The organism is Streptomyces sp. NPDC051822 (assembly GCF_044452745.1).
GTDB lineage: Bacteria > Actinomycetota > Actinomycetes > Streptomycetales > Streptomycetaceae > Streptomyces.
Genome location: NZ_JBITBZ010000007.1, coordinates 56,086 through 286,771, shown reverse-complemented (window position 1 = coordinate 286,771; position 230,686 = coordinate 56,086). Strand labels below are relative to the sequence as shown.

153 protein-coding genes and 6 pseudogenes (2 of these 159 running past the window's edge) are annotated in these 230,686 nt (G+C 73.2%); 80 read left to right on the top strand and 79 right to left on the bottom strand.

The window, feature by feature from the left end:
- Positions 1-1,053: the 5' portion of an arginine deiminase gene (locus ACIA8N_RS22860; protein ID WP_365779061.1), read on the bottom strand. It extends 210 nt beyond the left edge of the window; 1,053 of the gene's 1,263 nt are visible here — the first part of the coding sequence; the start codon lies at positions 1,051-1,053; its stop codon lies beyond the left edge, outside the window.
- Between the two features lie 56 nt (positions 1,054-1,109).
- Positions 1,110-2,570, bottom strand: coding sequence for a basic amino acid/polyamine antiporter (locus tag ACIA8N_RS22855; protein ID WP_365779059.1), 1,461 nt, complete (start codon positions 2,568-2,570; stop codon positions 1,110-1,112).
- A 397-nt stretch (positions 2,571-2,967) separates the two neighbouring features.
- On the opposite strand from ACIA8N_RS22855, the gene ACIA8N_RS22850 reads away from it, so the two are divergent.
- From ACIA8N_RS22850 to ACIA8N_RS22840, 3 genes and pseudogenes are all read left to right on the top strand, one after another.
- Complete coding sequence (locus ACIA8N_RS22850; RefSeq protein ID WP_365779057.1) at positions 2,968-4,380, top strand: family 2B encapsulin nanocompartment shell protein; 1,413 nt, start codon at positions 2,968-2,970, stop codon at positions 4,378-4,380.
- Between the two features lie 124 nt (positions 4,381-4,504).
- A pseudogene (locus tag ACIA8N_RS22845) lies at positions 4,505-5,569 on the top strand (family 2 encapsulin nanocompartment cargo protein terpene cyclase); the annotation flags it as partial.
- 3 nt (positions 5,570-5,572) lie between these two features.
- On the top strand, positions 5,573-6,469 hold the full coding sequence (locus ACIA8N_RS22840) for a geranyl diphosphate 2-C-methyltransferase (protein WP_030545350.1): 897 nt from the start codon (positions 5,573-5,575) through the stop codon (positions 6,467-6,469).
- A gap of 88 nt (positions 6,470-6,557) precedes the next feature.
- On the opposite strand, the gene ACIA8N_RS22835 is transcribed toward ACIA8N_RS22840, so the two are convergent.
- The 3 genes from ACIA8N_RS22835 to ACIA8N_RS22825 all read right to left on the bottom strand — a co-directional run bounded on the left by ACIA8N_RS22835 (position 6,558) and on the right by ACIA8N_RS22825 (position 9,324).
- A complete protein-coding gene (locus ACIA8N_RS22835) occupies positions 6,558-7,298 on the bottom strand; it encodes a class I SAM-dependent methyltransferase (RefSeq protein ID WP_365779215.1) in 741 nt (246 codons plus the stop codon).
- A gap of 204 nt (positions 7,299-7,502) precedes the next feature.
- Entirely contained in the window at positions 7,503-8,411 is a 909-nt protein-coding gene (gene ligD / locus ACIA8N_RS22830; protein WP_365779054.1) for a non-homologous end-joining DNA ligase, read from the bottom strand.
- A 118-nt stretch (positions 8,412-8,529) separates the two neighbouring features.
- Positions 8,530-9,324: a nucleotidyltransferase family protein gene (locus ACIA8N_RS22825; RefSeq protein WP_365779052.1), complete on the bottom strand. Its 795-nt coding sequence runs from the start codon at positions 9,322-9,324 to the stop codon at positions 8,530-8,532.
- A 185-nt stretch (positions 9,325-9,509) separates the two neighbouring features.
- On the opposite strand from ACIA8N_RS22825, the gene ACIA8N_RS22820 reads away from it, so the two are divergent.
- Positions 9,510-10,802, top strand: coding sequence for a cytochrome P450 (locus ACIA8N_RS22820; protein WP_365779050.1), 1,293 nt, complete (start codon positions 9,510-9,512; stop codon positions 10,800-10,802).
- On the opposite strand, the gene ACIA8N_RS22815 is transcribed toward ACIA8N_RS22820, so the two are convergent.
- A complete protein-coding gene (locus ACIA8N_RS22815; protein ID WP_365779048.1) occupies positions 10,757-11,770 on the bottom strand; it encodes a DNA topoisomerase IB in 1,014 nt (337 codons plus the stop codon). The genes ACIA8N_RS22820 and ACIA8N_RS22815 overlap by 46 nt on opposite strands.
- A gap of 130 nt (positions 11,771-11,900) precedes the next feature.
- Between ACIA8N_RS22815 and ACIA8N_RS22810 the strand changes: the two genes are divergently transcribed.
- The 5 genes and pseudogenes from ACIA8N_RS22810 to ACIA8N_RS22790 all read left to right on the top strand — a co-directional run bounded on the left by ACIA8N_RS22810 (position 11,901) and on the right by ACIA8N_RS22790 (position 17,543).
- Positions 11,901-12,659 carry a UdgX family uracil-DNA binding protein gene (locus tag ACIA8N_RS22810; protein WP_365779046.1) on the top strand — a complete coding sequence of 253 codons (759 nt, stop codon included), beginning with the start codon at positions 11,901-11,903 and terminating at the stop codon, positions 12,657-12,659.
- Between the two features lie 213 nt (positions 12,660-12,872).
- On the top strand, positions 12,873-13,217 hold the full coding sequence (locus ACIA8N_RS22805) for a DUF3040 domain-containing protein (protein ID WP_365779044.1): 345 nt from the start codon (positions 12,873-12,875) through the stop codon (positions 13,215-13,217).
- A gap of 89 nt (positions 13,218-13,306) precedes the next feature.
- Positions 13,307-13,753 (top strand): annotated as a pseudogene (locus ACIA8N_RS22800) (SRPBCC family protein); the annotation flags it as partial.
- 223 nt (positions 13,754-13,976) lie between these two features.
- Positions 13,977-14,339, top strand: coding sequence for an STAS domain-containing protein (locus tag ACIA8N_RS22795; protein ID WP_365779041.1), 363 nt, complete (start codon positions 13,977-13,979; stop codon positions 14,337-14,339).
- Positions 14,340-14,519: 180 nt separating this feature from the next.
- Positions 14,520-17,543: a HAMP domain-containing protein gene (locus ACIA8N_RS22790; protein WP_365779039.1), complete on the top strand. Its 3,024-nt coding sequence runs from the start codon at positions 14,520-14,522 to the stop codon at positions 17,541-17,543.
- 37 nt (positions 17,544-17,580) lie between these two features.
- Here ACIA8N_RS22790 and ACIA8N_RS22785 read toward each other — a convergent pair whose 3' ends face one another.
- From ACIA8N_RS22785 to ACIA8N_RS22770, 4 genes are all read right to left on the bottom strand, one after another.
- The gene (locus ACIA8N_RS22785) at positions 17,581-19,863 is read right to left on the bottom strand and encodes a SpoIIE family protein phosphatase (RefSeq protein ID WP_365779036.1); all 2,283 of its coding nucleotides are present in this window, start codon (positions 19,861-19,863) and stop codon (positions 17,581-17,583) included.
- A 163-nt stretch (positions 19,864-20,026) separates the two neighbouring features.
- Positions 20,027-22,216, bottom strand: a complete 2,190-nt coding sequence (katG, locus tag ACIA8N_RS22780; protein ID WP_365779034.1) for a catalase/peroxidase HPI — start codon at positions 22,214-22,216, stop codon at positions 20,027-20,029.
- Between the two features lie 188 nt (positions 22,217-22,404).
- Positions 22,405-23,982, bottom strand: a complete 1,578-nt coding sequence (locus ACIA8N_RS22775) for a mucoidy inhibitor MuiA family protein (protein WP_365779032.1) — start codon at positions 23,980-23,982, stop codon at positions 22,405-22,407.
- A gap of 8 nt (positions 23,983-23,990) precedes the next feature.
- Positions 23,991-26,078: a DUF4139 domain-containing protein gene (locus ACIA8N_RS22770; protein WP_365779030.1), complete on the bottom strand. Its 2,088-nt coding sequence runs from the start codon at positions 26,076-26,078 to the stop codon at positions 23,991-23,993.
- Between the two features lie 253 nt (positions 26,079-26,331).
- Here ACIA8N_RS22770 and ACIA8N_RS22765 point away from each other — a divergent pair, with 253 nt between their 5' ends.
- Both ACIA8N_RS22765 and ACIA8N_RS22760 read left to right on the top strand, forming a co-directional pair.
- Entirely contained in the window at positions 26,332-27,810 is a 1,479-nt protein-coding gene (locus ACIA8N_RS22765) for a glutamate-cysteine ligase family protein (protein WP_365779028.1), read from the top strand.
- Positions 27,811-27,936: 126 nt separating this feature from the next.
- Positions 27,937-28,782, top strand: a complete 846-nt coding sequence (locus ACIA8N_RS22760) for an SDR family NAD(P)-dependent oxidoreductase (protein ID WP_399416760.1) — start codon at positions 27,937-27,939, stop codon at positions 28,780-28,782.
- 90 nt (positions 28,783-28,872) lie between these two features.
- Here ACIA8N_RS22760 and ACIA8N_RS22755 read toward each other — a convergent pair whose 3' ends face one another.
- The 3 genes from ACIA8N_RS22755 to ACIA8N_RS22745 all read right to left on the bottom strand — a co-directional run bounded on the left by ACIA8N_RS22755 (position 28,873) and on the right by ACIA8N_RS22745 (position 32,201).
- Positions 28,873-29,790 carry a S1 family peptidase gene (locus ACIA8N_RS22755; protein ID WP_365779024.1) on the bottom strand — a complete coding sequence of 306 codons (918 nt, stop codon included), beginning with the start codon at positions 29,788-29,790 and terminating at the stop codon, positions 28,873-28,875.
- Positions 29,791-30,299: 509 nt separating this feature from the next.
- The gene (locus ACIA8N_RS22750; RefSeq protein ID WP_365779022.1) at positions 30,300-31,466 is read right to left on the bottom strand and encodes a serine hydrolase domain-containing protein; all 1,167 of its coding nucleotides are present in this window, start codon (positions 31,464-31,466) and stop codon (positions 30,300-30,302) included.
- Positions 31,467-31,583: 117 nt separating this feature from the next.
- Positions 31,584-32,201: a TOPRIM nucleotidyl transferase/hydrolase domain-containing protein gene (locus ACIA8N_RS22745; protein WP_365779020.1), complete on the bottom strand. Its 618-nt coding sequence runs from the start codon at positions 32,199-32,201 to the stop codon at positions 31,584-31,586.
- Positions 32,202-32,399: 198 nt separating this feature from the next.
- Here ACIA8N_RS22745 and ACIA8N_RS22740 point away from each other — a divergent pair, with 198 nt between their 5' ends.
- Together ACIA8N_RS22740 and ACIA8N_RS22735 are read left to right on the top strand one after the other, a co-directional pair.
- Complete coding sequence (locus ACIA8N_RS22740; protein WP_365779213.1) at positions 32,400-33,506, top strand: glutamate--cysteine ligase; 1,107 nt, start codon at positions 32,400-32,402, stop codon at positions 33,504-33,506.
- A 105-nt stretch (positions 33,507-33,611) separates the two neighbouring features.
- Positions 33,612-34,046 (top strand): DUF4383 domain-containing protein, encoded by a 435-nt coding sequence (locus ACIA8N_RS22735; protein ID WP_365779210.1) that lies wholly within the window; start codon positions 33,612-33,614, stop codon positions 34,044-34,046.
- A 40-nt stretch (positions 34,047-34,086) separates the two neighbouring features.
- On the opposite strand, the gene ACIA8N_RS22730 is transcribed toward ACIA8N_RS22735, so the two are convergent.
- Both ACIA8N_RS22730 and ACIA8N_RS22725 read right to left on the bottom strand, forming a co-directional pair.
- On the bottom strand, positions 34,087-34,755 hold the full coding sequence (locus ACIA8N_RS22730) for a hypothetical protein (protein WP_365779018.1): 669 nt from the start codon (positions 34,753-34,755) through the stop codon (positions 34,087-34,089).
- Positions 34,756-34,826: 71 nt separating this feature from the next.
- Complete coding sequence (locus ACIA8N_RS22725) at positions 34,827-35,027, bottom strand: hypothetical protein (RefSeq protein WP_365779016.1); 201 nt, start codon at positions 35,025-35,027, stop codon at positions 34,827-34,829.
- 79 nt (positions 35,028-35,106) lie between these two features.
- Here ACIA8N_RS22725 and ACIA8N_RS22720 point away from each other — a divergent pair, with 79 nt between their 5' ends.
- The gene (locus ACIA8N_RS22720; RefSeq protein WP_365779014.1) at positions 35,107-35,610 is read left to right on the top strand and encodes a hypothetical protein; all 504 of its coding nucleotides are present in this window, start codon (positions 35,107-35,109) and stop codon (positions 35,608-35,610) included.
- A 31-nt stretch (positions 35,611-35,641) separates the two neighbouring features.
- Here ACIA8N_RS22720 and ACIA8N_RS22715 read toward each other — a convergent pair whose 3' ends face one another.
- The 4 genes from ACIA8N_RS22715 to ACIA8N_RS22700 form a co-directional block, all read right to left on the bottom strand.
- Positions 35,642-36,148, bottom strand: a complete 507-nt coding sequence (locus tag ACIA8N_RS22715) for a DinB family protein (RefSeq protein ID WP_365779012.1) — start codon at positions 36,146-36,148, stop codon at positions 35,642-35,644.
- Positions 36,149-36,261: 113 nt separating this feature from the next.
- On the bottom strand, positions 36,262-42,321 hold the full coding sequence (locus ACIA8N_RS22710; protein ID WP_365779010.1) for an amino acid adenylation domain-containing protein: 6,060 nt from the start codon (positions 42,319-42,321) through the stop codon (positions 36,262-36,264).
- On the bottom strand, positions 42,318-43,091 hold the full coding sequence (locus tag ACIA8N_RS22705) for a class I SAM-dependent methyltransferase (RefSeq protein ID WP_365779008.1): 774 nt from the start codon (positions 43,089-43,091) through the stop codon (positions 42,318-42,320). The genes ACIA8N_RS22710 and ACIA8N_RS22705 overlap by 4 nt, the downstream gene beginning before the upstream one ends.
- 54 nt (positions 43,092-43,145) lie before the next feature.
- Complete coding sequence (locus tag ACIA8N_RS22700; RefSeq protein WP_365779006.1) at positions 43,146-43,898, bottom strand: alpha/beta fold hydrolase; 753 nt, start codon at positions 43,896-43,898, stop codon at positions 43,146-43,148.
- 149 nt (positions 43,899-44,047) lie between these two features.
- Here ACIA8N_RS22700 and ACIA8N_RS22695 point away from each other — a divergent pair, with 149 nt between their 5' ends.
- The 5 genes from ACIA8N_RS22695 to ACIA8N_RS22675 all read left to right on the top strand — a co-directional run bounded on the left by ACIA8N_RS22695 (position 44,048) and on the right by ACIA8N_RS22675 (position 53,797).
- Positions 44,048-44,809: a class I SAM-dependent methyltransferase gene (locus ACIA8N_RS22695; protein WP_365779003.1), complete on the top strand. Its 762-nt coding sequence runs from the start codon at positions 44,048-44,050 to the stop codon at positions 44,807-44,809.
- A 189-nt stretch (positions 44,810-44,998) separates the two neighbouring features.
- Positions 44,999-48,193, top strand: coding sequence for a type 2 lanthipeptide synthetase LanM family protein (locus ACIA8N_RS22690; RefSeq protein WP_365779001.1), 3,195 nt, complete (start codon positions 44,999-45,001; stop codon positions 48,191-48,193).
- Positions 48,194-48,353: 160 nt separating this feature from the next.
- The gene (locus ACIA8N_RS22685; RefSeq protein WP_030208670.1) at positions 48,354-48,557 is read left to right on the top strand and encodes a hypothetical protein; all 204 of its coding nucleotides are present in this window, start codon (positions 48,354-48,356) and stop codon (positions 48,555-48,557) included.
- 85 nt (positions 48,558-48,642) lie between these two features.
- Positions 48,643-51,654 carry an AAA family ATPase gene (locus tag ACIA8N_RS22680; protein WP_365778998.1) on the top strand — a complete coding sequence of 1,004 codons (3,012 nt, stop codon included), beginning with the start codon at positions 48,643-48,645 and terminating at the stop codon, positions 51,652-51,654.
- 247 nt (positions 51,655-51,901) lie between these two features.
- Positions 51,902-53,797, top strand: a complete 1,896-nt coding sequence (locus tag ACIA8N_RS22675; RefSeq protein ID WP_365778996.1) for a BTAD domain-containing putative transcriptional regulator — start codon at positions 51,902-51,904, stop codon at positions 53,795-53,797.
- 31 nt (positions 53,798-53,828) lie between these two features.
- On the opposite strand, the gene ACIA8N_RS22670 is transcribed toward ACIA8N_RS22675, so the two are convergent.
- The 7 genes from ACIA8N_RS22670 to ACIA8N_RS22640 all read right to left on the bottom strand — a co-directional run bounded on the left by ACIA8N_RS22670 (position 53,829) and on the right by ACIA8N_RS22640 (position 62,774).
- On the bottom strand, positions 53,829-54,740 hold the full coding sequence (locus ACIA8N_RS22670; protein WP_365778994.1) for an ADP-ribosylglycohydrolase family protein: 912 nt from the start codon (positions 54,738-54,740) through the stop codon (positions 53,829-53,831).
- Between the two features lie 87 nt (positions 54,741-54,827).
- Positions 54,828-57,005: a prolyl oligopeptidase family serine peptidase gene (locus ACIA8N_RS22665; protein WP_365778992.1), complete on the bottom strand. Its 2,178-nt coding sequence runs from the start codon at positions 57,003-57,005 to the stop codon at positions 54,828-54,830.
- Positions 57,002-58,363: an MFS transporter gene (locus tag ACIA8N_RS22660; RefSeq protein WP_365778990.1), complete on the bottom strand. Its 1,362-nt coding sequence runs from the start codon at positions 58,361-58,363 to the stop codon at positions 57,002-57,004. The genes ACIA8N_RS22665 and ACIA8N_RS22660 overlap by 4 nt, the downstream gene beginning before the upstream one ends.
- Positions 58,360-59,334 (bottom strand): DUF6895 family protein, encoded by a 975-nt coding sequence (locus ACIA8N_RS22655; RefSeq protein ID WP_365778988.1) that lies wholly within the window; start codon positions 59,332-59,334, stop codon positions 58,360-58,362. Before ACIA8N_RS22655 ends, ACIA8N_RS22660 begins: the two co-directional genes overlap by 4 nt.
- A gap of 2 nt (positions 59,335-59,336) precedes the next feature.
- Entirely contained in the window at positions 59,337-60,596 is a 1,260-nt protein-coding gene (locus ACIA8N_RS22650) for a radical SAM protein (protein ID WP_365778986.1), read from the bottom strand.
- Positions 60,593-61,597, bottom strand: a complete 1,005-nt coding sequence (locus tag ACIA8N_RS22645; RefSeq protein WP_365778984.1) for a DUF6895 family protein — start codon at positions 61,595-61,597, stop codon at positions 60,593-60,595. The genes ACIA8N_RS22650 and ACIA8N_RS22645 overlap by 4 nt, the downstream gene beginning before the upstream one ends.
- The gene (locus ACIA8N_RS22640; RefSeq protein WP_365778982.1) at positions 61,569-62,774 is read right to left on the bottom strand and encodes a glycosyltransferase; all 1,206 of its coding nucleotides are present in this window, start codon (positions 62,772-62,774) and stop codon (positions 61,569-61,571) included. Before ACIA8N_RS22640 ends, ACIA8N_RS22645 begins: the two co-directional genes overlap by 29 nt.
- Positions 62,775-63,399: 625 nt before the next feature.
- Between ACIA8N_RS22640 and ACIA8N_RS22635 the strand changes: the two genes are divergently transcribed.
- The 6 genes from ACIA8N_RS22635 (at position 63,400) to ACIA8N_RS22610 (ending at position 70,285) form a co-directional block, all read left to right on the top strand.
- Positions 63,400-64,485 carry a radical SAM protein gene (locus tag ACIA8N_RS22635; RefSeq protein WP_365778980.1) on the top strand — a complete coding sequence of 362 codons (1,086 nt, stop codon included), beginning with the start codon at positions 63,400-63,402 and terminating at the stop codon, positions 64,483-64,485.
- Positions 64,482-65,147 carry an iron-containing redox enzyme family protein gene (locus tag ACIA8N_RS22630; RefSeq protein WP_365778978.1) on the top strand — a complete coding sequence of 222 codons (666 nt, stop codon included), beginning with the start codon at positions 64,482-64,484 and terminating at the stop codon, positions 65,145-65,147. The genes ACIA8N_RS22635 and ACIA8N_RS22630 overlap by 4 nt, the downstream gene beginning before the upstream one ends.
- Complete coding sequence (locus ACIA8N_RS22625) at positions 65,144-65,404, top strand: aroma-sacti cluster domain-containing protein (protein ID WP_365778976.1); 261 nt, start codon at positions 65,144-65,146, stop codon at positions 65,402-65,404. The genes ACIA8N_RS22630 and ACIA8N_RS22625 overlap by 4 nt, the downstream gene beginning before the upstream one ends.
- 127 nt (positions 65,405-65,531) lie before the next feature.
- A complete protein-coding gene (locus tag ACIA8N_RS22620) occupies positions 65,532-68,846 on the top strand; it encodes an adenylate/guanylate cyclase domain-containing protein (protein ID WP_365778974.1) in 3,315 nt (1,104 codons plus the stop codon).
- Complete coding sequence (locus ACIA8N_RS22615) at positions 68,843-69,676, top strand: S8 family serine peptidase (protein WP_365778972.1); 834 nt, start codon at positions 68,843-68,845, stop codon at positions 69,674-69,676. The genes ACIA8N_RS22620 and ACIA8N_RS22615 overlap by 4 nt, the downstream gene beginning before the upstream one ends.
- Before the next feature lie 24 nt (positions 69,677-69,700).
- Positions 69,701-70,285: a GAF domain-containing protein gene (locus tag ACIA8N_RS22610; protein WP_365778970.1), complete on the top strand. Its 585-nt coding sequence runs from the start codon at positions 69,701-69,703 to the stop codon at positions 70,283-70,285.
- A gap of 15 nt (positions 70,286-70,300) precedes the next feature.
- Here ACIA8N_RS22610 and ACIA8N_RS22605 read toward each other — a convergent pair whose 3' ends face one another.
- From ACIA8N_RS22605 to ACIA8N_RS22590, 4 genes are all read right to left on the bottom strand, one after another.
- Positions 70,301-72,145: a SpoIIE family protein phosphatase gene (locus ACIA8N_RS22605; RefSeq protein ID WP_365778968.1), complete on the bottom strand. Its 1,845-nt coding sequence runs from the start codon at positions 72,143-72,145 to the stop codon at positions 70,301-70,303.
- Positions 72,146-72,311: 166 nt separating this feature from the next.
- The gene (locus ACIA8N_RS22600; RefSeq protein ID WP_365778966.1) at positions 72,312-74,117 is read right to left on the bottom strand and encodes a hypothetical protein; all 1,806 of its coding nucleotides are present in this window, start codon (positions 74,115-74,117) and stop codon (positions 72,312-72,314) included.
- Positions 74,114-75,175, bottom strand: a complete 1,062-nt coding sequence (locus ACIA8N_RS22595; RefSeq protein ID WP_365778964.1) for a MoxR family ATPase — start codon at positions 75,173-75,175, stop codon at positions 74,114-74,116. Before ACIA8N_RS22595 ends, ACIA8N_RS22600 begins: the two co-directional genes overlap by 4 nt.
- 226 nt (positions 75,176-75,401) lie before the next feature.
- Positions 75,402-76,976 (bottom strand): carbohydrate-binding protein, encoded by a 1,575-nt coding sequence (locus tag ACIA8N_RS22590; RefSeq protein WP_365778962.1) that lies wholly within the window; start codon positions 76,974-76,976, stop codon positions 75,402-75,404.
- A gap of 278 nt (positions 76,977-77,254) precedes the next feature.
- On the opposite strand from ACIA8N_RS22590, the gene ACIA8N_RS22585 reads away from it, so the two are divergent.
- On the top strand, positions 77,255-78,196 hold the full coding sequence (locus ACIA8N_RS22585; RefSeq protein ID WP_365778960.1) for a PRC and DUF2382 domain-containing protein: 942 nt from the start codon (positions 77,255-77,257) through the stop codon (positions 78,194-78,196).
- Between the two features lie 216 nt (positions 78,197-78,412).
- The gene (locus ACIA8N_RS22580; protein WP_365778957.1) at positions 78,413-79,645 is read left to right on the top strand and encodes a serine hydrolase domain-containing protein; all 1,233 of its coding nucleotides are present in this window, start codon (positions 78,413-78,415) and stop codon (positions 79,643-79,645) included.
- A gap of 59 nt (positions 79,646-79,704) precedes the next feature.
- Here the strand turns inward: ACIA8N_RS22580 and ACIA8N_RS22575 are convergent, their stop codons facing one another.
- Positions 79,705-81,099 carry a M1 family metallopeptidase gene (locus ACIA8N_RS22575; protein ID WP_365778955.1) on the bottom strand — a complete coding sequence of 465 codons (1,395 nt, stop codon included), beginning with the start codon at positions 81,097-81,099 and terminating at the stop codon, positions 79,705-79,707.
- Positions 81,100-81,155: 56 nt separating this feature from the next.
- The gene (locus ACIA8N_RS22570; RefSeq protein WP_365778953.1) at positions 81,156-83,162 is read right to left on the bottom strand and encodes an ABC transporter ATP-binding protein; all 2,007 of its coding nucleotides are present in this window, start codon (positions 83,160-83,162) and stop codon (positions 81,156-81,158) included.
- A gap of 373 nt (positions 83,163-83,535) precedes the next feature.
- Here ACIA8N_RS22570 and ACIA8N_RS22565 point away from each other — a divergent pair, with 373 nt between their 5' ends.
- Positions 83,536-84,183, top strand: a complete 648-nt coding sequence (locus ACIA8N_RS22565) for an alpha-ketoglutarate-dependent dioxygenase AlkB (protein WP_365778951.1) — start codon at positions 83,536-83,538, stop codon at positions 84,181-84,183.
- Between the two features lie 12 nt (positions 84,184-84,195).
- Here ACIA8N_RS22565 and ACIA8N_RS22560 read toward each other — a convergent pair whose 3' ends face one another.
- On the bottom strand, positions 84,196-84,609 hold the full coding sequence (locus tag ACIA8N_RS22560; protein ID WP_365778949.1) for a MarR family transcriptional regulator: 414 nt from the start codon (positions 84,607-84,609) through the stop codon (positions 84,196-84,198).
- A gap of 171 nt (positions 84,610-84,780) precedes the next feature.
- On the opposite strand from ACIA8N_RS22560, the gene ACIA8N_RS22555 reads away from it, so the two are divergent.
- Genes ACIA8N_RS22555 through ACIA8N_RS22540 form a run of 4 tightly spaced genes read left to right on the top strand, consistent with a single transcriptional unit; the run spans position 84,781 to position 88,658 of the window.
- Positions 84,781-85,692 carry an SDR family NAD(P)-dependent oxidoreductase gene (locus ACIA8N_RS22555; protein WP_365779208.1) on the top strand — a complete coding sequence of 304 codons (912 nt, stop codon included), beginning with the start codon at positions 84,781-84,783 and terminating at the stop codon, positions 85,690-85,692.
- Between the two features lies 1 nt (position 85,693).
- Positions 85,694-86,611 carry an amidohydrolase family protein gene (locus ACIA8N_RS22550; RefSeq protein WP_365778947.1) on the top strand — a complete coding sequence of 306 codons (918 nt, stop codon included), beginning with the start codon at positions 85,694-85,696 and terminating at the stop codon, positions 86,609-86,611.
- Positions 86,605-88,149, top strand: coding sequence for a long-chain fatty acid--CoA ligase (locus ACIA8N_RS22545; RefSeq protein WP_365778945.1), 1,545 nt, complete (start codon positions 86,605-86,607; stop codon positions 88,147-88,149). Before ACIA8N_RS22550 ends, ACIA8N_RS22545 begins: the two co-directional genes overlap by 7 nt.
- Before the next feature lie 50 nt (positions 88,150-88,199).
- The gene (locus ACIA8N_RS22540) at positions 88,200-88,658 is read left to right on the top strand and encodes a MaoC family dehydratase (RefSeq protein WP_365778943.1); all 459 of its coding nucleotides are present in this window, start codon (positions 88,200-88,202) and stop codon (positions 88,656-88,658) included.
- 71 nt (positions 88,659-88,729) lie between these two features.
- Here the strand turns inward: ACIA8N_RS22540 and ACIA8N_RS22535 are convergent, their stop codons facing one another.
- The 7 genes from ACIA8N_RS22535 to ACIA8N_RS22505 form a co-directional block, all read right to left on the bottom strand.
- Positions 88,730-89,704, bottom strand: a complete 975-nt coding sequence (locus ACIA8N_RS22535; RefSeq protein WP_365778940.1) for a Gfo/Idh/MocA family oxidoreductase — start codon at positions 89,702-89,704, stop codon at positions 88,730-88,732.
- Between the two features lies 1 nt (position 89,705).
- The gene (ligA, locus tag ACIA8N_RS22530; protein ID WP_365778938.1) at positions 89,706-91,016 is read right to left on the bottom strand and encodes a protocatechuate 4,5-dioxygenase subunit alpha; all 1,311 of its coding nucleotides are present in this window, start codon (positions 91,014-91,016) and stop codon (positions 89,706-89,708) included.
- A gap of 25 nt (positions 91,017-91,041) precedes the next feature.
- Positions 91,042-91,962 (bottom strand): amidohydrolase family protein, encoded by a 921-nt coding sequence (locus ACIA8N_RS22525; protein ID WP_365778935.1) that lies wholly within the window; start codon positions 91,960-91,962, stop codon positions 91,042-91,044.
- 2 nt (positions 91,963-91,964) lie between these two features.
- Positions 91,965-92,654, bottom strand: a complete 690-nt coding sequence (gene ligK / locus ACIA8N_RS22520; RefSeq protein WP_365778933.1) for a 4-carboxy-4-hydroxy-2-oxoadipate aldolase/oxaloacetate decarboxylase — start codon at positions 92,652-92,654, stop codon at positions 91,965-91,967.
- 16 nt (positions 92,655-92,670) lie between these two features.
- The gene (locus tag ACIA8N_RS22515) at positions 92,671-93,696 is read right to left on the bottom strand and encodes an amidohydrolase family protein (protein WP_365778931.1); all 1,026 of its coding nucleotides are present in this window, start codon (positions 93,694-93,696) and stop codon (positions 92,671-92,673) included.
- 47 nt (positions 93,697-93,743) lie between these two features.
- Positions 93,744-94,955 (bottom strand): 4-hydroxybenzoate 3-monooxygenase, encoded by a 1,212-nt coding sequence (locus ACIA8N_RS22510; RefSeq protein ID WP_365778929.1) that lies wholly within the window; start codon positions 94,953-94,955, stop codon positions 93,744-93,746.
- A gap of 161 nt (positions 94,956-95,116) precedes the next feature.
- The gene (locus ACIA8N_RS22505; RefSeq protein WP_365778927.1) at positions 95,117-95,884 is read right to left on the bottom strand and encodes an IclR family transcriptional regulator; all 768 of its coding nucleotides are present in this window, start codon (positions 95,882-95,884) and stop codon (positions 95,117-95,119) included.
- A 75-nt stretch (positions 95,885-95,959) separates the two neighbouring features.
- Between ACIA8N_RS22505 and ACIA8N_RS22500 the strand changes: the two genes are divergently transcribed.
- Complete coding sequence (locus tag ACIA8N_RS22500) at positions 95,960-96,658, top strand: substrate-binding domain-containing protein (protein ID WP_365778925.1); 699 nt, start codon at positions 95,960-95,962, stop codon at positions 96,656-96,658.
- A 70-nt stretch (positions 96,659-96,728) separates the two neighbouring features.
- Here ACIA8N_RS22500 and ACIA8N_RS22495 read toward each other — a convergent pair whose 3' ends face one another.
- The 8 genes from ACIA8N_RS22495 to ACIA8N_RS22460 form a co-directional block, all read right to left on the bottom strand.
- Complete coding sequence (locus ACIA8N_RS22495) at positions 96,729-100,088, bottom strand: S8 family serine peptidase (RefSeq protein ID WP_365778923.1); 3,360 nt, start codon at positions 100,086-100,088, stop codon at positions 96,729-96,731.
- Positions 100,089-100,424: 336 nt separating this feature from the next.
- Positions 100,425-101,234 (bottom strand): xanthine dehydrogenase accessory protein XdhC, encoded by an 810-nt coding sequence (gene xdhC, locus ACIA8N_RS22490; RefSeq protein WP_365778921.1) that lies wholly within the window; start codon positions 101,232-101,234, stop codon positions 100,425-100,427.
- A gap of 1 nt (position 101,235) precedes the next feature.
- Positions 101,236-103,656 carry a xanthine dehydrogenase molybdopterin binding subunit gene (gene xdhB / locus ACIA8N_RS22485; protein ID WP_365778919.1) on the bottom strand — a complete coding sequence of 807 codons (2,421 nt, stop codon included), beginning with the start codon at positions 103,654-103,656 and terminating at the stop codon, positions 101,236-101,238.
- Positions 103,653-105,119, bottom strand: a complete 1,467-nt coding sequence (locus ACIA8N_RS22480) for an FAD binding domain-containing protein (RefSeq protein WP_365778917.1) — start codon at positions 105,117-105,119, stop codon at positions 103,653-103,655. The genes xdhB and ACIA8N_RS22480 overlap by 4 nt, the downstream gene beginning before the upstream one ends.
- 332 nt (positions 105,120-105,451) lie before the next feature.
- Positions 105,452-106,570 carry an acyl-CoA dehydrogenase family protein gene (locus ACIA8N_RS22475; RefSeq protein ID WP_365778915.1) on the bottom strand — a complete coding sequence of 373 codons (1,119 nt, stop codon included), beginning with the start codon at positions 106,568-106,570 and terminating at the stop codon, positions 105,452-105,454.
- Positions 106,567-107,577: an acyl-CoA dehydrogenase family protein gene (locus ACIA8N_RS22470; RefSeq protein ID WP_365779206.1), complete on the bottom strand. Its 1,011-nt coding sequence runs from the start codon at positions 107,575-107,577 to the stop codon at positions 106,567-106,569. The genes ACIA8N_RS22475 and ACIA8N_RS22470 overlap by 4 nt, the downstream gene beginning before the upstream one ends.
- Entirely contained in the window at positions 107,577-108,746 is a 1,170-nt protein-coding gene (locus tag ACIA8N_RS22465; RefSeq protein ID WP_365778913.1) for an acyl-CoA dehydrogenase family protein, read from the bottom strand. Before ACIA8N_RS22465 ends, ACIA8N_RS22470 begins: the two co-directional genes overlap by 1 nt.
- Complete coding sequence (locus ACIA8N_RS22460) at positions 108,746-109,603, bottom strand: enoyl-CoA hydratase (RefSeq protein ID WP_365778911.1); 858 nt, start codon at positions 109,601-109,603, stop codon at positions 108,746-108,748. Before ACIA8N_RS22460 ends, ACIA8N_RS22465 begins: the two co-directional genes overlap by 1 nt.
- Before the next feature lie 68 nt (positions 109,604-109,671).
- Here ACIA8N_RS22460 and ACIA8N_RS22455 point away from each other — a divergent pair, with 68 nt between their 5' ends.
- The 4 genes from ACIA8N_RS22455 to ACIA8N_RS22440 are packed head-to-tail and all read left to right on the top strand — an operon-like array spanning position 109,672 to position 113,404.
- On the top strand, positions 109,672-110,838 hold the full coding sequence (locus ACIA8N_RS22455; RefSeq protein ID WP_365778909.1) for an acyl-CoA dehydrogenase family protein: 1,167 nt from the start codon (positions 109,672-109,674) through the stop codon (positions 110,836-110,838).
- Positions 110,835-111,623, top strand: a complete 789-nt coding sequence (locus ACIA8N_RS22450) for an SDR family oxidoreductase (protein WP_365778907.1) — start codon at positions 110,835-110,837, stop codon at positions 111,621-111,623. Before ACIA8N_RS22455 ends, ACIA8N_RS22450 begins: the two co-directional genes overlap by 4 nt.
- Positions 111,620-112,213: a TetR/AcrR family transcriptional regulator gene (locus ACIA8N_RS22445; protein ID WP_365778905.1), complete on the top strand. Its 594-nt coding sequence runs from the start codon at positions 111,620-111,622 to the stop codon at positions 112,211-112,213. The genes ACIA8N_RS22450 and ACIA8N_RS22445 overlap by 4 nt, the downstream gene beginning before the upstream one ends.
- A 33-nt stretch (positions 112,214-112,246) precedes the next feature.
- Complete coding sequence (locus ACIA8N_RS22440; RefSeq protein WP_365778902.1) at positions 112,247-113,404, top strand: acetyl-CoA C-acetyltransferase; 1,158 nt, start codon at positions 112,247-112,249, stop codon at positions 113,402-113,404.
- Positions 113,405-113,485: 81 nt separating this feature from the next.
- On the opposite strand, the gene ACIA8N_RS22435 is transcribed toward ACIA8N_RS22440, so the two are convergent.
- The 5 genes from ACIA8N_RS22435 to ACIA8N_RS22415 all read right to left on the bottom strand — a co-directional run bounded on the left by ACIA8N_RS22435 (position 113,486) and on the right by ACIA8N_RS22415 (position 117,829).
- Positions 113,486-114,232 (bottom strand): tyrosine-protein phosphatase, encoded by a 747-nt coding sequence (locus tag ACIA8N_RS22435; protein WP_365778899.1) that lies wholly within the window; start codon positions 114,230-114,232, stop codon positions 113,486-113,488.
- A 120-nt stretch (positions 114,233-114,352) separates the two neighbouring features.
- A complete protein-coding gene (locus ACIA8N_RS22430; RefSeq protein ID WP_365778897.1) occupies positions 114,353-115,417 on the bottom strand; it encodes a nitronate monooxygenase in 1,065 nt (354 codons plus the stop codon).
- Positions 115,414-116,196, bottom strand: coding sequence for a CoA-transferase (locus ACIA8N_RS22425; RefSeq protein WP_365778895.1), 783 nt, complete (start codon positions 116,194-116,196; stop codon positions 115,414-115,416). Before ACIA8N_RS22425 ends, ACIA8N_RS22430 begins: the two co-directional genes overlap by 4 nt.
- Positions 116,193-117,041, bottom strand: a complete 849-nt coding sequence (locus tag ACIA8N_RS22420; RefSeq protein ID WP_365779204.1) for a CoA-transferase — start codon at positions 117,039-117,041, stop codon at positions 116,193-116,195. Before ACIA8N_RS22420 ends, ACIA8N_RS22425 begins: the two co-directional genes overlap by 4 nt.
- 14 nt (positions 117,042-117,055) lie before the next feature.
- Positions 117,056-117,829, bottom strand: a complete 774-nt coding sequence (locus tag ACIA8N_RS22415) for an enoyl-CoA hydratase family protein (protein WP_365778893.1) — start codon at positions 117,827-117,829, stop codon at positions 117,056-117,058.
- A 78-nt stretch (positions 117,830-117,907) separates the two neighbouring features.
- On the opposite strand from ACIA8N_RS22415, the gene ACIA8N_RS22410 reads away from it, so the two are divergent.
- Both ACIA8N_RS22410 and ACIA8N_RS22405 read left to right on the top strand, forming a co-directional pair.
- The gene (locus ACIA8N_RS22410) at positions 117,908-118,684 is read left to right on the top strand and encodes an SDR family oxidoreductase (protein WP_365778891.1); all 777 of its coding nucleotides are present in this window, start codon (positions 117,908-117,910) and stop codon (positions 118,682-118,684) included.
- Between the two features lie 31 nt (positions 118,685-118,715).
- On the top strand, positions 118,716-119,627 hold the full coding sequence (locus ACIA8N_RS22405; RefSeq protein ID WP_365778889.1) for an SDR family oxidoreductase: 912 nt from the start codon (positions 118,716-118,718) through the stop codon (positions 119,625-119,627).
- 462 nt (positions 119,628-120,089) lie between these two features.
- Here the strand turns inward: ACIA8N_RS22405 and ACIA8N_RS22400 are convergent, their stop codons facing one another.
- Together ACIA8N_RS22400 and ACIA8N_RS22395 are read right to left on the bottom strand one after the other, a co-directional pair.
- A complete protein-coding gene (locus ACIA8N_RS22400; protein WP_365778887.1) occupies positions 120,090-121,481 on the bottom strand; it encodes a tetratricopeptide repeat protein in 1,392 nt (463 codons plus the stop codon).
- 159 nt (positions 121,482-121,640) lie between these two features.
- A complete protein-coding gene (locus tag ACIA8N_RS22395; protein WP_365778885.1) occupies positions 121,641-124,556 on the bottom strand; it encodes a CHAT domain-containing protein in 2,916 nt (971 codons plus the stop codon).
- Positions 124,557-124,606: 50 nt separating this feature from the next.
- Here ACIA8N_RS22395 and ACIA8N_RS22390 point away from each other — a divergent pair, with 50 nt between their 5' ends.
- Both ACIA8N_RS22390 and ACIA8N_RS22385 read left to right on the top strand, forming a co-directional pair.
- The gene (locus ACIA8N_RS22390) at positions 124,607-124,960 is read left to right on the top strand and encodes a hypothetical protein (RefSeq protein WP_365778883.1); all 354 of its coding nucleotides are present in this window, start codon (positions 124,607-124,609) and stop codon (positions 124,958-124,960) included.
- A 1-nt stretch (position 124,961) separates the two neighbouring features.
- The gene (locus tag ACIA8N_RS22385; RefSeq protein ID WP_365778881.1) at positions 124,962-125,903 is read left to right on the top strand and encodes a hypothetical protein; all 942 of its coding nucleotides are present in this window, start codon (positions 124,962-124,964) and stop codon (positions 125,901-125,903) included.
- Positions 125,904-126,052: 149 nt separating this feature from the next.
- Here the strand turns inward: ACIA8N_RS22385 and ACIA8N_RS22380 are convergent, their stop codons facing one another.
- A complete protein-coding gene (locus ACIA8N_RS22380; protein WP_365778879.1) occupies positions 126,053-126,967 on the bottom strand; it encodes a potassium channel family protein in 915 nt (304 codons plus the stop codon).
- Positions 126,968-127,205: 238 nt separating this feature from the next.
- Between ACIA8N_RS22380 and ACIA8N_RS22375 the strand changes: the two genes are divergently transcribed.
- Positions 127,206-128,651: a hypothetical protein gene (locus tag ACIA8N_RS22375; protein ID WP_365778877.1), complete on the top strand. Its 1,446-nt coding sequence runs from the start codon at positions 127,206-127,208 to the stop codon at positions 128,649-128,651.
- A gap of 575 nt (positions 128,652-129,226) precedes the next feature.
- Here the strand turns inward: ACIA8N_RS22375 and ACIA8N_RS22370 are convergent.
- The 6 genes from ACIA8N_RS22370 to rhaI form a co-directional block, all read right to left on the bottom strand.
- Complete coding sequence (locus tag ACIA8N_RS22370; RefSeq protein WP_365778875.1) at positions 129,227-129,976, bottom strand: lactate utilization protein C; 750 nt, start codon at positions 129,974-129,976, stop codon at positions 129,227-129,229.
- Entirely contained in the window at positions 129,973-131,412 is a 1,440-nt protein-coding gene (locus ACIA8N_RS22365) for a LutB/LldF family L-lactate oxidation iron-sulfur protein (protein ID WP_365778873.1), read from the bottom strand. The genes ACIA8N_RS22370 and ACIA8N_RS22365 overlap by 4 nt, the downstream gene beginning before the upstream one ends.
- A complete protein-coding gene (locus ACIA8N_RS22360; protein WP_365778871.1) occupies positions 131,409-132,164 on the bottom strand; it encodes a (Fe-S)-binding protein in 756 nt (251 codons plus the stop codon). The genes ACIA8N_RS22365 and ACIA8N_RS22360 overlap by 4 nt, the downstream gene beginning before the upstream one ends.
- Positions 132,164-133,693, bottom strand: a complete 1,530-nt coding sequence (locus ACIA8N_RS22355) for a rhamnulokinase family protein (protein WP_399416758.1) — start codon at positions 133,691-133,693, stop codon at positions 132,164-132,166. The genes ACIA8N_RS22360 and ACIA8N_RS22355 overlap by 1 nt, the downstream gene beginning before the upstream one ends.
- A gap of 177 nt (positions 133,694-133,870) precedes the next feature.
- Entirely contained in the window at positions 133,871-135,916 is a 2,046-nt protein-coding gene (locus ACIA8N_RS22350; RefSeq protein WP_365778867.1) for a bifunctional aldolase/short-chain dehydrogenase, read from the bottom strand.
- Positions 135,917-135,991: 75 nt separating this feature from the next.
- Positions 135,992-137,167: an L-rhamnose isomerase gene (gene rhaI / locus ACIA8N_RS22345; protein ID WP_365778865.1), complete on the bottom strand. Its 1,176-nt coding sequence runs from the start codon at positions 137,165-137,167 to the stop codon at positions 135,992-135,994.
- A 1,247-nt stretch (positions 137,168-138,414) separates the two neighbouring features.
- Here rhaI and ACIA8N_RS22340 point away from each other — a divergent pair.
- Complete coding sequence (locus ACIA8N_RS22340; RefSeq protein ID WP_365778863.1) at positions 138,415-139,020, top strand: dihydrofolate reductase family protein; 606 nt, start codon at positions 138,415-138,417, stop codon at positions 139,018-139,020.
- A gap of 312 nt (positions 139,021-139,332) precedes the next feature.
- Here ACIA8N_RS22340 and ACIA8N_RS22335 read toward each other — a convergent pair whose 3' ends face one another.
- On the bottom strand, positions 139,333-139,575 hold the full coding sequence (locus tag ACIA8N_RS22335) for a hypothetical protein (RefSeq protein ID WP_365778861.1): 243 nt from the start codon (positions 139,573-139,575) through the stop codon (positions 139,333-139,335).
- Between the two features lie 79 nt (positions 139,576-139,654).
- On the opposite strand from ACIA8N_RS22335, the gene ACIA8N_RS22330 reads away from it, so the two are divergent.
- Positions 139,655-139,990, top strand: a complete 336-nt coding sequence (locus tag ACIA8N_RS22330) for a hypothetical protein (protein WP_365778859.1) — start codon at positions 139,655-139,657, stop codon at positions 139,988-139,990.
- Between the two features lie 329 nt (positions 139,991-140,319).
- On the opposite strand, the gene ACIA8N_RS22325 is transcribed toward ACIA8N_RS22330, so the two are convergent.
- Positions 140,320-140,586 carry a hypothetical protein gene (locus ACIA8N_RS22325; RefSeq protein WP_365778857.1) on the bottom strand — a complete coding sequence of 89 codons (267 nt, stop codon included), beginning with the start codon at positions 140,584-140,586 and terminating at the stop codon, positions 140,320-140,322.
- Positions 140,587-140,914: 328 nt separating this feature from the next.
- Here ACIA8N_RS22325 and ACIA8N_RS22320 point away from each other — a divergent pair, with 328 nt between their 5' ends.
- A complete protein-coding gene (locus ACIA8N_RS22320) occupies positions 140,915-141,763 on the top strand; it encodes a hypothetical protein (RefSeq protein ID WP_365778855.1) in 849 nt (282 codons plus the stop codon).
- On the opposite strand, the gene ACIA8N_RS22315 is transcribed toward ACIA8N_RS22320, so the two are convergent.
- Positions 141,760-141,924 carry a hypothetical protein gene (locus tag ACIA8N_RS22315; RefSeq protein WP_365778853.1) on the bottom strand — a complete coding sequence of 55 codons (165 nt, stop codon included), beginning with the start codon at positions 141,922-141,924 and terminating at the stop codon, positions 141,760-141,762. The two genes, ACIA8N_RS22320 and ACIA8N_RS22315, sit on opposite strands and share 4 nt — an antisense overlap.
- A gap of 273 nt (positions 141,925-142,197) precedes the next feature.
- Entirely contained in the window at positions 142,198-142,464 is a 267-nt protein-coding gene (locus tag ACIA8N_RS22310) for a DUF6296 family protein (protein WP_365778851.1), read from the bottom strand.
- 159 nt (positions 142,465-142,623) lie between these two features.
- Between ACIA8N_RS22310 and ACIA8N_RS22305 the strand changes: the two genes are divergently transcribed.
- Complete coding sequence (locus ACIA8N_RS22305; RefSeq protein ID WP_365778849.1) at positions 142,624-142,848, top strand: hypothetical protein; 225 nt, start codon at positions 142,624-142,626, stop codon at positions 142,846-142,848.
- A 652-nt stretch (positions 142,849-143,500) separates the two neighbouring features.
- Here ACIA8N_RS22305 and ACIA8N_RS22300 read toward each other — a convergent pair.
- Positions 143,501-144,034, bottom strand: coding sequence for a hypothetical protein (locus ACIA8N_RS22300; RefSeq protein WP_365778847.1), 534 nt, complete (start codon positions 144,032-144,034; stop codon positions 143,501-143,503).
- Positions 144,035-144,889: 855 nt separating this feature from the next.
- Here ACIA8N_RS22300 and ACIA8N_RS22295 point away from each other — a divergent pair.
- The 5 genes from ACIA8N_RS22295 (at position 144,890) to ACIA8N_RS22275 (ending at position 149,718) form a co-directional block, all read left to right on the top strand.
- Positions 144,890-145,753 (top strand): RNA repair domain-containing protein, encoded by an 864-nt coding sequence (locus tag ACIA8N_RS22295; RefSeq protein ID WP_399416757.1) that lies wholly within the window; start codon positions 144,890-144,892, stop codon positions 145,751-145,753.
- Between the two features lie 254 nt (positions 145,754-146,007).
- A complete protein-coding gene (locus ACIA8N_RS22290; RefSeq protein WP_365778845.1) occupies positions 146,008-146,409 on the top strand; it encodes a hypothetical protein in 402 nt (133 codons plus the stop codon).
- 80 nt (positions 146,410-146,489) lie between these two features.
- Positions 146,490-147,071, top strand: a complete 582-nt coding sequence (locus tag ACIA8N_RS22285) for a carbonic anhydrase (RefSeq protein ID WP_365778843.1) — start codon at positions 146,490-146,492, stop codon at positions 147,069-147,071.
- 8 nt (positions 147,072-147,079) lie between these two features.
- Positions 147,080-148,546, top strand: a complete 1,467-nt coding sequence (locus tag ACIA8N_RS22280) for a SulP family inorganic anion transporter (protein WP_365778841.1) — start codon at positions 147,080-147,082, stop codon at positions 148,544-148,546.
- Positions 148,547-148,779: 233 nt separating this feature from the next.
- A complete protein-coding gene (locus tag ACIA8N_RS22275; RefSeq protein ID WP_365778839.1) occupies positions 148,780-149,718 on the top strand; it encodes a hypothetical protein in 939 nt (312 codons plus the stop codon).
- 219 nt (positions 149,719-149,937) lie between these two features.
- Here ACIA8N_RS22275 and ACIA8N_RS22270 read toward each other — a convergent pair whose 3' ends face one another.
- Positions 149,938-150,144 (bottom strand): hypothetical protein, encoded by a 207-nt coding sequence (locus tag ACIA8N_RS22270; RefSeq protein WP_365778837.1) that lies wholly within the window; start codon positions 150,142-150,144, stop codon positions 149,938-149,940.
- Positions 150,145-150,398: 254 nt separating this feature from the next.
- Between ACIA8N_RS22270 and ACIA8N_RS22265 the strand changes: the two genes are divergently transcribed.
- Together ACIA8N_RS22265 and ACIA8N_RS22260 are read left to right on the top strand one after the other, a co-directional pair.
- The gene (locus ACIA8N_RS22265; protein WP_365778835.1) at positions 150,399-150,584 is read left to right on the top strand and encodes a hypothetical protein; all 186 of its coding nucleotides are present in this window, start codon (positions 150,399-150,401) and stop codon (positions 150,582-150,584) included.
- A gap of 149 nt (positions 150,585-150,733) precedes the next feature.
- A pseudogene (locus ACIA8N_RS22260) lies at positions 150,734-150,967 on the top strand (SOS response-associated peptidase family protein); the annotation flags it as partial.
- On the opposite strand, the pseudogene ACIA8N_RS22255 reads toward ACIA8N_RS22260, so the two are convergent.
- Positions 150,955-151,089 (bottom strand): annotated as a pseudogene (locus ACIA8N_RS22255) (ATP-binding protein); the annotation flags it as partial. The pseudogenes ACIA8N_RS22260 and ACIA8N_RS22255 overlap by 13 nt on opposite strands.
- A gap of 685 nt (positions 151,090-151,774) precedes the next feature.
- Between ACIA8N_RS22255 and ACIA8N_RS22250 the strand changes: the two are divergent.
- The gene (locus tag ACIA8N_RS22250) at positions 151,775-151,978 is read left to right on the top strand and encodes a cold-shock protein (RefSeq protein WP_030219333.1); all 204 of its coding nucleotides are present in this window, start codon (positions 151,775-151,777) and stop codon (positions 151,976-151,978) included.
- 36 nt (positions 151,979-152,014) lie between these two features.
- On the opposite strand, the gene ACIA8N_RS22245 is transcribed toward ACIA8N_RS22250, so the two are convergent.
- Entirely contained in the window at positions 152,015-152,419 is a 405-nt protein-coding gene (locus ACIA8N_RS22245; protein ID WP_365778832.1) for a hypothetical protein, read from the bottom strand.
- Positions 152,420-153,136: 717 nt separating this feature from the next.
- Between ACIA8N_RS22245 and ACIA8N_RS22240 the strand changes: the two genes are divergently transcribed.
- The 3 genes from ACIA8N_RS22240 (at position 153,137) to ACIA8N_RS22230 (ending at position 155,397) form a co-directional block, all read left to right on the top strand.
- The gene (locus ACIA8N_RS22240) at positions 153,137-153,400 is read left to right on the top strand and encodes a hypothetical protein (RefSeq protein WP_365778830.1); all 264 of its coding nucleotides are present in this window, start codon (positions 153,137-153,139) and stop codon (positions 153,398-153,400) included.
- A gap of 483 nt (positions 153,401-153,883) precedes the next feature.
- The gene (locus ACIA8N_RS22235; protein ID WP_365778828.1) at positions 153,884-154,762 is read left to right on the top strand and encodes a hypothetical protein; all 879 of its coding nucleotides are present in this window, start codon (positions 153,884-153,886) and stop codon (positions 154,760-154,762) included.
- Complete coding sequence (locus tag ACIA8N_RS22230; protein WP_365778826.1) at positions 154,759-155,397, top strand: hypothetical protein; 639 nt, start codon at positions 154,759-154,761, stop codon at positions 155,395-155,397. Before ACIA8N_RS22235 ends, ACIA8N_RS22230 begins: the two co-directional genes overlap by 4 nt.
- 371 nt (positions 155,398-155,768) lie before the next feature.
- Here ACIA8N_RS22230 and ACIA8N_RS22225 read toward each other — a convergent pair whose 3' ends face one another.
- On the bottom strand, positions 155,769-156,191 hold the full coding sequence (locus ACIA8N_RS22225; protein ID WP_365778824.1) for an STAS domain-containing protein: 423 nt from the start codon (positions 156,189-156,191) through the stop codon (positions 155,769-155,771).
- Between the two features lie 968 nt (positions 156,192-157,159).
- On the opposite strand from ACIA8N_RS22225, the pseudogene ACIA8N_RS22220 reads away from it, so the two are divergent.
- Positions 157,160-158,057: pseudogene (locus ACIA8N_RS22220) on the top strand (IS630 family transposase); the annotation flags it as partial.
- A gap of 144 nt (positions 158,058-158,201) precedes the next feature.
- Here the strand turns inward: ACIA8N_RS22220 and ACIA8N_RS22215 are convergent.
- Entirely contained in the window at positions 158,202-158,600 is a 399-nt protein-coding gene (locus ACIA8N_RS22215; RefSeq protein WP_031127777.1) for a hypothetical protein, read from the bottom strand.
- Positions 158,601-158,866: 266 nt separating this feature from the next.
- Between ACIA8N_RS22215 and ACIA8N_RS22210 the strand changes: the two genes are divergently transcribed.
- The gene (locus ACIA8N_RS22210) at positions 158,867-159,007 is read left to right on the top strand and encodes a hypothetical protein (RefSeq protein WP_365778822.1); all 141 of its coding nucleotides are present in this window, start codon (positions 158,867-158,869) and stop codon (positions 159,005-159,007) included.
- A gap of 110 nt (positions 159,008-159,117) precedes the next feature.
- On the opposite strand, the gene ACIA8N_RS22205 is transcribed toward ACIA8N_RS22210, so the two are convergent.
- Positions 159,118-159,471, bottom strand: a complete 354-nt coding sequence (locus tag ACIA8N_RS22205; RefSeq protein ID WP_365778820.1) for a hypothetical protein — start codon at positions 159,469-159,471, stop codon at positions 159,118-159,120.
- 496 nt (positions 159,472-159,967) lie between these two features.
- Between ACIA8N_RS22205 and ACIA8N_RS22200 the strand changes: the two genes are divergently transcribed.
- Positions 159,968-160,522, top strand: coding sequence for a TerB family tellurite resistance protein (locus tag ACIA8N_RS22200; RefSeq protein ID WP_365779202.1), 555 nt, complete (start codon positions 159,968-159,970; stop codon positions 160,520-160,522).
- Here ACIA8N_RS22200 and ACIA8N_RS22195 read toward each other — a convergent pair.
- Positions 160,521-160,806 (bottom strand): annotated as a pseudogene (locus ACIA8N_RS22195) (helicase); the annotation flags it as partial. The gene ACIA8N_RS22200 and the pseudogene ACIA8N_RS22195 overlap by 2 nt on opposite strands.
- 43 nt (positions 160,807-160,849) lie before the next feature.
- On the opposite strand from ACIA8N_RS22195, the gene ACIA8N_RS22190 reads away from it, so the two are divergent.
- Positions 160,850-161,536, top strand: coding sequence for a S1 RNA-binding domain-containing protein (locus tag ACIA8N_RS22190; protein ID WP_365778818.1), 687 nt, complete (start codon positions 160,850-160,852; stop codon positions 161,534-161,536).
- A gap of 172 nt (positions 161,537-161,708) precedes the next feature.
- Here the strand turns inward: ACIA8N_RS22190 and ACIA8N_RS22185 are convergent, their stop codons facing one another.
- Both ACIA8N_RS22185 and ACIA8N_RS22180 read right to left on the bottom strand, forming a co-directional pair.
- Complete coding sequence (locus ACIA8N_RS22185; protein ID WP_365778816.1) at positions 161,709-162,176, bottom strand: DUF5959 family protein; 468 nt, start codon at positions 162,174-162,176, stop codon at positions 161,709-161,711.
- 1,645 nt (positions 162,177-163,821) lie between these two features.
- Entirely contained in the window at positions 163,822-164,304 is a 483-nt protein-coding gene (locus ACIA8N_RS22180; RefSeq protein ID WP_365778814.1) for a VTT domain-containing protein, read from the bottom strand.
- Positions 164,305-164,863: 559 nt separating this feature from the next.
- Here ACIA8N_RS22180 and ACIA8N_RS22175 point away from each other — a divergent pair.
- Entirely contained in the window at positions 164,864-165,352 is a 489-nt protein-coding gene (locus ACIA8N_RS22175) for a 2'-5' RNA ligase family protein (RefSeq protein WP_365779200.1), read from the top strand.
- Between the two features lie 402 nt (positions 165,353-165,754).
- On the opposite strand, the gene ACIA8N_RS22170 is transcribed toward ACIA8N_RS22175, so the two are convergent.
- Together ACIA8N_RS22170 and ACIA8N_RS22165 are read right to left on the bottom strand one after the other, a co-directional pair.
- Positions 165,755-166,327: a hypothetical protein gene (locus tag ACIA8N_RS22170; protein WP_365778812.1), complete on the bottom strand. Its 573-nt coding sequence runs from the start codon at positions 166,325-166,327 to the stop codon at positions 165,755-165,757.
- Between the two features lie 221 nt (positions 166,328-166,548).
- Positions 166,549-167,091 (bottom strand): winged helix-turn-helix domain-containing protein, encoded by a 543-nt coding sequence (locus ACIA8N_RS22165; RefSeq protein ID WP_365778810.1) that lies wholly within the window; start codon positions 167,089-167,091, stop codon positions 166,549-166,551.
- A gap of 57 nt (positions 167,092-167,148) precedes the next feature.
- On the opposite strand from ACIA8N_RS22165, the gene ACIA8N_RS22160 reads away from it, so the two are divergent.
- The 17 genes from ACIA8N_RS22160 to ACIA8N_RS22080 all read left to right on the top strand — a co-directional run bounded on the left by ACIA8N_RS22160 (position 167,149) and on the right by ACIA8N_RS22080 (position 228,790).
- Positions 167,149-168,054, top strand: a complete 906-nt coding sequence (locus ACIA8N_RS22160) for a S41 family peptidase (RefSeq protein ID WP_365778808.1) — start codon at positions 167,149-167,151, stop codon at positions 168,052-168,054.
- Between the two features lie 338 nt (positions 168,055-168,392).
- Positions 168,393-169,082, top strand: a complete 690-nt coding sequence (locus ACIA8N_RS22155; RefSeq protein WP_365778806.1) for a DUF6882 domain-containing protein — start codon at positions 168,393-168,395, stop codon at positions 169,080-169,082.
- 510 nt (positions 169,083-169,592) lie between these two features.
- Positions 169,593-169,877 carry a pyrimidine/purine nucleoside phosphorylase gene (locus tag ACIA8N_RS22150; protein WP_365778804.1) on the top strand — a complete coding sequence of 95 codons (285 nt, stop codon included), beginning with the start codon at positions 169,593-169,595 and terminating at the stop codon, positions 169,875-169,877.
- A 398-nt stretch (positions 169,878-170,275) separates the two neighbouring features.
- A complete protein-coding gene (locus ACIA8N_RS22145; RefSeq protein WP_365778802.1) occupies positions 170,276-170,929 on the top strand; it encodes a sensor domain-containing protein in 654 nt (217 codons plus the stop codon).
- A gap of 1,316 nt (positions 170,930-172,245) precedes the next feature.
- The gene (locus ACIA8N_RS22140; protein WP_365778800.1) at positions 172,246-174,042 is read left to right on the top strand and encodes a fatty acyl-AMP ligase; all 1,797 of its coding nucleotides are present in this window, start codon (positions 172,246-172,248) and stop codon (positions 174,040-174,042) included.
- Positions 174,043-174,265: 223 nt separating this feature from the next.
- Positions 174,266-174,544 (top strand): acyl carrier protein, encoded by a 279-nt coding sequence (locus ACIA8N_RS22135; RefSeq protein WP_365778798.1) that lies wholly within the window; start codon positions 174,266-174,268, stop codon positions 174,542-174,544.
- A gap of 131 nt (positions 174,545-174,675) precedes the next feature.
- Entirely contained in the window at positions 174,676-193,584 is an 18,909-nt protein-coding gene (locus tag ACIA8N_RS22130; RefSeq protein ID WP_365778796.1) for an amino acid adenylation domain-containing protein, read from the top strand.
- Positions 193,581-199,979: an amino acid adenylation domain-containing protein gene (locus ACIA8N_RS22125; protein WP_365778794.1), complete on the top strand. Its 6,399-nt coding sequence runs from the start codon at positions 193,581-193,583 to the stop codon at positions 199,977-199,979. The genes ACIA8N_RS22130 and ACIA8N_RS22125 overlap by 4 nt, the downstream gene beginning before the upstream one ends.
- Positions 199,979-215,734, top strand: coding sequence for an amino acid adenylation domain-containing protein (locus tag ACIA8N_RS22120; protein ID WP_365778792.1), 15,756 nt, complete (start codon positions 199,979-199,981; stop codon positions 215,732-215,734). The genes ACIA8N_RS22125 and ACIA8N_RS22120 overlap by 1 nt, the downstream gene beginning before the upstream one ends.
- On the top strand, positions 215,734-222,894 hold the full coding sequence (locus tag ACIA8N_RS22115; RefSeq protein ID WP_365778790.1) for an amino acid adenylation domain-containing protein: 7,161 nt from the start codon (positions 215,734-215,736) through the stop codon (positions 222,892-222,894). Before ACIA8N_RS22120 ends, ACIA8N_RS22115 begins: the two co-directional genes overlap by 1 nt.
- A 2-nt stretch (positions 222,895-222,896) precedes the next feature.
- Complete coding sequence (locus ACIA8N_RS22110; protein ID WP_365779198.1) at positions 222,897-223,133, top strand: MbtH family protein; 237 nt, start codon at positions 222,897-222,899, stop codon at positions 223,131-223,133.
- Between the two features lie 117 nt (positions 223,134-223,250).
- Positions 223,251-224,045: an alpha/beta hydrolase gene (locus tag ACIA8N_RS22105; protein WP_365785916.1), complete on the top strand. Its 795-nt coding sequence runs from the start codon at positions 223,251-223,253 to the stop codon at positions 224,043-224,045.
- A 12-nt stretch (positions 224,046-224,057) separates the two neighbouring features.
- Positions 224,058-224,999: a TauD/TfdA family dioxygenase gene (locus ACIA8N_RS22100; protein WP_365785918.1), complete on the top strand. Its 942-nt coding sequence runs from the start codon at positions 224,058-224,060 to the stop codon at positions 224,997-224,999.
- A 68-nt stretch (positions 225,000-225,067) separates the two neighbouring features.
- The gene (locus ACIA8N_RS22095; protein ID WP_365785920.1) at positions 225,068-225,856 is read left to right on the top strand and encodes an FkbM family methyltransferase; all 789 of its coding nucleotides are present in this window, start codon (positions 225,068-225,070) and stop codon (positions 225,854-225,856) included.
- A gap of 68 nt (positions 225,857-225,924) precedes the next feature.
- Entirely contained in the window at positions 225,925-226,884 is a 960-nt protein-coding gene (locus ACIA8N_RS22090) for a TauD/TfdA family dioxygenase (RefSeq protein WP_365785922.1), read from the top strand.
- On the top strand, positions 226,884-227,945 hold the full coding sequence (locus ACIA8N_RS22085; protein WP_365785924.1) for an ATP-binding cassette domain-containing protein: 1,062 nt from the start codon (positions 226,884-226,886) through the stop codon (positions 227,943-227,945). The genes ACIA8N_RS22090 and ACIA8N_RS22085 overlap by 1 nt, the downstream gene beginning before the upstream one ends.
- A complete protein-coding gene (locus tag ACIA8N_RS22080) occupies positions 227,942-228,790 on the top strand; it encodes an ABC transporter permease (protein ID WP_399416756.1) in 849 nt (282 codons plus the stop codon). The genes ACIA8N_RS22085 and ACIA8N_RS22080 overlap by 4 nt, the downstream gene beginning before the upstream one ends.
- A gap of 86 nt (positions 228,791-228,876) precedes the next feature.
- Here the strand turns inward: ACIA8N_RS22080 and ACIA8N_RS22075 are convergent, their stop codons facing one another.
- Positions 228,877-229,500, bottom strand: a complete 624-nt coding sequence (locus ACIA8N_RS22075; RefSeq protein ID WP_365785926.1) for a DedA family protein — start codon at positions 229,498-229,500, stop codon at positions 228,877-228,879.
- Positions 229,501-230,352: 852 nt separating this feature from the next.
- Between ACIA8N_RS22075 and ACIA8N_RS22070 the strand changes: the two genes are divergently transcribed.
- Positions 230,353-230,686: the 5' end (the start) of a class I SAM-dependent methyltransferase gene (locus tag ACIA8N_RS22070; protein WP_365785928.1), read on the top strand. The gene runs 650 nt beyond the window's last position; 334 of the gene's 984 nt are visible here — the first part of the coding sequence; it begins with the start codon at positions 230,353-230,355; the stop codon falls past the right edge of the window.

Here is a 230,686-nt window from a genome sequence, read left to right as displayed (position 1 = left end):
GGCGTACACGTCCCCGCCGGTCTCGATCACCCGGAGCTGGGGAAGCCCGAGGCCCTTGGCGACCACGTCGACGAAGCGGGTGTCGCCCTCGTCGGTGATCTCGACACCGGGTGCCTTGTCGCCGGGGCGCAGGGAGAAGGTGTGGACCGCGTCCATGATCTTCGGGTAGAGCGTGACGATGTCGCGGTCGGCGAAGGTGAAGACCGTGTCCAGGTGCATGGCGGAGCGCAGCTTCGGCATGCCGGCGACGATGACGTGTTCGGCGGCACCGCTGCGGAAGAGTGAGGCCGCGACCTGGGTGATGGCCTGGCGGGAGGTGCGCTCGCTCATGCCCATGAGGACGACGCCGTTGCCCACGGGCATGATGTCGCCGCCCTCGAAGGTGGCCTGGCCCCAGTCCTGTTCGGGGTCGCCCCACCAGACGGTGGCGTCCTTGTAGTCGGGGTGGAAGGTGTAGACGGCCTTCATGAGCAGGGTCTCGCCGTGCCGGGCGGGCCAGTACAGCGGATTGAGGGTCACCCCGCCGTACAGCCAGCAGGTGGTGTCGCGGGTGTAGAGCGTGTTCGGCAGCGGCGGCATCAGGTACTCGCGGGCCCCGGTGGCCTCGCGTGCGAGGGAGACGTAGCCGGAGCGGAACGCGTCGGGCAGGTCGGCCGTGGACAGGCCGCCGACGAGGTACTCGGCCAGCTCGCGCGGCGCGAGGGAGTCGAGGAAGGCACGGGTGTCGTCGATCAGCCCCAGGCCGACCTCGTTGGCGACGATCTTGCGGTCGAGGAGCCAGGCTTTGGCCTCTGGGATCGCCATGGTCTCGGCGAGCAGCCGGTGGAGCTCCACGACCTCGACGCCCCGCCGGGTCAGCTCGTCGACGAAGTCGGCGTGGTCGCGCTGGGCGTTCTCCACCCACATCACGTCGTCGAAGAGCAGGTCGTCCGAGTTCGTCGGGGTCAGCCGCCGGTGGGCGAGCCCCGGCGAGCAGACGAGGACCTTGCGGAGCCGTCCGACCTCGGAGTACACGCCGAGCGCCGGCGTGGCGGAAGCGTCGTTGCTGGTCATGCGGGGCCTTTCGGTACGGGGGAGCGGGGGAGGCGGCCGGGAGTGGCGCAGGTGGCTCAGAGGCTGATCCAGCCGGCCGCGAGGGCCGCGATCCCCAGGACGGCGCCGGCGACCGAGACGGCGAGGATCACCAGTTCGCGCGGGGAGAAGAGCTGTCTGCCCTGCTCGCGCCTGGCCTTGACGAAGAGGTAGGTCGCGGGGGCGTAGACGATGAAGGAGACGAGGACGAACTTGAACCCGGCCGCGAACAGCAGGAACGCCGTGTACACCGTGGCGAGGACGCCCACGACCAGCTCCCGCCGGGTACTGGTCCCCGTCACCCCCTCCTGCCGGGGTCTCAGAGCGATCTTCACGGCGAACGCGGCGGCCAGGAGGAACGGGATCAGGCTGAGCGAGCTGGTCAGGTCCAGGGCGAAGTTGAACGCGTCGTCCGAGAAGGCGGTGACGACCAGGACGACCTGACTCAGGGACGTCGTCATCAGCAGGGCGGGGACGGGCACGTCGTCACCGCTGGAGCGCCCCAGGAAGCGGGGCATGTCCTTGTCCTTGGCCGCCACGAAGAGCACCTCGGCGGCCATGAGGGTCCAGGCGAGATAGGCGCCGAGGACGGAGACGATGAGGCCGACGCTGACGAAGACCTGGCCCCAGGTGCCGACGGCGGCCTCCAGGACGCCCGCCATGGAGGGCTGGCGCAGCTCCGCGATCTCGCTCATCGGCATGATGCCGTACGACACGATGGTCACCGAGGCGAAGACGGAGAACACGCTGAGGAAGCCGAGCACGGTCGCCCGGCCCACGTCCTCGCGGCGCTTGGCGTGTCGTGAGTACACGCTGGCGCCCTCGACGCCGAGGAAGACGAAGACGGTGGCGAGCATGGTGCCGCGGACCTGGTCGAAGAGCGAGCCCGCGTAGTCCGCGCCGCCGAAGTTGTCGGCGAAGACGGACGGCTCGAAGTAGAACAGCGCGATGATGACGAAGACGATGATGGGGACGACCTTGGCCACGGTCACGATCCGGTTGATCGCGGCGGCCTCCTTCACCCCCCGCCGGATGAGCAGGAAGAACCCCCACAGTCCGGCCGAGGACAGGATGATGGCGAGGGCGGTGTCGCCCTCGCCGAGCGCCGGTGCGATGGCGCCGATCGTCGACATGATGAGCACCCAGTAGGTCACGTTGCCCACGCAGGCGCTGGCCCAGTAGCCGAAGGCCGAGAAGAAGCCCAGGTACTCGCCGAAACCGGCCTTCGCGTACGCGTAGACGCCGGCGTCCAGGTCGGGCCGGCGCATCGCGAGCGTCTGGAAGACGAACGCGAGCATCAGCATGCCGCACCCGGCGATGGCCCAGGCGATCAGCGCGCCCGCGACACCGGTCTCCTGGGCGAAGCGCCGGGGGAGCGAGAAGACGCCGGCTCCCACCATGGACCCGACGACCATCGCGGTCAGTGTGACGAGCGTCAGCTTGGCCGTGGGCGGGGATCCCGTGGCGGAGGTGTCCGTACGGGTGTCGGCGTTCGGCATGTCCTGCCTCTCGGTGGGCTGGAAGCCGAATCTATCCCGATTAGTAATATATCTCGCAGGATTGACCGTTTTACCCTCTATGGGGTCAACTGAAGTGGCGCCCCGGTGGTGCGGACCCGAGCATGGCGCCGCAGGGCGCGGCCCGTCGGCCACGGCGTCCGAATGTCGCCGTTCGCATGGTTAAACCTCACCTGCAGCAAGATCGCCGTTTCGAGCTAATGCCCCCGATCTGATGCGGCATGCCCGGCGGACCGGCCATTACTGTTCCCCCCGGATCCGGACGGATCCCAGAGGGTGATCCCTCCACCTCCTTTCGTTCCCTCCCTTTCTCCTCTTCACTGACCGGCGCACCCGTGCGTCGCCGGTCACCACCCCCCTGCGAAGGTGAGCAAGACCCATGACCGTCGACATCAGCCCCGACGTACAGCCCGATACGCCGAAGCAGTCCAGCCTCAGCACCGCCGCCGCCCGGAACCTCGCCACCACGACCAAGTCCGCCCCGCAGATGCAGGAGATCAGCTCCCGCTGGCTGCTGCGGATGCTCCCCTGGGTGGAGACCAAGGGCGGCGCCTACCGCGTCAACCGCCGGCTGAGCTACACCGTCGGTGACGGGCACATCGAGTTCGTCCAGGACGGTGCACACGTCCGGGTGATCCCGCGCGAGCTCGGCGAACTCGCCCTGCTGCGCGGCTTCGAGGACGAGGAGGTGCTGAACGCCCTCGCCGGGCGATGCGTCCAGCGCGACTTCAGCGCCGGCGAGGTCCTGGTCGTGCGAGGCGAGCCCGCCGAGCAGATCCACCTGATCGCGCACGGCCGGATCAACCAGACCTCCGTGGGCAAGTACGGGGACGAGGTGGCCGTGGCGGTGCTCGCCGACGGCGACCGGTTCGGTGAGAACGCCCTTCTGGACGCCGACGCCCGATGGGACTACACCGCCACCGCCGAGACCTCGGGCACGCTGCTCACCCTCTCCCGCGCCGAGTTCGCCGCCGTCATGAACTCGGCACCGGCCCTCCAGGCCCACATCCACGAGTTCAGCGCGCTCCCGCTGCAGCGGCAGAACCGGCACGGCGAGGCTGAGATCGCGATGTCGGCCGGCCACACCGGCGAGGTCGAGCTGCCCGGCGCCTTCGTCGACTACGAACTCAAGCCGCGCGAGTACGAACTCTCCGTCGCGCAGACCGTGCTGCGGGTCCACACCAGGGTCGCCGACCTCTACAACGGCCCGATGAACCAGACCGAGGAGCAGCTCAGGCTGACGATCGAGGCGCTCCGCGAGCGCCAGGAGCACGAGCTCATCAACAACCGGGAGTTCGGCCTGCTCCACAACGCCGACTTCAAGCAGCGCATCCAGACGCATTCCGGCCCGCCCACCCCGGACGACCTCGACGAGCTCCTCTGCCGCCGCCGCGGCACCAAGCTCTTCCTCGCCCACCCGCGGACGATCGCGGCGATCGGGCGCGAGTGGAACGCCCACGGGCTCTACCCGGACACCGTCGAGCTCGACGGGCACCGCGTGCTGGGCTGGCGGGGCGTCCCGATCCTGCCCTGCAACAAGATCCCCATCAGCAAGGAGAACACCAGCTCGATCCTCGCCATGCGTCTCGGCGAGGACAACCAGGGCGTCATCGGCCTGCGCCAGACCGGGCTGCCCGAGGAGTACGAGCCGGGCCTCTCGGTGCGCTTCATGGGCATCAGCGAGCAGGCGATCATGTCGTACCTCGTCACCACGTACTACTCCGCCGCCATCCTCGTGCCCAACGCGCTCGGCGTCCTGGAGAACGTGCAGATCGCCCGCAGGCGCGACTAGGGCCTGTCCGGCGCCCAGTCCATCCCTCACCAAGGAGTCACGGATGCCCGAACCCGGGCCTTCCCCTCTGCAGTCGAGCCTGCCCGCAGCCGCCGGTCACTCCGACCCGGGGTGGATCCTGGGCGGCCCCAGCGGACTCGGCACGACCAGCCTGTCCCTGGCACCGCGCCCGGAGGCGCCGGAGCCTCCGGCCCCCGAGGCGCCGGTGCGGGGGCGACCGATTCCCGGCCTCTACTTCCACCCCGTACCGGAACCCGACCCGGTACGGGTGGACGAGGTCAGCCGCCGGATCAAGTCCTGGGCCCTGGACGAGGTCCAGCTCTACCCCGACGACTGGGAGGGCGAGTTCGACGGCTTCTCCGTCGGGCGCTACATGGTCGCCTGCCACCCGGACGCCCCGAGCATCGAGCACCTGATGGTCGCCACCCGCCTGATGGTCGCCGAGAACGCCGTCGACGACTGCTACTGCGAGGACCACGGCGGTTCGCCCATCGGACTCGGCGGCCGCCTGCTCCTCGCGCACACCGCGCTCGACCCCCTGCACACGACGAGGGAGTACCAGCCGGCGTGGGCGGAGTCGCTGTCCGCGGACGCCCCGCGGCGCGCCTACCGCTCCGCCATGGACTACTTCGTCCGGCAGTCCACCCCCTCCCAGGCCGACCGGTTCCGGCACGACATGGCCCGACTGCACCTGGGGTACCTCGCCGAGGCCGCCTGGTCGGAGACGGACCACGTCCCGGAGGTCTGGGAGTACCTGGCGATGCGGCAGTTCAACAACTTCCGCCCCTGCCCCACCATCACGGACACCGTCGGCGGCTACGAGCTCCCGGCGGACCTGCACGCCCAGCCGGCCATGCAGCGGGTCCTCGCACTCGCCGGGAACGCCACCACCATCGTGAACGACCTCTACTCGTACACGAAGGAACTCGCCAGTCCCGGCAAGCACCTGAACCTCCCCGTGGTGATCGCCGAACGCGAGGGCGTCTCCGACAAGGAGGGCTATCTGAAGGCCGTCGAGGTCCACAACGACCTCATGCGCGACTTCGAAGCCGCCGCCGCCGACCTCGCCGCCGCCTGCCCCGTACCGACCGTGCTGCGCTTCCTGCGCGGAGTGGCCGTATGGGTCGACGGCAACCACTACTGGCACCAGACCAACACCTATCGCTACAGCCTGCCCGATTTCTGGTAAGAAATGGATTTATCTGTGACCAGCACCGAGTACACCACCGTCAACGACACCTCCGCCTTCGTCCCCTCGCCGGCGACCCCGTACCAGGGGGACATCGCCCGCTACTGGAACGCCGAGGCCAGGCCGGTGAACCTGCGCCTGGGTGATGTCGACGGGCTCTACCACCACCACTACGGGATCGGCGACGTCGACCACGCGGCCCTCGGGGACACCGAGGACAGCGAGTACGAGAAGAAGCTGATCGCCGAGCTGCACCGCCTGGAGTCCGCGCAGGCCGAGGTCCTCCTGGACCACCTGGGGACCATCGGGCGTGACGACACCCTCGTGGACGCCGGCTGCGGCCGCGGCGGTTCGATGGTCATGGCCCACCAGCGCTTCGGCTGCAAGGTCGAGGGCGTCACCCTCTCCGCCAAGCAGGCCGACTTCGGCAACCAGCGCGCCAAGGACCTCGGCATCGACGCCCACGTCCACTCCCAGGTATGCAACATGCTCGACATGCCGTTCGAGACGGGTCAGGCCGCGGGCTCGTGGAACAACGAGTCGAGCATGTACGTCGACCTGCACGACCTGTTCGCCGAGCACTCCCGCGTCCTCGCGGTCGGCGGCCGTTACGTGACCATCACCGGCTGCTGGAACCCCCGTTACGGCCAGCCCTCGAAGTGGGTCTCGCAGATCAACGCCCACTTCGAGTGCAACATCCACTCCCGCCGCGAGTACCTGCGGGCGATGGCCGACAACCGCCTCGTGCCCCAGGCCGTCATCGACCTGACGCCGGACACCCTGCCGTACTGGGAGCTGCGCGCCACCTCGTCGCTGGTCACCGGCATCGAGGAGGCGTTCATCAACTCCTACAAGGACGGCTCCTTCCAGTACGTCCTGATCGCGGCCGACCGCGTCTGAGCCGTCACCGACCGCACTCCGCGGGGGCCGGGTCCTTCAGCCGACGGACCCGGCCCCTTCGGCGCTCCCGTCGAGGCCCGCGCGCGGTTCAGGCGCGGCAGCGCAGCATCTCCAGCGGCGGGTTGGCGAGGGCGTCCGCCCAGAAGTCCGCGCCCAGGGCCTCCACGCCGGCCTCGGACACCTCCACCGGAACCCAGCTCAGCTCACGGAAGCCGGCCCCCTCCAGACACTTCTCGTAGACCTCGCGGCGCGGGAGGGTGCTGACGATCGTGACCGGCGGGTCGAGCAGCGCGGTGGTCCGCACCCGGGGCCCCGCCTCCGCCTCCTCCCCGGTCAGCTCGGTGACGAAGCCGTACCTGGCCAGGGACGGCCCTTCGAAGTCGTAGTCGGGCGACTGGACGAACAGGAAGAACCCGGCGCCGGGCGCCATGTTGCGGTGCGCGTTGCGGCACATCCGCTCCATGGCGGCGATGTCCTGCGCGTAGTTGAGCAGCTGGACCGCCACGGCGACGTCGAAACGCTTGCCGAGCGGCCGCAGTTCGGCCGCGTCGCCCACCTCGTAGCGCACGCCCAGCGGATCGCGCTCCTCCAGCCTCCGTGCCACGGACACCATCTCACCGGAGATCTCGACCCCGAGCACGTCGGCGGCGCCGCGCCGCCGGAACTCCCTGCTGTAGAAGCCCGTGCCGGAGGCCAGGTCGAGCACGGACTTCCCGCGCACGTCCCCGACCATGCCCAGGAAGCTGGGCACCTCCCCGTACCGCACCATCGGCAGGGCCTTGAACCCCTCGAACGCCTCGCCGATCTCGTCGTACTGCTGCGTGCCCATCGCCGCTGCCCCTCCCGTGTACCGCGTCATGACCTCGGTCATGGCCCCATCTCCCATGCGGGGGGCGGTTTCTGACGGGCAGTCTTGCCGTACGGGGGCGGGCCGTCGCACTGGCGGAAGCCACGAAGATCCGGACCACCTCACGGGCTGCCGTACGGGCGGGCCCCGCCCACCTGCCCCGAAGCGCGCTCCTCGCGGCAGACCCTAGGTCAGTTTCGCGAGCCTGCGGCGGGCCGCGGTGAGGGAGCGGCCACGGCGGGGTGCCTCCCGCCAGGGGTCGCCCTCCGCGAGGCGGTCACCGATCGTGGCGAGGGTCCACCGGCGGGCGGTGAGGCGCGGATCGTCGAGTTCGGCCCAGGTCACGGGGGTCGCGACGGGGGCGCCCGGCAGGGCCCGTACGGCGTAGGGGGCGACGGCGGTCTGGCCGTAGCCGTTGCGCTGGACGTCGAGGTACAGACGGTCTCCGCGAGCCTGCTTGCGCGCCTCCGTGGTGAGCCGGTCGGGGTGCCGGTCGGCGAGGAGCCCGGCGACGTCGCGGGCGAACGCGCGGACCTCGTCGAAGCCGGCGCGGCGGTCGAGGGCGACCACGACGTGCAGGCCGCGCGAGCCCGTCGTCATCAGGACCGTCGGGAGCTCCAGCTCGTCGAGCAGCTCGTGCACGAGTGCCGCCGCCTCCCTGACCTGGTCGAAGTCGTCCCCCGGCGGGTCGAGGTCGAAGACCAGCCGGTCGGGACGGTCCGGCCGGTCGGCCCTGGAGAGCCACCGGTGCGGGGTGACGCACGCCTGGTCGGCGAGGTAGAGCAGGGTGGCCACGTCGTCGCAGACCGGGTACGTGACGGTGCCGCCCTCCTTGGGCAGTTCGGCGCGGTGGATCCACTCCGGGAAGTGGTCGGGCGTGTCCTTCTGCATGAAGCGGGGGCCGCCCACCCCGTCCGGATGCCGTTCGAGCATCAGCGGGCGACCGCGCAGGTGGGGCAGCATGCGCCGGGCGACGCTGCGGTAGTACTCGGCCAGATCCTTCTTCGTGATGCCGTCGCCGGGGAAGATCTCCTTGTCGGCCCGTTTGACCACCACGGTCCGTCCGCTCGCCCCGAAGGTCTCCGTCGTCGTCATCGCCTGTCGTGGCCTTCCGTCGTCGGGGTACCGGTCCCAGGACCTTCCGTCTCCCGCCGCCGGCTCCGCATAGACCTCTCCCTTCGTCGCCTCGGGCCACTGCCCGGAGCGCGCGCGCTCAATCCGACGGTTCTTCCCCGGAGTCCTCGCCGGGGCGGATCACGTCGAGCAGTTCCAGCAGGTACAGGAAGGCGGCGGCCATCGGCCTGTCCCCGGTCTCCTCGCGTACCCGGTCCCAGGCGACGCGCTCGCGCAGCCCACGGGCGACCGGCAGGAGCTTCCCGTAGTCGCAGTGGTGCTCGGACAGCGCGGCGAGCCGCCCCACCATGAGGTCGGTCGGGTCGATGACCGGCATGTGCACCGAGTCCACGGGCAGGGTCCACGCCCGTTCGAGCAGCTCGGAGGTGACCGGCCGCCCCGCGAGGGCGAAGATCAGGTCGATCTGCTCCCCGCCCCGGCGCGCCTTCACCAGCCAGTCCTCCGGCGGATCGACGATCTCGATCCCGTGGTCGCGGAGCAGCCCCACGACGGTGTCGGCGTCCTCGCGCCGGACCGCGAAGTCGGTGTCGTGCTGGAGCCGGACCGGGATTCCGTAGGCGTAGGCCGCGACGCTGCCGACCAGGGCGAACGGGCAGTCCGATGCCTTCAGGATACCGGCGACCTTCTTGGTGACCTCCAGAATGGCCTGGGTGTGGTCCAGGGGCAGGTCCTGTGCCACGGGATCGTCCGCCGTCCCCGGTGCGTCGGGGGCGCTCGGGGCGCTCGGCGTGTGCGGTGCGCGCGCGGCGTCCGGGCCTTCGGACCGGTCCGGCGCGCTACCTCCCGTACTCGCCGCGAGCCCCGTGAACCGTACGGGGAGCGGGCCCGCCGGCGTCGCGCGGGCACCCGCGTGGCGGCCTTCGACGAGGTTCATTGAGCTTCCTCCTCACACATGCCGCCACGGATGCCGCCGCTGTTCCGGCGAGGGGCGGGGACCTGCCGACTACCCCGTACGCGGGGAAGAACGCGCGCGCCGGACCACGACGTTCCCCGCGATTGCCCACCACGTTCCCGGGCAGAAGCCACGGGCCCGTCCCCTCCAGCGAAGGCGGTCCCCACGTGACCCCCGACAACACAGCCGCACTCCTCCTGAAGGGCTACACCTGGCTTCCCGACCTGCGCCGCCGCCACGACGGGGCTCCCGTGCGGGCGCGTCTGCTCGGCCGGCCGGTACGGATCCTGCACGGCCCCGAAGACGTGGACTTCTTCTACGACGAGCGGCACGTCCGCAGGACCGGAGCCCTGCCCGGCTTCGTCCTGGACACCCTCTTCGGCCGCGGCGCCGTCCACACCCTGGACGGAACGGCCCACCACGTACGCAAGAAGCTGTTCCTCGACACCCTGACCGATCCGGGCGGCGTCCGCGCGCTCGCCGATCTGGCGGGCGAGGAGTGGCGTACGGCGATGGCGCGGTGCCGGGGCCGCGAGACGGTCCTCTTCGACGAGGCCGCGTACGTCCTCGCGCGCGCCGTGAGCGCCTGGGCCGGGCTGCCCCCGGCGGACGAGGCGACGGAGCGCGAGCTCGCGCGGGACTGCGTCGCGATGGTCGACGGCTTCGCGGGGCCCGGACCCAGGCACCTACGGGCCCGCCGCGCGCGGGCCCGCCAGGAGCGGCGGCTCGCGCGCGCCGTCGAGGAGGCGCGGGCGCACCCGGCGGAGCCGTCGCCCCCGACCCCGTTCCAGGCGGTCGTCCGGCACCGGGACGCCGACGGCACGCTCCTCGACGCGCCGACCGCGGCCGTGGAACTGCTGAACATCGTGCGCCCCACGGTCGCCGTCGCCTGGTTCGTCATCTTCGCCGCCCAGGCCCTGCACGGGGCGACGCGGGCGGCCGCGGACGGCGGTCCCGACCTGGTCGCCCGCCTCGCGGACGACTCGTCGAACGGATACGCCTGGGCCTTCGCCCAGGAGGTGCGCCGCTTCTATCCCTTCGTGCCGTTCGTCGGCGGCCTCACCGCCGACGGACGCGGACCCGACGGCGAACGGCTGCCGGACGGCACCATGCTGCTGCTCGACGTGTACGGGCAGGACCACGACCCCGACCTGTGGGACGAGCCCTACCGCTTCCAGCCGGAACGGTTCCTCGGCGCGTCCGCCCACCACCAAGGGCTGATGATCCCCCAGGGCGGCGGCCCACGGGACGGACACCGCTGCCCCGGCGAGGACATCACCGTGGCCGTGCTCGGCGCCCTGGTGCGCGAGCTGGCGCGGACCGGTTTCACCGTGCCCGAGCAGGACCTGCGGATCCCGATCCACCGGATCCCGACCCGGCCGCGCAGCGGATTCCGCGTGCGCGTCGGCGAGCGTCACTCGTCCAGGAGGTCGAGCACGGCCCGCTCCACGGCACCCTGAGTCGCCGGATGCCCGAACACGCCGTGCTCACCGAGACGTTCGAGGACCTCGGCGACGGTGACTCCCTCGGCGTACCGTTCCAGGACGCGGGGCGCGATGTACGAGCCCCGGCAGACGGCCGGCGTGTTGCCCAGGTAGTCGCTCACCTCGCGCACCGCCCGCCGCACCGCCCTCCGGCGCGCCGTCGCTGACTCGCCCGCCGCCTCCTCGGACACGGCGAGCGCGACGGCGGCGAGGACGGTCGCGTGCCAGGTGCGGAAGTCCTTGGCGCTGATGTCGACGCCCGACCGGTCCCGCAGATAGGCGTTGAGGGCGTCGGCGTGCACCTCGTGCCACGCCCCGCCCTGCCAGTAGGCGAAGAGCTGCGGGCCGCCGCCGCCCCGGTGCAGCAGGGACCGGACCACCCGGTGGACCGACGGGTCGACCAGGGCGGTGGTCACCTGCCGGCCCGACTTGGCCGGGTAGTCGAAGTGGACCCGGCCGCGCGAGCAGCGGACCTGGGACCGCAGGAGGGTCGTCAGACCGTACGAGCCGTTGCCGCGCCGGTAGCGTTCCCCGCCGACGCGGAAGAAGCCCAGGTCGAGCAGGCGCGCCGCGCAGGCGAGGACCCGTTCCTCGCAGAGCCCGCGCCGAGCGAGATCGCGCTCGACGGCCCGGCGCAGCGCGGGCAGCGCGGCGGCCACCTCCTGTACGTGCGCGTGCTTGGCGCGCTCCTGGCGGGCGCGGAACTCCTCGTGGTACAGGTACTGCCTGCGGCCCGCGTCGTCGGTGCCGACGGCCTGGATGTGTCCGTTGGGCCAGGGGCAGATCCACACGTCGCGCCAGGCGGGCGGAATCACCAGGGCCCGCACGCGTTCCCGGTCGGCCGGCGGGAGGGGCCGGTCCCGCTCGTCCAGGTAGCGGAATCCACGGCCGTGACGGACACGCCGCCACCCCGGGCGTACCGGATCACTCGTCCTCAGTCGCACGCCTTCCGTGTGCCCCGGATCGGTGGGGGACACGCGGGGCGACCGCGTACGACCGCACGATTGGGCGCGCGGCCGACGGGCAGCGGCTGGGAGAGACGAGAACGACACACCCCTGCCGGGGAGGCACAGGATGCCAGGCAGCAGCGCAGGCCGATCGGCGCCCGAGGCGTCCGCCACGAGGCCGCCCGCCGCGACGCCGACGGACACGCGTCGGACCGATGCGGACCCCTCCGACGCGCCACCGCCGTACGACGCCACGCCCTATCTGCCCGCGCGCGGCGGTCTGCCCGCGCACCGGCGGGCCGCCGCGGGCTGCCGGGGTTGTCCCCTCTACCGGGACGCGACCGGAACGGTCTTCGGGGCGGGCGGCACGGACGCGCGCGTGATGCTGGTCGGCGAGCAGCCCGGCGACCAGGAGGACCGCGAGGGCGTGCCCTTCGTCGGGCCCGCCGGACGACTGCTCTCCCGGGCCCTGCGGGACGCGGGGATCGACGAGGACGGCCTGTACGTCACCAACGCGGTCAAGCACTTCAAGTTCACCCGCGACGAGACCCGCAAGCGCCGCATCCACAAAGCGCCCAGCCTGCGCGAGACCCTCGCCTGCCGGCCCTGGCTGATGGCCGAACTGCGGCTCGTCTCGCCCGAGTTGGTGATCGTCCTCGGAGCGACGGCCGGCCGCTCCCTGCTCGGTCCCTCCTTCCGCGTGGGCACCGACCGCGGAGTGCCCCGGCCGATGCCCGACGCCGAGGACGGACCACGGGTGCTCGCGACCGTGCACCCCTCCGCGGTCCTGCGCGCCACCGACAGGAAGTCCGCGTACGAGGGCCTCGTCGCCGACCTCCGCACGGCGGCCGGGACCCTGTCGACGACCGGAGGCGACCGGTCATGACGCAGGCGACCGTCGGCGACCATCTGCTCGACCGGCTCAGGGCCTGGGGCGTCAGCCATGTCTTCGGCCACCCCGGCGAAGGCGCAGGAACTGCTGCCGCGCGGTCCCGGCGGGCGGTGAAAGGACGGGGCGCGGCAACGGTTGAACCGGATCCGCCGGGGCAGCGGCGGGACAGGACAGGAGCCGGTCGGAGAACGGCGGGAGGTGTCCGCGATGGAAGAGGCCCGGCTCTCGGAACGAGAGCGACGCATCCTGGCGGAGATCGAGGAGCAGCTTGACCAGGACGAGACCCTCGCCCACCGGCTGCGCACGATGCGGCGCGGCCCCCGGCTTCCCCTCCGCCAGCCCTCCGCCGCCCGCCGCCGGATGACCGCCCTCGGTGTCGCCGCCCTCGGCGCCCTCAGCCTCACCCTGCTCGTGCTCGCCGTGGCCACCGAGGCGCCCCCGCTCATCTGGGCCTTCGCCGCCACCTGGGTGCTGACCCTCGTCACGCTGCTGCGCCTCGTCGTCCGCTGGTCGAAACGCGTGGCCGCGTCCCGCAAGGCGCCCGACGGCTGAGGCGGGGCCGCGACGCGGGATTACGAAGTCCCCCGGACGGGTAGCCGCGCAGCCGTCCGGTACTCCGGCTATCGAGGGAGATGACCGCGATGGTGCACGACACGATCAGGGTGGACGCGCCACTGCGCGAGGTCTACGACCAGTGGACGCAGTTCGAGGAGTTCCCCCGCTTCATGGGCGGCGTCGAGGAGGTCCGGCAGCTCGACGACCGGCACTGCCACTGGCGGACGCGCGTCGCCGGTGTGACCCGCGAGTTCGACACCGAGATCGTCGACCAGCTCCCCGACGAGCGGATCTCCTGGCGCACCGTCGGCGGAGACGTGAAGCAGAAGGGCGTCGTGACCTTCCAGCGCCTCGACGAGGCGCACACCGAGGTGACGCTGGCGATGGAACTCGAACCGGAGGGCATCGCCGAGAAGGCGGCGTCCGTCGTGGGCATGGTCGACAGTCGCGTCGGCAGCGACCTGCTCCGGTTCAAGGAGTTCATCGAGGAGCGTGACAGGGCGACCGGCGCCTGGCGCGGCCGGCTGCGGCCCGCCGGCGCGGAGGGCGCCCCGGAGGGCATGGACGCCACCGGCACCGCGGAGGCGACGGAGGGTTCCGCCATGCCGCCGTCCGACGGCCCGCCCGCTCCTCCGATCCGTCCGATGCCCCCCGTGGACCCGGGGCACCTGTGAGGCGTAAGGAGGCACGTGACCCATGCAGGGTGACAACGGAAGGGCGTATTTCGCGACGGAGAGCACCGGAACCGCATCTCACGTGACCGAACCGGAGGTGGCGGATCCGCTCACCGTACTCGTCCGGCTGGGCACCCCCTCGGGCACGGTCGTCCTCGTCCTCCAGGGAGAACTCGACTACGGCACTGCGGCGCCCCTGCGCGACGCCCTGGAGGGCCACGCGGGGGCCGACCGCGTCGTCGTCGACTGTTCGGGCCTGCGGTTCTGCGACTCGACCGGCCTCAACCTGCTGCTCAGGACCCGGCAGCGGATGCTGGACCACGGAGGGCGGCTCGACCTCGCCGGGCTGAGGCCATCGGTGGACCGGATGCTGGAGATCACCGGGGCCCGGACGGTCTTCCGCGTGTACGGGGACGCGGGCGAGGCCCTCGCGGCGGACGACTAGGGCCTCTCGTTCGGATCCAGCGAAAGACCCTAGGACCCGTCCTCACGGTTCCCCGGACGCGGGCCTGCGGAGGTCCACCGTCCGGTCCGGTCCTAGAGTGGACTCGTAGGGCACGACCGGGGGCGACGGCATGCCGGTCCCCGGCCCCAGGCGCGCACAGCCCCGTACGCGAGGTCATCCATGGCAGAGCGCAGAATGGTGCATCCCGGTGGTGAGACACCGCGGGTCCGGCAGTCCCCCCGCCTCCGGACCGGTCACGAGGGCGAAAGCGGGGGTGGTGAGAGCGGCGACGACGGGCTCCAGCGGCTGCTCTCCGGGCTGACCGCCGTACGGGACGGGGAACTGTCCGTACGCCTTCCCGAAGGCGCCGACGGCGTCATCGGCGAGATCGCCGCCGTCTACAACGACATGGTCGACCGGCTGTCCCTGCTCACCTCGGAGGTCACCCGCGTCGCCGGAGAGGTCGGCGGCCAGGGCCTCCTCGGCAGCCGGGTGCGCGAGGCGAGGGCCCGCGGCGTCTGGCAGGAGGTCACCACCGGCGTCAACACGATGGCCGACAACCTCACGTCCCAGGTGCGCGCCATCGCGCAGGTCGCCACCGCCGTCGCGCGCGGCGACCTCACGCAGAAGATCCGGGTGGACGCCCGCGGCGAGGTCCTGGAGCTCAAGGAGACCATCAACACCATGGTCGACCGGCTGTCCTCCTTCGCCGAGGAGGTCACCCGGGTGGCCCGCGAGGTCGGCACGGAGGGCAAGCTCGGCGGCCAGGCCACCGTCCGCGGTGTGTCCGGCACCTGGAAGGACCTCACCGACAACGTCAACTCCATGGCCGACAACCTGACCAACCAGGTGCGCAACATCGCCGAGGTCACCACCGCCGTCGCCCAGGGCGATCTGACCAGCCGGATCGACGTGTCCGCGCGCGGCGAGATCCTGCAGCTGAAGACCACCATCAACACCATGGTCGACCAGCTGTCGTCGTTCGCCGCAGAGGTGACCAGGGTGGCCCGCGAGGTGGGCACCGAGGGCAAGCTCGGAGGACAGGCCGAGGTCGAGGGCGTCTCCGGCACCTGGATGCGCCTCACCGAGAACGTCAACGAACTCGCCGGGAACCTCACCCGTCAGGTCCGGGCCATCGCCGAGGTCACCAGCGCCGTCGCCGAGGGCGACCTCACCCGCTCCATCACCGTCGACGCCCCCGGCGAGGTCGGCGACCTCCGAGACAACATCAACGCCATGGTGGAGTCCCTGCGCGCCACGACCCGGGCCAACGAGGAACAGGACTGGCTGCAGACCAACCTCGCCCGGATCACCGGCCTCCTCCAGGGAACCCGCGGCCTGCCCGAGCTGGCCGAGCTGGTCATGGCCGAGGTACCGCCGCTCGTCTCCGCCCAGTACGGCGCCTTCTTCGCAGCCGAGGAGGACGAACGCGGACCTGGCCTGGTCATGGCCGCCTCGTACGGGCTTCCCGACGCGACGGGGGACGGCGCACCACGCCGCTTCCGTCCCGGCGAGGGACTCGTGGGTCAGGCGGCGCGCGGCCGGTGCCCCCTGGTCGTCGACCCGGTGCCGCCCGGATACGTGACGGTCTCCTCCGGCGTCGGCTCCGCGGAGCCCCGGGCGCTGATCGTCCTCCCGGTCGTCGTCGAGGGTCAGGTCCTCGGCGCCGTCGAACTCGCCTCCCTGCAGCCCTTCACGAGCCTGCACCGCGACTTCCTCGACCGGTTCGTGGACAGCGCGGGGGCGGTCCTCAACTCCCTGGTCGCCAACCTGCGCACCGACGCGCTGCTCGGCCAGTCCCGCACCCTCGCCGACGAACTCCGCTCCCGTACAGAGGAGTTGCAGGCCCGACAGCGCGAACTCCAGCGCTCCAACGCCGAACTGCAGGAGAAGGCCGCACTCCTCGCCGACCGCAACAAGGACATCGAGTCCAAGAACCGGGTCATCGAACAGGCCCGGCAGGAGCTGGAGACCCGGGCCCAGCAGCTCTCGCGCACCTCCATGTACAAGTCCGAGTTCCTCGCCAACATGAGCCACGAACTCCGCACCCCGCTCAACAGCCTGCTCATCCTGGCCCGGCTGCTCACCCAGAACCCCGAAGGCAACCTGACACAGAAGCAGGTCGACTACGCCGAGGTCATCCACTCCGCCGGATCGGACCTGCTCCAGCTCATCGACGACATCCTGGACCTGTCCAAGGTCGAAGCCGGAAAGATGGAGGTCCGGCACGAGCCGTTCGCCATGTCCCAGCTCCTGGAGTACCTGGAGTCGACCTTCGGCCCGGTCGCGGACGAACGCGGTCTCGACTTCTCCGTGACCGTGGCGCCGGACGTGCCCCACCACCTCACCACCGACGAGGGAAGGCTTCGCCAGGTACTCCGCAACCTCCTCTCCAACGCGCTGAAGTTCACCGACACGGGCCGGGTCGACCTGACCGTCGCCCACACGCCGCCCGACGAGACCCCGGCCGCCCTGCGGGACGGCCCGCCCGTCCTCGCCTTCCGGGTCACCGACACCGGGGTCGGCATCGCCGCCGACCGCCTCCGCCACATCTTCGACGCCTTCCAGCAGGGCGACGGCACCACCGCCCGCCAGTACGGCGGAACCGGCCTCGGGCTCTCCATCAGCCGGGAGGTCGCCACCCTCCTCGGCGGCACGATCGAGGTCGAGAGCACGCCCGGCCGGGGCAGCACCTTCACCTTCCACCTTCCTGAGCGCGCGGGTCCCCGCACGCAGACCGCCAGCGCACCGCAGAACGGGCCGCAGGACCGCGGCGACGGCCTCGCTGACCCGGCCGCGGGCACCGACAGCCCGTACCCCCGGGGGAGCACCGTGCTCGTGGTCGACGACGACACCCGCAACGTGTACGCGCTCACCGAGGTCCTGGAGGCGCAGGGACTGCGGGTGCTGACCGCGGACGGAGGACGCCGGGGCATCGACCTGGTGGCCGCACACGAAGAGATCCGGCTGGTCCTGATGGACGTCATGATGGCCGGGACGGACGGCTACCGGGCGATCGAGGAGATCCGGCGGCTCCCGGGCCGGGCCGGCCTCCCGATCATCGTCGTCACCGCGAAGGCCATGCCGGGCGACCGCGCCGACGCCCTGGCGGCGGGCGCCGACGACTACCTCGCCAAGCCCGTCGACCAGGCGGACCTGCTCGTCAAGATCCGACAGCGCCTGACGAACCGCCCCCTCACCTGACGGCGGCCCCCGCTCACGCGTCCGTACCGGCCCCCGCTCACGCGTCCGTGCCCCGCAGCCGTACCGCCACCACGCTCGTGTCGTCGTCGGTGTCGCCGGTCACCATGCCGAGCAGGCCGTCCACCAGTTGCTCCGGGTTCTCCACGGCGGCCAGCTCCTCCGCCGCCGCGACCAGCCGCCCGAGCCCCGAGCCCAGGCCGTCGTGACGCCGCTCCACCAGGCCGTCGGTGTACAGCAGCAGGGTGTCCCCGGGCCGCAGCGCGGTCCTGCGCTCCTGGTACCTCGACGAGGGCACGGCGCCCAGGAGGATGTCCTGCGGCGGGTCGAGCAGCGTCGCCCGGCCGTCCCTGATCAGCAGCAGGGGCAGGTGCCCCGCGCTCGACCACACGAGATCGCCGTCCCCGGGGTCGTACAGCGCGCACAGTGCCGTCGCCGTGCTCCCGCCGCCCGTCCGCAGCGTGACCTCGTTGAGCCATCCGAGAAGCTGCCCGGGGCCGCGACCGGTGAACGCGAGCGCCCGCTGCGCGTTCCGCAGGGCGACCATGCCGGTGACGGAGTCGATCCCGTGCCCGGCGATGTCACCGACGGCCACCAGGACCTTGCCGCTAGGCAGCGGCAGCACGTCGTACCAGTCGCCGCCCACCTGGTACTCCTCGGCCGCCGGCCGGTACCGGACGGCCACCACGAGGCCGCCCGGCAGCTCCTGGACGGCGGGGACCTCGGGGACGATCGCCTGCTGGAGCTGGAGGGCCAGCTGATGACGCACGTCCGCCTGGTCCCGGACGGCGGTGAGGTGGTCGAAGGTCGCCGTCAGGGCCAGTTCGGTGCGTCGGCTCGCCGACACGTCCTGGTACACCCCGACACAGCCGGTGACCGTCTCCCCTTCGAGCAGCGGCTCCGCCGCCACCCGGACATGCCGCACCGACCCGTCGGGAAGCAGCACCCTCAGCACCGTCTGGGCGCCGGCCCTGCGTTCCGTCAGCGTCGAGAGCAGCCGGGTGAGCGCTTCCCCGTCGTCCTTGTGGAGCCGCCCGCGCAGCGCCAGGATCGGCACCGGCGGGTCGCTCCGCCTCATCCCGAAGATCCCGTACGCCTGCTCGGACCACACCGTCTCGCCCCCGTCCAGGCTGTCCTGGAACGTGGCGACGGTCTGCAGCCTCGCGACCGCCCGGCCCATCGCGAGCCGCGGGTCGCCCGTGGTGTGCCAGAGGACCGTGGACAGGCCCGCGCCGACGGGCAGCACCCGCACGTCCAGGAGCGGTGGGGGCGGCTCTCCGGGCCCGGCGTGGGCGGCCACCGGCAGCCGGGGGGCGTGCTGGGGACGCCGGGAGTGGGTGGCCCTCCGTACCAGTCGGGCCAGCTCCCGGTGGCCCAGCGGGAAGGCACGGGGCAGGGACCGGTTGTCGGTGGGAAGGGGACCGCCGATCGCGGCGACGGCCTCCTCGTTGAGGTGTTCCACCACCGGCTCCCCGGTGGTGGCGTCGGTCCGCAGGAGTGCCGCCGGGTGACTCAGGGCGTCGAGGATGTCCACGAGGACCGGGGGTCCGGGCTCGGGGGAGTCCGGGCCGTCGAGGACCGTGCTCGCGACCGTCATCAGCCGGGTGACGGCCCGCCGCGTCCGGGTGTCGAACTCCGTGGGCCCGGGCCAGCCGACCAGGGCGAGGCCGCTCGTCACGCCCCGCCGCCGCAGCGGCACCAGCGCGCGGGCCGCGTCGGCCGAGGCTCCCGGCAGCGCGACGGGGTCGGCCGGACCCGTGTCCAGCCACAGGGGCGCGTTCTCGGCGAGGACGGTACGGATGGGGCTCGGGGCCGCGGGAGGGATTCCGCGCCAGGCCGCAGCCTCCGTCGCGGAGACGCCCGCGTACCCGGCGAGCCGCAGATGCCCGGCCTCGCAGCACCGCCACAGCCACAGACTGTCCGCGCCGAGGGGGGCGAGGCCGCCCTCCAGGAGCGTGCGGGCCGCCTCGCCGACGCTGTCCGCCGTCTCGGCGGCGGCGGCCGTGCGGCGGAGCCGGCGGGCGGGGAGAGGCGTGGACCCGACGGGGGCGACGCGCGGCTCGCGGGGCAGGGCGACGGCGTTCACGATGTCGGCGGCGAGGTCCTCGGGCGAGGTGCCCGTGGCGCGGGCGAGCTCCGCCAGATGGTCGGCCGCGTCGGTGGTGGACTGCCTCAGCTGGGCGGAGAGCATCCCGGTGGCGAGATCGATCAGATGGTGGCGCGCCATGGCCTGGCGAAGGCGCCTGTTCTCCGCGGCGAGCCCGGCGAAGCCGGACGCCGTACCGGCGGTGTACGCCCCTGGGTGACCCCCGGAAACCGTCACGGCGACCTCCGATCCGCCCTGGCGTGGACCGACGTCTGGAGTAGGCGCGCGCACGCGTTCCGGTGCACGCACGCGCATTCGTAGTCTACGTGCGGATCGTCCGGGAAGCGGGGGAGACGCCCGGCCGGACACGGCCTGGACGGGCGTCCCCCGGACCGCGGGCTCAGGCCAGGTCGAACCGGTCGAGGTTCATGACCTTGTCCCACGCCGCCACGAAGTCCCGTACGAACTTCTCGTCCGCGTCCCGGGACGCGTAGACCTCCGCGAGGGCACGGAGCTGGGAGTGCGAACCGAAGACGAGGTCGACGGCGGTGGCGGTCCACCTGACCTCACCCGTGGCCCGGTCCCTGCCCTCGAACACGTTCTCCGTGGCGGCCGACGGCTTCCACTCCGTGCCCATGTCCAGCAGGTGCACGAAGAAGTCGTTCGTCAGCGTCCCCGGCCGGTCGGTGAACACGCCCTCCCGGGAACCGCCGAAGCCGGCGTCCAGCGCCCGCATGCCGCCGACCAGCACGGTCATCTCGGGAGCGGTCAGCGTGAGCAGGTTGGCCCGGTCGAGCAGGAGCGTCTCGGGCGACAGCTTCTCGCCCGCCCTGAGGTAGTTGCGGAACCCGTCCGCCCTCGGTTCGAGGACGGCGAACGACTCCACGTCGGTCTGCTCCTGCGAGGCGTCCGTGCGCCCCGGCGAGAACGGCACCGTGATGTCGTGCCCGGCGTTCCGCGCGGCCTGCTCGACGGCCGCGCAGCCGCCGAGCACGATCAGGTCGGCGAGCGAGACCCTCACCCCGTCGGTGCGGGAGCCGTCGAACTCCTGCCGGAGCCCGTCGAGGACCCGCACGGTCTCGGTCACCTCGGGCAGGTCGTTGACCTCCCAGTCCTTCTGCGGCGCGAGCCGGATCCGTGCCCCGTTGGCGCCGCCGCGCTTGTCGGTGCCGCGGAAGCTCGCCGCCGACGCCCACGCGGTGGTCACCAGCCGGGTGGCGGAGAGCCCGGAGGCGAGGATCCTGCCCTTGAGGTCGGCGACGTCCGCGTCCGAGACCAGCGCGTGGTCGACGGCGGGGACCGGGTCCTGCCACAGCTGCGGCTCGGGGATCCACGGGCCGAGGTACCGCGAGATCGGCCCCATGTCGCGGTGCAGCAGCTTGTACCAGGCCTTGGCGAACGCCTCCGCGAGCCTGTCCGGGTTCTCGTGGAAGCTCTTCGCGATCGGACCGTAGACGGGATCCAGCTTCAGCGCGAGGTCCGTCGTCAGCATCATCGGAGCGTGCCGCCTCGACGGATCGTGGGCGTCGGGCACGGTGTCCCGCGCCGACGGGTCCGTCGGGGTCCACTGCTTCGCCCCGGCCGGGCTCGTCGTCAGCTCCCAGTCGTACCGGAACAGGTTGTCCAGGTACCCGTTGTCCCACTTCGTCGGCTCGGAGGTCCACGCCCCTTCGAGGCCGCTGGTGAGGGCGTCCCCGCCGGTGCCGGCGCCGCACGTGTTCCGCCAGCCGATGCCCTGCGCCTCGATCGGCGCCGCCTCCGGCTCGGGACCGATGCAGGAGGCGTCGACCGCGCCGTGGCACTTGCCGAACGTGTGGCCGCCGATGATGAGAGCGGCCGTCTCCTCGTCGTTCATCGCCATGCGGCCGAACGTCTCGCGAATGTCCCGGGCGGCCGCGAGCGGATCCGGATTGCCGTTGGGGCCCTCCGGATTGACGTAGATCAGGCCCATCTGCACGGCGCCGAAAGGACCGGTGAGTTCCCGGTCGCCGCTGTAGCGCTCGTCTCCGAGCCAGGTGTCCTCGGGACCCCAGAAAACCTCCTCGGGTTCCCAGATGTCCTCGCGTCCGAAACCGAATCCGAACGTCTTGAATCCCATGGATTCCATGGCGCAGTTTCCGGCGAACACCAGGAGATCGGCCCAGGAGACCTTCCGGCCGTACTTCTGCTTGACCGGCCAGAGGAGCCGGCGTGCCTTGTCGAGGCTCGCGTTGTCCGGCCAGCTGTTGAGCGGGGCGAAACGCTGGGCTCCCGAGCCGCCGCCGCCCCGGCCGTCCTCGATGCGGTACGTGCCCGCCGCGTGCCAGCTCATCCGGATGAAGAGCGGCCCGTAGTGACCGTAGTCGGCCGGCCACCAGTCCTGGGACGCCGTCATCACATCGAAGACGTCCCGCTTCAGCGCGTCGACGTCGAGGGTCGCGAACTCCGCCGCGTAGTCGAAGTCCTCGTCCATGGGATCGGCCTGGGGCGAATGCTGGTGGAGGACCTGGAGGTCCAGCTGATTCGGCCACCAGTCACGATTCGTCCTGGGGCGACTCGGCGTGGGGGTGGGGGAGGGGATTGCCGGGTTCTCGCTTTCGCTGCCGGACACGTCCGTCCTTCTTTCCTGTCGCGGTGTTTCCGTCCGCCGGCCGCCCGATTCTCGACGTCGTCCGCGTTTCCGGGTCGAGAAACAGGCGAGTCGGCGTCCGTATGGTCGCGCACCGCACACCGCACCACGGAGAGAACACGCAGGGCACCCTCCGCGTAAAGAGAACACCGGGGGCGCCGCCGCCCGGATCAGAGCCCGGTGACCTTGCCGCTCGCCGACAGCTCGTAGACCAGGGTGACCGTGCGGCGACCGCCGGGCGGAAGGGCGACGTCCCAGCGGACGACACCGTCGGCGTCCACCGCGTCGGGCACCGGGGAGCAGGCCTCCTTGCGAAGACGCACCTCCACCGCCGACACCTCGGACACCGGGATCCGCTCCCGCAGGACGACCACCCGTTCGCCGCGCTCCCCCGGGGCGGAGAACCGGGACACGTGCAGCCGCACCGTGCGGGTGACCACCGTCCGCTGGGTGATCCCGGCGGACTCCCGGGACTCCTCGGTCTCCCGGACGACCCGGTGGTCGTCCCGGCTGCCGAAGGCCAGCTCGACCGGGGTGCCGGGAGGGGCGAACTCCAGCGTGCCGCGGCCGCTGAAGCCGCTGCCGCGGACCAGGTCCACGGGCCCGGCGAGCAGCACATGGCCGGACAGGTTGTCGAACCGCACCACCTGGGTGACCAGCGCGGACACCTCGGGCGAGCAGGCGTACTCGCTGCTCGCGACCGTCGTGAACGCGGAGAGCGGCACCCGGTGGGCGCGCCCGTCCGAAGGCACGGAGACCGGTGCCGGCGCGTGCAGCACCCGCGTCTCGCCGCCGTCGTCCACCCCCGGAAGCCCGAGTACCGGGGCGGGGCCGAGGTCCCCGATCGCCTCCTCGCGCAGCTGGACGTCGACCGTGCGCCGCTCCTCGCCCGTGCGTTCCTTGAGCGTCAGCCGGTCCTCGGCGAGCCGCGGCGGATCGGTGGCGAGCGCCGACCGGGCCGTCGACAGCGCCAGCCGTACGCCCGACCAGTCCTCGCCCGTCCGCTGCCAGACCATCGCGTCGGTCTCCAGGGACAGCGCGTCGCCGTCCAGCACGGCCCGGTAGGCGGGCCGCCACAGCGCACACGGGACGAGGTGCCTCAGGCGCAGCCCGACCGGCCCGGCGACCGGGGACTCCACGGTCAGCTCGATGTGGCCGAGCAGTTCGGCGGGCTCCTCCTCGGTGAGCTCCATGGCCCGCTGGACCGCGCCGAGTTCGGCGGCCAGCGTGGTCAGCCGTGCGTCCACGGTACGGAGCCGCTCGCCGTACGTGTCGCGTTCGGCGTCCACCCGGTCCAGTTCACGGGCCCAGCGGGGCCCCTCGGTCTCCCCGTGGCCGGCGCCCTCGCCGATCTCCCGCAGCACGTCGGCGGCGAGACGGCCGAGAAGGTCCAGGCGGGCCCGCAGCCGGTCGCGCCGCTGCTCCAGGACGAGCCGTTCCTCCTCCAGGGCGTGCGCCCGGTGGCGCAGGGCGGAGTCGTCGTCGGCCGGCGGCCGGGGCCCCCGCGGCGTCCAGCCGCGGACGACGCGCACGTCGAGCACGGTGGCCGGGTGGTCGGAGTCCAGCTCGGCATGGAGGGTGCGGTCGACGGTCAGTGCGCTGACCGGTCCGAGGCGCAGCCGCCGGACCCCAGCCTCCAGATCGAGGACGACGGCACGCTCGACGTGGGCGCGGTCCTCCAGACAGGTGACGGCGGTGACGGGGACGGCGATGACGGGGGCGGCGATCGTCTTCGAGGCCGTGGACATTATGGGTCTCAGCTCCTGCGGTTGCCGCCGACCAGGGCTTTGCCGGCCGGGATGCGGATCTCGTAGCCGCCGTCGAGGGCGACGGTGCCGCCTGCGGGCAGTTCCACCCGCCAGACGCGGGTGCCAGGGGCGTGCCGCTCGGCCCCCGCGCCCTCCGCGGGTGCCGTCCAGTCCGACCGCTCCTCGATGCGGACGTCGGGCTCGGAGGCGACGGGAACCCGCTCGCGGACCTCGACGGTGGCGGGCCGCGCGAGACGGTTCGCCAGTTCGACGTGGACGCGTTGGTCGAGCACGGTGATGTGGTTGCGCAGGCCCGCGGTCGACTCGCGCAGGTTCGTACGGCGGGTGACCCGGATGCCCTCCGCGGGCCCGAGCCCCACCCGGCGGACGCCGCCGGGCGCGAGCGTGGGCAGCGCGGCGGTCAGCAGGAAGTCGTCGTCGACGGTGACCTCCACCGGGCCGGCGAGCAGGGCCTGGTCGGTGGCGTTGGAGAGGACGAGCGTCGCGTAGACCGTCTCCTCGACGGACGGCACACAGAGGTACTCGGTGCGCAGGCCGACGGGGATCTCGGTGACGGTGACGGTGTGCCAGGTGCCGTCCGAGGGAACGTCGGCGCGGGCGGCGGCGTCGAAACGGTGGTCGAAAGACCCCGCCGACTCACGGGGCCGCACGGCGTGCCCCGGCAGCGGCAGCGTGGCCACCGTCTCCGCGCGACGCCGGTACTCGGCCGCCACCGCGTCGAGGGACGACGCGGGGAACAGACGGCCCCTGCGGCCGGCCTGCTCGTCGGGGCCGCTGAGGACCAGCGAGCCGTAGTCGAGTTCGGCGCCGCTCGGCCGCGGCGGACAGGCTGCCGGAGGCGGTGACGGCGGTGCGGGCGGTGCCACGGCGGAGCCGGGAGGGGCGGGGGCCATGGGGGCGGGCGCCGCCGCCCGCGAGCGCGGCGCGGCACCGGCCGCGGAACCCGGCCGGCCGGGCGCTCGCGGTGCGACGCCGGTGGGCGGAGGCGGCGCGCCGTAACTCGGCGCGGGCGGCGGGGGCCCGCCGTAGCCGGCCGGAGGCGGCGGGGGAACCTGGCCGTACGCGATGCCCTCCGGTACGGCCCCGGCGGCGGCGCCCGGGGCAGCGGGGCGTACGGGGCGGGGACCGGCCGACGCGTACCCGGTGAACAGGTCGGCGAGCCCCGCCGGGGGCTCGCGCCAGCCGGACGGCGCGGGGGCGGCCTGGCGCCGTCCGATCCGGAGCGAGCGGAGCCTCGGCAGATCGGTGCGGCGTTCGAGATCGGCGGTGGCCAGGGCGACGCGTACGCCGGTCCAGTCCTCGCCGGTGCGCTGGGCGACCGAGGCGCGCAGCACCAGACGGCCGCTGTCTTCGCCCTGACGGTGGGTGAGACGGTAGGCCGGGACCCACACGGCGCCCGGCACCCCGTACTCAAGCTCCACCTCGACCTCCGCGTCAGCGGTGCCGGTGGGAGTGCCGGTGAGGGTCAGGAGCGCGGACACCGTGGTGTCCACGTGTGCCGAGGGCGCGTCGGTGGAGGCGCGGGCGAGCCTGTCCGCGGCGACGGACAGTTCGTGCTCCGCGTGCCGCAGCTCCTCCTCCAGTTCGACGAGACGCGTGTGCAGTACGGCAAGCCGCTCGTCGACGAAGTCGGCGAGCGCGAGCCAGGCGTCGACCGGGGTGCGGCGGTGCGGGTCCTCGCGCTTGCGGTTCGGCGGCACGGGGTGCAGCCCGCTGATCTCGGCGATCAGACCCAGCTGCCGGTCCCGGCGGCCCCGGGCCGCCTCGGACACGTCGCGCAGCCGCCGGACCTCACGTGCGTCCGGCACGCCGGCGGCGGCCCTGTCGGTACCGGCGGTGGTGGCGAGCGGCTCCGCCTCGGCTTCCACCCGGGCCTCGGTGACCCGGACCCCTGACGCGCCCAGGACACGGGCCCGCAGTGAGCCCGGATCGAGCGAGCGGGGCAGCCCCGTCACCCGCACGCGGCCGTCCCGCGGCACAGTGCCCCGTGCCAGCCGGTGGCAGACCGCGCCCCGCGCGTACACCACGACCGCGTCGAGGGTCGATCCCCACCTCTGCGCCGTCTCAGCCGTCATCCGTTCCGCCCCCGCCCCGCCGGCCCTTCTGATCCTTGCCGGGCGAAGCCTACGCCCGAGCGGCCGCGCGGCGGCAGGTCCGGGGTGCGGGGCAGGTGTACGGGCCCGGGACACGGGCTGGGGCACGAGCCCGGACACGCGCTGGGATACGGGCCGGGATACGGGGCGGGTGAGCGCTTCGGTGGTTCAGGCGCCCCAGGAGTGGGACGCTGAAGGCAGAGGGGTCCGTGCCGACGAGCTGCGGGAGGGACCGATGGGACGTGACGTCCCGGCGCTGGAGTTCACCCGTGACGACCGCCGCCGGTTCCGCGACAAGGTACGCACGTGCCTCGACGTGTTCGCGCGGATGCTGCGGGAGTCCCGGTTCGACTTCGAGCGGCCCCAGGTCGGTCTGGAGATCGAACTGAACCTCGTGGACGCGGACGCCGAGCCCGCCATGCGCAGCACGGACGTCCTGGAGGCGATCGCCGATCCGTCCTGGGCCACCGAGCTCGGCCGGTTCAACCTGGAGATCAACGTCGAGCCCAGGCTCCTCTCGGCGGGCGGTCCCGACTCCTGGGAGCAGGAGATCCGCGCCGCGCTCAACCACGCCGAGGAGAAGGCCGCGGCGATCGGCGCCCACCTGGTGATGATCGGCATCCTGCCGACCCTTGAACTGAAGGACGTGGGGCCGGAGTCGCTCTCCGAGAACCCCCGCTACCACCTGCTGAACGAGCAGATCTTCGCCGCACGGGGAGAGGACCTGCTGATCGCGGTGGACGGCGTGGAGCGACTGCGGACCTACGCGGAGACGATCACGCCGGAGGCGGCGTGCACCAGCACCCAGTTCCATCTGCAGGTGGCGCCCGAGGAGTTCGCCGACTACTGGAACGCCGCGCAGGCCGTCGCCGGGGTACAGGTGGCCCTGGCGGCGAACTCCCCGTTCCTGTTCGGCAAGGAACTGTGGCGGGAGACGCGCATCCCGCTGTTCGAACAGGCCACCGACACCCGGCCGGACGAGATCAAGGTGCAGGGCGTACGGCCGCGGGTGTGGTTCGGCGAGCGGTGGATCACCTCCGTCTTCGACCTCTTCGAGGAGAACGCGCGCTACTTCCCCGCGCTGCTGCCCGTCTGCGACGACGAGGACCCGGTGCAGACGCTCGCTGCCGGCGGGATCCCCGGCCTCGCCGAACTCACCTTGCACAACGGGACGGTGTACCGCTGGAACCGCCCCGTGTACGCCGTCGTCGACGGCGTCCCGCATCTGCGGGTGGAGAACCGGGTGCTGCCCGCCGGCCCCACGGTGGCCGACGTGCTCGCGAACGGTGCCTTCTACTACGGACTCGTCCGCGCCCTGGTCGACGAGGACCGGCCCGTCTGGTCCCGGATGTCGTTCGCCGCGGCGGAGGAGAACCTGCACACCGCCGCACGGCACGGAATCGACGCGCATCTGTACTGGCCGGGCATGGGCGAGGTCCCGGTGACCGAACTGGTGCTGCGGCGCCTGCTGCCCCTGGCGGACCGCGGCCTCGAACGGATGGGCCTGGACGCGGGCCGGCGGGAGCCGCTGCTCGGCGTCATCGAGCAGCGGTGCGTCAGCGGCCGCAACGGCGCGGTGTGGCAGTCCGAGATGTTCCACCACCTGCACGACGTCGTCCACGCGGACCGGCACCAGGCGCTGCGCCGGATGACCCGGCAGTACATCGAGTACATGCACCTGAACGCTCCGGCGCACACCTGGCCGGTCGACTGAACCGCCGGTTCCGCCGGTTCCGCCGGTCCCGCCGGTTCCGCCGGTCCCGGCAGTGCCCGGCGGTGCCTGGTGGTGCCAACACCAGGACCCGTTCCCGCTCCCCAGCGGGCCGGCGCCCCGGCCAGGATGGCCGGCATGAACGCACGTACGGCACAGACCGTCCTGATCACCGGCGCGACCCAGGGACTCGGGCGCGGCATCGCGCTGGACCTCGCCGCACGGGGCCGCACCGTCCTGCTGCACGGCAGGGACCCCGACCGCCTCGGAGCGACCGCGGAGGAGGTACGGGCACGGGCCCCGCACACCGAGGTCAGGACCTACCTCGCCGACCTCGGTGACCTGGACCAGGTCCGCGCGATGGCCGACCGGCTGCGCGCGACCGAGACCCGGCTCGACGCGCTCGTGAACAACGCGGTGGCCGGCGGCGGAGCCGAACCGCTCAGGCGGGAACGGAGCGCCCAAGGGTACGAACTGCGCTTCGCCGTGAACCACTTGGCGCCCTACGTCCTCACCCGGGCGCTCCTGCCCCTGCTCACGGCCTCGGCGCCCGCCCGCGTCGTCAACGTCGCCTCCATCGGGCAGGAGCGCATCGACTTCGACGACGTCATGCTGGAGGAGGGGTACGAGGGGCTGCGGGCCTACTGTCGCAGCAAACTGGCGATGATCATGACGAGCTTCGAGCTCGCGGCCGAACTCGACGGCACGGGAGTCACCGTCAACACCCTTCATCCCGCCCATCTGATGGACACCCGTGGAGTGCGCGAGTACGGGCTCACCCCGGTCGTGGCGATCGAGGAGGGGGTGCGGCCGACCGTGCGCCTCGTGACGGACCCCGACCTGGCGCGGACCACCGGCCGGTACTTCGACCGGTTCACGGACGCCCGCGCGCACGAGCAGGCCTATGACGCGGAGGCCCGCAGGCGGCTCATGGAACTGACGGACAGGCTCGTCGGCGTCGGCGCGAGCGCCTGACGCACGGCGTGCGACGACAGGGCTGGCGGCCCCCGAGGGGGACCGCCGGCCTGTCTGTGGCTCCGGGGGAAAGGACTGGAGCCGGAAGGGCTAGAAGACGCTCACGCCGTACGCGCTCAGGGCCTCGGTCACCGGCTGGAAGAACGTGGTCCCGCCGCTGGAGCAGTTGCCGCTGCCGCCGGAGGTGAGGCCGAGCGCGGTGGTGCCGGAGAAGAGCGCGCCGCCGCTGTCGCCGGGCTCGGCGCAGACGTTGGTCTGGATCATGCCGTAGACGATGTCGCCACCGCCGTAGTTGACGGTCGCGTTGAGCCCGGTGACCGTTCCGCTCCGCAGACCGGTGGTGCTGCCGCTGCGCTGCACGGACTGGCCCACGGAGGCGTTGGCCGCGCCGGTGATGTCGCGGTAGCTGCCGTTGTAGAGGTAGACCCGGCCGTCCGCCGCCGAGGCGTTGGAGTGGCGGATGATGCCGTAGTCGTTGGTCGGGAAGCTGGTACCGGCGCGGGTGCCGAGCACCGTGGTGTTGGCCGAGTTGGTGTACCAGGTGCTGCCGATGTTGGTGCAGTGACCCGCGGTCAGGGCGTAGTACGTCGTGCCGCTGCGGACGTTGAAGCCGAGCGAGCAGCGCCCGCCGCCCGCGTAGATGGCCTGGCCGCCCGCGATGAGCTTGTTGAACGTGCCGGGCGTGCGCTTGATCTCCAGGGCGGAGGCGCGGTCGCCGGCCGCCTTCTTGATCTTGGCGATCTCGGCGGCGGAGACGGTGGAGTCGGCGGTGAGGACGATCTTCCCGGTCGCCTGGTCGGTGTACCACGCGGTGCCGGGCACATCGGCTCCGCGTACGGCCTGGTCGGCGGCGGCGAGTTGGGCGGTGGTGGCCCGGCCGTCCGCCGCGCTGGCCGCGGACGAACTGGGGACGGCAAGCGCTGAGGCGGCGAGCAGCGCGGACGCCACGGCCACGAGCCGTGCGCCCTTGGCCGCGCCGCCGAGGGGGGACAGACGCTTGAGGTTCACTGGATCCTCCGGTGGGGGAGCGGGGGAATCGCTGGGTGGGCGATCCCTTCGGTGCGGAGCGGACAGGTGCGGGACGGAGGGGTAGTCCGCCATGGACCTGTCAAACCCGACAGGGGGAATCCTCGGACCCCGGCGACCTCCGCGGCAAGAACGCCTTTCGGCCGCTCTACGCGCGTTCAGATGGCCTGTCGTCGGCGGCGTGCGGATCGCTCTCGTCGCGCGGGCCGTGTCCCGCGCGAGGAGACGCCCTCGCGCAAACGCTTACGGGAATTTGCTGACGCCCTTTCAGAGGCCTTGCGGTGCTGGCGGGCGACCCGGCGGACGGAGCCCCGAAGCACTCTCCGGGGAGTAGCGGGCGCACAGTTCCGGGCGTCGGCCCCAGGGCTGAGGATGCCCCCGCCGTGACCGGAGGCGAGGTCGTCCGGAGACGGCGGCGGAAGCGGGGGCACCCCCTCAATGCCGGAATCGTGCCCTCCGTCCCCGTCGGCCGGGTGTCCGGTTCCCGTCGGTCAGAGCGCCGCGTACACGGCGTCGACGAGAGCCTTCTTGCGGGGATCGTCCGCGATGCCGGGACCCATCCGGTTCATCACGTACCCCAGGGAAAGGCCTGACTCAGGGTCCGCGAGGCCGCAGGAGCCGCCGAAGCCGTCATGACCGAAGGCGCGCGGATTCGGGCCGTACGAGGCGTTGGGCCCGCTGAGCCAGAGGCCGAGGGCGCACTCGGTGTCGTGGGCGAAACCCGCGCCCAGGACCAGGTCCCGGCCGGACCCCTGCCCCTCGCGGGCCCGTTCCACGGCCGCCTCGGACAGGATCCGGTGCTCGCCCGACCGGCCGCGCCCGGCGAATACGCCGTACAGCCGGGCGACCGCGCGCGCCGTTCCGTGACCGTTGGCCGCCGGCAGCTCCGCCGCGCGCCACTCGGGGCTGTTGGCCTGCGCGGCGCCCACGAGCGGATTGGCCAGCGCGGCCTGTGCCGCGGGCTCCAGCTGGGCGAAGGCCGCGGCCCGCGCACTCGTCGACGAGGCGCGGGGGTGGACGAGTTCCGCCGCCCGGCCCGCCTCCTCCTCCGGGAGCCCGATGGTGAAGTCGATGCCGAGGGGGCCGGTGATCTCGTCGCGGAGGAAGGCGCCGGGCAGCCGTCCCGTGATGCGCCGGATCACCTCGCCGACCAGGAAGCCGTACGTCATGGCGTGGTAGCCCGAGCGGGTGCCGGGCTCCCACCACGGCTCCGTCGCCGCGAGCCGGGCGGTCGTCACCCCCCAGTCGTAGAACTCCGCGAGCGAGAGCGGCTCGCGCAGGCCGGCGAGGCCGGCGCGGTGGGACAGCAGATGGCGTACGGGCAGCGTCTCCTTGCCCGCCGCGGCGAACTCCGGCCAGTACGAGGCGACCGGCGCGTCCAGGTCGAGCAGCCCGCGGTCCGCGAGCAGGTGCGCGCAGAGGGCGGTCACGCCCTTGGTCGTGGACCAGACGTTGACCACGGTGTCGCGCTCCCAGCGGCGCGTACGGGCGGCGTCCGCCCAGCCGCCCCACAGGTCGACCACGGTCTCGCCGTGCAGCTCGACGGTGACGGCGGCCCCCAGCTCCGCGAGCGTACGGAAGTTGGCCTCGAAGGCCTCCCGTACGGCGGTGAAGCGAGGGTCGCAGTGGCCGTCGATCACGGCCTCGGGCTCGGGCATGTGGTCCTCCGGATGCTCAGCGGTCGCGAGCAACATACCGACTGGTCGGATCGGAGGGAAGGGAGGGGAGGGGGCGTCGACCGCGCGGTCCGTGGCGGCCGCCCTCCGGCGGCGGCGTCACAGGCTCGCGAAGAGTTCGTCCAGCGGCGCCGGGACCTGGCCGGGCGCTAGAGCCTCCACCAGCAGCAGGCCGTAGCGGATCTTGCGGCCCTTCTTCGTCCCCAGGAAGCGACGCAGCTGCTGGTGCCGGGGGCGATCGTGCTGCGCGGGCTGGCGCAGGAAGGTCTGCCAGGCCCGCAGGTCCCCCTCCGCCCGGATGATCTCCTCGACCCGCGCCGTGCCCAGCGCGCGGATGAGCTCGTCCTCCAGGTCCGCCACGCACACGAAGAACCCACCGGACGACGCCCCGGCCCGGCGCAGCGCACGGTCGTAGTAGCGCTGCTCGCGCTCGTCGCACAGACCCGTCAGGCGCAGGCCGAGACCGGACGTCCCGAGCAGATCGGCGTAGCGGCCCACGCTCATCGCCCCGCCCATCGACAGCACGCCCACGCCCTCGGCGGCCAGGTCCCGGCCGCGCAGCGCCGCCAGGGCCTCGACGGCCGCGAGGTCACTGCGCCCCTCCAGGAGCACCGCCGTCCGCAGCCCCAGCCGCACCGCCGACTCGTCCGCCGGACCGCCGGGGCCGCCGGCCGCCCAGCGGTCGACCGCGTCCCGGAACGCCCACATGTCCACCATGGGGCGAGTCTCCACGTCAACGGAGCGCGCCACCACGGAATAACCGGGGGACCGGTCGCCGACACCAGGGCGGGACGCGTCACGCGCGCGGAAGTGGGCATACGCGTGACGTCCCTGTCCCGACCCGCGCGCGGCCTCCCCCCGGAGCGCCGAACGGCGGGGCGGGGCGCCCGATGTCGTACAGGAGCGTCCATGCGCATGCCAGGAGTCCGCACGGTAGGAGTCGAGGAGGAGCTCATACTCGTCGACGCCCGGACGGGCGAACCCATCGCCGTTTCGTCGGCGGTACTGGCCTCCGCGGCGCTGCGCGGGGAGGAGGCGGGGGAGGTCTTCGAGAAGGAGCTGCACCAGGAGCAGCTGGAGTTCGCCACCCGGCCGATGACGGACATGGGCGAACTCCGGCAGGAGATCGTCCGCTGGCGGGGCGAGGCGCAGCGGTACGCCCGGGAGGCCGGCGCGCTCGTCGCCGCCCTCGCCACCTCGCCGCTCCCCGTGGAGCCGTCCCGCCACCTGGGCGTCAGGTACCGGTGGATGGCCGAGCAGTTCGCCCTCACCACCCGGGAACAGCTCACATGCGGGTGCCACGTCCACGTGGCCGTGGAATCCGACGACGAAGGCATCGCCGTCCTCGACCGGATCCGTCCCTGGCTGTACCTCCTGAACGCGCTCAGCGGGAACTCGCCGTTCTGGCAGGGGCAGGACAGCGGCTACAGCAGCTACCGCAGCCGGGTGTGGAACCGATGGCCCTCCGCGGGCCCCTACGAGCTCTTCGGCAGCGCGGAGCGGTACCACGAACAGGTGGAGGCGATGCTCGCCACCGGCGTCCTGCGCGACCCCGGGATGATCTACTTCGACGCCCGTCTGTCCTCCAGCTATCCGACGGTCGAGATCCGGGTCGCCGACGTCTGCCTCGAACCGGACACGACCGTGCTCGTCGCCACCCTCGCACGCGGCCTCGTGGAGACCGCCGCCCGCGCCTGGCGGAGCGGCGGGACACCGGCCCGCGTCTCCGCCGGCCTCCTGCGGCTGGCCTCCTGGCGCGCCGCCCGGTCAGGGCTCCGGGGGCCGCTCGTCCACCCGGTCACCCTGCGGGAGACCTCCCCCGAGGAGGCGTTCGACGCCCTCGTCCGGCACACCGAGGAGGCGCTGCGGGACTCCGGTGACCTCGACGGGGTACGGCGGGGAATCGCCACCCACCTGACCCGCGGCGGCGGGGCGGACCGCCAGCGCGCGCTGCGGGCGGAGGGCCTCAGCCTCGGCGAGGTGGTGCGGACGTGCGCCCACATCACCACGGCCGCCCGGTGAGGCGGGCCGCAGGGCGACAGAGGGGTGCCGGCCAGGGATGAAGCGCGTGCGCCGGGGAAGTCGCCGACGTGTGCCCCCCGATCAGGAACAGGTGGTTCGATCATGATGACGACACACCGTGCGGGGCTCGCGCGGACGCCGGTGCAGTCGGCCGCACTGCTGGTCGGGGCCGTCTTCCTGCTGGTGGGCGTCCTGGGATTCATACCCGGTGTCACCACGGACTACGACAGCATGGAGTTCGCCGAGCACCACTCCGGAGCCGAGCTGTTCGGCGTCTTCCAGGTGTCGGTCCTGCACAACCTCGTGCATCTCCTCTTCGGCGTCGCGGGCATCGCCATGTCCCGTGCCGCGTCCACGGCCCGGGCCTTCCTCATCGGAGGCGGCGTGGTGTACCTGGCGCTCTGGCTGTACGGCCTGATCATCGACCAGGACAGCGGGGCCAACTTCATACCGGTCAACACCGCGGACAACTGGCTGCACCTGGCACTGGGCCTGGGCATGGTCGCGCTCGGCCTCCTGCTCGGCCGACGCCGCGGGTGACGGTCCGATCCCCCGGCCCGCGTCCGGGGGATCGCCGCCCCTACGCCACGGGCACGCCGGGCCCTGCGAGGCCCGCGAGGACCAGGGCCCGCCCGATGGCCGGCGGGTCCAGCGGCTCGTCGTCGGGATCGGTGGAACACAACCGCCCAAGCAGCAGCGCCGGGTCCAGCCGCTGCGCCTCGGCGTCGGCGAGCAGTGCGTCCGCGCCCGGCCCGTCGACCGTGTCGTCGACGTACTCCGACAGCTCCCCCAGGACCCTGCCCCGGTCGACGAAGCCGCTCATGCCGCAGTCGAGACCGTCGTCGTGGAGGTCGTCGGGGTACGGCGCGCGGGCCCAGGTCCCGTTCTCGTACCAGTAGACGCAGCCGAGCTCGTACCCTTCGAGCCGGTCGCGCAGCTCGTCGTACGGAAGCCAGTCGGGGCCGCCCGCCAGCATGTCGATCGGCGTCTCGTGCCACTTCACGCCGCTCGACTCGTCCTCGCCGTACAGCACGAACCGGCCCTCGCCCATCCGGGACATGGTCCACCAGGTGCAGCCGCTGTCGTCGTAGTGCAGCCCCGAACCGTCGACCCAACGCCCGGTCCGGTACCCGCTCTTGCGCTGCTCCTCCTCGGTGGTCGCCGAGAGGGCGGCGAGCAGCGCCCAGCGCGCCCACAGCGCCTCGCCCGACGGAAGGTCATCCGGAAGTCCCGGACGGTGAATGGTCATGTGGTCGCCCCGTGTGTGGTCGTGTGTTCGGTGATCGCGGGACACACTAAGACATCGCGGTGCGCGCGCCGTCAAAGGTCGGCGAGGGCGGCGAGGTGTTCCCGGGCTTCGGTGAGGCGACCGGGGTCGGCTGCCGCGCCGAGGTCCACGCACCGGGTGAAGACGTCCCCGGCCTCGTCGCGGTGCCCGGCGGCCGGCAGGAGCGGGCGGACCTGGGCCTCGTCGCGGGCGTTGTCCAGCACCAGCAGGCAGCGCCGTTGGGCCGGCACCATTCGGGAGTTCCTTCGGTCGGCCCGGTGTCCGTGGTCGACGCCATGGTTCCCCGCCATGGGGTTCTCGGGGTCTTTCATCGTGGCGCGAGCCGGTCGGCCGCTGACGGAGTCGGTGGCGATGGGGGGCGCGGACTGCGTGCCGCTCGGGTGGGCGTGTGAGGGCGGGTGGCAGGCCCTGCGGCTGTATCCCCTCGCGGATCCGGACCCTTCGATCGTCCGTGAGACGGGTGGTTCCGTCCTGGTCTCTCATGTGGTCGACAGCGGCTTCGCGACGGTTCAGGCGGCGGGTGCCGACGGCCGTTCGTGGCAGTGTGCTCTGTCGCCGGAGATGGCGCGGGACCACGGACTGCCCGCTGAGTGGATCGGCGACGCGGCCGAAGTGGCCGGGCGAGCCGCGGCCTGGGCTCGGGAGGCCGGTCTCCGGCCGGATCCGGTGGCGCTCCGGGCCGCCCTGGTGGCCGAGTGCGATCCGCTGGCGGAGGACCTGGTCCTCGCGCTCCTGCATGCCCTGGGGTTCCGGTTCCGGTTCAGCGAGGAGGCCGATGGAGCCGACACGGCCGGCCTCGAAAGGCCGGCCGTGTGACAACCGCCGACGCTTCCGGCGGGACGCGGTCTCAGGCGCCGGTCGTGCCGTCCAGCAACTCCCGCAGGATGTCCAGGTGGCCGTTGTGGCGGGCCGTCTCCTCGGTGAGGTGGAGGAGGATCCAGCGCAGGTCGACGTGGCGGCCCTCGCGGCCGGCCCTCTTGGCCTGGGTGTCCAGGCCGTTCCCGGCGACGAGTTCGCGGTAGCGGGCGCTCTGTTCCGCGTATTCGTCGAGGAGCTGCGGGAGCGGGAAGTCGACGGCGACGCGCATCTCGCGGTCGGGGTCCTCATCGGTCCAGGGTCCCTCGTCCTCCTCGCCGAGGAAGACCACCTGGAACCAGTAGTACTCGACCCAGCGGAGGTGGTTGATCAATCCGCTCATGGTCATCAGGGGCGAGCCCGGAAGGACCGCCTTGCGGGCGTTCTCCGCGGAGACGCCCTCGCACTTCACGCGGGCGGTGTCACGTGCGTAGTCGAGGAACGTGGTGAGCTGGGTGCGCTCGTCCCACGCGGTCGGTGTGTCATCGATTCTGGTCATCGCGTGCACCCTCCCTGATCACCGCGACCGGTGTCGACACATTTATCGACGAGCTCGGGACGAATCCCGGGCGGGACGTCGGACGCCCGCCCGGGGTTCGGTCGACCGGCGAGTCAGTCCCTGGTGCTCGCCCCGCTCACCCCGCGTGCCTCACTCTTCCCGCTCTCCTCGTTCGTCTCCTTCCGGAGCCGGTCGACCGTGACCGCCAGTTCCGCGACCGTGCGCGAGGTGAACACCTCCCGGAGGCCGATCGCGACCTGGAACCGGTCGCGCAGCCGGGCGACCAGCCGGGTAGCGGCCAGCGAGTTCCCGCCGCGTTCGAAGAAGTTGTCGTGGACGCCCACCCGGGGCAGGCCGAGGACTTCGCACCAGAGGGCGGCGAGCCGTTCCTCCGTCGGTGTGCGCGGCGCGACGAACCCGGCGGCTTCCCCGTCCCCCCTGGGGGCCGGCAGGGCCCTCCGGTCGATCTTGCCGTTGGCGCTCAACGGCCAGCGGTCCAGGCTCAGCACATGGTCGGGGACCATGTGCGCGGGCAGCCGGTCGCCGAGCCATCCCCTGAGCCGCTCGGTGAGCGGCCCGGTCGGCGTCGCGGGCCCGGTCGCCCCGGCGGGCCGGGCGGCGGCGCCACGGTCCACCCGGCCACCGAGCATCGAGTGCACGAGCACGTGGTTCTCGCCCAGCGCGAGCAGCGGCCTGACCGGGGCGAAGTCGAGCGCGCCGACCGGACAGAGACCGATGTCGCCGTCCGCGGCCCGTTCCATCATGAGCTGCCCCATGTACCCGGCCTCCAGCAGGCACAGGTCGCGGGCGAGCGAGCCGTACAGGGGCTCGATCGCGTCGAGGTCGGCGACCAGGAACAGGCTGAAGCCGGCGGCCTCGAAGACGGCGCGGTTGTGCGCCGCATGGACGCCGGCCCCGACGGTCGCGCCCTCGTGGAGGGTGACCAGGGCGTTGTCCCGCGGGTCGAGGTAGTACGTACCTCCCGGCAGGCCGGAGACCGCACCGGCCTTCACGTACAGGTACGTCTGGACCGGGTAGAGGCCGCCCCCTGACGGGTAGCGGCACCTGGCGAGACCGTCCACCTCGCCCTGGTGCAGGACGCCCAGGCAGCCCGCCAGTTCGGCGAGGCCGACCGGACCGGGGAGGAAGTCCCGCTCGCTGCGCCGCCGTGACGGCTCCTCCCGTACCGGCGGCGGGAGGACGACCCGGGGCCGGTCGGGTTCCCGGCGCAGGCCGTGCCGGGCGAGTTTGAACGCGGCCCGGGCCACCGGGTCGAGCACGGTGACACCGTTGCGCCGCGCCTCCTCCGCGTCGGCCGCGTCCGGCCGAGCCGCGCCGGTGCCCGGCTCGGGGACGACATAGGCGACCAGACCGTCGTGGCCGGGCCGGTCGGCGCGGCCGGTGGCGGTGACGACGGCCGAGGCGACGGCGGGGTGCGCGAGCAGCGCCGCCTCGATCTCGCCGAGTTCGACGCGCTGGCCGCGGATCTTCACCTGGAAGTCGGCCCGGCCCATGAACTCGATGGTGCCGTCCGGCCGCCACCTTCCCAGGTCACCGGTGCGGTACATCCGCTCGCCGGTCTCGGGGTGCGCGGTGAACACGGCCTCCGTGCGCTCGGGGTCGCGCCAGTAGCCGTCGGCCAGACATGTCCCGGAGACGTACATCTCGCCGGTCACCCACTCCGGGCACTCGCGCAGCCGCTCGTCGAGCACGCGGTAGCGGACGTTGGCGAGGGGCGTGCCGTACGGGATGCTGCGCCAGGCCGGATCGACCTCGGCGACGCGGTGCCAGATGCTCCACACGGTCGTCTCGGTCGGACCGCCGACGGAGACCACCTCGACGCCCGGCGCCCACTCCGCGAGGCGGCGCGGTACGGCCAGGGGGATCCAGTCGCCGCCGAGCAGGGCCAGCCGGAGCGAGCCGAGCCTGCCGTCCTCGCCGGCGCTCTCCAGGAGCATCTCCATCATCGCGGGCACCGAGTTCCACACCGTGACCCGGTGCGCGGCGATCAGCTCCGCCCAGTGCGCCGGGTCGCGGCGGTCGGCGGCGGCGGGCATGACCAGCGCGCCGCCCGCGGCGAGCACGCCGAAGAGGTCGAAGACCGACAGGTCGTGGTGGAGCGCGGTCACCGCGAGGCAGCGGTCGTCCTCCGTGATCCGCAACGTCTCGACGGTCTCCAGCAGGCAGTTGACGACGGCCCGGTGGTTGACCATCACACCCTTCGGCTCGCCCGTCGAGCCGGAGGTGAACATGGTGTACGCGAGGTCGGCCGGGCTGCCGTGCGAGGGAAGCGGCGAGCCGGTGTCGGCGGGCAGCGGCCGGTCCAGGCAGAGCCGCAGCGGTCCGGCCGGCCAATCCAGGGCGTTGTCGAGCCGTGAGCGCGTCAGGACGAGCCCGACCTCGCCCTTGTCGAGCAGACGGCGGATCCGCGGCCCTGGCAGGCCGGGGTCGATCGGCAGGTACGCGGCGCCCGAGAACAGCACCGCGTACGCGGCGACGGCCTGCTCCCAGCCCTTGTCCATGACGACGGCGACCAGTTGTCCGGGCCGGGCGCCGTGAGCGCGCAGCCAGCGGGCGACCCGCCGGGCGGCGGTGTCGAGCTGCGCGTAGCTCAGGGTCCGGTCCGGGGCGATCACGGCGGGGGCGTCGGGCCGGATCGCCACCTGCCGCTCGAACAGGTGCTGCACCTGGACGTCCGGAACCGTACGGGTCGGGCCCGTGCCCGCCACGCGCCGTTCCGCCTGCGCGGCCGGCAGGGCGATCGGTGTCTCGCGCGACCAGGTCTCCTCGTCGGTCGCGAGCCGGTGAAGGAGATCCGTGTGGGCGGCGAACATGTCGCCGACGAGACCGGCGGGGAACAGCTCGTCGACCGAGTCCCAGTTCAGGAGCAGCGCGCCCTCGACCTCCTGCACCTGCTCGTCGAGGGACACCTGCGGGGTCTGCGAGACGGCGAACACCGGGGACAGCAGCTTTTCGAGCGGTGTCCTCCCCGCTGTGGCGAAGGCCAGGTTGCTGGTCATCACCACCGGCATGAGCGCCTGGTCGAATCCGCCCTGGAGCCGCATCAGCTCCCGGAGCACCTCGACGCCGCTGACGTCCTGGTGCCGCAGGTCGGACCGCAGCCGCCGCTGGAGCTCACGCGCCCGGTCACGGAAGCCGGCGCCGGTACGGAAGTCGACCTCAAGGAGGTTGAAGGACGCGAACTGGCCGATCACCTCGTGGTACGCGGGGTCCTGCACGGGCCGGGTGAGGCGCGGCACGTTGAGGGTGAAGTGCCGGCTGGTGCTCCAGGTGGCCAGGACCTCGGCGTACGCGGCGAGCAGCAGCCCGGTCGGCGTCAGCCCGGCCCGGCGCGCCCGCTCCTTGAGGCCCTGCCACAGCTCGGCGGGAAGGGCGGTCTCGCGCCGGGTGAACCGCGGCCGGTCGATCGACCCGGCGCGGGCGGCGGCGGGCAGCTGAGGCGCCGGGGGCAGCTCGGGCAGCCTGCTCCACCAGTAGTCGCGCGAACGCCGGTACGCGGCGGTGTCGCGGCGGTCCGCCTCCGCCTGTACGTGCTCGCGGAAGGACCTCTCCGGCACGGGCGGCTTGGCGTGCGGCTCGGCGTAGAAGCGGGACAGGTCGTCGAACAGGACCCGGCCGGAGGAGAAGTCCGCGATCAGCGAGTCCACGCTGAGGTGGACCCGCAGGCCGTCGTCCAGCCGGGTCGCGGCGACCTCGAACAGCGGCCACTCGTCGGCCGGACGCACCTCGTGCGACAGCCGCTCCCGTACGGCGGCCAGCTCCGCCTCGGCCTCCTCCCGGTCACGGCCGCGCAGGTCGGTCACCCGGATCTCGTACAGGGGTACGTCGGGGAGGATCCGCTGCTCGTTGGTGGCCGGCACCATGACGGCACGCAGCATCTCGTGCCGGTCGATCACACGCCGCCAGGCGTGCTCGAACCGGGTCAGGTCGAGCCCGGGGGCGTCGAACTCCAGGTACACGTGGGTGGAGACGTTCCCCAGCTCGAAGGCGCCCGTGCGGCCGAGGGAGTAGGCCTGCTGGGTGTCGGTCTGCGGGAAGGGCGCGTGCGGGGCGGTGGGTACGGCGACCGTCGAAGGGGGACCGGTCGTCGTGTTCAGCAGGCCCTCGTCGGTGAGGGGGAGTCCCGACGGGCGCCGCTCGACGACCACGGCCGCGAGCGTGGCGACGGTCGGATCGCCGTCGAACACGACGTCGGAGACGTCCACGCCCAGGTCGCGTTCGATCCGGCCGGCGAGCCGGAGCATGGTCAGGGAGTCCATGCCCAGGTCGAGCAGCGGGCGCTCCCGGTGGAGGGCGTCCGGGCCGTCCGGGACCAGCGTCGTCAGCAGGGCGCCGAGATAGGCCTCGACGGCACCGCTGCCGCTGCCGCCGGCGGCCGGAGGTGCCGGGGCGGTGTCCGCGCCGGCCGTCCAGTCGCCCACGACGGTGAGCGTGCCGTCGAGGAGGGCCTGCAGGGTGGCCCGCCGCCGGATCTTGCCGCTGGAGGTCTTGGGAACGGTGCCGGCCCGGACGAGGACGAGCCGGTGGAGCCGTACGTCGAACTCCGAGGCGACGGCCCTGCCGAGCTGCCGTGCGACCTCGGCCACGGGCGGGAGTTCCGCCCCGCGCCGGACCTCGGCCACGAGCACCAGCCGCTCCGCCCCGCCGTCCTCGACGGCCACGGCGGCCGAGGAGTTGGCCTGGAGGGCCGGATGGCCCCGCTCCGCACAGCGCTCGATGTCCTGCGGGTAGAGGTTGCGGCCCCGGACGATGATCAGGTCCTTGCTGCGACCGGTGACGAACAGCTCGCCGTCCCGCAGGAACCCCAGGTCACCGGTCCGCAGGAACGGTCCTTCCCCGTCGGCGAGCTCCGCCTCGAAGGCCGCCTCGCTCTCGTCGGGCCGCCCCCAGTACCCGTGGGCGACGTTCGGGCCGCCCACCCAGATCTCACCGACCCGGTCGGGGCCGCAGACGGCGGCGGTCGCCGGATCGACGACGAGCAGCCGCTGCCCGTCGACGGCGGAGCCGCAGCCCACGACCTCGCGGCTCCGGCCGCTCCCGGCGTCGGCGGAGGCGGGCACGACGCGGTGCGCCTCCAGGGCCGCGGTGTCGACCGTGACGGCGGTCGAGCGCGTGAGGTGCTCCCCACAGGACACCATCAGCGTGCTCTCGGCGAGGCCGTAGCTGGGCCGCAGCACCTCCCGGCGCAGCCCCCAGGGGGCGAAGCGGTCGGCGAAGCGGTCGAGCGTCGCGGCCCGTACGGGCTCCGCGCCGACGACGATCGTCTCCAGGGTGCTCAGGTCCAGCGGGGTGTCGTGGCCGGCGGGGTCGACCCGCTCGACGCAGAGGTCGAGCGCGAACGGCGGGGACGGGGAGACCGTCGCGCCGTAGGCGGAGATCGCGCGCAGCCACTGGACGGGGTCCAGGACGAAGGTGCCCGGCGCCATCAGGATCCCGGGGCACCCGGCGGTGAGGGGCTGCAGGATGCCGCCGATGAGCCCCATGTCGTGGTACGGCGGCAGCCAGCTCACGCAGACCGAGTCCTCCGCGGTCCGCGAACGCCGCTGGATCTGGAAGGAGTTGTGCAGCAGGTTGCCGTGCGAGACCATCACGCCCTTCGGCGCGGCGGTGCTGCCCGAGGTGTACTGCAGGAACGCGAGGGTGTCGGTGCCGACGAGCGGATCGGCCCACTGCCCGGCGTCGGCGGTGAGCGCCCCGGTCGGCAGCCAGGTGACGGCCGCGAGCTCGGGTGCGTCGAGGAGCCTCTCGCGGACGGCGGCCGGGACACGGTCACCGGTCAGCGCCGCGGTCGGAGCCGCGTCCGCGGCGACGGCGAGGAGCCGGGGGAGGTTGCGGGAGTGCGGCGGATAGCAGGGCACGGCCACCGTCCCCGCGTACAGGCAGCCGAAGTACGCGCTCACGTAGTCCGCGCCCGGCGGCAACAGGATCAGCACCCGGTCGCCGGTCTTGGTCTCCGCCTGCAGGCTCGCCGCCACCTCCCGTGCGCGCCGGTCGAGTCCGGCGTACGTGAGGCGGGACTCCTCCTCGCCGTGGCTGTCGAGGTGGAGGTAGGCGAGCCGGTCGGGCTGCCGGGCGGCCAGTGACCGCAGCAGGTCGACGAGGCTGCCCGGCCGCACGCCGTTCACCTGCGGGAAGGGGGTGGAGACGCTCATGACCGGCGCTCCTCTTCCAGGTCGTCGAGGTCTTCGCCGTCGCCGTCCAGGGCGGCCGGCTTCTCGGCGCTCACCAGGAGGGTCCGGACCCATGGGCCGCTCCACCACATCCGGGGACCCGCATCCTTACACGTCACGCCGACGGCACCCACCGCGCGCAGGATCTCCTGGTAGCGGCGGGCGTGGAAGATGTCCGCGATGAGCAGCCGTCCGCCGGGCCTGAGGACCCGGTAGGCCTCGCGGACGGCCTCCTCGCGCCCTCGCGCACTGCCGATGTTGTGGATCGCCATGCTGGACACCACGAGGTCGAACGTGTCGTCGGCGAGCGGGATCCGCCTCATGTCCGCGGTGACCAGGTCGACCCGGTCGGCGACCTGGGCGCGCTCGGCGTTCTCGGTGGTGGTCCGCTCGTCATTGCCCGACTGGTCGACCGAGCGCCAGATGTCGACCCCGGTGACATGGCCCTTCGGCACCCGGTCCGCCACCGCGGTGAGGACCGCTCCGCGCCCGCAGCCCAGGTCCAGCACCCGCTCGTCGCCGCGCAGGTCGAGCGCGTCCAACTGCTCCTCCCACACGAGGAACTTGCCCCGTACGGTCGCGTGCAGGTACAGCCCCGCCGGAACCGCCACCACGGGCGCGACCCGCAGCAGCCAGCGGGGCGCGCCCGCGGCGACCGCCGCCAGCGGTGCCACGACCCCGCCGCCGAGGGCGAGGAGCCAGCCCGGACCGTCGACGCCGTAACGCCCTTGTCGTACAGCTTTGTTGCTCACGAAAAACATTCCTTGATTCGCCATGAAGCAGAAAAAACGGAAGGTCTGAACGGATCAGTGAGGGCCGCAGAGCGCGGACACCAGATCGAGGACCCGGTCGCTCGACGAGAAGGGGAAGAAGTGGTCGCCGGGGAGGATACGGACCGTCACATCGGTGCCCAGCTCGCGCCAGCGCTCCACCTCGGCGGGCGGGGCCGCCGGGTCGTCGGCGCCGCCGAGGGCGACCAGCCGTACACCGCCCGACAGCGTCCTGCCGGTCCGGTACGTCTCGGCCGCCTCGAAGTCGGCCCGCAGCAGCGGCAGGAAGAGTTCGAGCCACTCCTCCTCGGCGAGCAGCTCAGGGGGAATCCCGCCGAGCACGCCGAGACGGGTGCGGAACTCCTCGTCAGGGAGCAGGTGCATCGCCGCCGTGCCGCGCGGCACGTGCGGAGGGACGGTGCCGGAGACCACCACCGCCGCCGGCGGGCGGGGGCCGTCCTGGAGGGCGAGACCCAGCTCGTACGCGACAAGGGCCCCCATGCTGTGCCCGAACAGCACGTAGGGGAGTCCCTCGGCGCGGTCGGCGAGCGGGCCGGCGAGCCGCTCGGCGAGCCGGACGACCGACGTCTCGGGAGGCTCCGCCATCCGGACGCCCCGTCCCGGCAGCTGGACGGGGACGACCTCGATCGCCGGCCCCAGCACGCTCTGCCAGGGCCGGAACACCGACCCGTCCGCCCCGCCGTGCGGGACGCAGAAGAGCCGGGCGCCGACGGGGGACGCCACGGGCCGGTCGGGGGGAAACCACAGGTCCTCGAAGGTGACACTCACGTGGGACACGTTCTTTCGGTTCGACGGTGACTCTTCGTCACCCCAATGGATCTTTGGGTGCAACGACCACTTCGAACGAAGGAAACGGTGATCTTCGGTCGTCGGAGACGTCTTCGCCGATCCGCCCGCCGAGCTGAGACGATCAAGACATGGCGCGAACGTTCGAGGATCTGGTCAGGGAGGCCGAGTCGGCCCCGACGGAGGGCTGGGACTTCTCCTGGCTCCAGGGACGGGCCACCGAGCAGCGCCCGTCATGGGGCTACCAGCGCATGATGGGCGAACGGATGGCGGCGGCCACGGCCGCCCTCGACATCCAGACCGGCGGCGGGGAGGTGCTCGCCGGGGTGCCGAAGCTGCCGGACCTGGTGGCGGCCACCGAGTCCTGGCCGCCGAACGTGGCCAAGGCCACCAGGCTGCTGCACCCACGCGGCGTGGTGGTCGTGGCGGACGAGGACGAGCCGCCGCTGCCGTTCGCCGACGAGGCGTTCGACCTCGTGGTCAGCCGGCACCCGGTGACCGTCTGGTGGGACGAGATCGCGCGGGTGCTGCGGCCGGCGGGCACGTACCTCTCCCAGCAGGTCGGACCGTCCAGCGTCTTCGAGCTGGTCGAGTACTTCCTCGGCCCGCAGACCGAGGAGGTGCGCCGCGCGCGCCACCCCGACGACGCGCGGCGGGACGCGGAGGCGGCCGGACTGGAGGTCGTGGACCTGCGCTCGGAGTCCCTGCGCACGGAGTTCCTCGACGTCGGCGCGGTGATCTACTTCCTGCGGAAGGTGATCTGGATGGTGCCCGGGTTCACCGTCGACCAGTACCGCGACCGGCTGCGGGAACTGCACGTGCGGCTGGAGACCGAGGGCCCGTTCGTCGCCCACACCACGCGCTTCCTGATCGAGGCCCGCCGGCCGGCCTGACCGCGGACCTCATCCGCCGGCCTCATCCGCCGGCCTCATCCGAGCGTCATCCGCGTCTCACCGGGGTTCCACCCGTGCCTCCGCGCACGGGTGGAGAACATGGGGGTCCATTCCCCATGTCGCCGGGGCCCGTCCGTACCAGGATCGGGTGAGGCACCGAGAGGCGCACCGGACGGCGGGGGAGGGACGATGGCGGCGGGGACGGGACAGGGGCGGGCCGAGGCTTCGCTGTCGGCGGTCGAGCGCTGGTGGGAGGCAGGGCAGGTCTCCGGCGGCTACGACGGCGGCGACGCGCACGGACCCGTGGGGGGAGCCGGGGACGGACCCGTCGGGGAATCCGCGGGCGGATCCGGCGGCGGGCCCGGGGCCGGAGGGCGCCCCGACTGGGCCGCGCTGGCCGAGGAGGTGGCGGCCACCGCTCCCGAGGAGGCCGTGGCGCCCGACGTGGAGTATCCGGGCCTGAGCGGCTTCGCGTGGGTCCTGCGGCCGTTCACCGCCCGCGCGGGGGAGCGGCTCGACCGGGGCGTGTCGGAGCGGGTCCGGGAGCTCGTCGACATGACCGCCGTACGGGAGGACCTGGAGCGGCAGCTCAGCGGCAGGCTCGCCCGGGCGGCGGCGCGCACGCTGGTCCTCGAACTGCACGAGGCCCGGACCGCTGGGCGCCTGGACGGAGAGGACTCCCGGGCCAGGTTCCGTGACTTCCTCGGGCGTACGGCGTCCCGGCGCGGCCTGGCGGCACTGCTGGCCGGACGGCCGGTCCTCGCGCGGATCCTGGGACGGGCCGCGCTCGACGCCGCGGACGCGGTCGTGGAGGCGCTGGAACGGCTCGCGGCCGACCACACCGATCTGACCGCCGGTCTCCTGGGTGGCCCCGACGGTGACCCGGGGCTGCTCGTGGGAGTCGAGACCGCGGCCGGCGACGGACACCGGGGCGGCCGGAGCGTGATGCTGCTGCGGTTCGCCGACGGGACCCGGCTGGTCTACAAGCCCCGTCCCCTCGCCGTGCACCGCCACTTCAACGACCTCGTCGCCTGGTTCGACCGGCTGCCCGACGCCGTCGACCTCCGCACCCTGCGACTGCTCGACCGGGGCGGCTACGGATGGGTGGAGTTCGTCGCCGCGCGACCCTGCGCCGATGTCGGGGAGGTCGAGACGTTCTACCGGCGCCAGGGCGCCCTGCTCGCGCTCCTGCACCTCCTCGACGGGACGGATCTGCACCACGAGAACCTGATCGCCGTCGGCGCCCATCCGGTGCTCGTCGACGTGGAGACCCTGTTCCACCCGCCGGTGCAGGGCGCCGCCGCCACGGAGGACCCGGCGGCCCGCGCCCTCCACGACTCGGTGTACCGGGTCGGGCTGCTGCCCCAGCTGCTCGTCGGCGACCACAGCGCCCTGGACGTGTCCGCCGTCGGCGGCGGGCACGAGGCGCTGTCGCCGGTGGCCAGGGCGGACTGGGCCGATCCGGGCACCGACCGGATGCGCCTGGTGCGCCGGGCGGGCAGGTTCGGCGAGTCCGCCAACCGGCCACGCCTCGCGGACGGCGGGCCCGTCGAGCCCGGAGCCCACGTCGAGGCACTCTGCGCCGGGTTCCGCGCCGGATACACGGCGATCAGCACGGCCAGGGAGGAACTCCTCCACGAGACGGGCCCGCTGACCGCGTTCGCCGAGGACGAGATACGCGTGGTGGTACGCCCCACCTGGATCTACAGCACCCTGCTCGACGAGTCGACACACCCCGATCTGCTGAAGGACGCGGACACCAGGCAGCAGGTTTTCGAGACCCTGCGGACCGACGTGTTCGGCCCGGTCCTCGAACCCGGTCTCGTCGCCGAGGAGATCGCGCAACTCTGGGCCGGAGACGTGCCCTTGTTCACCGCCCGGCCGGGCGGCGACCGCCTGTGGGGCGCGCCCCGGCGGCCGGCGGCGGGCCGCTTGGAACAGGCGGGAATCACCCGCGTCGCCGCGAAACTCGCCGCGCTGGACACCGTCGACCGGCAGGACCAGGAACGGATCGTGCGGGCCGCTATGGCCACGACCTCCCGCACGCCGGCCCACCGCCCCGCCGGGGGCCGCCGCACCCGCACGGCGGACCGCGCCCCCGAACCGGAGCGGCTCCTCTCGGCGGCCCGGTCCGTCGGCGACCAGCTGGTCTCCCTCGCGTACCGCGACGGCTCGCGCGGCAACTGGATCGGCCTGGAACTCCTCGACGACCGGTACTGGCGGATCGGCCCGATGCCGGCCGACCTGGCAGGCGGCTACACGGGACCTGCTCTCTTCCTCGCCCAGCTGGCGGCGCTCACCGGGGTCGCGCACTACGCCGAGGCCGCCCGCACCGCCCTCGCGCCGGTGCCCCGACTGCTCGACGCGCTCGCCGCGCGGCCCGGGGACCTCGCAGCGGTCGGCTCGGGGGCCTTCTCGGGCCTCGGTGGCATCGCGTACGCGCTCGCCGAGACAGGACGACTCCTCGACGACCCGGAGGTCGCCGCGTGGGCGTCCGCCACGCTGCGGCTGGTCGGACCGGCGGCGGGGGCCGAGCGGGAGTACGGGGTGGGGGCGGGCGTCGCCGGGGGGCTCGCGGCGCTCCTCGCGGCGCGGGAGGCGGCCGTTGGGTGTTCCGGCTTCGGCTCCCGTTCTGGTTCTGGCTCCGGCTCCGGCTCCGGTTCCGGTGATGCGGCGCGGGAGATCCGGCGGGACGCGCGGGCCTGCGCCGACCGGCTGGCCGCCGCCGATCGCACGGCCGCCGGGCGGGGCTTCGCGACGGGCGCCGCCGGGATCGGCTGGGCCCTGCTGCGGTTCGCCGAGGCGGAAGCGGCCGACGGCGGCGGTGACAGCGCCGCCGGTGACAGGGCCCGGGCCGCGGGACTCGCCGCGCTCCGCGCGGCGGTCGGCGGTGAGCAGGACGGGGGCCACGGGGGAGTCCCCGTCCGCTCGCCGGCCGGTGGATCCGCGGAGGACGCCCGGGCGTCGGCCTGGTGCCGTGGGCGCGCCGGCATCGCACTCGCGGTGCTCGACGCTCCGGGCGCCCTGGACGACCCCTTCCTCGCGGCATGGTCCCGAGCGGCCGTCGAGGAGCTGGGCCGGGACCGGCCGGCGCCCGACGACAGCCTCTGCCACGGGGAGGCCGGACTGTGCGAACTCCTGGGCCACAGCACCCTCCCGGAAGCACGGCCGCACTGGGTACGGCGGGCCGGAGCGCTGCTCGCGTCCGTCGAGGAGACCGGTGCCCTGAGCGGCGCCCCGGACGGGGTCGCCCACCCGGGGCTGCTGACCGGCCTCTCGGGGATCGGACACGGACTCCTCCGGGCGGGCTTCCCTGACCGGGTGCCGTCCCTGCTGCTCCTGCGGACGTCCGGCTCGGATGCCGTCGCGACGGAGGGCCCCTAGCACCGACCGTACGACCCCACCGACCACTCCTACCACTCCGACAGCACGACCGGCACACCGCACCACCAGCACCACCGGCACACGGCACCACCAGTTCATCGCACCACCGCACACACCAGCACGACCACCACTCCTGCGGACCAAGGACGAGTGAGGACCCATGCAGATCAGTGACTCGGTGACGTACGTCGACGGCGGTACCGGCGCGGAGACCGCGGCGCAGGACCACCCGGTGGGCGAGGTGACGTTCGGGGCCGGCGGGGCGTTGGGGCTGCGCAGCAGGCTGCTCGGCACGGGGGGCCTCGGCGCCGCCGCCTCCCTGGACACGCCGTACACCACCTGCACCGTCCCCCTGTCCCTCTAGGTGTGTCGGGGCTGGGGCCGGGGGATCCCCCGGCCCCTCCCCATGCCCCCTGCCGTGAGCGGAGGGGAGCAAGTAGCCTGCGGCCATGCGCGCGACGTCGTCGGTCATCGTGGGGCGGAAAGCCGAGATCGGGCTGTTGGGCGATGCCCTGGGGAGCGTCAGGAGGGGCGCGGGACAAGCCGTGTTCCTCGTCGGCGAGGCGGGGATCGGCAAGTCCCGGCTGGCCGGTGAGTGCGCCCTCCGCGCGTACGACCTGGACATGCCGGTACTGCGTGGCCGCGCCACGTCCACCGGGCTCGTCGTGCCCTTCCGGCCGCTGATCGAGGCGCTGTCCTCCCGGTTCCGGGCGGCGGGTGCCCCGGACGACCCCGAACTCCTGCCCTACCGGCCCGCGTTGGCCGCGCTCATACCGGAATGGCGGTCCGGCGCCGCGGCGCCCGGATATGCGATCTCGCTGGTCGAGATGGCCGAGGCGTTACTGAGACTGCTCGCGGTGCTCGGCCGGGAGCGGGGCTGCGCGGTCCTCCTGGAGGACCTGCACGACTCCGACACCGAGACGATCGCCGTCGTCGAGTACGTCGCCGACAACGTGGCGGACCTCCCGGTCCTGCTGGTCGGGACGCTCCGGCCCGACCCCGGCCCCGCGCTCGACCTCGCGCTCGCCGCTGAGCTGCGCAACACCGCCGCGCTGCGGGAGTTGGGGCCGCTGGACGACGCGGCCGTACGGGACATGGTGGACGCGTGTCTGGACGCGGGACCGGGGCAGGTTCCCCCGGCCGCGTACCGCACCCTCTCGGAGCGCGCGGGCGGGAACCCGTATCTCCTGGAGGTGCTCCTGGCCGACCTGCTGGACACGGGACGGCTGAGCAGGGCCGACGGCCGGTGGCAGCTGGCGGACCAGGGCGAGGCGACCGTGCCCACCGGTGCGGTGCGCAGCTGGGCGCGCCGGCTCGACCGGCTCGACGAACCGGTGCGCGACCTGCTGCTCATCGCGGCGACCCTCGGCGGCCGGTTCTCCGTAGGGGTGCTCAGGGCGGTGACGGGGCTCGACGACCGGGCGCTGTTCGCCCACCTCCGCTCGGCATCGGAGGCGGGGATCATCGCCCCGGACGGGGCCGCCCACGACGACTACACCTTCCGCCACGTCCTGACCGCGGACGCGCTCAGGGCCTCGCTGCCGCCCGCCGAGCAGGCCGCGCTGGCCCGGCGGGCGGCCTCGGCCATCGAGGAGTCCGTCGGCCCGCTCTCCGGCGAGGAGCGGCAGTTGGTGGCGACCCTGTGGCTGGCGGCGGGCGACAAGGCCACGGCCTCCCGGCAGTTCGCCCAGGTGGGGCGGCAGATGCTGGACGCCGGAGCGTCGGGTTCGGCCGCCGTCCTGCTCGAGCGGGCCCGAGGGCTCGCGGCCGACGAGGAGCGGGACGAGGTCGCCGTACAACTCGCCATCGCACAGGCCGAGTCCGGGCGGCTCGACGAGGCGTCGGCGCTGCTCGACGACCTTCCCCCGGTGGCCGCCGGGTCGCGCCTGGCGGAGGACAGGGCCCAGGCGCACACGCAGGTCGCGTGGGTGGCGGCCATGGCGGAGCGGCAGGAGGACGCGCGCCGCCGGATCCGGGCGGCCCGCGTCCTGTTCGGGGGCGCGCCGCATCCGGAGCAGGAGGCGGCGCTCGTCGTGGTCGAGGGCCATCTCGCGCTGCTGCCTGAGCACGGCGGCCGGGGCGACGGACAGGGCGGGGAAGGACGGAGCGGTCGCGAGCGACTCGAACTGGCGGAACGTTCCGCCAGACGTGCCGCGCTCACCGCGGAGCAGCGCGGCCGGCCCGTGGTGGCCTGCCGGGCCTGGCAGTTGCTCGCGCTGCTGTCGCGGGAGCGCGGGTTCGACGAGGCCGACGCCTGCCTGGTGCGGATGCTGGAGGTCGCGGAGAAGCACCGGCTCGCGGTGTGCCGGGCCGAGGCGCTCGTACGGCTCGGCACCAACGCGTTCATGCGGACCGGAGAGGCGACCCGGCTGGAGACCGCCCGCGCGGCGGCCCACGAACTCGGCTCCCTGGCCCTGCTCCAGACCGTCGACGGGTCACTCGCCATGCAGAGCGTGCTGGCCGGGCGATGGGACAGGGCAGGGGAGATCGTCGCGCGGTCGGTGGAGGCGAGCGCGCGTCTCCAGAACCTGTCGGCGCACCGCTATCTGCTCCTCGTCGACGCGATGCTCGCCGCGCACCAGGGGCGGGCCCGCGAGCAGGACCGGGCCCTGGTCCGGTTCCGGCGGGCGGGCGGCGAGGAGTCCATGCTCGTACCGCTGCAGCGGGGACTGTGCCAGGCCGTCGGCGCGCTGATGGCGGAGGACCGGAAGCGGGCGACGGCCGAACTCGACGCGGCGGCCGCCTGGGAGCGCGAGCACCCGAGCTTCTTCTACCTCAGCGGCCGGTACGGGCTCCGCCCGCTGCTGTGGATCCTCGACGGCGACCGTGGTGGCCCCGGGGCTGATGATGGCCGAGAGGTGCTTCGGGAGGCGCTGGCCTCGCCCGGCGGGCAGCTGGCCTGGAACCGGATGTTCCTCGGCATGGCCGACGCGGTCCTGCGCGGCCGGGACGGCGACCCCGACGGCGCTCGGCGTGCCGTGGAGGAGGCCGGCCGCGCCGCGACGGTGTTCCCGCAGGCCTGGCACCTCGCCCTGCGCCTCGTCGCCGAGGCGGCGCTCGACGATGCCTGGGGCGAGCCGGTCGCCTGGCTGCGCACGGCGGAGGAGTACTTCCACGAGGCGGGCGTGCCGCCGGTGGCCGGGGCCTGCCGGGCCGTCCTGCGGCGGGCGGGGATCAGCGTGCGGCAGCGCAGGGGCGGCCGGGAGCGCATTCCCGCGGAGCTGCGGACGGCGGGTGTCACCCCGCGCGAGTACGAGGTGTTCGCCCTGCTCGGCGAACGGCCCGGCAACCAGCAGATCGCCCAGCGCCTCTGCATCTCGCCCCGCACGGTGGAGAAGCACATGGCGAGCCTGATGACCAAGACCGGCTGCGTGGACCGCTCGGCGCTCTGCGCCCTGTCGGCGGAGCGGGCGGACGAACAGGCGCCGCCCGGTGCGGGGGCACGGGGACGGCCGGCCTGAGCGTCAGCCCGAGCCTGAGCCCCGGCGTCAGTGTGCGGCGTCGAACCATGGGGACAGGTTCTCGGGAGTTCGTGGGGGGCGGCGGGCTCGGGATGGGGGTGGGGGCGGTCCGTATGGGGGTGCGGTCCCCCATGCCGTAGCCGCCGACGGTGCGACTCTGCGGGTCCGGCACCGATGTGCGGCGGATCCGGGCGGTGGATCATCGAACCGACCGACCAACTCCCGTCCCCCTACGGAGGTTCGCTCGATGTCGCGTCCGTCCGCGCAGCCCGTGGCGCCACCCGGCACACTCCGGTTCTCCGTCCTCGGCCCCCTCACGGTCCACCGCGACGACCGGGCGCTGTCCCTCGGCCCGTTGAAACAGCGCGTCGTGCTCGCGACGCTGCTCGGAACCGCCAACTCCCCGGTGTCCATCGACACGTTGACCGACGCGGTCTGGCCGGAGGAACCCCCTCGTACCGCCCGCAAGAACCTCCAGGTGTACGTCAGCGCCCTGCGCGCGCTGCTCGGCGAGGACGACCCCGACCGGCCGCGGCTCACCCACACCTGCGGTGGATACGCCCTGCGCGTCGCCGATGAGGAACTCGACCTCCTCCGGTTCCGCTCCCTGGTGAGGGCCGCAGAGGGACAGGCACCCGAGCCCGCCGCCCGACTGCTGCGGCAGGCCCTCGGCCTGTGGCAGGGGCCGCCGTTCGGCGACGACCTGCGGCAGTCGCCCCGGCTGGCCGACGAGGCCGAGCGGCTTGAGCTGCGCCACCTGACGGCGTACGAGAGCTGGGCGGAGGCCGAACTGGCCGTCGGCGGCGCCTCGGTGGTCGTCGAGGGGCTGCGCGACCTGGTGGAGCGCCACCCGCTGCGGGAGCGGCTCCGCTGTGCCTGGATGCGTGCGCTGAGCGAGGCGGGCCGGCAGGCCGAGGCGCTCGCGGTCCACGACGACTACCGGCAGCTCCTCGCCCGGGAGCTGGGCCTGGAGCCCGGCGGGGCCATGGCGGCCAGCTACCGGGCGATCCTCACGGGCGGCTCCGGCGGCTCCGACAGTCCTGGCGGCTCCGGCGGCTCTGACAGTCCCGGCTCTGGCGGCTCCGGCGGGGCAGGGGCGGACGCGCGTGCCGGGCGGCAGGGCGTGCCCGCCCCGACCCGCCGCGTGCCCGCCCTCTTGCCGCCCGACCTCGTCGACTTCACGGGACACGGAGAGGAACTGCGCCGTCTCGCCGACGGGTTGGAGGACGCCGACGGCAGCGGCGTCGTGCTGCTGTCCGGCCCCGCCGGGGCCGGGAAGACCACCCTCGCGGTGCGGGCCGCCCACCGGCTCGGCGAACGCTTCGCCGACGGGCGTATCTGCGTCTCCCTGCGGGCGGCCGACGGGGCCACCCGCACGCTGCCCGCGGTCCTGGCGGAGATCGGCCGTGGGGCGGGCGTCACCGGGCTCTCGGGGCCCGAGGCCTTCCGCACGTGGCTCGCGGAACACCGCGCACTGGTCGTCCTCGACGACGTGCCCGACGAGCGCGCCGTCCGGCCCCTGCTCCCGTACGGCGGACGCGGCAGGGTGCTGCTCACCGCACGCGGCCAACTGGGCGGTCTTGCGCCCGTGCACCGCATTCCCGTGCCGCCCCTCGGCACCGCCGAGGCGCTGCAACTGCTCGCCGGGCTCGTCGGGCAGAGCCGGGTACGGGCCGACCGGGAGGCGGCCCTGCGCATCGTGCGGGCGTGCGGCGGGTCGCCGCTGGCGGTGCGGGTCAGCGGCATGCGGCTCGCGGTGCTCCGCCACGTACCTCTGCGGGAGTTCGCGGACCGGCTCACCGACCCGGCCGGGGCGCTCGACGAACTGACCTCGGGGGACGTGTCCGTACGGCGGTGGCTGGCCCAGGGGTGGGAGGCGCTGCCCGGGGACTGCGGCCGGAACGCGGGACGGCTGGCGACGGGCACCGGCGACGGTCCTTTCGGCCTGAGCGAGGCGGCCGAGGCCCTCGGCTGCGACGAGCGGCATGCCGTACGGGTGGTGGAGGCGCTCATCGACGCCGGAATGGTCACCTCCCCGTGCGGCGAGGTGACCGCGCACGCGGCCCAGTACGAACTGCCACATCTGGTAAGGCTGTACGCGCGCGGAGGCGGGCAGGGCGCCCCGGTGCCGATGCCGGGCTGAGGGGTGGCCGCGTGCGACCTGCGCGTCCTTTCTACCGAGCCACGATCGGCGGCAGCGGTTCCAGGGCCGTGTGCCAGGCGGGAGGCAGGGCGGCGACACCCGTGCGCGCGGCGATCACCCCGCCCGCGATGGCGCACGTGGTGTCGATGTCACCGCGCCCTGCCACCGTGCACCACAGGCCCTCCTGGAGGTCGTCGAGGTGGCCCGCCGCGCACCACAGGGCGTAGGGCACGGTGTCGGGCCCGGACATCCGGTATCCCGAGCCCAGGACCTCCGCCGCGTGCCGCACCGAGGTGCGCTCCGGCATCCGGGCCGCGATCCGGATCCCCGACCGGACGTCGCCGTCGGGAAGCAGATCCGCGACCGCCCGCAGGAAGTCCGGCCGGGCCGGGGCGGGACCGCCCCGGCCGCGGGTGGCGAGCGCCGCGGCGAGGGCGACCGCCACCGCCCCGGCGACCGCCTCCGGGTGGTGGTGCGAGACGGCGCCCTGCCGGGCGGCCTGCTCGGCGACGGCGTCCAGGTCGCCGGCGTGCCAGGCGCCGAGGGGCGCGACGCGCATGGCCGCGCCGTTGCCCCAGGAACCCTGGCCCTCGAACTGCCCGGCGACGACCTCCCGCCAGGGCTCGCCGTCGCCGATGCGGCGCAGTACGTCGTGCATCGACGCCCCGTAGCCCCGGTGCGTGTCGTCGGCGTAGGCCGTCGCGAAGCGCAGGGCGAGGCGGTCCTGATCGACCGCGCCGCGGCCTTCGGCGAGTTCCCGTACGAGGACGACCGCCTGCGCGGTGTCGTCGCTCCACCGCCACAGCGGCTCCGGGGGCAGCGCCCGCTCGTCGAGGGCTGCCGCGCCGTCCCTGCGCAGGATGCCGAACCAGCGGTCACCGAAGGCGTCACCGAAGGCCAGTCCCTGCAAGGAGTCGAGTGCGGCGGGAGGCGGAGTCGTCATCGGGGCAGTATCACAGCGCGACGCCGCACCGGCACGGTGTTTTCGCCGCGGGCACGGGCATGCCTCCCGGCCGGCGGTCACGCGGAGTCAGGCGTGGCCGTCTCCGTCTCCCTCCGCCTCGGGACCGGGCCGCGGCCTCGGCGCCGGGAGGCCCACGTGGTGGGCCAGGAACGCGAGGCACTCGGCCTGCAGCGCCACCGCGCGGGACGCGGCGCGGTCGCCGTGGCCCACGCCGTGTTCCAGACGCAGCAGGACCGGCCCCGTGCCGGACGTGGCGTGCTGGAGCGCCGCGCACATCTTGCGCGCGTGCAGCGGATCGGTCCTGGTGTCGCCGTCGGCGGCGGTGAGCAGCACCGCCGGATACGCGGTTCCCGGCGTGACGCGGTGATAGGGGGAGTAGCCGAGCAGCGTCCGCAGCCCGCCCGGGTCCCGCGCGCTGCCGTACTCGGGCGTCCAGCTCGGCCCGAGCCCCGACAGCTCGTACCGGACCATGTCCAGGAGCGGGGCCATGCACACCACGGCGGCGTACGTCCCGGGGCGCTGCGTGAGGGCAGCGCCGACGAGCAGTCCGCCGTTGGAGCCGCCCATGATCGCGAGCCGGCCCGGCGCCGCCCACCCCGCCGTGGTCAACAGGTCGGCCGCGGCGGCGAAGTCGTCGAAGGTGTTCTGCTTGTTCTCCCCGCTGCCGGCCCGGTGCCACGCCTCGCCCTCCTCGCCGCCGCCGCGCAGCCCCGCCCACGCGAACACCCCGCCGGCCCTCACCCAGGCCAGGACCTGGGCGCGGTACCGGGGCGACATCGTGCGGCCGAAGCCGCCGTACCCGGTGAGCAGCGCCGGACGCGGCACGTCCGGGCGCCCGGTCGGGGAGATCACGAACATCCGTACCGTCGTCCCGTCGGGCGAGGGGAACGAGACCTGACGCGTGACCGCACCGCCGACCGCCGGGGCGTCCGGCGCGTCGCGCTCCCAGCGCGTCACGCGGCACGTCCGCGCGTCGAAGCGGAGCACCCGTGGCGGCGTCACGAAGTCGGTGTACGCGAACCAGGCCTCGTGACTCCCGGGCGGCCCGGCCGAGAAGTCGCCGACCGCGCCGGTCCCGGGGAGCGGGACGGCCGCCACCTGCCGGCCCTCGGCCAGGTCGTGCACGGTGACCTCGGCCACCGTGTCCCGGGTCCAGGCGGCGAGGCCGAGCGGGTGCGCCGGGTCCGGTCCTGTGAGTACGACGAGGTGGGTCAGTACCGCGTCGGGCCGTTCCGGGATCACCTCGTGCCACGCCTCGGGACCCAGGTGGAGTTCGGCCGGCCGGCAGGCGACGACGCGACCGCGGGCCGCGCCGCGGTCGGTGCGCAGCCACACCCGGTCCAGGGGACCGGTGCCGGGCACGGCGTGCAGCCGGGTGGCCGCCTCCCTGCCCTCCTGGACCGGTCGCAGCAGCGGGCGCTCCAGCGGTCCCGCCGTCAGGTCGGCGAGGTAGAGGTCGGTGTTGCGGCCGGTGCCGAGGGTGGCGGTGACGCCGAGCCAGCGGCCGTCCGCCGTCACCGAGACGCTGTAGAACTGCGTCCTGTCCCGCCCCTCGCCGAAGACGACGGCGTCCGCCTCGGGCGCCGTCCCGATCCGGTGCAGACAGACCCGGCGGTGGTAGCGCTCCTCGCCGGGGTTCAGCCGCGGGTCCAGGCGCCGGACGTAGTAGAACGCCCCACCCCCGGGAAGCCAGCCGACCGAGGACTTCCGCACCCGGTCCACCGGCCCGTCGACGAGCTTCCCGGTGGCCACGTCGATCACGTGGAGCACGGAGTCCTCCGTGCCGTCCCGCGACACCTGGAAGGCCAGCAGCTCGCCCTCGACCGACGGTTCCCAGGCGTCGAGCACGGTCCGCCCCGACGGGTCGAGGACGAGGGGGTCCAACAGCACCCGCTCGGCCGCGCCTTCGCCGCCCTCCGCCACCACGAGCACCGGGTGTTCCTGGCCCGCTTCCTGCCGCAGCCAGAAGACCCGGCCACCGCGGACCTCGGGCGACCTGGCGCGATCGACGGCGTCGAGCGCCGCCACCTCCGCCGCCCACCGTTCCAGACCGGGCAGGGCCGACCGCTCCGCCGCGTAGAGGACCTCCTGCTCCGCGCTCCAGCGGAGCGTCGCGGCGGACCCGGCGTCCTCCAGCCAGCGGTACGGGTCGGCGACGCGCACCCCGTGCAGTTCCTCGACGACGTCCTGCCGCTCCGCGTGGGGGTACCGGCGCCGTGTCGCTCGCACCTCGTCGGCGGTCACTCACTGCTCCCTCGTTCGTGGTGGGGCGGATGGGCGGCCTTCTGCGTGCCCGGCAGCGCGATCCACGCGTAGACGCCGGACAGCACGACGATCAGGCCGGACACCGCGAAGATCGTGTCGATCGGGCCGAACCGGACGCCCCCGACCGAGCCGGCGAGATCGTGCAGCACGGAGCCGGCGAGCCATCCGGACAGGACCGCCGACAGCATCGACGCCAGCTTCGTCACCGGATAGAACACGGCCATCACCCGGCCCCGGTACTCCGGCGGCGCAGCCGCGAGCAGCAGCGGCGCCATCGCGGTGTTCAGCACGGTGAGCGGGACGGTGAAGACGAACAGCAGGGCGATGCCGCCGAGGAAGGAACTCTGACGGGAGTACGCGACGAGCAGCACACCGCTCACCAGGAGGCTGATCCAGGTGCTCCGCCGCGCCCCGAACCACTGCACGACCCGGCCCGCGCACAGCGCGCCGGTGATGCCGCCCACGCCCATGGCCATGCCGATGTATCCGTACAGATGGGCGTCGGCGTGGAGGTTGTCGGTGGTGAAGAAGACGTTCAGGGTGCTCAGCGCGCCGATCCCGAACTGGCCGATGACGGCGAGCAGGAGCAGCGCGACCAGGAACCTGCTGCGCGCGAAGAAGCGCAGGCCGTCCATGAACTCCCGCCGCAGCGCGCCCTTCTGGCGCCCGGCGGGCTTGGGCTTGGGCGTGGAGTCCTCGCCGTCGGCCGGGGCCGGGGTGGGCGTACGCACCCCGATGGAGCGGATCGCGACGTACGACACCGCGTACGAGAGCGCGTTGAAGAGCAGGGCCCACTGCAGGCCGGCGGTGAACAGCAGCGGCGCCGCGAGGGGCGGCCCGATGATCCAGGCCGTCTCGCCGGTGGCCTGCGCGATGCCGGCGGCCCGGGCGCGGTCGGCGTCCCCGGTCACCAGGTCCGCGAGGATCGCGAAGCGGGCCGGCGAGAAGAACTGGCCGGCCGCGTGCAGCAGGAGCACCGTCGCGTAGACCAGGCCGAGCCAGACCCCAGCGGGCAGGGCGTCGACCGGCAGGAGGGAGACGACCGTCAGCAGGGCCACGAGCCCGCCGCGGACCGCCTCGCTCAGCAGCATCGTGCCGCGCTTGTCCCAGCGGTCGACGAACACGCCCGCGAGCGGACCGATGACCAGGACGGCGGCGCTCGACGCCATCAGGACACCGCTCACCGCCACCGGCGCCCATGTCTCGTCCTTCGCGAGGACGGTGGCCACCCACAGCACCAGGGTGGTGCTGAAGACGGCGTCGCCGACGGACGAGACGGCCTGCCCGAACCACAGCCGGGTGTAGTCGCGGTTGATCAGCGTCAGACGCGGTGTCATGAGGGCCTCGGCGACAGGACGGTCAGCGCCGTCAGGGCGGTCACCAGGGTCGTGTGGTAGGCCTTCCGGAAGAACTCCCCGGCCGGGGCCGACGGGGACGCCGCGAGCGCCGCCGACCGCCCCGGGATCGCGCCGTCGGACCGCTGGGCCCGCACCAGGCACTCCACGGCGGCGGCCCCGGAGGGCGTGTCCAGCGGATCGCTCCCCAGGATGAACTGGGTGAGGACGAGTTCCGCGGCCAGGTCCCACCGCTCGTGCCCGACACAGTGCCGCAGCATCCGGTCGACCAGATCCCGCGCGTGCGCCAGAGCGACGCCGGTGAGGCCGGTGGTGGTCCGGCCGAAGTCGCCGAGATAGAAGCCGGTATGCGTCAGGGCGTACGCCTCCGGGGTGGTCAGCGGCGCCGTGTCCACGGAGGCCGTCGGGAGGGGGGTGGCCGGTCGGAGCGCGACGAGCGGGCTCCGTGGGAGGAGCTCGGCGTACGGCTCGACGGCGTGCCGGACACCGGCCTTGTCCGCGTAGTAGCGGATCTCGATGCGGCGGTACGGCGACTTCCCGCGCGGCGAGAGGAACGCGGGGTCCAGCAGGCCGAGCGCGGCCCTGCACTGCGTGTCGTCGATCCCGTCGGGCGCAAGCGCGGCGTAGACGAGCCGGTAGGTGGAGGCGTACGGGGGGACGTCGTCGAAGAGCCGAGGGAACTCCGGGTCCTGCCAGAGCTTCCGGACGAGGGCCGTCGCCCCGCCGAGCGCGCTCGGGGCGTCGGAGGGGGAGCCACCCCTTTCGCCGGGCACCACCTCGCCCGGTGCGACGGGGCGGGACGCGCAGTGGCAGAGCAGGGCCAGTTCCAGTGCGGCCTTCGCCTTTCCGTGCGTCGCCGACCTGCCGCTCGCCGAGAACGGGTCGAAGTGGTCCAGCCGCGTGCCCAGCCAGTCGAGCGCGCCAGCGGAGAGCTGCTCCAGGGGTGACGGCATGGCTACAGGCGCCCCGTCTCGTGCAGATGGTCGAGCAGCGCGGTGTCGACCGTGTCCCGGAACCTCGCCAGCGTCCGCGCGTTCTCGTCGTAGCGGTAGAGGTCCTGGCAGGCGATCCACCGGTCGCGGGTCTCCGCTGCGGGCAGATACCCGTCGGCGACGGTGCCGACCTCCCAGTCGGGCTTGCCCGCGGTCTCCCAGCAGCTGGCGAGGGTCCCGTCCGCGCTCACCACCGCGCCGTAGCGTCCGTCGGCGTGGCCGCAGGTGACGCAGGTCTTGCGGGCACCGGGGCGGCTCACGGTGAAGCCGAGGTCGAGTGCCCGGCGCTGCCACCGTGTGAAGGCGGCCGACAGGTCGCCGTTGTGCAGCAGGCTGTTGGCGTATCCGACGCCGACGTCACCGACCCGCGCGAAGTACAGGGTGCACCGCGCCGGGTCGACCGCGTCCACGAGCCTGTCGATGAGCGCGTCGACCCCGTGGAAGGTCTCCTGGGAGACGTTCACGCGCAGCGTCCACTGGATCGGCGAGACCTCGGAGGCCTTGACGATGTTGCGGACGATCTTGTCGAAGGTCCCGCTGCCGTCCGCCCTGCCGACCCGGATCCGGTCGTGATCGTCACGGTCGCCGTCGAACGTGACCTGGATGGACGTCAGACCGCGGTCGGCGAGCCGCCGGGCCAGCGGCGGGGTGAGCAGCGTCGCGTTGGAGATCATCCAGGCCGACGTCGGCGCGATGCCCGCGGCGCGTTCCAGGAGTTCGAGACAGCCGCGGGGGTTGAGCAGCGGCTCGCCGCCGAAGAGCAGGATCCTGAGCTTCTCAAGGCCGACGGCGGCCATCTGCCGCTCGGTGAAGCCGAGGATCGACGTGATCGTCTCCGAGGTGAGGCGGGTCCGGGCGATCCGGGGCGGCCGGGTGCCGCCGGCCTGGTCCTGCGCGGTGTTCTGGAAGCAGTATCCGCAGCCCAGGTTGCAGTGGGTGCTGGTGAGGACGGTCAGGGCGTAGGCGCGGACCCGGGCGGGGGCGAACATGCCGCTCTCGCGCAGCCGGTGTTCCGCCTCGGGGTACAGGGCCCCGTCGGCGGTGACGTGCCGGTCGCCGAGGCGGGCCACCCCTCCCGGGCCGAGGAACCACCAGTTCCGCCGGCCCTGGAGGAGGCGCGCGCCGGACGGGAGGGGGGCGGGGGCGGGGGTGGGGACGGGGGCGCCCACGGCGTGACCGGTGCTCGTCGTTCCTCCGGTGCTCATCGCCTGGTCCGTGCTCATCGGGCCTCCCTCGCCGTCGATGTCGATGCGGATGCCGATGTACGTGCCGATGCTGATGCCGCTGCTCCGGCCGAGGACGGTGCGCCGGTCCGGCCGCTCGTGACGATCAGCGTCGCAAGGGCCGTGACGAGGGTCGCCTGGTACGACTTCCGGAAGAACTCCACGGGCGTCGCGTCCCCCGGGGCGCGCTTGCTGACGGACCGTCCCGGAATCGCGCCGCCCGGTGACTGCGCCTCGGCGAGCATCCGCACGCCGGCCGCACCGGAGGAGGTGGTCAGCGGATCCGCGCCCAGGCAGTACTGGGCGAGGACGAGCTTGCCGACGAGATCCCACTCGCCGAGGCCCACACAGTGGTCCGTGAGCCGTTCCACGACACGGAGCGCCTGCCCCCTGGCCTCCTCCGTCAGACCGGGATCGCGCAGGCCGAAGCCGCTGAGGTAGAAGACGGTGTGCGTGACCACGCACACGTCGAGGTCGGCCACGGGCAGGGTTCCGGCGCGGGCCGGCAGGCTCGACGCGTACAGCTCCCGGTAGGAGGCGAACCGGTGGTCCGCCCCCGCGAGATCGGCGTAGAACCTGGCCTCCAGGTGGAGGTACGGAGGCTTCCGGCGCGGCTCCAGGTAGCCGTCGGCCGTCAGCCGGGCCAGTACGGCGCGGGGCGCGCCGGTGACGGCCCCGGCCGGGGCCAGCGCCGCGTACATCAGCTCGAACTGCCGCGCGTACCTCCGGTCGAGGGTGAGGAGGCGCGGGAAGTCCGGCCGTTCCCAGGCGCTCTCGACCACTCCGGACACCTCGTCCAGGGCCGGGTCCCCGGGGGCGATCCGTGCCCAGTGGCGGCGGAGCAGCGCGAGCTGCAGCAGGGCCTTCACGCGCGGGGTCACCGGCAGCTCGGCGTGACCGGCCGGGGAGTCGAGGTATCCGGCGTGCCGTCCGATCCACTGCCGCACACCCGCGGACAGACTCGTCACGGCCTCATCGAGGCCGGCTGATCGCGTACTCATGGTCCTCCTTCGGGGTGGTGGATGCGGATGGCCAGGCCGCCCGCTCGACGACGTCCGCCGCGAGGGACGCGCCGTCCGGCGCGGCCAGCCGGTCGCCGAGCGCGCGGGCGCGCCTGCGCAGACCGTCGTCGTGCCACGCCTCTTCGAGGAGCGGCGACAGGCCCACGGACGGGGTGTTCGGTACGCGCACGGCCACGCCGGCCCGTACACAGGCGCCGGTCAGCAGCGGCTGCTCGGAGCCGTTGGGTGAGAGCGCGAGGGGCCGGCCGCGCAGCAGGGCGGCGAGCACGGGGGCGGAGGTGCCGTTCGCGAGGACGAGGCCCGCCTGGTCGACGAGCGGCCCCATCCACGGCTTGCGGACCAGCAGGATGTCGGCGCCCGGGGCGGGCCGCGGCTCGGTGGACCGGCCCTGCTCCACCACGGCCTGGAAACGGCCGCCGGTGAACGCCTCGTTGAGCCGGGGCCACAGGCTGTCGCCCCCGAAGAAGCGGCCCAGGTGGACATAGACGACGGGCTTGCCCGACCGCGCCAGGTGCTCCGCGACCGCCTCGGTCTCCGCCCGCCCGGGCGTCGGTTCCCAGGCCAGCGGGCCCACGTGCCGCACCCGTTCGGGGAGGCGCGCGCCCGGGTACTCCAGCGCGGGATCCCCGCGGAGCAGCAGCGCGTCACCGAGGAGCGGGTCGTCCTCCCACCGCGGGGCGCGCCCCCCGAGGCCGACCTCCTCCCGCGTGGCGGCGTGGATCCCCCGGCAGTCGAGGGTGCGGCTCCTCCGGGTCCTGCCCAGGTGCGGTTCGTCCTCGCCGCCCGACCGGTAGTCCCACAGATGGGCCGCGAGACCGATCACCACGACCGGAACGTCCAGGGTCTCGGCGGCGAGCAGGGGGCCGTTGCACAGCACGGACGTGACGAGCAGGTCGGCCCCCGTCTCCCGGGCCGCGCGCAGCGTCGACCGGTACTGCGCAGGACCGGTCGGCCCCCACCACGTGGCGGAGAACGCCCGGCGGCCGCCCAGCTCCTCGGCCGTCACCAGCGGCAGTCCCGCCTCGGCCACGACGGACGCGGCGGAGGCCCGGCCCAGCACGCTGACCTGATGGCCGCGCCGGCGGAGCTCCCGTCCGGTCGCGAGGGCGGGATAGAGATAACCGCCGTCGCTGAGCGGGCAGAGCAGGATCTTCACGACGACGTGCTCCCTCGGGCGGTGGATGGTCGATACGGGCCTCGGGCGGGCACCGGATGTCCGGCGATCGGATGTCCGGCGACGGGGTGTCCGGCGATCGGCGCCCGAGGTGGCCGCGGGCCACCCGGTCCCTGGCACGATCTGCCGAGAACCGGATGGCCCGCGCGGTGCTTCAGAACTCGACGACCTCGGTCAGGAGAGGTCGCTGGAGTTGTTGACGATGCAGCCGGCCTCGGCCTCCTCGTCCTCGCTGTGGGCGACGACCTCGATGTCCTCGTCCTCGGTCGGCTTCGGGTTCGTGTTCTCGGGCATGTTCGTCCTCCTCTGTCGGCGGCGTCGCTGCGCCGGCTGGGAATGAACGTACGGACGCCCGGTATGGGAACGCCTGATCGATGGTTCGACGCCGGTAAACGGCGACCCCAGGGACGCGGAACGACCACGGAACCCATGCCGCGCGCCCCACCACGCGCCCCCGCCCGCCCCTCGTACCGGCGCCCACACCGCCCGGACCAGGGATTCAACCGATAACCAGGCGTTCCCGAACCGGAAGTCTGCCGCCCGGGTCGACGATCCGTGCGACGCACCGCGCGGCGTACGAGCGGCGTAGGAGCACGAAGGAGGAGCCATGGATCTGGCGGAGCTCATCGGCCTGCGGCCGGTGCCCTGCGGCGGCCTCCTGATGACGCTCACCCGTCGCTGCCCCCTCAGCTGCGCGCACTGCTCCACCGACTCCTCCATGGCGGCGTACGAACGGCCCGACCCGGAGCATCTGCTGCGTTTCGTCGGCTCGTTCGGGACGGAGGACCGCCCGGAGGTCGTCATGCTCACCGGCGGCGAACCGCTGCTGCTGCCTGAGCTGGTCGTCCGCCTGGCCGGACGCGCGCGTGAGGCGGGTTCCCGGGTGGCGCTGCTCAGCGGGATGTTCTTCGCCCGCGACGAGCGCGTCCCCGACCGGATCATGCGGGCCGTCACGGCCCTCGACCACTTCTCGGCGAGCCTCGACGTCCACCACGAGCGCGAGGTCCCCCGCGCGGCGGTGCTGCGTACCCTCCGGACCGTGCTCGACGCCGGCGTTCCCGCCAGCATCCACCTCACCGGCACGGGCCCCGACGACCCGTACCTGGCGGACGCGGTCGCGGACGTCCGCCGCGCCTTCGCCGGGGAGGTACCCATGCTGGTCAACGAGGTCCGGCCGCTCGGCCGCGCCGTGGGCCTCGTCAGGCCGACACCGCCCGGACCCGACGGCGACGTGGCGACGCCGTGCGCCCTCGCCGCCTGGCCGGTGGTCGCCTTCGACGGGACCGTGGCCGCCTGCTGCAACCAGTGGACGGTGGACCGCCGGCCCGTTCCCCCGCACCTGCGGCTCGGACACATCGCCGACGACGACTGGCCGGCCGTCCGCGAGCGTTCCCTCGGCTCCCCGGTCCTGCGGATGCTGCGCGCCGTCGGCCCCCGGCGGCTGCACGCCCGCCACGGGACCGCGCCCGCCCCGGCCGGCTACTGCGGCAGCTGTCACGCGCTCGCCGACCGCCCGGAGGTCCTCGCCGGCGCGGCCCGCGACGCCTCGGGCCGGGTCGGCGAACTCCTCGACCGGCTCGGCGCCGAGCAGCAGCGCGCCGCGGGACCCGCCGCCCTGGTACGCCGTCTGGGCTGCGCCTCCTACGCGCACCTGGTCGAGTCGCCTTCCGCAGAGGAGCAGTGCCGCCGATGAACCCGCCCGCGTCCCTCGCGCTCAGGACCACGCTCACGCCCACCACCCCCGTTCTGCGGGCCGCCGTCGCGTCCCTCTGGCGACCGGACGGACTGCGGGGGAGGTATCCCCGCTACCTGGCGGCGATGCACACGCTCGTACGGGCATCGGTGCCGCTCCTCGAAAGGACCGCCGCCCGGTGCGCCGAGCTGGAGGGTCCTGCGGCGCGGCGCCTCGCGGCGTACTGCGTCGGTCACGCCGAGGAGGAGCGCGGCCACGACCTCTGGCTGCTCGACGACCTGGCCGCCGCCGGTGCCCGGCCGGACGCGGTGCCGCACCCCGTCGCCGTCGAACTCACGGGGGCGCAGTACTACCGGACCGAGCACGAGCACCCCGTCACGCTGCTCGGCTACATCGCCGTCCTGGAGGGCAACGCCCCCGGGCCTCGGCTCGCCGACCGCCTCGCGGCGGCCACCGGGCTTCCCGAGGACGCGTTCCGCACCCTCAGGGCGCACGCGGATCTCGACGGCGGCCACCTCGACGACCTCTATCGCGTGCTCGACGAACTCCCGCTGACCCCGGTCCTGCGGACCGCCGTCTCCGTCAGCGCGCTGCACACGACGAATCTGCTCGCCCGGCTCTTCCTCTCCCTCGCCGCCGCCGACCCCGGAGGACAACCGTGACCGACGACCCCGCTCCGTACGGCGCCCCCGCCCCCGGGGGCGACACCCCGTCCCCCGGTTCCGCGTCGGAGCCCACGCTCGACGCGCTCGTCGCCGCGGGCTTCGACGTGGACGCGCTCACCGAGGAGCAGCACGAGGTCCTGCGCACGCTGACCCCCGGGGAACTGGCCCTGCTCGTCGACATCAGGGGCCGCCTCGACGCGGCGGCCCCCGAGGTACAGGCCCATGCCGACGTGGCGGGCGGCGCCCTCTTCTGACCCCGGCCGCCCCACCGTCCCGCGCCCACCGGAGGAACCCATGACCTGCGCCTCGTGCCGGAGCGCACTGCCGCCCGGCGCCCGGTTCTGCCCCTCCTGCGGCAGCCCGAGCGCCCCGGGGCCGGTCATGGCCAGACCGACCGGCCGCAAGGTGGTGACCGTCCTCTTCTGCGACCTGGTGGGCTCCACGGCCCTCTCGGGCGCGCTGGACGCGGAGACCCTGCGCTCGGTGACCCTCCGCTGGTTCGACCTGATGCGGCTGCGGATCGAGGAGCAGGGCGGCACCGTGGAGAAGTTCATCGGGGACGCCGTCATGGCCGTCTTCGGCGTGCCCACCGTCCGGGAGGACGACGCCCGCCGGGCGCTCGCCGCCGCCCTCGCCATGCGGGAGGCCCTCGCCGGGCTCAACGCCCGCCTGGAGCAGGCCGTCGGCGTCCACCTGGAGATGCGCATCGGCGTCAACACCGGCCAGGCGGTCACCGGCTCGGCCAACGTGCGGCAGGCGATGGTCTCGGGCGAGGTCGTCAACGTCGCAGCGCGCCTCGAACAGAACGCCGCCGCCGGGGAGATCCTCATCGGCCCCGACACCCTCGCGGCCGCAGGTCCCGGCGTGCGGACCACGGAGACCGGCCCGCTGCTCCTGAAGGGCAAGAGCGACAGGGTCGCCGCCCATCGGCTGCTGGGCCTCGACGAGGAGGACGGTCCGGAGGCGCTCCGCCGCTTCGATCTGGGATTCGTCGGCCGTTCCCGCGAACTGGCCCTGATCGACCGGGTGTTGGAAGGCGTGGTACGCAGCCGTCGGGCCGGACGTCTGGTGGTCGGCGGAGAGGCGGGCCAGGGCAAGACCCGGCTCGTACGCGAATGGCTCCACCGGACGGTGGCCGCGCCCGCACCGGCGGAATCCGGGAGTGACTCCGTTCCCGTGGAATACGGGCGTGACCCCGCGATCTCGATCGCGGTCCCGGCCGCCCGCCCGCGGCACGGCGTGGGCCGCTGCAGGGCCCGTGGCGAGCAGCCCAGCCTCGGACCGCTCGCCGACGCCGTCGCGGACCTCCTCAGGACGGGCGGACCGGTCGCTCCCTCGCCCGAACTGGACCTGCTCCACCGGGGTCTGCTCCTCGACGGGACGCCCAATCCGTCACCGGCCGACACCTTCGCGGCGCTCGCCAAGGTCCTCGCCGAACTGTCCGGCGCGTGTCCCGTCGTGCTGGTCGTCGACGACTGCCAATGGGCCGCCCAGCCGTTCTTCGACGCCCTCGACCGGCTGATGCGCGCCCTCTCCGACGCGGCCGTCCTGGTCGTCCTCCTCGGCCGCCCCCAACTGTTCGACCTGCGCCCCGAACTGCTCGCGGACGCCGTGCCGCTCGGCGGGCTCACCGACGCCGAGGCACAACTCCTCGCGGCCGAACTCACCGGCGGCACGGCGGACGGCGGACCGCTCGGCCCCGCCGTACTGGCCCGGGTGGGCGGAAACCCGCTGCACCTGGAACAGCTGCTCGTCGCCGGGTACCCGGTGGACGCGGACAGCGTCCCGCTCCCGCTCCAGGCCCTGATCGGCGCCCGTATCGACGCCCTCGACCCGCCGGAACAGCTCGCCCTGGGACTGGCGTCCGTACTGGGCGGCGACTTCACCGCCGACGAACTCGCGGCGCTCGCCGGACCTCCGGGGGAGACGTGGCACGGGGCCGAGGTCCGGTCGACGCTGCGCCGGCTGGTCCGGCACCGTCTGCTCAGGCCGGACGGCGAGGCGTTCCGCTTCGCCGGAGGCCTGATCCAGGAGGTCGTCCACGCCAGCCAGTCCAAGCAGGACCGGGCCGACCGGCACGAACGCGCCGCCCGGCTCGACTCGGTCCGCGCCCGGGGCGGTGCGGCGGTCGGCGCCCACCTGGAACAGGCGTACCGCTACCGGGTCGAGCTGGGTGCCCAGGACCCGCACACCGACGGGCTGCGCCGACGGGCCGCCGACGCGCTCGCCGAGGCCGGTCGTCTCGCACTGGCCCACGCCGACCCCGTCTGGGCGGCGGACCTGCTGGCCCGGGCCACGGCCCGGTACGCGCCGGGCGAGCCGGGCAGCATGGCGGCCCGTCGGCGGCTCGGTCAGACGCTCCTCGACCTGGGGCGCGGCGAGGAAGGCAGGGCGCTGCTCGAAGAGGTCCTCGGGGAGGCCCCCTCGGACGCCGGGGGCGTCCTGGAGGCCGCACACGCCCGCCTGGCCCTGGCCTCGGTCGGCCGGACGGCGGGGACGGCGGGATACGGGTCGGCCGGCAAGGGAGCCTCCGGAGCAGCCGGACCCCTGCGAGCCCCCGGAGGCCCGCAGGCAGCCGGAGCGGCCCCGCGGGCGTCCGCCGCCGGAGCGGGGCTCCAGGGGGCCGACGAGACGCCTGCCGAGGCCGCCGGCGCGACCCTGCCGGTCTTCGCGGCGGCCGGGGACGACCTCGGCCAGGCCAGGGCCTGCCTGCGGCTCGCCCAGCGAGCCCAGGAACAGGGCCGGCACCGGGCGGCGGAGCGGCTGCTCGACCGCGCGCTCGACCACGCGGTCCGCGCGGACGCCGAGCCCGAGCGGGCCGCGGCCCTCGGCGCGATAGGGGTCTCACTATGGCGCGGCCCCCAGCCCGTCCCGGACGCCGTCGCCCGCTGTCGTGAACTCCTCGCCGACCAGGGCGCGGGCCGCCGGGCGGTCCGCCTGACGCTGAACTGCCCGCTGGCCGTGCTGCTCGCCCTCCACGACGACCGCGACGGTGCCCTGGCCTGCCTCGCGGAGGCGGAGCACCTCGCGAAGCGGCTCGGCTATGCCGAGGCCGACGCCTTCGTGCCGCTCTTCGCCGCGACAGTGGCCGACGTGGGCGGCCGTCACGAGGAGGCGCTCCTGAACCTGGACCTGGCCGCCGCCGCCGCGCGGAGACTCGGCGCCACGGCGCTGTTGCGCAGCGCCCGGCTGGACGCCGCCCGCATCCGGCTGGACCTCGGCGACGGGCGTACCGCCCACGACGTCCTCGCCGAACTGCACGGACCCGGAGGCGAACCGGTCCCACCGCGAGAGGCCCCTGACCTGCCGCACCCCGAACCGGCCCCTGCCCGCCCCGAACCGGCCCGCGCCGAATCCGCCGACCTCGACGGGCTGTGCGCGCGGCTGGCCGCGGCGCGGGGGCACGACACGGCCGCCACCCGGCTGGCCGCGCGGGCGCTCGGCACGGCCGCCCGCACCGACTCGCCGATCGTCCAGGGCCTCGCCGCCCTCGACGCTGCCCGCGCGGCTCTTCTGCTGGGTCACCCGGCCGAGGCGGCCGACGCGGCGGCGCGTGCCCGCCGCCACTTCGCGGCCAAGGGCCATCTGCCCGCCGTACGGCAGGCGGAGGCCACGGCCGCACAGTGCCGGCGCCCGCCGGGACAGGGACCCGCCGCCGGACGGGCAGCCGGAGCCGGAGAGGAGGCACCGCGATGACCACCGTGCGGCGACCCGCGCCCGGACTCACCTGGGGCCTGCGAGGGCGCGGCCCCGACGACGTACCCGTGGACGCGGACGGTCCGCCGTCGCCGCCCGAGGGGGGCCTTCTCGGCGGTACGGGACACGGCGTCCGGGTCTGCGTGGTCGACTCGGGCGTCGAACGCGACCACCCCATGGTCGGCCCGGTCGCCCGGTCGTGGCGCGTCGTCAAGGACGAGGACGGGGTGCGCGTGGAGGAGACGGAGGAGGGGGACGCCTGCGGTCACGGCACCGCCTGCGCGGGCATCATCCGCCGGACCGCGCCCGACTGCGAACTGTCCAGCGTCCGGGTCCTCGGCGAGCGGTTCTCCGGCAGCGGGGACGTCCTGCTCGAAGGGATCCGGTGGGCCGTCCGCCAGCGGTTCGACGTGATCAACCTGAGCCTGTCCACCAGCAGCGACCGCTTTGTGGAGCAGTTGCGCCGACTGGCCGACGAGGCCTACTTCCAGCAGACCGTGATCGTCGCCTCGGCCCACAACACGCACGTGGAGAGCTTCCCCTGGCGCTTCTCCTCGGTGATCTCGGTGGGCAGCCACCAGGAGGACGACCCGGACCTCCACCTGTACAACCCCGAGCCGCCGGTGGAGTTCTTCGCCCCCGGCCAGCGGGTCCGGGTCGCGTGGCTCGGCGGCACGTCGATCCGCAGCTCGGGCAACAGCTTCGCCACCCCGTTCATCGCGGGGCTGTGCGCCCGGATCCTGTCGAGCCACCCCCGGCTGACGCCGTTCCAGCTGAAGAACGCCCTGTACCTGTCCGCAGCCAACGTCCGTGTCCACGGAAGCCGGTAACGCCGGCGCCGGAAGGGAACCCTTATGGCTCAGCCGATCGCCCCCTTCGCGTCAGCGGCACCCCAGCCGGATCCGGCCATGGAGGAGCTCCTGCAGTCGGTGGTCGACACCGCGCGCGCCATCTTCGGCGCACAGGCGAGCTCCATCCTGCTCCTGGAGACCGAGAAGGACGAACTCGTCTTCGAGGCCGTCTCCGGGCAGGGACAGGACTTCCTGGTCGGCCGGCGGTTCCCGGCCGGCCGGGGCATCGCGGGCTGGGTCGCCGCCTCGGGGGAGCCGATGGTGGTGGACGACCTGCACGACAGCACGTCCTTCGACCGGGACATCGCCCGGTCCACCGGCTACGTGCCGGACGCGCTGATGGCCGCCCCCCTCGTCCACGGGGACCGGGTCCTCGGGGTCCTGGAGGTGCTGGACCCCTCCCCGCAGGCCAGGTCCAGTCTGACGGAGCTGGACCTGCTGTGCCTCTTCGCCCGCCAGGCCGCCGTCGCCCTGCACGTCCTCACCACCCGCACGCGGCGCGCGCCGGCCCCCGACACCCCCGCCGACCCCTCGCGCACGGAACTCCTCCGGCTCCTCTCCGAAGCCCGCCGCCTCCTCGGGGAGTGAGCGGCGGGCAGGGGTTCAGGTCGGCAGGTTCTGTTCCGCCCAGACCACCTTGCCGGTCACCGTGCGGCAGGAGCCCCATCTGCGGCACAGCATGTTGATGAGCTGGAGCCCGCGACCGCCCTCGTCGCTGAGGTCCGCGTGCTGGATCTGGGGCAGGTCCGGGCCCGTGTCCGAGACCTCCACGACGAGGCGCTCGCCGCGCAGCAGCCGGAGCTCGCCGGGACCGTTTCCGTAGCGCAGGGCGTTGCCGACGAGTTCCGATACGACGAGTTCGCACACGTCGGCGAGCTCGGCCAGATCCCACGCGGCGAGCTGCTCCGTGACCAGGCCACGGGCGACGGACGCGGCGCGCCCCTCCTGCGGCAGCTGCCACACCCGGAGGTCGGCCGGCGTGCCGGAGGCGGTCGTCGCGGTGAGGAGCACCGCCTCGTCGAAGCGGGCGGCGCCTGCCGGGGCGCGGTCGACCAGGCCGCCCCCTTCGAGGGTCCCCGGCCCCAGATCGCGCGCCGCCGTGCGCAGCAGGTCCAGCTGGTGGTCCAGGTCCGCGTGCCGCGACTTGATGAGGCCGTCCGTGTACATGACCAGGTGGCCGCCCGTGGGAACCCTGAGCCGGACCGGGTCGTACGGGATGACTCCCGCGCCGAGCGGCGCGCCGGTCGGTACGTCCACGAAGTCGGCGGAGCCCCGCCCGTCGAGCAGGAGCGGGGGCAGGTGCCCGGCGCTGGCCAGCGTGTACGTGGAGTCGACCGGGTCGTAGACGGCGCAGAGGCAGGTCGCGACCTGTTCGTCCTCCAGGTCGCGGGTGGCCAGGTCGAGCCGGGCGAGCACCCGCTCGGGGGCCATGTCGAGGGTCATCAGGGTACGGGCGACCGCGCGCAGGCGCCCCATGGTCGCGGCGGCGGGCAGACCGTGCCCCATCACGTCGCCCACCATCAGGGCCGTACGACCGCTGGGCAGGGCCATGACGTCGTACCAGTCGCCGCCCACGCCGTGGTGGGCGGTGGCGGGCGCGTACTCGGGGTGCACGCTCAGCCCGGGCGTCACCGGGGTGGCGCGCGGCAGCAGACTGCGCTGCAACGAGACCACGTGCGCGCGCTCGCGCCCGTACAGCCGGGCGTTGTCGAGGAAGACGGCGGCCTGAGAGGCCAGCTGTTCCGCGAGCGCGAGGTCGGTGGAGGAGAACGGCGGGCTTCCCGCACCACGGACGAAGTCGGCGCTGCCGAGCAGCAGCCCGCGGGCGATCAGCGGCACCGCGAGGTAGCTGTGCACCCCGGCGGCCCGCATCTTCGCCGCGGCGCTCTCCGTAGGCGCCACCTTGATGAAGTCGTCGTCGTGGATCCTGCTGACCAGGACCGGCCTGCCCTGCCGGAGGCAGTACTGGTGGAGGAGCGTCTCGTGCTGCTGCTCGCCGCGGACGAACGTCTCGCCCAGTGGGGTGGGCTCCAGGGAGGACAGCGACTCGACGGCGCTCAGCGCGGCCGCCCGCATCGGGGGGACGCCCGTGCCGGTCCAGCGGGCGCCCTCCTCGCCCCGCAGGACGCTCTCCAGGATGTCCACGGCGGCTCCGTCGGCGAAGCCGGGCACGGTGAACTCGGCCAGCTCCTGAGCGGTGCGTTCCAGGTCCAGGCTCGTGCCGATCCTGGAGCCGGCGGAACTCAGCCAGGCGAGCCGGCCCCGGGCGGAGAGCCGGTCGAGGAGGACCCCGCCGGTACTCCGCCCGAGCCGGCCGCGGTTTCCGGCCGACCGTTGCGCCGCGACGCTCCGGCCGGCGGAGGCCCGGCTGGTCAGACGCCGCCTCCGGCTGCCGCCGTTCACTCTTTCGGCCTCCAGACAGGAACTCGACGCTTTGGTGGACAGCATGCACCGGAAGCGGCCGCAGCGCACGGGGCATGCGGAAGACGAGCCGCCGCTCGCGCGCCTCCAGGGGGGCCGGATCCCCGTCGGCAGTGCCGCGGAACGCCCGGGACAGCAGGCCCGCAGGCCACGGCGTCACGGTGAGTAGCAGGGTGGGTGCGCAGACGAGGTCTCAACGGAGGCGGAACACCGGGCCGCGGGGCGTGAACGGCAGTGATGCGCCCTCCGGGATGAGGTAAGCGTGCTCGGGCCGTACGCGGAGCGTGTCGCAGGCGCCGTCCGTGATGATCAGCACCGGCGCCGTCGCCGGGAAGTCGTCCGCACGGCGCAGCAGGTCCAGGCCCGGCTGGAGGACCGTACCGCCACGGCCGTGCACCCGGACCCTCCCGGCGATCTCCGTCGGCGGAAGGTAGCCGGCGTCGTACGCGGCGGCGTCGCAGAACACCACCCGCGCGGCCGGGACGTCGCGGGCCTCGGCGTACGAGGCGATGGCGCCGAGCGCCTTGCCGAGCAGCGCCGCGTTCATGGAGCCCGAGGTGTCCAGGACGACGCCGAAGGTGCACCGGGCGACCTCCTGGGGCGGGAAGTACCGTCCGGCGCGCGGGATGTCGGGGGTGGACGCCTGGCGGCGGGCCGGGCGTGCGTAGCTCCGCACCGGCTCGGGGCGGGGCACGAACTCGTCGAACCAGCGGGCCAGCCGGGCGTCCCAGGGCACCGGCGGGTGGGCGAGCGCCCTGATCTCCTGGACGAGCCCGGCGGGCAGCAGCCCGCGCTCGCCGCTGACATGCAGGTCGAGACCCTGCGCCAGGCCACGCCGGTAGAACTCGTCGAGGTCGACCGGGTCACGCGGGACGCCGCCGAGCGGCTCGCCGAGGATGTCGCCGGTCCCCTTGCCCCTCAGGGTGGCCAGGCGCCGCATGCGGCGGGCGTCGGTGGCGATCCGGTCGTACACCTCCTCCGTCGACAGACCCGTCAGCCCGGGGTCGTACAGGAGCCCTTCGGGCATGGTGCCCACCCGCATCTCGACCAGCCAGCCGTTGACGACGTAGTCGGCGGCGACGTTGAAGAGGTACGGGTCGCGGGCGCCCCGCCGGTCGCCGTGGCGCAGTGCGGCGTGCAGCATCTCGTGGGCGAGGACGAACCGCCATTCCTCGTCCTCGTAGCGGCGCAGCGGGTTGAGGTAGATCTCGCCGAGCGTCGCGTCGACGGCGGCGACGGATATGCCGTGCGCACGGGCGAGTTCCGCGTCGGCGACGAGCTTCAGACCGGCCGCGATGCCGCCGAGCAGGGGGTACGAGGAGACGAACCAGCTCAGTGCCCGGTCCCAGGGCTGCCGGGGGCGCCGTTCACCGGTGAGGGTCTCGCGCCGGCCGCCCGCGACGTCCATGGCGGCGGACATGGTGCGCGTCAGCGCGTGCGCGAAGGCGAGCTGCCAGTCGGGCGGGGTGTGCCAGGTCGACCACGGCACGAGGATCTGGTCGGGGGCGTCGCCTCCCGTGCCGAGGTGCTCGTACGCGGGCGGGATGCCGTCCCGGCGCCAGCGGCCGGCGAGCTGCTCCTCGTCGCCGTCGGGGTAGGAGACGGGCAGGCCGTCCGGGGCGCGGCCCACGGGGAACGTGAGCAGGAAGCGGTCGACGACGGTGCAGCGGGCGGCGAGGTCGAACCGGTCGGGCTGCGGTCGGGTCTCCTTGTGGGCCGGGACGTGGCCGAAGCCGAGGTGGATCAGGCAGTGGGCGAGTGCCCGGGCCCAGTCGGCGGGCTCGGCGCGGCGGTCGGGGTGGACGTGGACCTTGCCGTCGGAGTCGACGACGGCCAGGCCGTGGCGCGGGTTGCGTGCGCAGTCGCGGGTACGGCAGATGTCGGCGTCGAGCGCGGCGAGGGCCGGATTGCGCTGGACGATGGCCAGTCCGGCGAGGAACGCCTCGGTGGCCGCGTCGGCGCCCGCCGCCTTCCCGCGACGCGACGACGCGGCGCTCACCGGCGGGCCTCCACGAGGCGCGGCATGTCGCGGGCGGCCTCGAGGAGGAACCAGGCGGGCAGCACGGGCTGACCGTCCTCGTCGTCGCGGATGACGGTCTGGGCGACCTCGACGGAGATCTCCGCGAGCTGCACGAGCAGGGACTTGGCGCGGTGGGCGGTCTGCCGCAGGGCGGGCGAGATCTGGTCCTTGCCGACGGGGAGTTCCTTGACGAGCCGGCCCCGGAAGGCGTCGGCGAGGTAGTAGAGCAGATCGCGGTCCTCGACGCGGCGGGGCCAGGACGCGTCGCCCTTGATGATGGCGTCGAGTCCGTACGCGTGCCGCACGATCTTGGCGTATCCGCAGAAGGAGACGGCGTGCCGCGGGGTGAGGGTGCCGTGCGCGACGATCTTGAGCGTCTCCTCGTCGAGCGTCGCCCCGAAGGAGTGCAGAGCGTCGGAGAGCATGTGCCAGGAGCGCGGCGTCGAGAACGGCTCCTCGGTCTTGGGCGGCTGGGACCACAGGTGGTCGGGCCGGTCGGTGACGTAGTCGACGACCCACGGGTGGATGCCGTTCTCGCCCGCCCACACGAGCCAGTCCGTGGTGGAGGCGCGCAGATGGACATGGGTGAGCCGGTTGACCAGTGCGGAGGCGATGGGGCGGGCGAGCGCGTTGTCGGTGGCCCGGTTGCCCGCACCGATGACGATGGAGCCGGCGGGCAGCTCGTACGACCCGATGCGGCGGTCGAGGATAAGCGAGTAGAAGGCCTTCTGCACGTCGGCGGTCGCCGCGTTGAGTTCGTCGAGGAAGAGGCAGTACGGCTCGTCGCGGGCGATGGCCTCCGGCGGGCAGAACACGGACCTGCCGTCACGGATCTGCGGCACGCCGATGAGGTCCTCGGGCGCGAGCTGGGTGCCGAGCAGACTGACGCACTCCAGGCCGAGGGACTCGGCGAAGTTCCGTACGAGGGACGACTTGCCGATCCCGGGCGCGCCCCACAGGAACACGGGCCGGACGGTGGCGAGACCGAGCAGCAGCTCGGGGACGCGGGACGGCGTGACGGTGACGGCTGCCTGCAAGCGGAGAACTCCTGAGAACGGGCGACGCACCGGGACGGCACGCCCCGGCTGTTCGACGTGCTCGAACAGTGTGGAGGGGGCGGACGGGACGGCGCAGCCCAATTAACCGCCGCGGGGCGACCGGTGCCGGTCCGGTCCCGCACGGTCCGGTCCGGCACGGCGTCGTCGGCCCCGGGGACGCTCCCCGAGGCCGACGCGGTGGTTCAGCCCGTGTGGCTCCGGGTGCCTACCAGGTGACCGTCCGGCCGCCGAAGGCCGTGACGAGGCGGCCGTCCGAGGCGTAGGACCAGCTCAGGGCTCCGGCGTACGAGGAGCAGCGGGAGCCGTTCGAGCCGGACCAGAACTGGTTCGTGGCGTCGACGTCGCCGATGGTCCGGTCGTTGGTGCCGCTGGAGCTGCGGCAGGAGGTGTTGCTCCGGAACACCGAAGTGCCTGCGTCGAACGAGAAGTTGCGCTGCGCGTTGTCGATGCTGATGTTGTCGGAGATCGTCATCGAGCCCGGGTTGCTGTTGTACGTGAACCCGTGCTTGCCGTTGTGGAAGGCGATCGTACGCCGGACCGTGTGGTTGACCTTGATGTCCTCGCCGCCGAGCTTGAAGCCGTTGCGGTCGCCGGCGCCGGCCTGGGACCCGTCGCTGAGGGTGCCGTTGTCGTACGCGAGGGAGTCCTCGATGGTCACGGTCCCGATGGGGCCGGTGTCCGTCTTGGTGTAGAGGTCCCAGCCGTCGTCGATGTTGTGGTGGGCCACGGCGTAGCGGAAGACGTTCCCCGAGCCGACCGTGAGCTTCGCGGCGAAGCCGTCGGCGTCCTCACCGTCGGAGTCGGCGTTGTCGTGCGACTCGGCGCTCAGGACGAGGTTGTTGGAAGGCCACTGCTCGCGGGGCGTGGTGGAGGCCGCGCGGGAGAGCTGCAGCCCGGTGTCGCGGTTGAAGCGCGTCACGGTGCGCTCGATGATGTTGTTGCTTCCGCCGACGAAGATCCCGTTGTCGCCGGCGCGCTCGACGACGACCCCGTTGACGTGCCAGTACGAGCCGTTGAGGGCGAGGCCGCGGTTGGCCGGGTCCTCGACCATGGCCGAGAAGTTCAGGACCGGGGTCTCGCCGGGGTAGGCGGACAGCTTCTTCAGGGCCCCGGCCGTGCCGTTGTTGCCGGTGGGGACGGTGACCGTCGTGGAGTGGCGGTAGGTGCCGCCGCGGAGGTAGATCGTGCCGCCGGCCGCGACGCGGCCGATCGCCGAGGTGAGCGTCGTGGGGTCGGACTGGGTTCCGGAGGCGCTGTCCGTGCCGTTCGGCGCGACGTACAGCGCGCTGCTCGTCGGCGGGGGCGTGGTGCCGCCCGTCGTGACGTTCAGGGAGTCGACGTTGGGCAGGCCGGCGGAGGTGGTGGGGTTCAGCCGGATCGTGTTGCTGCCCGCGTTGAGCGCGACGGTCAGGGTCTTGGTGCTCCAGGTGGACCAGGCGCCCGTGGTCTCGAACGAGGGCGTCTGCACGGTGGATCCGTTGACGACGAGGCCGGCGGGCCGCGCGGCGGTGCCGCCGTTGGCGAACCGGACGGCGAGCGTCGCCGTACCGGCGGCGGAGGCGTTCACCGTGAACTGCGCGTAGGCCCCGGTGGCGTTGGTGGCGTTGCAGAAGCCGCTGCCGGTGTAGCCGGACCAGTCGGACTCGATGACGCCGCTGCAGACGGCGGGGGAGGACTCGGCCTCGTACAGCGTGGACGCGGCGTGGGCCGTGTTCACGGACAGGGCGACGAGCGTGCCTGCCAGCAGGCTCACGCAGGCTGTGGCGGATCGCAGGTGCATCTGGGGGCTCCGGGGTGAGGGGAAGACGGTCCTGGGACTGGACGAGAAAGCGCTTTCACCGGACGCTAGGGGTGTTGCCGTGGACGCGTCAATGGTTGTGTACTCGACTGATGTTCAGATATCTGAACGATTCGAGGGTGGGGGAACGGGGTACGCGGGGGCGGGTGTTGAGTGCTCAACCGGTCAGGAATCAAAGCAATTGGCGCCGTGTGCAGGCGTTTTCATCAACAGGGGGCGGAAAGTCGCGTGGTTACCGCGACAGAGACAGGAGGGCCATCATGATTGCCCAGGAACAGATCGCCGCGATCATGGACCACCCCGTCCATGACGCCCAGGGCAAGAAGATCGGCGACGCCAAGCACGTGTTCGTGGACGACGTCACCGGCCGTCCCGAATGGGTCACCGTCAAGACCGGGCTGTTCGGCACCAGTGAGTCGTTCGTGCCGATCAAGGACGCGTCCCTGGTCGACGACCACCTGGAGGTTCCGTACCCGAAGGACCGGATCAAGGACGCCCCGCACGTCGACGTGGACGGCGGGGGTCACCTGTCCACCCACGAGGAGCGGCGGCTGTATGAGCACTACGGCCTCGCCTGGGACGAGGCCTGGCTGCGGGCGAACCAGCCCGACGAAGGCGGCTGGGCCCACGGCACCGCCGCCGGGGACGGCGACGGCGAAGGCCGACGCGGACAGGGCCTGAGCGACACGAGTGGCATCGGCGCCGCCGGTGCGCAGCCCGGAGCCGGCATGGCGGACGAGGGTATGGGCATGTCGCACGGCGGGCTCGGTGAGTCGCGTACCGGCGACGACGCCATGACCCGCTCCGAGGAGCGGATGCACGTCGGCACGGAGCAGGTCGAGACCGGCCGTGTCCGGCTGCGCAAGTACGTCGTGACCGAAGACGTCCAGCAGACCGTCCCCGTCAGGCACGAGGAAGTCCGCGTGGAGCGCGAGCCCATCACGGAGGTGAACCGGGACCAGGCCCTGTCCGGACCCGAGATCTCCGAGGCCGAACACGAGGTCACCCTCCACGAGGAACGCCCCGTCGTCGAGACCAGGGCCGTACCCGTCGAGCGGGTCAGCCTGCGGACGGACGAGGTCACGGAGGAGGAGACCGTCGCCGGGCGGATCCGCAAGGAGCGGATCGACGTCGAGACGGAGGCGGTCGAGGGGGACGGTGACCTCACGGAGGGCCGGGGCGGCGAAGAGGGTCGCATCTGACCGCCCATCCGCCCCAGGGGGGGCCTCCCGGGTAGGCCCATTGCAACCCTGGCCCTGATGGCCCATTGCATTCAGTTCCATTCTCATTGCAACGATAGGTGTTATCTGCTCTTATCCGCAGTTCAGTTGACCTCATTCGTCGTTGACGGACCAGTGAACGCAATGTAGCGTCACTGGCGTTCAGCGGTTCTCGAACATCGACGAACGGGGAGACTCATGACGGGAAAGAGCAGCGGCGGCTTCTCCGGGGCGGGCCTGCGCAAGGTGCGCGACGTGCTGGAGCGGTACGTCGCGTCGGGGAAGATCCCGGGGGTCGTCGCACTGGTCGGCCGGGGCGACGAGACGCACGTCGAGGCGATAGGGACGATGCGTCATGACGGCGGTGCGCCGATGCGCCGCGACACCATCTTCCGGATGGCGTCGACCTCCAAGCCGGTCTCGGTCGCGGCGGCGATGATCCTCCTCGACGAGTGCAGGCTGCGGCTCGACGACACGGTGGACGCCTGGCTCCCCGAACTCGCCGACCGGCAGGTGCTGAAGCGGGTCGACGGGCCGCTGGACGACACCGTGCCGGCGCGGCGGCCGATCACCGTGCGGGACGTGCTGACCTCCACGTTCGGGCTCGGCATGGATATGACCGCGCTGGGCACCCCGATCATGAACGCGGTCTTCGAGCAGGGCCTCACCCCCAATCTCCCCACTCCGATGCCCGAGCCGGACGAGTGGATGCGCCGGCTCGGCGCGCTGCCGCTGATGCACCAGCCCGGCGAGCGCTGGCAGTACCACCTCAGCAACGACCTCATCGGTGTGCTCGTCGCCAGGGTCACGGGCCAGTCCTTCGAGACGTTCCTGCGGGAGCGCGTCTTCGAGCCGCTGGGCATGAAGGACACCGGATTCCACGTGCCCGCCGAGAAGATGGACCGGCTGCCGCCGCTCTACGCCCCCGACCCGCAGACCGGGGAGTTCCATGTGTGGGACGAGGCCGAGGGCGGCCGCCACAGCGCGCCTCCGGCGTTCCAGGGCGGCGGCGGAGGGCTGGTCTCCACCGTCGACGACTACCACGCCTACTTCCGGATGCTGCTGAACCACGGAACGCACGGCGACCAGCGGATCCTGTCCAGGCCCGCCGTCGAGCTCATGACCACCAACCGGCTCGCGCCCGAGCAGCAGGCCGCCCGGCACGCCATGGCCGTCGACAACGTCCACATCTCCTTCGGCCAGGGCCAGCACGGCGGTTGGGGCTTCGGGATGGCGGTCCGCACCTACCGCGGCGACTACGCGCCCCTCGGCCAGTTCGGCTGGGACGGCGGAAGCGGGACCTCCACCTACGCCGACCCCGAGAACCAGCTCACCGGCATCCTGCTCACCCAGGTCGGGACGTCCGTCCCCGACCCGGCGCGCCTCTTCCACGACTTCTGGACCACGGTCTACCAGTCGCTCGACGACTGACGACTGACGACTGACGACTGACGACTGACGACTGGCGCCGGGCAGCGGGCCCCGCGCGCTCAGAAGATCCTGTGCTCCGTCCAGAACGGGCCGAGGTCCTCCGTCGTCGCCGCCTGCGCCGCGCGCGCGAAGTCCGCGGTGGTGGCGACGCCCAGCCAGTGGCCGCGCACGTACCCCCGCAGCATGGCCCTCATCGCCGGGCCGCCCAGGACGCGTTCCAGGTCGTGCAGGGCGCAGGCGCCCCGCATGTAGACGACGCGGACGTACTCCGAACGGTGACCGTCCGCGTAGTAGGCCAGGGAGTGGGTCAGGGCCGCCGTGGCGCTGGGCCATTCCCCCTGGTCCTCCCAGCAGGTGGCGGTGGGCTCCCCGTAGTACAGCTGGTTCGCGTACTGGGCGAACGACTCGTCCAGCCAGGGCGAGGCGAACTGGTCGTTGCCCACGATGCCGTAGAACCACTGGTGGGCCACCTCGTGGACCACGGCCGACCCCTCCGCTTCGGTCCACAGCAGGACGAGGCCGGGGAACTCCATGCTGCCGAAGTCGTCGAGGGTGTCGCTCATGACGAGGTCGAGTTCGCCGTACGGGTATCGCCCGAACCGCTTCCCGAAGTCGTCGACCGAGCCGGCGGCGTCCTTCAGGGTGACGGCGACGGCCTCGGGGGACGTGGAGGCGGTCCAGTACGCGTTCAGCCGGATCCCGTCGGGCGTGGTCGCCGTCCGCGACCGGAACGGGCCCGCCGCCCACGCGAAGTCGCGCACCCCGCGGGCGACGCTGGTGCTCACCGTGCGGCCGGGCGCGCCCGCGCGCCGGGTGGTGACGCCCGTCGCGGGCACGACCAGCGCGTCCGGATGGTCGAGGACGACCCGGAAGTCACCGGCCAGGGTGTGGAAGCTCTCGCCGAAGCCCACGTCGGGGTCGAGGTGCGCGCCCTGCGCGTCGCGTACGGACAGCAGGGGCAGCGCGTTGCCGAGGTAGCGGTGCGCGCCGTCCCTGCCGAAGCGGTGGACGCGGTCGGGGACGGTGATCGCGAGGTCGAAGGAGACGCTCGCGCGCTCCCCGTGCGCCAGCGGCGCGGGCAGGTCGATCCGCAGCGCGGTGCAGCCGACGGTGAGCGCTCGCGCGGTGCCTCCGGTGACCCCGCTCACCCGGACCGGGGACGGGCTGTCCGGGGCGCCGCAGCCGTCGGTGCCGTTGCCCCACAGCCGTACGTCCACCGAACGCAGCGGAGTGCGGGTGGCGTTGCGGAAGGAGACCGTCTGGCGGCCGGTCCAGCGCGAGCCTTCGGCGTCGCCGCGCAGCGTCACGTCGTAGGAGGGGCGGTCCGGTGTCGCCGCCGCCCGTACGGGGGCGGCGGCGACGGCGGGGTCCTGCGCCGCGGCCGTCGGGGGGACGAGCAGCAGGACGGCTAGGAGGGAGAGCCACGTCGCACGCCAGTATCTGAGCGAGGTCACGACAAGCACGCTAGAGCGCCGGTGCGTCCGGACGGGCTCGTTCCGGGGCCCTCGCCTCAGGACCCGGTCCCCCTCTCCACGCTGTCGCGGGCCTGGTAGCCACCGGCCTGGAGCGTGAACATGTCCGCGTAGAGGCCGCCGAGGGCCATGAGTTCGGTGTGCGATCCCGACTCCACGATCCGGCCCCTGTCGAAGACGTAGACACGGTCGCAGTCGACGACGCTGGCGAGCCGGTGCGAGATGAGCACCGTGATCTGGTCCTCCCGCAGCCGGCCGCGGAGCACCGCCTCGTAGACGGCGTGCTCCGACGGCGGGTCCATGCTCGCGGTCGGCTCGTCGAGGAGGAGGAGCGAGGCGTTCTTGTAGAGGCCGCGGGCCACCGCGACCTTCGCCCACTGCCCGCCGGAGAGCTCCTGGCCGCCGCGGAAGCGCTTGGACAGCAGCGCCTCCCACTGCCCGGGGAGTCCGGCGAGGACCTGGTCGGCGCCGGCGGCCCGGACGGCCGCCATCGCCCGCTCCGGGTCGGCCTCCGTCAGGCTGCCGGTGGACACGGTCACGTTGGACAGGGCGCTGAACGGGAAACGGACGGGATCCTGGAGGACGCAGGCGACCTGTCGCTGCAGGGACCGGCTGTCCATGGTCCGGACGTCGACGCCGTCCCAGCACATCCGCCCTTCCTGCACGTCGTGCAGGCCGGCCAGGACCTTGGCGCAGGTGCTCTTGCCCCCGCCGTTGAGACCGACGAAGGCGACGGTCTCGCCCGCGGTGAGCGTCATCGACACCCCGTCGAGCGCGGGGGTGTCCTTCCCGGCGTAGGTGAAGGACACGTCCTCCAGGGTGACCGTCCTCACCCGCTCCGGGGCGTGCAGGTCCGAGGTCCGCTGCTGGAGGCCGCGGCAGCGCTGCTGCACGGCGAGGAGGTCGTCGACCCACATCGCGTGCTCGTACACGAGGTGCGCGGTCTCGACGAGCCGGGTGAGGGCCGCCTGTCCGGCCTGGATCGCGAGCACCGCCCCGGCCCCGGCGGCCAGCGGGAGCCAGCCCGCGATCAGCATGGCGCCCAGGGCGAAGTACGTGACGCCGGTGCCGATCCCGCCGATCCCGCGGCCCGCCAGGTTGAGCACGGCGGCCTGCACCCCGAGCCGGGTGTCCTCCTCGGAGATCCGGGTGATCAGACGCCGGTGCTCGTCCAGGAGCGCGGCCTGCGCGGTGTCGGAGCGGAGCTCGGCGGCGGCGTCCTGGTCGAGGAGCAGCCACGAGAAGACGCGGACGCGGCGCTGGAGCGCGTTCCACCGCTTGAAGGAGTGGAAGCGCGCCCGCGCGCTGCGGACGGCCGCCATGCCGACGGGCAGCACGGACAGGAGGAGCAGCGGCAGCAGAGCGGGGTGGAGGATGCCGAGGACGCCGACGGTGCCCGCGAGGCCGAGGGTGGAGGAGGCGAGGGAGACGACCTGTCCGACGATCTGCCGGGCGTAGAACAGCCCCCGGTCGTTGGCGCGGTAGACCTCGTCGTGCCAGTCGGCGTCCTCGACCGCCTCCAGCCTCACGTGCGCGGTGAGACGGAAGAACTCGGTCTCCAGGGCGGTGCGGATCTTGGGCGTCACCCGGGCCTGCGCCACCGCGACCGCCGCCTCCAGGAGGGCCCGTCCGGCGATGAACCCGACCACGAGCAGGATCTGCGGGACGGCGGCGCGCACCCGGTCCGGGGTCGGCCCCTGGGCGAACAGCTCCCGCAGCACCGCGACGGAGGCGATGAGACCGAACGCGCTCATGGCCGCCGATCCCAGCTGGCACGCGACGACGGCCGCCGTCGCCCGCCGGTCGGCGCGCCAGGCGAGCCGACCGATCCTCGCCGTGATCCGCGGCAGCCGCACCAGGACCTGCCGGACGGTCGCCCGCGCGGCGGCACCGTCATGGACGGACCAGTACGCCTCCTCCATCTCCTCGGTCATGTCCCCGTCCTGCGCACCGACGGGAAGGGTCCGGGGCGGCGGGGCGAGCGGGGCGGCCCGCGGGCCGGGAACGGTGCTTCCGGGAGCCGGGCCTTCGGCGTACTCGCTCATGCCGCCCACCCCCTGCCGAGGGCGGTGGACAGGGGTCGGCGCGGCTGCCGCCGTTCGAATCCGGAGACGTACGAGAAGGGAAGGGGCACGGGATGCACGGAGGCCTCCGAAGCAGCTCGATGGGTACGTGTGTGCTCTCAAACGGGCCTCGCCTTCACCCGTTACGGGGCGTCGGGGAGCAGATCCGGGGTGAATGTTCGAATGTGCGCCGCAGGGCAGACGTGCCTTGAGGAGTGGCGCCGGAGGTCCTCTCGAACGCCTCTCTCACCCTTCAGGGGACTTGCGGGCGGTGTGGCCGACGGTTGTGAGGGGCGGCGCGCGGCCGACGGTGTCGAATCGTTCACATGTTCGGTTTATCGTCTACGCTGGAACCATGACCGCAGTACGACCGGACGTTCCCGGCTTCCAGGGCTCCCTCTTCGACCAGGGCTCCGACATCGGACCCGGCCCCCTGGACGGCGTGCGGCGCACCGAGCTGGGCCGCGGCGCCTGGGTCGACCACCTGCCCGGCTGGTTCCACGGCGCCGACGCCCTCTTCGAGGAGCTCGTCGCGGGGGTCCCCTGGCGGGCCGAGGAGCGCACGATGTACGAGAACGTCGTGGCCGTGCCGCGGCTCCTCGCGTACTACGGGGAAGGCGCCCCGCTCCCGCACCCCTCGCTCGACGAGGCCCGTGACGCCCTCGGCGCGCACTACGCCGCCGAGCTCGGCGAGCCCTTCGCCACCGCGGGGCTCTGTCTCTACCGGGACGGACGCGACAGCGTCGCGTGGCACGGCGACCGGACCGGCCGCTCGGCCACCCGTGACACGATGGTCGCGATCCTCGCCCTGGGCGACCCGCGCGACCTCGTCTTCCGCCCGCGCGGCGGCGGTCCCGTGGCCCTCCGTCTTCCCTCCGGCCACGGCGATCTCCTCGTCATGGGCGGCTCCTGCCAGCGCACCTGGGAGCACGCCGTCCCGAAGTCGGCCCGCGCCGTCGGTCCGCGCGTCAGCGTGCAGTTCCGCCCGCGCGGGGTGCGCTGAACCGCCGGGCGGTCACGACAGGGAACGCCAGGCCTCGTTCAGGGCCGTCCGGAACGCGGCCGTCTCCCCGGCGTCCATGCCGGAGGTCATGCGTTCCTCGATGCGGCGGGCCGGTTCGGCGTACGCGGCGAGCAGCCGCCGTCCGGGGTCGGCGAGCAGGATGAGGCGCTCGCGGCGGTTGGCGGGGTTGGGCTCGCGGCGGATCAGGCCACGGCTCTCCAGGGCGCGGACCATGTCGGCCATCGACTGGGCGGTGACGAAGGAGTCGCGGGCGAGCTGGGCCGCCGAGACGCCGTCGTGGCGTTCGAGCACCGTCAGGGCGGTGTACTGCAGCGCCGTGACCCCGGCGGGCTTGAGCAGCTCCTCCAGGCGTGCGCGGACCACCAGTTCCGTTCTCTTGATCAGGTAGAGCAGTGACGTGCCCACTTCGTCCTCCCGTCGTGACCGCCCGCGCGGGCGGCGGCCGTCCCACCCTAGGTCATTGACAGGAATCCTGGCGATTGCCCAGACTGGCGTTCATCAGGATTCCTGTCGATCCCGGCCGTGGCCGGAGTCTTCGGCGTCCTCTCCTCCACTCCCTCACGAGAGGCACCCCTCATGGACCTTCAGGGCAAGGTCGCCGTCGTCACCGGCAGCGGCCGCGGTCTCGGACTGGCGTACGCCCAGGCCCTCGCCGCCGCGGGCGCCGCCGTCGTCGTCAACGACGTCGACAGGGACACGGTCGACGCCGCCGTCACCTCGATCACCACCCGGGGCGGCACGGCGACCGGCGTCGTCGCGGCCGTGGGCGACAGCGAGGCGGCCCAGCGGCTCGTCGACGCGGCCGTCGCCGAGTTCGGGCGCCTGGACGTACTCGTCACCAACGCCGGCATCCTGCGCGACCGCGTGCTGTGGAAGATGACCGACGACGACTTCGACGACGTCGTCCGGGTCCACCTGCGCGGCACGTTCACCTGCGCCCGAGCCGCCGCCGTCCGCATGCGCGAGCAGGGCACCGGCGGCCGGCTCGTCCTGATCTCCTCGCCCGCCGGCCAGCGCGGCAACTTCGGCCAGACCAACTACGCCGCCGCCAAGGCCGGCATCGTCGCCATGGCCCGCACCTGGGCGATGGAACTGGGCCGCGCCGGCATCACCGTCAACGCCGTCGTACCGGTCGCCGCCACCGAGATGACCAAGAGCATCCCGGCGTTCGCCCCGCTCATCGAGGAGTCCGAGCGCACCGGCGAACCCCTGCCCGACAGGCTGCGCAAGGACGAGGGCCTCGGCACCGTCGAGGACGTCGCCGGCCTGATCACCTTCCTGGCCTCGGACGCCTCCGCCGGAGTGACCGGGCAGGCCATCGGCATCGGCGGCGACCGGCTTGCCCTGTGGGCGCACCCCAAGGAGAAGGCGGTCGCCTTCGCCGACGGCGGCTGGAGCGCCGACGCGATCACCGCCGCATGGCCGGACGGCGTCGGTGCCGAGCCCGAGACCTACGGCATCCCCGCGCCGCAGGCCCTGGAGGCGTGAGATGGCCGACCGCGCCCACCGCGGCGCGCTCGACCTCGACGCGCTGACCGCCATCGACATGCACACCCACGCCGAGATCTCCAAGGACGGCCACGGGGCCCTCAGCCCCGAGCTGCTCGGCGCCTCCGAGGCGTACTTCAAGGCCCACGGCCACCGGCAGCCGACCATCGACGAGACGGCCGCGCACTACCGTGAACGCCGCATGGCGGCCGTCGTCTTCACCGTCGACGCCGAACACGCCACCGGCCACCCGCGGATCCCCAACGAGGAGATCGCCGAGAGCTGCGCCGCCCACGCCGACGTCCTGATCCCGTTCGCGAGCGTCGACCCGCACAAGGGCCGGGCGGGGGTCCGCGAGGCCCGGCGCCTCGTGGAGGAGTACGGGGTGCGCGGTTTCAAGTTCCACCCCAGCATCCAGGCCTTCTCCCCGGACGACCGCCTCGCCTACCCGCTGTACGAGGCCATCGAGGAACTCGGCGTGCCCGCCCTCTTCCACACCGGCCAGACCGGCATCGGCGCCGGCGTCCCGGGCGGCGGCGGCATCCGGCTGAAGTACTCGAACCCCATGGCGGTCGACGACGTCGCCGTCGACTTCCCCGAACTGAGGATCGTCCTCGCCCACCCGTCCTTCCCCTGGCAGGACGAGGCCCTCGCGGTCGCCACCCACAAACCGCACGTGTACATCGACCTGTCCGGCTGGTCGCCCACGTACTTCCCGCCGCAACTCGTGCGCTACGCGAACACCCTGCTCAAGGACAAGGTCCTCTTCGGCTCCGACTACCCGGTCATCACCCCCGACCGGTGGCTCACCGACTTCGCCGCGCTCGACATCAGGCCCGAGGTCCGGCCGAAGATCCTCAAGGAGAACGCCGCCCGCCTCCTCGGTCTGTCCGGCGACGCGGGGAACACCCCGTGCTGAACCAGGGCATCGGCTCCTGGCCGGCCCGCCGGGCCCGCAGGACACCCGACCGGACCGCCGTCGTCCACGAGGACCGCGCCCTCACCTACCGCGAACTCCACCGGCGCGTCCTGCGGCTCGCCCACGCCCTGCGCGCCCTCGGCGTGACGAGCGGTGACCGGATCGCCTACCTGGGACCCAACCACCCGGCCTTCCTGGAGACGCTGTTCGCCGCCGGAGCGCTCGGTGCCGTCTTCGTCCCGCTCAACACCCGCCTCGCCGCCCCCGAGCTGGCGTACAACCTCGCCGACTCCGGCAGCGTCGTCCTCGTCCACGCCCCCGAACAGGACGGGGGCGCCCGCGCCGCGGCCGACCAGGCCGGGGTGCGCCACCGGATCGCGCTCGAAGGACCCGGAGACGGCACTCTCGGCTACGAGGAGCTGCTCGCGGGTGCCCCCGACGAGCCCCTGGACGTGGCCGTGGCCCCCGAGGACCCGTGCATGATCATGTACACCTCCGGGACCACGGGCCGCCCCAAGGGAGCCGTCCTCTCCCACGCCAACATCGTGTGGAACAGCGTCAACGTCCTCGTCGACACCGACCTCACCGCCGACGAGGTCACCCTCGTCGTGGCCCCGCTGTTCCACACCGCCGGCCTCAACATGACCTGCCTGCCCACCCTCCTCAAGGGCGGCCGAGTGATCCTGCTCGCCGCCTTCGACGCCGACCGGGTCCTCGACCTCGTCGAGCGCCGCCGCGTCACGTACATGTTCGGCGTCCCCACCATGTACGACGCGATGGCGTCCCGGCCCCGCTGGGCGGGCACCGACCTCTCCAGCCTCCGCACCCTCAACTGCGGCGGCGCTCCGGTCCCGGCCCGCACCATCGCCGCGTACGTCGACCGCGGCCTCGCCTTCAGCCAGGGCTACGGCATGACCGAGGCGTCCCCCGGCATCCTCTTCCTCGACCGGGAGCAGACAGCGGCCAAGGCCGGCTCCGCCGGCGTCCCACACTTCTTCACGGACACCCGCGTCGTCCTGCCCGACGGCGCCGACGCCGCACCCGGCTCACGCGGCGAGGTCCTCGTCCACGGCCCACACGTCATGGCCGGCTACTGGAACCGGCCCGAGGACACCACGGCCGCCTTCACCGACGACGGCTGGCTGCGCACCGGGGACATCGCCAGGACCGACGCCGACGGATACGCCTACCTCGTCGACCGGGTCAAGGACATGTACGTCTCCGGCGGTGAGAACGTCTACCCGGCCGAGGTCGAGGACGCGCTCCTCGACCACCCCGCCGTCGCCGAATGCGCGGTCATCGGCGTCCCCGACCCCGTGTGGGGCGAGGTCGGCCGCGCCGTCGTCGTCCTCGAACCCGGCGCCCCGGCGACCCAGGACGACCTCCTCGGCCATCTGCGGGGGCGGCTCGCCAAGTACAAGATCCCCAGGTCCGTCGTCCTCACGGACCGACTGCCCCGCACGGCCACCGGAAAGATCATCAAACCCGCCGTGCGCGAGGCGTTCGCGACAGAGCCGACCGAACACTCCCGGCCGTGAAGGCGTTCGAGCGGCACCCTCCCTCAGCCCGCGCCATCGAAAGGAACCCCATGCCCACCCTCGCCGACAGCCTCGCCGCCCTCACATCCCTCGCCGGAGCCGACCTCGGCCGCACCGAGTGGAGGGAGATCACCCAGGACCGGGTGAACACCTTCGCCGACGCCACCGACGACCACCAGTGGATCCACACGGACCCGGAGAGGGCCAAGGACGGGCCCTTCGGCGGCCCCATCGCCCACGGCTACCTCACCCTCTCCCTGATCATCCCGCTCTTCGGCGAGCTGCTCACCATCACCGGCACCCGGATGAGCGTCAACTACGGCCTGGACAAGGTCCGTTTCCCCAGCCCCGTCCCCGTCGGCGCGAGGATCCGACTCCACGGTGTCGTCGGCACCGTGGAGGAGGTCAAGGGCAACGGCGTGCAGATGCCGATCACGTTCACCGTCGAGGTCGAGGGCAGCTCCAAGCCGGCCTGCGTCGCCGAGGCCGTCTACCGCCACTACGCCTGACCGACCCACGACACACATGCCGGAGTGCCGGTCGCCCCATGAGGTGGCGACCGGCACTCCGTCGTGAAATCTCAGAAGGCCGGGGCGGCGGTGAGCTGCTCCTCCAGGGCAGCGAGGGTCCGGTAGCAGGACATGACCTGGGCGATCGAGGAGTTCGGCTCGCGGCCCTCGCGGATCGCCGCGACGAACTCACGGTCCTGCAGCTCGATGCCGTCCATCGACACGGCGACCCCGCTGACGTCGATCGGCTCGTCCTTGCCGGTGAACAGGTCGTCGTAGCGCGCGAGATAGGTGCCGCTGTCGCCGATGTAGCGGAAGAACGTGCCGAGCGGCCCGTCGTTGTTGAACGACAGCGACAGTGTGCAGAGCGCGCCGTTCGCCGCGCGCAACTGGATCGACATGTCCATCGCGATGCCGAGCCCGGGGTGGACCGGACCCTGGATCGCGTTGGCCTGCACGATCGGCGATCCGGTCTGGTACGCGAAGAGATCGACGGTGTGCGCCGCGTGGTGCCACAGCAGGTGGTCCGTCCACGAGCGCGGCTCGCCGAGCGCGTTGAGGTTCGTGCGGCGGAAGAAGTACGTCTGCACGTCCATCTGCTGGATGCCGAACTCGCCGGCCCGGATCCGCTGCCGCAGCCACTGGTGGCTCGGGTTGAAGCGCCGGGTGTGGCCCACCATGGCGACGAGACCGGTCCGCTCCTGCGCCGCCAGGCACGCCTCGGCGTCGCCGAGGGAGTCGGCGAGCGGGATCTCGACCTGGACGTGCTTGCCGGCTTCGAGACAGGCCAGGGTCTGCCCGGCGTGCAGCGGGGTGGGGGTGGCGAGCACGACGGCGTCGACGTCGTCCATCGCGAGCACCTCGTCCAGGGACGCCACGGCGCGGCCGACCCCCTGATCCGCGGCGAACTTCCGTGCACTCTCCAGGCTGCTGCTCACCACGGCGGCCACCTCGACGCCCTCGATGCGCCGGAGCGCGGCCGCGTGCTTGGCGCCGAAGGCGCCGCCTCCGGCCAGGGCGATCCTGAGGGTTCGGTCGTCGGTCATGTCAGTTCACTCCTTCGGCGGGCTCCTGGGCCCGGGGACGGTTCTCGAGGATCAGGTGGCCGACGGCGGTGTTGGACGCCGGCACATGGTAGAAGCGGTGCTTGACGTCGACCCGTCCGGTTCCGTCCACGTCGCTCAACGCCCCCCGGGCGATCAGCCACATGACGAGCTCGATGCCCTCCGAGCCGGCTTCCTGGACGTACTCCAGGTGCGGCACCCGCGACAGGCCGGCCGGGTCCTCGATCAGCCGGTCGAGGAACGCGTTGTCCCACTCCCGGTTGATCAGTCCTGCCCGTGGACCCTGCAGCTGGTGGCTCATGCCACCGGTGCCCCACACCTGGACCTTCAGCGGTCTGTCGTACGACTCGATGGCCCGGCGCAGCGCCTGGCCGAGCCGGAAGCAGCGGGCGCCCGAGGGCACGGGGTACTGCACCACGTTCACGTGGAACGGGATCACCTTGCACGGCCACTTCTCGACGTCCCCGAACATCAGGGACAGCGGGACGGTCAGGCCGTGGTCGACGGTCATCTCGTTGGCGAGCGTGAGGTCGAAGTCGTCCCGCACCAGCGAGTGCGCGATGTGCGCGGCCAGGTCGGGATCGCCCTCGACGCCGGGGACGGGGCGGGGCCCGTACCCCTCGTCGGCGGTGGCGTAGGCCGCGCCCGTACCGAGGACGAACGTCGGGATCAACGACAGGTCGAATGCGGACGCGTGGTCGTTGTAGACCAGGAAGATCACATCGGGGAGGTTCTCCCTCTCCCACTCCTTGGAGAAGTCGTACCCCTCGAAGACCGGCTTCCAGTAGGGCTCGTGGGTCTTGCCGTGGTCCATCGCCGCGCCGATCGCCGGCACGTGCGAGGTGAAGACCGCGCCCGTGATCGTGGCGTGCTCGGCGGGGGGCGCCGCATCGGCGTGCGCCGCTTCGAGGACGGCGTGGTCGATGCGGTTGCCCTCGACGGAGCGGCCGCCGCCGGCCATCATCGCCCGGTACTCCTCCTCCGTCATGCCGGTCATCGACCCCGCCATCTGCTGGAACGAGAGCCCCAGCGTGGCGCCCCACTTGGCGAGGAAGTAGATGTTGCCGCCCTCGTCCATGGCCGCGTTCAGGTCGCGGTCGAGCAGGGCCCGCTTCTGCTCCTCCCGCAGCGGCCACGCGTCCAGGTAGGCACGCTCGTCGGCGAGGTAGCGCTCGCGGTTCTCCGCGGTCATCAGCGACATGCAGAACTGGTTGAGGTGATAGCCCCTGGCGGACTGCTCGGCGTCGAAGACGATGGTCCCCGGCACCAGTTTGTACGTCTTGTCCAGTGACATGTTCGGACTCCGATCGTGAGGCGGGTCAGCCGGCGTCCGGCCAGTACAGGCGCGTCGGGTTGTCGACGAGGAGCTTGCGCCGCAGCTCCGGCGTGGGGGCGATGTGCGGGACGAAGTCGACGAGCAGGCCGTCGTCGGGCATGTGGGAGACGAGGTTCGGGTGCGGCCAGTCCGTGCCCCACAGCACCCGGTCGGGGAACTCCTCGACCACCCGGCGGGCGAAGGGGACGACGTCGCGGTACGCCGACCGCTCGCCGTCCAGGGCGGGCGGACCGTTCACGGACAGCCGCTCCGGGCACGTCACCTTGCACCAGATGTCCGGCCGGGCCCGCATGAGGTCGAGGAACGCCCCGAACTCCGGACCGTCCGGGTCCTTGGTGACATCGGGCCGGCCCATGTGGTCGATCACGACCGGGACCGGGACCGACAGGAGGAAGTCACGCAGGTCCGGCAGGTCGCCCGCCTCGAAGTAGACGACGACGTGCCAGCCGTACGGGGCGATCCGCAGGGCGACGTCCCGCAGGTCCTGCCGCGGCGCCGCGTCGACGAGCCGCTTGACGAAGTTGAACCGCACGCCGCGCACACCCGCCTCGTGCAGTTCCCGCAGCTCGGTGTCGGAGACGTCCGGCCGCACCGTCGCCACGCCCCGGGCCAGCCCTCCGGAGGCCCGCAGGGCATCGACCATGGCGCTGTTGTCGGCGCCGTGGCAGGTCGCCTGGACCACCACGGAACGGGCGAAGCCCAGGTGGTCGCGCAGGGCGAAGAGCTGGTCCCTGGACGCGTCGCACGGCGTGTACTTCCGTTCGGGCGCGAACGGGAACACGGCCCCCGGCCCGAACACATGGCAGTGCGCGTCGACGGCGCCCTCGGGCAGCCGGTAGTGCGGCCGGCTCGGACCGGCGTACCAGTCCAGCCAGCCGGGAGTCTTCGTGAAGCTCGTCGTCATCCTCACTCCTCGTAACGCAGGCCGAGATCGGCCAGCGGGCCGCGCATCCCGTACATGTCCAGGCCGAGTTCGCCCGCGCGGAACCGCGCACGCTTGCCCTCCTCGGCCGCCTCGCGCAGTGCCGCCGCCTCGGCGACCTCGGCGGCGCGCTCGCGCGGCACGACCACGACGCCGTCGCCGTCCGCCACGACGACGTCGCCGGGGTTGACCAGGGCGTTGGCGCAGACCACCGGCACGTTGACCGAACCGAGGGTGGCCTTGACCGTGCCCTTGGCGTTGACCGCGCGGGCGAACACCGGGAAGTCCATCCGCTCCAGGTCGGCCACGTCGCGCACGCCGCCGTCGATGACCAGGCCCTGGCCACCGCGGGCGCGGAACGAGGTGGCGAGCAGCTCGCCGAAGAATCCGTCCTCGCTCTCGGTCGTGCAGGCCGCGACCACCACGTCGCCCTCCCTGATCTGCTCGGCGGCGACGTGCAGCATCCAGTTGTCGCCGGGCTGCAGCAGCACGGTCACCGCCGTGCCGCACAGCCGGGCTCGGGGGTAGACGGGCCGCAGGTAGGGGCGCATCAGGCCCACCCGGCCCATGGCCTCGTGGATCGTCGCGACGCCGTACGCCGACAGGGCGGCGACCTCCTCGGGGTCGGTGCGGCTGATCGAGGTGTGGACGACACCTGTCCGGGTGTGTTCCATGGGGCGTTCTCCTGGGTCAGAGGTCGGCGACGGCGAGCCGGGCGGCGAGCCGGGGGTGGACGCGCAGGGCGTTGCCGGAGTAGACGGCGGCCCGCTCCTCGTCGTCGAGGTTCGGGCAGGCCTCGACGTACCGCCGCGTGTCGTCGAAGTGGTGGCCGGTGAGCGGGTCGACGTCGCGGACCGCGCCGATCATCTCGCTGGCGAAGAGCAGGGAACGGCTGGGTATGACTTGGGTGAGCAGGTCGATGCCGGCCTGGTGGTACACGCAGGTGTCGAAGAAGACGTTGTCGAGCAGCGTCTCGGGATCCGGCCGGCCGAGCGCCATCGCCAGACCGCGGAACCGGCCCCAGTGATAGGGCACCGCGCCCCCGCCGTGCGGGATCACGAAGCGCAGCGACGGGAAGTCGGCGAAGAGGTCGCCCTGCAGCAGCTGCATGAACGCCGTGGTGTCGGCGTTCAGGTAGTGGGCGCCCGTGGTGTGGAAGGCCGGGTTGCACGACGTGCTGACGTGGATCATCGCGGGGATGTCGTACTCGGCCATCGCCTCGTACAGCGGGTACCAGGAGCGGTCCGTGAGCGGCGGCGCGGTCCAGCCGCCGCCCGACGGATCGGGGTTGAGGTTGACCGTCACCGCACCGAGTTCCTCGACCGCCCGGCGCAGCTCGGGCACACAGGTGGCCGGGTCGACGCCGGGCGACTGGGGCAGCATCGCGCCCATCGCGAAGCGGTCGGGGTAGAGCCCGCTGACACGGTGGACCAGGTCGTTGCAGATCCGCGCCCAGGTCGAGGAGACGCGGAAGTCGCCGATGTGGTGGGCCATGAAGCTGGCCCGCGGGGAGAAGATCGTCAGATCGCTGCCCCGCTCGTCCATGAGCCGCAGCTGGTTGTTCTCGATCGCCTCGCGCAGGTCGTCGTCGGTGATGACGAGGTCGCCGGGGTCGGGCGCGTCCGCGGGGGAGCCGGCCGCCGCCACCTGCCGTTCGCGCCAGCGCGCGAGCTGGGGCGGCGCCGTGGTGAAGTGACCGTGACAGTCGATGATCAAGGCGTGTCTCCTGGGTTCGTCGGGGTCGGCCCTGGGGTTCGTCCGGGTCAGCCCCGGGAGCCGGCGGGCCAGCCGGTGTACTGCTCGGCGAGGTAGGCGCGGCCGGCGCGCGTGGCCACCACGTTGTCGAGCTCGCCGATTCGGCGCCGCAGGTCGAACGGCGAGTCGCCGGGCGCGGTGTGCAGCAGCTGCGTCATCCAGTGGGAGAAGTTCTGCGCCCGCCAGACCCGCCGCATCGCGCGCGGCTGGTAGTCGTCGAGCGCGGCCTCTCCGGCCGTGCCGAGCGCCCGCGGCAGGACCTCGGCCAGGATCTTCACGTCGTGCAGCGCGAGGTTGAGCCCACGGGCGCCGGTCGGCGGCACGGTGTGCGCGGCGTCGCCGGCGAGCAGCATCGAGCCCCAGCGCATCGGCTCCTGCACGAACGAACGGAACCGCAGGACCGCCTTGTCCAGGACCGGGCCCTCGTTCAGGCGGAAGCCGTCCTCGCCGGCCACCCGGGCCTGGAGCGTCTCCCAGACGCGGTCGTCCGGCCAGGCGTCGACGGACTCGCCGGGGGAGCACTGGAAGTACATCCGCTGCACGGTCTCGGTCCGTCGGCTGATCAGCGCGAACCCGTGCTCGGAGTGGGCGTAGACCAGCTCGGACGCGCTCGGCGGGGCCTCGGCGAGGATGCCGAACCACGCGAAGGGGTACTCCTTGCCGTACCGCACCCGCCGGTCCTCGGGGACGAGATCGCGGCACATGCTCCGGGAGCCGTCCGCGCCGACCACGTACCGCGCGCGGATCTCGTGCCGGGATCCGTCGGCCGCGGTGTAGCGGACCCGGGGAGCGCCGGTGGTGACGTCGAGTACTTCGGTGTCCTTGACACCGAAGTGGACCGTGCCGCCGTCGCGCTCCCGCGCGTCGGCCAGGTCGACGAACACGTCGGTCTGCGGGTAGAGCCACACCGACGCGCCGACCAGCGCCTTGAAGTGGATGCGGTGCGCCCGGCCGCCGAAGCGCAGCTCGGTGCCCTCGTGTTCGTGGCCGTCGCGCAGGATCCGGTCGGAGACGCCGGTCTCCACCAGGTCCCGGGCCGCGTCGGCCTCCAGGATGCCGGCCCGCTGCGTCGTCTCGATCTCACGCCGGGTGCGGGTGTCGACCACGATCGTCTCGACTCCGGCGCGGGCGAGGCGGTGAGCCAGCATCAGACCGGCGGGGCCTGCCCCGATGACTGCGACGGGAACCGAGGCAACGGTGTCGACGGCGGCGTCGGCCATGGCATCTCCTGAGCGAGGGTGAACGTCCGGGACAGGTCGAACGTTGACACCCGGGAGTGCGGCCGGTCTCCGGCGTTTCCGTCAGGCGGAAGCCCACCCGGTCTCAGGCGGTCGGGCGGATGCGCCGATGCTCAGGTGGTCGGGCGAGTGCGCTGACGGTCTCAGGCGATCGGCCGGGCCCGCCGGCCGAGTTCGTCGGAGATTCCGTACGCGGCCCTCAGCAGCGGCTCACGCAGCCCGCGGGCACGGCTCGCGCCACGCGCCGTGAACACGATCCCCAGGGCCGCGCCGACCGGCCCGTTGCGCCCGGTCCGCACGGGCGTGGCCACCGCGACCGTGCTCTCGGAGAGCTGCCGGTCGCTCACGAAGACCTGCTCGCGCCGGATGCGGTCCAGCTGCGCGCGCAGCGTCGTCGGGTCCGTGACGGTGTGCGGGGTCCAGGCCCGCAGCGGCGAGGCGAGGACCTCCTCCTGGAGGTCCGCCGGGGCGTGGGCAAGCAGGACCCGCCCCATCCCGGTGGAGCCGATCGGGAACCGGCTCCCCACCATCGTCAGCAGCTCCACCGACCGGTGCCCGGCGATCCGCTCGACGAAGACCAGCTCCGTCCCCTCGCGGACCGCGAGCTGGATGTTCTCGTGGGTCGCCTCGTAGAGGTCCTGCATGAAGGGCAGGGCGACATCGCGCAGGATCTGGGTGCGCGGGCAGCCCGAGGCGATCTCCCAGAGCCGGAGGCCGACGTGCCACGACCCGTCCTCCGCGCGCTCCAGCGCCCCCCATCCCGCCAGCTCGGAGACGACCCGGTGCGTCGTGCTCAGGGCCATGCCGGTGCGCTGGGCGATCTCCGACAGCGTCTGCGACGGGTGCTCCCGGTCGAAGACCGCGAGGACGTCGAGGACTTTTCCAGCCGCTGTGCTCCGGGTCGCGCTCACCCGGCCAGTCTCGCAGACCGGCGTTGATCGCCCCGGAGGGGCGTCGTAGCATCTGCCGGACACCAAGGAGGCGACGTGAACCGAGAGATCTCCGGGCTGTCCTCGATGGCGACACGACCGCTGCTCGCCGAGCTGTCCGCACACCTTCGGCTCGCGCACGGACTGACCGTGCGCTTCGAGTCCGCGGGCGGCGTCGAGATCGCACGGCGGGTGCGCGAGGGCGCGGAGGCCGACCTGCTCGTGCTCGCCGACGGAGCGCTGGCCGCCCTGGAGAAGGAGGGCCACGTCCTGGCGGGCACGGCGCGACCGCTGTGGATCTCCCAGGTCGTCGCCGCCGTACCGGAGGGATCACCTGTTCCGGCGCTCGACTCGGAGGCCGACCTGCGGGCCGTGCTGCGGTCCGCACCGAGGATCGCGTACTCCACCGGCCCCAGCGGGACGCAACTGACCGGTCTCATCGCCCGGCTGGGGCTCGCCGACGTGCTCGCAGGACGGCTCGTCCAGGCGCCCCCGGGGGTGCCGGCCGGCAGTCTGCTCTCCTCGGGCCGCGCCGAGCTGGCGTTCCAGCAGCACAGCGAGCTGATGGACCTGCCGGGCGTCACCGTCGTCGGCCCGCTGCCGGGCGACACCGCCCTCACCTCCACCTTCGGCGGAGGCGTCCTGGCCTCGGCCTCCCGGCCGGACCTCGCCCGGGAGGTCCTCGACCGCTTCGGCTCCGACACGGCCGCGCACACCGCGCGTGCCAGGGGCATGCGGGCGGCCTCACGCGCGTGAACGCGACGTCCCGGCGCCCCCACTAGAGGTGGTGACGCCGGGACAGGAGACAACGCTCAGCGGGACAGGGTCACTTGCCGAGCCACGCGTTGTGGATCTTCAGCGTCGACGTGTTGCCCTGCTTGTCCGTGACCACGGCGGAGAACGAGATCCCGCTGTCCTTCGCCGGACTCGTCACGGAGATCACGCCGTCGCGGACCTGCGCGGGACGCCAGGTCTTCCCGTCGTCGTAACTCACCGAGACAGTCATCGACTTGAGATTGCCCCCGGCCGCCGAGCCCTGTACGGTCACCGGGACCCGGACCTGCCGGCCCGCCGGGACGCGCGAGGCGAGGTCCACGGGGGCCGCGAAACGGACCGTCGACACCGGAAGCGCAGTGGTGGCCGCGACCTGCCCCGAGCGGAACGTGAAGGCGGCGTCGATCCGGGTGGAGACCGCGGCGAGCCCCGCCGGACGCTCCACCGAGGTCTCCAGGCGGTACGCGGCGTCGGCCCCGTCCACCGTGAAGGGCTGCCACCCGGTCAGCGGATCGTCGTTCGCGCCGACCTCGACACCGTCGCGGTACAGCTTCGTCGTGGCGGAGACGTTCACCGGGACACCGACATGGCCCTTGCCGTCCGCGAACAGGGGCAGGGAGCCGTAGAGCCGCTGCTCGCCCGTCTCCGGGTCGGGCGCGGTACGGAAGACACCCATGCCCTCGCCCAGGACCGGCCCGAAGACGCCCGTGTTGAACGTCTCCCGGTACGTCCCGCCCGCCGCGTAACGCTTCGGCCGGACCATCTCGTAGCCGCCCTCGAAGGCCGGGTAACCCCACTCGTCGACCGCGCCCAGCTGGTTGAACCTGGTCAGCCACTTCACGCCGTCGGCGGTGGAGACATGGAAGGTACGGGTTCCGGGGGCCGCCTGCGGGGCGGAGAAGCCGTTGCCCTCCGGCGCGCCCGGCAGATGGGCGTACGGGGAGGTGAGCGTCGACTTCCCGGGGGCCGAGGCGCCGAGACGGACCTTGAGCGTGGCCAGTTCGTCCGCCTTCACGTGCCGGGTGTAGCCGGTCGCGACCGTGTTCGCCTTGCCGCCGAAGGCCACCGAGTACTGGCTGCCGGCGTCCTTGAGGAAGTGCGCGTCCCAGGTCTGCAGGAGCGTGCCGTCGGTGACGGCGGGACCCAGGTGGGCGGTGCGGAAGCCCGTGAAGCCCCGCAGGACCCAGCCGTTGCCGACGCGGCCGCTCCCGGTGCCGACCTCGTAGTACGTCCCCGCGTAGTCCGCCCGGTCGATGCCGGGCACGGTGAGGTCCACCGGCTTCGTGGTGCGGGCGTCGGCGGTGACCGTCGTGTCACCGGACACGTCCAGCTTCGGCTGGGCGATCCAGTCGGTGCCCTTCGCGTAGTCCGAAGGGTCCTGGTAGACGGCCGTGTTGAACGTGTACGAGCCCTTGGGCACGCGGATCGTGTGGCTGCCCGGCTCGTCGTCGACACGGGCCTGGAAGCCGGTGGCGGCTCCGGCGACGCCCGTCAGGGTGCTGGAGAAGTTCTCGGCGTCCGTACCGTCACGGTCCACCGCCCTCACGGTCACGTCGTACGACTCCGCCTCCCGGGTGGCCACCGCGGCCGTGCGCACGGACTGGCCCGCGCCGGTGGCGGTGACATGGCCCGAGTAGGTGCCGTCGGCGTCACCGATCCTGGTGTCGGCGACGAGGTCGACCTCGGCCGTGCCGCCCGCGGGCACGGTCACCTTGGAGGCGCCGAGCGAGAAGAACCCGGCCGGGGCCGGCTTTCCCGACGGATCGAGCGTCGACACCGCCAGGTCGAGGGTGACGTCACCGGTCCCCAGGTTGCGGTAGACGACCTTCCTGGTGAGGAGCCGGTCGTCGGCGTGCGGCCACCGCGCCGTGCCGAAGTTCAGCGAGACCGGATCGGCGATCACGCTCTGGGTCAGCGCCTTGTCGACCTGGACACGGCCCGAGCCCTGCTGGAAGGCGGTGTGGGCGCCCCCCTTCGTGGACGCGGTCAGCGCGCCCTTCAGCTCGGTGGACTTCCAGTCCGGGTGCCGCTGCTTCAGGATCGCCGCCGCGCCCGCGACGTGCGGGGTCGCCATCGACGTACCGTCGAGCTGGAGGTAGCCCGGCGCCGGGTGCGGCGTGCCCGGGCGCGTGTCGAGGGCGCTGCCGGGGGCGGCGGCCGCGGTGACGGCGACACCGGGCGCGGTCACGTCCGGCTTGACGGCGCCGTCGTCGACGCGCGGGCCGGTGCTGGAGAAGGGCGCGAGTCTGTCGTCCTTGTCCACGGCGCCGACGGTCAGCGCGGCGTCCGCGCTGCCCGGGGAGCCGATCGTCGACGCGCCGGACTCGCCGTCGTTGCCCGCCGCCACGGCGAACAGGATCCCCTTCTGGGCGGACAGCCTGTCGACCGTGGCCTCAAGGGGGTCGACACCGGGGCTGTCGGGGCTGCCCAGGCTGAGGTTGACCACGTCCGCGCCTTCGGCGGCGGCCCACTCGATGCCCGCGATGACGGCGGAGTCGTCCCCGTAACCCTCGTCGTCGAGGACCTTCCCGCTGATCACCTCGGCGCCGGGGGCGACGCCCTTGTACCGGCCGCCGGACCTGGCGCCGGTGCCCGCGGCGATCGACGCGACGTGCGTGCCGTGCCCGACGCGGTCCACGGCGTCGGGGGAGGCGGAGAAGTTCTTCTCGCCGACGACGCGGGTCCTGAGGTCCTCGTGGGTCTTGTCGACGCCGGTGTCGAGGACGGCGATCCTGACGCCCGTACCGTCGAACCCGGACTCCCACGCCTTGTCGGCGCCGATCTGCCGGACGCCGCGGTCCAGGCTCGCCCCGCGCACCCCGTCCAGCCACACCGAGCCGATGCCGGAGGCGGCGGCGCGCGCCCCGCCGCTCCGCCGGTTCGTCAGGGCCTCCCACACCTCGGCCACGTCGTCCGGCGACGTGCGGATGGCGTCGGCGTCGATGGTCGGGAACGTGCGCCGCAGCTGGGTGTCGCCCGCCGTACGCACCTCGGCCCGTGCGGCGCCGGCACCCCCCTCGTACCGCACGATCAGCTTGAGTCCGGTGCGGTGGCTCTCGCGGAGCCGCGGGTCGGTGAGGACGTCGAGGTCGAAGAGCCGCTGGTCGAGCCTGCCCGTGGCGATCAGGCGCTGGGCGTCGGCGGGCACCACCAGGGTGTGGCCCGGGGTGCGCTGTACCTGTACGGGTATGTGCTCACGGCCCACGGCGGACTCGAAGCCCACCATCCGGCCCTTCGCGTCCACCACCACACGGTCGCCCGTGATGAGCGGGATCCGTTGGCCGCCGTCGGCGCGTGCGGTGTCCGGTGCGGCCTTCGCGTACGCGGCGATCGCCGTCGCGGGGCCGGTCATGCCTGCTACGAGGGCCACCGATGTGGCCGCCGCGATGGTGAAGGCGCGTGCTCGCTTCACTTGTGCGCGCAAGTCTCCCCCAGGAGCTTGGGATGAGGTCGAGTGGTCGAACCGGCGCGGGACGCGAGAGCGCGCCCGCCGCCGGTCAGCGCAGTATGTGAGGTGATCGACGACGCCGCGGGAGCGCGGCGTCGAACCGCATGCTTTCAAGCCACCTCGCGGCGACGCTGTGCGATGGGACGACGATGGGGGTGTGACGAACGTGTGACACCGGAGCGATGGTTGCGCGACACCGGCCCCCGCGGACCCGCCGGAAACACGGGCAGGGCCGGGCCCCGAGCGGCTTTCGAGGGCCGGCGCCCTCGCGGTCGGAGCCCGCCCTTCCTCTTGGCCGTATCAGCCCCCCTCGGTCTCGAAGGCGCGCAGCAGGTCGGCGGCGACACTGACGGCGATGGTGGCGGGCTCCTTGCCGGTGATGCCGGCGAGCCCGATCGGGGTCTTGATCCGGTCGACGGCGGCCTCGTCGTGACCGCCCTCCGTGAGGAGGCGTCCGCGGAACCGCGACCACTTGGCCGCCGACCCGATGAGCCCGACGGAGCCGAGATGGTCGGTCCGCAGGGCGGCGTCGCACAGCGCGGCGTCCTCGGCGTGATCGTGGGTCATGATCAGGACGTGGGTGCCGGGCGGCAGCTCGTCGAGGACCTCCTCCGGCAGCAGTGGCGTGTGGTGCACCCGCACCCGCGCCACCGCGTCCCCGAGGACGGCGAGCCGCTCCTCGGCGAGGAGGTCGGCGCGGCTGTCGACCAGATGGAGGTCGAGGTCCTGGCGCGCCAGGACGCGCGCCAGTTCCATCCCGACGTGCCCGACGCCGAAGATCGCCACCGCCCGTACCACCGGCAGCGGTTCGAGCAGCACCGAGACCGTTCCACCGCAGCACTGGACGCCGTGCCGGTTTGTCACCTTGTCGTTGAGGGCGAAGTCGATCAGCTCCGGCTCGGGCCCGGCGGCGAGGAACATCTCCCGGGCCCGGTCGATCGCGACGGCCTCGACGTTGCCGCCGCCGATCGAGCCCCACGTCTCGCTCCGCCCCACGACGAGTTTCGCGCCGGCGTTGCGCGGGGCGTGGCCGCGCACGGTCGCGACGGTCACGAGCACGCCGAACTCCCGGCGTGCCCGCAGCCCCGCGACCGCGGCGACCCACGTCATGTCAGGCACTGCCGACCACTTCTGAAGCTCCGACAGCCGCTTCCTCAGCTCCGACGGCCGTTTCCTCAGCCCCGGCGACCGCTCCCTCCGCCCCGGCGGCCCGGCGGGCCGCCTGGACCGCCCAGTACACGGCCTCCGGCGTCGCGGGCGACGCCAGCTCGACGGCGACCCCGGCGGGCCCGAACGCGGCGGCGGCCTGCCGCAACGCCTCCCGCACCGAGAACGCGAGCATCACCGGAGGCTCGCCCACCGCCTTCGACCCGTACACCGCGCCCTCTTCGGTGGCGTTCTCGAGCAGCGTGACGTTGAACTCCTCGGGCATCTCCGAGAAGCTCGGCAGCTTGTACGTGCTCGCCGCCTGCGTGAGCAGCCGCCCGCGGCCCGGTCCGTCACCGGCGTCCCACCGCAGGTCCTCAAGGGTCAGCCAGCCCGCGCCCTGCACGAAACCGCCCTCGACCTGACCGATGTCGATCATCGGGGACAGGCTGTCGCCGACGTCGTGCACGATGTCCACCCGCCGGAGGCGGTACGCGCCGGTGAAGCCGTCCACCTCGACCTCGGCCGCGGCGGCGCCGTGGGAGAAGTACTTGAACGGGGAGCCCTGGAACCCCTTGGCGTCCCAGTGCAGGCCCTCCGTACGGTAGAAACCGGCCGCGGACAGCTGGACCCGCTGGAGGTACGCGGTCCGCACGAGGTCGTCCCAGGCCAGCTCCCGGTCGCTGCCCGGAGTACGCGCGACCCCGTCGACGATGCGTACGTCCGAGGCGTTCGCCCCGAGCTGCGTGGCGGCGACCTGGAGCAGTCGCGCGCGCAACTGCTCGCAGGCGTTCTTCACCGCCGCGCCGTTGAGGTCCGTTCCGGCGCTGGCGGCGGTGGCGGAGGTGTTGGGCACCTTGTCGGTACGCGTCGGGGCGAGCCGCACCTTGTGGAGGGGGATGCCGAGCGCGGTCGCGGCCACCTGCAGCATCTTGGTGTGCAGGCCCTGGCCCATCTCGGTGCCGCCGTGGTTGATCAGGACCGAGCCGTCCTTGTAGATCAGCACCAGCGCGCCGCCCTGGTTGAAGGCGGTGAGGTTGAACGAGATCCCGAACTTGACGCCGGTGAGGGCGAGCGCCCGCTTGGTGTGCGGGTGCGCGGCGTTGAAGGCGGCGATCTCGCGTTCGCGCTCGGCGAGGCGGGCGTCGGCCTTGACCTGCTCCCAGACGGCGGAGATCCGCTCGGGCCTGACGACCGGCTGCCCGTACGGCGTGGACTGACCGGAGCGGTAGAAGTTCCGCTCCCGCAGCTCCCTCGGGTCCAGGCCGAGCAGCGGTGCGCACCGGCCCATGATGTCCTCGATCACCAGCATGCCCTGGGGCCCGCCGAAGCCGCGGAAGGCGGTGTTGGAGACCTTGTTGGTCCTGGCGATGCGGCCGGTGACGCGCGCGTGGGGGATCCAGTAGGTGTTGTCGATGTGGCACAGCGCCCGCGCCACCACCGGCTCCGACAGGTCCAGGCTCCAGCCGCCGTCCGCCGTCAGGGTGGCCTCCAGGGCCTGGATGCGGCCGTCGGCGTCGAAGCCGATGCGCCACTCGGCGTGGAACCCGTGCCGCTTGCCGGACATCGTCAGGTCCTGGGTCCTGTTGAGCCGTACCCGGACCGGCCGGCCGGTCAGCCTGGCGCCGAGCGCGGCGACCGCCGCGAACCCGTGCGGCTGCATCTCCTTGCCGCCGAAGCCGCCGCCCATGCGCAGGCACTGCACGGTCACCTCGTGGCTGTGCAGGCCGAGGACGTGGGCGACGATCTCCTGGGTCTCCGAGGGATGCTGGGTGCTGCTCTGTACGAACACCTGCCCGCCCTCGTCGATGTGGGCGAGCGCCGCGTGCGTCTCCAGGTAGAAGTGCTCCTGGTCGGAGAAGAGGAGTTCGCCGGTGAACACGTGCGCGGAGTCCGCGAAGCCGGCGTCGACGTCACCGGTCGTCATCACGGGCCGGGCTCCGTGGAAGCTGCCGGCCGCGATCGCCTCGGGAAGCGTGACCACGGAGGGCAGTTCGTCGAGGTCCACCTCGACGGCCGCCGCTCCGAGCCGGGCCGCCTCCAGGGTCTCGCCGAGCACCCAGGCGACCGCGTGGCCGTGGAACATGACCTCGTCAGGGAACAGCGGTTCGTCGTGCTTCATCCCGGCGTCGTTGACACCGGGCACGTCGGCGCCGGTCAGCACGCGGACCACACCGGGCACGGCGAGCGCCGGCGCCGTGCGCAGCGCCGTGATCCTGCCGTGGGCCCTCATGACCTGGACCGGGTGGGCGTGCAGCACGTCCTTGGTGCGGTGCACCAGGTCGTCGGTGTAGAGCGCGGCGCCGGTGACGTGCAGCGCGGCACTCTCGTGCGGCATCGACACGCCGACGACGGACTTCTCGGGCCGCTCGGACAGATGACTCATGACGACACCGCCTCGGTGGTTCGCGCGTACAGCTTCAGCAGGCTCTGGCCGAGCATCGCGGAGCGGTAGAGGGAGCTGGCCCGATGGTCGTCCATCGGCGTGCCCTCGCCCCGCAGCACCGCGGCCGCGGCCGCGACGGTCTCCGCCGCCCACGGCTCGCCCTCCAGGGCGGCCTCGGTGGCGCGGGCGCGGATCGGGGTGGCGGCCACACCGCCCAGGCCGATGCGTGCCGTACGGACGATCCCGCCCTCGATGTCGAGCGCGAAGGCGACCGCCACGCTGGAGATGTCGTCGAAACGCCGCTTGGCGATCTTGTGGAAGGCCGTGACCGGCGACAGCGGCAGCGGGACCCGCACCGCGCGGATCAGCTCGCCGGGACGGCGCACGCTCTGCCGGTAGCCGGTGAAGTACGCGGAGAGGGGTACCTCGCGCTCTCCGTCGGGGCCTGCGAGCACCACCGACGCGTCCAGCGCGAGCAGCACCGGCGGGCTGTCACCGATGGGGGAGCCCGTTCCCAGGTTGCCGCCGAGGGTCGCGCTGTTGCGGATGAGCCGGGAAGCGAACTGCGGGAAGAGTTCCGCGAGCAGAGGGACGGCGCCGTCGAGGCGGCGTTCGATCTCGGTGAGCGTCAGCGACGCCCCGATCTCGACGTGGTCGGAAGCGACGCGCAGTTCGCGCAGCTCGGGCAGTCTGTCGACGGCGACGACACAATCCGCCCGCCGGGCACGGATGTTGACCTCCACACCCCAGTCGGTGGAGCCGGCGACCACCACCGCCCCGGGCCGCTCCCGCAGCAGCCTCAGCGTGTCGGCGAGGGTGTCCCTCCGCAGGAACGCGCGGTCGTCCCGGGCGTATTCGGTGGCGACCGGAGCGGGCGGGTTCTGCTCACGGCGCCGCGCCAGCGGGTCGTCGTCGGCGGGTGCGCCCACGGCGAACGCGGCGTCGCGGATAGGGCGGTAGCCGGTGCAGCGGCACAGGTTGCCGCTCAGCGCGTGCAGGTCGAAACCGTTCGGACCGTGCTCGGCGTCGGTCGTGCCGTCCGCCGGGTCCGGATGCGCACAGCGGTCGGGCCGGTAGTACTCGGCGGCCATGCTGCAGACGAACCCCGGCGTGCAGTAGCCGCATTGGGACCCGCCACGAACCGCCAACTCCTCCTGCACCGGGTGCAGGACGGGCCGGCTGCCGGGTTCTCCGGCGGTGGAGAGGCCCTCGGAGGTGACGATCTCCTGACCGTCGAGCGCCGCGGCCGGAACCAGGCAGGCGTTGACCGCCACCCAGTCGGTGGGCTTGTCCACGCCCGGCCGGGCCACCAGGACCGAACAGGCGCCGCACTCACCCTCGGCGCAGCCCTCCTTGGTGCCCGTGAGGCCGCGCTCGCGCAGGAAGTCGAGCACGGTGGTGTGGGGCGCGGCGGGAGCGAGGGGTGTCTCTCGCCCGTTGACGGTGATCCGGGCCGCTACCACGACGGGCCTCCGCATCGGCGCGCGGTCGGTCGGTTCTTCATGTTCGCCAAGGTCAGGCAGCTTTCTGTGCTCGGAGGCGCCACGTGACGGAGACGGGCGCGAGACGGCACGCGACAGCGGCGTGCCAGGAGAAGGTGAGGGGGAGTGCGGGATCGCGCCACGGAAGGGCGCGGCGGAACGGCGTGTCAGCAGCCGTGCGCGATGCGACCCGGAACCCAGGCCGTGGTGCGGGCGAGGCGACTCAGGTCGGAGCTGGTGTACATCCGCCGGTCGCCTCCCCTCGGTCGTTCAGGTCTACGTCGAGCGAAAGCTAGTGGCTGACCGCACCGAGGTCAAGGGGTGCCCTTGCCGAGGCCCAGGGAGGCCGCCAGGCGGGCCCGGTGCCAGGACGGTGGGCCGAAGAGCTGGGACGAGCCGTGGGCGCGCTTGAAGTAGCGGTGGGCGTCGTGCTCCCAGGTGATCCCGATGCCGCCGTGCAGCTGGATCATCTCGCCCGCGACCACCGAGAACGCCTCCGAGCAGGCGGACTTGGCGGCGGCCGCGCAGCGGGACAGCTCCGGTGAGCCCATCGCCGTCGGCGTGGCGGCCTCCGCCGCCGTCTCAGCCTGCGCCGCCGCGAAGGCGGCGCCGAGTGCGGCCGAGCGGGCCGACTCCACCAGGACGTACGCGTCCGCGAGGCGGTGCTTGACCGCCTGGAAGGAGCCGATGGGCCGGCCGAACTGGACCCGCTCCCGGGCGTGGGCGAGCGTGAGTTCCAGGCAGCGCGAGGCGGCGCCGACCTGTTCGGCGGCGAGTGCCACGCAGGCCAGGTCGAGGACGTGCGGCAGTACCCGCTCGGCCGCGCCCTCCGCTCCGACGAGGCGGCCCACGGCCCCGGTGAGCACCACGCGCGACTGCGTCCGGGTGGCGTCCATCGTCACCGCCGCCCCGCGGTCCACACCCAGGCCGTCCCCCGGCACCTCGAAGAGCGAGACCCCCGCTCCCGTGCGGGCCGCCACGAGCAGCACATCCGCTCCGGCGCCGTCGAGCACGTGCTCCTTGGTCCCGGTGATCCGCCAACCGTCCCCGTCCCCCGGAGCAGCCTCGGCCCGTACGGCCGAGGGATCCCAGGAACCGTCCTCAGCCCACGCCAGGGCACCCACCACGGAACCCGAGGCCAGCCCCGGCAGCAGCCGCGCGCACGCCGTCCTGTCGTCCGAGGCGAGCAGCGCCCGCGTCACGAGCACCGCGGACCCGAGGTAGGGCACGGGGCTCAGCTCGCGTCCCAGCTCCTCCATCACCACATGGACCTCCAGTGCTCCGCATCCGGCGCCGCCGTACTCCTCGGGAACCGCGAGCCCCGCGACGCCGATCTGTTCCGTCAGCGGCCGCCAGGCCGCGTGCCCCGGACGGCGGCCGAGCACGGCCCGCACGGCGGACCGCAGCTCCTCCTGTTCCTCCGTCAGCCTCATGACCCTGCTCCCTTCGGTGCGGTAGCGAGGACGCGGGCGCGGCAGGCGGCCGGGGTGCCCCAGGCGTCGCGCAGGGGACGGGCCTTGCGGATCCACAGGGCGAGGTCCAGCTCCTCGGTGTAGCCGACGGCGCCGTGCAGCTGGAGGGCGGTGCGGGCGGCGGCGTACGCGGCCTCGCCGGCCGTGACCTTGGCCGCCGCGATCTCGGCGGAGGCGTGGTCCGCCCCTGCCGCCAGGGCGAGGGCGGCCGAGTGGAGCAGGGGCTGTGCGAACTCCAGGGCGATGAGCGTGTCGGCCAGGCGGTGCTTCACCGCCTGGAACGAGCCGATGGCGACCCCGAACTGGGTGCGCTGCCCGACGTGGCCGACGGTCCGGTCGAGGAGCGCGCGGCCGAGGCCGAGGGACTGGGCGGCGGTGGCCAGGGCCGCGACCTCGGCGGCGTGCGAGGCCGCGGCGGCCACCGCGGGGCCCCGGGCCAGGACGGTTCCGCCGAGCGGGCGCGCCAGTCGCCGCACGGGGTCGGCGGAGGGCTGGAGGGGGCCGTTGGTCTCCGCCAGGCGCGCGGTGTCGCCGTCGACGACGAGCACGGCGTCGGCGGCGTCCGGATCCAGGGCGTACGGGCCGCTCGCGGCCGGCACGCAGAGGGAGACGAGCGCCTTCCCGCCGGCGATCCGCGGCAGCCACTCCGCCGCGGCCGGTTCGTCGCCCAGCCGGTCGAGGAACGCGGCCGCTGCCACCGTCTCCACCAGCGGACCGGGCACGACATGACGTCCCAACTCCGCGAAGGAAATGGCGAGCTCGAGCGGCAGGGGGCCCAGCCCTTCGTGCCTCTCCGGTACGGCGAGGGCGAGGACGCCCGCCTCCGCGAGCCGTCCCCAGAGCGCGCGGCCGGGCGCGGTGTCCCCGGCCGCCCAGGCCCGAGCGGCCCCGGGGGTGTCGGCCGCCGTGAGCATGCCGTCGAGCGAGCGGGCGAACTCCCGCTGCTCGTCGTCGAGGAGGAACCGCATCACCGGCGTCCCTTCGGGAGGCCGAGCAGTCGCTCGGCGATGATGTCGCGCTGGATCTCGTTGGTGCCCGCGTAGATGGGTCCGGCGAGGGAGAAGGTGTGCCCTTCGGCCCAACCGCCGTGCGCCGGCGCCTCCGTGGCCTCGTCGGACAGCTCGCCGTACGGGCCGAGCAGATCGAGGGCGGTCTCGTGCAGGGCGATGTCGAGTTCGGACCAGAAGACCTTGTTGAGGCTGGACTCGGCGCCGATCGAGCCTCCGGCCGCGATGCGCGAGGCGCCGGCGTAGGCGGACAGGCGGTAGGCGCGGGCGCCGATGACGGCGTCGGCGACCCGGTCGCGCAGGGCGGTGTCGGAGGGGTCGGCGTTCTCCCGCCACAGCGCGGTGAGCCGCTCGGCCGCGGCCGTGAACCGGCCGGGACTGCGCAGGGTGAGCCCCCGCTCGTTGCCCGCGGTGCTCATGGCGACCCGCCAGCCCTGTCCCGGGGCGCCGATCACGTCCTCGTCGGGCACGAACACGTCGTCGAGGAAGAGTTCGGCGAAGGCGGGCTTGCCGTCGAGCCGCCCGATGGGCCGTACGGTCACGCCGTCGGCGTCCAGCGGGAACATCAGGTACGTCAGGCCCTGGTGCCGTCTTCCGGCGGCGGGATCGCTGCGGAACAGGCCGAACGCGCGGTCGGCGAAGGCCGCCCGTGACGACCAGGTCTTCTGGCCGCTCAGGAGCCAGCCGCCTTCGGTCCGCTCGGCCGTGGAGCGGAGCGAGGCCAGGTCGGATCCGGACTCCGGCTCGGACCAGGCCTGGGCCCAGACGACGTCGCCGCGGGCCATGGAGGGCAGGACGCGGGCGCGCTGTTCGTCCGTGCCGTGGTCGAAGAGGGTGGGGGCGAGCAGGTTGATGCCGTTCTGGCTGACCCTGCCGGGCGCCCCGGCCGCGTAGTACTCCTCCTCGAAGATCAGCCACCGGAGGATCGAGGCGCCCCGGCCGCCGTACTCCTCCGGCCAGGAGACGACCGACCAGCGGTCCGCGCACAGGGTCCGCTCCCACTCCCGGTGGGCGGCGAAGCCCTCTTCCGTCTCCAGGGAGGGCAGGGGGGTCCCGGGCACGTGGGCGGTGAGCCAGGCGCGGGCCTCGGCCCGGAAGGCGTCCTCCGCCGCGGAGAAGTCGAGGTCCATCAGGCGCCCCCCGCCTTCATGGCGCGTACGTCCATGCCGCCGAGGGCGTCGGGGCCGGTCTCGGCGTTGTGCGCGTGCGCGAGGTGGTGCAGTCCGAACACCGAGTCCATGCCGCTGTGCAGCCCCTGGAGGTCCTCGGCCTGGTTGACGGCGCGCTTGGCCAGGGCCAGGCCCATGCGGGGCATCTCGGCGATCCGTTCCGCCAACTCCATGGTGCGCGCGGCCAGTTCCCCTTCCGGGACGACGCGGTTGACCATGCCGACCTCGTACGCGCGCCGGGCGTTCATCCGGTCGCCGGTGAAGAGGAACTCCTTGGCGACGCGCGGCGGCATCACCCACGGATGGGCGAAGTACTCGACGCCGGGGATGCCCATGCGGACCACCGGGTCGGCGAAGAACGCGTCCTCGGAGGCGACGATGAGGTCGCACACCCAGGCGAGCATCAGGCCGCCCGCGACGCAGGCGCCCTGCACCGACGCGACCATGGGCTTGGGCAGTTCGCGCCAGCGCCGGCACATGCCCAGGTAGACCTCGGACTCGCGGGCGAAGCGGCTCTCCGCGCCCACCTTGTCCGAGTGGTCCCACCAGAGTCCGGCCCTGCGGTCGAACGGCACATGGGCGTCCCGTTCGGGGGTGTCGATGTCGTGGCCGGCGGAGAAGTGCCTCCCCGCCCCGGCGAGCACGACGACCTTGACCCCGTCGTCGTCGGCCGCGCGGTAGAAGGCGCGGTCCAGGGCGTACGTCATCGCGGAGTTCTGGGCGTTGCGGTACGCGGGCCGGTCCATCGTGACCACGGCCACCGGGCCGAGGCGTTCGTAGCGGACAGGGGTCGTGGACGTGGTGCGGGCAGCGGACATCCGCCCTCCTTCCCTAACAAGTGTTTGGTAGGTTAACGTACGGCCACGAGCAACGTCGAGGAGTTCCCATGAGCAACGTCGAGGAGTTCCGCAGAGAGGTCCGCGGCTGGCTGCGGACCCACCTCACGGGCGAGTTCGCCGCCCTGCGCGGGCGAGGCGGACCGGGACGCGAGCACGAGGCCCATGCCGAACGGCGCGCCTGGGAGCGGCACATGGCGGCCTCGGGATGGACCTGCGTCGGCTGGCCCGAGGAGTACGGCGGACGGGGTGCGACCCTCGAACAGCAGGTCGCCTTCCACGAGGAGTACGCCCTCGCCGACGCCCCAGCCCGCGTGGGCCACATCGGAGAGCAGCTCCTCGGCCCCACCCTCATCGCCTTCGGCACACCGGAGCAGCGCGACCGCTTCCTGCCGCCCATCGCCGCCGCCGAGGAGCTGTGGTGCCAGGGCTACTCGGAGCCGGACGCCGGCTCGGACCTGGCGAACGTGCGGACCCGCGCCGAGCGCGACGGGAACGACTGGACGGTCACCGGGCAGAAGATCTGGACCTCACTGGCCCACGAGGCCGACTGGTGCTTCGTCGTCGCCCGCACCGAACCGGGATCGGCCCGCCACCGCGGCCTTTCCTACCTGCTTGTCCCCCTGGACCAGCCCGGTGTGGAGATCCGGCCGATCGTCCAGCTCACCGGGACGTCGGAGTTCAACGAGGTGTTCTTCGACGGCGCCCGCACCCACGCCTCGCACGTCGTCGGCGCCCCCGGCGACGGCTGGCGGGTGGCCATGGCCACCCTCGGATTCGAGCGGGGCGTGTCCACCCTCGGACAGCAGGTCGGCTTCCGCCGCGAACTGGAGGCCGTCATCGCGCTGGCCAAGCGCAACGGCGCCGCCGCCGACCCGCTGATCCGCGACCGCGTCGCCCGCGCCTGGACCGGCCTGGAGACCATCCGCTGCAACGCCCTGCGCATGCTCGGCGCGGTGGCGGCCGGAGCCCCGGGCCCCGAGGCGTCCATCGGGAAGATCTTCTGGGCCACCTGGCACCGGGAGCTCGGCGAACTCGCCATGGACGTCTGCGGCGCCGGCGGCATGCTGGCCGACGGCGAACCGTACGACCTCACCGACTGGCAGCGGCTGTACCTCTTCTCCCGCTCCGACACCATCTACGCCGGCTCGAACGAGATCCAGCGGAACATCATCGCCGAGCGCGTCCTCGGCCTGCCCAAGGAGGTCCGCCCGTGACCCGCACCCCACCGGACTACGTTCCCGGGCACGGTCTGCTCACCGGACGCGGTGCCGTCGTCACCGCCGCCGCGGGCGCCGGAATCGGCGGCGCGACCGCCAGGCGGCTCCTGGAGGAGGGCGCCCGCGTCCTCATCAGCGACGCCCACGCCCGCAGACTGAAGGAGTCCGAGGCCGAACTGGCCGCGGAGTTCGGTCCGGACCGCGTCGCCGCGCTGCCCTGCGACGTCACCGACGAGACCCAGGTCGCCGCGCTCTTCGACCTCGCCGTGGAGCGTCACGGGCGCCTCGACATCGTCGTCAACAACGCGGGCCTCGGCGGCACCGCCGACCTGGTCGACATGACCGACGAGCAGTGGGACAAGGTCCTCGACGTCACCCTCAACGGCACCTTCCGCTGCACCCGCGCCGCCCTGCGCCGTATGAAGGCCGCGGGCGCCGGCGGCGTCGTCGTCAACAACGCCTCCGTGATCGGCTGGCGCGCCCAGCAGGGCCAGGCCCACTACGCCGCCGCCAAGGCCGGCGTGATGGCGCTCACCCGCTGCGCCTCCCTGGAGGCGGCCGCGTACGGGGTACGGGTCAACGCCGTCTCCCCGAGCCTCGCCATGCACCCGCACCTGGTGAAGGTCACCACCCCCGAACTCCTGGCGGAGCTGACCTCCCGCGAGGCGTTCGGGCGCTACGCCGAGCCGTGGGAGGTGGCCAACGTGATCGTCTTCCTCGCCAGCGGCTACTCCTCGTACATGACGGGGGAGGTCCTCTCCGTCAGCAGCCGGCATCCGTGAGACCCGCGCCCGAACGGCGCCGGGAACTCCTGGACACGGCGGCCGAGGTGTTCGCCGCCCAGGGATACGACGCCACCACCGTCCGCCGGATCGCGGACGCCTCCGGCCTGCTCGCGGGCAGCCTCTACCACCACTTCGACTCCAAGGAGTCGATGCTCGACGAGATCCTCTCCGCCTTCCTGGACGAGCTCCTTGCCGGGTACGCCACCGTGCTCGCCGCAGGACACGGTCCCCGGGAGACGATCGAGGCCCTCGTCACCGAGTCCTTCCGCGAGATCGACCGGCACCGCGCCGCCGTCGCCATCTACCAGAAGGAGTCCCGCCACCTCCAGGACCAGCCGCGCTTCGGCTACCTCGCCGACGCGCGCCGCCGGTTCGAGACGGCCTGGCTCGGGACCCTGGAGCGCGGGGTCACGGCCGGGGACTTCCGCGCCGACCTCGACGTCCGCCTCACCTACCGCTTCGTGCGCGACACCGTCTGGGTCGCCGCGTCCTGGTACCGGCCCGGCGGACAGCACAGCCCCGAGGAGATCGCCCGCCAGTACCTCTCCATGGTCCTCGAGGGCATCGCTTCCCGTACCCGTACATGACCTGACATCGTGGACATCGAAGAAGGAGTGGCCATGGCCGAGGCATACATCGTGGACGCCGTCCGCACCCCGGTCGGCAGGCGCGGCGGCGGTCTTTCCGCCGTCCACCCGGCCGACCTCGGGGCGCACGTCCTGAAGGCGCTGATGGAGCGCCCGGGGGTCGACCCGGCCGCCGTCGAGGACGTCGTCTTCGGCTGCCTGGACACCGTCGGCCCCCAGGCCGGCGACATAGCCCGCACCTGCTGGCTGGCCGCGGGACTGCCCGAGGAGGTGCCGGGCGTGACCGTGGACCGGCAGTGCGGCTCCTCCCAGCAGGCCCTGCACTTCGCCGCCCAGGGCGTCCTGTCCGGCACCCAGGACCTGGTGGTCGCGGGCGGCACGCAGAACATGTCGCAGATCCCCATCGCCTTCGCCAGCCGCCAGGCCGCCGTGCCGCTCGGACTGACCGAGGGCCCGTACGCGGGCTCCGAGGGCTGGCGCGCCCGCTACGGTGACCAGCCGGTCAACCAGTTCCACGGCGCCGAACTCATCGCGACCAAGTGGGACGTCTCCCGCCGGGACATGGAGGAGTTCGCCCTCCGCTCGCACCGGCGGGCGCTCCGGGCGATCGACGAGGGCCGCTTCGACCGCGAGATCGTCCCGTACGGGCAGGTGACCACCGACGAGGGCCCGCGCCGCGACACCACCCTGGAGAAGATGGCGGGCCTGCGGCCACTGGTCGAGGGCGGCCGGCTGACCGCCGCCGCCTCCTCGCAGGTCTCCGACGGAGCCTCGGCGATCCTGCTCGCCTCGGAACGCGCCGTACGGGAGCACGGCCTGACACCGCGCGCCCGCGTCCACCACCTGTCCGTACGGGGCGAGGACCCGATCCGCATGCTGTCGGCCCCGATCCCCGCGACGGCGTACGCCCTGAAGAAGGCCGGGATGACGCTCGACGACATCGACCTCGTGGAGATCAACGAGGCCTTCGCCCCGGTCGTCCTGGCCTGGCTGAAGGAGACCGGCGCCGACCCGGACAAGGTCAACGTCAACGGCGGCGCCATCGCCCTCGGCCACCCGCTCGGCGCGACCGGCACCAAGCTGACGACGACCCTGCTGCACGAACTGGAGCGGACCGGAGGCCGCTTCGGCCTCCAGACGATGTGCGAGGGCGGCGGCCAGGCGAACGTGACGATCATCGAACGGCTGTGACGGACCCGGCATGTCGGAGGGCGCACAGCGGAAGGCCGCCGGGGGCGACGTCACCCCGGCGGCCTTCCGCCGTCCGGCTCCTTACCGCAGCAGCCGGGCGTGGAGCTTCGCCACGGTACGGACGTCCAGGCCGAGGCCCTCGAAGAGGTAGCCGTGGAAGCCGTCGTACTCCTCCGTGACGGCGTCCAGGGCCGCGTCCAGGTACGCGGCACGCACCTCCTGGAGCGGGATGAGCAGGTCCGGGTCCTCCATGGAGCCGGCCTGCTTCAGCCCCGCGCGGAGTCTGCGGTCCGCCTCCGCGCGGAAGGCGTTGGACAGCAGGAAGTCGCGTTCGGCGGCCCCGGATGGGACGCCGACGGTACGCAGCAGCAGATAGCCCGTCCAGCCGGTGCGGTCCTTGCCGGAGGTGCAGTGGAAGAGCAGTGCGCCCCGCCCGCCGTCCGCGATGTCCCGGAGCGTCGCCGCGAGACCCGCGGGGAGCCGGTCGGCGCCGTCCCGCTCGACCTCCTCGGGCGTGCGGAAGTCGAGGACGGTGCGCAGGCCCAGCGCGGACAGGGCCGAGAGGTCCTGGTCGGTGAGCCGGGCGTCGGCCCGGCACACCTGCCCGTAGCGCACCTGGCGGCCCGAGTCCGTACGGTATCCGCCGAGGTCGCGGACGTTGATCGCGCCCTGGAGCGGGATCTGGCGGACGGAGCCCGGCTCCGAGCGGTCCGTGGCCGCGGTGACGGATCTCGCCGGGGCGTCGGCCAGGGCGAGGGCGGGCAGACCGGCCAGGACGAGGGTGGCGGTGACCACGGCGGTCGCACGCCGGACGGGGAAGGCGCGCATGGATCGGCTCCAAGGGGTGGGAGGGGGCGTTCCCTGAGGTGAGCGGGTCGAGGGGGTCAGCGGGGTGAGCGGGGTGATCAGAGGTGACCGGAGCTGAGCGGAGCTGAACGGCGCGGTGGTTCAGCCCGTGGCGGGCAGGGCGCGGAGCGTCGCCAGCGCCTCGGTCATGACCCTGTCGACGAGTTCGGCGCAGGACGGCAGGTCGTCGATGAGGCCCGCGACCTGCCCGGAGGCCATCACCCCGAGGTCGGTACGGCCGTCCACCATGGACGCCTTGAGCAGCATCGGGGTGTTCGCGGCCAGCAGGACCTGGCTCCAGGTCAGGTCCTTGCCGTGCTTCATCGCCAGTCCGTCACGGACCATCCGCGACCAGCCCATGCCGGACTCACGGCGGAAGGCACGGGCGTGCCGCACCGCCCGCAGCAGCGAGACGGTCCTGCCCGAGCGCTCGAGGGCGTCGACAAGGTCCGTGCGCAGCATCCGGTGCGGCAGTCCGTCCACCTTCGTCGTGACGGTGACATCGCTGACCGCAGCGGCGAGGTAGCGGGCCTTCACCGCGTCGGGGACCGTGCTGTCGGACGTGAGCAGGAAACGCGTGCCCATCGCGACCCCGGCCGCGCCGTAGGCCAGCGCAGCGACCAGGCCGCGTCCGTCGTGGAAGCCGCCGGCGGCGACGACCGGGATGTCCACGGCGTCCACGACCTGCGGGAGCAGGACGGTCGTCGCGACACCGCCGGTGTGGCCGCCGCCCTCCCCGCCCTGCACGATCACCGCGTCGGCGCCCCACGCGGCGACCTTCTCGGCGTGCCGCCTGGCCCCGATGGAGGGGATGACGACGACGCCGGCGTCCTTCAGCCGCGCGATCAGCTCGCGGGACGGGGCGAGCGCGAACGAAGCGACCCTTACGCCCTCGTCGACGATGATCCGCGCGCGCTCGGCCGCGTCCCCCGCGTCGGCCCGCAGGTTCACCCCGAAGGGCGCGTCGGTACGGGACTTGACCTCGCGCACCGCGGAGCGGAGCTGCTCGACGGTCATCGTCGCCGAGGCGAGGATCCCGAGCGCACCCGCGTTCGCGGTGGCCGATACGAGCCGGGGACCGGCCACCCAGCCCATACCGGTCTGCACGACGGGGTACCGCACGCCGACGAGCTCGGTGAGCGGAGTCGCGAGGGTGACGTCGCTCATGCCCGCACCTCGCGGTCGCGGAGCCCCTTCGGGTCGATCTCCTCACGGATCAGGCGCAGTTCCTCGGCCGTTGGCTCCCGGGTGTACGGCACCTCGTCGGGGACGGCCAGAGCGAAGCCGGTGGACTCCACCACCTGCTCGACCGTGACGCCCGGGTGCAGGGAGCGCAACCGCATCGTGCGGTCGGGGGTCTCGAAGTCGAAGACGCCCAGGTCGCTGATCACGTCGGGGATGCGGTGGTAGCGGGTCGCGGAGGGGCCGGCCGCGGCGGCCCGGTCGTAGCCGACCCCGCAGACCATGTCGACCCGCTCGACGAACACCCGCGTCGAGTGCTTCGGCACCCAGTAACTGGTCCGGTTGTTGAGGGTGTTGACGGGTGCGCCGCGCACGCCGAGGAGCTGTCGCCGGGGCCGCTCCCAGTCGCCGACGCAGCTGATGTTCTGGTTGCCGTACCGGTCGAGCTGGCTCGCGCCCATCATCACGTGCCGCCGCCCGGTGGCGACCAGGGCCAGATGCTGCCGGTACGGCAGCCAGCCCTCCACCACCCCGGGCGCGGCGCCGACCGCCGGCACGTCGCCGATGAGCAGCGCCTCGCCGTCGGTGAGCAGCAGGTCGGGGGAGAAGGTGAGTCTGGCGAGGCGGGCTCCGATCGTCGGGACGGTGCCCATCGGACTTGCCAGGACCTCTCCCGCGCCCCGCCACGCCTCGGCGCAGGCGACGACGCAGTACTCGGCCCGCGTCGCCGGCGCGGCCTCCGTCGTCGTACCGGTGCCGCTCATGCTTCCTCCTCGTGGAACGCCGCGACCGCGGCCTGGTAGGCGTCCTCGTCGCCGGACAGGAAGCGGGCGGTGAAGGCCCGCCACTCCTCCGGGTCGCGCGCGGCCCGGACGTACGCGCGCTGGAACGCCTCGTCCCGGTCGTGATCGGGGGCGCAGGAGGTGAAGTGCGCGCCGTTCGGCGTCTCGACGACGCCGTCGACGAACGCCCGCTTGAGCAGCAGCGACTGCGGCCCCGCGTCCTTGAGCAGCTCCGAGGTCTCCACGATCCGCTCGCAGGAGACGTACGCGGTGTCGGCGGCCTCGCAGAACAGGTCGTCGAAGTACGGGTCGGGTCCCAGGTACTGGCCGTTGCCGTGCGCGTCGGCGCGGTTGAGGTGGACGAGCGCGGCGTCGAGGCGGAGGGCGGGGACGGCGACCAGCTCCTCGCGGTCGTCGTACGGGGACCTCACCGTCCGCAGCGACGGGTTGACGCTCATCACGTCCGAGCCGAGCCCGGCCCTGATGGGCATGAAGGGCAGCCGGTGCACGGCGGCGGTCAGCCCCCACATGACCATGGCCTCGTCCAGCTCCACGAGCTCGAACGCGCCGCGCTGCCGGGCCGCGCCGAAGTGCGGTTCCAGCGGGACGGAGTCGAGCGTGGCGAAGGCCGCGACCAGCTTGCGGATCTTCCCGGCGGCGGCGAGGAGGCCCACGTCCGGGCCGCCGTACGAGACCACGGTCAGGTCCGTGAGATCGGACCGCAGCAGCGCCCGTACGAGGGCCATCGGCTTGCGCCGGGAGCCCCAGCCGCCGATGCCGATCGTCATCCCGCTCCTGAGCCGCCCCACGACCTCCTCGGCGGTCATCGTCTTGTCCTTGCTCACGACTGCTCCTCCTCACTCTTGTCGGCGGCGCCGTCCTCGCCGAACGTGTCGCGGACCCGGTCGGCGACGCCGCTGAGGTTGGCCTCGAAGGTGAAGCCCTGCTCGAAGCGGTAGCTGCGGCGGACGTCCACCGGGTCGATGCCGTTGATCGCGGCCTTGGCGAGCCGGATCAGCTGTCCGTCCTTGGCGGCGATCTCCCGCGCCAGGTCGAGCGCCGCGTCGAGCAGGCGCTCGCGCGGGACGACCCGCCACACCGAGCCGTGCCGGTGCAGCTCCTCCGCGGTGACCGTGCGCGAGGTGTAGTACAGGGCCCGCATCAGCTGCTGGGGGACGAGCCGGGCCAGGTGGGTGGCCGCGCCGAGCGCGCCCCGGTCCAACTCGGGCAGGCCGAAGGTGGCGTCCTCGGAGGCGACGATCGCGTCGGCGTTGCCGGCCAGGCCGATGCCGCCGCCGAGGCAGAAGCCGTGCACGGCGGCGACCACCGGCACCTCGCAGTCGTAGACCGCGGCGAACGCCTCGTAGCAGCCGCGGTTGGCGCCCAGGAGGGCGTCGTGGCCGGCCGTGCGCTGGATCTCCTTGATGTCGACCCCGGCGTTGAAGCCCCGTCCCCCGGCGGTGAGCACCACGCAGCGCACCCGGGGATCGGCGCCCGCGGCGCGCACCGCGGCGGCCAGGTCGTACCAGCCGTGTACGGGGACGGCGTTGACCGGTGGGAAGTCGACGGTCACGAGGGCGATGCCTTCGTCGGGGGCTGAGGTGGAGACACCCATGAGCAGATCAGCTACCTTTCTGCCAAACGTTTGTTAGGCGGAAGATAGCAGCGGTTCGCCCGCTGCGGGAGGTGTCCATTGGCAGTCATCACCGATCTGTCGGGATCCGTCGCCGTCGTCACCGGCGGCACGCGCGGCGTCGGCGCCGGAATCACCAGGGCTCTGCTCGAGGCCGGTGCGGAGGTCGTGACCTGCGCCCGGCGGCCCCCCGACACACCCGTCGAAGCGGCCGGGCACACGGCCCGCTTCCTCCCCGTCGACCTACGCGACCCGGCGGGCGTCGGGAACCTCTTCGCCCGGGTGCGCGACGACCACGGAAGGCTGGACCTCCTCGTCAACAACGCCGGGGGAACCCCGTACCGGATGCTCGGCGACGGGGGAGCCGAGCGGCAGGCCCGGGTCGTCGAGTTGAACCTCCTCGCCCCGCTGACCGCCTCCCTCGCCGCGTACGAGGTGATGCGGCATCAGAGCGGGGGAGGGGCCATCGTCATGATCGGCAGTGTCAGCGGCACCCGCCCCTCACCGGGCACCGCCGCGTACGGAGCCGCCAAGGCGGGCCTGGACAGCCTCGCCCGGTCCATGGCGGTGGAATGGGCGCCCCGGATCCGGGTGAACACCCTCGTCCTCGGCATGGTGCGCACCGAGCTTTCCCACCTGCACTACGGGGACGAGGACGGCCTCGCCGCCGTCGGCCGCACCGTGCCGCTCGGCCGGCTCGCAGAACCCGCCGACATCGGGGCCGCCTGCGTCTTCCTCGCCTCCGACCGCGCCGCCTACATCAGCGGCGCCAGCCTGTCCGTACACGGCGGCGGGGAACGTCCGGCGTTCCTGGACGCGTCCACCGCCCCCCACTGACCCACCCACCGCACATCGGAAGGACCCCACCATGACAGGACTGTGCAGCGGACGCGTCGTGATCGTCACCGGAGCCGGGCGCGGGCTCGGCCGGGCGCACGCGCTCGCCTTCGCCGCCGAGGGCGCCAAGGTCGTCGTCAACGACCTCGGAGTCGCCCCGGACGGCAGCGGAGGGGAGAGCGGACCCGCCCAGCGGGTCGTCGACGAGATCACGGCATCCGGCGGAGAGGCCGTCGCCCACGGCGGCGACATCGCCACCTCCGACGGCGCGGCCTCGCTGATCACCACCGCCCTGGCGGCCTTCGGCCGCGTCGACACCCTCGTCAACAACGCCGGCTTCCTGCGCGACCGCATGCTCGTCAACCTCGACGAGGACGAGTGGGACGCCGTCGTGCGCGTCCACCTCAAAGGCCACTTCCTGCCGCTCAAGTACGCCACCGCGCACTGGCGCGCCGAGACCAAGGCCGGCCGGACGCCCGAGGCGCGGGTGATCCACACCAGCTCCGGAGCGGGCCTCCTCGGCAGCGTCGGCCAGGGCAACTACGCCGCCGCCAAGGCCGGCATCGTCGGCCTGACCCTCGTCGCGGCGGCGGAGGCGGGGCGTTACGGGGTCCAGGTCAACGCGATCGCCCCCGCCGCCCGCACCCGGATGACCGAGCGGACCTTCGCCGAGACGATGGCCGCCCCCGAGGGAGGCGCCTTCGACGCGATGGCCCCGGAGAACGTCTCCCCGCTCGTCGTCTGGCTGGGCTCCGCCGCCTCGGCCGGAGTGACGGGCCGGGTCTTCGAGACCGAGGGCGGCCGGATCACCGTCATGGAGGGCTGGCGCCCGGGCCCGACGGCCGACAAGGGCGCGCGCTGGACACCGGCGGAGGCGGGTGAGGCGACCCTGAAACTCCTGTCGTCCTCGGAACCCCCACAGCCGGTGTACGGCACCCGCTGACGCCGGGGGCGTGCCTCCACCCACCCCCGTGCGGACGTCCACCCACCCCCGCCTGGGCGTTCGCCCACCCCGTGCGGGCGCTCGCTCATCGCCGTCCGGGCTTCGCCCCCCCCTGTGAGCGCCCCCTCCGGGCCTTCGCCCACCCCCGTGTGGGCAGTCGTCCCGCTGGGCGGGACGGGTGGGCACACGGGACGGCGCCCTTGGCGGCGCCACCGCCCCTTGTACCGGCCCGCACCACAAGGGAGCCGTAACCCGGGTGCGGGTTCAGGCGCGAAAGCCTAGGCCCGGCAAAGGCCGCCGTCCCGTTGTGCCCACCCTCCCCCAAGCTCTCGGCTTCGCTCGAGCAGGGGGGACCCCCATCGCCCCGGCGGAACGACTGCCCACAACGGGGGTGGCGACGGCCAGGGCAGGGTGGGCGCCGCCCCGGCGGAACGACTGACCGCAACGAGCGCGGTTCCGGACTCAGGCTGTGGGAGCCGCCCCGGCGGGCGGATCACCGCCGTCGAGGAGGTCCAGGGCGGCACGGGCGTCGGCGTCTCCCGCACGGGCGGGGCCGCTGAGCCAGTCGGCCACCGCGGCGAGGTCCGGGCCCTCCGGATCCGCCGCTGTGACGGGAGCGGGATCGGCGGCCGCCACGACGGACCGCGCCCAGCGTTCGGCCTCCTCCGCGCGTCCGGTGCGCATCAGGGCCTCCACGAGATTGACCTTCGCGGCGGCATGGCCCTCCCCGGCGGCGCGGCGCCACAGCCGCTCCGCCTCGCCCCAGTCGCCCCGTTGGGCCAGGACGGCGCCGCAGCTGACGAGGGCGTCGGTGCTCCCGGCGTCGGCCGCCTCACGCCACCACCGCTCGGCCCCGGCCATGTCGCCGCGCTGGCGCAGCAGGTTCCCGAGGTTGTTCATGCCGGCGGCGTCCCCCGCCTCGGTCGCCTTGCGGTAGTACGTCTCCGCGCCGTCGAGGTCCCCGCGCTGACGCAACAGGACGCCGAGGTTGACACAGGAGTCCACGTGCCCGGAGTCGGCGGCGAGCCGGTGGTACCGCTCCGCCCGCGCCGCTTCACCGGCCCGGGCGAGCAGCACGCCCATGGTGTGCTGGGCATCCGGGTGCCCGGCGTCGGCCGCCCGCCGCACGTGCTCCCGCGCTCCTTCGAGGCCGTCCTCGACCACGTGCATCTGGGCGACCCAGAACAGGACTTCGGGGTCGCCTGAGTCCAGCGCGGCGGCGAAGTGGGCCCTGGCGGCGGCCCAGCGTCCCTCGTCGGCCTGGAGTACGGCCATGGCCATGTGGACGTGCGGGTGGTCGTGGTCCGTGTGGAGGACCAGCTGCCGGGCCGCCCACTCCTTGGCGGACGGCGGCGTGGGTGTCGGGGCGGGCGCGCGGACCGGCTCGGAGGGTCGGGTCGGGTCCGAGGGGCGGGCCGGCCCCGTCGTGCCGGCCTGCTCCGGGAGGCCGGTGCGGACCTTGGCGGCGCGGAGGGCCCGTACCTCGTCCAGGGCCTGGTGGGCCATGGCGTTGCCGGTCTCGGCGACCGGCCGGAAGTACGCCTCCGCCTCGTCGAGGTCACCCCGGTCCATGCGTATCGTGCCCAGCGCCATGGACGCCATGAGGTCTCCCGCCGCCCGGGCCCGTTGGAGCCAGCGTTCCGCCTCGGCCATCGCACCCCGGTTGCCGAGCCCGATGCCGTACACGGTCATCGCCTCGACGTTGCCGGCCTCCGCCTCAAGGCGGGCCAGCTCCTCCGGGATCGGCGCCCCCTGGTGGTAGGCCGCGCTGACGAGGTCCCTCCGGCGGGGGTCCGCCCGCCCGGACACCGCCCGCCCGGACACCGCCCGCCCGGACACCTCCCGGCCGGACATTTCCCGGCCGGACACCTCCCGGTCCGGCGTCCTGCCGCGGCCCTCTCTCCGTCTCCGCCACCAACCGCTCATGGGACCTCCCCCGCCCGAAGCCGTGCTGTCATTGTGGCTTCCGTGCCGCCCGGCGCCAGGCCTCCACCGCGTTTGGCCCGAACATGCTCACGGCCCGGCGTGCAGGTGCGCCGCCCACAGGGAAGGCGTCGCCGGATACCGGTCGCGCATCTCCCGTACGGCCCCCCGCACGGCGTGCGAGGCACGGTCGGCCACAGGACGGGGCGCGCCCAGGCCCTCGTACACCCGCTCGGCGATCCGCAGGGCCACCGTGTCGTCGATGGCCCACAGCGTGCCCACGACATGACGGAACCCCGCGAGTTGCAGGGCGCCGACGAGGTGGAGCGCCTCGTCCGCGAGGCCGAGACCGGTCCGGGCCGTGGTGCACGCGGACAGATAGGCCAACTCGGCCCCGGGCAGGTCGAGTCGGGAGATCCCGGCGACGGTGAGCGGATGGTCGAGGTGGTCGTGGACGAGCAGCCGGCTGCCCGAGGGCGTGACCGGCTCCGCGGTGCCGTGGCCGCAGAAGTGCAGCCAGGTGTGGTCGACGAGCCCGGCGACGACCGCGTCCCGGGTGGCCGCCTCGCCCGTGAGCTGGAGCGCCCCGGGCAGCATCCGGGCGAGGACGGCGGCCTCCTCGGCGGCTCCGGGCAACGGCCGGGCTCCGGGGGCCTCCGGCACGGCCGCTACCAGGAAGGAGGGCGCAGGACCGGCCGCCCGGCGGCGGGCCCGCGCGAGAGCGCGCACGGTGGGGGCGTAGGACGACACCGTCCGGTCGAGCACCGTGCGCCCGGCTCCCTCCCTGTGATGTCCCGCGGCGTGCAGCGGAAGGACCGCCAGCGGTCCGGTGGGGATCCACCACACGCGGGGAGGCGCCTTGCCGGGCGCGCCGGTGATACCCAGGGCGTCGAGGACCGGACCGGTGACCGTGTCCCACAGCCACCGCAGATGCCCGTCGATCGCGTTCTCGTCGGAGATCCGGGCCATGAGGCCGGAGCCGCCGTCCGTGTCCTGGAGCCGGTCGAGAGCGCCGAGGAACGCCGTCGTACGGGCGACCGCCTCGGCCAGTGTCAGTTGGGGCAGCGGTACGACGCGGGGCCCCGCGGTGTCGAGCACCAGCGCGTCGCAGCGGTAGCGGCTGACGTTGACGAGGACGACGGGCCCGTGCGCGCCGTGCGGCAGCAGCTCGGCGGGGCGCGGCGGCAGCAGGAAGTCCTCGAAACCCTCCATGGCCCGAACGTCGGCGAGCAGCCGGTCCCACTCGGCCGCCACCGCATACCGTTCGTCCGACGTCCCCGCCCCGTCCTCGGCATCGAGGCGGGCCCGCAGCCGTACGAGCCGGTCGGCCTTCTCCGGTGCGTGGGCCCGCAGCCGGGCCGGCTCGTCGTGGTTCTTCATGCCCTGGCCGAGCAGCACGCCGCGGCCCAGTTCCAGGAGACCGAGCGCCCCCACGGCATCCCCGGCGGCGAGCGCGCAGGCCGCCGCGTCACCGGCGAGACCCGGGGTCTCCGAGAGCGCCCGCTCGGCGTCGGCGGCGGCCAGATGGCGGGGGACGAGGGCGGGCAGTCGGCCGATCGCCTGGGTGTACGCGGTGACCGCCTCCTGAGGACGGCCCGCCTCCATCGCCCCGCGACCCCAGGCGTAGGCCGCCCGCAGCCGCAGCCGGGGCGCGGCGGCGGGATGGAACGCCGCGTCCCGCAGGCGGGCCCCCGCCTCGTCCCGGCCGAGGGCGCCCAGCACCCGGCCGAGCTGGTACTGGATCGCGGCATGGAGCGGATGCCGGTCCGGCACCGCGCCCTCCGCGGCGCGCAGCAGCCGCTCGGCGCGGACCAGGTCGCCGTCCCGGCCGGTCGTCTCGTACCGCTCGGTCAGCGCGGCGGCCAGGTTGAGCACGGCGCCGAACCGCGGCACCACGGTGTCGGCGCCCGTCCCGCCGGAGCCCCGCGCCGCGTCCACCGCCCCGCCCACCGCCGCTTCCACCGCCGCTTCCACCGCCGCTTCCAGCGCGTCGACGCGTGCCTGTAAGTCCGCCCTGTCGCCGCCGAGTTCGTAGCGTGCCCGCAGAGCGTTGGCGAGGCCCTGCTGGAGGAGGGCGTGGTCCCGGTGCCCCGGCGGGGTGAGCCGCACGGCCTCCCGGTGCACGTCGACGGCCTCCGTGAGGTCCGACCGGTCTCCGGTGCGCTCGTGGCGCTGCCGCAGCGCCAGCCCGAGATTGTGGAGCCGGCCGCCACGATCGGTCCCGCCACCCGCCGCCACGGCCGCGCGGGCCACCCGTACCGCCCCGAGGAGGTCGTCCAGCGCGCCCGTCCGCTCGTACCGTTCCCGCAGCGCGCCGCACAGACCCGAGAGGATGGCCGGCAGGTCCGGGTGACCGCTGCCCGCCCCGGCCTCGGCCCCGCGCAGGGCGGTGACGGCCTCAGTCAGGTCCCCGGGGTCGCCCTCCCGCTCGTACCGTGTCCGCAGGGCCGACCCCCACAGGAACAGGGCGGACGCCCTGAGCGGAGACGCGTGCACGGGGGTCGCGTCGACCGCGGCCCGTGCCGCGCTCAGGGCCTGCTCCAACAGGACGGGGTCCCGGACGCGTTGCGCCGCGGCGACCCGGTCCGCGGCCTCGGCGAGCAGCGAGCGCGGGCGCCGGGCGGTGACCGCCGTCCCCGGCGTCTCCTTCCCGGCCTCCGACGCCTCCTCCACGACCTCCGACGCCTCCTCCACGACCTCCGACACCTCCACCGCGACCTCCGACGTCTCCTCCCCGGGTCCGGCGTACCGCGCGAGGGCGGCGGCGACGGCGGCGTCACGGCGGCCGTGCTCCTCCCCGAGCAGCACGCTCCGGCACAGGTGCAGGTCGGCGATGACCCGTACCGCCTCCGGGTCGGCGGCGGGGTCGGTCACGAGCCGCATCAACTCCGCCACCTGCCCCAGGGCCTGGGGTGCCAGCACGGCGTCGCGGTCCATCGACAACCGGAACAGCTGGACGCGGGCGGCGAGCGCCCGAACCAATTCGTCACGCGCCCCAACGGCCATAAGAGTTACGGTACTTGGCAGGGGATGGCATCCAGGGAGGGAGCAGGGGATTGACCGGACACAGAAGTCGGCTCGCGCGACTGTGCGATCAGCTGGCGGACATCCGGATCGTGGCGGAGAGCGCCGGGCGCGGGGATGATCTCGAAGGCATCCTGGACAGGCTCCGCACGGGCGGCGACGACGCGGAACTCGCCTCGGACGCAGACGAGTTGCTCCGCCAGTGCGGAATCGCCGGCGGGCTCGGCGTGCTGCGTTCCCCGGACAACCGTATGCCCTACCTGGGCGGCGGTCACCCCGTGGAGGAAGCCGAGGTGTGCCCGCGCGGCCGGTGCGACCGGGTGGAACCCGGCGGCGGCGCCATGTGCCGGCTGTTCGGCGAGCCGCTGCGGCCGGTGAGGCTGTGACGTGACCGCGTTCCTCGCCACACTCGGCGGCAAACTCGCCGACACCTGGCTGTCGTTGCTCGTCCTGCCCGGTCTCCTCTACCTCGCCGTGCTGTCGGCGGCCCGGGTCCTCGGCCACGGGCACCCCTTCGACCACGGCCGGCTGACCGCACGGATCGACGCCCTGGCGGACGGCCCCGCCGCCCAGTCGCCCGGCACCGTCGTACTGGTCGCGGCGTTCGTCCTCGCGGCCTCCGCCGGCGCAGGGCGTCTCACCGCCGTGCTCGGGGCCGGCGTCGAGCGGCTGTGGCTCGGTGACTGGCCGTGGCCGCTGCGGCCGGCGGCACGCGCCCTGACCCGGCGGCGCGCACAGCGGTGGAGCACCGCCGACGCCCGCTACCGCCAGGCGCTGACCGTCAGGGCCCTGCGGGTGGCCGCCGACCCGCTCGGCGGCCCGGCCCCCCGCGCGCCCGAGGACGCGGGGCCCGAACCCGACACGGTCGGTCTCAACGAGGCCCGCAACCTCATCGCGCTCACCCGCCCGGCCCGCCCCACCTGGATGGGAGACCGGCTGATCGCTGCGGACGCCCGCGTCCACGCCACGTACCGGATCGACCTCACCTCGGCCTGGCCCAGGCTCTGGCTGCTGATGCCCGACACGGCGCACCTGGAGACACAGACCGCCAGGGGCGCACTGACGGCGGCGGCCCGCCGCGCGGCCTGGGGCCTCCTCTACCTCCTGCCCGCCCTGTGGTGGTGGCCGGCCCTGCTGATCGTCGCCGTCACCTGGGCCAGTGCGTGGCGGCAGGGCCGCCTGGCCGTAGACGAGTTCGCCGAACTCGTCGAAGCGGCGGTCGACCTGCACGGCCGGGATCTGGCGAACGCCCTGGGCGTCCCCTGTGAGGGACGGCTCACGACCGCCGAAGGCCTGGAGATCACCCGCATCCTCCGCAAGGGAACCTGACGGCCCGACGCGGACCCCGGCTCCGGCCCGTAACCCTCGCTCGGGCCCGGCACCGCCCCCTCCTCCGACTTGAAACCACCCGCTCGCGCCCGGGGCTGCCTCCTCGCGCCCGGGGCCGCCTTCTCGCGCCCCGGACAGTCCGCTCCCGCTCAGGACTCCCGGTCTCCGTCGTCGGCAGGGGGAGGGCCGTCCGGCCCCCTGGGGTGGCCGTGGTCCTCGGCGTAGGCGGCGAAGACCCCTTCCGGGCCCCCTCCCGCACGCAGGAAGCGTGCGTCGAGCACGGTCGCGAGGTCTTCGAGCGCCCGGCGCAGGACCGACGCGGAGAGCCTGACGTCGGGGTGGTGGGCTTCCTCGGCCTGATCCGCGAGGTGGAGGGCGTGGCCGAGCTGCCGGGGGAGCGCCGTGTCCTCGTCCGCGTCGTGGAAGTAGTACGACTCGGCGTACTGCAGGAAGTCGACGGTGGCGGTGGCCAGGGCGGAGCCGAGTCCGTCGAGGATCGCCGCGCCGCCGTCGGAGTCGAGCGCCCGAGCGTCGGCCCGGCTGCGGCGTACGTGGGACAGCCGCAGCGCCAGCGCCCTGCGACGGGCGAGGGCGGGGTAGATCCCGAGGTTCCAGGCCACGGTCGCCGACAGGAGCGCGAAGCCCACGAGGGCCTCCAGAGGTGCGAGGACACGCAGCCAGCCCGTGGCCGGCGCGATGTCGCCGAGGCCGAGTGTGGCGAGGGTGACCAGGGAGACGTACAGGGCGTCCACCGGACTCGAGTGCTCGGTCGGGTCGAGCCCGGCCGCGTACGAGAAGTCCTCCGGCATGTGGGGCCAGTAGACGAGCCCCCACCCCACGGCCACCGTCAGTGCCCAGACGGCGACCACCATGACCATGCCGAGCGGGCCCGCGAGCCCGGCCGGCCGCCGGCGGGCGCCGCGGTGGGCGGAGAGACGCCACACGCCCCGCATCACAAGGCGGCTCAGACCGCCGTGACGGGTGGGGTGCCAGAGCGTGTGGAACACGTCCCGGAGGATGAGCAGCACCATGAGGGCGCCCAGCGGCGTCGCGATCCAGGCCATTGGGTCACGTTTCCCACCCGGTCCGTGAAGCCCCCTCCCATCCGGTGATTTCATCCCGGTGGCGCAGCCCGCCCGCTCGGATGGGCGCCGTGCACGCGCACGCATCCGGTTGCACTCTGCAGCACAGCAAAAGGTGAGGTCAGAGGCACGGATCACTGGTTGACCAGGATTCCGGTACGGGTGATAGTGACGGTCGCGGCCGCGTCAGTCCGGCCGGCAGCACCAGGGGTGGGGACTCTTGAACGACACCAGTGACGATGCACGCGGGCGGGTCGACGCGCTCGTCGCGGCCGGCCGGGCGGCCGAGGCGCGGACCGTCGCGCGGAACGCGCTCGACACGGACGGGCCCGACGCCGGGCTCCTCCTCGCGCTCGCCCGCGCCCACATGGCCGAGGACGACGACGACCACGACGACGCCGCCGAGCGGGTCTTCCGCGAGGGCCTCGACGCCTTCCCCGACGACATAGGTCTGCTGGCCGGGTACGCGGAGCTCTGCGCCGGAACCGACGCGGTGGACCGGCCGGCACGGAACGCCCGGAGCGTGGCGCTCCTCGCCCGCCTGCGCGAGATCGCGCCGTACTCCGTGGAGTTGTCGCGCGCAGAGGCCGCGGGAAGCTCCGTCTCCGCCGACGCCAAGAACACCGCTTCGGTGCGCCGGATGCAGTCGTTCGACGCGGGCAGGGTCTTCGCCGACGCGCCCACGCCCGGGGCCGCCGCCGCCCAGGCCGCCCACTGGGCCGCCGCTGCCCCGCGCAACCTGCGTCTCGCCGTGCTCGCCGAGACCACGGCAGCCCTGGCCGCGCCCGGCCGGACGTGGTTGCGCCTGCTGCTGCGCCGCGGCCCCGAATACCGCTGCGCGGCCGGTGCGGTCGTCGCCCTGCTCGCGGTCCTGCGTCTCACCGTCCCGCAGGCGGTGCCGTACGGCGTGGTGGCGGGCGTCGGGCTGCTGACGGAGCTGCCTTTCCTCGTCCTCCGCAAGCAGCTCCTTGCCGCCCGCGAGCGGGCTGCCGAGCGGATGGCCGCGGCGGTGAACGAACCCGCACGGGACGGCGAAGCGGATGCCGGGGGCGACGGGTTCGGGCCGCCCGAGCTGCCGCCCGTGCCGCGTGTGACCCTGCGCGAGTACGTCTTCGCCGGGGTCGGAGTCGCCCTCCTGCTGGGCCTCGGCACCGCGGCGTACGCCTCTTCCCTCGCGTACCCCCGCTACGACATCGTCGCGCACGACACCTACAGGGGCCTGGAGGGGTTCGAACTCCGTGCGCAGTACGACCCGTTCGCCGCCCTGCCCGACCGCAGGTCGGCGGAGACGACGGCCCGGGTGTACGTCGCCGAGGACGCCGCACCGGACGCCGCCGCCGAGTACTTGGTCGGTGTGGCGACCGGAGACTTCCACGACCTGCGGGAGTCGTACCTGTTCGAGGACGGTGGGCTCATCCCCTCGATCACGGCAGGGGTCGGAGTCGTCCACGACACCTGGCGGGCCGGGGCGGGCCCGTACGGAAGCTGGATGCGGTGTCTCCGGTACACCGAGGCGAGGACCGGAACGCCTCGGGCGATGTGCATCTGGGGAGACAAGGGCAGCATGGGCTTGGTCCTGTTCACGGCGGAGGACGAGAACCAGGACGAGATCGAGGAGACGGCCCGCTCCATCGGCGCCGACTTCCTCCGCCCGGCCGCCGGCTGACGGGTAGCGTGTCCGTACTCGAGAAGTGAGCCGCTGGGGGGCGTAGATGGGCGACTTTCGTGTGCGTCGGGAAATGCCGTTCGTAGAGTGGAGGACCCCGGCGATCGCCGCCGAGGTCTATGCGAGGTGTACTACTCCTCGCGGTGAGGTGACCCTGAAGGGGTTCGAGGGAGAGGTGGACGGGAAACCGTTCCGTTTCACCGGCACGTCCGCGCTACGGCGCTCTCGCCGATCGGTCACGTACGAAGGTCCCACGATCGATGTCCGGATCGTGCCACGCGCGCTGAGCCTCCGTCTCGTCGAGCAGGGGGAGGAAGCCGGATCCCGCTCCTTCAACAATCACTGGAGGCTCCCGGCCCCCACGGACCACGCCGTGCTGGCCGGACGGGACCGGACCGCACCGGCGGGGCCCGGGCTTCCGCCCGCAAGGAACAGCCAAGCAGCGGGCCGTTCACGTCTCCAGGCAGAAGTGCAGGCAGAAATCGCGAGCAGAGGCGGAAACAGCGAACAGAGGCAGGAACAGCGAGCGGAGGCAGGAACCGCGTCCGGAGGCAGGAACCGCGAAGACGCGAGCGTCACGCCCCGACGGTGGTGCCCCCGCCCGTCCCAGGGGTCGACGCCTCGGTGACCAGCACCACGTGCAGGGTGCGGGGGCCGTGCACCCCCTCGACGCGGTCGAGTTCGATGTCGCTGGTGGCGGACGGGCCCGAGATCCACGTCAGCGGGCGGGCCGGGTCGAGGCGGGGCATCGCCTGGGGAACCGAGGCGACGACCTGGTCGGCCGCTCGTACGACGCAGATGTGGACGTCGGGAACGAGGGTGAGCGCACGGCGGCCCTGGCCAGGGCCGCCGTCCAGGACGATCGTGCCCGTCTCGGCGACGGCCAGGGCGCAGCCTGTGACGACGGCGTCGGTGGCGTCGAGGTCGTACGGGGTGAGGGTCGCGCCCTCGTCGTGACGCTGCTCCACCGTGGTGCCGGACAGCCAGGAGGCGGGCAGCCCCGGCGGGACGGCGACCGAGACCGCCCCGTGCTTCGCCAGCAGGTCCGCGACCAGGGAAGGCAGTTCGCCTTCCGCGGCGCGGTGCACGAGCGCGCGGTAGTCCGCGAGGTTCTCGTGCAGGAGATCGAGGATCAGGGTGGGGTCGTCGGCGGTGTGGGAGGTGAGGTAGTCGCGCGCCGGGACGGGGGCGGTGGGCGCGTCGGCGAGGGCCGCGCGGACGCGGCCCAGGATCCGCTCGCGGGAGGAGAGCGAGGAGGGCGCCGAGGAGCGCGCCGAAGGGGAAGCCGAGGAGGACGTCGGGCGGGGCGTCGAGGGCGAGGTCATGTGCGGTTCTTCTTCCACCAGTCGCGGAACGGTTCGGCGGGCATCTCGGGCAGGTCCCTGCTGCCGGTCCACTGGCTCGCGCCGGGTCCCGGCAGCTTCTTCGGGTGCAGCCTGCGGGTCCTCGCCGCGACGCGCTCTCCCGCCGCGAGGACGCCGGGATGGTCGAGGACCCAACCCGCCGCCTTGATCGCGGCCTTCTCCAGCCGGTGCCCCGGGCCGCCCTGCTCCGCGACCTTCTCGCGGAGGTGGACCAGGACTTCGGGGATGTCGATGGCGACGGGACAGACGTCGAAGCAGGCGCCGCAGAGGGAGGACGCGTACGGCAAGGACGCGTCGATCTCGCTCGCCGTGCCCCTCAGCTGAGGCGTGAGGATCGCGCCGATCGGCCCGGGGTAGACCGAGCCGTACGCGTGCCCGCCGGCCCGCTCGTACACCGGGCAGACGTTGAGACAGGCCGAGCAGCGGATGCAGCGCAGCGCCTGTCGGCCGACCTCGTCGGCGAGGGTGTCGGTACGGCCGTTGTCGATCAGGACCAGATGGAAGGTCTGCGGGCCGTCGGCGTCCGTCGTGCCGGTCCACATGCTGGTGTACGGGTTCATCCGCTCGGCGGTCGAGGACCGCGGCAGGGTCTGGAGGAACACCTCCAGGTCGCGCCAGGTGGGGACGATCTTCTCGATGCCGACGACGGAGATCAGGGTCTCGGGCAGGGTGAGGCACATGCGGCCGTTGCCCTCGGACTCGACGACGACCATGGTGCCGGTCTCGGCGACCATGAAGTTCGCCCCCGAGATGCCGACCTTCGCCCGCAGGAACTTCTCCCGCAGATGCAGCCGTGCCGCTTCGGCCAGTTCCGCGGGGCTGTCGGTGAGGTTCTCGGGCGCCGCCCGGCCCCATTTCTCCATCTCGGAGCGGAAGATGTCGCGGATCTCGCCCCGGTTGCGGTGAATGGCGGGGACGAGGATGTGCGAGGGACGGTCCTCACCGAGCTGCACGATGAGTTCGGCGAGGTCGGTCTCGTACGCGGCGATGCCCTCGGCCTCCAGGGCCTCGTTGAGGCCGATCTCCTGGGTGGCCATCGACTTGACCTTGACGACCTCGCGCTTCCCGGTGTCGGAGCCGCCCGCCGCCTTCACCAGATCGGCGACGATCCGGTTCGCCTCCGCGGCGTCCGCCGCCCAGTGCACCGTCCCGCCCGCGGCCGTGACCGACTCCTCCAGCTGGACCAGGTAGTGGTCCAGCCGGCTGAGCGTGTGGTCCTTGATCTGCTTCCCGGCCTCGCGCAGCTCCGCCCAGTCGTCGAGCTCCGCCACGGCCACCGCCCGCTTGTCGCGGATGGTGTGGGTGGCGTGACGCAGGTTCGCGCGCAGCGTGTCGTTCCGTACGGCCTCGTGCGCGGCCTCGGGGAAGGCCGGCATGCCGAGATACGTACCGCTCATACCAGGGGCTCCTCTTCGGTGCTCGCGAGAATCTCGGCGATGTGCAGCGCGCGCTGCGGGGCGTCCTGGCGGCGCAGCATGCCATCGATGTGCATCAGGCAGGAGTTGTCGGCGCCGCACAGTACATCGGCGCCGGTGGACAGGGAGTTGCGGACCTTGTCGGCGCCCATCGCGGTCGACACGTCGGCGTTCTTCACCGCGAACGTACCGCCGAAACCACAGCACTCCTCCGCCCCCGGCAGTTCCACGAGGTCCAGACCCTTCACGGCCTCCAGCAGCCTGCGCGGCCGCTCGCCCAGGCCCAGCATCCGCAACCCGTGACAGGAGGGGTGGTAGGTCACCCGGTGCGGGAAGTAGGCGCCCACGTCCGTCACTCCCAGGACGTCGACCAGGAACTCCGTCAGCTCGTACGTCCTCGGGCCCAGGGAGTCGGCGACGTCCGTCAGCGCGCTGCCGCGTCCCTCGGCGTGCGCCTTCCGCCCGATGCGCGGGTAGTTGTCCCGCACCATGGCGACGCACGACCCGGACGGGGTGACCACGTGGTCGTAGCCTTCGAAGGCGCGGGCCATGCGGTGGACCAGGGGCTCGGTCTCCCGGCGGTAGCCGGTGTTGTACTGGGGCTGCCCGCAGCAGGTCTGGGCGGCGGGGAAGTCGACCCGCACGCCGAGGCGTTCGAGGACCTTGACCGTCGCGATGGCCGTGGAGGGGTAGACCGCGTCGTTGACGCAGGTGGCGAAGAGGGCGACGCGCATCAGGAGGTCCTCGGGGCGGGGGCGATTCGGGCGGCGGCCGCGTCCCAGACGGCGCTGCCGCCCCGGGGGGTGTAGTGCCGCAGGTGCTGGGTGCGGGCGATGAGTCGGCGCATGGCGGCGAGGTCGCCGACGAGGCCGGCGGCACGGGCCTGGACGAGGATGTTACCCAGGGCGGTGGCCTCGGTGGGGCCGGCGACGACAGGCAGTCCGGTGGCGTCGGCGGTGAGTTGGCAGAGCAGGTCGTTGCGTGAGCCGCCGCCGACCAGGTGGACGTGGGTGATGTCGCGCCCGGCGAGCTCGGCGGCCTGACGCAGGGTGCGGCGGTGCGCGAGCGCCAGGCTCTCCAGGATGCAGCGGACCACGGCGCCCTGGCTCTCGGGCACGCCCTGGCCGGTGCGGGCGCAGAAGTCCCTGATGCGGGCCGGCATGTCGCCGGGGGCGAGGAACTCCGGCGCGTCCGGGTCGACGACCGCGGCGAACGGCCGGGCCTGGGCGGCGTCGGCGAGGAGCGTGGGGATGCGGGTGGGCAGGCCGTCCCTGTCCCAGGTGCGCCGGCACTCCTCCAGGAGCCACATGCCCATGATGTTGCGCAGATAGCGGATGGTGCCGTCGACGCCGCGCTCGTTGGTGAAGTTCGCGGCCCGGGACTCCTCGCTCAGCACCGGCGCGTCGAGCTCCAGGCCGGCCAGCGACCAGGTGCCGCACGAGATGTACGCGAAGTCCGGCTTCGTGGCCGGTACGGCGACCACCGCGGACGCGGTGTCGTGCGAGGCGACCGTGGTCACCGGGGTCCGGGCGTCGAGCCCCGTGTACGCGGCGACATGGGGGAGCAGCGTGCCCGCCGGTTCGCCGGGGGCGCGCAGCGGCGGCAGGAGAGCGGGGTCCAGGGACAGCCGGCCCAGGATCTCCTGGGACCAGGTTCCGGTGCGGGCGTCGAACAGGCCGGTCGTGGAGGCGTTGGTCTCCTCGGCGCCGACGGATCCGGTCAGCCAGTGGATCAGCAGGTCGGGCATGAGGAGCAGGGTGTGGGCGACGTCCGTCTGGACGGTTCCCGCGGTGGAGGCCAGCTGGAAGACCGTGTTGAACGGCAGGTGCTGCAGGCCGGTGATCCCGTACAGCTCCGCGGGCCCGACCGCGGCCCACACGTGCTCGGCGGCGCCGTCGGTCCGGTCGTCGCGGTAGTGGAACGGCTGGCCGAGCAGGGCGCCGTCGGCGTCGAGGAGCCCGTAGTCCACGGCCCAGGTGTCCACGCCGACGGAGGTGACACCGCCGGAGCGGGCGGCCTCGCGCAGCCCGTCCAGGATGCCCTGGAAGAGGGACAGGACGTCCCAGCGCAGTCCGTCGGGCAGCCGCACGGGGGTGTTGGGGAAGCGGTGCGCCTCGGTGAGGTCGAGGTTGTCCGGGCCGACCCGGCCGAGGATCACGCGCCCGCTCGTGGCGCCGAGATCGACCGCGGCGAAGGCGGAGGCGAAGGCGGAGGACGGTGGAGTGGTGGTCACGGGGGTACCTCCGCGGTGCGGGCGGCTCATCGGGGAACAGGAGGAACAGGGGGAGCGGGAGAAACAGAGAGGAAGACGAGGCGGACCGGCGGCGCCGTGCGGGCACGGTGTCAGGGCCGGTTCCGTACGGCATCGCGCCGCCGGTCCGCGGACGCACCCGGGGCCGGTGCGTCAGTCACCGGCCCCGGGGCGATGAGGGGGCGGCGGTCAGCGCAGGAACGCGGCCGCGACGCCGGCGTCGACGGGGACGTGCAGGCCGGTCGTGTGGGTGAGGTCGCCGCCGGTGAGGGCGAAGACCGCGTTCGCGACGTGCTCCGGGAGGACCTCGCGCTTGAGCAGGGTCCGCTGGGCGTAGAACTCGCCGAGCTTGTTCTCCTCGATGCCGTACGTGGCCGCCCGCTGGGCGCCCCAGCCGGCGGCGAAGATGCCGGAGCCGCGTACCACCCCGTCCGGGTTCACGCCGTTGACGCGGATGCCGTGCTCACCCAGCTCCGCCGCCAGCAGGCGGACCTGGTGGGCCTGGTCGGCCTTGGTGGCCGAGTACGCGATGTTGTTCGGACCGGCGAAGACCGCGTTCTTGGAAGCGATGTAGACGATGTCGCCGCCCAGGCACTGCTCGATCATGATCCGGGCGGCCTCGCGGGAGACGAGGAACGAGCCGCGGGCCATGATGTCGTGCTGCAGGTCCCAGTCGCGGGCCGTGGTCTCCAGGAGCGGCTTGGAGATGGAGATGCCGGCGTTGTTGACCACCAGGTCGACACCGCCGAAGGCGAGGGCGGCGGCCTTGAACGCCTCGGCGATCTGTTCCTCGGAGGTGACGTCGACCGTGACCGCCACCGCCTTGTCCGGGCCGCCCAGCTCATCGGCCACGGCCGCCGCGTTCTCGGCGTTCAGGTCGGCGACCACGACACAGGCCCCCTCGGCGACCAGCCGGTGCGCGACGGCCTTGCCGATGCCGGAGCCGGCGCCCGTCACGAGTGCCACCCGGGTGGCCAGCGGCTTCGGCTTCGGCATGCGCCGCAGCTTGGCCTCCTCGAGGTCCCAGTACTCGATGCGGAACTTCTCCGACTCCTCGATGGGGGCGTAGGAGGAGACGGCCTCGGCGCCGCGCATCACGTTGATCGCGTTGACGTAGAACTCGCCCGCGACCCGGGCGGTCTGCTTGTCCTTGCCGAAGGAGAACATCCCGACGCCCGGGATCAGCACGATCGCCGGGTCGGCGCCGCGCATCGCGGGGGAGCCGGCGGTGGCGTGCCGCGCGTAGTAGGCCGCGTACTCCTCGCGGTACGCGGTGTGCAGCTCCTTCAGCCGGGCGACCGCCTCCTCCAGCGGCGCGGAGGCGGGCAGGTCCAGGACGAGCGGACGGACCTTGGTGCGCAGGAAGTGGTCCGGGCAGGAGGTGCCCAGGGCCGCGAGCCGCGGGTGCTCGTCGTGGGCCAGGAAGTCCAGGACGATGTCCGTGTCGGTGAAGTGGCCGACCTGCGGCCGGTCCTGGGAGGCCAGGGAACGGATCACGGGCGCGAGCGCCGCGGCGCGCTCCCGGCGCCGCTCCTCGTCGAGCGGCGCGTAGCCGTCCATCGGCGCGCCGAACGGCAGCTCCCTGCCACGGTCGGCGAGGAACGTCTCGGCCGTGCGGATCATCCACAGGGCGTGGGTCTCGCACTCCTCGGCGCTCGCTCCCCAGGCGGTGATGCCGTGGCCGCCGAGGACGACGCCGACGGCCCGCGGGTGAGCCTCCTTGATCGCCGCGATGTCCAGGCCCAGCTGGAAACCGGGGCGCCGCCACGGCACCCAGGCGACCTTCTCGCCGTAGCATTCCTTGGTCAGCGCCTCGCCGTCCGCCGCGCAGGCCAGTGCGATCCCGGAGTCCGGGTGCAGGTGGTCCACGTGCGCGGCGTCCACCAGACCGTGCATGGCCGTGTCGATCGACGGAGCCGCGCCGCCCTTGCCGTGCAGGCAGTAGTCGAACGCGGCGACCATCTCGTCCTCGCGCTCCACCCCCGGGTACACCTCGGTCAGCGCGCGCAGCCTGTCCAGGCGCAGGACCGCGAGGCCCTCCTCGGTCAGGGTGCCCAGATCGCCGCCCGAGCCCTTGACCCACATGAGCTCGATGTCGCCGCCGGTGACCGGGTCGGTGACGGAGCCCTTCGCGGAGGCGTTGCCGCCGGCGTAGTTGGTGTTGCGCGGGTCGGAGCCGAGGCGGTGCGCGCGCCCGAGGAGGGCGGCGACTTCGGGGTGGGTGGCGGAGGCCATGAGCTTCTTCCTTCGGGAACGGGGAGGGCAGGCGTGCGGGGATCGGGAGATACGGACGTGAGGGGGTCGGGGGGCCTACGCGCCCCAGCCGGCCTGCTCGCCCCCGACCCGCGCGGCGGCGATCCGCTCCTGCCGGCCGGAGTCCCGGTAGGCGGCGACCGGGTCGGGGGCCAGGCCCTGTTCCTGGCGGAGTTCACGCAGCAGGGGTCGGACGTCGGTGTTGTAGGCGTCCATCAGGACCGCGTTGGCGGCGAGCACGTCGCCGGACCGCTGGGCGTCGCGCAGCGCTTCGAGGTCCACGAGGAGGGCCTTGGCGGTGGCCTCCTGGACGTTCATCACCGAGCGGATCACGGCCGGGATCTTCGCCTCGACGTTGTGGCACTGGTCGAGCATGAATGCCACGTCCGTGGCCGCGTCCAGGCCGCCGTTCTTGGCGACCTCGTGCATGATCCGGAAGAGCTGGAAGGGGTCGGCCGAGCCGACCATCAGGTCGTCGTCGGCGTAGAAGCGCGAGTTGAAGTCGAAGCCGCCGAGCTTTCCCTCCCGCAGGAGGAACGCGACGATGAACTCGATGTTCGTGCCGGGAGCGTGGTGCCCGGTGTCCACGACCACCTGCGCCTTCGGGCCCAGCTTGAGGCAGTGCGCGTACGAGGTTCCCCAGTCCGGCACGTCGGTGGTGTAGAAGGCGGGCTCGAAGAACTTGTACTCGAGGAGCAGACGCTGCTCGTCGCCGAGCCGCGCGTACACCTCGGCCAGCGCCTCGGCCAGCCGGTCCTGACGCCCCACGGCGTCGTCCTGGCCGGGGTAGTTCGTACCGTCGGCGAACCACAGCTTCAGGTCGGTGGAGCCGGTGGCGTCCATGATGTCGACGCACTCCAGGAGGTGGTCGACGGCCTTGCGGCGGACCTTCGCGTCCGGGTGGCAGACGCTGCCCAGCTTGTAGTCGTCGTCCTGGAAGGTGTTGGAGTTGATCGCGCCCAGCTCCAGGCCGCGCTCCTTCGCGTACGCCGCCAGGTCCGCGTATCCGTCGGGGCCGTCGACCCGGTCCCACGGGATGTGCAGCGAGACCTTGGGGGCGACGCCGGTGAAGGCGTGGACCTGGGCGGCGTCGTCGAGCTTCTCGAACGGGGTGCGGGGCACTCCCGCCTGCGCGAACACCTTGAATCGGGTGCCGGAGTTCCCGTAGCCCCAGGAGGGTGTCTCGATCCGCTGGCCGGCGAGTGCGGCCTTCACGGCGGCGATGTCAGGCATGGTCACCTCGGGATGACTGGAAGAGGGCCCGGAAGAGGGGCCGAGGAGTGCGGAACCGACCATGTGAATCGATTCATTCCGTGGAGGAAGCTAGCTCGCGGCCGGGTGGCCGTCAAGGCGTTGGGTGATCAGCGGCTCGTGTTCCGGGCGTGTGACTGAGTCGTGCCATTCACGTGATGGGGCCTGATCGGCCCGATTTCCCCGCGAGAGGAAGGGGGGAGCCCGAGAGTTACCCACAAGGCCGGGGCGGTACCCGGCCTCAGCCGCCTCGAAGGCGTCGAAACGTTTCATCAGGCGCCGGATGCTCGCCGAGGCCGCTCTCGCCAGATCCGGAAGGCGCTCGGGAGTGTGCCCTCACCCATGGCCCCCGATCGGATCGCCGAAGTCCCGCCCGCGGGGATCGGGGGGTGACCGGATTCCCGGGCGGCCCCCGGGGCATCCTGAGCGACGGCCGCGGCTTCGCGGAGCTCGCAGTCATGTCTTGGACGACCCCCAAGCAGTCCGGGACGGAGGCCCACGGAACGAGCTGGCCTGGCCGTGGCCTGAATGCGCAAGCCCACCAGGCGCAGCGCCGGGGGAGGGCGAGCGTGTTCGGCCGGCGGCTCAGGCCGCAGGACGTGGAGCAGCTGGAGTACGAGCTCGGGTCCGCCAGGCCGACCGTGTGCGCGGAGAGCCGGCCCGACCCGGGACCCACGCCCGTGAGCCCCCCTCGGCACGGCTTCGAGCCGCAGGTCCGCAGCGGCGGGCTCTCGCCGGCCCGAGCGGCACCACCACGTCCTCGCCCGCGAACGCCGTCAGGGCGTCCCACAAGGTCGTCGGCACCCCGTCGGCGAGGTGGGCGGCGGACGCGATCCGGCACGACCGACCCCGCGCGGCGACGTTCTTCGCCGGGAGGGTCACCCGCGGGGTCGCCTCGACGACGTGTGCGCGGCGGGCTGGTGCGGGGCGACGGCGAGGTCTGATCGCAGCTGCACAGCAGTCGAACGGAAATCGAGCACGAGACCTCCGCGGGGCGCACGGCCCCGCCATCGGGCCAGCGCTGTGACTGAGCGTTTCAGTTGGCCCCCGAGTGTTGTGCTCGGTCCGGCCGAGCGTGACGGCGGTTGGCCCGGGTCGGCCGCCGGCGGCGTCCCGCCGATCTGTTCGGCTGCGGCGGTCGTGGGTTTCTCGTTGCCCCACGGCGCGGTCGATGAGTTTGTGGCTCCCGGCCGGTCCAAGCTCGTGACACCCCAGGAAAGGACACCGCCATGTCGGAGCTTCTCGTCGACTTCATCACCTCCCTCGACGGCCACGCATCGGGAGAGGGGTGGCCCGGGTTCTGGGGCCTTGAGGGCCCGGAGTACCTCGCGTGGCTCGGCGAGCAGCCCGAGGCCACCTACCTGATGGGAGCGAACACCTACCGCCTCATGTCGGGCTTCGCCGCCGGCGAGGTCCCGAATGGCCAGGACGAGTTCAGGCCCGAGGAAGAGGCGTCCGTCGACGAGCTCACGCAAGCGTCCAAGGTGGTCTTCTCCTCCTCGCTCGAGGAGCCGCTGACGTGGGCCAACTCCACGCTCGTCCGCGACGACGCCGTCGAGGCGGTCCGCGCCATGAAGTCGAGCGGCTCGGGGCTCCTCAGCACGATCGGCAGCCTCAGCCTGAGCCGGTCCCTGCTGCGAGCCGGACTCGTCGACCGCTTCCGGGTCGTGATGTTCCCGGTGATCACCGGGAACACGGGCGAAGAACGCATCTACGACGGCTATCCGGACGTGGCCCTCGAGATGATCGAGCACCGCACCTTCGACGGGCGCATCCAGCTGGTCGAGTACAAGCCCCGCGTGCTCGAGCACCCGCCGCTCGGCGCCCCTGAGTGACGTCGCCCCGTCCGCCGGTCTGGGCGGCCGCCAGGCCGGCGCCGACGGGTGCGGAGCAAGAGCCAATAGGAGGCCGGTCAACGTCAGGACGCCGAGTCGTCGCAGGTCAGCCCACGCAGGCAGCTCCCAGAGCGCAGTCTCCGCGAAGGTCCACCCGGATACGGATGCGACGGCGGGCGACCAAGCCGGTTACGCCGAGGGATCTTGTGGACCCGGCGTCACCGTTCCGGCGTCCGTCACCTGATTCAGCCCCTCCACCGCGCTCGACGACGCGATCGAAGGGGCCGCTGGAGGGTGGCAGGGGCGAGGGTGTCAGTTGTGGCCGCCAGGGGCGTGGCCTGCGGGGTTCTGGTTCTCGGATTCCTGAGTCAGCGAACTGCCCTTGCAGGACGGCTGCTGGCCGCCGGGCTCGTGGCCCGCGTTGTTGGTGCAGGAGATGTCCACCGGCTGGATCTTCGCCTCCGCGATCGAGGCTCCGCCGAGACTCAGTGCGAAGGCCGCCGCCGCGGCGGCGAGCGCAGCACTGATCCTCTTGGTCTTCGTGGTTCCGGTCATGATGTGCTCGATTCCACGGGCGTGGTGCTTGCTGCCCACGCTTGTCCGGAGCGCGCCATATGTCAAGCAAAATGAGCTTATGGACATGATTGGCAGCGGGCTGGGCATCAGCGGTGTCGATCCGGTGGGCAGCGTGGCTGGGCCGTGCTGTGCCGCAGGAACCAGGGCGATCACCTCCACCTCCCACACCGCGTGGGCGGCCTTCGCCGACACCGCCCGGTTCCTTCCGCGCCTGCGCTGCAGGGCCCGTACGCGCGGGCCGATGTTCGTCACCACCGCCGTCCGGGACCGGGCAAGGCCGTCAGCCTCCCGCGACGCCTGCACGGACACCGGCTTCGCCCGACTGCCCTACGGGCAGGCACGCGCCCTGCTCGGCGACCACACCGCCGAAAGGGGGCCTGGCACCGGCTGCTGATGCTCAGGCGACTGGCGCGTACGAGGGACGCCTCGGAGGCCGGTCCGCCGGGATTCTCGGTGGCCAGAGCCTGGTTGAGGGTGACGAAGGGGCGCATCCGCTGCTCGTAGCGGGCATTTGCGGTGCGGTGGACGCCGTTGTCCTCGGCAAGACAGTCGGCCAGCGCCCGGAGAAGGGGGGAAAGGGCGGTAACCGACGTCTCCGGGCAAGCTCACCCGGCCCAGCGACCACTGGTCCATGCGGATCCGGGCCAGGGCGTCGCAGCAGAAGTCGGGCGCCGTCCGGGCGGCCTCGGCCAGGCGGATCCCTTCCCACCGCATCGACGCAAGCTAGTCCACGACGAGCTGCCTGCCGCAGGGCGCCGCCGTCACGGAGGTCGTGGGGGAGGGGGCGGACTGAAGGCCGAAGGCGATCCTGGGTTCGGTGTTGTCCCGTACGGGCATGATGCCGAAGCCCCTGTCGCCGTCACGCAGCCACGTCTGCCAGTCGTCCGGGGCGAGGATCGACATTCCGCGCATCCGGGTCCGTGCGCGGGTTGCCTGCTCCAGCAGGCCCATCCGCTCCACGACTTCGAGCGCGACACCGCGGATGCCCACCGCCTGGCCGCGCCGCGATCCGGTGGCGCATCGCGGAGGGTGAACTCACCCCCGGGGACCGGGTTCCCTCGACCCGCAGACCCGCCAGATCGCCCGGGAAGGGGGCGTCGCGCTCGCCACCGCCACCAAGGCCCTGACCACCCTGCGCCTGGAAGGACTTGTCGAGGCCCGGCCCCGGATCGGCACGGTCGTCGCCGGAACCGCCCCCGCCGCGCCGGCCCGCAGACGCTCGTCACCCGTCCCGGAGCCTGAGCAGGAGCTGATCCTCGACCGGATCGTCCGTGCCGCCATCGAGATCGCTGACGCCGAAGGGCTCTCGGCGCTCTCCATGCGCGGCGTTGCGGCACGGCTCGGCGTCGCGGCGATGTCGACCTACCGGTACGTCCCGAGCAAGGAAGACCTCGTCCTGCACATGGGCCGACGCCGTGTTCGGCGAGGACTCCTACCACGCGGACGCCCCCGAGGATTGGCGTACCCGCATCGATCTGGGCGCCCGGACCCCGTGGAGCCTGTACCGCAAGCACCCGCGGCTGGCCCAGCGCGGCTCTCTCACACGCCCGTTGCTCGTGCCCGATCTCATGGTGTTCGACATCCACGTACTGATCCACAGCCACCTACAGGGCCTGGCGGTGCACCTCGAGAGGGAGACGCACGCCGAAGCCGCCCCGGGCCAGTCGGAAGACCAGGGGATGGGCAGCCGAGCCCCCCTCCAAGAACCCGTGGAATCCGACCGCTTCCCGACCTTCACCAAGGTGGTCGGAGCCTTCGAGGACGGCTACGACCCGCGTCTCGACGCGCTCTTCGAATTCGGCCTTCAAGGCACTCCAAGGTCAGGAAGCTGTCACGTAAAACATCCTCAAGGTCGATCGGGTGCGGGAGCTGCTCCCACTCCGGCAGCCAGTCAGCGGCCGTCCCGCCGGACAGGGCGAGGTGGAGCCAGTCACCGAAGTCGAGGTTGGTGTCATGCCAGTCCGCCCAGCCGCGGCGAAAGGCCGAGACGGTCCAGGACCCGCCCTCACGGGGAACAAGGAACAGTTGGTCGCCTTCGATCGTGTTCCCCCAGACCAAAGCCCCACCTGGGGTCGGCAGGACCGCGTGGGGAACCGTCCGGGACGCCTCCAGCAGCCGGCCCATGCCGTCGGCGTACTCGCGCAGCGTCCGGGCCCCGCAGAATTAGATGTAGCCCGAGATGACCGCGTCGCCGTAAGCGCCCGCGATCTCGACGAAGTCCGCGGGAAGGGTGACCGACCAGGCCGAGGCGATCTCCTCGATCACATGCCCTTCGTCCTGCCGAACGGGCAACCCGAGCACGGGGACGAAGTCGCTGATGGTCTTCAACAGGTCTCCTACTGGCGGGAAGCCCCGCAGCTCTGGGTGGTGCCGGCCTGCGACAGCCGCTCGACGAGAGGCTAGCCCAGGGCTACGACGACACTGGACAGCCCCTTACAGGCGACAGCATCACGCAATGACCAGTTGGTGGCAGCTATCGCGCCTAGGCAACACCTGTCGCGCGTTGGGCAGGTCAGTGCCGGTTCTCCGCGTGGAGCGCACTGTCAGGGGTGCCGGAACGCTGAGTGCGCTCGCGAGGCGGATCGGTCGGTCGGGTACCGGTCAGGCCGTGGAGGGGCCGGCGGGATCTTTCGGATCGGCGTCGGCGAGGCGGCGGGCCTGGACGTGTGGGGCAGGATCCTGGTGCCCGCCTGAAGCGAGGATGCGCACCTCGTCCCTGTCGCTGATCTCCGCCCGGATGATGCCGGTGGGGTCGGCGTAGACCGGATGGCCGCCAGGCCCCTTGGAAGAGGTGCGTCCGACGATCACAACGTCGTGGGGCGAGCCGGTGTCGTCGGAGAACACCAGCTCGTATCGGACTGGGCTCATGGCACCCATTTTACGCCGAAGGGCGGTTTAGGCCCCCTCGGGCGACCGGCCGAGGCATCGCTGGTCAGCGTGGTACGAGGCCGCACGGACGCTGCCTCGGGGTCCCGCTACGGTCAGCCCCTGTGACCTTCGGTAGTAGTCGTCGTTGCTGAGATCGTGATGAAACGAAACACCCTGACCACTGCCGTGCTCGCTGCCGGCATGGCCCTCACGGCCGCTGTACCAGCGCACGCCGGAATCGTGGACGGCACCCTCAACAACGCGAGCAGCCTGGACCACACTGCACTGCTGAACACCGCCGTTGAGAGTGACCCGCAGGAGAACAACAACGCCAACACCCCTGCCGACGGCAAGAAGAACAACTCCACAGGGCAGCACGACTAGGCATTCTGGTCGCCGATCACCATCCGGTCTCTCACCCGTGCCACAGCGACACAAGTGCAATCGGTGCCGCGAAACGGCTCCGATAAACGTGTCCTGACGGACCACTCTCCGGTTGATCCCGGTGCGGAGACCGCCGAACCGGTGACCGGCGACTAACCCACCGCCCCGCCTGCCGCTGATCCCCGCCGCCGAAGCACGAGATGTGGTCGACCTGCGCCGGCTGGAGACGCTCGACCTTCACCCCACGAGGGCAGGCCGCCGGGCAAGTCGCCGCGGATCTGGCCCGCCCGATCCCCGCCGAGTCGCCGACCAGGCCCGCGCATTGTCGGCCAGTACTCGCGATCGCTGTGGTTCTTCTACAACCTCAGCCGGGCCGGCCGCGCCATCGACGCAGCGGTGTGGTCTCTCAAGGCTCGCACTGGAGCCGGGAATTCCACCAGCACCGCCGGTCCGGCCCGCGGATGATGTCCCGCCACGCCTGCCCGTCGGTACCCCCGTCTCGTTGCCCGTTGTGCCTTCTCAGGGGCAACGGGCAACGGGCAACGAGCGACAGGGCAACAACCCCCGGAGCCTTCCTTGGCCGGGAGGGGGGAGGAGGCATGCAGACCGCTCACCTGAACGGGACCGGCCTGGTCGCCACCGTGAGACCCCGTCAGTTGGGGAAGGAGAAGTAGAGAGCCTCGCTGTAGAAGGACGCGAAGTGTTTCTGCCAGTCGGCTCGGACCGAAGCCAGCCATTCGTCGTTCTGGCCGGCGATTGCCGCCTCGGCCTTGGCGACGGCGTCGGGGATGTCCTCGGACGCCAGACGCCGCACGCTCGCTTCCGGATCGTCGTCCGTCATCGAGACGATCTCGCCGGTCTCGAGGACGAAGTACTTCGCCTGCTGCTTCTCAAGGTGGGCCGTGGTCCTGGCAACGCATTCGGCGAACTCGGCGTCGTCCTCCAAGCCCTTGCCAACTGCACGCAGGAGGTCGCGGAGCAGGGCCGCTCCCTCGGCGTAGTCCGCGGCGATGCCGATCGGAGGGTTCCAGATCATGGACGGGACGATCGTCGTTCCACGGCCCACCATGAGCTTGTGCGCGAGCGGGATGTCCCAGTTGTGCTCGGATATGCATCGGATCCGCTGGGGGACCTCCGGCTCGCTCGGCATCGAGTCTGCGGAGTAGAGATACGAACGGTTTGCCATGGTGGCGACGCTAGCACCGGAGACCGACAATGCCTGAAACGCCTGGGAACCTGCCCCGCTTGTAGCCGCAGCGGACCTCATCGGCGGCCGGCAGTGGGGAGATCCCGTCCATGAGAACGCTCGTTCTCCGCTGGCCCGGCGCCCCCGCCCGCCCCCGAGGAACCGCCATGACCACCGCCGCCCCGGTCAACCTCCCACCGCCGCAGTGCCCGCGCCTGCTCTTGGGCCGCTGTTCCCGCCGGCGTGTCAACTGCATTCTTCCGTCACCTGACCCCTGTGGGTTGGGGTAGAAGGTTCGTGGATCATCGCGCAGGGGGCATCGGCTCGTCGCCGTGCGAGGCAGAGCAGGGCCCGAGGGTGGTGCTTGCCGACCCCGCCTGCGGATAGCACCTCACGCGCTCGACCGCCGTCAGGCTCGACACCGGGGCTCTGGAGGCGCCCCGCGTCGCGCCCCGACAGAGCCGACGGGGGCCCGGCCGGAGCCGCGAACCGCAGCCTGTTCGGGCCCTCGCTCCGCAGATCAGGACCATGGCCAGGAGGTGATCGGTGGGACCGTGATTGATCTCCCAGTCGGCATGGGCCCCACGGCCCCGTCCTTCTGGCATCGCAGCCCAACGGTCACCCAGCGGACCGACCCGTCACCGGCGAGCGAGAACGAGACTGCGGTCTCAAACTCCTCGCTCCCACACGGGCAGCAGGCCTCACCAGGAGGATCATCAGCGTGCAGGCACATCTTCCAGACGCCCGAACCAGCGCCCTCCGCTGCCGTAACCGCAGCGAGGCGGGCGGGCCGGGCGCTGACTTGCAGGGCCGTACGGGCGCGCGGCACCCTGATGGTCGAGGGCAGGTGCTGACGTGCACACGAGCGATGAGATCTACCACCGGGTGCTCTGGGACCCGCGCTTCGACCCCGAGCGGTTCGTGATCGGGATCGCCGAGCGCGGGGCCCCGCCGAAGCGGGTCCTCCTCGGCGACTTCGTACCGGGCGGGGAGATCCCCTGGCACCGGGTGGTGTTCTTCGAGGCGGACGGCCAGGTCGTCTGGGACCGCGCCTCCGGCGTCGACCGGCTCGACGAGACCCTCGTCGGGCAGGTCGGTCCCGTGCCGGCCCCTGCGCCCGGCGACGTCCTCGCCGTTCCGTCGACGAACCGCACCGCCGTCGCCTGGCTGCCGGCGGCGGAGTTGTGGCCGCCGATCCAGCACATTCGCCGCGAACACGACCGGCAGGTCCGCCGCTGGCCGCCGCACGTCAACGTGCTCTTCGGTTTCGTCCCCGAGGCCGAGTTCGCCCGGGCCCTGCCGCTGGTCGCCGCGGCTCTCGCCGAGACGCCGCCGTTCACCGCCCGCCTGGCGGGCATCCACTGGTTCGGGCACCGCGAGGACGCCACCGTCTGGCTCGACCCCGCGGCCGCCGACCACGAACCCTGGGCGCGGCTGCGGGAATCCCTGGAGCTCCGCTTCCCGCTGTGCGGATCGCAGTCGCACGGCTTCACCCCGCATCTGTCCCTCGGCCGTACCACGGACCCTCACGCCCTCGCCCGCGAGGCGGAGGCCCTCCTCGGCCCCATGGCGGCCCGGGTCGACGAGCTGATCCTGCTCTCCCGGCGCGGCGACGAGCCGATGCGGGTCCGGGCCCGTGTCCGGCTCGGCAGCGGCGACGTACGCCACCCGGAGCATCCGGCCCTTCCGCGCAACCATCCGCCGTCACCGCCCGCCTAGTCAGCCGCGGCACGGGCTTCGGCCGACACGGCCGGCATCCGACGAGATCATGAGTACGGGACCGCCTCGACGGCGGCCGGCACGCCCCGGCAGCGGCCAGTTCACGCCACCCACAGCACGTCTTTCAGGCTCTCTTCAGGGCGAAACCTTGAGTTAACCCTGCAAACGATTTTGCCGGGCTATTGTGTTTCTTGGCTAATCGTTGACCAATCGTTTGCCTGTTCTAGAGACGTGGACTGCCAGGAGGGAGGCTCATGTTCCGAGGTACGACGGCCCGAACCCTGGTGTCGATCTTCGCCTCCGTCCTGCTCGGCCTCCAGGTCTTCGCGCCCACTTCATCGTTCGCATCCGCGCACACGGCCCATCCCGTCATGACCAAGAGTCAGCCCGGAACCAAGCCCCCCGGGCAGGCGCCACGCGACGAGATCGCCACCTGCCGCGACGCCGGCCACCACGGGGACCCGACCGGCCCCCTCCGCGCCCGCGACCGGTACCGCACCGCCGCCGACTCCGCACCCGGGGCACTCGACCGTCCGTATCCGAGGCGGGAGACCTCGAGGGCGGGCGAGCCGGGCACACCCCGCACCGCGCCCCGTCGCACGTCGAGATCCACGACGGCCCACTCCCCGGCGGCACTTCAGACCTTCCGCTGCTGATCAGCGGAGCAGCCCCCACCGCACAACCGTCCTGTCCGTCCGACGCGCCCCCACAGCGCGCCAGGAGGAATCACCACGTCATGCAGCCCCTCATCGACAACGCCCGTATGTTCGGACAGAGCCCTGAGGAGTTCGCCAAGCTGGCCGAAGGCCAGTCGCCCGAAGTTCTGTTCATCACCTGCTCCGACTCCCGGGTCGTCCCTGCCCTGATCACCGGCGCACGCCCCGGACAGCTCTTCGAGCTGCGTACCGCCGGCAACATCGTTCCCCCGTACGCCTCCGGCACCCCCACCGGCGAGGCGGCCACCATCGAGTACGCCGTGGAAGTCCTCGGCGTCGAGGACATCGTGGTCTGCGGGCACTCCCACTGCGGCGCCGTGGGCGCCGTAGTACGCGGCGACGACCTGACCGCCGTACCGGCCGTACGGGACTGGCTCGCGCACGCCGCGGACGAGCCCGAGTGTTCCGATCCCGCCGACCCGACGGTCGCCGAAGCCGTGCAGAACCACGTCCTGACCCAGATGCTGCGCCTGCGCTCGTACCCGTGCGTCGAGAAGCGGCTGGCGGAGGGGCGCCTCCGCCTGCACGGCTGGTACTACGAGGTGGGCACCGGCGCCGTGCGCGAACACCGCATGGAGACCGACTCGTTCGAGGCGCTGTGAGGAGCGCCATGTCCCTGATACGTGAATTCCCCCACCTGCGCCGTGATTTCCTCGCCTCCATCGTCGTCTTCCTCGTCGCCGTGCCGTTGTGCGTCGGCGTGGCGGTCGCCTCCGGTGTCCCGGCCGAACTCGGGCTCGTCACCGGCATCGTGGGCGGCCTCGTCGCCGGGCTCATGCCCGGCAGCAGCCTTCAGGTCTCGGGTCCGGCCGCCGGCCTGACCGTGATCGTCTTCGAGGCGGTCAGCGAGTTCGGGGTGGGCACGCTCGGTGTGATCGTGCTGGTCGCCGGTCTGCTCCAGCTCGCCATGGGCTTCCTCAAGGTCGGCCGCTGGTTCCGGGCGATCTCCGTCTCCGTCGTCGAGGGCATGCTCTGCGGCATCGGCCTGGTGATCATCGCCGGCCAGATCTACGCGGCGGCGGGGCTGAAGGCCCCGGGGACCGGCATCGGCAAGATCGTGGGCCTGCCCCGGGCGTTCGCCGACGCGCTCGGGAGCACCGAGGCCCTGGCCTCGCTCGCGATCGGCGTGGGCACCATCGCCGTCATCGTGCTGTGGAAGAAGCTGCCGAAGCGGGTGCGGTCCGTGCCCGGCGCCCTCGCCGCGGTGGTGCTGGCGACGGTCGCCTCGCTCGGCCTCGGACTGCCGGTCGCCACGGTCGAGGTGGAGGGCCTGCTCGGCGTCGTCCAGCCACCCGGCACCGAGGCCTTCGCCGAGCTGGGCAGCCCCGCCATCTGGGGAACGATCATCGCGTTCGCGCTCATCGCCTCGGCGGAGAGCCTGTTCAGCGCGGCGGCCGTGGACCGGCTGCACGACGGCCCGCGCACCCACTACGACAAGGAGATGCTCGCCCAGGGCACGGGCAACGCGGTCTGCGGCCTGCTCGGCGCGCTGCCGATGACCGCGGTGATCGTACGCAGCTCCGCCAACGTCGAGGCAGGCGCCAGGACCAAGGCGTCGCGGGTCCTGCACGGCGTGTGGCTGCTGCTGTTCGCCGCCGCGCTGCCGTTCGCCCTGGCGCTGATCCCGCTGCCGGCCCTCGCCGGCATCCTCGTACACGCGGGCTGGAAGCTGATCCCGTTCCGCCAGATCGCTGGGCTGTGGCGGGGTCACAAGGGCGAAGCGGTGATCCTCGTGGTCACGGCCGTGGCCATCGTCGTGGTGAACATGTTCGAGGGCGTCCTGATCGGCCTCGCCCTGGCGATCGTCAAGACCGCCTGGGAGGCCTCCCACGTCAAGCTGGAGGTCATCGACAAGGGTGCCGGTCCCATCCAGGCGTACCTGGCGGGCAACGCGACCTTCCTCCGCCTGCCGAAGATCCTCGACAGTCTCGAGTCCCTTCCCCAGGACCGCCCCGTCGAACTGGACCTGTCGGGACTCCACCACCTCGACCACGCCTGCCGTACCGCGCTGGAGAGCTGGGCCGAACGGCACAGCGCGGCCGGCACCGAACCGGTCAAGCTCACCATCGCCGCCTGAGGCGACCGCTGATCCGTCCTGCCCTCGGAGGGGGCCGGACGGATCGTCCAGGTGATCGACTTCTCACCCCTGGGGGTGGAGCGTAGCCGTCCAGTAGGCGCAGTCCGGCCAGCCGTGCCCCCGCCGCCGTCGCAGAAGGCTGAGCCTCTTCGCATCCGATGGATGAAGTGGTCACGCATGCCCCTGCGATCCCCCTGCAATCCCCCTGGCACCGGGCCCGGCGCGCCGGCGCGGTGAGCGTCACGGCTCTGGCGCTCGTCCTGAGCCTGCCCACGGCGGCGACGGCCGCGCCCGGCGATCTGGATCCCGCCTTCGACGGCGACGGCCGGGTCGTCACGGACCTGGGCGGCTTCGCGGGCGCCCAGGGCATGGTCGTGCAGCCCGACGGCGAGATCGTCACGATCGGGGACGGCTACTCCACCGAGACCTCAGGCGACTTCACGCTGACGCGGTACAACCCCAACGGCAGCCTGGACACGACGTTCGACGGGGACGGCGCCGTCACCACCGACTTCGGCGTCAACAACGATCAGGGCCGGGGCGTGGCCCTGCAGCCCGACGGCAAGATCGTGGCGGTCGGCGGGTCCACCGACTACGGCGGCAACAGCGCGGCCACCACCAACCGGGGAACCTGCACCGTCGTCCCGGGCCAGGTCACCTGCGCGGTCGGCACGCTCAACACCGCCGGCAGCTCCTCTGGCTCCACCGCCACCGTGACGATCCTCGCCGAGCCCTCGCGTACCGGCACCCTCACCGACACCGCGACGGTCACCGCCGCCCAGACCGACCCCCTGACGAGCAACAACACCGCGACCCGCGTCACCACCGTGAACAACAACCGCGGCTGCACCATCATCGGCACCAGCGGCAGCAACACGATCAACGGCACCTACAAAAACGACGTGATCTGCGCCCTCAGCGGCAACGACACCGTCAACGCGAGCTTCGGCAACGACACCGTCCACGCCGGCCCCGGCAACGACCGGGCCGACGGCAGCTACGGCAACGACACCCTCATCGGCGGTCCGGGCGGCGACACGCTCCTCGGCAGCTACGGCTCCGACCTCCCCAACACCGTCGACGGTATCGGCGGCAACGACACCGCGAACGGCGGCTACAACACCGACACCTGTACCACCGACTCGGGCGACATCCGCGTCAGCTGCCCGTGACCGGAGCACCCGGGGCCCGGAGTCGTGGACTCCGGGCCCCGGTTGTGTCCAGCGGTACAGCAAGGCGCCGAGGTCCTGCCGGACGCCCCACTCGCCGCTGGTGCCGGGCACCTCCCCGGTCGTGTGTGCCCCTCATGGGAGACCTGCCGGCCGCCGGTGTACACACGGCGGAGGAGACCCGAGGCGTCGCCGTGCACCGGGTGGCTCCTCCGGTGACGATCAGAGAGAAGACCACCGCCTGACCGGCCGAGGGCTCGCTCCGTCGACCACGATCCGGTCCGTGCCGGAGACCACGATCCGGTCCGTGCGGGAGACCGAGGCCGCCGTGGTGGCGACGGAGAGCGTCGAGGACCCTCCAGCCGTCACCGAGGTGGGGCTGAGCGTGGCGGTGACACCGGCGGGCAGGCCGCCGACCGTGAGGTTCACCGTACCCCGTTCCGTCGGCTCCTCCGGGGCTCGTCGGCAGCGGGCGCCCCAGAAAGGGGTCTTCGATTACGTATTTCTACTGACGCCTCGGGCGCGCAGCGTTGGGAGACTCACTTCATGAGCTTCCTGACGGAGCCGTGGTGTCACGCCGGGGAGCTTGCTGACTCCCTACTGGGCAATTGCCGCCAGCTGTCCAACGGGTAGCCAACGCTGTCTGGTCAATAGAACCCGCCTGCACATTGGAGAGTCCTCCGTTGGTTTCCAAGATTCGAGTCCTTCTCGGCATGCTCGTGCTCCTGGCGCTGGCCCTCGGAGCCATCGCCCTCCTCGCGGCCGTGAATGCCGATGCCACCTGGTTCACGGTCGTTCCTCTCGGCATCCTCGTTATCGGCGCGTCCGTCGTTCAGTCGCTCGGATGGTTCAACAAAAAAGGCAGCTGACGCCTGGCGCCTCGCAGGGCCCCACAGCCTCCACTGCGGTGCCCTGCTCGCGGGCCGACGGCAGCCCCGTGGTCGGCATTCCATGGGAGGGGAGAGGCAGGCGCGAGGTGTGTCGGACGACGAACGGGATGAGCGAAGGTCCGGGCCACCCGAAGGCCGGCTTCCGGATGATCAACGTCCGGGTCGAGAACCGCGCACGAGAAGCCCGCCTTCCGACGCGCCTTCGCCGAACGCCGCTGCCTGTTGCAGGCCGACGGCTTCTACGCATGGGAGCCGGTGAAGGCATCACCGGCGACGAAGCCCCCGATGCCTGGCTGACGACCTGCACGATCATCACCACCGAGGCCACCGACGCGGCCGGCCGCGTACACCCCCGCATGCCGAGTTGCATGTAGCCGAGTTCATCGATGCACAAAAGATCAACGCGGCCGTAGCGGGCGATGGTCTTGGTCAGCTGCTTCTCGTCTGCGGCCTCGACGAGCTCGTCGACCAGCTTGGTCGCCAGGACTGCTGCACTCGCCCCCGCCGTCGCCCTCGCGCCCGCCAGGCACCTGGAGTTCCGGCTCACCCGGCGGCGTCTCGGTCCCGGCCCCAGGCCGGGCTGGGGCCGGGGTCGGTCCGGTCTGGGAAGGGGAAGCCGACGCGCCGTTGACGCGGCCCCGTCGCCAGAGCGCGCAACCGGAGCCACGGACCGCACCGGCCGGTGGACAGAGAAGGCCGACGCGCTCACCGCACCGCAGCACACCCTCGACACCAGGGTGCACGAAGCCGTCTGTGACGCGGCCGGCTACCTGAGTGCCTGCCGGGAGATCCGCCCAGACTCCTGCGCCGACCCGGTCTACGTCGCGTTGTACGACGTGGACGACGTGGACGACGTGGACGGCGAGGGGGGCGCGGGCCCGGGAACCGGCTGCCGCTGTGCACGCCGCCTTCTACGGTGACCTCGGCCCTCTGGCCCGCGCCGCGCCTTCTACGTCGTGACGGTCATCTGTCCCTGGGCTTCAGGCGTTTCGTGTGGTCACATCGCGTGTGGGCGTGTACCGTCCGGGTTAGCTGTCGTGGTTCGGATCTTCCCTTTGCCCATGCCGTCGGCGTGGGCTTTTTTGCTGTGCTGTGCCGCAGGAACCAGGGCGATCACCTCCGTCTCCCACACCGTGTGGGAGACGTTCATCGACTGGAAGGCATGAGACATGGCTACGGGAATCGTGAAGTGGTTCAACTCGGAAAAGGGCTTCGGCTTCATCGAGCAGGACGGTGGAGGCCCGGACGTCTTCGCCCACTACTCCAACATCGCTGCCCAGGGCTTCCGTGAGCTCCAGGAGGGCCAGAAGGTGGAGTTCGACGTCACCCAGGGCCAGAAGGGCCCCCAGGCGGAGAACATCCGCCCGGTCTGATCCCGGGCTGCATCTCCGACGCCCCGCGGGCGGCTCTCAGCCGCCCGCGGGGGTACGTGCTCGTCGTCGCCCCCGCGACGGGCTCCCCTTGGTCCACCGCCGCGGAAGCCGAGGCCTGCGGGGAAGATCACCCGGGGAGTTCCGGTCGGCGAAGAAGCGGGCGATCTGCTCGGCGCCGTCAACCGGATGGAGCAGCGCGGTGATCAGTCCGCCGCCGTCCCCGACGGCGGTGGCGTCGGGATCGAGCAGAGCGATGAGGGCGCCGATGTCCTTGGCCTGCCACGCCCGCGCGAACTCCGGGACGAGCCCTGGCCGCTGGGCGGTCGGCGACTGGGGTGCCCGCGAGGCGTCGATCCGGCGGCGGGCCGAGGTCGCCGGCTCGGAGAACGTGGAGCGGAAGACGTCGTGGAGCACGAACACCACGCGCTCCGCGGGGGTCATCGATCGGATCCCGCGATGACCGGCGGAGCCCTCGCGGTTCTGGCGGGCCGTCAAGACATCGGTACAAGGGTCCAGGCGGTTCGGCGCGCCGTCAGCTGACTCGCCCGCGCCCAATGCAGCGACGGGTGCCTTCGAGCGAGGGTGGAGCTTGGCGGAGCACAACGCCGTGTTCCGGGTCGTGCACGGTCTGGCCGCCACCTACGACCTCGCACTCCTGCCCGCCGAGGACCAGTACCTCATCGACCGCGCGCTGACCGCCGCCACCCGGTATCTTGCCGACACTATGAACGGCGGCGGCGGCTGGGGTTACCGCCAGGCAAGCAGCAGTTCGACGGCAGCTTCCACGCCGTCCCCGACACCACCGCACAGCGCGGCCTGCCCATCGACATGCCGTACATGCCGACCGCCTACGTACCGCGTGGCCTGGCCGCCGCGGAGTGAGTGCCGTGTCGTTGCCGCGCCGTCCGTCAGGCCCTGGCCGCCACACCGCGTCACTGTCACCGCCGAGTGGCTCCGCACGACGAACCTGGCCGACCGCACCCGACTGCGACACGCTCTCCACCAGCACTGCGGGGAGCAACTCGTCCGTACCGGAACCCGGTTCGGCGCCATCGCGCGCGAACCTACTGCGCCCGCCACACCGACACGATCCGCACGAGCGCGCACGTCGCCCCCATCGCCCGCCGGGCCGCCGAGACCGTCCCCGTCGCGATCGTCATGGTCGACGACGGCGGCATTGTCCGCGCCGGCCTCACCGCCATCGGCCAGCCCCATCTCGCCACCACGCCGATCGCCCGCGAACACCCGCACATCAAGCCCGCCCCGACTCCAACCTCCTCGCTGCCGCACGCCTCGGTGTCCCCCCGGCCGCCTGCCTCGCCTACGAGGACACCGACGAAGGCATCACCGCAGCCCGCACCGCCGGAATCGGTCGTCGACATCCACGCCGCGCTGGAGCCGGCCTCGGAGACCGATAGCTGACGTGCCCTTCTCCTTCCGAACCCGCCAACCGCCAGACGGGACGTGGGAAGTCGGTCTGCCGACCGTCAGGGGGCGGAGCTGCAACGCCAGGTGCAACTCACTGCGCGTGCTGCGGCTCTGACCTGCCCGGCGCTGGAGTGGAGCCTGCGGCTGAGCCGCCTGGAGGGACGACGCGCGCGCGTGTGAACCTGGTGGGAAAATGGGGGTGTCCCCGATTCTTCCTTTCCTATGGTCACTGCCACGCGGCTCGTGCGTCGACTGCTGATGGCTGTGCTTCTGAGCGTAGCGATCAGCGTGGGGCCGGTCGCTCTCCCGGCGTCGGCGGAACCGTCACCCCCGCCGACGACGTCGGAGCCGCCACCGGGCACATCGGAACCGCCGCCGACGACCTCGGAACCCCCGCCGACAACCTCGGAACCGCCGGCTGCCGCGGCCTCCCTCACGCTGGACCCGGACCACGGCTCCGTCGGGGACCCGATCGACGTGCGAGGCACCGGCTTCGAGGGGTGCTCCGCCGGCACCGTGTACCTCCACGTGGTCGACGGGCCCGAGATCGCGTCCGGCATCCCCGTGGAGGAGAACGGCGACTTCTCGTACACGGAGCCCATCCCGGCCGACACGGACCCGGACACGTACACCTTCCGGGCCGAGTGCACCGATGAGCCGTCCCTCTACGCGGACGCCGACCTCGTCGTCGAAAGCCCGGGGGAACCACTCCTCACCCTCGCTGAGGAGGAGGGCGTGAAGGGGAACAACGTACAGGTGGAGGGGACAGGCTTCCGGTGCTCGAACGTCGACCTTCTGTGGGACGGCGACGAGCCGCCGCTGGCCACCGCCCCCGTCAACGAGACGGCCGCCTTCGTCACGGAGATCCCCGTACCGAGCGACGCGGAGCCGGGCGCGCATATGGTGCGTGCGGTCTGCCATGACTATCCGGAGCAGTACTCCGAGGCTTCGTACGAGGTCACGGACGAGCCGGGCTTGACGAGTCCTACTCCGACGGATCCGGGGGCGACCGACCCGAACCAGGCGGTCCCGAATCCGACGAACCCCAACCAGACGGACCCGAATCCGGCCGTTCCGCCCGGCACCACCGGAGGCTCCACCCCCGTCGGGTGGGTCGTCGGCCCCGCCTCCCTCGGCGGCGCGCTCGCCCTGGCCGCCGCCGCGGCCGTCTACTTCGGGCGGCTGCACCGGGGCCCCCGCTGGGTGCGCAACCACGTACGGGCCACCTTGCGGCCCGCCACCGGCGACACGGCGCTGATCGAGCACTGGTCGCCCGGCGAGGCGCCCACCCGCTCCACCCGGTTCGACCCGCACCCGGACCCCGGTCGGCAGACCCTCGACGAGGAGGACCGATGACCACCACCGCGCCCTTAAGGGCCACGACCCCGACGGCCGTCCGCTCGTTTCTGCTCGGCGACGGGGAAGGCCTCGACGGTCCGCTGCGTGCCCATGACACGGCCGGGCCGCTGCTCGCACCCGTACGGGGCCGGACGCCCGCCGCCGACCGGGCCGTCGAGCACGAGTTGGCCAGGGTCGTGGACGACTTCCTCGGCCTCGACGTGCTCGACCTGGCCGCCGCCGGCTGGCGCGGCCACTCCGCACTGCAGTCCGCCGCGCGCCGCACCCGGGAGCTGCCGGGCAGCGAGGAGGTCATCGCGCTCGCGACCCACCGGGTCACTTCCGCGCACCGGCCCTACGTCGACGTCTACGTGGACGGCGCGAAGATCGGCACCCTGGACGTGCAGCTGAACGTGGTCTTCTGGATCTCCGGGCTGGTCTGTGTGGTCCGCGACGCCTGTCTGACCGGCGTGAGGTCAGGGGAGTGCGCGGTCGACGCGAGCCTGGGGGCGCAGGGGGCGGTGATCGCCGAGCGCCGGGGCGGTCGGCTGGACCTCCCCGGCGGATTCGCGCTGCGGGGCCCGGTGCCGCTGTTGCGGGACGAGCCGAACCTGCACGAGGCCCGGACCGCCCCGGGGATCAGTATGCAGTGATCAGCCCGCGTGTGATCAGCCTCGATGATGCTCAAGGCGAGCCCACCGCGTGCGGTCACATCGCCCGGGGTTTCTCGGGCACGTCTCGGAGGTGCGTTCAGGTCCCCGTCACCGTCCCCGATCAGCGTCATGTGTGTGGCTCCGAGGCATAGTGGGGCCCGTGTCGGCCCGCGGGCCGACACGGGCCTCCATCTCTTCCTGTGTCTATGCCGTGGGGCGCGGGAGCGGGTGCGCCAGGCGGCAGTGGATGAAGGTTCTGCGAGGGCTGCGCCGGGGCAGTCGGGCGGGGCCATGGGTCCGTGCTTCCCGGGGTTCCCAGTGCACGAGGAGGACCGCTGCGAGTATCGGGCCGCAGGTCAGGAGTATGAACGTCATGGTGTGACCGCTGCCGTCGGCGAGCCGGCGTGTGCCCGCTGCAGTCCTGTTGCGGCGGACGCGTTCAGGAGGCGCTGAACGGCCCGGGAGTGGTTCGCGAGTCTGAGGCGCCGTCCGTGCCGGGGCCACCAGTGGAGGATGGCGAGGAAGCCGGAGTCACAGAAGGCGACCCGCGAGGTGTCCAGTACGAGGCCGCTGTAGCCGTTGTCGATGGCCGAGGCCAGCAGTGCCCGCAGCGGTGTGGCGCTGTAGTGGTCGATCTCGCCGGCGAGGTGGAGGACCAGGGTGCTGCCGAGGGTGGTGCAGGAGTCGATGATTATGACGCCGGGCGCGGTGTCCGCGCCCGAGTCGTGCATGACGGGAGGGGCAGGGGCGGCGAGAGTCGCGGGCAGTATCGGGGCGGTGGTTGAGGTACTCACATCCCCATCAACGCTGCCCACCCAGGGCCGGGAAACGAGCCACGCGGCCCTTTCACCCCATCTGACCAGTACCGATCCCCGGTAAGAGGGAAAGATCCGACCGGGGAAGAAGGCATGCGGGCATCTGTGACGCGACCACTGGTCCCAAGATCGCGGGCGCGGCTGTGCGGCCACGGCCGGCACGCTCCTGCTCGTCGTCGGCGTTCTTGAGTACCGCTCCCGAGCGTCGGACCTCTGGCTCGAGGGTGGAATGCTCTTCCTCAACGCCTTGCATGCTCGTACGGGACGCACGGCAGCTCCGCACCAGGCTGGCTTCCTGACGAGCGGCGCCGTCCTCTGGTTCTGGCCGCACCGATCTGTCCGAGCCGCCCGCCGCGATCCACGGGCGATGACGATCAGCCTCCGGGTGCGTGGGTACGAGATGGACGATGCCCCCGGCCGGCACCACCGAGCGCAGACCGGACGTCGTCCTCCTCGGCCTCGGCCTGCCGGACACGGACGGCATCGACGTGGTGCAGAGGGCAGGGCAATCCGTAACGCCTGGGGAAGTGGGGCTTGTCTTGTGGCTCGGGCGGCCGCTTCAGCACGTCGACGGGTCCGGAGGGTCGAGGGCTTCCAACGTGGCCCTGACGCAGTCGCTGACGCCTGTCGAACCGCCGGATGCGTAGACGCAATCGGCCGTGGACATGCTCGCCAGGCTGGTCCAGATCATGCCGTTGCTCGCGTTGGCGGGGAGCATCCCGGTGAGGACTGCGGCAGCGGCCGGCCCGATCAGGGAGAGCTGCCTCCGCCACCTCCTCCAGGGAAGGGTGGGGTTCGGTGTGCGCATGTGCTGTGACCGCATAGGTTCGCCGGGTTGGTGGTCGTGGCGGTTGGATGTGCGGTGCCGTCCGATCCGAGCGTTGGAGGTGCGGTGGCCGAGCCTGTCCGTGTGCGCAGACTGACTGACCAGGAAGGCCAACGCCGCGATCGGCCCGGCCTGCCTGGACCCTCAGTGGGCGGGAGGCCGTCCCCACCTGCTCAGCGCCCACGACGAGGAACTCGTCATCCAGACGGCCACCACCGGCTCGACCAAGCTCGGCCAGCCCTTCACCCGCTGGTCGCTGCGCAAGCTCGCCGCCTACCTGCGCAAAGTCCACGGCCGTGTGATCCGTATCGGCCGCGAGGCATTACGCGGCCTGCTCACCCGCCGCTGCATCACCTTCCAGCGCACCAAGACCTGGAAGGAGTCCCCCGACCCGGACCGCGAGGCGAAGTCGGACCGGATCGAGGAGGTTCTCCACCGCCTCTTCGCCTTCGACGAGTTCGGCCCCTCGGGATCCGGGCCACCGGCGGCAGCTGCTGGGCCGAGCAGACCAAGCCCGACCGGCTCCCGGCTGCCTACCACCGCACCCATGGGTGAGGTACTTCCACGGCTGCTACTCGGTCGGCGACGACCGCCTGTGGGGCGTCAACCGCCGTAGGAAGGGTGCCGGGAACACGCTGGCCGCGCTGGAATCGATACGCGCCTCCCTGCCCGACGGAGCCCCGGTCTACGTGATCCTGGACAACCTTTCCGACCATAAGGGCGCTGACATCCGCCGCTGGGCGAAGAAGCACAGGGTGGAGCCGCGCTTCACCCCGACCTACGCCTCGTGGGCGAACCCCATCGAAGCCCACTTCGGACCACTGCGGCAGTTCACCATCGCCGACTCCCACCACCACAACCACACCGTGCAGACCCGGACCCTGCACGCCTACTTGCGCTGGCGCAACGCCAACGCACGCCACCGCGACGTCCTGGCCGCCGAACGCGAGGAACGCGCCCGCATCCGCAGCGAGAAGGGCATCCGCTGGGGCGGACGCCCCCTCGCCGCCGCTGCCTGAACGACCCGGCGAACCTACGCGGCCAAAGCCAGGTGGCTTCTTTCGGACTGTCGCATCCAGTGGCCCGGCCACGCCATTGCCTGAGCGGGTTGACTCAGCGCTCGACTCAATCAACCAACGATCAGATGATCCGCAGGAAAAGCTTCAGTACCCGCGGCCCCACCAGAACAGCGTCACCGCCGCTGCCAGCAGGAGACCAGCCCCGGCCAGGAACCTGGCGGCCCTCGGGCGCCGACGCGGGTCCGAGAACGCCGAGAGGAGCAGGAGGGGGACCGACGGAGAGAAGACGAGCATCCCGACCCAGGAGCCGATCAGCGACCACGGCAGCAGCACCGCCGCGATGGTCCCGGTGGCCCACTGGAAGGCGGAGGGCCGGGCGTACAGGAACAGCGGTACGGCGGTCAACATCGTGGTCGCGACCACGAGGGGGAGTACGAAGAAAGGGTCGCCGGAGGCGATGACCGGCGTTAGCGGGGTGACCACGGCGCACGCGGCCAGGCCGACCTGCCACGGATGAACACTCTCGCGCGCGGTGACCCGCATGGCCGCCCCCCAGAATTCGGTGCCTTGAACGCGTTCAAACTACCCCAGCCGGTGATGGACCCAGACGTCGGGCCCGACGTGGACCCCGTAGCCCTGCTCCGTTCGCAGCGGACCGGGGCGAGGGCGCCGCGTAAGCGGACCGGCCGTGTCGAAGGGGAGGCCAGTTCTTTGGATCACATCCGCTGGCCGAGGTTGTCGTTGATGATGTCCGTGTGATGATCCGCCCCGTGCACAGCGAGAGATCAGCCCGAGGAGGTGGTGAAGCCATGGGAACTTCGCCCAGAACCGAGCGCCATCGCCCGGCGGTCTTGCGGGCCGAGGGCTCCGTACCACTGTGCGACTACGCGGTGATCGGCGACGGCTGGACCGCGGTACTGGTCGCCCGTGGCTGTGCTGCGGTGTGGTGAGCGCGTCGATCTTCACCGTCCACGTCGGGGCCTGGCGTTCGAGCCCGGCTGACACCGTCCCCCGGATGGGGACGAGGCGGTCGAGGCGCGGTGCCGCACCATCCGACTGCCTACCCTCCGGGCTTGCGCTCCGCTGCACGCCTGTGCGCCTCTTCGAGCGCGGCCTGCCATCGCCGGTTGACCTCTTCAGGCCTCTGGTGCCCGCACTCGATAAGGTCGCCCGCCCTGTCGGTGACTTCCGCGTAGCAGTCACCGTTCTCGATCCAGACGGCGACGTTCTCGATCCCCGCCGACCGGTCGTCGTCATCCACCCAGAAGGTCATGGAGAAGGCCGGCTCATCGCCGTTGTAGTTGGATCGGACCCGGAACGTCTCGTCCGGCCTGAGCCATCGATCCTCACCAAGAGGCTCCAGCCACATGACGAGCCATCCCTTGGAATCGTTGCGGACATCCATGACAGCCATGTCCGCACCTTAGCCGCGACGATGATCAGGGACCGGTGTCAGGACCAGCTACTTCGAGTGCGGGCGCACGTCCTCAAGGACCGCGCCGAGGCGCGGGACGACCTCGATGCACTGGCCAACGACGACGATGACGCTGGGGGTCAGTGAAACGGACCACCCTGAGTACTGGCGCCGCCTGCATGAGATGGCGCGTCTTGTCGCCGATTCCCCGCAGGCAGCCACCAAATGAGATGACGTCTGAATGCCGGGTGCCTTGGGCCTCGTCCTGGTGGTGCTCGGCCGCCTCGGCGGGCGCCGGTCCTGCCCGGCCTCCCGTCTCGGTCGTCTTCGCGTCGCGTCGTTCCGGCCTGTGCCGGCGTTGGGGTGGCATGTGCGCTGAGGGCGTCGTGTCAGTCGTGGTGGGGGAACTTCACAGTGTGTGGAAGGCGTTAGCAGGGTGGTGCGCGATGATGCGTGTCCAACGAGGTACGACGTGGCAGAAGCTGAGGTGGCACGAGTGGCGATGTGGGATCGGATCAAGGACCAGGCGACCAGAGGTCTGCAGCAGGCCCAGGGGGTACGCGGCGGCTCCGGCGGCCACGGGCCGTCCGGCGCACGGTCCGGGGGCGGTTCCAGGGCCGAACTCGTGAGCGGGCTGAAGTCGCAGCTCACGTCGTTGAAGACGGAGCTGAAGAGCGGCGCTTTCCGGGACGCCAGCATGGCCATGTGCGCGTTGGTGGCCGCCGCTGACGGACGGGTCGATCCGGCCGAGCGCCAGCACGTCGAGTCGCTCATCCTCACCAACGACGTCCTTCAGAACTTCCCCGCCGATCAACTCCGCCAGCGTTTCAACAAGCACGTCGACCAGCTTTCGGCCGGCTTCGTCATGGGCAAGGCGGCGGTGCTACAGGAGGTCGCCAAGGTGGCGAAGAAGCCGACCGAGGCACGGGCGGTCATCCAGACCGGCATCGTGGTCGCGGGTGCGGACGGCTTCATCGAGCCTGCCGAGGAGCAGATCATCCGTGAGGCGTGTGCTGCGCTTGGCCTGCCGGCGGCGGAGTTCGGCATCTGATCCGCTGACCTCGGCGAAGAGGAGTGCGGCCGTGTACCTTCCGCTGGGCCGTCGGGTCCTGCGGGTCGTCCCGGTCGACCAGCGAGGCACAGGTGGCGAAGATGACGGCCCTGACCCGGCCCACAGGGGCGAGCGGATCGGGTATGTGTGGTCCGTACTCCGAGCTCGTTGAGCACGGGGTCGTTCTCCAGCGAGCAGACCGCCACCATCGATGTCCGATGCCCCACCGCCCACCACGCCTGCGCGGTCTGGGCGAGGCGATCCAGGGCGGGTACGGTGACGAGCTGATCAGGGTTTGTCTTCAGACGGACAGCCACTGTCATAGGTGTGAGAGACCACCGCGAAACCACTGTCACGGGCTGGTATCCGTGGAGGCGGCGCACTGACATGAAATCGGTGGATGGCACCCGGGACCGCCCGCGCGGCGACGCGCTCCGGTCCCGGGCGCACCGTGGAAGGCCGGACAACATGATCGGACCGACTCAGAACCCGGAGCTTTGGGAGTTCCTGGGCTCGCTACGGGAGGGGGACCTGCTTTCCGGCACCGTCGCGGCCATCGAACCGTTCGGGGTGTTCGTCACCCTGGACGAAGGCCCCCCGCACCCCTGCTTCCCGGGGGTCGGGTTCCTCACGCTGCCGGAGCTGAGCTGGCGGCGTGGCGTCGGCGCGTCGGAAGTCGTTCAAGTGGGCGAGCGCGTCACCTGCGAGTTCCTCCAGTTCGACACGTGGAACGGGGAGGCCCGGCTGTCGCTCAGGGCCACGGGGCCCGACCCCTTCCAGGCGTTCACCGAGCGCGTCGGTGTGGGGCGCGAGCTGTCGGGGCGGGTCGTCCAGCGGCTTCCCTTCGGTGTCGTCGTAGAGGTCGCCGACGGAATCGAGGGGCTCGTCCACGTGAGCGAGCTGGCCCCCGACCGATCCGACCCCGAGGCCGACTTCACTGTGGATGAAGAGATCGCTGTGGTCGTCGTCGGGGTCGACCGACAGCGCCGAACGGTGAGGCTGTCCCAGCGGTAGGCCGTGCCCTGACGGAGCCCGCAAGTCGGGTCTGGATGACGAAAACCATCAGTCCTACAGGAAGAGCCGACCAGAGGCCGGCCTCCCCGCTCGAAGGCACCGCCGCGCCACCCTGCGGCTGCGTGACACTGTTGTGTGAACGACTGCAGGGCAAGGGGCGAAGAAGGCTTCCTCAATTGCGTCGCATGGGCCACGCCTGCCGAACTCTGTCCAGTCGGGCGCGATGGTCTTCAAGCCAGCCGTCTGCCAAGTCGACGATGACCTGAACGGTCGTCAGGGACATCGAGCGGTCGGCAACCGACACCGTGGCGCGTTCGAGGCCCTCCTCCAGGTCGACGTGTAGTTCGGTCGCTCTCTTGTCCTTCCTCCAGGCGATGCTTTCCCCAACGGCCAGGGTGTTGAGTGCCGTCTCCCAGTCCGTGAGGTCCTGCGGGAAGAGCCAAGTCTTGATGCTTCCCTTGACGAACCTGGTTTCGATACTGATCTCGCCGACCAGGACGTCAGGGTGCCGGCCAGATGCGCCAAGTTCTTGGCCTGTTACGCGAACAACGACGCTGTTGCCTCCGATGCCCGCCAAGTGGATCAAATCCATCGGGTCGTGCGTTTCCATGTCAACTCCCGCCCTCTGGTTCACGACCATGGGAACCTACTCCACTGTCCACCCGATCCCGATCCCGATGCCCCCATTCAAGATCGTCTGTGGCCGGTCCGGACATGGCGGCAGGGCTCGTGGGAGTCTCCTTGTCGAAGGGCAGGCCGGCTCGCGAGTCGGTGACGATTCCGGCCTCGGGGAGCGCGGCAGGGGACCGTCGAGCCAGGACCGTGTCAGGATCCTGAAGCGAAGGAGCTCGAATGAGGCTCGGCCGTACATCGCCCTCTTGCGGGCTTTCACTCAATTGATGTGGCCTTCGACCACGCCCGAGCTCCAGTGAACGGTGAGGCTGGCAGCGACGGCGCATAGGTCCTGCCGGAGGCAGCCGGCAAAACCGCGGGCGAGGTCGCAGGTTCAGGGGATGGTCGGGCAGGCGATCCTTGCGTCTACAGGTGGGCTCGCGTTCGGGTGGATGGGTGTCTTGCGGTCGCGTGATCCGGTTGGTGATCTTGCGTGGGCTGGGAACGTCCGCGCGGATCGGTTCGGCGTTACCGGCGGCCAGGGTGCTGAGGTGCTTGCGGACGACCAGGCGATGCCGCCGTAGCCACGTTCGGAGATCTCCGGGAAGAGGCGACGAGGAGGCCGCCACGCTGCTCGCTGCCCGAACCGAGCACCGGGTGTTCCGACTTCCGGTGGTGTTGCCGGGGCCTCGAACGCGACACGGCGATCGGGCTGCTCGCCACGACCCGCGAGCGCCAGGGCCGCACCGACGAGGCGACCTCCCTTCTGCGCGCGGACGCCACCACGCTGGTCCACCCCAACGCGGCCTTCGAGCCGCTGCAGCTCCTGTCCCGGCACGGCCGGGAGGCGAGGCGATCGTCGTGATGTGGGGCGACCGGATCCTTCGTACTCTTTCCGACCCCCACCTCGGCCCGGGCCGCCCCGAGGACGGCCTGGCTCACCTTGACGCCCTCGCCGCCGCCGCTGGGAGCGCGGAGGACTGGGACCTCTTGGATAGGGCTGGCGCTGATCGCCGCCCTCGACCACGTCGATGAAGCGATCACACAGGCCCGCTCTCAGCACGAGGTCGCGACCTCGGGCCGGCGCCGTCCTGCGCCCGCACGCTTCCGCGAACAGCCACGACCTGGCCGGGTACCTCATTGACCTCGGCCGCATCGAAGAGGCCATGACGGTCCTGCACCAGGACAAGTCTCGTCCGTCACAGGCCGCGGCCGTCGCCGCTCGGAGCGAAGAACCCCTGTTCTGAAGATATGCCCGGACGTAGACCCGGTCGGTTGGCCCGCAGCCCGAGCACGACCGACATCGAGGAGATCACCGCGCCGGGAACGACTCGTACCGGGACCCGGCCCGCGAGGCTCGCCGCAATTCCGCACACGCCGAGTACGGAACCGGCTCGAAGGCGACAACGGTCGTAGGGCAGTCCTGGGCAAGACCGAGAAGGCCTGGCCTTCGGCCTCGTCGGCGTCGAATTGCGAGCGCGGTTCCGTGCCGACCCAGCCGTGGCGTAGGCGCAGTGGTGGGAGGTGCCCGAGGGCAGCCATTCGGTCGGGTCCTTGTCTGCCTTGGACCCGATGGACACCGCGGTGACGGCGATCAACGCGGCTGCTGGGTGACGCGGACGCGGATCTCGTACGGCGTGCCGCTCCTGATCGCCCTGGCCTGCTCGGGTGGTTCAGGATTCGTCGGCGACGGTGTCACCAGAAGGCACGACCGGCCTTCTTCTGCCGTACACCACCACCCCGCACACCGTGAGGAGGAGGACGGCCACGACGGCCGCCCCGAGAGCCGGCCGCTCGGCGAACAGCCTTCCCAGCACTTCGAGCGCGCCGAGCCCCGCGGTCGCGTAGACGAGCGCCCAGGCCGCTCCACCCACGAACAGCGCAGGGAGGTAGCGCGGCAACGGCATACGCATGCTGCCCGCCAGAAAGTTGGCGGCGGTCTGGAAACCGATAGTCAGGAAGGAGACGGCCACCACGGGCGCGCCCCACCGCTGGATCGCCCGTTCGGCGCGCCGGAACTTCGCCGAAGAGATCCGCCCGGCGAACCTGCTGCGCCGGGCGCCAGTGCCGGCGAGCCACCCGACGGCGAACGTCCCTCCGGCACGAAGCAGGACGATGACATACAAGGCTCCGGCCGTGAGCGCGATCTTATCCACGACGCCTCGTCCCGAGCGCCAGGCCGAACCCCGAGTCCCCAGTCACGCGCATGGGCGTTCCCTTCCCACCGGGAGCACGACACGAACGAGCCCGGTCACCATGTCTCACCTGCGCTCTGCCTCTGGCTGTTCTATCGGCTTGGGTTCCCACCTGCGGCAGCCGAACCCAGACCCGTACATCCGGGTCCAGACGCCCAGGCAAGGCCAGCCTAACCGAACGTGCATGCGGTGGATACGGGCGCCTGGTCACGGCAGGAACCGGGCGGCGGTCGTGCGGGCCTGCAGGCGAGAAGCGGGAGCGGGAGCGGGAAGGCATGGCCCCGGTCATGCTGCCGTGGGTCACGGCGGCATGAGAGCGCGGCGGTGATGCGCCGCAGGCAGTGCCGCGGCGGAGGCACGATGCGCAAGCGGTGTCCCAGGCGGGCGGTTCGGCTGGACGGTGAGATCGGTCGTGATCGTTCGGCGGAAAAGGGGCCGTGCCGTCTGCGGCGGTGGTGACACCATGCGGTGTCATGGCAGATGACAGCACCAGTTCGTTTCTGGGGGCCAGACGGGGCTCATCGTCCGGATTCCGGAGGCGGAGCCGGCCGTCCGCGGGTGGCGTGAACGGCTCGACCCCTCAGCCCAGGCCGGGGTTGCCGCCCACGTGACCGTGCTTTTCCCGTTTCTCGACGAGAGCCGAATAGAGGCGCCCGTCCACTGCGCTCTCGCGGAGGTGCTGGGCGCCCACCAGGCTTTTGACCTGTGGTTCGCGAGGTGTGGACGACTCCCGGGAGTGCTTTATCTCGTCCCCGAGCCTGACACGCACTTGCGGCAGCTCACCGAAGCGATCGCTGATCGTTGGCCCGAGGCTCCGCCGTATGGCGGCCGGTTTGCCGAGATCGTGCCGCACCGGACCATCGCGCAAGGCCAGGAAGGCGCCGTCCTGGAGGAGATCGAGGCCGACCTTGCCGGCAGTCTCCCGTTCACATCTCATGTCGCGACGGTTGAACTGATGGTGTACGCCGGGGCGAAGTGGCAAGAGAGGGCGTCGTTCGCACTCGGATAATGAAGCAGGTCAGAGGCTTGGCCGGTCCGCTGTGACGCGGCGGACGGCCACCGACGCGCAGATCCCCCGACGGCCGGGCCCTTCGCTCGTCGTTGACGAACTGGACCGCCGAACCCGCCCCGGCGTCCGGCACCGGACTCATGGCCGGCCTGGCCGACCTCGACACCACACCCGCGCAGCCTGACCGTACGAGGTGGTGAACGGGGCGCGGGGCCGGGGCCGCAAAGGGCAAGGTCGGCCGCCACCCGTGCCGACAGGGCGTGCGTGGCTGAGGCCCGGCGCCCCGGTGCGGTGCCGCCGGGCAGTCCGCCTTCTTCGCCGTGCGAGAGCACCAGGCCGTCGCCGCCGGCGGGGAGTCCGCGGAACGGTGGAGCCGGCAGCGCCCCTGAACGGGCCGACGGGTCACGCGGCAGGCGTCCGGCTCCGCGGAGGCTCGGTGGAGAGCAGTGCCCAGATCCTGCGGCCTTCGTCGGAGGCATCAGTGCCACAGCTCACCGTGCCGGTGACGGACGCGAGTGAGGCCAGCACGGTCTGGTCGGGGCCAGCCTCGGTGTGGCTGAGGACCACGACGAGGAGCATGCCGTCCTGGTCCGCCAGGTGAACGCTGACACGCTTGCCCGCGTCCTTCACGGCCGTGTCGACGAGAAGGCGTACGGTCACCTCCAGCAGGCTGTCCCGGGGATGGCTGTACGCCCAGCTGTGCACGGCTTGCGTCACATTGCGGACCGCCTTGTCGGCCGCCCAGGAGTCCGCGGGGAAGACCCAGTTACTGACTCGCCGGTTCCTGACGGCCATACGCGGGCGCCGGGTCTCGATACGGGCCTGACCCGACCCCAGCAGGGGGAGCGCCGTGCGGACGGTCTTCGTCTTCGGCTCGGGCCGGGGGGGCTCGACCGGCTTCTTCTGCGGAGGTGGCGTCCGAGGCGGATAACTCGGTGGGACCTTCGGGCCCTTGTTCTCCGTCGGCTCGTTCAACGGAACCTCCTCGCGCTGTCTGATGCCCCTACCCATCGTGGCAGCAGTTCATGGACGCCGGTTGCCACTTCGCTCCATTCGTCCCAGCCCACCGGACCTTTCCCCGCCCAGGCACTCACGGTTCCAGAAACGCCCCCGAACCACAGGACGTCGACGTGGCCGTGCGATGCGAACGCGACGAGCAAGCCGGCCGACCCGCGAGGTGATCCGGAGGAAACGCTCTAGGCGGAACCTGTGGGGCTGGTCGGCAGGGCGTGCTGGTAGAGCGCCACCAGCACGCCGTGCAGGGGTTGGTCCTCTGGGGCTTCCTCGGCCTCGTCGACCAGTTCGGCGAGGGCCTCGCCGAGTTCTCTTGCCTTCGCTGGGCTGAGGCGCAGGTGGCGCAGTGTCAGGTGGGCCTCGGCGGGGGAGCGGTCCAGTTCCTGGGCGATCGCCGCGAGCATCGCGGCGGTGCCTGCCGCCTGGGGTTCGGCGACGACCATGTGACGGGCCGTGCGCTGGTAGTACTGCTCGGTGCCGCCCCGGACCTGGCGGGTCTCGGCGATATGGATCAGCCCGGCTTCACGGAGCACCTTGAGGTGGTGGGCCACGTTGCCCTTCTTCGCGTCGAGCTGCGCCGCGAGCTGGCTGGTGGTGGCAGGCCGGTGGCCCAGGGAGAAGAGCAGCCGCTGACGCAATGGATGAGCGAGCGCCGCGAACTGCTCAGGCGCACCGATCTCCAGGACGTCTTCAGGAGGCGGCAGGTAGGGAGGCTGATCACGCATTCCGAAAGTGTCTAAACTCTTTGACGCTTACGCAAGGGCAGTGCTCTACTCCCGGCCATGACGACTTCAACGAAGCTTCCGCCGGCCCCTGTCATCGACGAGACGATCCGGCTCCTGACCGAGAACTACGTTTTCCCCGAGACAGCCGAGCAGCTCGCCCGCCTGCTGCAGCGACGCCTCGCCGAGGGCGCCTACGACGTCGACGACGCAGAGGAACTCGCCCGTCTGGTCACCGCCGACCTGCAGACCGTAAACGGCGACCGGCACCTGAGGCTGAAGCACCACGTCGACCCGGTGTCCCCGAAACGGGGGGCGGCCACCCGGGACGCCATGCGCCGGGACTTCGACACCTCACTCGGCGGTGCGCCCCGTGTGCAGTTGCTCGACGGAGGGGTCGCCGTGGTGGAGCTGGCACCGATGCTGTTTCCGCTGGAGTGGGCCGCCGAACCGCTGAGCGCCGCGCTCACCCTGGCCTCCCGCGCTCAGGCACTGATCGTGGACCTGCGCGCCAACCGGGGTGGCGACCCGGACACGGTCGCCTTCGTCTGCAGCTATCTGCTGGACGAGCGCACCCACCTCAACACCATGTCCTGGCGCGGCGGCGAGCACAGCGAGCAGTACTGGAGCCTGCCGCACGTTCCCGGCGCGCGCTTCGGCGGCAGCAAGCCGTTGTACGTGCTGTCCAGCGACAGCACCTTCTCTGCCGCCGAGGAGCTGGCGTACGACCTCCAGCAGCTCGGCCGCGCCGTGGTCGTCGGCGAGCCCACCCGCGGCGGCGCACACCCGTGCCAGGGCTGGACCGTGCACCCCCACCTGGAAGCCACCATCCCCGTCGGCCGCGCCATCAACCCCGTCTCCGGCACGAACTGGGAGGGCGCCGGCGTGCAGCCGGATGTCCCCTGCGCTGCTGCCGACGCCCTCGACCACGCGCACGTGCTGGCCCTCGCCCGACTGGCAGCCTGACCCAGTCAACCGTCGGGTGGGTCTGGGGCGGCAGGCCGTGCGGCCGGTTCGCGACCCGGGTCGCCTCGCCGGCAGGTCGTCGAGGAGCCTGACGATCATCTCCGGCTCGGCGAGGGTCCCGTCCTCGCCTCGATCACCCGCAGCGTGTGAGGCATCGCATCGCGCTGCCCGCGTCCGAGAGGAGGGACGCGTCTCTCGCGTCGGTCTCGGTCTCGCCGCGACAGAGGTCGGCGATATGCCGCATCGTCGGCCCGGCAGGTAGGCGTCCGGGCAGCCCAGAAGCGGGGAAGGACGCCCCGGCCAACCGTCGTTGGGCCTTGCCCCCTACGCTCGGGATCATGACAAAGGGATTCAGCGATCAGTTCCTGCTCGAGGCGGAACGGCACGCCGTCTGGGGCGCTGCCCAGCTCGAGGCGCTCATGGAGTTCCTGCCCGAGGCGCCGTGGAGCGCGGACCTGCCGACGTGTTCGTACCAGCAGGGAGAGGTGCAGCTGCGGGTCGGTGTCCTTGGGACGTACGACATGGAGGGGGGTTCCTGGCTCTGGGGCTGGGCGAATCCGGGGCTCGGCGGGAGTGAGGTCGTGGCGTTGTCCGCTGCCGTGGCACGGTACGGGCAGGCGCACGGGATCCCTGAGTTCACCGCTGAGGAACTTGATCTGTCCGGGTTCGACGATCCTCGGCGGGCCGCCGAGATGCTGGCCTTCGCGGGGATGGGGGTAGCCAACACTCCCGGGTACATCGGGCAGCCCGCTGGGCCCGGCACCCAGGTGTACTTCCTGCCAGACGACCCGAAGGTGCCGACCGCCCAGCTCGATCCGGTTGCCCTGCCGCGCGTGCTCATGGCCGGGGTCTCACTCATCGGGCGTTCGCCGCGACAGGCGGTCACGGGGTACTTCGAGCACCACGGGGTGCCGCAGCGGGTGGAAGGCGACCGGCTGATCGCCGATCTGCCGACCGGGAACGCCGTCGTCGTCTCCTTCGACCGGATGGGGCGGATCGGCAACATCCGGCTCACGGTCAGCGGCTGACCCGACCCGCCCGTCAGGAAGTTGCTTGCGACGGCCGGCGGATCGTACGACCCGGACGTCGACGCGGTCGTCCAGAGGGGCTCGCCGAGGATCGTCGGCCCGAGGAACTCGCACAGCCGCGCCGCCAGGAGCGGCAGCACGGGCGCGATCGCCCTGCGAACTCGCCTGGCCGGCCGAGTCCGGCCGACTCGATCCCGGCGTGGCGAGCCGGGCCGGCGACGAAGCCCCCTGCGACTCCTGACCGATCGCGGCGACTACCGCGTCTTCGGTGGTCGACGGCCGGCTCGCCCGCGCCCCGCCCGACCAGTCGGGCCACTACCCTGACCCGCCCGCCCCGCCCCGTACCAGCGCCCCGGTGGACGCCCGGGCCCCCTCAGTACTCGCCGAGTTCGGGCGGCGGACAGGGCGCGGCAAGCGTGCTTGGCCGAGACGTAGCCTTGCCTTCCGGGGCTGCCGGCCGCGGTGTCGAGTCGCCGGCCCTGTCTCAGCTCGGCTTCCAGGAGGAAACGCATGTTCAAGGTCAACGAGTACTTCGATGGCACGGTCAAGTCGATCGCGTTCGAGGGCAGCGAGGGTCCCGCCACGGTCGGAGTCATGGCCGTCGGTGAGTACGAGTTCGGTACCGCACAGCGGGAGATCATGCACGTGGTCTCCGGCGCGCTGACCGTCAAGCTCCCTGGCTCCGACGCGTGGGAGGAGTTCGGCGCCGGCACCCGGTTCGACGTCCCGGCCGACAGCAAGTTCCAGCTCAAGGTGGCCGTGGAGACCGCCTACCTCTGTGAGTACCGCGACTGATCCAGCCTGCCTCAGCCGGTGACGGACGGTCAGTGGGCGGCTGCGTCCGGGCCTGTTCCGAGCCGGCGCCGACCGGGCGAGCGCGTGCTGATCGCTGGACTCACCCTGCACCGCACCGCTCGTACCGAGTGATGCCCAGCTCGTCGACCAGCGCCCGGACCGTGCTGGAGGCCCGTGACCACGCACTGGGCGCCCATCTCGATCGCGCTGAGGGTGGTACGGACACTCAACCGGTCGGCAGCGACGGCAACCCGACACCTCGGTCGATCGGGGCGGTGTCCACCGGCACGCGATCCGGTACGCGCACACCCCGACCTGTGAGGGGTGGGGTCAGCCCTACCCTCCGGGGTCCGGTTAGCAGGCTCGCTGCGGGGCCGTGGAAACGCGAACCTGGTCCCATGACTGAGACCACCTCGCTCCTCGCCGTGCCGCAAGCGCCTGTCGCGCCCGCGTCGGGTGCCCGCCGGTTCCGCTGCGAGCTGGGATACCTGCTGTCGGGATTACCGTTCGGGCTGGCGGCGTTCACTGCCGTGGTGACCGGCGCCGTCCTCGGGATGTCCACCCTCGTGGTCTGGGCCGGGTTGCCGATCCTGGCCGGAACGCTGCGAGCGGCCCGGGCCCTGGCCAACGTAGAACGCCGGCGCGTGACGGCCGTCACCGGCCGCCCGTTGCCGCCGTACCGCCCTCGGTCGTCTGGCACGGGATGGGCGGGAACGCTGCGCGCGGTACGCGATCCACGGTCCTGGCGCGACCTTGTCCATCTGATCGTCGCCTTCCCGCTCCAGGTCGTCACCTTCAGCGTGGCACTGACATGGACCCTCGGCGGCCTCGGCGAGCTGCTCTACGCCACCTGGTCGTGGTCCCTGCCCCGGGGGCAGGACAATCAGGGGCTGGTCGAGCTGGTATTCGACACCTCGTCACAGGCCGCCGACATCGGCTTCAACACCGCCATCGGGGTGTTCCTGCTGGCCACCGCGGTCCCGGTGGTCCGCCGGCTGGCCGCGTTGCAGACCCGATGCGCCATCGCCCTGCTGACCGACCGGGCCATGTAGCCATCGTGCTGTGCCCGGCACTCAGTTGCCCAGGTGCGGTGTGCGATGCGCTACTGCACCAGGGGGCGAGTCGGTCGTTGGAGCGTTCCCTGTGCGCCCCCGTCCTTCGGTGCGGGGAACCAGGGCGCTTCCCGGCCCCCGGGTCGGTACTCCAGCGTGGTCGTCGTCGCCTGCCGCCGGCGCACCGGGCGCGGGGAGCGCTGAGTCCCCGCGGCCTCGCCCTTTCCTGTGCTCCGGACTTGGCGTGAAGTGGCCGGTCCGCGGTCGGTCCTCTGTTCCGCCGAACATTTCGGTGAGGGAGTCGGCCGTTTTCTCCAGGCTGCTGTCCCGAGCGGAAGAAGACCGCCATGGCAGCGGTCGCGCCGCAATTCCTTTCGCGGGCGCGCAGGCCGTGGTCGCTCCGTTGGCCGGCGGCCGTCCCGGAAGCTCCGACGTGGAGCCACCATGGCGGGGACCGTTTTCGGACTTCACCGCAGCACGGTCTGGGCTGGGAGGCATTATCCCTTTTCCGTCGCTGGCCCCGGTTGAACTGAATATTTCCTGCCGGTGAAGTAATCCGGAAGCCCGTGTGCGTCGAATGTGCCTCGAATGTGCCGCGAATGTGCGTTGGGTGTGCGTCGGGTGTGCGTCCCGATCCTGACGAAGAATCGAGGCGGCTGCTCCGTAAGGCTTGCTCCGTCATGTCCCGAATACCCCGATGCCCAGCGAAATCGCCGCACTGTGCCGGTGAAGGCGGGTTCCCCTTCTGTCAAGAGGGCCTTTCCCCGGCAGCCTCTTGTGGCGAGATCGAAGCCATGTATACCGTTTCTCGGTGCGCCCCTCGGGGTGGCATGGATAAGGAAATCGGACAAAGGGGTAGTAACCGTGGTCTACGGTGCAGCCCTCGTCGTATCGCGCGCATGTGGTGTGCGGCTTTGCTGGGCGGGATAGCTTTTCCATTCGTTCCACAGAGGACTTCGAGTAAAAGAGAGCTATCCTGTTTCAAAAGAGGATCAGCCCTGTATGGTGTGTCGAGTGGTCCGATTATCCCCGTGGGGGACTCGGGTCGAATGGTTTCCATCAGGATCAGCACGTGCGCACGAACTGTAAAATCCGCCGCTTTACGGGGGAGGTCAACAGAGGGTGTACGACCACGAAGATCCGCACTACTTAGCCGTCCGGCCGCTGTGCCGGAAACCGCAGTCCACGGCGTCGGGGAACCGAGTCCTCCGCAGCGGCGACCCCGCCGGCCCGGCGGCCCGAAAGCACGGGAGCACGCCGTGCGAGTCGGCCGCGGGCCTCAGGCCGCGCCCTGGCGGGAGACGAGGGCCGCTGCTGTGAGCAGTCCCTCCGCAGAACCGCTGGCCGGCCCCCACCTGGTGGCCGCGATCTCCGCGACGGCCCAGGCCGACCCCGAGCGCAAGGCCGTGGGCTTCGTCCGGCACCCGGAGCACGAGGGCGAGGAGGCGCTGCGCAGCTACGCCTGGCTCGACGCCACCGCCCGCCGCATCGCCGTCCTCCTCCGCGCCGCCGGACTCGGCACGGGTGCGCGCGTGCTGCTGCTCTTCCCGCAGTCCGCGGAGTTCGCGGCGGCCTACGCCGGGTGCCTCTACGCGGGCATGGTCGCCGTCCCCGCGCCCCTGCCCACCGGGACCTCCCTGGAGGCTGCACGCGTCGTCGGCATCGCGAAGGACGCCGAGGCGGGCGCCGTCCTCACCGTCTCCGAGACCGAGGCGGACGTCCGGCAGTGGGCGGCCCGCACCGGCCTGGGCGCACTGCCCCTCTACTCCGTCGACGAACTGCCCGGCGACGCCGACCCCGACACGTGGCGGGAACCGGAGATCCGGGCCGACACGGTGGCGGTCCTCCAGTACACCTCCGGCTCCACCGGCAGCCCCAAGGGGGTCGTCGTCACCCACGGCGCGATCGCCGACAACGTCCGCGGCCTGCTCACCGGCTTCGAGCTGGGAGCCGGCGCCCGGCTCGGCGGCTGGCTGCCGATGTACCACGACATGGGGCTGTTCGGACTGCTGAGCCCGGCACTGTTCAGCGGCGGAGCCGCCGTCCTGATGAGCGGCAGCGCCTTCCTGCGCCGACCGTTCCTGTGGCTGACGCTGATCGACCGCTTCGACCTCGCTTTCTCCGCGGCGCCCGACTTCGCCTACGACTACTGCGTACGGCGGGTGAAGCCCGAGGAGAGGGACCGGCTCGACCTGGCACGCTGGCGCTGGGCGGGCAACGGATCCGAGCCCGTCCGGGCCGAGACGCTGCGCGCCTTCGCCAAGGAGTTCGCCCCCGCCGGCCTCCACCCGAACGCCACGGCCCCCTGCTACGGACTGGCCGAAGCGACCCTGCTGGTGTCCCTGTCCGCGGGGGAGCTGCGCACCCGGCGGGTGGACGTCGCGGAACTTGAGAACCACCGCTTCGTCGAGGCGGCCGCGGGACGCCCCTCCCGCGAGGTCGTCTCCTGCGGCCGGCCCGCGGCCCTGGAGATCCGCGTCGTCGACCCCGCGACCGGCAAGCCCGTCACCGGCGACGGAGTGGGCGAGATCAGAGTGCGCGGCGCCAGCACCGCCAGGGGCTACTGGCAGAAACCGGAGGCGACCGCCGAGACGTTCGTCATGGACGCGGACGGCTCCGGGCCCTGGCTGCGCACCGGCGACCTCGGCGTCCTGTACGAGGGCGAGCTGTACGTCACCGGCCGCATCAAGGAACTCCTCATCGTGCACGGCCGCAACATCTACCCCCACGACATCGAGCACGAACTGCGCGCCCGCCACCCCGAACTCGGGACGATCGGGGCGGCCTTCTCCCTCCCCACCGAGGGGGGCGAGGCCGTGGTCCTCACCCACGAGGTGGGTCCGTCCGTCCGGCCGGAGCAGGGCCCCGAGCTGGTGACGGCCCTGCGGGCGACGCTCGCGAGGGAATTCGGCCTCGCCCCGGCCGGAGTGGTACTGGTGAGACGCGGCCGCATCCCGCGCACCAGCAGCGGCAAGGTGCAACGCCGCCTGACCGCCCGGCTCTTCACGACCGGGGAACTCGCCCAGGTCCACGCCGATCCCGGCGCCCACCGCCTCCTGGCGGCGCTCCGGGAGGCGGACGACCGCGACGGCGCACTCCCGCCACCGAAATGAACGTGCCACCTAAATGAACCGTGCCCCGAGATGACCGTGCCCCCGAGATGACCGTGCGCCCGCGATGACCGTGCCGCCGTCCTGATCCGCTCCCGGCGGCGGGCCGCTCCCCGACCCCGTGGCAACGCGATCCCCGAGGCCCCGACCTGCCCGGACGAGGGCCGACCGGGACGCCGTCCCGAAGCCCGACCGTGCGCCCACCGAAGACAGAGGTCCTACCCGCATGTCCCTGTCCCCGCCCCCCTCCCCGCCCGCTCCCCGAGACCCCGACGCCCTGCGGCAGTGGCTGCGCGAGCAGTGCGCCGACTGCCTCGGCGTCCCCGCGGCCTCCCTCGCCACGGACGTCCCCCTCACCGACTACGGGATGACCTCCGTCACCGGCACCGCCCTGTGCGGCGCGGTGGAGGAGCACCTGGCCGTCGAATGCGACCTGGGACTGCTCTGGCAGGAGCCGACGATCGACGGGCTCACCGCCCGGCTGGCCTCGCGCACCATGCGCTGACGGCCGCCGGCCCCACCAAGCACAACGCACCACGCATAACGCACAACGCACGTGCCCAGGCACTCGTGCGTGCGGACGCCGCCGCGCGTCCGGGCCTGCAGACACCCCTTCAGTCCGAGAGCGGGAGAAGCATGTTGGAGTCCCCGGCACACCGTGTGGCCGCCACCTCGGCCCAGTCCGGGATCTGGACGGCACAGCGTCTGCGCTCGGACGACAGGCTCTACGCCTGCGGCCTCTACCTCGAACTCGACCACGTCGTGGAGGAGGTGCTGAGCGAGGCGATCGGCCGCGCCGTCGCCGACACCGAGGCGCTGCGCACCGCCTTCCAGGAGGACGCGGACGGCGCCCTGGAGCAGCACGTCCTCGCCCGGCCGCCGAGCACGCAGACCCGCCTCTTCCACGCCGACCCGAGCGGCGGTGCCCCGTCCCGCTCCGCGGCCCTGGACTGGATGGACCGGCAGCGGGCGCAACCCTGGGACCTCGCCGCAGGCGACACCTGCCGCCACACCCTGATCCCGCTCGGCGGCGACCGCGCCCTTCTGCATCTGCGCTACCACCACCTCGCTCTGGACGGGTACGGCGCCGCGCTCTATCTGGACCGGCTCGCGGCGGTCTACCGCGCGCTGCGCACCGACCGGCAACCGCCGCCCTGCACGTTCGCCCCGCTGGCCCGCCTCGTAGAGGAGGACCACGCCTACCGGAACTCCGCCCGCCACCGCGCGGACGCCGACCACTGGCGCGACCGCTTCGCGGACCTCCCGCGCCCCACCAGCCTCGCCGCCGCCACCGCGCCCGCCCCGCCGGCCACCGCGCCCGCCCCGCCCGACGAACTGCGCCGCACGGTGCGTCTGCCCGCCGCCCGATCCGCCGCGCTGCGCCGCAAGGCCGACCGGAGCGGCCTCCCCTGGCCCGTGTACGCCACGGCCGCGGTGGCCGCCTTCCTGAGCCGTCTCGCGCCGGGGGAGGAGGTCGTCGTCGGCCTCCCCGTCACCGCCCGGGTGACACCCGCCGCGGTGCGCACACCGGGGATGCTCGCCAACGTCGTACCGCTGCGCCTGCCCGTGCGGCAGGGCATGTCGATGGCCGCGCTGCTGGAGCTGACCGCGGCCGAGATCAGCACCACACTGCGCCACCAGCGCCACCGCACCGAGGACATCGGCCGGGCGCTCGGACTCCACGGCGCGTCGCCGGCCACCACGCTCGTCAACGTCATGGCGTTCGCCCCGGTGCTCGACTTCGGCGACTGCCGGGCGCCGGTGCACCAGCTCTCGGCCGGACCGGTCGAGGACCTGGTCGTCAACCTGCTCGGCACTCCGGGCGACGGCCGCGAGCTGGAGATCACTCTCGCTGCCAACCCCCTGCTCCACTCGGCGGACGCGGTGGCCTCGCTGGCCGCGCGGCTCGCGGAGTTCCTGACGCGCGCGGGGCAGGACCCCGAGGCCCCCATCGGCCGGACCCGCCTCCTCGGCGCGGAGGAGGAGGCCGGGGCGTCGGCCTCCGGGCGGAGCCCCCGGCGCGACCTGCGCGCCCGGACCCTGCCCGAACTCTTCGCCCGGCAGGTCGCCCGTACCCCCGACGCCCCCGCCGTCTCCTCGGACAGCGCCACCTGGACGTACACCCAACTCGACGCCCACGCCGAGAGGGTGGCCCGGCGGCTGGCCGCGCGGGGCGTGGGGCCGGAGAGCATCGTCGCCCTCGCGGTGCCGCGGGGCGTGGAGCCGGCGGCGCTGATCCTCGGGGTCCAGCGGGCCGGAGGGGCCTACCTCCCCATCGACCCGGAGTACCCGGCGGAACGCATCGCGTTTCTGCTGCGCGACGCCCGCCCCGCCCTGCTGGTCGGCGGGGCCGGGACCGAGCTCCTCTCCGCCGACTGCCCGTTCGTGCCGGCCGAGGACCTCCTCGACGCCGGGGCGCGGTGCGCCGAGGCCGACGTGCCCGCGCCCGGAACCCTCCCGGTGGACCTCCCGGCGTACGTCGTCCATACCTCCGGCTCGACCGGGCGGCCCAAGGGGGTCGTGGTCACCCACGCGGGCATCGCCGCCCTGGCGGCCGAGCAGATCGAACGCTACCGACTGGGCCCCGGCTCCAGGGTGGCGCAGCTCGCGGCCCTCGGGTTCGACGTCGCCGTCGCCGAACTCGTGATGGCGCTGACGTCGGGGAGCTGCCTCGTCGTCCCGCCGCACGGCCTCGCCGGCGACGAGCTGGCCGCGTTCCTGCGCGACCGGCGCGTCACCACGGCCCTCGCCCCGGCCGCCGTACTGGCCACCCTGCCCCCCGGCGACCTCCCCGACCTGACCGACCTGGTCACCGGCGGCGAACAGCCCCCGCCCTCGCTGATCGCCCGCTGGGCGCCCGGCCGGCGGATGTTCAACGTCTACGGGCCGACCGAGGCGACCGTCCAGGCCACGTCCGGGCGGTGCGCGGCCGGCGGCGACCGGTCGCCGGACATCGGGAACCCCGAGGCCGGCGTGGACGCCTACGTCCTGGACGCCGCGCTGCGGCCCGTGCCCGACGGGGTGACGGGAGAGCTCTACCTGCGCGGCAGGGGTCTGGCCCGCGGCTACCTGGGCCGCCCCGGCCTCACCGCCGCCCGGTTCGTCGCCGACCCGCACACCGGGAAGGGCGAGCGGATGTACAGGACCGGGGACCTGGTACGACGGGTGCCCGGCGACGGGCGCACCGTGCTGAAGTTCGTCGGCCGGGCGGACGACCAGGTGAAGATCCGGGGCTTCCGGGTGGAGCCGGGCGAGGTGGAGGCGGCCCTCGCCGAACTCGACGGTGTCGCCCAGGCCCTGGTGACCGTGCAGGAGGAACGGCCGGGCGACCGCAGGCTCGTCGGCTACCTGGCGCCCGACCCCGCGCACGGGGGAGGACTGGACGTCGAGCGCCTGCGCGGGGCGCTCGCCGACCGGCTCCCCGCCCACCTCGTCCCCTCCGTCCTCGTGGAGCTGGCGGAGATCCCGCGTACCGCCAACGGCAAGGTGGACCGCGCGGCGCTGCCGGCCCCCGTCGCCCCGCGCCCGACCGCCGGGCGGGCGCCGCGCGACGCCCGTGAGAAGGCCCTGTGCGCGCTCTTCGCCGAGGTGCTGGGCGTCGAAGAGGTCGGCGCCGACCACGACTTCTTCGCCCTGGGCGGCGACTCCCTGCTGGCCGCCCGCCTCGCGAGCCGTATCCGCGGCCGGCTGGGCAAGGCGGTCACCGTACGGGAGGTCTTCCGGTCCCCGACCGTCGCCCGCCTCGCGGAGGAACTGGGCGACGGGGCGGTGACGGACGACCGCGTCCGCCCGGTCCGGCCCCGCCCGGAACGGGTGCCGCTCTCGTCCGCGCAGCGGCGGCTGTGGTTCATCGACGAACTCAACGGCGCCTCGGCCGCCTACAACATCCCGACCGTCCTCCGCCTGGACGGACCGCTGGACGTCCCCGCGCTGCATGCCGCGCTGGGCGACGTGGTGGACCGGCACGAGACGCTCCGCACCACCATGCGGCCCGCTGCCGGCGACACCGCAGCGGCGTCGCCCGCACCCGAGCAGCACATCGCGCCCCCCGGCGCCCACCGGCCCCCGCTGCCGGTGCGCGACGTCGCCCCCGAAGCGCTCGCCGGGGAGCTGCGCGCCGCCGCGGGCCACGTCTTCGACCTCGCGCGGGACCTTCCGGTGCGCGCCACGCTCTACCGCACCGGCGAGCAGGAACACGCCCTGCTGCTCCTGGTCCACCACGTCGCCGCCGACGGCGCGTCGATGGGCCCCCTGATCGGCGACCTGGCCACCGCCTACACGGCCCGGCTCGCGGGACACGCCCCCGTCCTCCCGCCGCCCGAGGTGACGTACGCCGATTTCGCGCTGTGGGAGCAGGGCAGCCGGCAGCGCGCCGCCGCGCAGATCGAGGGGATCGGCTACTGGCGCCGTGCCCTGGCCGGGCTGCCGGACCACATCCGGCTCCCCGCCGACCGCCCCCGCTCGCAGGAGCCGGTCCGCCGGGGCGGGGTCGCTCGGTTCGAGGTGCCGCCCGCCCTGTACGCCAGGGTGGCGGAGCTGGCCGGGAGCGTCGGCGCCACCCCGTTCATGGTGCTTCAGACCGCGATAGCCGTCCTGCTGAGCCGGATGGGGGCCGGATCGGACATCCCCCTGGGCACGCCGGTGGCAGGCCGCCCGGACGAGGCGCTCGACGGCCTCGTCGGCTGCTTCGTCAACACCGTCGTGCTGCGCACCGACGTCTCGGGCGACCCGACCACGACCGAGCTGCTGGCCCGGACGCGCGACGGCGACCTGGAGGCCTTCGCCCACCAGGACGTGCCCTTCGACCGGGTCGTGGACGCGGTCAACCCCGTCCGCTCCACCGCACGGCACCCCCTGTTCCAGGTCATGCTGATCCTCAACGGCCCCGAGCAGGACCGGGGCCGGGCGCGGTTCCCCCGACTGGCCGACCGCATCGAGGCGGTGGAGTCGGGGGAGACCAAGTTCGACCTCTCCTGGCACTTCACCCACCGCGAGGGGCCGGACCGGGCGCTGGAGGGGGCCCTCGTCCACGCCGCCGACCTGCTCCACGCCGCCACCGCGCACCGGCTCACCGAGCGACTGCTCGACGTCCTTACCGCGATGGTCGACGACCCCTCCCGGCCCGTCGGGACCCTCGACGTCCTCAGCGCCGCCGAACACCGCCTCCTGCGCGCCTGGGGGACCGGCACGCCCCGCACCCGTGACAGCCGCCCCGAACCGGTCACCGCGAGGATCGCCGGCCGAGCCGCCCGCACACCGGACGCGCCCGCGGTGGTCGAGCCGGGACGGGTCTGGAGCTACGCCGAACTCGACGCCCGCGCCGACCGGGTGGCCGCGGCCCTGGCCGCACGCGGCGTCGGCGCCGAGGACCTCGTCGCCGTACTCCTGCCCCGCGGCGCGGAACTGGTCGCCACCCTGCTGGGGACCCTGCGGGCCGGCGCCGCCTACCTCCCGCTCGACGCCGGACACCCCGCCGACCGCAACCGCTGGGCCCTCGCGGACTCCGCCCCGGCACTGCTGGTGACCGACGCCGAGCGGCTGCGTACGCTCCCCGGAGCGACCGGGTGCGCCGCGCTGGTCTTGGGCGAGGAGGACACCGAGAGGGAACTGGCGGACCGCGCCCCCCTCCCGAAGGACGGCGCCGGCCTCGCACGACCGGTGGCCGGGGACAACGCCGCGTACACGATCTACACCTCCGGTTCGACGGGCCGCCCCAAGGCCGTCGTCGTGACGCGGGACGCGCTGGACGCGTTCGTCGAACGCGCCCTGGACACCTACGGCGACGCGCTGAGCGGCGCGGTCCTGCTGCACTCCCCGGTCGCCTTCGACCTCACGGTCGTCTCCCTCTACGGGCCGCTGGCCGCGGGCGGGCGTATCCAGGTGGGGGACCTCGACGAGTCCGGGATCGCCCAGTGGGAGCGGGAGCGCCCGTCCTTCGTCAAGGCCACGCCCTCCCACCTCGCGCTGCTGGAGGAGTTCGGCGGCTCCACGGCCGCCGGAACGGTCGTCCTGGCGGGCGAGCAACTCGTCGGCGCACGGCTGGACCGCTGGCGGACCCGCCTCGGCGCCACCACCGTCTTCAACAGCTACGGGCCCACCGAGACCACCGTCAACTGCCTGGAGCACAGGATCGCCCCGGACGCCGACGCGCCCTCGGGACCCGTGCCGGTGGGCCGACCGGTGGCGGGCGCACGGGTGCTGCTCCTCGACGCCCGCCTGCGCCCGGTCGCTCCGGGTGTGACGGGCGAACTGTACGTCTGCGGGCCCGGCGTCGCCCGCGGATACCGCGACAGGACGGCCGCCACGGCGGAACGGTTCGTCGCCTGCCCGCAAGGGCGGCCGGGGGAGCGGATGTACCGCACCGGCGACCTGATGCGCTGGAGCGCAGACGGCGAACTGGTCTACGAGGGCCGGGCCGACGCCCAGGTGAAGGTGCGCGGCTTCCGGGTCGAGCCCGGCGAGGTGGAGGGCGCGCTGCTGGACCTCCCCGGCGTCCGGGAGGCGGCCGTCACCCTCGTCGGAGGGCCGGAAGGGGCGCCCGAGCGGGCGGCCGCCCCCGCCCGCCTGGTCGGCTACGTCGTCGGCGCCGCCGCCGACCAGGCCGCCCTCCTCGAACGGCTGCGCCTCCGGTTACCCGACCACATGGTGCCCGCCGCCCTGGTGGAACTGGACGCCCTGCCGCTCACCCCGAACGGCAAGCTCGACCGCCGCGCCCTGCCCGCGCCCGACTTCGGCCGCCACGCGGGCCGCCGCGCCCCGAACGGACCGAAGGAAGAACTGCTCTGCGCGCTCTTCGCCGACGTGCTGGGGGTGCCCGAAGCCGGAGCGGACGACGACTTCTTCAGGCTCGGGGGCGACAGCATCGTCAGCATCCAGCTCGTCGGCCGCGCCCGCAGGGCCGGACTGCACCTCACCGTCCGCGACGTCTTCGAGCACCCCACGGCCGCCGGGCTTGCCGCCGCCGCCCGGTCCGCCGGACCGGACGAGGACGCGGACCGTCCCGAGCCGGAGGCGCTCGCCCCGAGCGGGCCGCTGCCCTACGTTCCGGCCGCGGCGCGGCTCGTCGCCCGGACCGGGTCGATGCGCGCCCGCGGCGCCGACCGCTTCCACCAGTCGGTGGTCCTCACCACCCCCGCGAACGCGGCGGCCGACGACGTCCGGCGCGTGCTCCAGACGCTGATCGACCACCACGGGGCGCTGCGCCTGCGGGCCGCCGCGGACCGGGACGGATCGCCGGACGGCCTGGTGGTGGCCGAACCGGGGACGGTCGCCGCCGCGGACCTGCTGCGCCGATGCGACGCCGCCGGACTCGAAGGCGCGGCGCTGCGGGAGGCGGTGGAGCGGGAGGCCGAGCACGCGCGCGACGCCCTCGACCCGAGCGCCGGAGCCGTGCTGCGCGCGGCCTGGCTGGACCGGGGGAAGGACCGGGGCGGCCTGCTGGTCCTGGTGGCCCACCACCTCAGCGTGGACGGCGTCTCCTGGCGCATCCTGGCGGACGACCTCCGCCAGGCCTGGACCGCGGCCGGCTCCCCCGCCACGGCGCCCCTGCCGCCGGAGGGCGCCTCCCTGCGCGAGTGGGCCACCCGGATCGCCCGACGCGCCACCGAGACCGCCGTGACCGGCCGGCTTCCCCACTGGCGCGCGACCCTGGCGGGCCTTGAGGATCCGGACGACGACGTGGTCGCCCTGGAGACGAGGCTCGACCCCGACGCCGACACCCACGGCACGGCGCGCGAGCACGCGCACAGCCTGCCGCCCGACCTGACCGACGCGCTCGTCCGCACAGCGGCCACGGCGCTCCGCGCGGACACCGGCGAACTGCTGCTGGCCGCCTACGCGCTGGCCGCGTCGCGGGTCCTGGGCGACCGGCCCGTGTTCGTGGTGGAGACCGAGAGCCACGGCCGCCAGGACGCGCTCCTGCCCGGCATCGACCTGTCCCGCACCGTGGGCTGGTTCACCTCGGTCCACCCGGTACGCCTTCGGCCCGGAGCCGGCGCCGCACGGCTGCTGAAGGAGACCAAGGAGCGGCTGCGCACCGTGCCGGAGGCCGGTCTCGGCCACGACCTGCTCCGCCACGGCGGAGCGGCGTCCTCCCTGGGGGAGGGCGTTCGGGAGCTGCCCCGCCCGCAGTTCGGCTTCAACTACCTCGGCAGGGTCGCCGTGGCCGAAGCCCTTGCCGACGCGGGCACCGAGCCCGCCGGGGGCACCGAGCCCGCCGGGGGCACCGAGCCCGCCGGGGGCACGGAGCCCGCCGGGGCCTGGGCGTTCGCGGGCCACAGCGTCGCCCCGCAACCGCCCGAACTGCCGCTCGCGCACGAGGTGGAGCTGACCGTCGTCCTGGAGGACGGCCCGCGGGGACCGGTCCTCGCGGCGCGCTGGAACGCCTCCTCGCGCAGCCTGTCCGAAACGCGGCTGACCGCGCTGGCACAGGAGTGGGAGAAGGCGCTGCACGAGCTGACCGCGCTGGCCGGCACCGCCGGGAGCGCCGGTCTGATCCCCTCGGAGACCGGCGCGGGCGACCTGGACCAGGACGGGATCGAGGAGTGCGAGGCGGCGGCGGACTTCGAGATCGCCGACCTGCTCGCACTCGCACCCGCCCAGGAAGGGCTGCTCTTCCACAGCACCTTCGACGACGCGGCGGAGGACGTCTACGTCGGCCAGCTGGCACTGGAGTTCCACGGCGAGCTGTCGAGCGCCCGTATGCGGGAGGCCGCCCGTCAGGTCCTCGACCGGCACGACGTGCTGCGCGCGGCCTTCCTCCAGCGCCGCTCCGGCGAGTGGAGCCAGGCGATCGCCGCCCGGACGCCGGCGCCCTGGGAGGAGCACGACCTGTCCGCCCTGGCCGGGGAGGAGCGGCAGCGGCGGCTTGACGCGCTGCTGGCAGGGCAGCGCACCCGCCGGTTCGACCTCGCACGGCCGCCGCTGATGCGCTTCCTGCTCGTACGGACGGCGGCGGACCGCCACGTCCTGGCCCTGACCAACCACCACCTGATACTGGACGGCTGGTCGCTGCCCCTGGTGGTGCGCGACCTCATGGCCCTGTACGGGGCGGATGGCGCCGCCCTGCCCGCCGCACGGCCGTACCGCGACTACCTCGCCTGGCTCGCCGGGCAGGACGCCGACGCGGCCCGCGCCGCGTGGGAACAGGCGCTCGCCGGGCTCCAGCCCTCACTGCTCGCCCCGGACGCCCCCCGCGACGGCGCGGCCCCGCTCCCGCACTACCGCACCATGGACCCCGACGTCGTCTCCCGCCTCACCGCCTGGGCCCGCCGCCTGGGAGTCACGCTCAACTCGGTGGTCGAGACCGCGTGGGGACTCCTCCTGGGCCGGCTCACCGGCCGGGACGACGTGAGTTTCGGCATCGCCGCCTCCGGCCGCCCCACCGACCTGCCCGGCGCGGGGGAGATCGTCGGCCTGCTGATGAACACCGTGCCGGTGCGCGTCGTCCTGGACCCCGCCGAACCGCTGGAAGCACTCGTCCGGCGCGTGCAGCGGGAGCAGGCCGCCCTCCTGGACCACCAGTTCCTCCCCCTGGCACAGGTGCAGCAGCGCCTCGGGGCGGGCGACCTCTTCGACACCACGCTCGTCTTCGAGAACTACCCGCTGGACCCCGCCGACGGCCTCGGCGGCGGCGACGGGCTCCGACTGCACGGGGCGCGCGGCCACGACGGCAACCACTACCCCCTCAGCGTCACGGTCGGCCCCGCCCCCGACCTCCAACTCCGCTTCATCCACCGCCCCGACCTCTTCACACCCCAGTGGGTGGAGGACCTTGCGGCGCGCTTCGAGCAGGTGCTCGACGCCATGGCGACGTCCGGCGACACCCCGGCGGGCCGGCTGGACGTCCTGCTGCCGCGCGAACACGACACGCTGCTGGGCGACTGGGCGCGCGGTGAGGCGGCGAGCGCACGGGAGTGCCCCGTCGCCCTCCTCGAGGAGCAGGTCGACCGCACCCCCGACGCCCTCGCGCTGGTCGAGGGAGGTGACGGCGCGGCCGGCCTGAGCTACGCCGAGTTCGACGCCCGCGCCAACCGCATGGCGCGCTTCCTCATCGCCCGCGGTCTCGGGGCCGAGGACCTGGTCGGCCTGGTCTTCCCGCGCGGCGCCGACCTGCTCACCGGGCTGTGGGGGGCACTCAAGGCCGGTGCGGCCTACCTGCCGGTGGACGTGGACTACCCGGCCGAAAGGATCGGGCTGCTCCTCGGCGACGGGAACCCCGCCCTCGTCCTGACCACCTCCGCCCACGCCCACCTGGTGCCCGAGGCGCCGGGGCGGCAGATCCTCTGCGTCGACCTGCCCGGCCCCGCGGACGAACTCGGCCGCGCCCCGGAGGGGAGGGTGGCCGACCGCGAGCGGCCGCGCCCGGTCGGAGCCGACACCCTCGCCTACGTCCTCTACACCTCAGGCTCCACCGGCCGCCCCAAGGGCGTGGCCGTCAGCAGGGGTTCGCTGGCGGCGCACGCCGTCCGCTCCCGCGACCGCTACCCGGACGCCGCCGGGGTGTCGCTGCTGCACTCCCCGGTCGCGTTCGACCTGACGGTGACCGCCCTGTTCACCACGCTGATCTCCGGCGGGACCCTCCTCCTCGCGGAGCTGGACGAACACGCCCAGGGCTCCGGAGTCACCTTCGTCAAGGGCACGCCCTCCCACGTCGCCCTCCTGGACGAGCTGCCCGGCGTCCTCGACGCCACCGGCGAGCGCCCCGGCACGCTCGTGCTCGGCGGCGAGCCGCTCACCGGAGAGATGCTGGAGCGCTGGCGCGCACGCCACCCGCGGGCCAGGGTCTTCAACGACTACGGACCGTCGGAGACCAGCGTCAACTGCTCCGACCTGCTCTTCGAACCCGGTGACGAGGTGCCGGACGGCCTGCTGCCGATCGGCCGCCCGCTGCCCGGCAACCACATGTTCGTCCTCGACCACCTGCTCCAGCCCGTGCCGGTCGGCGTCGTCGGGGAGATCTACGTCTCCGGCGTCGGCGTGGCCCGCGGCTACCACGGGCGGCCCGGACTGACCGCCGAACGCTTCCTGCCCTGCCCGTTCGACGCGCCGGGCGCCCGGATGTACCGCACCGGGGACCTGGGGCGCTGGCGGCCCGACGGGATCATGGAGTGCCTGGGCCGCACCGACGACCAGGTCAAGGTGCGCGGCTTCCGGGTGGAGCTGGGCGAGGTGGAAGGCGCCCTCGCCGCCCGCGCCGACGTCGCCCGCGCCACCGTCGTCGTACGCGAGGACGAGCCGGGGGACAGGCGGCTGACGGGCTACGTGGTGCCCGAAGGCGGACCGGACGCGGGCTTCGACCCGGCGGCCGCACTGCGCGACCTCGCCGCGACCCTGCCGCCGTACATGGTCCCGGCCGCGATCGTGGTCCTGCCCGAGCTGCCGCGTACCGAGAACGGCAAGCTCGACCGCAGGGCGCTGCCCGCACCCGAGTACGGCACCGCCTCCGCCGGGCGGGCGCCGCGCACCGCCGCCGAGACCGCCCTGTGCGCCCTGTTCGCCGAAGTGCTCGGCGTGCCCGAGACCACCCTGGACGACGACTTCTTCGCCCTGGGCGGCCACTCCCTGCTCGCCGTGCGGCTCGCCGGCCGCATCCGGGCCGAACTCGGACTGCGGCTCGACATCCGGACGATCTTCGACCACCGCACCGTCGCGGACCTCCTCGCCGTTCCGCAGATCGCCGCACAGCTCACCCGCGGCGAGACCCCCGGCACACGAGTCCCGGCGCGGCCCGCGCCGGACAGCGACCCGCAGGTGCAGCCCGCGCCGCAGCCCGCCCCGGACAGCGACCCGCAGGCGCGGCCCGAGCGGCTGCCGCTGTCGCCCGCGCAGCGCAGGCTGTGGTTCCTCAACCGCTACGACAGGGAGGCCGGCGGCTACCACATCAGCGTCGCGCTGCGGCTCACCGGCGACCTCGACGTCGACGCCCTGCACGCGGCACTGGGCGACCTGACCGCCCGGCACGAGAGCCTGCGCACCGTCTTCCGCGAGGACGAGCAGGGGCCGCACCAGGTCGTCCTGGGCGCAGGTGTCCCGTCCGCCCCGGCCGTCGTCCCCGCCGCCGCCCACCAACTCGACGCCCTGGTAAGCGAAGCCGTCCGGCGCCCCTTCGACCTGGCCGACGACACCCCGCTGCGCCACACCCTGTTCGCGCTCCCGGAAGGCGAGCACGTCCTGCTCCTGGTCATCCACCACATCGCCGCCGACGGCTGGTCGATGGGGCCCCTGGCACGGGACCTGGCCGTCGCCTACCGCGCCCGCGCCGCCGGCCGTGCGCCCCACTGGCCGACCCCGGCCCCGAGCCCCGCCGCCCACCTGCTCGGACAGCAGCGCGACGCCGGGGACGACGCGGGCGACCCGGTGGACCGCCGCGTCGCCCACTGGGCCGAGGAGCTGCGCGGACTGCCCGACGAACTCGCGCTGCCCTACGACCGAGCGCGTCCGACGACGCCCCCCGGCTACGCCGAGCGGGTCGCCTTCCGCGTCGACGCCGGACTGTACCGGGACGTACGGGCGCTGGCGGCCCGTCACCGCGCCACCCCGTTCATGGTCCTCCACGCCGCCCTGGCGGCCCTGTGGCACCGGCTCGGCGCCGGCCCCGACATCCCCGTGGGCACCCCGTCGGCCGGCCGCGACCGGCCCGAGACCGCCGACCTCGTCGGCTTCCTGGTCAACACCCTGGTCCTGCGCACGGACACCTCCGGGGACCCGGCCTTCGCCGAACTCCTCGACCGGGTGCGTGAGACCGACCTGCGGGCCTACACCCACCAGGACGTGCCCTTCGAGCGGCTGGTGGAGGCGGTCAACCCCGCCCGCTCGCCCAGCAGGCACCCGCTCGTGCAGACGATGCTCACCTTCGACAACGCGGCCCATGGAGCGCTCGACCACCTCCTGGACCTGCCGGGTGTGCGCGCGGAGCTGCTGCCGACCGCCGAGGGCACCGCCCACACCGACGTCGAACTGACCTTCACCGAAACCACGGCCGCCGCGGACGGGACCGGACTCGACGCGTCCCTGCGCTACCGCCCCGACCTGTTCGACCGTACGACCGCGCTGGCTCTGGCGGAGCGGTTCGTGGCGCTGCTGCGCACCGTGACGCGCGAGCCCGGCCTGCGGCTCGGGCAGCTCGACGTCACCACCGCCGAGGAAGGCCGGCGCCTTGCCGAGGCCGACGCCGCCGCACGGGCGCGGGCTGCCACCGCCGTCGCCGATCTGCCCGCCCTGTTCGCCGCCTCCGCCGGTCGCGCGCCCTCCGCCCCCGCCCTCACCGACGGCCGGTCGACCCTGGACTACGCGGAACTCGACGCCCGGTCCAACCGCCTGGCCCGCGCCCTGCTCGGACTCGGCGTCGGGCCGGAGGACTTCGTCGCCCTGGCGGTGCCCCGCTCGGCGGACCTGGTGGTGGCCGTGCTCGCCGTGCTGAAGTCGGGCGCCGCCTACCTCGCCGTCGACCCCGACCACCCGGCCGAGCGCACCTCGTACATCCTCCACGACTGCCGGCCCGTCGCCGTGCTCTCCACGACCGCCGTCCGCGAGGCCCTGCACGGCACGGTGGGCGAGGCGGTCGGCGAGGTCCCGTGGCTGCTGCTCGACGCGTCCCCGGTCGGCGGCGCGGCGGCCGGCCTTCCGGCCGCGCCGGTCACCGACGCCGACCGCCGGGCCCCCCTGCTCCCCGACCACCCGGCCTACACCATCTACACCTCCGGTTCGACCGGGCGGCCCAAGGGCGTGGTCGTCAGCCACGCCAACGTCTCACGCCTGCTGGCCGCCTGCCGCGCGGCCGTGGACTTCGGGCCCGACGACGTCTGGACGCTCTTCCACTCCAGCGCCTTCGACTTCTCGGTGTGGGAGATGTGGGGGCCCCTGGCGCACGGCGGCCGACTGGTCGTCGTCCCGCATGACGTGGCCAGATCTCCCGGCGACCTCCTGGAGCTGCTGGGCCGCGAGCGCGTCACGGTGCTCAGCCAGACGCCCTCCGCCTTCCTCCAGCTCCTGCGGGCGGAGTCCGAGCTCGGCGTCCCCCCGCGGACCACCGCCGCGCTGCGGTACGTCGTCTTCGGCGGGGAAGCGCTGGACACCGCCCAACTCGCCCCCTGGCGGGGCCGCCCGGTGCGCCTGGTCAACATGTACGGGATCACCGAGACGACCGTCCACGTCACCCACCTGGAGCTGGACGACGCCGCCGTGGAGCGCGGCGGCAGCCCGATCGGCACGCCCCTGAACGACCTGCGCGCCCACGTGCTCGACCAGGGGCTGCTCCCCGTGCCGACGGGCGTCGTGGGCGAGCTGTACGTCGCCGGCCCCGGCCTGGCCCGCGGATACCGCCGCCGCCCAGGCCTGAGCGCCACCCGCTTCGTCGCCGACCCGTTCGACACCGGCGGCCGGATGTACCGGACCGGCGACCTCGTCCGGCGCACCCAGGACGGCGGCCTCCACTACGTCGGCCGGTCCGACTCCCAGGTCAAACTGCGCGGCTACCGCATCGAGCCCGGCGAGATCGAGGCCGCCGCCCGCCGTCACCCGGGCATCGCCCAGGCGGCGGCCGCCGTGCACGGCGAAGGACCGGACGACCGCTACCTGGTCTGCTACGTGGTGCCGGCGGCGGACGCCGACCCCGACCCGCACGAGGTGCGCGCCCACCTGGCCGACGCCCTGCCCGGCTACATGGTCCCCGCCGCCGTGGTGGCGCTGTCCGCCCTGCCGCTGACCCCCAACGGCAAGCTGGACCGAGCGGCGCTGCCCGCCCCCGACCGGGCGGCGTGGGCCACCGGCGGCGCCCCGGCCGGACCGCGCGAGGAAGCGCTCTGCGCCGCCTTCGCCGCCGTCCTCGGCGTCCAGGAGGTCAGCCGCGACGCCGACTTCTTCGCCCTGGGCGGCCACTCCCTGTCGGCGGTCCGGCTCATCAGCCGGATCAGAGCGGCGCTCGGCGTGGAGATCGGCATCCGCACGCTCTTCGAGGCGCCCACGCCCGCCGCGCTGTCCTGGCGGCTGGACACGGCCGGGACCGGACGTCCCCGTCTCCGCCCGGGACGGCGGCCGGACCGCATCCCGCTCTCCTCCGCCCAGCGCAGGCTGTGGTTCCTCGGAGAACTGGAGGGACCGAGCGCCACCTACAACATCCCGCTCGCCCTGCGGCTGCGCGGCCCCCTCGACGTCGGCGCCCTGCGCACCGCCCTGGCCGACGTGGTGGGCCGGCACGAGGCGCTGCGCACCGTCTTCCCGGCCGAGAACGGCGCCCCCCACCAGCACGTACTCGCGCCCGGACAGGCCGCGCCCGCCCTCGACGTCGTGGACATCACCGAGAAGGAGCTGCCCGCCGCCCTCGCCGAGGCCCACGGACACGCCTTCACCCTCACCGAGGACCTTCCGCTGCGGGCCGCACTGCTGCGCACCGGGCCCGCCGACCACGTGCTCTCCCTCGTCCTCCACCACATCGCAGGCGACGGCTGGTCGCTGGCCCCGCTCGCCCGCGACCTGAGCACCGCCTACACCGCACGGCGGGAGGGCCGCGCCCCGCAGTGGCGGCCCCTGCCGGTGCAGTACGCCGACTACACCCTCTGGAAGCAGGAGCTGCTCGGCGCGGCGGACGACCCCGACAGCCTCTTCGCCCGCCAACTCGCCTTCTGGCGCGACGCGCTGGACGGCGCGCCGGAACAGATCGAGCTGCCCACCGACCGGCCGCGCCCCGCGATGGAGAGCCACCGCGGCGCGATCCACCGCTTCACCCTGCCCGCCCCGCTGCGCGACCGGCTGCGCGCCCTGGCGCACTCCCGGCAGGCGACCCTCTTCATGGTCCTGCAGGCCGGTCTCGCAGCGCTGTTCGCCACACTGGGTGCCGGACGGGACATCGTCCTCGGCACCCCGGTCGCCGGCCGCGGCGACGAGGCGGCCGACGACCTGGTCGGCTTCTTCGTCAACACCCTGGCGCTCCGCACCGACCTCGGCGGCGACCCCACCTTCGAGGAGCTGCTCGACCGCGTCAGGGACGCCGACCTGTCCGCCTTCGCCCACCAGGACATACCGTTCGAGCAACTGGTGGAGGCGCTCAACCCCACCCGCTCCCTCTCCCGGCACCCCGTCTTCCAGGTGCTGCTGGCCCTCCAGAACAACGAGCACGGCGAAGCCGTCATGCCCGGCCTTGAGGTCACCGTCGAACGCCCCGCAGGGGCGGCGGCCAAGTACGACCTCTTCGTCAACCTCGTCGAGTCCCGGAACGAGGACGACGGCGCGACCGCCGTCGAGGGCGCGGTCGAGTACGCCACCGACCTCTTCGACGCCCGCACCGTCGCCCGACTGACCGAGCGCTACCACGACCTGCTGCTGGCCGCCGTCGAGGAGCCCACGACACGGCTCAGCCGGATGCCCGTGCTCAACGCGGCGGAACGCGCCGGACTCGCGGCCGAATGGGACGCAGCCGCCGCGGGCCCGGCCGAGGACCTGGTCGGCCTCTTCCGCGCCCGCGCCGCAGAGACGCCGGACGCGGTGGCGGTCCGCAGCGCCGGGAACAGCCTCACCTACGCCCAGCTCGACGAGCGGTCCTGCCGGGTCGCGGCGGCCCTCGCCGGGCACGGCGCCGGCCCCGAGAGCCGGGTCGCGGTGTGCCTGCCGCGCACCCCCGACCTGGTGGTCGGCCTGCTCGGCGTCCTGCGGGCCGGCGCCGCCTACGTACCGCTGGACCCGGAGTACCCGGACGAGCGCATCGCCGCGATCCTGGCCGACACCCGCCCGGTGGTGCTGCTCACCACGGCGGACTGCCGCCCCGCGATCACCGGGGCCGCGACCGCCGCCGGCGGAGCCGTCCTCCTCACGGCCGACGCCGCACGCGGCGCCGGACCCGCGCCCGAGGCCCCCGCCGTGCTGCCCGACCAGGCCGCGTACGTCCTGCACACCTCGGGCTCCACCGGACGCCCCAAGGGCGTCGTCGTCAGCCGCGGCAACCTCGCCAACCTCCTCGCCGACATGCGGGACCGGCTGCGCCCCACCGCCGACGACCGGCTGGTGGCGGTCACCACGGTCAGCTTCGACATCGCCGCCCTGGAACTCTTCCTCCCGCTGGTCAGCGGCGCCGGACTGGTCCTGGCAGACCGCGATGCCGCACGGGACCCAGAGACGCTGGCCGCGCTGCTCACCGCGAGCGGCGCCACCATCCTCCAGGCCACCCCGACCACCTGGCAGCTGCTGGCCGAGACCGCCCCCGACGCCCTGCGAGGGCTGCGCAAGCTGGTGGGCGGCGAAGCCCTCCCCGCCTCCCTGGCCTCCCGGCTGCGCGACCTGGGCGGCGAACTCGTCAACGTCTACGGACCCACAGAGACCACCATCTGGTCCACCGCCGCCCACCTCGACCGGGTCACCGGCAGCGCCCCGCCCATCGGCCGGGCGCTGCGCGCCACCCGCGCCTACGTGCTGGACGAGTGGCTGAACCCGCGCCCCGAAGGCGTACCCGGCGAGCTGTACCTGGCCGGCGCCGGCGTGGCCCGCGGCTACCTGGGGCGCGGCGGCCTGACCGCCGAGCGCTTCACCGCCGACCCCTTCGGCGCGCCGGGCAGCCGCATGTACCGCACGGGCGACCTGGTCCGCCGCAGCGCGACCGGGGAGCTGGAATTCCTGGGACGCACCGACCACCAGGTCAAGGTCCGGGGCTTCCGCATCGAGCTGGGCGAGATCGAGACGGCCCTCGGCGCGCACCCGCACGTCGCCGGGGCGGTCGTGGTCGCCCGCGCCGCTCCCGGCGCGGCCTCCGCGCCGGGCGACCCGGCCCCGCGGCGGCTGGTGGCCTACGTGGTCCCCGAGCCGCACCGCGCCGCCCCCGACGACAGCCGGGAGCAGAACCGGCTCGACGAGTGGCGGGAGGCGTACGACACCCTCTACGGCGGTTCCGCACCCGCTCCGCTCGGCCACGACTTCGGGATCTGGCGCAGCAGTTACGACGGTCAGCCCATCCCCCTGGACGAGATGCTCCAGTGGCGGGCGGCCACTGTGGACCGCATCCGGGCGCTGCGGCCCGCACGGCTGCTGGAGATCGGGGTCGGCACCGGGCTGCTGCTGTCGGAGCTGGCGGAGGACTGCACCGCGTACCACGGAACCGACCTGTCCGCACGGGCGATCGAGACGCTGCGCGAACAGGTCGGTGCGGAACCCGCGCTGAAGGAGAAGGTCGAGCTCCACGTCCGCCCGGCACACGACTTCAGCGGCCTGCGCCGGGGCTTCTACGACACCGTCGTGCTCAACTCCGTCGTCCAGTACTTCCCCGACGCCGACTACCTCACCCGCGTGCTGCGCGGCGCGCTCGACCTGCTCGCCCCCGGCGGACGGCTCTTCGTCGGCGACGTCCGCAGCCTGGCCCTGCTGCGGGCCTTCCGCGCCTCGGTGGAGACCGGCAACGCCGCCGTCTCCGAAACTCCCGCCGCGGTGCTGGCCGCCGCCCGCCGCAGGACGGCCGCGGAGAACGAACTCGTCGTCACCCCCGACTACTTCGCGCGGCTGCGGCGGGAGGCCGGCGAACCGCTCCTCCTGGACGTACGCCTCCGGCGCGGAAGGCCGTACAACGAGCTGACGCGCTACCGCTACGACGTCCTGCTGGCCAAACCGGAGGCCGGAACCGCGCCCCCCGCCGAGCCCCGGGCCACCGAGCTGCACTGGGCGCGGGACGTCGGCGACGGGACGCGGCTGGCCGGGATCTGCGCGGCGCACCCCGGCGCGCTGCGCGTCACCGCGATCCCCAACGCCCGCGTGCGGCGCGAGACGGCCGCACTCGCCGCCCTGGAGGACGGGCGACCGGTCACCGCGGTGCGGCGACTCCTTGAGGGCCCCTCCGACGGAGTGGATCCGGAGGACCTGTACGACGCCGCGGCCGCGGCCGGACGCACCGCCTGGGTGACCTGGTCGGCCGAGGGCCCGCCGGACACCGTGGACCTGGTGCTCGCCCCGGCGGGCGGGGAGGGCGCGGCGCCGGTGGCGCCACCGGCCGAGCTGTGGCCCGGCGCGCCGGACGCGGACCGGCCGGAGACGAACGACCCGTCCGCCGGGTCGCACCACCGTGAACTGGCCGCCGAACTCCGGTCCCACCTGGCCGAACGGCTGCCGGACTACATGGTCCCCTCGGCCGTCGTCGTCCTCGACACCCTTCCGCTGACCGCCAACGGGAAGGTGGACCGGACCGCGCTGCCCGACCCCGACCCGGCGGGCACGGCCGGCAGCCGCCCGCCGGGCACGCCTCGGGAGAAGCTGCTGTGCATGCTCTTCGCCGACCTGCTGGGCCTGGGCCGGGTCGGAGTCCAGGACAGCTTCTTCGGCCTGGGCGGCGACAGCGTCCTGTCCGTCCGGCTCGTCAGCCGCGCCCGCGAACACGGGCTGCCGCTGACCACCCGCGACGTCTTCGAGCACCACACCGCGGCCGCGCTCGCGGCGGCCCTGGAAGGCAGGGAACCGGAGCGCGGACCGGCCGGCGGCCTGCCGGACCCCGGCGCCGCGGCCCCGCGGCCCATCAGCGTCGATGAACTCGCCGAGCTGGAGGACGAGCTCGGCGCGGACTGGGAGGAGATGCAGTGAGCGGTCCGCAGCGCATGGTCGAGGAGGTCCTCGCGGTCACCCCGCTCCAGGAGGGGCTGCTCTTCCACGCGGTCTTCGACGAGAACGTCCCCGACGCCTACGTCAGCCGACTGGTCCTGGCCCTCTCCGGAGAGCTGGACGCCGACCGGCTGCGGCGGGCCGCCCAGGCGCTGGTGGCACGCCACCCGGCGCTGCGCTCGGCCTTCCGCCAGCGGCGCTCGGGGGAGTGGTTCCAACTGGTCGCCACCCGCCCCGCCGTGCCCTGGCACGAGCTGGACCTACGGCCCGTGGGGAGCCCGGCGGAGGCGGACAAGCACCTGGAGGCGCTCCTCGACGAGCACCACCGCACCGGGTTCGACCTCGGCCGGCCGCCCCTGCTGCGCTTCCTGCTGGCCAGGACCGGCGAGGACCGCCACCAGTTGGCCGTGACCTACCACCACCTCGTCCTCGACGGCTGGTCCATGCCCATCCTGATGCGGGAACTGGTCGCGCTGTACGGCAGCGGCGGCGACCCCTCCGTCCTCCCGCCCGTCCGCCCGCACCGCGACCACCTCGACTGGCTGGCCCGCCGCCCGCCCGAACAGAGCGCCCGCGCCTGGCGGCAGGCGCTGGCGGGGCTGCCCGGCCCCACCCTGATCGCCCCGGACGCCGACCGCAACGGCCCGCTGCCCAGGTCGGTGTGGACCCGGCTCGGCGAGCGGGACACCCGCGCCCTCGGCGCGTGGGCGCGTGCCCGGGGCGTCACGGTGAACTCGGTGGTGCAGGCCGCCTGGGCGACCGTGATCGGCCGCCTCACCGGCCGCGACGACGTCGTCTTCGGGACGACCGTCTCGGGGCGGCCGCCGGAGCTGCCCGGCGCCGAGGAGATGGTCGGGTTCTTCATCAACACCGTGCCGACGCGCGTGCGGATGCGGCCGGGCGAGCCGGTCGGCGACCTCGTCGTCCGGCTCCAGCGCGAGCAGACCGCCCTCATGGAGCACCAGCACGTCAGGCTCTCCGACATCCAGCGCTGGTCCGACCGGACCGTGCTCTTCGACACCACCACCGCGTTCGAGAACTACCCCGCCGACGACCTCGCCGCCGTCGGCTCTGCCGACCACGCGGGCCTGCGCGTCGAGGGAGGCTCAGGACGCACCACCACACACTTCCCCCTCTCCCTCTACGCGCTCCCCGGCCCGGCGCTCCGCCTGCGCCTGGACCACCGCCCCGACGCCGTGGACGGCGTCACCGCACGCCACGCGGCGGACCTGATGGAACGCGCTCTGATCGCCGTCCACAGCGCCCCCGGCACCCCGACCGCCGCGCTCGCCGCCACCCCCGCGACGACACGGGTGGTGCGTACGGCCGCACACCGCGCCGCCCCGCAGAGCGCCCCGACCACGATCGTGGACGCGTTCGAGGCGCAGGCCCGCGCGACCCCCGCGGCCCCGGCCGTCCTCGCCGGCGGCCAGGAGCTGACCTACGCCGAGCTCGACGCCCGCGCGAACCGGCTGGCGCGCCTGCTCCTGGAGCGAGGGGTCGGACCCGAGAGCCGGGTCGCCCTCACCGTCTCCCGGAACGCCTGGCTGCCCGTCGCCGTCCTCGGCATTCTCAAGGCGGGCGGCTGCTACGTCCCCGTGGGCGCCGCGCTGCCGCAGGAGCGCGCCGCCCACATCCTCCGCGAGACCGCACCGGTCTGCCTGCTCACCGACCCCGACGCCGAGGCCGCCCGGACCCGGCGCACCACCCCCGCGGCGCACGACCGACCCGAGACCGCGCCGGGCGGCGTCGAGCGCGTCGTCCTGACCGGAGCGCTCCTGGCCCCGTACGACCCCGCCGCACCGACCGACGCCGAACGGGCCGGGCCGCTGCTGTCCGGCCACCTCGCCTACATCCTCCACACCTCCGGCTCCAGCGGCCGGCCCAAGGGGGTCGCGGTCGAACACGCCCAGGTGACCGCGCTGCTGTCCTGGGCCGCCACCGGCCTCGGCTCCGAGCTGCTGCACCGGACCGTGGCCGCCACCTCGGAGAGCTTCGACGTGTCGGTCTTCGACACCCTCGTCCCGCTGCTCACGGGCGGCCGCATCGAGATCGTGGAGAACACCCTGGCCGTCGCCGACCGGACCGGCGGCGAACCCTCCCTCCTGAACGCCGTCCCCTCGGCCCTGCAGGCACTCCTTGAGCGCGGAGAGCCGCTCGCCGTCGACACCTTCCTCTGCGCCGGCGAACCCTTCCCCGCCCCGCTGGCCCAAGCCCTGCGCGCCGCGTTCCCGCACGCCCGCGTGGCCAACCTCTACGGCCCGACCGAGACGACCGTCTTCGTCACCGCCCGCTTCCTGGACGACACCGAGGACGGCGCGCCCCCGATCGGCCGCCCGCTGCCCGGCGTGCGCATCCACATCCTCGACCCCTGGCTCCGCCCCGTGCCGGACGGAGTCGTGGGGGAGCTGTACATCGCCGGGGACCACGTCACCCGCGGCTACTGGCAGCGCGCGGACACGACGGCCGAACGCTACGTCGCCGACCCCTTCGGCGCACCGGGCGCCCGCATGTACCGCAGCGGCGACCTCGGGCGGCTCCGCCCCGACGGGGAGATCGACCTCGTCGGCCGGGCCGACGGCCAGGTGAAGGTGCGCGGCCACCGGGTCGAGCTGGGAGAGGTGGAGGCCGTGCTGGCCTCCCACCCCGACGTCCGGCAGGCGGCCGCCGCCGTGCACGACGGCGGACCCGCCGGACCGCGCCTGGTTGGCTACGTCGTCCCCCGCGGAACGACGCCCGACACGGCCGCGGTCCTGGACCACGTGCGACGCAAGGCGCCCCCGTACATGGTGCCGTCGGCGCTGGTGGTCCTTGACGACCTGCCGCTGACCGCCAACGGCAAGCGGGACCGCGCCGCGCTGCCGCCCCCGCCGGACCGGAACGACGCCACAGGGGCGCGCGCCCCCCGAGGCCCGCACGAGACGATCCTGCTCGGCCTGTTCGCCGAAGTGCTCGGCGTACGCCCGGCCGGCATCGACGACGACTTCTTCGCACTGGGAGGCCACTCGCTGCTCGCCACCCGCCTGGTCAGCAGGGTGCGCACCACCCTCGGAGCCGAACTGGCGGTGCGGGACCTCTTCGAACACCCCACGGTGGCCGCCCTGTACGCCAGGATCGCCCGTGCCGGGGCGGCCCGGCCGCCGGTCTCCCGCGTCCACGAGCGGCCCGACCGCATCCCCCTCTCGTTCGCCCAGCGGCGGCTGTGGTTCCTCCACCGCCTCCACGGCCACAGCGCCGCCTACCACGTCCCGCTCGCGCTCCGCCTCACCGGACGCCTCGACACGGCCGCGCTGCGCGGCGCGATCGCCGACGCGGTCGCCCGGCACGGAAGCCTGCGCACCGTCTTCGACGAGGACGCCGAGGGCGCCCGCCAGGTCGTCCAGGACGCCTCGGCGGCCGCCCGGCTCATCACCCTGGTTCCGGAGCCGGTCGAGGACCCGCTGCGGGCGGCGGAGGAGGCGGTGGCCGAGCCCTTCGACCTGACGGCCGGACCGCTCCTGCGGTGCAGGCTGTTCACCCGGGCCGCGGAGCCGGCGGACCCGCGCGCGGGCCAGGAGCCGGAAGAGCACCTGTTCCTGCTGGTGGTGCACCACATCGCGGCCGACGGATGGTCGCTGCGGATCATCGCGCGGGACGTGGCCGCCGCGTACGCCGCCCGCGTGCGCGGCGATAACTTCGCGCCCGCCCCGACCCCCGTCGACTACGTCGACCACACCCTGTGGCAGCACCGGGTGCTCGGCGGCCCCGACGCGGACGGCGGCCCGCTCGACGACCAGCTCGCCCACTGGCAGCGGCAGTTGGCCGACCTGCCGCAGGAGATCGCCCTGCCGGCCGACCGGCCGCGCCCGGCCGCCTCCTCCCACCGGGGCGAGGACGTGGACTTCACCGTCCCCGCCGCCGCGAGCGCGCGGATCAGGGAACTGGCGGGGACCACCGGCACCACGCCTTTCATGGTGCTCCAGGCCGCGCTGGCGGTCCTGCTGCACCGCATGGGGGCGGGTGCGGACATCCCCCTGGGCACCCCGGTCGCCGGGCGCACCGACAGCGCGGTGGAGGGGGTCGTCGGACTCTTCGTCAACACGCTGGTCCTGCGCACGGACCTGAGCGGCTCGCCCACCTTCGCGCAACTCCTGGGCCGGGTCCGCGCCACCGCCCTGGACGCCTACGCCCACCAGGACGTGCCCTTCGAGCGGCTGGTCGAGGTGCTCGCCCCCGAGCGCTCCCTGGCCCGCCACCCCCTCTTCCAGGTCTCCCTCGTCCTGCAGAACCTCGACGAGGCCGCGGCGGCGGTGGACGGGCTGCCCGGACTGCGCGCCGAAGCGGTCCGCACCCGGCGAGACGGCGCGAAGGTCGACCTGTCCTTCGTGCTGGCCCCGAGCGGACCGGAGGGCGGCGACATGCCCGGAGTCCTCACCTACAGCGCCGACCTCTTCGACCGCGCGACCGCACAGGGGCTCGTGGACCGGCTGCTGCGGGTGCTGGACCAGGTGCTCGCCGCCCCCGCGACCCCCGTGGGGCGGGTGGACGTGCTCCTGCCCGGCGAGGCGCGGCGCGAGCTGGAGCACAGCCGCGGACCCGGCACGGCAGGAGACGCGGACGAACCGCTGGCCCGCTTCGAGAGGTGGGCGGCGACCGCCCCCGACGCCCCCGCCCTGCGGTGGGACGGCGGCCGGCTTACCTACGCCGAGCTGGACCGGAAGGCGGACGCCGTGGCCCGCGTGCTCACCGGGCGCTCCATCGGGCCCGAGGACGTGGTCGCGGTCGTCGCCCCGCGCGACCCCGACGTGGTGGCCGCCCTCCTCGGGGTGCTCAAGTCCGGCGCCGCGTACCTCCCGATCGACGAGGCGTGGCCGCTCGAACGGCGGCGGCGGGTGACCGCCGACGCCGGGGCGCGCCTGCTCCTGGCGGCAGGGGACACCCCCGCCGCCCGGACCGCCTTCGGCCCCTCCTGCGGACCGGACACCGAAGTCCTCGGCCTCGCGGATCCGGCCTTCCGCGCCACCGGCGGGCCCGCCCTTCCGGCCGTTCGGAGCCACCCGCGCTCGCTCGCGTACGTCCTCTACACCTCCGGCTCCACCGGACGCCCGAAGGGCGTGGGCGTGGAGCGCCGGGCACTGGCGCACTACGTGGAAGGGGCCGTCCACCGCTACCCGGACGCGGCGACGACGGCCCTGCTCCACTCGCCGCTGACCTTCGACCTCAGCGCCACCGCCCTGTTCACCCCCCTCGCCGCGGGCGGCTGCGTCGTGCTGGGGGATGTGGACCGGGCGGCGGAGGTCCACCCGGTGGGCTTCGTCAAGGCGACGCCGTCCCACCTGCCGCTCCTTGACCGGCGTCCCGGACCGCTGGGGGAGAACGGCACCCTGGTACTGGGCGGTGAAGCGCTCGACGGGCGGGCCCTGCGCGACTGGCGGGCCGCCCACCCCCACGCCGAGGTCGTCAACGCCTACGGCCCCACGGAGCTGACCGTCAACTGCGCCGAGCACCGCATCGCCCCCGGCGACCCGGTGCCGGACGGTCCGGTGCCGATCGGCCGCCCGTTCGCCGGCGTCCGCGCGATGGTGCTCGACACGGGACTGGCACCCGCGCCCCCGGGCGTGGCCGGGGAGCTGTACGTCGCCGGGCCCGGAGTGGCCCGCGGCTACCTGGGGCAGCGCGCCCTGACCGCCGAGCGGTTCGTGGCCTGCCCGTTCGGGGAGCCGGGGGAGCGGATGTACCGCACCGGCGACCTCGTCCGCCGCCTGCCGGGCGGCGAACTGGAGTACGTGGGCCGAACGGACGAGCAGGTGAAGCTGCGGGGCTTCCGGATAGAGCTCCCCGAGGTGGCGCGCGCCCTGGCCGCCGAGGAGTCGGTCGCCCGCGCGGTCGCCGTCGTACGGGAGGACCGTCCGGGCGACCGGCGGCTGACCGGCTACGTGGTCCCGGCGGCCGGAGCCCGCCCGCACGAGGACGAACTGCGCGGCGCGGTGGCCCGCACCCTGCCCGACTACATGGTGCCGTCCGCCGTCGTGGTCCTCGACGAACTGCCCACCACGCCCCACGGCAAGCTCGACCGGCGCGCGCTCCCCGCCCCCGCCCACCGCTCGCCGGGCGGCCGCCCGCCGCGCGACGAGCGCGAGCGGGCCCTGTGCCGGATCTACGCCGACGTGCTCGGCCTGCCCGAGGTCGGCGCCGAGGACGACTTCTTCGCACTCGGCGGCCACTCCCTGCTCGCCACCCGGCTGGTCAACCGCATCCGGGCCGAACTCGCCGAAGAGCTGGACGTACGCGCCGTGTTCGAAGCACGAACGGTCGCCGCGCTGGCGGCCCGGCTGCGGACCGGCCGCCCTGACACCCGCCCCGCGTTGCGACGGATGTCGCGGTCGGAGGACTTGTGATGCTTCCCCTCTCCCTCGCCCAGCAGCGGCTGTGGTTCCTCCACAAGATGGACGGCCCCAGCGCCACCTACAACATCCCCACGGCGCTGCGGATGACCGGTGCGCTGGAGGTCGCCGCGCTGCGCGAAGCCCTGCGCGACGTCGTAGGACGTCACGAGACGCTCCGCACCGTCTTCCCCGACACCGGCGACGGCGCCCGGCAGCACGTCCTGCCCGCCGCCGGGACCGCCGTCGAGCTGGCCGTCACCCGGTCCACCGAGGACGAGCTGCCCGCCGCCCTGGCCCACGAGGCCGGCCACGCCTTCGACCTGGCCCGCGAAGTCCCGATCAGGGCCAAGCTGTTCGTGCTCGGCGAGCGGGAGCACGTGCTCTGCCTGGTGATCCACCACATCGCCAGCGACGGCTGGTCGCGCACCCCGCTCGCACGCGACCTCGCCACCGCCTACGCCGCCCGCAGCGCCGGACACGCCCCACGGTGGGAGGAACTCCCCGTCCAGTACGGCGACTACACCCTCTGGCAGCGTGAACTCCTCGGCTCCGAGGACGACCCCGAGAGCCTGCTCAGCCGGCAGACGGCGTACTGGAAGCAGCGGCTCGCGGGCCTGCCGGACGCCATCGAACTGCCCCTGGACCGCCCCCGCCCGCCGATCGCCGGCCACCGCGGCGACACCGTGCCCTTCACCCTCCCGCCCCGGACCCACGAGCGGGTCTCCGCGCTCGCCGCCCGCCACGGCGCGAGCACCTTCATGGTGGTGCAGGCGGCCCTGGCCGGCCTGCTGTCCCGGCTCGGCGCGGGCACGGACATCCCCCTGGGCACCCCGGTGGCCGGACGCACCGACGAGGCGCTGGAGGGGCTGATCGGCTTCTTCGTCAACACCCTGGTGCTGCGCACCGACACCTCGGGGAACCCGACCTTCGACGAACTGGTCGAACGGGCCCGCGCGTGCGCCCTGGACGCCTACGCCCACCAGGACGTGCCGTTCGAGCGGCTGGTGGAGGCGCTCGCCCCCGAGCGCTCCCTGGCCCGCCACCCGCTCTTCCAGGTGAGCCTGAGCCTCCAGCACGCCACCGCGCACACGGCCCTCCTGGACGGTCTGGAGATCGCCCCTCTGGACACGGGGTGGCGGGCGGCCAAGTTCGACCTGTCCCTGGATCTCCTGGAGAAGCGCGGCCCCGACGGCCGCCCGGACGGCATCGCCGGCACCGTCGAGTACTCCACCGACGTCTTCGACGCCGCCACCGTCCGCGGGCTCGGGGAACGCCTCGTCCGCCTCCTGGAGGCCGGGACGGCCGACCCCACGGCGCGGCTGCTCTCGATCGACCTGCTCTCCGCCGACGAACGGCGGCGCGTACTGGAGGAGTTCGCCACCGAGGCCGCAGCCGCCGAGCCCGCAGCCGCCGACTCCGCAGCCGCCGAGCCCCCGGCAGGCGCGGCCGACGAGGGCCTGGAGCCGGTCTGCGACACCTTCGCCCGCCAGGCGGCCGCCACCCCCGAGGCCCTGGCCGTCGTCGGCGGCCCGGTCGCGCTCACCTTCGCCGAGGCCGACGCCCGCGTCTCCCGGCTGGCCCGGCTGCTGATCTCCCGGGGCGCCGGCCCCGAGGTCCGCGTCGCCGTCTGCCTGGACCGCGGCGCCCTGTGGCCGACGACCGTGCTTGCGGTGCTGCGAAGCGGCGCCACCTACGTACCGCTGGACCCGCGCTCCCCGCACGAGCGCCTGGCCGCCGTCGAACGCGACGTCGCCCCCCTCCTCGTCCTCGCCGAGCACGCCACCGAGGCCGCGGTCGCCGAACTCGCCGCCCCCGTCCTCGTCCTGGACGACCCGAGCACCCGGGCCGCGATCGACGCCCAGGAACCGGGCCCGGTCACCGACGCCGACCGCACCGCGCCCCTCCTGCCCGGCCACGCGGCCTACGTCATCCACACCTCGGGCTCCACCGGCCGGCCCAAGGGGGTCGTGGTGGACCACCGGGGACTGACGAGGCTGCTCCAGGCGCACCGCCGGGTCACCTTCTCCCGCATCCGCCCCTCCGCCGGCGGCCCCGGCCGCGCCGCCCACGTCTCCTCCTTCTCCTTCGACGCCTCGTGGGACCCGCTGCTCGCGATGGTCGCCGGCCACGAACTGCACATGATCGACGAGGACCTGCGGTTCGACCCGCCGGGAGCGGTGGCCTACTTACGCGACCGCCGCATCGACTACGTCGACCTCACCCCCACCTACTTCCGCAGCCTGCTCGACGCCGGGCTGCTGGAGGAGGGCGCTCCCTGCCCTTCGCTGATCGCCCTGGGCGGCGAGGCGATGGACGGCGAGCTGTGGGAGCGGCTGCGGGCGGCCGCCCCCCGCGTGACCGCGATGAACACCTACGGCCCCACCGAGACCGCCGTCGACGCCGTGGTGACCGGCCTTGCCGACCTGCCCCCGGGCACGATCGGCCGGCCCGTGCCCCGCTGGCGGGCCTACGTCCTCGACGCCGGTCTGCAGCCGGTTCCGCCCGGCGTGCTGGGCGAGCTGTACATCGCCGGGCCCGGAGTCGCCCGCGGCTACCTGGGGCAGCACGCCCTGACCGCCGAGCGGTTCGTGGCCTGCCCGTTCGGAGGACCGGGGGAGCGGATGTACCGCACCGGCGACCTGGCGCGGTGGCTCCCCGACGGCCACCTGGTCTGCGTCGGACGCGGCGACGAACAGGTCAAGATCCGCGGGTTCCGCATCGAGCCCGGCGAGGTGGAGGCCGCCCTGCGGGAGCTGGAGGGCGTCGTTGGGGCGGCCGTGACCGTCCGCGAGGACACCCCCGGCACCCGCAGACTGGTGGGGTACGTCGTCGGGGCCCCCGACGCCGACGAGGACCTGCTCCGCCCCGCCGAGGTGCTGGCACGCCTGCGCGACCGGCTGCCCGACCACCTGGTGCCGTCCGCGTTGGTCCGCATCGGCGAACTCCCCGTCAACGCCAGCGGCAAGCTGGACCGGGCCGCGCTCCCGGCCCCCGACCCCGCGGACCTCCCCGCCGGCCGGCGCCCGCGCACCGCCCTGGAACGGGAGCTGTGCGCGCTGTTCGCGGACGTCCTCGGCGCCGGGAGCGTCGGCATCGACGACGACTTCTTCGGCCGGGGCGGCGACAGCATCCTCTCCATCCAACTGGTCGGCAGCGCCCGCCGGGCCGGCCTGGAGTTCACCGTCCGGCAGGTCTTCGAGCTGCGGACCCCCGCGGCCCTGGCCACCGCCGCCCGCCGGACCGACGCCGCACGCGACGAGGACCCCACCCTCGCCGTCGGACCGCTGCCGCCGCTCCCCGTGGTCGTCGAGACCCTCGCGGCCGGCGGGCCGGTCCACGGCTACAACCAGTCGGTCGTCCTCGCCTCCCCGCCGGACGCCGCACCCGACGACGTACGCGACGCGCTCCAGGCCCTGCTCGACCGGCACGACGCGCTGCGCGTCCACGCCGCCCCCGCGGCCGGCCCCGGCCGCCTGTGGGACCTCCGGGTGGAGAAGGCCGGCACGGTCGCGGCCGAGCGGTGCCTGCGCAGGATCGACGCGACCGGGATGTCCGACGAGGAAATGGCGCGGGCCCAGGCCGCCGAGGCCGTCACCGCGCGTGCGTCCCTCGACCCCCTCGCCGGCGCCCTCGTCGCCGCCGTCTGGTTCGACCGGGGCGAAGAGCCGGGCCGGCTCGTGCTGGTGATCCACCACCTCGCCGTCGACGGCGTCTCCTGGCGCATCCTGCTCGGCGACCTCCGCGAGGCGTGGCGGGCGCTGCGCGCCGGCCAGCGCCCCGAACTCCCCCGTACGGGCACCTCGCTGCGCACCTGGGCCACCCGGCTCACCGAACGGGCCACCGACCCGGCCGTCACCGCCCAACTGGACCACTGGACGGCCACGCTCGCCGACGACGGCCCCGCGCCGGGCAGCCGCCCGCTGGACGCGGCGCGGGACACCGTGGCCACCTCCGCCGTCCTCAGCGGCGAACTGCCCGCTTCCCTCACCACCGCCCTGCTGGGCCCCGCCCCCGCGGCCTTCCGCGCCGGGGTGAACGACCTGCTGCTGACCGCCTTCGCCCTCGCCGTCGCCCACTGGCGGGGCGAGGAGACCGAACCTGTCCTGGTGGACCTGGAGGGCCACGGCCGGACCGAGGAGCTCGTTCCGGGGGCCGACCTGTCCCGTACCGTCGGCTGGTTCACCACCGTCCACCCGGTGCGGCTCGCCGCCGGGAAGGTCACCGCCGCCGACCTCGCCGAGCGCACCCCGGCCGTCGGCGACGCGATCAAGCGGATCAAGGAGCAGCTGCGCGCCGTCCCCGACGGAGGGCAGGGATACGGCCTGCTGCGCCACCTGAACCCCGACACCGCCCCCCGCCTCCGCGGCCTCGCCCGAGCGCGCTTCGGCTTCAACTACCTCGGCCGGTTCGCCGCAGAGCAGGGCGCGGGCGAGGACAGTTGGCCGCTGCTCGGCAGCGGCCCCGCGGGCCACCACCCGGACACCCCGCTCGACCACGAGATCGAGGTCAACGTCGTCACGGCCGAGGGCCCGGACGGGCCCCGGCTGATCACCCGGTGGACCTACGCCACCGGCCTGCTCACCGAGGAGGAGGTACGCCGCCTCACGCGGTCCTGGTCGCTGGCGCTGCACGCCGTCGTCGGCCACGCCACCGCCGCCGGAGCGGGCGGCCTAACCCCCTCCGACGTGGCCGTCCCCGGCCTAGGCCAGGCGGAGATCGAACAGCTCGAACGCCGCTGCGGCACCGCCCTGGAGGACGTCCTGCCGGCCGCCCCCCTCCAGGAGGGCCTGCTGTTCCACAGCGTGTACGACCGGCGCACCCTGGACGTCTACGTGGGGCAGCTCGCCTTCCGCCTGGACGGCGAGATCGACCAGGACGCCCTGCGGACGGCCGCGGCCGCGCTGCTCGCGCGCCACACCAGCCTGCGGACGGGCTTCCACCAACGGGAATCGGGCGAGTGGGTGCAGGCCGTGGCCCGGTCGGTGGAGCTGCCGTGGCGCTTCCACGACCTGTTCGACCCGCACGGCGGACCCGCGGACGCCGGGTCCGCGCGGCGGCGGCTGGAGGAGCTGGCCGCGGCCGAGCGCACCGAGCGGTTCGACCTCACCCGCCCGCCGCTCGTCCGCTTCCTCCTGGCCCGCACCGCCCCGGAGACGTACCAGTTCGTGATCACCACCCACCACACGATCGTGGACGGCTGGTCCATCCCCATCCTGCTGCGCGAACTGCTCGCGCTCTACGGCGGCGCCCCGCTGCCCCCGGCTCCCGGTCACCGCCTCCACGCCGACTGGCTGGCCGGACGCGACCTCGCGGCGGCGCGCGAGGCGTGGACGCGAGCGCTGGCGGACACGGAGGGGCCGACCCTGCTCGCCCCCGGCGCGCCGCGCGTCGGAGAAGTGCCCGAGTCGGTGCGGCTGAACCTGCCCGAGGAGGTCTCCGCACGTCTGCGGACCCGAGCCCGCGAGGCCGGGGTCACCCTCAACTCCGTCGTCCAGGCCGTCTGGGCGCTCGTCCTCGCCCAGGAGACCGGCCGCTCGGACGTCACCTTCGGCATCACCGTCTCCGGCCGCCCGGCGGAACTCTCCGGCGCCGAGGACCTGGTCGGCATGCTGGTGAACAAGATCCCGCTGCGCGTCCGCCTCCGCCCGGCCGAACCCCTCATGGAACTGGTCCGGCGCCTGGAGAAGGAACAGCTCGAACTCCTGGAGCACCAGCACGTCCCGCTCACCACCCTGCACCGCTGGAGCGGCCTGCCCGAACTCTTCGACACCACCATGGTGTTCGAGAACTACCCGGCGGAGATCACCGCCCGGCAGGCGCCCTTCCGCGCCTCGGGCACGGCCAGCTACAGCCGCAACCACTACCCGCTCACCCTTGTCGGGGCCATGCGCGGGACCGAGCTGACCGTCCGCATCGACTACCGCCCCGACCTCTTCGGCGAGGACTGGGCCCGCTCCCTGGGCGAGAGGGTGATCGCCGCCCTGACCGAGGCCGTCGACCGCCCCTCCGCCCCCGCCGGCACGCTCGACCTGCTCGGGGCCGAGGAGCGCGCCCGCCTGCTTGAGTGGGGCACCGGCGCCGCACCGCAGGACGCCCCGCGCACCTACGTCGAGCTGTTCGAGGAGCAGGCCGCCCGCACCCCCGACGCCCCGGCGGTCATCTCGCCCGACGGTACCCTCACCTACGCCGAGCTGGACCGGCAGGCGAACGGCGTCGCCCGGTGGCTGGCCGACCGCGCCGAAGCCGTCGGCGGCGCCGACGTCTACATCGGCGTGCTGGCCCCCCGCCGCCCCGAGGTGCTCACCGTCCTGCTCGGCGTCCTCAAGTCGGGCGCCGCCTACGTCCCCCTGGACGAGCAGTGGCCGACCGAACGCCTCCGCACGGTCCTGGAGGACTGCCGACCCGCGCTCGTGCTGGCCCCGACGGGCGCCAGGAGCGGTGCGGCGCGGGAGAGCGGGGCGGCAGTGCTCCCCGTGGACCCGGCCGCCCTCGCCGCACGCGGGGCCCAGCCCCCGACCGACGCCGAGCGGATACGCCCCCTGACGCCCGGCGGAGCCGCGTACGCCCTCTACACCTCCGGTTCCACCGGCCGCCCCAAGGGCGTGGTGATCGACCACAGCGCCCTGGCCGCGTACGTCGGCGGCGCGCGCCGCCGCTACCCCGACGCGGCCGGGACCTCGCTGGCCCACACCTCGCTCGCCTTCGACCTCACCGTCACCACCCTGCTCACCCCGCTCGCCGCAGGCGGCGCCGTGCGCCTGGGCGAACTCGACGAGTCCGCCCGAGCCGCAGGCGCCACCCTGGTCAAGGCGACGCCCTCCCACCTGCCCCTGCTGAGCGAGCTGCCCGGAGTCCTGACGGACGGCGGCACCCTGATCCTCGGCGGCGAGGCGCTGACCGGCGGACGGCTGCGCCCCTGGCTCGACCTGCACCCCGCCGCCCAGGTCGTCAACGCCTACGGGCCGACGGAACTCACGGTCAACTGCACCGAGTACCGGCTGCCGAAGGGAGAGCCGGTGGGCGACGGGCCGGTGCCCATCGGCCGGCCGTTCGCCGGGGTGCGGGTCCACGTGCTCGGCCCCGGCCTGCGCCCGGTTCCCGCCGGGGGCCCGGTCGGCGAACTGTACGTCTCCGGCACGGGGGTGGCCCGGGGCTATCTGGGCCGGCCGGGGCTGACCGCCGAGCGGTTCGTGGCCTGCCCGTTCGGGGAGCCGGGTGAGCGGATGTACCGCACCGGCGACCTCGTCCGCTGGCGGTCCGACGGCCAACTGGAGTACGTCGGCCGCAGCGACGACCAGGTCAAACTGCGCGGGTTCCGCATCGAGACCGCGGAGGTCGCCCGCGCCCTGGAGGGCTGCCCCTCCGTCGACAGCGCGGTGGTGGTGCTGCGCGAGGACCAGCCGGGCGACCAGCGCCTGGTCGGCTACCTCGTACCGGCCGCCGGAAATGGCACGCTCGACGAGAAGGCGGTGTCCGACGCGGTGCGGGCGGTGCTGCCCGAGTACATGGTCCCCTCGGCCCTTGTGGTGCTGGAGGGCGGACTGCCGCTGACGGTGAACGGCAAGGTCGACCGGAGCGCGCTGCCGGCGCCGGAGGCCAAGCCGGCCCGCACCGCGGGCCGGGCACCGCGCAGCCCGCGCGAGGAGATCCTCTGCGGGCTCTTCGCCGACGTGCTGGGCGTGCCCGCGGTGGGCGTGGACGACGACTTCTTCGCCCTGGGCGGCCACTCCCTGCTCGCCATCGTCGTGATCAGCCGGATCAGGGCCCTGCTCGACGTGGACGTGGCCATCGACGCGCTCTTCGAGGCCCCCACGGTGGCCCGGTTGGCCACCCACCTCGACGGGCCCGGACGCGGTCCCGGCGCGGTGCGCCCCGCAGTGCCGCGCCCCGGACGCCTCCCGCTCTCCTACGCCCAGCGCCGCCTGTGGTTCCTCCACCAGATCGAGGGGCCGAGCGCCACCTACACCATCCCGCTGGCGCTGCGCCTGACCGGTCCGCTCGACGTGGCGGCGTTGCGGGCCGCGCTGGGGGACGTGGTCGCCCGGCACGAGAGCCTGCGCACCGTCTTCGCCGAGGACGAGCACGGCCCGCACCAGATCGTCCTCGCACCCCGGGCCGCCGAGCCCGGCCTGAAGGCGGTCCCCACCACCGAGGACCGCCTGCGGGCCGACCTGGAGGCCGAGGCCGCCCGCCCCTTCGACCTCGCCCAGGCCCCGCCGCTCCACGCCCGCCTCTTCGTCCTCGACGAACGCACCCACGTCCTGCTGCTGGCGGTCCACCACATCGCGATGGACGGCTGGTCGGTCCGCCCCCTGGTGCGCGACCTGGCGTCCGCCTACGCCGCCCGCCGCCGTGGCACCTCACCGGACCTGCCCGAACTGCCCGTCCAGTACGCCGACTACACCCTGTGGCAGCACGAGGAGCTGGGCTCCGAGGACGACCCGGACAGCCCGATTGCCGCGCAACTGCGCTACTGGCGCCAGACCCTGGGCGGACTGCCGCAGGAGTCGGCGCCGGCCGCCGACCGGCCCCGCCCCGCCACCCCCTCGCACCGGGGCGGCCGCGTCGCCTTCACCGTCCCGCCGGGGGTGCACGGGCGGGTGGTGGAGTTGGCGCGGGAGTTCCGGGCGACGCCGTTCATGGTGGTGCACGCGGCGTTGGCGGCGTTGCTGACGCGGTTGGGGGCGGGGACGGACGTGCCGATCGGTTCGCCGGTGGCCGGGCGTGTCGATGACGCGTTGGAGGACCTGGTGGGGTTCTTCGTGAACACGCTGGTGCTGCGTACGGACACGTCGGGCGACCCGAGTTTCGGGGAGTTGCTGGAGCGGGTGCGGGCCACCGACCTGGCGGCCTACGCGCACCAGGACCTCCCCTTCGAGCGCCTGGTGGAAGTGCTCAACCCGGTGCGCTCCCTGGTCCGTCACCCGCTCTTCCAGGTCCTGCTGGCCTTCAACAACGGCGCGGCGCCCGACGAAGGACCCGTCGACCGGGCCTCGGACGTCCTGGTGCGGCCCGAGACGGTGGAGATCGCGGCGGCCAAGTTCGACCTGTCGCTGTCCTTCAACGAGGACCGGGCGGCCGACGGCACGGCGGCCGGGATGCGGGGCGTACTGGAGTACCGCGCCGACCTGTACGACGAGAGCACGGCCCGGAGGATGGCCGAACGCTACCTCCGGCTGCTCGAAGCGGCGGTCGCGGAGCCCCGCACCCCGCTGAGCCGCATTCCCGTCCTGAGCGAGGACGAGCTGCACGACGTCCTCGTCCGGCGCAACGACACGGCCCGCGTCCTGCCCGACGCCTCCCCGCTGCGGCGGTTCGAGGCCCAGGCCGCCAGGACTCCCCGGTCCACGGCCCTGGTCGCGGACGGGGAGCGGATCGACTACGCCGAGCTCGACGCACGGGCCGACCGGCTCGCCGCACTGCTGTCCCGGAAAGCCGCCGGGCGCGGCGGACCCGTCGCCGTCGCCCTGCCGCGTGGCGCGCTGCTTCCGGTGGCCCTGCTCGCCGTCTGGAAGGCGGGCCTGCACTACCTGCCATTGGACCCCGACCACCCGAAGAACCGCCTGGCGGACATCCTCACCGACTCCGCGCCCGGTTGCGTCATCACCACCACCGACCTCGCGGGCGGCCTCCCGCCGGTGCCCGCCCCGGTGCTCGTCCTGGACGACCCGGCCACCGCCGAACACCTGGCCGCCGCGCCCGGCACCGCACCGGCCGAAGGCACGCGGCGCGAGCGGGAGCGGGGTGAGGAGCTGGCGTACACCATCTACACCTCCGGCTCCACCGGCCGCCCCAAGGGCGTCATGGTGACCCGGTCGGCCGTGGCGAACTTCCTCGCCGACATGACCGAACGGCTGGAACTGGGCCCCGAGGACCGGCTGCTGGCCGTCACCACGGTCTCCTTCGACATCGCCGTCCTGGAGATCTTCGCCCCGCTGCTCACCGGCGGCACGGTCGTCCTGGCCGACGCCACCGCCCAGCGCGACCCCGCCGCAGTGAGGACCCTGTGCGCCCGCGAGGGTGTGACGGTGATCCAGGCCACCCCCGGTTGGTGGCACGCCATGGCCGTGGACGGCGGCCTCGACCTCACCGCCCTGCGCGTGCTGGTGGGCGGCGAGGCGCTGCCGCCCGCCCTGGCCCGCACCCTCCTGGAACCCGGCCGCGCGCCGGTGGGCGGTCGCCTGCTCAACCTGTACGGACCGACGGAGACCACCGTCTGGTCCACCGCCGCGCCCATCACCGCCGAGACCCTGGAGGAGCACGGCGGCGCCGTGCCGACCGGGGCGCCGATCGCCCGCACCGCCGCCTACGTGCTGGACGCCGCGCTGCGGCCCGTCCCCGACGGAGTGCCGGGCGAGCTGTACCTGGCCGGGGCCGGGCTGGCCCGGGGCTATCTGGGCCGGCCGGGGCTGACCGCCGAGCGGTTCGTGGCCTGCCCGTTCGGGGGGCCGGGGGAGCGGATGTACCGCACCGGCGACCTCGCCCGCTGGCGGCCCGACGGAAGTCTGGAACACCTGGGCAGGACCGACGACCAGGTCAAGGTCCGCGGGTTCAGGATCGAACTGGGCGAGGTCGAAAGGGCCCTGGCACAGGCACCCGGCGTCGGCCGGGCCGCCGCGGCCGTGCACCCCGACCCCGCCGGCTCCGCCCGCCTGGTCGGCTATCTGGTACCGGCCGCTGGGAACGGCGTACTCGACGAGAAGGCGGTGTCCGACGCGGTGCGGGCGGTGCTGCCCGAGTACATGGTCCCCTCGGCGCTTGTGGTGCTGGAGGGCGGCCTGCCGCTGACCGCGAACGGCAAGCTGGACCGCGCCGCGCTCCCCGCGCCCGAGGCGACGGCGGGCCGGGGCCCCGGCCGGGCTCCGCGCGGGCCGCGCGAGGAGATCCTGTGCGGGCTCTTCGCCGACGTGCTGGGCGTGCCCGCGGTGGGCGTGGACGACGACTTCTTCGCCCTGGGCGGCCACTCCCTGCTCGCGACCCGGCTGGTCGCCCGCGTCCGCAGCACACTCGGCGTCGAACTGGGGGTCCGGGAGGTCTTCGAGACACCGACCGTGGCCGGCCTCGCCGCCGCGCTCTCCGCGGCCGGTGAGGCAGGCCCACGGCTGCGCCCCGCCGACCCGCGTCCCGAGCGGCTGCCGCTCTCCTACGCCCAGCGCCGCCTGTGGTTCGTCGGGCAACTGGAGGGGCCGAGCGCCACCTACAACGTCCCGCTGGCGCTGCGGCTGACCGGTCCGCTGGACGTGGCGGCGTTGCGGGCCGCGCTGGGGGACGTGGTCGCCCGGCACGAGAGCCTGCGCACCGTGTTCGCCGAGGACGAGCACGGCCCGCACCAGGTCGTCCTGCCCGCCGACCGCCCCGCCCCGCTCACCGGGCCCGTCCGGACCGACGAGGACGAACTACCCCGCCTGCTGCGGGAGGCGGCCGACCACGCGTTCCGGCTGGACGCCGAACCACCGCTGCGCGCCCACCTGTTCGCCACGGCACCCGACGAGCACACCCTGCTCCTTGTCATGCACCACATCGCCACCGACGCCTGGTCGCGGCGGCCCCTGATCGCCGATCTGGCCGCGGCCTACGCCGCCCGCCACGCCGGCCGGACCCCGGCCCTGCCGCCGCTGCCGGTCGCCTACGCCGACTACGCCCTGTGGCAGCGGGCCCGTCTGGGGGACGAGCGGGAGGACGACAGCGAACTGTCCGCCCAACTCGCCTACTGGCACGGCGCGCTGGCCGGGTCCCCCGAGGAGCTGGCGCTGCCCACCGACCGGCCCCGCCCCGCCGTCCCCTCGCACCGGGGGGACAGCGTGCCCCTGTCGATCCCGCCGGGGGTGCACGGGCGGGTGGTGGAGTTGGCGCGGGAGTTCCGGGCGACGCCGTTCATGGTGGTGCACGCGGCGTTGGCGGCGTTGCTGACGCGGTTGGGGGCGGGGACGGACGTGCCGATCGGTTCGCCGGTGGCCGGGCGTGTCGATGACGCGTTGGAGGACCTGGTGGGGTTCTTCGTGAACACGCTGGTGCTGCGTACGGACACGTCGGGCGACCCGAGTTTCGGGGAGTTGCTGGAGCGGGTGCGGGCCACCGACCTGGCGGCCTACGCGCACCAGGACCTCCCCTTCGAACGCCTGGTGGAGCTCCGCGATCCGGAACGCTCGCTGGCCCGCCACCCGCTCTTCCAGGTCTCGCTGAACTACGACACGGCCGAGACGGCCCGAGCACGCGAAGCCGCGCCGGAACTGGACGGGCTGACCGTGGGCGGGCAGCGGCTCGGCGTCACCACGGCCAAGTTCGACCTCACCTTCGCGCTCACCGAGACCCGCGCGCACGACGGCGGCCCTGCCGGATTGCGCGGGGTCCTCGAGTACAGCACCGACCTGTTCGACCGCGGGACCGCCGAGCGCCTGGTGGAGCGGTTCGGCCGGGTGCTCGAGGCCGCGGTGGCCGCGCCCGGCGCCACGCTCGACGAGATCGACATCCTGCTGCCGGGCGAACGCGCGCTCCTGGAGGGCGCGTGGAGCGAGCCCGACCCCGGACCGGTCGCCGCCCCCGCGGACGGCGCCCGCTTCCCGGACCTGTTCGAGGCGCAGGCCGCCCGCACCCCGCACGCCCCCGCCGTCCGCGACGGCGAGCGGGAGATGTCCTACGCCGAACTGAACGACCGGGCCAACCGGCTGGCCCGCCTCCTGGCCGCTCGTGGAGCGGGCCCCGAGGACACCGTCGCCGTCCTGCTGCCGCGCGGCCCCGAGCTGATCACCGCCCTGGTGGCCGTCCAGAAGGCGGGGGCCGCCTACGTCCCGCTGGACACCGAGCTGCCCGCCGAGCGGATCGCCCACATGCTGGACGACGCCCGCCCGGTGCTCGTCCTCGCCCTCACCGGGACACAGGACGCCCTCCCGGCCGGGGCCGGCCCCGTGGTCCGCCTCGACGACCCGGCCACCGAGGCGGCGCTCGCCGGGCTCGACGGCGGCGACCGCACCGACGCCGACCGCCGCGCACCGGCCGCGGGCCACGACCCGGCCTACGTCGTCTACACCTCCGGATCCACCGGCAGGCCCAAAGGCGTCGTGGTCGAACAGCGCTCCCTCGCCGCCTTCCTGGTCCGCTCGGCCGCCCGGTACCGGGGAGCCGCCGGAACCGCGCTGCTGCACGGCTCCCCGGCCTTCGACCTCACGGTGACCACCCTGTTCACCCCGCTGATCGCCGGCGGCTGCATCGTGGTGGCGGACCTGGACACGCCGGAGCAGGACGCCCCGGCCCGCCCCGACCTGCTCAAGGTCACCCCCTCCCACCTCGCCTTCCTGGACACGATCGCCTCCTGGGCGGCCCCCGCGGCCGACCTGGTCGTCGGGGGCGAGCAACTGACCGCGGGCCGACTGGCCCGGCTGCGCCAGGCGCACCCGGACATGCGCGTCTTCAACGACTACGGCCCCACCGAAGCCACCGTGAGCTGCGCGGACTTCGTCCTGGAACCGGGCGACGCACTGCCCCTGGACACCGTGCCGATCGGACGACCCCTGCCGGGGCACCGGCTGTTCGTCCTGGACGAGCGCCTGCGCCCGGTGCCCGCCAACGTCCCCGGCGAGCTGTACGTCAGCGGCGTCGGGCTCGCCCGCGGCTATCTGGGCCGGCCGGGGCTGACCGCCGAGCGGTTCGTGGCCTGCCCGTTCGGGGAGCCGGGGGAGCGGATGTACCGCACCGGCGACCTCGTCCGCCGGCGGACCGACGGGAACCTGGAGTACCTCGGCCGCCGCGACGACCAGGTGAAGGTGCGCGGCTTCCGCGTCGAACCGGGCGAGATCGAGACCGCCCTGCTCGACCGCCCGGAGATCGGCCAGGCCGCCGTCGTCCTGCGCGGCGAACGCCTCGTCGCCTACATCGCGGCCACGCCGGAGCGGTTCGACCCTGACGCGCTCCGTCAGGCGCTCGCGTCCCGGCTGCCCCGGTACATGGTCCCCGCCGCGTTCGTCCGGCTGGACGCCCTGCCGCTGGCTCCGGGAGGCAAGCTCGACCACCGGGCGCTGCCCCAGCCGCCGGCGCCCGCCGACGCCCCGCACGGGAGCAGGCCGCCGCGCGACGCGTGGGAAGGCGTGCTGTGCGAGGCGTTCCGCGAGGTGCTGGGGGTCGCGGAGGTCGGGGCCGACGACGACTTCTTCACCCTCGGCGGCGACAGCATCGGCTCCATCCAGCTCGTCGGCCGGGTGCGCGGTGCGGGCGGCCGGATGACCGTCCGCGACGTCTTCGAACAGCGCACGCCCGCAGCCCTCGCGGCCCGCTCCCGCCCCGGCGGCCCGGCGACCGAGGTGCTCGGCGGCCGGGGGACCGGGCCGGTGGCGCCGACGCCGATCAGCTCCTGGCTGGCCGAACTGGGCGGCGCCGTCGACGGATACAACCAGTCGATGCTGCTGCGCGTCCCCGCCGAGGGCGACGTGGCCGTAGTGACCGGCGCCCTCCAGGCGCTGCTCGACCACCACGACGCGCTGCGGATGCGGGCCGAACCGGAGGACGGCCACTGGCGGATGGAGATCGCCGAAGCGGGCGCGGTGGACGCGGCCACCGTACTGGAGCGGGTGGACGCGGCGGGCGCCGAGCAGGAGGAGCTTGACCGGCTGGTCCGGACGCACTGCGCCGCGGCCCGCGACCGGCTCGCCCCGCGGAAGGGCTCCGTCCTGCGCGCCGTCTGGTTCGACCGGGGGCCGCGGGAGCCGGGACACCTCGCGCTCGTCGCCCACCACCTCGTCGTCGACGGCGTCTCCTGGCGCATCCTCACCGCCGACCTCGGCAGCGCGTGGCAGGCCCTCGCCGAGGGCCGGGAACCCCGGCTCGACCCGGTGGGCACCCCGCTGCGGATCTGGGCCCGGCACCTGGCGGAGCTGGCCGCCGACCCGCGCCGCGCCGAGCGGTGCGCCCACTGGGAGGAGCAGTCGGCGCGGCCCTGGGAGACCGGCCGCCTCGACCCCGCCCTCGACGACCGGAGCACCGAGGAGTCCCTCTCCGTCACCCTCCCGGCCGCCGCCACCCGCGCCGTGCTCGGCCCGGTGCCCGCCGCGCTCGGCGTCGGGGTGACCGAAGTCCTGCTCGGGGCGTTCGCCGCCGCCGTGCGGCGCCGGCGCCCGGCGGAGGCCGCGGACGGCGTCACGGTGGATCTGGAGGGCCACGGCCGCGAGGAAGAGGTCGTCCCCGGAGCGGACCTCTCCCGCACGGTCGGCTGGTTCACCGCCGTCCACCCGGTCCGGGTTCCCGCGGCCGGGCCCGACGACGACCGGACCGGCGCCCTGCGGGCGCTGGGCGCGATCCTGGACCGGGCGCCGGACGCCGGTCTCGGCTACGGCCTCCTGCGCTACCTCAATCCGCGCACACGGCAACGGCTCGCCTCCCTGCCCGCCCCGCGCTTCGGCTTCAACTACCTGGGCCGGTTCGGCGGTTCGGGCGGTGACCGGAACGCGGCCGACCAGACCCCGGACTGGTCGCCGGTGGGCAGCGGGCTCGCCGGCCAGCCCGCCGGGCTCCCCCTGGCCCACGAGATCGAGGTCACCGCGGTCGCCGCCGAGGGGCCCGAGGGCCCGCGTCTGATCGCCACCTGGTCCTGGGCCGGCCGGCTCCACCAGGAGCGGGAGATCCGCGAACTGGCCGGACTTTGGTTCCGCGAGCTGGAGGAGCTCGCATCCGCCGAACCGCCCCCGGTCGGCCCCCCGCCCCTGTCGGACCCGGCCCCCCTGGTCGAACTCTCCGACGCCGAACTCGACCAGCTCGAAGCAGAGTGGAAGGCCGGCTGATGCGCCGATCCCTACAGGACGTCCTGCCCCTCTCCCCGCTGCAGGAGGGCCTCCTCTTCCACAGCGAATACGTCGGGGACGAGGCCGTCGACGTCTACACCGTCCAGACCGAGGTGGAGCTGCGCGGACCGCTGGACGTCCCGGCACTGCGCGCGGCCGCCGAGGCCCTGCTGCGCCGCCACGACAACCTGCGGGCCGGCTTCGCGACCCGCGCTCTGAAGGACCCGGTGCAGTTCGTCCCCCGAGAGGTCGAACTTCCCTGGGAGGAGGCCGACCTGCGCGCGGCCGACGACCCGGACGCGGAGGCGGCCCGACGCCTTGAGGAGCACCGCTGGCGCCGATTCCGGCCCTCCAAGCCGCCGCTGGTGCGGTTCCTGCTGCTACGTATGGCACACGACCGCCACCGCTTCGCTCTCACCAACCACCACATCCTTCTGGACGGTTGGTCGATGCCGATGCTGCTGCGCGAGCTCATGCTGCTCTACCGCACCGGTGGCGATGCCTCCGCCCTGCCGCCGGTGCGCCGCTACCGGGACTACCTCGCCTGGCTGGGGAGCCGCGACAGCGGGGCCGCGCAGGACGCCTGGCGCGGGGCTCTGGCGGGCCTGGAGGCTCCCACCCTCATCGCGCCACGGGCCGACCGGGCCGCGGAGGCGCCGAGGTGGCTCGACTTCGCACTGTCGAGGACGGCCTCCGCCGGTCTGACCGCGGCCGCGCGAGGCGCCGGCCTCACGCTCAACACGGTCGTGCAGGGACTGTGGGCCCTGACCCTGGCCCGCACCACCGGCAGTCAGGACGTGGTGTACGGGGTGGTCGTCTCCGGTCGTCCGCCGGAGCTGGACGGCGTCGAGTCCATGATCGGCCTGTTCGCCAACACCATCCCGCTGCGGGCCCGGATGCCCGTCGACGAACCCCTGATCGGCTTCCTGCGGCGGCTGCAGCGCGAGCAGAGCGCGCTCCTCGACCACCAGCACCTACGGCTGGCCGACATCCAGCGCCTGGCCGGCCGGGGCGAGCTGTTCGATTCGGTGATGGCGTTCGAGAACTACCCGGACGGCCCCGCCGAGGAGCCTTCCGACCCGTCCGCCGACGCGCCTGGACGCGTGCGCGTGATGGCCTCCCGGATGCGCGACGCCATGCACTACCCGCTCGGCCTGCTGGCCTCCCCCGGACCGCCGATGCGCTTCCGCCTGGGCCACCGGCCCAGCGCGGTCACGCCGCGCCTGGCCGCCGCCCTGCGCGACCGCCTGCTGCGGCTCGTCGACGCCTTCCTGGCCGCCCCGGACCTGCCCCTGGGCAGGCTCGACGCCCTCGACGACACCGAACGCGCCCTGGTGCTGGAGAAGTTCAACGACACCGCGCGCGAGGTCGAGGACACCACCGCCATCGAGTTGTTCCTCCGGCAGGCGGCCCGCACCCCGGGCCGGATCGCCGTGGAGACGGCCGAGCGGTCCATCGACTACGCCCGGCTCGCCGACCGCTCCGGCCGGCTGGCCCGCCTGCTGGCGGAGCACGGGGCGCGGACCGAGCGGTTCGTCGCCCTCGTGCTGCCGCGCTCGCCCGAACTGGTCGAGACCGCGCTCGCGGTGTGGCAGACCGGAGCCGCCTACGTCCCGGTGGACCCCGCCCACCCGGCCGACCGCGTGGCCCGGCTGCTGCGGGAGGCCGACCCCGTCCTCACCGTCACCACCGCCGACCTGGCCGACCGGCTGCCGGCCGGACTCCCCCTGCTGGTCCTGGACGCCCCGAGCACCGCCGCCGCCCTCCGGGTCCTGCCCGGCGGCCCACTGGACGCGAGTGAACTCCACGCACCCGCGGGCCCGCAGAACGCCGCGTACGCCATCTACACCTCCGGGTCCACCGGCCGCCCCAAGGGCGTGGTCGCCACCCACCGCTCCCTCGTCGGCTACCTGCTGCGCGCCTCGGACCAGTACCCGTCCGACGGGCGCTCCCTGGTGCACTCGCCGGTCTCCTTCGACCTCACCGTCGGCGCGCTCTACGTCCCGCTGATCAGCGGCGGCACGGTGCGCCTCGCCTCCCTGGACGACGAACCGGTCCTGGGCCCCGGCGAGGCGTCCCCGGACTTCGTGAAGGTGACCCCCAGCCACCTTCCCGTCCTCGAAGGGCTGCCGGGCGAGGTCAGCCCGACCGGGGCGATCACCTTCGGCGGGGAACAGCTCACCGGCCGCCACCTGCGGCGCTGGCGCGCCGACCATCCGGACGTCACCGTCTACAACGTCTACGGGCCCACCGAGACGACCGTGAACTGCTCCGAGCACCGCATCGCCCCACGAGACCCGGTCGGCGACGGGCCGGTCCCCATCGGACGGCCGCTGTGGAACACCCGCCTGTTCGTCCTGGGCCCCGGCCTCGCCCCGGTGCCGGTCGGCGTTCCGGGCGAGCTGTACGTCGCCGGCGCAGGCCTGGCCCGCGGCTACCTCCGAGATCCGGGCAGGACCGCCGAGCGCTTCGTCGCCTGCCCCTACGCCGTCGGGGAGCGGATGTACCGAACCGGCGACCTTGTCCGCTGGAGCGAGGACGGCCTGCTGGAGTACCTGGGCAGGGTGGACGACCAGATCAGCCTGCGCGGCTTCCGGGTGGAGCCCGGCGAGGTGGAGGCGGCGCTTGCGGCCCACCCCGCGGTCCGCCGCGCCGCGGTGGTGCTGCGGGAGGACACGCCCGGCGACGCCCGACTGGTCGCCTACGCCGTCCCCACCGAGCCGGAAGGAGCACAGGGCACGCCGCCCTCCGCGCCCCCGCTGCCCACCGAGCGGATCCTGGAGCACCTGCGCCGGACCCTGCCGCCCTACATGGTCCCCGCGCACCTGGTGGAGCTGCCCGCGCTGCCCGTCACGCCCCACGGCAAGATCGACCGGGCCGCGCTGCCGGAGCCCTCCGTCGCCGGCGCCCCGGCCGGGGGAGCGCCCCGCTCCCCCCGCGAGGAGATCCTGTGCGGCATCTTCGCCGACGTGCTGCGGCGCCCGCAGGTCTCCATCGACGACGACTTCTTCGCCCTGGGCGGGCACTCCCTGCTGGCCACCCGCCTGGCCAGCAGGGTGCGGGCGGCCCTGGACGCGGAGATGCCGGTGCGCCGCCTCTTCGAACACCCCACGGTGCGCTCCCTGTCCGCACTGCTGGACTCCCACGACGCCAGACGCCCACCGGTGACGCCCGCGCGGCGACCTGAGCACGTCCCGCTCTCCTACGCCCAGCAGCGGCTGTGGATCATGCACCGGCTCACCGGCCCCGACGCCACGTACAACATCCACCGGGCACTGCGGCTCGACGGCGACCTCGACGTCCCGGCGCTGGAGGCCGCGCTGCACGACGTGACCGAACGGCACGAGACGCTGCGCACCGTCTTCCCCGAGGGCGCCGAGGGCCCCTACCAGAAGGTGCTCCCGGCCCGACGGGCGGCCGGGGCCCTCACCGTCCTCCCGGTCGCCGACCAAGAGGTCGACCGCACCGTCGCCGAGCTGGCGGCCCACCGCTTCGACCTGGAGTCCGAACCGCCCCTGCGCGCCTGGCTGCTGGAGAGCGGTCCGCGCAGCCGGGTCCTCGTGCTGGTGCTCCACCACATCGCCAGCGACGGCTGGTCGGGCAGGCGGCTCCTGCGCGACCTGTTCACGGCCTACACCGCGCGCCGCGCGGGCCGGGCCCCCCAATGGCGGCCGCTGCCGGTGCAGTACGCGGACTACGCCCTGTGGCAACGGCGCTACCTCGGCGACCCCGCGGACCCCGCCAGCCCCGCCGCCGTCCAACTGGACTACTGGACGAAGCAATTGGCAGGGGTTCCCCAGGAGTTGCGGCTGCCCGCCGACCGGCCGCGCCCGGCCCGCCCGACCCGCACTGGAGGCCAGGTCTGGCTGACGCTCCCGGTCACGGTCCACTCCGCCGTGGCCGACCTGGCCAGAACCTGCCGGGCCAGCGTGTTCATGGTCGTCCAGGCCGCCGTCGCCGCCTTCCTCACACGGATGGGCGCCGGGGAGGACATCCCCATCGGCGCCCCGGTCGCCGGGCGCACCGACGAAGCGGTGGAGGAGCTGGTCGGCTTCTTCGTCAGCACCCTGGTCCTGCGGACCGACACCTCCGGCGACCCCACGTTCACCGAACTCGTCGGACGGGTCCGCGAGACCGCACTGGCCGCCTACGCCCACCAAGACCTGCCCTTCGAGCAGTTGGTGGAGCACCTGAGGCCGACCCGCTCCCTCGGCCGGCACCCCCTCTTCCAGGTCGCCCTGTCCTGCAACAACACCGAGGAGCAGATGGCCCGCCAGGGCGGCCGGCCCGCCGGACTCACCGTCACACCGCACCAGGTGGAGACCGCCCGATCGAAGTTCGACCTGATGTTCACCTTCCTGGAGAACCACGGGGAGGACGGGCAGCCGACCGGCATCGAGACCGCCCTCGAATACAACGCCGACCTCTTCGACCGGGAGACCGCGCAGAGCCTCCTCGACCGCTTCGGCCGCATGCTCGCGATCTGGACGGCGGAACCGGCCGACGCCATCGGCGCACGAGAACTCCTCGCGGCCGACGAGCGGCACACGGTGGTCACCGAATGGAACGCCACCCGGCGCGCGGGCCTGGTCGCGACACTGCCGCGGATGTTCCAGGAGCAGGTCGCCCGCACCCCGCACGCCACAGCCCTCGAACACGCCGGCCACCGACTGACGTACGCCGAACTCAACGCCCGCGCCAACCGGCTGGCCAGAGTGCTGGTGCGGCGCGGCATCCGCCCCGAACACCGCGTCGCCACGCTGATGCCGCGCTCCCTCGGGCAGATCGCCGCCCTGCTGGCCATCGCCAAGGCCGGCGCCGCCGCCGTACCGGTGGACCCCGGCCACCCCGGGCAGCGCATCGCCTTCATGCTGCGCGACAGCGCCTGCGCCCTGGTCCTGGCAGCCGACCCGTACGCGGCGGGACGCGAGGAGATCGCCGGCGTCCCGGTCCTCGTCCCCGACGACGAACCCGCCCAAGAGCAGGCCACCGACCTCGCGGACGGCGACCGCAACGCCCCCCTCACCGCCGGCAACGCCGCGTACGTCGTCTACACCTCCGGCTCCACGGGCCGCCCCAAGGGCGTGGTGACCGAACACCGCGGCCTGCTGTCACTGGCCGTGGCGCAGCGCGAGCGGTATCCGGTGGAGCCCGGCAGCCGCGTGCTGCAACTCGCCTCGCCGTCCTTCGACGGCGCCGTACTGGAACTGCTCATGGCCCTCACCACCGGAGGGACCCTCGTCCTGCCCGACGGACCCCTCCTCGCCGGGCAACCGCTCGCCGAGATGCTGGCCGAGCACCGCATCAGCCACGCCTTCATCCCCCCGGCGGTGCTGAGCGGCCTCCCCCCGGAAGGGCTGGAGGGTCTGCGCTGCCTCGTCGTCGGCGGCGAGGCGGTCACCGCCCCGCTCGTGGACCGCTGGGCCCCAGGCCGGCGCATGCTCGACATCTACGGCCCCACCGAGGCCACCGCGGTCACCCTGACCAGCGAGGCCCTGACCCCCGGCGGCCCGCCCCCCGCCATCGGCACCCCCGTGCCCAACACCAGGGCCTACGTGCTCGACGACCGGCTGCGACCCGTCCCGCCCGGCGTGACGGGCGAGCTGTACCTGGCCGGCGCGTCACTGGCGCGCGGCTACGGCGGTCGTCCGGCGCTCACCGCGAGCCGGTACGTCGGCTGCCCGTTCGGAGAGCCGGGGGAGCGGATGTACCGCACCGGCGACCTGGCGCGCCGGGACCGGGAGGGCCGCGTCCACCACATGGGCCGCACCGACGAGCAGATCAAGCTGCGCGGCTTCCGCGTCGAGCCCGGTGAGATCCGGGCCCGGCTCACCGAGCACCCCGCCGTGCGGGAGGCGGCGGTCGTCCTGCGGGAGGACGGCCCGGGCGGACGCGCGCTGGTGGCCTACGCGGTGCCGGCCGACGGCCCGCCCCGCCCCACCGCGACCCAACTGCGCGCGCACCTGACCGCCCTCCTGCCGCCCTACATGGTGCCCGCCGCCTTCCAGGTGCTGGACGCCCTGCCGACCACCGCCAACGGCAAGCTCGACCGGGACGCCCTGCCGGCGCCGGAACCGCTCGCCGAGGAGGCCGGGCGGCCCCCGCGCGACGAACGCGAGGCCGCCCTCTGCGAGGTGTTCGCCGAGGTGCTGGAGCGTACGTCGCTCGGCGCCGACGACGGGTTCTTCGAGAACGGGGGGCACTCGCTGCTCGCCGTCCGGCTGGTCGCACGGGTCCGTGAGCGCCTGGGCGTGCCCCTGGCCGCAAGGGACCTGTTCGAGGCGCCGACCCCGGCCGCCCTGGCCGCACACATCGGCCGGGGCGCCGAGCGCCGCGCCCCGGCGCCCCTGCTCACCCTGCGGGGCCGGGGCGACCAGCCGCCCTTGTTCTGCTTCCACCCGGCCGTCGGTCTGGGATGGGCGTACGCGAGTCTCCTGCCCCGGCTCCCCGCCGACGTCCCCCTCCACGCGCTGCAGGCCCGCACGCCCGGGGTCGGTGTCGGCCTGCCGGGGAGTGTCGATGAGATGGCCGACGACTACGTCCGGCTGATCCGCCGCGTCCGACCGCACGGCCCCTACCGGCTGCTCGGCTGGTCGCTGGGGGCCCACGTGGCCCACACCGCGGCGGGCCTGCTGGAGCGCGACGGGCAGCGGGTGGACCTGCTCGCCATGCTGGACGCCTACCCTCCCCACCGCACCGGGGATCCCGGCGGACGGGCCGAGGAGTCCGAGGCCGAGATCGTGGCGGCCAACCTGCGGGAGTCGGGGTTCGCGTGGGAGGAGGCCGACCAGCGCGCGGGGCGCTTCCCGCTGGAACGGTTCCGCGCCCATCTGCGCGGGGTGGACAGCTCGCTCGGCCACCTCGACGACGCCGAACTGACGGCGGCCAAGGACGTCTACGTCAACAACGTCCGCCTCATGCGCTCCTTCACCCCCGGCCGTGTCCGGTGCGGAATCGTCCTGATGACCGCGGAACGCACCCGAAGCCTCGACCCCGCGGCGTGGGAGGCGCACACCGATGGGGGCGTCGAGGTGCACCGGCTGGACGCCGCCCACATGTCCATGCTCACCGAACCGACGTCGGTCGCCGAAGCCGGCCGCGTCCTGACCCGCCGACTGGACTCCCTGCGGGGAGCCACCACGAAGAAACGAGAGGTATGACGATGACCAACCCCTTCGACGACGCCGAGGGTGTCTTCCACGTCCTGGTCAACGACGAGAACCAGCACTCTCTGTGGCCCCACTTCGCCGAGATCCCCGCGGGCTGGCGGGCCGTGGTGAGCGAACGCCCGCGCCAGGAGTGCCTGGACTACATCGAGGCGAACTGGACCGACATGCGCCCCCAGAGCCTCATCGAGGCCATGGAGGCCCACGAGAAGTCCGCAGGCTCGACCCGGTGACCCGGAGGGCGCGGGCGGGCGGACCCGTGCAGGGACCCGCCCGCCCGCGCCCTCCGCGCCCGTTCACCGACCGACCCCCGGTCCCGGAGACCGCCGACGAACTGCGAGGAAGCCTGGATGCTGGCACGGATCAACGGGATCGACCTGGATCACGCACGCACCGGCAGCGGTCCCCCCGTCCTCCTGATCATGGGGAGCGGCGCCGCCGGAACGGGCTGGCACCTGCACCAGGTGCCCGCGCTGGTCGCCGCGGGCTTCGAGGCGGTCACGTTCACCAACCGGGGCATCGCCCCCAGCGGCGGAGGCCCCGGCTTCACCCTCCAGGACATGGCGGCCGACACCGTCGGCTTGATCGAGCACCTCGGTCTGGGCCCGTGCGCGGTCGTGGGGACGTCCCTGGGTGCCAGGGTCGCGCTCGAGGTCGCCCGTATCCGCCCCGACCTGGTCTCCCGGTGTGTCCTGATGGCGCCGCGGGCCCGTGCGGACCGGATGAGGGCCGCCGCGACCGCCGCCGAGATCGATCTCGCCGACAGCGGCGTCACCGTGCCGCCCCGCTACCGGGCGGTGGTGCGGGCCATGCAGAACCTCTCGCCCAGGACGCTCGCGGACGACGAGCGGATCGCCGACTGGCTCGACCTCTTCGAGCTGGCGGCGACCGCGGGCCCCGGTGTCCGCACCCAGAGGGAGATCAGCGCCGCCGACGACCACGGGGAGGACCTGGCCCGGATCACGGCCCCCTGCCGGGTGATCGCCTTCGCCGACGACATCGTGTCGCCGGCGCACCTCGCCAAGGAGATCGCCGACGCCCTGCCCGAAGCCGACTACCACGTGGTGCCCGACTGCGGCCACTACGGCTACCTCGAACAGCCCGACCGGGTCAACCGGCTCATCACCCGATTCCTCGACGTCTGAAAGAGCCCTTCCATGGAACCGACCACCCCCTGGCGGCCCGCCGCGATCAGCCCGGACAGCCACGCGCTGCCCGCCACCGCCGACGCCCTGGCCGGCTTCCTCCAGGACTCCGCGCACACCGACGAACTCCTGGCCGCCCACAAAGTGCTGGTCCTGAGCGGCTTCGGAGTGGGCCCGGAGGAGCTGGAGAAGATCATGCCGCTCCTGCTCCCGGACCGCCTGCCCTACGTCTTCGGCAACTCCCCGCGCACCAAGGTCGGCCACAACGTGTACACCTCCACGGAGTACCCGGCGGAGTTCACCATCTCGATGCACAGCGAGATGTCCTACGCCGCGCGGTGGCCGGCCCGGCTGCTCTTCTACTGCGAGCGGGCGGCCGACAGCGGCGGCGCGACACCGGTGGTGGACAACGCCGCCTGGTACCGGGCACTGGACCAGGACGTCCGCGACGCCTTCGCGGGCGGCCTGCGCTACACCCAGAACCTCCACGGGGGACGCGGGCTCGGCAAGAGCTGGCAGGACACCTTCGAGACGCAGGACCGCTCGGAGGTCGAGGACTACCTCTCCCGCACCGGGGCCACCTGGCAGTGGAACGCCCGCAACGGACTGCGCGTCAGCCACGTGCGGCCCGCGACCATCGTGCACCCCGCCACGGGCGAGCGGCTGTGGTTCAACCAGAGCGACCAGTGGCACCCGGCCACGCTCGGCGACGAGGCCGCCGCCGCGCTGATGGGGATGCTGCCCCCGGAGGAACTGCCCCAGTCGGTGGCCTTCGCGGACGGCTCCCCGATACCCGCCGACCACGCACGCCAGGTGCGCGACCGCGGCCTTGAGCACGCCGTGGACAACGACTGGCGGCCCGGCGACCTCATGCTCGTCGACAACATCCAGGCGGCTCACGGCCGCAGGCCCTTCACCGGCGACCGCCGCATCCTGGTCGCCATGTCGGACTAGGGCCTGTCCTCCGGCCAAGCCGCTTTTACCGCCACAGACAGCCGCCGCACCTCACAGGAAGGCCGCCGATGACCATCGCCCTCGCCGACGTGCAAGGCCTCAACAAGCATGAGACCGAGTTCCTCTACGACGAGATCTTCACCCGCCGCGCCTACCTGCCCGAGGCCCTGCACCTGCCCGAGGCCCCCGTGGTCTTCGACGTCGGGGCCAACATCGGCATGTTCACCCTCTTCGTGCGCTCCGAGCGTCCCGGTGCCACGATCCACTCCTTCGAACCTGTCCCCCAGGTGTACGACCTCCTGCGCCGCAACCGCGAGCGCCACGCGGTGGCAGGGCTCGCCCACCCCTACGGCCTCGCCGAGGCGGAACAGCAGGTCGAGTTCACCCACTATCCGGGCTACTCGACCATGTCCACGCGCAGCACCCTGGCGGACACCGAGGCGGAACGGGCTTTCGTCCGGGGGCAGGTGCGGACCGACCACCTGCCGGAGGCCGAGCGGATGCTGGACGAGCTGCTCGCCTTCCGGTTCCGCGAGGAGAAGGTGAACTGCCGGCTCCGCCCGCTCTCCGCGGTCCTCGACGAGCACCCCGTGGACCGGATCGACCTGCTGAAGATCGACGTCCAGCGCGGTGAGCAGGAGGTGTTGCGGGGCCTGGCGGACCGGCACTGGCCACTGGTCCGCCAGATCGCCATGGAGGTCCACGACAGCCCCGACAGCAACACCGCCGGCCGGCTGCGAGCGATGGCCGACGAGCTGGAGCGGCGCGGGTTCAGCGTCCTGACCGAGCAGGAGGACCGGTACGCGGGCAGCGACCGCCACTCCGTGTTCGCCGTCGCGGAGCCCTGCCGCGGCTGAGGCACGCCCGTGCCCGGCCGCCCACCGCAGATCCGAACCGAACGGTTCCCCACCCCCGGAGAAACAGCATGAACGCCGAGAACAGCTTCACCCTGTCCGACGCCGAACGCGGCGACGTGGCGGCCCTGGCACAGGAGTTGACGCGCACGCACCCCGGCCTCGTGGACGAACAGGCATGGCTCGACCGGTGCCGCACCCTCTCCTGCCACCTGCCCGCCCGCCTCCAGGACCGGCTCCGCGCCTTCCGCCACGACCCCGGCCCCACCGGCAGACTGCTCCTGCGCAACCTCCCCGCCACCGACGGCGTACCGGCCACTCCGCGGGAGGCCGACTCCGTGGAGCGCAGGGCGACGCTGAGCGCCTCCGTGCTGTGTGCCCTGTCCATGGCACTGGGCGACGTCATCGCCTACCGCAACGAGAAGCAGGGGGCGCTCGTGCAGAACGTGGTGCCCGTGCCCGGCCGGGAGGGCCAGCAGTCCAACGCCGGCTCCGTCCCGCTGGAGATGCACACCGAGAACGCCTTCCACCCCCACCGCCCCGACTACGTCGGCCTGTTCTGCGTCCGCAGCGACCACGACCGGGCCGCCGGACTGCGGGTCGCCTCCATCCGCGCCGCGATGGACCACCTGGACGCCGGAACACGCGAAACGCTGCGACGCCCCCTGTTCACCACCGAGCCGCCCCCTTCCTTCGGGCGGCCGGACAGCGGGACCAAGCCGCACGCCGTGCTCACCGGTGACGCGGAGGACCCGGACATCCGTATCGACTTCCACGCCACCCACACGAGCGACCCCTGGGGCCGGCAGGCCATGGACGCCCTGGCGGACGCCGTCCGCGCCGTCTCCGAGGAACTGGTCCTGGACCCGGCCGACCTGGTGTACGTGGACAACCGCGTCGCGCTGCACGGGCGGACTGCCTTCGTCCCCCGCTACGACGGCCAGGACCGCTGGCTCCAGCGCACCTTCGTCCACCTGGACCACCGGCGGTCCCGCGCCGTGCGCGCGCAGCACGGGCGCGTGCTGAGCTGATGGCGGCGGACCAAGTGATCCACGCCACCGGCCTGCACAAGCGCTTCGGCGCGGTCCAGGCCCTCGACGGCGTGGACCTGACGGTGGCGCGCGGCGAGATCATGGGCCTGCTGGGCCACAACGGGGCGGGCAAGACCACCCTCGTCGACATCCTGTCCACCCTCACGCCCCCCACGTCGGGCACCGCCTCGGTCACCGGGTTCGACGTGGTCGGCCGCCCCGAGGAGGTGCGTCGGCGCATCGGGGTCACCGGGCAGTTCGCCGCGCTCGACGAGCAGCTCTCCGGATACGACAACCTCGTCCTGGTGGCACGGCTGTGCGGAGCCTCCAAGGCGCAGGCCGTCGGCCGGGCGGACGAGTTGCTGGAGGTGTTCGGCCTCCGTGCCGCCGCTGGGCGCAGGGCGGTGTCGTACTCGGGGGGAATGCGTCGCCGGTTGGATCTGGCGTTGGGGCTGGTCGGGTCTCCTGATGTCCTGTTCCTCGACGAGCCGACCGTGGGGCTGGACCTGCCCAGCCGGCTCGGGTTGTGGGAGATGGTGCAGGGGCTGGCGCGGGACGGTACGGCGGTGTTGTTGACGACGCAGTACCTGGAGGAGGCCGACCGGCTCGCCGACCGGATCACCGTCCTGGGGGCGGGCCGGGTTCTCGTTTCGGGTACGGCGGTGGAGCTGAAGGCACAGGCCGGCAGTGGTTCCATATCGCTGACGGTCGGGGCCCAGGGGGACAGGGCCGTGGCCGCTGAGGCTCTGCGCCGGGCCGGTTTCCCGCCGGGTGTGGAGGGCGGGCGCGGCGAGCTGACCGTGCCGGCGGGGGATTCCGCGGATCTGGCCGTGGTGATCCGGGTGCTGGACGCCGTGGGGCAGAACGTGAGCGAGATCCGCTACGCGGAGCCCTCTCTGGACGACGTCTACCTCGCTTTCACCGCTACGGCGCCCGACACCCCCGCCCTCGCGGCGGGTGCCGTCGGCCGTCCTCCTGCCCCCGTTCCAGCGCGCACAGCCCATCGGAGTACCACCCCGGAGGCCGAGCGGCGTACCGGCGACCCCCGGGAGACCCCGTGAACGTACCTGTGACGACGGCGCCCTTGGCCGAGCCCGGAACGGGAGCGCGGGTCCCGCGCTGGAGACCGGCGGGCAGGGCCGCGCAGCTTCGGGTCCTCACAGCACGCCAGATCCGCCTGGTCTACGCGGACCGCAGGGTGGTGCTGTTCAGCGTGGCGCAGCCGGTGGTGATGCTGCTGTTGATCAGTCAGGTCTTCGGCAGCCTCGCGGACCGCTCGATCCTTCCGCGCGGGGTGTCCTACATCGAGTTCCTGCTGCCTGCTCTCCTCGTCACCACCGGGATCGGCACCTCGCAGACCGCGGGGGTGGGGCTGGTGCGGGACATGGAGGGCGGGATGGTGCGCCGCTTCCGTGTCCTGCCGCTGTCGCTGCCGCTGGTGCTGGTGGCGCGTGCGATCGCCGATCTGACGCGCTCGGGGATGCAGTTGCTGGTCCTGGTCATCGGGGGCCATCTGCTGTTCGGCTACCGGGCCGGGGGAGGGGTGGGGGGTCTGGTGGCGGCGTTGGCGCTGTCCACGGTGGTGATCTGGTCGTTGATCTGGATCTTCATCGCGCTCGCCGCGTGGCTGCGGAAGGTGGAGGTGCTTTCCAGCATCGGTTTCTTCGTCAACTTCCCGCTGATGTTCGCTTCCAGCGCGTTCGTACCGGTCGATGTGCTGCCCGGCTGGCTGGCGGCCGTCGCCACCGTGAATCCGGTGAGCTATGCCGTGGAGGCGTCGCGGAGCCTCGCCCTGGGAGGGCAGGTCGGGAGCGAGGTGCCCGCAGCGCTGTGCGCGGCCCTGGGCCTGATGGCGGTGATGATGGTCCTCGCCGCGCGCGGTTTCCGCCGACCGCCCGACGAGTGACCGCGACGACTCGCCGGGCGGACCCCGACGACTCGCCGACGACCGTGCCATCGCGGGCGAACGGCACTGGACGGTGCGACGCACGGTCAGGAGCTGCGACGGCGGTGCCTGCGCCGCCACCACACGGCAGCGAGCGTGAGGGCGGCCGCTACACCCAGCAGGGCCCAGAGGATGGTGGAGAGCAGGCTCTCGGCCTCGCGCAGGGAGGCCGAGACCAGCGTTCCCGCGGACACGTAGAGCGCGGACCACATCGCCGCTCCGGCGAGGGAGGCGGGGAGGAAGCGGAGATAGCGTACGGAGCCGACTCCGGCGGTCGCGGGGGTGAGGGTGCGCACCACGGGCAGCAGCCGGGTCAGGAAGACGGCGCTCGCCCCGTACCGGTGGCAGAGTTCCTGGGCGCGGTCCCAATGGTGCTGCCCGATCCGGCGTACCAGGCGTGTCTCCCGCATGCGGTGCCCGTAGCGGATGCCGAGGAAGTAGCCGATGTGGTCGCCGGCCGAGCTGCTGATCGTGACGACGAGGAAGAGGGCCAGCAGCGGGCGGGTCCCTTCCGTTCCGGCGCTCAGGGCCAGGACCGCGACTTCGCCGGGGACGACCATGCCGGCCCCGAGGCCGGATTCCGCGAACGCGAACGCCGAGGCCAGGGCGAATCTGGCGACCGGGCTCATCTCCGACACCGCTGCCAGCAGATCGTTCAGCAGATCGCTCATCCAAGACATGGCAGCCCCGTTCCGCCTCTCCTTGCTCGTGGAGCCCTTCCGGCGGCGCCCCTGGGAATCCCGGGCCCTTCTTCCGAGGACTCACCGGATGGAACAGGGAAACGACTTCCCCGTTTCACCGGGCGCATCCCCGGCCGCCGCTACGGGCGTGGAGAAGGGCGAAGGGCCGTCAATCTACCAGGGAACCACCCCCGGACGATTCGTTCCTCCCGACCCGGAGACGACGGGGGGAGGGTATTCATCGGCCGGAGCTGACGGGAAGGGGAATTTCGGGGAATGTCCGTCTGAATCGGAGACGAGGAATGGACAACACTCACGCATCACGACCACGAAGTACCCACCCAGGCAGCAGGCCCGACGCACGACCAGCCACGACTCGCCGACGGTGTTCCCCCGATATGGGGGACTTCGGCCCTCTGAAATCCCATGCCCGCCGCCCCGTGCCGTCGCGCATGAATCACCGTGGCCGAATACTGGCTGAAGTCCCTCTGTTTTCCCCGGAGTTCACGACCGGCAGGGGCGATCGGCACGGCCCCCCGGGGGCGGCATCCTCCTTCGCGTGGGCACTCTTGACGCGGGATCGGCGCCCTGAAAGGGTGCGACGGTGAAACTGCGGACCGGACTGGCTCAGCGCCGGCGCCCCGAAACTCCGCCCGGCGCGCACCCCGGTGCCGACCGACGGAATCACGGGCCGTTCATGGGTTGCGGAGGGTGAGAACCCTGCATACGGAACGACCAGTCGTCCACGATGAGATCCATCGACTGACCGGATTGGTGGAAATGCAGGCGGATGCATCGGCGGGAACGGAAACCTACTTACCGTCCCTGACCCTCGAAGATTATGTGCGCGACACGGTCCCGGCCTACCCGGTCCTGAAAGCGTCCGTGGATTTCGGCCGTCCGGGCGCCGACAAGGCGCTCAGAGCACTGGCCGCGACGACCACGGAATTCGATTCCGACGACACGGGACGCGGCGACTCCTACCGCAGGGCCCAGCAGGACTCCTCCGTCCGCTGGAAGGGAATGCGACAACTGCTCGAACTGGCCGCCCCCTCCCGCACGACGCCTGACACGGCCGCCCCCCGCATCGTCCTCGACGTCCTGGGCGGGGACGGAACCATCGCCCGCGCCGTCCACGACAGCGCCCCCGAACTGCGCGATCACGTCCACATCCTCA

What these genes read in the sequence shown, in the direction of transcription:
- ACIA8N_RS22435 (WP_365778899.1), bottom strand. Translation starts at nt 114,232, where the DNA reads ATGCGCGCCTTCCCCGTCCGGCGTGCGACCGCCGTGGTCACCGCCACC.
- ACIA8N_RS22790 (WP_365779039.1), top strand. Translation starts at nt 14,520, where the DNA reads ATGGCAGAGCGCAGAATGGTGCATCCCGGTGGTGAGACACCGCGGGTC.
- ACIA8N_RS22645 (WP_365778984.1), bottom strand. Translation starts at nt 61,597, where the DNA reads ATGAGTACGCGATCAGCCGGCCTCGATGAGGCCGTGACGAGTCTGTCC.
- ACIA8N_RS22590 (WP_365778962.1), bottom strand. Translation starts at nt 76,976, where the DNA reads ATGCACCTGCGATCCGCCACAGCCTGCGTGAGCCTGCTGGCAGGCACG.
- ACIA8N_RS22840 (WP_030545350.1), top strand. Translation starts at nt 5,573, where the DNA reads ATGGATTTATCTGTGACCAGCACCGAGTACACCACCGTCAACGACACC.
- ACIA8N_RS22280 (WP_365778841.1), top strand. Translation starts at nt 147,080, where the DNA reads ATGTCCCTGATACGTGAATTCCCCCACCTGCGCCGTGATTTCCTCGCC.
- ACIA8N_RS22090 (WP_365785922.1), top strand. Translation starts at nt 225,925, where the DNA reads ATGAACGCCGAGAACAGCTTCACCCTGTCCGACGCCGAACGCGGCGAC.
- ACIA8N_RS22855 (WP_365779059.1), bottom strand. Translation starts at nt 2,570, where the DNA reads ATGCCGAACGCCGACACCCGTACGGACACCTCCGCCACGGGATCCCCG.
- ACIA8N_RS22740 (WP_365779213.1), top strand. Translation starts at nt 32,400, where the DNA reads ATGCCAGGAGTCCGCACGGTAGGAGTCGAGGAGGAGCTCATACTCGTC.
- ACIA8N_RS22655 (WP_365778988.1), bottom strand. Translation starts at nt 59,334, where the DNA reads ATGCCGTCACCCCTGGAGCAGCTCTCCGCTGGCGCGCTCGACTGGCTG.
- ACIA8N_RS22470 (WP_365779206.1), bottom strand. Translation starts at nt 107,577, where the DNA reads ATGCGGTTCCTCCTCGACGACGAGCAGCGGGAGTTCGCCCGCTCGCTC.
- ACIA8N_RS22525 (WP_365778935.1), bottom strand. Translation starts at nt 91,962, where the DNA reads ATGACGACGAGCTTCACGAAGACTCCCGGCTGGCTGGACTGGTACGCC.
- ACIA8N_RS22580 (WP_365778957.1), top strand. Translation starts at nt 78,413, where the DNA reads ATGACGGGAAAGAGCAGCGGCGGCTTCTCCGGGGCGGGCCTGCGCAAG.
- ACIA8N_RS22675 (WP_365778996.1), top strand. Translation starts at nt 51,902, where the DNA reads ATGTCGCGTCCGTCCGCGCAGCCCGTGGCGCCACCCGGCACACTCCGG.
- ligK (WP_365778933.1), bottom strand. Translation starts at nt 92,654, where the DNA reads ATGGAACACACCCGGACAGGTGTCGTCCACACCTCGATCAGCCGCACC.
- ACIA8N_RS22245 (WP_365778832.1), bottom strand. Translation starts at nt 152,419, where the DNA reads ATGACCCCCGCGGAGCGCGTGGTGTTCGTGCTCCACGACGTCTTCCGC.
- ACIA8N_RS22425 (WP_365778895.1), bottom strand. Translation starts at nt 116,196, where the DNA reads ATGAGCGGCACCGGTACGACGACGGAGGCCGCGCCGGCGACGCGGGCC.
- ACIA8N_RS22775 (WP_365779032.1), bottom strand. Translation starts at nt 23,982, where the DNA reads ATGTCCACGGCCTCGAAGACGATCGCCGCCCCCGTCATCGCCGTCCCC.
- ACIA8N_RS22205 (WP_365778820.1), bottom strand. Translation starts at nt 159,471, where the DNA reads ATGGCTGTCATGGATGTCCGCAACGATTCCAAGGGATGGCTCGTCATG.
- ACIA8N_RS22540 (WP_365778943.1), top strand. Translation starts at nt 88,200, where the DNA reads ATGCCCACCCTCGCCGACAGCCTCGCCGCCCTCACATCCCTCGCCGGA.
- ACIA8N_RS22300 (WP_365778847.1), bottom strand. Translation starts at nt 144,034, where the DNA reads ATGGCAAACCGTTCGTATCTCTACTCCGCAGACTCGATGCCGAGCGAG.
- ACIA8N_RS22620 (WP_365778974.1), top strand. Translation starts at nt 65,532, where the DNA reads ATGGCCAGACCGACCGGCCGCAAGGTGGTGACCGTCCTCTTCTGCGAC.
- ACIA8N_RS22850 (WP_365779057.1), top strand. Translation starts at nt 2,968, where the DNA reads ATGACCGTCGACATCAGCCCCGACGTACAGCCCGATACGCCGAAGCAG.
- ACIA8N_RS22535 (WP_365778940.1), bottom strand. Translation starts at nt 89,704, where the DNA reads ATGACCGACGACCGAACCCTCAGGATCGCCCTGGCCGGAGGCGGCGCC.
- ACIA8N_RS22680 (WP_365778998.1), top strand. Translation starts at nt 48,643, where the DNA reads ATGCGCGCGACGTCGTCGGTCATCGTGGGGCGGAAAGCCGAGATCGGG.
- ACIA8N_RS22320 (WP_365778855.1), top strand. Translation starts at nt 140,915, where the DNA reads ATGCGCGGCGTTGCGGCACGGCTCGGCGTCGCGGCGATGTCGACCTAC.
- ACIA8N_RS22340 (WP_365778863.1), top strand. Translation starts at nt 138,415, where the DNA reads ATGTCGGAGCTTCTCGTCGACTTCATCACCTCCCTCGACGGCCACGCA.
- ACIA8N_RS22550 (WP_365778947.1), top strand. Translation starts at nt 85,694, where the DNA reads ATGGCCGACCGCGCCCACCGCGGCGCGCTCGACCTCGACGCGCTGACC.
- ACIA8N_RS22360 (WP_365778871.1), bottom strand. Translation starts at nt 132,164, where the DNA reads ATGCGCGTCGCCCTCTTCGCCACCTGCGTCAACGACGCGGTCTACCCC.
- ACIA8N_RS22420 (WP_365779204.1), bottom strand. Translation starts at nt 117,041, where the DNA reads ATGACCGCCGAGGAGGTCGTGGGGCGGCTCAGGAGCGGGATGACGATC.
- ACIA8N_RS22145 (WP_365778802.1), top strand. Translation starts at nt 170,276, where the DNA reads ATGACTGAGACCACCTCGCTCCTCGCCGTGCCGCAAGCGCCTGTCGCG.
- ACIA8N_RS22670 (WP_365778994.1), bottom strand. Translation starts at nt 54,740, where the DNA reads ATGACGACTCCGCCTCCCGCCGCACTCGACTCCTTGCAGGGACTGGCC.
- ACIA8N_RS22240 (WP_365778830.1), top strand. Translation starts at nt 153,137, where the DNA reads ATGGTCGACGACGGCGGCATTGTCCGCGCCGGCCTCACCGCCATCGGC.
- ACIA8N_RS22835 (WP_365779215.1), bottom strand. Translation starts at nt 7,298, where the DNA reads ATGGGCACGCAGCAGTACGACGAGATCGGCGAGGCGTTCGAGGGGTTC.
- ACIA8N_RS22430 (WP_365778897.1), bottom strand. Translation starts at nt 115,417, where the DNA reads ATGAGCGACGTCACCCTCGCGACTCCGCTCACCGAGCTCGTCGGCGTG.
- ACIA8N_RS22400 (WP_365778887.1), bottom strand. Translation starts at nt 121,481, where the DNA reads ATGTCCGGCCGGGAGGTGTCCGGGCGGGCGGTGTCCGGGCGGGCGGTG.
- ACIA8N_RS22460 (WP_365778911.1), bottom strand. Translation starts at nt 109,603, where the DNA reads ATGTCCGCTGCCCGCACCACGTCCACGACCCCTGTCCGCTACGAACGC.
- ACIA8N_RS22330 (WP_365778859.1), top strand. Translation starts at nt 139,655, where the DNA reads ATGGACATGATTGGCAGCGGGCTGGGCATCAGCGGTGTCGATCCGGTG.
- ACIA8N_RS22120 (WP_365778792.1), top strand. Translation starts at nt 199,979, where the DNA reads ATGCTTCCCCTCTCCCTCGCCCAGCAGCGGCTGTGGTTCCTCCACAAG.
- ACIA8N_RS22095 (WP_365785920.1), top strand. Translation starts at nt 225,068, where the DNA reads ATGACCATCGCCCTCGCCGACGTGCAAGGCCTCAACAAGCATGAGACC.
- ACIA8N_RS22770 (WP_365779030.1), bottom strand. Translation starts at nt 26,078, where the DNA reads ATGACGGCTGAGACGGCGCAGAGGTGGGGATCGACCCTCGACGCGGTC.
- ACIA8N_RS22100 (WP_365785918.1), top strand. Translation starts at nt 224,058, where the DNA reads ATGGAACCGACCACCCCCTGGCGGCCCGCCGCGATCAGCCCGGACAGC.
- xdhB (WP_365778919.1), bottom strand. Translation starts at nt 103,656, where the DNA reads ATGAGTCATCTGTCCGAGCGGCCCGAGAAGTCCGTCGTCGGCGTGTCG.
- ACIA8N_RS22185 (WP_365778816.1), bottom strand. Translation starts at nt 162,176, where the DNA reads ATGGTCGTGAACCAGAGGGCGGGAGTTGACATGGAAACGCACGACCCG.
- ACIA8N_RS22605 (WP_365778968.1), bottom strand. Translation starts at nt 72,145, where the DNA reads ATGCTGTCCACCAAAGCGTCGAGTTCCTGTCTGGAGGCCGAAAGAGTG.
- ACIA8N_RS22335 (WP_365778861.1), bottom strand. Translation starts at nt 139,575, where the DNA reads ATGACCGGAACCACGAAGACCAAGAGGATCAGTGCTGCGCTCGCCGCC.
- ACIA8N_RS22610 (WP_365778970.1), top strand. Translation starts at nt 69,701, where the DNA reads ATGGCTCAGCCGATCGCCCCCTTCGCGTCAGCGGCACCCCAGCCGGAT.
- ACIA8N_RS22825 (WP_365779052.1), bottom strand. Translation starts at nt 9,324, where the DNA reads ATGAACCTCGTCGAAGGCCGCCACGCGGGTGCCCGCGCGACGCCGGCG.
- ACIA8N_RS22585 (WP_365778960.1), top strand. Translation starts at nt 77,255, where the DNA reads ATGATTGCCCAGGAACAGATCGCCGCGATCATGGACCACCCCGTCCAT.
- ACIA8N_RS22310 (WP_365778851.1), bottom strand. Translation starts at nt 142,464, where the DNA reads ATGAGCCCAGTCCGATACGAGCTGGTGTTCTCCGACGACACCGGCTCG.
- ACIA8N_RS22250 (WP_030219333.1), top strand. Translation starts at nt 151,775, where the DNA reads ATGGCTACGGGAATCGTGAAGTGGTTCAACTCGGAAAAGGGCTTCGGC.
- ACIA8N_RS22570 (WP_365778953.1), bottom strand. Translation starts at nt 83,162, where the DNA reads ATGAGCGAGTACGCCGAAGGCCCGGCTCCCGGAAGCACCGTTCCCGGC.
- ACIA8N_RS22305 (WP_365778849.1), top strand. Translation starts at nt 142,624, where the DNA reads ATGAAACGAAACACCCTGACCACTGCCGTGCTCGCTGCCGGCATGGCC.
- ACIA8N_RS22110 (WP_365779198.1), top strand. Translation starts at nt 222,897, where the DNA reads ATGACCAACCCCTTCGACGACGCCGAGGGTGTCTTCCACGTCCTGGTC.
- ACIA8N_RS22105 (WP_365785916.1), top strand. Translation starts at nt 223,251, where the DNA reads ATGCTGGCACGGATCAACGGGATCGACCTGGATCACGCACGCACCGGC.
- ACIA8N_RS22135 (WP_365778798.1), top strand. Translation starts at nt 174,266, where the DNA reads ATGTCCCTGTCCCCGCCCCCCTCCCCGCCCGCTCCCCGAGACCCCGAC.
- ACIA8N_RS22075 (WP_365785926.1), bottom strand. Translation starts at nt 229,500, where the DNA reads ATGAGCGATCTGCTGAACGATCTGCTGGCAGCGGTGTCGGAGATGAGC.
- ACIA8N_RS22210 (WP_365778822.1), top strand. Translation starts at nt 158,867, where the DNA reads ATGGGAACTTCGCCCAGAACCGAGCGCCATCGCCCGGCGGTCTTGCGG.
- ACIA8N_RS22695 (WP_365779003.1), top strand. Translation starts at nt 44,048, where the DNA reads ATGGCGCGAACGTTCGAGGATCTGGTCAGGGAGGCCGAGTCGGCCCCG.
- ligA (WP_365778938.1), bottom strand. Translation starts at nt 91,016, where the DNA reads ATGTCACTGGACAAGACGTACAAACTGGTGCCGGGGACCATCGTCTTC.
- ACIA8N_RS22415 (WP_365778893.1), bottom strand. Translation starts at nt 117,829, where the DNA reads ATGGGTGTCTCCACCTCAGCCCCCGACGAAGGCATCGCCCTCGTGACC.
- ACIA8N_RS22710 (WP_365779010.1), bottom strand. Translation starts at nt 42,321, where the DNA reads ATGAGCGTCTCCACCCCCTTCCCGCAGGTGAACGGCGTGCGGCCGGGC.
- ACIA8N_RS22735 (WP_365779210.1), top strand. Translation starts at nt 33,612, where the DNA reads ATGACGACACACCGTGCGGGGCTCGCGCGGACGCCGGTGCAGTCGGCC.
- ACIA8N_RS22760 (WP_399416760.1), top strand. Translation starts at nt 27,937, where the DNA reads ATGGCCGGCATGAACGCACGTACGGCACAGACCGTCCTGATCACCGGC.
- ACIA8N_RS22150 (WP_365778804.1), top strand. Translation starts at nt 169,593, where the DNA reads ATGTTCAAGGTCAACGAGTACTTCGATGGCACGGTCAAGTCGATCGCG.
- ligD (WP_365779054.1), bottom strand. Translation starts at nt 8,411, where the DNA reads ATGACGACGACGGAGACCTTCGGGGCGAGCGGACGGACCGTGGTGGTC.
- ACIA8N_RS22615 (WP_365778972.1), top strand. Translation starts at nt 68,843, where the DNA reads ATGACCACCGTGCGGCGACCCGCGCCCGGACTCACCTGGGGCCTGCGA.
- ACIA8N_RS22805 (WP_365779044.1), top strand. Translation starts at nt 12,873, where the DNA reads ATGGAAGAGGCCCGGCTCTCGGAACGAGAGCGACGCATCCTGGCGGAG.
- ACIA8N_RS22690 (WP_365779001.1), top strand. Translation starts at nt 44,999, where the DNA reads ATGGCGGCGGGGACGGGACAGGGGCGGGCCGAGGCTTCGCTGTCGGCG.
- ACIA8N_RS22230 (WP_365778826.1), top strand. Translation starts at nt 154,759, where the DNA reads ATGACCACCACCGCGCCCTTAAGGGCCACGACCCCGACGGCCGTCCGC.
- ACIA8N_RS22635 (WP_365778980.1), top strand. Translation starts at nt 63,400, where the DNA reads ATGGATCTGGCGGAGCTCATCGGCCTGCGGCCGGTGCCCTGCGGCGGC.
- xdhC (WP_365778921.1), bottom strand. Translation starts at nt 101,234, where the DNA reads ATGACGTGGGTCGCCGCGGTCGCGGGGCTGCGGGCACGCCGGGAGTTC.
- ACIA8N_RS22455 (WP_365778909.1), top strand. Translation starts at nt 109,672, where the DNA reads ATGAGCAACGTCGAGGAGTTCCGCAGAGAGGTCCGCGGCTGGCTGCGG.
- ACIA8N_RS22685 (WP_030208670.1), top strand. Translation starts at nt 48,354, where the DNA reads ATGCAGATCAGTGACTCGGTGACGTACGTCGACGGCGGTACCGGCGCG.
- ACIA8N_RS22370 (WP_365778875.1), bottom strand. Translation starts at nt 129,976, where the DNA reads ATGACCTCGCCCTCGACGCCCCGCCCGACGTCCTCCTCGGCTTCCCCT.
- ACIA8N_RS22440 (WP_365778902.1), top strand. Translation starts at nt 112,247, where the DNA reads ATGGCCGAGGCATACATCGTGGACGCCGTCCGCACCCCGGTCGGCAGG.
- ACIA8N_RS22650 (WP_365778986.1), bottom strand. Translation starts at nt 60,596, where the DNA reads ATGAGCACGGACCAGGCGATGAGCACCGGAGGAACGACGAGCACCGGT.
- ACIA8N_RS22555 (WP_365779208.1), top strand. Translation starts at nt 84,781, where the DNA reads ATGGACCTTCAGGGCAAGGTCGCCGTCGTCACCGGCAGCGGCCGCGGT.
- rhaI (WP_365778865.1), bottom strand. Translation starts at nt 137,167, where the DNA reads ATGCCTGACATCGCCGCCGTGAAGGCCGCACTCGCCGGCCAGCGGATC.
- ACIA8N_RS22155 (WP_365778806.1), top strand. Translation starts at nt 168,393, where the DNA reads ATGACAAAGGGATTCAGCGATCAGTTCCTGCTCGAGGCGGAACGGCAC.
- ACIA8N_RS22355 (WP_399416758.1), bottom strand. Translation starts at nt 133,693, where the DNA reads ATGAGCCGCCCGCACCGCGGAGGTACCCCCGTGACCACCACTCCACCG.
- ACIA8N_RS22810 (WP_365779046.1), top strand. Translation starts at nt 11,901, where the DNA reads ATGCCAGGCAGCAGCGCAGGCCGATCGGCGCCCGAGGCGTCCGCCACG.
- ACIA8N_RS22380 (WP_365778879.1), bottom strand. Translation starts at nt 126,967, where the DNA reads ATGGCCTGGATCGCGACGCCGCTGGGCGCCCTCATGGTGCTGCTCATC.
- ACIA8N_RS22660 (WP_365778990.1), bottom strand. Translation starts at nt 58,363, where the DNA reads ATGACACCGCGTCTGACGCTGATCAACCGCGACTACACCCGGCTGTGG.
- ACIA8N_RS22715 (WP_365779012.1), bottom strand. Translation starts at nt 36,148, where the DNA reads ATGACCAGAATCGATGACACACCGACCGCGTGGGACGAGCGCACCCAG.
- ACIA8N_RS22350 (WP_365778867.1), bottom strand. Translation starts at nt 135,916, where the DNA reads ATGGCCTCCGCCACCCACCCCGAAGTCGCCGCCCTCCTCGGGCGCGCG.
- ACIA8N_RS22745 (WP_365779020.1), bottom strand. Translation starts at nt 32,201, where the DNA reads ATGGTGGACATGTGGGCGTTCCGGGACGCGGTCGACCGCTGGGCGGCC.
- ACIA8N_RS22130 (WP_365778796.1), top strand. Translation starts at nt 174,676, where the DNA reads ATGTTGGAGTCCCCGGCACACCGTGTGGCCGCCACCTCGGCCCAGTCC.
- ACIA8N_RS22630 (WP_365778978.1), top strand. Translation starts at nt 64,482, where the DNA reads ATGAACCCGCCCGCGTCCCTCGCGCTCAGGACCACGCTCACGCCCACC.
- ACIA8N_RS22405 (WP_365778889.1), top strand. Translation starts at nt 118,716, where the DNA reads ATGACAGGACTGTGCAGCGGACGCGTCGTGATCGTCACCGGAGCCGGG.
- ACIA8N_RS22395 (WP_365778885.1), bottom strand. Translation starts at nt 124,556, where the DNA reads ATGGCCGTTGGGGCGCGTGACGAATTGGTTCGGGCGCTCGCCGCCCGC.
- ACIA8N_RS22510 (WP_365778929.1), bottom strand. Translation starts at nt 94,955, where the DNA reads ATGGCCGACGCCGCCGTCGACACCGTTGCCTCGGTTCCCGTCGCAGTC.
- ACIA8N_RS22085 (WP_365785924.1), top strand. Translation starts at nt 226,884, where the DNA reads ATGGCGGCGGACCAAGTGATCCACGCCACCGGCCTGCACAAGCGCTTC.
- ACIA8N_RS22765 (WP_365779028.1), top strand. Translation starts at nt 26,332, where the DNA reads ATGGGACGTGACGTCCCGGCGCTGGAGTTCACCCGTGACGACCGCCGC.
- ACIA8N_RS22285 (WP_365778843.1), top strand. Translation starts at nt 146,490, where the DNA reads ATGCAGCCCCTCATCGACAACGCCCGTATGTTCGGACAGAGCCCTGAG.
- ACIA8N_RS22290 (WP_365778845.1), top strand. Translation starts at nt 146,008, where the DNA reads ATGTTCCGAGGTACGACGGCCCGAACCCTGGTGTCGATCTTCGCCTCC.
- ACIA8N_RS22730 (WP_365779018.1), bottom strand. Translation starts at nt 34,755, where the DNA reads ATGACCATTCACCGTCCGGGACTTCCGGATGACCTTCCGTCGGGCGAG.
- ACIA8N_RS22750 (WP_365779022.1), bottom strand. Translation starts at nt 31,466, where the DNA reads ATGCCCGAGCCCGAGGCCGTGATCGACGGCCACTGCGACCCTCGCTTC.
- ACIA8N_RS22725 (WP_365779016.1), bottom strand. Translation starts at nt 35,027, where the DNA reads ATGGTGCCGGCCCAACGGCGCTGCCTGCTGGTGCTGGACAACGCCCGC.
- ACIA8N_RS22565 (WP_365778951.1), top strand. Translation starts at nt 83,536, where the DNA reads ATGACCGCAGTACGACCGGACGTTCCCGGCTTCCAGGGCTCCCTCTTC.
- ACIA8N_RS22475 (WP_365778915.1), bottom strand. Translation starts at nt 106,570, where the DNA reads ATGAGGCTGACGGAGGAACAGGAGGAGCTGCGGTCCGCCGTGCGGGCC.
- ACIA8N_RS22115 (WP_365778790.1), top strand. Translation starts at nt 215,734, where the DNA reads ATGCGCCGATCCCTACAGGACGTCCTGCCCCTCTCCCCGCTGCAGGAG.
- ACIA8N_RS22465 (WP_365778913.1), bottom strand. Translation starts at nt 108,746, where the DNA reads ATGGACCTCGACTTCTCCGCGGCGGAGGACGCCTTCCGGGCCGAGGCC.
- ACIA8N_RS22215 (WP_031127777.1), bottom strand. Translation starts at nt 158,600, where the DNA reads ATGCGGGTCACCGCGCGCGAGAGTGTTCATCCGTGGCAGGTCGGCCTG.
- ACIA8N_RS22165 (WP_365778810.1), bottom strand. Translation starts at nt 167,091, where the DNA reads ATGCGTGATCAGCCTCCCTACCTGCCGCCTCCTGAAGACGTCCTGGAG.
- ACIA8N_RS22160 (WP_365778808.1), top strand. Translation starts at nt 167,149, where the DNA reads ATGACGACTTCAACGAAGCTTCCGCCGGCCCCTGTCATCGACGAGACG.
- ACIA8N_RS22365 (WP_365778873.1), bottom strand. Translation starts at nt 131,412, where the DNA reads ATGAGCGGTACGTATCTCGGCATGCCGGCCTTCCCCGAGGCCGCGCAC.